Annotated in this window: 207 protein-coding genes, 1 tRNA gene, 2 other RNA genes, 12 pseudogenes and 1 CRISPR repeat array (2 of these 223 cut by a window edge); of the genes and pseudogenes, 144 read left to right on the plus strand and 78 right to left on the minus strand. The window is 38.8% G+C overall.

The annotated features are described in order from the left end of the window. Together hldE and rpsO are read left to right on the plus strand one after the other, a co-directional pair. Positions 1–712: the final stretch of a bifunctional D-glycero-beta-D-manno-heptose-7-phosphate kinase/D-glycero-beta-D-manno-heptose 1-phosphate adenylyltransferase HldE gene (gene hldE / locus DX522_RS09510; RefSeq protein WP_115180614.1), read on the plus strand. It extends 719 nt beyond the left edge of the window; 712 of the gene's 1,431 nt are visible here — the last part of the coding sequence; the start codon falls outside the window, past its left edge; its stop codon occupies positions 710–712. A gap of 130 nt (positions 713–842) precedes the next feature. After that, on the plus strand, positions 843–1,112 hold the full coding sequence (gene rpsO, locus DX522_RS09515; protein WP_114891945.1) for a 30S ribosomal protein S15: 270 nt from the start codon (positions 843–845) through the stop codon (positions 1,110–1,112). Between the two features lie 112 nt (positions 1,113–1,224). Here rpsO and prlC read toward each other — a convergent pair whose 3' ends face one another. Further along, entirely contained in the window at positions 1,225–3,264 is a 2,040-nt protein-coding gene (prlC, locus tag DX522_RS09520; RefSeq protein ID WP_115180615.1) for an oligopeptidase A, read from the minus strand. Between the two features lie 230 nt (positions 3,265–3,494). Here prlC and DX522_RS09525 point away from each other — a divergent pair, with 230 nt between their 5' ends. The 4 genes from DX522_RS09525 to DX522_RS09540 all read left to right on the plus strand — a co-directional run bounded on the left by DX522_RS09525 (position 3,495) and on the right by DX522_RS09540 (position 9,636). Next, positions 3,495–3,857, plus strand: a complete 363-nt coding sequence (locus DX522_RS09525; protein WP_262054299.1) for a YbaN family protein — start codon at positions 3,495–3,497, stop codon at positions 3,855–3,857. Then, positions 3,850–5,412 (plus strand): peptide ABC transporter substrate-binding protein, encoded by a 1,563-nt coding sequence (locus tag DX522_RS09530; protein ID WP_115180617.1) that lies wholly within the window; start codon positions 3,850–3,852, stop codon positions 5,410–5,412. Before DX522_RS09525 ends, DX522_RS09530 begins: the two co-directional genes overlap by 8 nt. 136 nt (positions 5,413–5,548) lie before the next feature. Then, positions 5,549–6,190 carry a MerR family transcriptional regulator gene (locus DX522_RS09535; RefSeq protein ID WP_115180618.1) on the plus strand — a complete coding sequence of 214 codons (642 nt, stop codon included), beginning with the start codon at positions 5,549–5,551 and terminating at the stop codon, positions 6,188–6,190. After that, on the plus strand, positions 6,187–9,636 hold the full coding sequence (locus tag DX522_RS09540; RefSeq protein WP_115180619.1) for an acyl-[ACP]--phospholipid O-acyltransferase: 3,450 nt from the start codon (positions 6,187–6,189) through the stop codon (positions 9,634–9,636). The genes DX522_RS09535 and DX522_RS09540 overlap by 4 nt, the downstream gene beginning before the upstream one ends. Before the next feature lie 69 nt (positions 9,637–9,705). On the opposite strand, the gene DX522_RS09545 is transcribed toward DX522_RS09540, so the two are convergent. Further along, on the minus strand, positions 9,706–10,737 hold the full coding sequence (locus DX522_RS09545) for a branched-chain amino acid aminotransferase (protein WP_115180620.1): 1,032 nt from the start codon (positions 10,735–10,737) through the stop codon (positions 9,706–9,708). Positions 10,738–11,219: 482 nt separating this feature from the next. Between DX522_RS09545 and DX522_RS09550 the strand changes: the two genes are divergently transcribed. Next, positions 11,220–12,113, plus strand: a complete 894-nt coding sequence (locus DX522_RS09550; protein WP_115180621.1) for a transcriptional regulator GcvA — start codon at positions 11,220–11,222, stop codon at positions 12,111–12,113. Beyond that, positions 12,106–13,194 (plus strand): 23S rRNA (cytidine(2498)-2'-O)-methyltransferase RlmM, encoded by a 1,089-nt coding sequence (gene rlmM, locus DX522_RS09555; RefSeq protein WP_115180622.1) that lies wholly within the window; start codon positions 12,106–12,108, stop codon positions 13,192–13,194. The genes DX522_RS09550 and rlmM overlap by 8 nt, the downstream gene beginning before the upstream one ends. A 58-nt stretch (positions 13,195–13,252) precedes the next feature. On the opposite strand, the gene cmoB is transcribed toward rlmM, so the two are convergent. Both cmoB and putP read right to left on the minus strand, forming a co-directional pair. Continuing rightward, positions 13,253–14,218 carry a tRNA 5-methoxyuridine(34)/uridine 5-oxyacetic acid(34) synthase CmoB gene (gene cmoB / locus DX522_RS09560; protein ID WP_115180623.1) on the minus strand — a complete coding sequence of 322 codons (966 nt, stop codon included), beginning with the start codon at positions 14,216–14,218 and terminating at the stop codon, positions 13,253–13,255. Further along, the gene (gene putP, locus DX522_RS09565) at positions 14,218–15,732 is read right to left on the minus strand and encodes a sodium/proline symporter PutP (protein ID WP_115180624.1); all 1,515 of its coding nucleotides are present in this window, start codon (positions 15,730–15,732) and stop codon (positions 14,218–14,220) included. The genes cmoB and putP overlap by 1 nt, the downstream gene beginning before the upstream one ends. Before the next feature lie 115 nt (positions 15,733–15,847). On the opposite strand from putP, the gene rng reads away from it, so the two are divergent. The 3 genes from rng to DX522_RS09580 all read left to right on the plus strand — a co-directional run bounded on the left by rng (position 15,848) and on the right by DX522_RS09580 (position 18,562). Beyond that, a complete protein-coding gene (rng, locus tag DX522_RS09570) occupies positions 15,848–17,323 on the plus strand; it encodes a ribonuclease G (protein ID WP_115180625.1) in 1,476 nt (491 codons plus the stop codon). 79 nt (positions 17,324–17,402) lie between these two features. Further along, positions 17,403–17,756 carry a helix-turn-helix domain-containing protein gene (locus DX522_RS09575; protein WP_115179527.1) on the plus strand — a complete coding sequence of 118 codons (354 nt, stop codon included), beginning with the start codon at positions 17,403–17,405 and terminating at the stop codon, positions 17,754–17,756. Then, on the plus strand, positions 17,744–18,562 hold the full coding sequence (locus DX522_RS09580; RefSeq protein ID WP_262054300.1) for an IS3 family transposase: 819 nt from the start codon (positions 17,744–17,746) through the stop codon (positions 18,560–18,562). The genes DX522_RS09575 and DX522_RS09580 overlap by 13 nt, the downstream gene beginning before the upstream one ends. A gap of 51 nt (positions 18,563–18,613) precedes the next feature. On the opposite strand, the gene DX522_RS09585 is transcribed toward DX522_RS09580, so the two are convergent. After that, complete coding sequence (locus tag DX522_RS09585; RefSeq protein ID WP_115180627.1) at positions 18,614–20,011, minus strand: MATE family efflux transporter; 1,398 nt, start codon at positions 20,009–20,011, stop codon at positions 18,614–18,616. Positions 20,012–20,056: 45 nt separating this feature from the next. Between DX522_RS09585 and DX522_RS09590 the strand changes: the two genes are divergently transcribed. Both DX522_RS09590 and DX522_RS09595 read left to right on the plus strand, forming a co-directional pair. After that, entirely contained in the window at positions 20,057–20,674 is a 618-nt protein-coding gene (locus tag DX522_RS09590) for a riboflavin synthase subunit alpha (protein ID WP_115180628.1), read from the plus strand. A gap of 24 nt (positions 20,675–20,698) precedes the next feature. Beyond that, positions 20,699–20,974 (plus strand): hypothetical protein, encoded by a 276-nt coding sequence (locus DX522_RS09595; protein ID WP_262054208.1) that lies wholly within the window; start codon positions 20,699–20,701, stop codon positions 20,972–20,974. A 17-nt stretch (positions 20,975–20,991) separates the two neighbouring features. Continuing rightward, positions 20,992–23,207: direct repeats of the CRISPR family, unit length 36 nt; unit sequence GTTGTAGCTCCCTTTTTCATTTCGCAGTGCTATAAT. A gap of 61 nt (positions 23,208–23,268) precedes the next feature. Here the strand turns inward: DX522_RS09595 and cas2 are convergent. The 4 genes from cas2 to DX522_RS09615 form a co-directional block, all read right to left on the minus strand. Then, positions 23,269–23,595: a CRISPR-associated endonuclease Cas2 gene (cas2, locus tag DX522_RS09600; RefSeq protein WP_049367422.1), complete on the minus strand. Its 327-nt coding sequence runs from the start codon at positions 23,593–23,595 to the stop codon at positions 23,269–23,271. Beyond that, positions 23,588–24,502 (minus strand): type II CRISPR-associated endonuclease Cas1, encoded by a 915-nt coding sequence (gene cas1 / locus DX522_RS09605; RefSeq protein ID WP_115180629.1) that lies wholly within the window; start codon positions 24,500–24,502, stop codon positions 23,588–23,590. Before cas1 ends, cas2 begins: the two co-directional genes overlap by 8 nt. Positions 24,503–24,558: 56 nt before the next feature. Further along, positions 24,559–27,723 carry a type II CRISPR RNA-guided endonuclease Cas9 gene (gene cas9, locus DX522_RS09610; protein ID WP_115180630.1) on the minus strand — a complete coding sequence of 1,055 codons (3,165 nt, stop codon included), beginning with the start codon at positions 27,721–27,723 and terminating at the stop codon, positions 24,559–24,561. Positions 27,724–28,049: 326 nt separating this feature from the next. Continuing rightward, the gene (locus DX522_RS09615) at positions 28,050–28,655 is read right to left on the minus strand and encodes a DedA family protein (protein ID WP_115180631.1); all 606 of its coding nucleotides are present in this window, start codon (positions 28,653–28,655) and stop codon (positions 28,050–28,052) included. Positions 28,656–28,881: 226 nt separating this feature from the next. On the opposite strand from DX522_RS09615, the gene rplY reads away from it, so the two are divergent. The 4 genes from rplY (at position 28,882) to folC (ending at position 32,333) form a co-directional block, all read left to right on the plus strand. Next, positions 28,882–29,169, plus strand: coding sequence for a 50S ribosomal protein L25 (gene rplY / locus DX522_RS09620; RefSeq protein WP_014065570.1), 288 nt, complete (start codon positions 28,882–28,884; stop codon positions 29,167–29,169). 104 nt (positions 29,170–29,273) lie between these two features. Beyond that, complete coding sequence (gene truA, locus DX522_RS09625) at positions 29,274–30,068, plus strand: tRNA pseudouridine(38-40) synthase TruA (RefSeq protein WP_115180632.1); 795 nt, start codon at positions 29,274–29,276, stop codon at positions 30,066–30,068. Positions 30,069–30,133: 65 nt separating this feature from the next. Further along, complete coding sequence (gene accD / locus DX522_RS09630) at positions 30,134–31,024, plus strand: acetyl-CoA carboxylase, carboxyltransferase subunit beta (RefSeq protein WP_115180633.1); 891 nt, start codon at positions 30,134–30,136, stop codon at positions 31,022–31,024. A gap of 4 nt (positions 31,025–31,028) precedes the next feature. Further along, positions 31,029–32,333, plus strand: coding sequence for a bifunctional tetrahydrofolate synthase/dihydrofolate synthase (gene folC / locus DX522_RS09635; RefSeq protein ID WP_115180915.1), 1,305 nt, complete (start codon positions 31,029–31,031; stop codon positions 32,331–32,333). A gap of 39 nt (positions 32,334–32,372) precedes the next feature. On the opposite strand, the gene DX522_RS09640 is transcribed toward folC, so the two are convergent. Both DX522_RS09640 and argR read right to left on the minus strand, forming a co-directional pair. After that, positions 32,373–33,257 carry a TIGR01777 family oxidoreductase gene (locus DX522_RS09640; protein ID WP_115180634.1) on the minus strand — a complete coding sequence of 295 codons (885 nt, stop codon included), beginning with the start codon at positions 33,255–33,257 and terminating at the stop codon, positions 32,373–32,375. After that, positions 33,254–33,712, minus strand: coding sequence for a transcriptional regulator ArgR (gene argR, locus DX522_RS09645; protein ID WP_115180635.1), 459 nt, complete (start codon positions 33,710–33,712; stop codon positions 33,254–33,256). Before argR ends, DX522_RS09640 begins: the two co-directional genes overlap by 4 nt. Positions 33,713–33,898: 186 nt before the next feature. Between argR and mdh the strand changes: the two genes are divergently transcribed. Further along, positions 33,899–34,834 carry a malate dehydrogenase gene (mdh, locus tag DX522_RS09650; RefSeq protein WP_049380999.1) on the plus strand — a complete coding sequence of 312 codons (936 nt, stop codon included), beginning with the start codon at positions 33,899–33,901 and terminating at the stop codon, positions 34,832–34,834. A gap of 290 nt (positions 34,835–35,124) precedes the next feature. On the opposite strand, the gene DX522_RS09655 is transcribed toward mdh, so the two are convergent. The 10 genes from DX522_RS09655 to DX522_RS09700 form a co-directional block, all read right to left on the minus strand. Further along, positions 35,125–35,634 carry an IS3 family transposase gene (locus DX522_RS09655; protein ID WP_262054209.1) on the minus strand — a complete coding sequence of 170 codons (510 nt, stop codon included), beginning with the start codon at positions 35,632–35,634 and terminating at the stop codon, positions 35,125–35,127. After that, positions 35,628–35,930: an IS3 family transposase gene (locus tag DX522_RS09660; protein WP_262054175.1), complete on the minus strand. Its 303-nt coding sequence runs from the start codon at positions 35,928–35,930 to the stop codon at positions 35,628–35,630. The genes DX522_RS09655 and DX522_RS09660 overlap by 7 nt, the downstream gene beginning before the upstream one ends. Further along, positions 35,927–36,301, minus strand: a complete 375-nt coding sequence (locus DX522_RS09665) for a transposase (RefSeq protein ID WP_115180637.1) — start codon at positions 36,299–36,301, stop codon at positions 35,927–35,929. Before DX522_RS09665 ends, DX522_RS09660 begins: the two co-directional genes overlap by 4 nt. A 109-nt stretch (positions 36,302–36,410) precedes the next feature. Beyond that, positions 36,411–37,358, minus strand: coding sequence for a ribose-phosphate pyrophosphokinase (locus tag DX522_RS09670; RefSeq protein WP_115180638.1), 948 nt, complete (start codon positions 37,356–37,358; stop codon positions 36,411–36,413). 1 nt (position 37,359) lies between these two features. Next, complete coding sequence (gene ispE / locus DX522_RS09675) at positions 37,360–38,283, minus strand: 4-(cytidine 5'-diphospho)-2-C-methyl-D-erythritol kinase (protein ID WP_115180639.1); 924 nt, start codon at positions 38,281–38,283, stop codon at positions 37,360–37,362. After that, entirely contained in the window at positions 38,283–38,906 is a 624-nt protein-coding gene (gene lolB / locus DX522_RS09680) for a lipoprotein insertase outer membrane protein LolB (protein ID WP_115180640.1), read from the minus strand. Before lolB ends, ispE begins: the two co-directional genes overlap by 1 nt. 64 nt (positions 38,907–38,970) lie before the next feature. Beyond that, positions 38,971–40,215: a multifunctional CCA addition/repair protein gene (locus DX522_RS09685; protein WP_115180641.1), complete on the minus strand. Its 1,245-nt coding sequence runs from the start codon at positions 40,213–40,215 to the stop codon at positions 38,971–38,973. 61 nt (positions 40,216–40,276) lie between these two features. Then, positions 40,277–40,885, minus strand: a complete 609-nt coding sequence (locus tag DX522_RS09690; RefSeq protein ID WP_115180642.1) for a TIGR04211 family SH3 domain-containing protein — start codon at positions 40,883–40,885, stop codon at positions 40,277–40,279. Positions 40,886–40,953: 68 nt separating this feature from the next. Then, positions 40,954–42,216 (minus strand): inorganic phosphate transporter, encoded by a 1,263-nt coding sequence (locus tag DX522_RS09695; RefSeq protein WP_115180643.1) that lies wholly within the window; start codon positions 42,214–42,216, stop codon positions 40,954–40,956. A gap of 35 nt (positions 42,217–42,251) precedes the next feature. Then, positions 42,252–42,932: a TIGR00153 family protein gene (locus tag DX522_RS09700; protein WP_049372644.1), complete on the minus strand. Its 681-nt coding sequence runs from the start codon at positions 42,930–42,932 to the stop codon at positions 42,252–42,254. Positions 42,933–43,069: 137 nt separating this feature from the next. Between DX522_RS09700 and DX522_RS09705 the strand changes: the two genes are divergently transcribed. The 8 genes from DX522_RS09705 (at position 43,070) to DX522_RS09740 (ending at position 52,167) form a co-directional block, all read left to right on the plus strand. Continuing rightward, on the plus strand, positions 43,070–44,092 hold the full coding sequence (locus DX522_RS09705; protein ID WP_115180644.1) for an inorganic triphosphatase: 1,023 nt from the start codon (positions 43,070–43,072) through the stop codon (positions 44,090–44,092). A 26-nt stretch (positions 44,093–44,118) separates the two neighbouring features. Beyond that, positions 44,119–45,498, plus strand: a complete 1,380-nt coding sequence (gene radA, locus DX522_RS09710; RefSeq protein WP_049362707.1) for a DNA repair protein RadA — start codon at positions 44,119–44,121, stop codon at positions 45,496–45,498. An 82-nt stretch (positions 45,499–45,580) separates the two neighbouring features. Then, entirely contained in the window at positions 45,581–46,060 is a 480-nt protein-coding gene (gene lrp / locus DX522_RS09715; protein WP_005695827.1) for a leucine-responsive transcriptional regulator Lrp, read from the plus strand. Between the two features lie 3 nt (positions 46,061–46,063). After that, entirely contained in the window at positions 46,064–48,853 is a 2,790-nt protein-coding gene (locus DX522_RS09720) for a DNA translocase FtsK (RefSeq protein WP_115180645.1), read from the plus strand. Positions 48,854–48,889: 36 nt separating this feature from the next. Next, positions 48,890–49,516, plus strand: a complete 627-nt coding sequence (gene lolA, locus DX522_RS09725) for an outer membrane lipoprotein chaperone LolA (RefSeq protein ID WP_115180646.1) — start codon at positions 48,890–48,892, stop codon at positions 49,514–49,516. A 53-nt stretch (positions 49,517–49,569) separates the two neighbouring features. Continuing rightward, on the plus strand, positions 49,570–50,910 hold the full coding sequence (locus DX522_RS09730) for a replication-associated recombination protein A (protein ID WP_115180647.1): 1,341 nt from the start codon (positions 49,570–49,572) through the stop codon (positions 50,908–50,910). A 97-nt stretch (positions 50,911–51,007) separates the two neighbouring features. Continuing rightward, positions 51,008–51,361, plus strand: a complete 354-nt coding sequence (locus DX522_RS09735; RefSeq protein WP_115180648.1) for a helix-turn-helix domain-containing protein — start codon at positions 51,008–51,010, stop codon at positions 51,359–51,361. After that, on the plus strand, positions 51,349–52,167 hold the full coding sequence (locus tag DX522_RS09740) for an IS3 family transposase (protein WP_262054301.1): 819 nt from the start codon (positions 51,349–51,351) through the stop codon (positions 52,165–52,167). The genes DX522_RS09735 and DX522_RS09740 overlap by 13 nt, the downstream gene beginning before the upstream one ends. Positions 52,168–52,230: 63 nt before the next feature. Here DX522_RS09740 and DX522_RS09745 read toward each other — a convergent pair whose 3' ends face one another. The 4 genes from DX522_RS09745 to potA all read right to left on the minus strand — a co-directional run bounded on the left by DX522_RS09745 (position 52,231) and on the right by potA (position 56,180). Continuing rightward, positions 52,231–53,313, minus strand: coding sequence for an extracellular solute-binding protein (locus DX522_RS09745; RefSeq protein WP_014065177.1), 1,083 nt, complete (start codon positions 53,311–53,313; stop codon positions 52,231–52,233). Between the two features lie 137 nt (positions 53,314–53,450). Continuing rightward, entirely contained in the window at positions 53,451–54,221 is a 771-nt protein-coding gene (gene potC, locus DX522_RS09750) for a spermidine/putrescine ABC transporter permease PotC (RefSeq protein ID WP_005695832.1), read from the minus strand. Then, entirely contained in the window at positions 54,221–55,081 is an 861-nt protein-coding gene (gene potB / locus DX522_RS09755; protein ID WP_005695833.1) for a spermidine/putrescine ABC transporter permease PotB, read from the minus strand. The genes potC and potB overlap by 1 nt, the downstream gene beginning before the upstream one ends. Next, positions 55,065–56,180, minus strand: a complete 1,116-nt coding sequence (potA, locus tag DX522_RS09760) for a spermidine/putrescine ABC transporter ATP-binding protein PotA (RefSeq protein ID WP_115180650.1) — start codon at positions 56,178–56,180, stop codon at positions 55,065–55,067. Before potA ends, potB begins: the two co-directional genes overlap by 17 nt. Before the next feature lie 276 nt (positions 56,181–56,456). Between potA and pepT the strand changes: the two genes are divergently transcribed. Then, complete coding sequence (gene pepT, locus DX522_RS09765; protein ID WP_115180651.1) at positions 56,457–57,689, plus strand: peptidase T; 1,233 nt, start codon at positions 56,457–56,459, stop codon at positions 57,687–57,689. Positions 57,690–57,853: 164 nt separating this feature from the next. Here pepT and DX522_RS09770 read toward each other — a convergent pair whose 3' ends face one another. The 5 genes from DX522_RS09770 to proQ form a co-directional block, all read right to left on the minus strand. Next, entirely contained in the window at positions 57,854–58,483 is a 630-nt protein-coding gene (locus tag DX522_RS09770; RefSeq protein ID WP_115180652.1) for an MBL fold metallo-hydrolase, read from the minus strand. A gap of 64 nt (positions 58,484–58,547) precedes the next feature. Then, complete coding sequence (locus DX522_RS09775) at positions 58,548–59,108, minus strand: YcbK family protein (RefSeq protein ID WP_115180653.1); 561 nt, start codon at positions 59,106–59,108, stop codon at positions 58,548–58,550. A 74-nt stretch (positions 59,109–59,182) separates the two neighbouring features. Further along, positions 59,183–60,652: a L,D-transpeptidase family protein gene (locus tag DX522_RS09780; RefSeq protein ID WP_115180916.1), complete on the minus strand. Its 1,470-nt coding sequence runs from the start codon at positions 60,650–60,652 to the stop codon at positions 59,183–59,185. Positions 60,653–60,731: 79 nt separating this feature from the next. After that, positions 60,732–62,801, minus strand: a complete 2,070-nt coding sequence (gene prc, locus DX522_RS09785) for a carboxy terminal-processing peptidase (RefSeq protein ID WP_115180654.1) — start codon at positions 62,799–62,801, stop codon at positions 60,732–60,734. 28 nt (positions 62,802–62,829) lie between these two features. Further along, positions 62,830–63,477 carry an RNA chaperone ProQ gene (gene proQ / locus DX522_RS09790; RefSeq protein WP_115180655.1) on the minus strand — a complete coding sequence of 216 codons (648 nt, stop codon included), beginning with the start codon at positions 63,475–63,477 and terminating at the stop codon, positions 62,830–62,832. Between the two features lie 169 nt (positions 63,478–63,646). On the opposite strand from proQ, the gene DX522_RS09795 reads away from it, so the two are divergent. Further along, positions 63,647–64,897, plus strand: a complete 1,251-nt coding sequence (locus tag DX522_RS09795) for a PqiA/YebS family transporter subunit (RefSeq protein WP_115180656.1) — start codon at positions 63,647–63,649, stop codon at positions 64,895–64,897. Then, on the plus strand, positions 64,884–67,541 hold the full coding sequence (locus DX522_RS09800; RefSeq protein WP_115180657.1) for a PqiB family protein: 2,658 nt from the start codon (positions 64,884–64,886) through the stop codon (positions 67,539–67,541). The genes DX522_RS09795 and DX522_RS09800 overlap by 14 nt, the downstream gene beginning before the upstream one ends. 72 nt (positions 67,542–67,613) lie before the next feature. On the opposite strand, the gene DX522_RS09805 is transcribed toward DX522_RS09800, so the two are convergent. Then, positions 67,614–68,159: a KdsC family phosphatase gene (locus DX522_RS09805; RefSeq protein ID WP_410002738.1), complete on the minus strand. Its 546-nt coding sequence runs from the start codon at positions 68,157–68,159 to the stop codon at positions 67,614–67,616. Beyond that, the gene (locus DX522_RS09810; RefSeq protein ID WP_115180658.1) at positions 68,159–69,094 is read right to left on the minus strand and encodes a KpsF/GutQ family sugar isomerase; all 936 of its coding nucleotides are present in this window, start codon (positions 69,092–69,094) and stop codon (positions 68,159–68,161) included. Before DX522_RS09810 ends, DX522_RS09805 begins: the two co-directional genes overlap by 1 nt. A 124-nt stretch (positions 69,095–69,218) precedes the next feature. Between DX522_RS09810 and rnpB the strand changes: the two genes are divergently transcribed. The 3 genes from rnpB to DX522_RS09825 all read left to right on the plus strand — a co-directional run bounded on the left by rnpB (position 69,219) and on the right by DX522_RS09825 (position 70,826). Next, positions 69,219–69,595: RNase P RNA component class A (gene rnpB / locus DX522_RS09815), an RNA gene on the plus strand. Between the two features lie 71 nt (positions 69,596–69,666). Continuing rightward, on the plus strand, positions 69,667–70,020 hold the full coding sequence (locus tag DX522_RS09820) for a helix-turn-helix domain-containing protein (RefSeq protein ID WP_115180560.1): 354 nt from the start codon (positions 69,667–69,669) through the stop codon (positions 70,018–70,020). Beyond that, on the plus strand, positions 70,008–70,826 hold the full coding sequence (locus DX522_RS09825) for an IS3 family transposase (RefSeq protein ID WP_262054302.1): 819 nt from the start codon (positions 70,008–70,010) through the stop codon (positions 70,824–70,826). Before DX522_RS09820 ends, DX522_RS09825 begins: the two co-directional genes overlap by 13 nt. A 103-nt stretch (positions 70,827–70,929) precedes the next feature. On the opposite strand, the gene dinB is transcribed toward DX522_RS09825, so the two are convergent. Together dinB and DX522_RS09835 are read right to left on the minus strand one after the other, a co-directional pair. Next, complete coding sequence (dinB, locus tag DX522_RS09830) at positions 70,930–71,997, minus strand: DNA polymerase IV (RefSeq protein ID WP_115180660.1); 1,068 nt, start codon at positions 71,995–71,997, stop codon at positions 70,930–70,932. Between the two features lie 65 nt (positions 71,998–72,062). Beyond that, positions 72,063–72,566 (minus strand): hypothetical protein, encoded by a 504-nt coding sequence (locus DX522_RS09835; RefSeq protein ID WP_115180661.1) that lies wholly within the window; start codon positions 72,564–72,566, stop codon positions 72,063–72,065. A gap of 108 nt (positions 72,567–72,674) precedes the next feature. On the opposite strand from DX522_RS09835, the gene ssrA reads away from it, so the two are divergent. The 31 genes and pseudogenes from ssrA (at position 72,675) to lolE (ending at position 95,617) form a co-directional block, all read left to right on the plus strand. After that, positions 72,675–73,040, plus strand: a transfer-messenger RNA (tmRNA) gene (gene ssrA / locus DX522_RS09840). A gap of 275 nt (positions 73,041–73,315) precedes the next feature. Continuing rightward, a complete protein-coding gene (locus DX522_RS09845; RefSeq protein ID WP_115180662.1) occupies positions 73,316–74,560 on the plus strand; it encodes a tyrosine-type recombinase/integrase in 1,245 nt (414 codons plus the stop codon). A gap of 63 nt (positions 74,561–74,623) precedes the next feature. Next, on the plus strand, positions 74,624–75,187 hold the full coding sequence (locus DX522_RS09850) for a hypothetical protein (RefSeq protein ID WP_262054210.1): 564 nt from the start codon (positions 74,624–74,626) through the stop codon (positions 75,185–75,187). Positions 75,188–75,378: 191 nt separating this feature from the next. After that, positions 75,379–75,588, plus strand: coding sequence for a helix-turn-helix transcriptional regulator (locus tag DX522_RS09855; RefSeq protein WP_109128978.1), 210 nt, complete (start codon positions 75,379–75,381; stop codon positions 75,586–75,588). Positions 75,589–75,598: 10 nt separating this feature from the next. Continuing rightward, positions 75,599–75,859 (plus strand): helix-turn-helix domain-containing protein, encoded by a 261-nt coding sequence (locus DX522_RS09860; protein ID WP_115180663.1) that lies wholly within the window; start codon positions 75,599–75,601, stop codon positions 75,857–75,859. A gap of 13 nt (positions 75,860–75,872) precedes the next feature. Then, entirely contained in the window at positions 75,873–76,325 is a 453-nt protein-coding gene (locus tag DX522_RS09865) for a hypothetical protein (RefSeq protein WP_115180664.1), read from the plus strand. 24 nt (positions 76,326–76,349) lie between these two features. Continuing rightward, positions 76,350–76,661, plus strand: coding sequence for a hypothetical protein (locus DX522_RS09870; protein WP_115180665.1), 312 nt, complete (start codon positions 76,350–76,352; stop codon positions 76,659–76,661). A 90-nt stretch (positions 76,662–76,751) separates the two neighbouring features. Beyond that, positions 76,752–77,159, plus strand: coding sequence for a terminase (locus DX522_RS09875; RefSeq protein ID WP_115180666.1), 408 nt, complete (start codon positions 76,752–76,754; stop codon positions 77,157–77,159). Between the two features lie 290 nt (positions 77,160–77,449). Further along, a complete protein-coding gene (locus tag DX522_RS09885; protein WP_115180668.1) occupies positions 77,450–78,214 on the plus strand; it encodes an antA/AntB antirepressor family protein in 765 nt (254 codons plus the stop codon). 70 nt (positions 78,215–78,284) lie between these two features. Continuing rightward, positions 78,285–78,713, plus strand: coding sequence for an ArsR family transcriptional regulator (locus DX522_RS09890; RefSeq protein WP_115180669.1), 429 nt, complete (start codon positions 78,285–78,287; stop codon positions 78,711–78,713). Positions 78,714–78,949: 236 nt separating this feature from the next. Continuing rightward, a complete protein-coding gene (locus DX522_RS11740) occupies positions 78,950–79,279 on the plus strand; it encodes an ash family protein (RefSeq protein ID WP_262054211.1) in 330 nt (109 codons plus the stop codon). A 46-nt stretch (positions 79,280–79,325) separates the two neighbouring features. After that, positions 79,326–79,541, plus strand: coding sequence for a host cell division inhibitor Icd-like protein (locus tag DX522_RS11745; protein ID WP_262054212.1), 216 nt, complete (start codon positions 79,326–79,328; stop codon positions 79,539–79,541). Then, positions 79,534–79,863 carry a hypothetical protein gene (locus DX522_RS09900; RefSeq protein ID WP_115180670.1) on the plus strand — a complete coding sequence of 110 codons (330 nt, stop codon included), beginning with the start codon at positions 79,534–79,536 and terminating at the stop codon, positions 79,861–79,863. The genes DX522_RS11745 and DX522_RS09900 overlap by 8 nt, the downstream gene beginning before the upstream one ends. Continuing rightward, positions 79,860–80,063: a hypothetical protein gene (locus DX522_RS09905; RefSeq protein ID WP_262054213.1), complete on the plus strand. Its 204-nt coding sequence runs from the start codon at positions 79,860–79,862 to the stop codon at positions 80,061–80,063. The genes DX522_RS09900 and DX522_RS09905 overlap by 4 nt, the downstream gene beginning before the upstream one ends. Beyond that, positions 80,050–80,691 (plus strand): annotated as a pseudogene (locus DX522_RS09910) (hypothetical protein). The gene DX522_RS09905 and the pseudogene DX522_RS09910 overlap by 14 nt, the downstream one beginning before the upstream one ends. Before the next feature lie 701 nt (positions 80,692–81,392). Beyond that, positions 81,393–81,971 carry an NAD(P)H-dependent oxidoreductase gene (locus tag DX522_RS09920; protein WP_115180672.1) on the plus strand — a complete coding sequence of 193 codons (579 nt, stop codon included), beginning with the start codon at positions 81,393–81,395 and terminating at the stop codon, positions 81,969–81,971. Between the two features lie 137 nt (positions 81,972–82,108). Next, entirely contained in the window at positions 82,109–82,645 is a 537-nt protein-coding gene (locus tag DX522_RS09925) for an elongation factor P hydroxylase (protein ID WP_115180673.1), read from the plus strand. A gap of 97 nt (positions 82,646–82,742) precedes the next feature. Next, on the plus strand, positions 82,743–83,825 hold the full coding sequence (prfA, locus tag DX522_RS09930) for a peptide chain release factor 1 (protein WP_115180674.1): 1,083 nt from the start codon (positions 82,743–82,745) through the stop codon (positions 83,823–83,825). A 52-nt stretch (positions 83,826–83,877) separates the two neighbouring features. Continuing rightward, a complete protein-coding gene (locus tag DX522_RS09935; protein ID WP_181154752.1) occupies positions 83,878–84,318 on the plus strand; it encodes an RDD family protein in 441 nt (146 codons plus the stop codon). Then, positions 84,318–85,196, plus strand: coding sequence for a peptide chain release factor N(5)-glutamine methyltransferase (gene prmC, locus DX522_RS09940; protein ID WP_115180676.1), 879 nt, complete (start codon positions 84,318–84,320; stop codon positions 85,194–85,196). The genes DX522_RS09935 and prmC overlap by 1 nt, the downstream gene beginning before the upstream one ends. Beyond that, positions 85,196–85,999, plus strand: coding sequence for a SirB1 family protein (locus DX522_RS09945; protein WP_115180677.1), 804 nt, complete (start codon positions 85,196–85,198; stop codon positions 85,997–85,999). Before prmC ends, DX522_RS09945 begins: the two co-directional genes overlap by 1 nt. 14 nt (positions 86,000–86,013) lie before the next feature. After that, positions 86,014–86,868, plus strand: a complete 855-nt coding sequence (kdsA, locus tag DX522_RS09950) for a 3-deoxy-8-phosphooctulonate synthase (protein ID WP_005695859.1) — start codon at positions 86,014–86,016, stop codon at positions 86,866–86,868. Positions 86,869–86,934: 66 nt separating this feature from the next. Continuing rightward, positions 86,935–87,882 carry a 2-hydroxyacid dehydrogenase gene (locus DX522_RS09955; RefSeq protein WP_115180678.1) on the plus strand — a complete coding sequence of 316 codons (948 nt, stop codon included), beginning with the start codon at positions 86,935–86,937 and terminating at the stop codon, positions 87,880–87,882. Further along, positions 87,882–89,063, plus strand: a complete 1,182-nt coding sequence (locus tag DX522_RS09960) for a lipoprotein-releasing ABC transporter permease subunit (RefSeq protein ID WP_115180679.1) — start codon at positions 87,882–87,884, stop codon at positions 89,061–89,063. The genes DX522_RS09955 and DX522_RS09960 overlap by 1 nt, the downstream gene beginning before the upstream one ends. 22 nt (positions 89,064–89,085) lie before the next feature. Beyond that, the gene (gene bioA, locus DX522_RS09965) at positions 89,086–90,375 is read left to right on the plus strand and encodes an adenosylmethionine--8-amino-7-oxononanoate transaminase (RefSeq protein WP_262054303.1); all 1,290 of its coding nucleotides are present in this window, start codon (positions 89,086–89,088) and stop codon (positions 90,373–90,375) included. Between the two features lie 8 nt (positions 90,376–90,383). Next, positions 90,384–91,526 carry an 8-amino-7-oxononanoate synthase gene (gene bioF / locus DX522_RS09970; protein WP_115180681.1) on the plus strand — a complete coding sequence of 381 codons (1,143 nt, stop codon included), beginning with the start codon at positions 90,384–90,386 and terminating at the stop codon, positions 91,524–91,526. 9 nt (positions 91,527–91,535) lie between these two features. Then, positions 91,536–92,183 carry a DUF452 family protein gene (locus tag DX522_RS09975; RefSeq protein WP_115180682.1) on the plus strand — a complete coding sequence of 216 codons (648 nt, stop codon included), beginning with the start codon at positions 91,536–91,538 and terminating at the stop codon, positions 92,181–92,183. Further along, entirely contained in the window at positions 92,171–92,950 is a 780-nt protein-coding gene (gene bioC, locus DX522_RS09980; protein ID WP_115180683.1) for a malonyl-ACP O-methyltransferase BioC, read from the plus strand. Before DX522_RS09975 ends, bioC begins: the two co-directional genes overlap by 13 nt. 12 nt (positions 92,951–92,962) lie before the next feature. Next, a pseudogene (gene bioD, locus DX522_RS09985) lies at positions 92,963–93,603 on the plus strand (dethiobiotin synthase). Between the two features lie 81 nt (positions 93,604–93,684). Continuing rightward, entirely contained in the window at positions 93,685–94,368 is a 684-nt protein-coding gene (lolD, locus tag DX522_RS09990; protein ID WP_115180684.1) for a lipoprotein-releasing ABC transporter ATP-binding protein LolD, read from the plus strand. Next, a pseudogene (gene lolE / locus DX522_RS09995) lies at positions 94,368–95,617 on the plus strand (lipoprotein-releasing ABC transporter permease subunit LolE). The gene lolD and the pseudogene lolE overlap by 1 nt, the downstream one beginning before the upstream one ends. A 58-nt stretch (positions 95,618–95,675) precedes the next feature. Here lolE and DX522_RS10000 read toward each other — a convergent pair. Both DX522_RS10000 and DX522_RS10005 read right to left on the minus strand, forming a co-directional pair. Continuing rightward, complete coding sequence (locus tag DX522_RS10000) at positions 95,676–96,086, minus strand: YhcB family protein (protein ID WP_115180685.1); 411 nt, start codon at positions 96,084–96,086, stop codon at positions 95,676–95,678. A gap of 90 nt (positions 96,087–96,176) precedes the next feature. Next, on the minus strand, positions 96,177–96,527 hold the full coding sequence (locus DX522_RS10005; protein ID WP_005698531.1) for a RidA family protein: 351 nt from the start codon (positions 96,525–96,527) through the stop codon (positions 96,177–96,179). Between the two features lie 111 nt (positions 96,528–96,638). On the opposite strand from DX522_RS10005, the gene DX522_RS10010 reads away from it, so the two are divergent. From DX522_RS10010 to DX522_RS10030, 6 genes and pseudogenes are all read left to right on the plus strand, one after another. Further along, the gene (locus DX522_RS10010) at positions 96,639–97,355 is read left to right on the plus strand and encodes a YwiC-like family protein (protein WP_075875359.1); all 717 of its coding nucleotides are present in this window, start codon (positions 96,639–96,641) and stop codon (positions 97,353–97,355) included. Position 97,356: 1 nt separating this feature from the next. After that, complete coding sequence (locus tag DX522_RS10015; protein ID WP_115180686.1) at positions 97,357–98,031, plus strand: tetratricopeptide repeat protein; 675 nt, start codon at positions 97,357–97,359, stop codon at positions 98,029–98,031. A 75-nt stretch (positions 98,032–98,106) separates the two neighbouring features. Beyond that, a pseudogene (locus DX522_RS12075) lies at positions 98,107–98,232 on the plus strand (helix-turn-helix domain-containing protein); the annotation flags it as partial. Between the two features lie 9 nt (positions 98,233–98,241). Then, positions 98,242–98,367 (plus strand): annotated as a pseudogene (locus DX522_RS11755) (threonine/serine exporter); the annotation flags it as partial. Positions 98,368–98,686: 319 nt separating this feature from the next. Further along, a complete protein-coding gene (locus tag DX522_RS10025) occupies positions 98,687–102,322 on the plus strand; it encodes a beta strand repeat-containing protein (RefSeq protein WP_115180688.1) in 3,636 nt (1,211 codons plus the stop codon). After that, a complete protein-coding gene (locus tag DX522_RS10030; protein WP_115180689.1) occupies positions 102,309–104,606 on the plus strand; it encodes a YadA family autotransporter adhesin in 2,298 nt (765 codons plus the stop codon). Before DX522_RS10025 ends, DX522_RS10030 begins: the two co-directional genes overlap by 14 nt. Positions 104,607–104,715: 109 nt before the next feature. Here DX522_RS10030 and DX522_RS10035 read toward each other — a convergent pair whose 3' ends face one another. Both DX522_RS10035 and mnmC read right to left on the minus strand, forming a co-directional pair. Next, the gene (locus DX522_RS10035; protein ID WP_075916445.1) at positions 104,716–104,910 is read right to left on the minus strand and encodes a YdcH family protein; all 195 of its coding nucleotides are present in this window, start codon (positions 104,908–104,910) and stop codon (positions 104,716–104,718) included. Positions 104,911–105,080: 170 nt separating this feature from the next. Beyond that, entirely contained in the window at positions 105,081–107,090 is a 2,010-nt protein-coding gene (gene mnmC / locus DX522_RS10040; RefSeq protein WP_115180690.1) for a bifunctional tRNA (5-methylaminomethyl-2-thiouridine)(34)-methyltransferase MnmD/FAD-dependent 5-carboxymethylaminomethyl-2-thiouridine(34) oxidoreductase MnmC, read from the minus strand. Positions 107,091–107,272: 182 nt separating this feature from the next. Between mnmC and fabB the strand changes: the two genes are divergently transcribed. The 4 genes from fabB to DX522_RS10060 all read left to right on the plus strand — a co-directional run bounded on the left by fabB (position 107,273) and on the right by DX522_RS10060 (position 117,376). Continuing rightward, entirely contained in the window at positions 107,273–108,493 is a 1,221-nt protein-coding gene (fabB, locus tag DX522_RS10045) for a beta-ketoacyl-ACP synthase I (RefSeq protein WP_005695877.1), read from the plus strand. 370 nt (positions 108,494–108,863) lie between these two features. Further along, entirely contained in the window at positions 108,864–110,588 is a 1,725-nt protein-coding gene (locus DX522_RS10050; protein WP_115180691.1) for an acetolactate synthase 3 large subunit, read from the plus strand. Beyond that, positions 110,588–111,079 (plus strand): acetolactate synthase small subunit, encoded by a 492-nt coding sequence (gene ilvN / locus DX522_RS10055; protein WP_075875366.1) that lies wholly within the window; start codon positions 110,588–110,590, stop codon positions 111,077–111,079. The genes DX522_RS10050 and ilvN overlap by 1 nt, the downstream gene beginning before the upstream one ends. A gap of 330 nt (positions 111,080–111,409) precedes the next feature. Next, positions 111,410–117,376 (plus strand): ESPR-type extended signal peptide-containing protein, encoded by a 5,967-nt coding sequence (locus DX522_RS10060; protein WP_115180692.1) that lies wholly within the window; start codon positions 111,410–111,412, stop codon positions 117,374–117,376. Between the two features lie 193 nt (positions 117,377–117,569). Here DX522_RS10060 and DX522_RS10065 read toward each other — a convergent pair. The 5 genes and pseudogenes from DX522_RS10065 to DX522_RS10085 form a co-directional block, all read right to left on the minus strand. Then, a pseudogene (locus DX522_RS10065) lies at positions 117,570–117,842 on the minus strand (YedE-related selenium metabolism membrane protein); the annotation flags it as partial. Positions 117,843–117,988: 146 nt separating this feature from the next. Then, complete coding sequence (locus tag DX522_RS10070; protein ID WP_049362861.1) at positions 117,989–118,654, minus strand: DUF484 family protein; 666 nt, start codon at positions 118,652–118,654, stop codon at positions 117,989–117,991. A gap of 64 nt (positions 118,655–118,718) precedes the next feature. Then, positions 118,719–120,017 carry an adenylosuccinate synthase gene (purA, locus tag DX522_RS10075; RefSeq protein WP_049362863.1) on the minus strand — a complete coding sequence of 433 codons (1,299 nt, stop codon included), beginning with the start codon at positions 120,015–120,017 and terminating at the stop codon, positions 118,719–118,721. 128 nt (positions 120,018–120,145) lie between these two features. Continuing rightward, positions 120,146–121,498, minus strand: a complete 1,353-nt coding sequence (gene lysC / locus DX522_RS10080; protein WP_049362865.1) for a lysine-sensitive aspartokinase 3 — start codon at positions 121,496–121,498, stop codon at positions 120,146–120,148. A gap of 166 nt (positions 121,499–121,664) precedes the next feature. Then, the gene (locus DX522_RS10085; protein WP_410002739.1) at positions 121,665–122,348 is read right to left on the minus strand and encodes a vancomycin high temperature exclusion protein; all 684 of its coding nucleotides are present in this window, start codon (positions 122,346–122,348) and stop codon (positions 121,665–121,667) included. A 172-nt stretch (positions 122,349–122,520) separates the two neighbouring features. On the opposite strand from DX522_RS10085, the gene DX522_RS10090 reads away from it, so the two are divergent. Then, positions 122,521–123,606 (plus strand): homoserine O-acetyltransferase, encoded by a 1,086-nt coding sequence (locus DX522_RS10090; RefSeq protein WP_049362868.1) that lies wholly within the window; start codon positions 122,521–122,523, stop codon positions 123,604–123,606. Between the two features lie 45 nt (positions 123,607–123,651). Here DX522_RS10090 and DX522_RS10095 read toward each other — a convergent pair whose 3' ends face one another. Beyond that, on the minus strand, positions 123,652–124,206 hold the full coding sequence (locus DX522_RS10095) for a nitroreductase family protein (protein WP_049362870.1): 555 nt from the start codon (positions 124,204–124,206) through the stop codon (positions 123,652–123,654). A gap of 110 nt (positions 124,207–124,316) precedes the next feature. Between DX522_RS10095 and sppA the strand changes: the two genes are divergently transcribed. Then, a complete protein-coding gene (sppA, locus tag DX522_RS10100; RefSeq protein ID WP_115180694.1) occupies positions 124,317–126,179 on the plus strand; it encodes a signal peptide peptidase SppA in 1,863 nt (620 codons plus the stop codon). Between the two features lie 61 nt (positions 126,180–126,240). Here the strand turns inward: sppA and DX522_RS10105 are convergent, their stop codons facing one another. The 6 genes and pseudogenes from DX522_RS10105 to DX522_RS10130 all read right to left on the minus strand — a co-directional run bounded on the left by DX522_RS10105 (position 126,241) and on the right by DX522_RS10130 (position 132,672). Further along, a complete protein-coding gene (locus DX522_RS10105; protein WP_115180695.1) occupies positions 126,241–127,173 on the minus strand; it encodes a bile acid:sodium symporter family protein in 933 nt (310 codons plus the stop codon). Between the two features lie 95 nt (positions 127,174–127,268). Beyond that, entirely contained in the window at positions 127,269–128,072 is an 804-nt protein-coding gene (locus DX522_RS10110) for an ATP-binding cassette domain-containing protein (RefSeq protein ID WP_115180696.1), read from the minus strand. Then, a pseudogene (locus tag DX522_RS10115) lies at positions 128,072–129,126 on the minus strand (oligopeptide/dipeptide ABC transporter ATP-binding protein). The gene DX522_RS10110 and the pseudogene DX522_RS10115 overlap by 1 nt, the downstream one beginning before the upstream one ends. A gap of 3 nt (positions 129,127–129,129) precedes the next feature. Beyond that, complete coding sequence (locus DX522_RS10120) at positions 129,130–130,017, minus strand: ABC transporter permease subunit (protein WP_115180697.1); 888 nt, start codon at positions 130,015–130,017, stop codon at positions 129,130–129,132. Further along, a complete protein-coding gene (locus DX522_RS10125) occupies positions 130,007–130,972 on the minus strand; it encodes an ABC transporter permease (RefSeq protein WP_115180698.1) in 966 nt (321 codons plus the stop codon). Before DX522_RS10125 ends, DX522_RS10120 begins: the two co-directional genes overlap by 11 nt. Next, positions 130,972–132,672, minus strand: coding sequence for an ABC transporter substrate-binding protein (locus DX522_RS10130; RefSeq protein ID WP_115180699.1), 1,701 nt, complete (start codon positions 132,670–132,672; stop codon positions 130,972–130,974). Before DX522_RS10130 ends, DX522_RS10125 begins: the two co-directional genes overlap by 1 nt. A gap of 88 nt (positions 132,673–132,760) precedes the next feature. Between DX522_RS10130 and DX522_RS10135 the strand changes: the two genes are divergently transcribed. From DX522_RS10135 to DX522_RS10150, 4 genes are all read left to right on the plus strand, one after another. Next, positions 132,761–134,170: a YcjX family protein gene (locus tag DX522_RS10135; RefSeq protein ID WP_115180700.1), complete on the plus strand. Its 1,410-nt coding sequence runs from the start codon at positions 132,761–132,763 to the stop codon at positions 134,168–134,170. Positions 134,171–134,278: 108 nt separating this feature from the next. Next, positions 134,279–134,839, plus strand: a complete 561-nt coding sequence (gene sodC, locus DX522_RS10140; RefSeq protein WP_115180701.1) for a superoxide dismutase family protein — start codon at positions 134,279–134,281, stop codon at positions 134,837–134,839. Between the two features lie 92 nt (positions 134,840–134,931). Beyond that, entirely contained in the window at positions 134,932–135,285 is a 354-nt protein-coding gene (locus DX522_RS10145) for a helix-turn-helix domain-containing protein (RefSeq protein ID WP_115179798.1), read from the plus strand. Further along, entirely contained in the window at positions 135,273–136,091 is an 819-nt protein-coding gene (locus DX522_RS10150; protein ID WP_262054302.1) for an IS3 family transposase, read from the plus strand. Before DX522_RS10145 ends, DX522_RS10150 begins: the two co-directional genes overlap by 13 nt. Positions 136,092–136,134: 43 nt before the next feature. Here the strand turns inward: DX522_RS10150 and DX522_RS10155 are convergent, their stop codons facing one another. From DX522_RS10155 to DX522_RS10170, 4 genes are read right to left on the minus strand one after another with little or no spacing between them, the layout of a single operon-like run. Then, on the minus strand, positions 136,135–136,680 hold the full coding sequence (locus tag DX522_RS10155; RefSeq protein WP_049362886.1) for a hypothetical protein: 546 nt from the start codon (positions 136,678–136,680) through the stop codon (positions 136,135–136,137). Positions 136,681–136,702: 22 nt separating this feature from the next. Continuing rightward, positions 136,703–136,981 (minus strand): heavy-metal-associated domain-containing protein, encoded by a 279-nt coding sequence (locus DX522_RS10160; protein WP_115180702.1) that lies wholly within the window; start codon positions 136,979–136,981, stop codon positions 136,703–136,705. Positions 136,982–136,989: 8 nt separating this feature from the next. After that, a complete protein-coding gene (locus DX522_RS10165) occupies positions 136,990–137,352 on the minus strand; it encodes a mercuric transporter MerT family protein (protein WP_262054214.1) in 363 nt (120 codons plus the stop codon). Next, the gene (locus DX522_RS10170) at positions 137,327–138,433 is read right to left on the minus strand and encodes a transglutaminase-like domain-containing protein (protein ID WP_115180703.1); all 1,107 of its coding nucleotides are present in this window, start codon (positions 138,431–138,433) and stop codon (positions 137,327–137,329) included. Before DX522_RS10170 ends, DX522_RS10165 begins: the two co-directional genes overlap by 26 nt. A gap of 181 nt (positions 138,434–138,614) precedes the next feature. Here DX522_RS10170 and DX522_RS10175 point away from each other — a divergent pair, with 181 nt between their 5' ends. Next, a complete protein-coding gene (locus DX522_RS10175; RefSeq protein ID WP_115180704.1) occupies positions 138,615–139,682 on the plus strand; it encodes a TIGR01620 family protein in 1,068 nt (355 codons plus the stop codon). A gap of 49 nt (positions 139,683–139,731) precedes the next feature. On the opposite strand, the gene prfB is transcribed toward DX522_RS10175, so the two are convergent. Further along, positions 139,732–140,830 (minus strand): peptide chain release factor 2 gene (gene prfB, locus DX522_RS10180; protein ID WP_115180921.1). Its coding sequence is split into 2 segments (ribosomal slippage): positions 139,732–140,754 and positions 140,756–140,830, totalling 1,098 coding nucleotides; the frame shifts between segments, so codons are not numbered across the junction. Positions 140,831–140,959: 129 nt separating this feature from the next. Between prfB and dsbC the strand changes: the two genes are divergently transcribed. From dsbC to DX522_RS10200, 4 genes are all read left to right on the plus strand, one after another. Beyond that, positions 140,960–141,646 (plus strand): bifunctional protein-disulfide isomerase/oxidoreductase DsbC, encoded by a 687-nt coding sequence (dsbC, locus tag DX522_RS10185; RefSeq protein ID WP_115180705.1) that lies wholly within the window; start codon positions 140,960–140,962, stop codon positions 141,644–141,646. A 101-nt stretch (positions 141,647–141,747) separates the two neighbouring features. After that, positions 141,748–143,472 (plus strand): single-stranded-DNA-specific exonuclease RecJ, encoded by a 1,725-nt coding sequence (gene recJ, locus DX522_RS10190; protein WP_115180706.1) that lies wholly within the window; start codon positions 141,748–141,750, stop codon positions 143,470–143,472. A gap of 48 nt (positions 143,473–143,520) precedes the next feature. Beyond that, positions 143,521–144,195, plus strand: a complete 675-nt coding sequence (locus DX522_RS10195; RefSeq protein ID WP_262054215.1) for a thiol:disulfide interchange protein DsbA/DsbL — start codon at positions 143,521–143,523, stop codon at positions 144,193–144,195. Further along, positions 144,192–144,881: a 5'-methylthioadenosine/adenosylhomocysteine nucleosidase gene (locus DX522_RS10200; protein WP_049362898.1), complete on the plus strand. Its 690-nt coding sequence runs from the start codon at positions 144,192–144,194 to the stop codon at positions 144,879–144,881. The genes DX522_RS10195 and DX522_RS10200 overlap by 4 nt, the downstream gene beginning before the upstream one ends. Positions 144,882–144,978: 97 nt before the next feature. On the opposite strand, the gene DX522_RS10205 is transcribed toward DX522_RS10200, so the two are convergent. After that, complete coding sequence (locus tag DX522_RS10205; RefSeq protein WP_115180708.1) at positions 144,979–147,825, minus strand: TonB-dependent receptor domain-containing protein; 2,847 nt, start codon at positions 147,823–147,825, stop codon at positions 144,979–144,981. 293 nt (positions 147,826–148,118) lie between these two features. Between DX522_RS10205 and cmk the strand changes: the two genes are divergently transcribed. The 7 genes from cmk (at position 148,119) to yciH (ending at position 153,582) form a co-directional block, all read left to right on the plus strand. Continuing rightward, positions 148,119–148,796, plus strand: coding sequence for a (d)CMP kinase (gene cmk, locus DX522_RS10210; protein ID WP_115180709.1), 678 nt, complete (start codon positions 148,119–148,121; stop codon positions 148,794–148,796). Between the two features lie 96 nt (positions 148,797–148,892). Then, positions 148,893–150,542, plus strand: a complete 1,650-nt coding sequence (gene rpsA, locus DX522_RS10215) for a 30S ribosomal protein S1 (RefSeq protein ID WP_049362902.1) — start codon at positions 148,893–148,895, stop codon at positions 150,540–150,542. A 154-nt stretch (positions 150,543–150,696) separates the two neighbouring features. After that, positions 150,697–150,981: an integration host factor subunit beta gene (locus tag DX522_RS10220; protein WP_005695916.1), complete on the plus strand. Its 285-nt coding sequence runs from the start codon at positions 150,697–150,699 to the stop codon at positions 150,979–150,981. A gap of 93 nt (positions 150,982–151,074) precedes the next feature. After that, the gene (locus DX522_RS10225; RefSeq protein ID WP_115180710.1) at positions 151,075–151,368 is read left to right on the plus strand and encodes a LapA family protein; all 294 of its coding nucleotides are present in this window, start codon (positions 151,075–151,077) and stop codon (positions 151,366–151,368) included. Further along, positions 151,368–152,546, plus strand: coding sequence for a lipopolysaccharide assembly protein LapB (gene lapB / locus DX522_RS10230; protein ID WP_115180711.1), 1,179 nt, complete (start codon positions 151,368–151,370; stop codon positions 152,544–152,546). The genes DX522_RS10225 and lapB overlap by 1 nt, the downstream gene beginning before the upstream one ends. 21 nt (positions 152,547–152,567) lie before the next feature. Beyond that, a complete protein-coding gene (gene pyrF, locus DX522_RS10235) occupies positions 152,568–153,260 on the plus strand; it encodes an orotidine-5'-phosphate decarboxylase (protein WP_014065249.1) in 693 nt (230 codons plus the stop codon). A 1-nt stretch (position 153,261) separates the two neighbouring features. After that, complete coding sequence (gene yciH / locus DX522_RS10240; RefSeq protein WP_115180712.1) at positions 153,262–153,582, plus strand: stress response translation initiation inhibitor YciH; 321 nt, start codon at positions 153,262–153,264, stop codon at positions 153,580–153,582. 47 nt (positions 153,583–153,629) lie between these two features. On the opposite strand, the gene DX522_RS10245 is transcribed toward yciH, so the two are convergent. Then, positions 153,630–153,986: a SirB2 family protein gene (locus DX522_RS10245; protein WP_178161448.1), complete on the minus strand. Its 357-nt coding sequence runs from the start codon at positions 153,984–153,986 to the stop codon at positions 153,630–153,632. Between the two features lie 55 nt (positions 153,987–154,041). Continuing rightward, the gene (ettA, locus tag DX522_RS10250; protein ID WP_115180714.1) at positions 154,042–155,712 is read right to left on the minus strand and encodes an energy-dependent translational throttle protein EttA; all 1,671 of its coding nucleotides are present in this window, start codon (positions 155,710–155,712) and stop codon (positions 154,042–154,044) included. 347 nt (positions 155,713–156,059) lie between these two features. Between ettA and zevA the strand changes: the two genes are divergently transcribed. Both zevA and zevB read left to right on the plus strand, forming a co-directional pair. Beyond that, positions 156,060–156,692, plus strand: coding sequence for a zinc transporter binding subunit ZevA (gene zevA, locus DX522_RS10255; protein ID WP_115180715.1), 633 nt, complete (start codon positions 156,060–156,062; stop codon positions 156,690–156,692). Between the two features lie 3 nt (positions 156,693–156,695). Next, positions 156,696–157,673: a zinc transporter permease subunit ZevB gene (gene zevB, locus DX522_RS10260; RefSeq protein WP_115180716.1), complete on the plus strand. Its 978-nt coding sequence runs from the start codon at positions 156,696–156,698 to the stop codon at positions 157,671–157,673. 41 nt (positions 157,674–157,714) lie between these two features. Here the strand turns inward: zevB and DX522_RS10265 are convergent, their stop codons facing one another. From DX522_RS10265 to DX522_RS11975, 6 genes and pseudogenes are all read right to left on the minus strand, one after another. After that, positions 157,715–158,377, minus strand: a complete 663-nt coding sequence (locus tag DX522_RS10265; protein ID WP_115180717.1) for an NAD(P)H-dependent oxidoreductase — start codon at positions 158,375–158,377, stop codon at positions 157,715–157,717. A gap of 48 nt (positions 158,378–158,425) precedes the next feature. Then, a complete protein-coding gene (locus DX522_RS10270; protein WP_115180718.1) occupies positions 158,426–159,169 on the minus strand; it encodes a YdcF family protein in 744 nt (247 codons plus the stop codon). Further along, entirely contained in the window at positions 159,157–160,125 is a 969-nt protein-coding gene (locus DX522_RS10275) for a polysaccharide pyruvyl transferase family protein (RefSeq protein WP_115180719.1), read from the minus strand. Before DX522_RS10275 ends, DX522_RS10270 begins: the two co-directional genes overlap by 13 nt. Further along, complete coding sequence (locus tag DX522_RS10280) at positions 160,106–161,644, minus strand: lipopolysaccharide biosynthesis protein (protein ID WP_115180720.1); 1,539 nt, start codon at positions 161,642–161,644, stop codon at positions 160,106–160,108. The genes DX522_RS10275 and DX522_RS10280 overlap by 20 nt, the downstream gene beginning before the upstream one ends. Before the next feature lie 133 nt (positions 161,645–161,777). Continuing rightward, on the minus strand, positions 161,778–163,538 hold the full coding sequence (locus DX522_RS10285) for an ABC transporter ATP-binding protein/permease (RefSeq protein WP_115180721.1): 1,761 nt from the start codon (positions 163,536–163,538) through the stop codon (positions 161,778–161,780). A gap of 66 nt (positions 163,539–163,604) precedes the next feature. Then, positions 163,605–165,787 (minus strand): annotated as a pseudogene (locus DX522_RS11975) (TonB-dependent siderophore receptor). A gap of 661 nt (positions 165,788–166,448) precedes the next feature. On the opposite strand from DX522_RS11975, the gene DX522_RS10295 reads away from it, so the two are divergent. The 20 genes from DX522_RS10295 to DX522_RS10390 all read left to right on the plus strand — a co-directional run bounded on the left by DX522_RS10295 (position 166,449) and on the right by DX522_RS10390 (position 179,446). After that, on the plus strand, positions 166,449–167,639 hold the full coding sequence (locus DX522_RS10295) for a phage major capsid protein (protein WP_115180722.1): 1,191 nt from the start codon (positions 166,449–166,451) through the stop codon (positions 167,637–167,639). Positions 167,640–167,684: 45 nt separating this feature from the next. Further along, positions 167,685–168,251: an HK97 family phage prohead protease gene (locus tag DX522_RS10300; RefSeq protein ID WP_115180723.1), complete on the plus strand. Its 567-nt coding sequence runs from the start codon at positions 167,685–167,687 to the stop codon at positions 168,249–168,251. A gap of 1 nt (position 168,252) precedes the next feature. Next, the gene (locus DX522_RS10305) at positions 168,253–169,479 is read left to right on the plus strand and encodes a phage portal protein (protein WP_115180724.1); all 1,227 of its coding nucleotides are present in this window, start codon (positions 168,253–168,255) and stop codon (positions 169,477–169,479) included. Next, positions 169,472–169,816, plus strand: coding sequence for a phage head closure protein (locus tag DX522_RS10310; protein ID WP_115180725.1), 345 nt, complete (start codon positions 169,472–169,474; stop codon positions 169,814–169,816). The genes DX522_RS10305 and DX522_RS10310 overlap by 8 nt, the downstream gene beginning before the upstream one ends. Then, a complete protein-coding gene (locus tag DX522_RS10315; protein WP_115180726.1) occupies positions 169,803–170,117 on the plus strand; it encodes a head-tail connector protein in 315 nt (104 codons plus the stop codon). Before DX522_RS10310 ends, DX522_RS10315 begins: the two co-directional genes overlap by 14 nt. 14 nt (positions 170,118–170,131) lie before the next feature. Continuing rightward, a complete protein-coding gene (locus DX522_RS10320; protein ID WP_115180727.1) occupies positions 170,132–170,494 on the plus strand; it encodes an HNH endonuclease signature motif containing protein in 363 nt (120 codons plus the stop codon). Between the two features lie 102 nt (positions 170,495–170,596). Next, positions 170,597–170,974, plus strand: a complete 378-nt coding sequence (locus tag DX522_RS10325) for a phage terminase small subunit P27 family (RefSeq protein WP_115180728.1) — start codon at positions 170,597–170,599, stop codon at positions 170,972–170,974. 7 nt (positions 170,975–170,981) lie between these two features. Beyond that, entirely contained in the window at positions 170,982–172,649 is a 1,668-nt protein-coding gene (locus DX522_RS10330; RefSeq protein WP_115180729.1) for a terminase large subunit, read from the plus strand. Then, positions 172,646–172,933, plus strand: a complete 288-nt coding sequence (locus DX522_RS10335) for a hypothetical protein (protein WP_081279069.1) — start codon at positions 172,646–172,648, stop codon at positions 172,931–172,933. The genes DX522_RS10330 and DX522_RS10335 overlap by 4 nt, the downstream gene beginning before the upstream one ends. 239 nt (positions 172,934–173,172) lie before the next feature. Beyond that, positions 173,173–173,556, plus strand: coding sequence for a hypothetical protein (locus DX522_RS10340; RefSeq protein ID WP_065243200.1), 384 nt, complete (start codon positions 173,173–173,175; stop codon positions 173,554–173,556). Positions 173,557–173,654: 98 nt separating this feature from the next. Continuing rightward, on the plus strand, positions 173,655–174,617 hold the full coding sequence (locus DX522_RS10345) for a hypothetical protein (protein ID WP_065243201.1): 963 nt from the start codon (positions 173,655–173,657) through the stop codon (positions 174,615–174,617). A 187-nt stretch (positions 174,618–174,804) separates the two neighbouring features. Continuing rightward, complete coding sequence (locus DX522_RS10350) at positions 174,805–175,008, plus strand: helix-turn-helix transcriptional regulator (protein ID WP_065243202.1); 204 nt, start codon at positions 174,805–174,807, stop codon at positions 175,006–175,008. A gap of 11 nt (positions 175,009–175,019) precedes the next feature. Next, positions 175,020–175,331 (plus strand): hypothetical protein, encoded by a 312-nt coding sequence (locus DX522_RS10355; RefSeq protein ID WP_005633836.1) that lies wholly within the window; start codon positions 175,020–175,022, stop codon positions 175,329–175,331. A 217-nt stretch (positions 175,332–175,548) separates the two neighbouring features. Further along, the gene (locus DX522_RS12080) at positions 175,549–176,043 is read left to right on the plus strand and encodes a host cell division inhibitor Icd-like protein (protein ID WP_410002742.1); all 495 of its coding nucleotides are present in this window, start codon (positions 175,549–175,551) and stop codon (positions 176,041–176,043) included. Continuing rightward, the gene (locus tag DX522_RS10365) at positions 176,036–176,365 is read left to right on the plus strand and encodes a hypothetical protein (protein ID WP_115180731.1); all 330 of its coding nucleotides are present in this window, start codon (positions 176,036–176,038) and stop codon (positions 176,363–176,365) included. Before DX522_RS12080 ends, DX522_RS10365 begins: the two co-directional genes overlap by 8 nt. After that, complete coding sequence (locus DX522_RS10370) at positions 176,362–176,562, plus strand: hypothetical protein (protein ID WP_115180732.1); 201 nt, start codon at positions 176,362–176,364, stop codon at positions 176,560–176,562. The genes DX522_RS10365 and DX522_RS10370 overlap by 4 nt, the downstream gene beginning before the upstream one ends. Beyond that, the gene (locus DX522_RS10375; RefSeq protein WP_115180733.1) at positions 176,552–176,758 is read left to right on the plus strand and encodes a hypothetical protein; all 207 of its coding nucleotides are present in this window, start codon (positions 176,552–176,554) and stop codon (positions 176,756–176,758) included. Before DX522_RS10370 ends, DX522_RS10375 begins: the two co-directional genes overlap by 11 nt. Then, the gene (locus DX522_RS10380) at positions 176,745–177,248 is read left to right on the plus strand and encodes a hypothetical protein (protein ID WP_115180734.1); all 504 of its coding nucleotides are present in this window, start codon (positions 176,745–176,747) and stop codon (positions 177,246–177,248) included. Before DX522_RS10375 ends, DX522_RS10380 begins: the two co-directional genes overlap by 14 nt. 1 nt (position 177,249) lies before the next feature. After that, positions 177,250–177,693 (plus strand): hypothetical protein, encoded by a 444-nt coding sequence (locus DX522_RS10385; protein ID WP_115180735.1) that lies wholly within the window; start codon positions 177,250–177,252, stop codon positions 177,691–177,693. Continuing rightward, positions 177,677–179,446 carry a phage/plasmid primase, P4 family gene (locus tag DX522_RS10390; protein WP_115180736.1) on the plus strand — a complete coding sequence of 590 codons (1,770 nt, stop codon included), beginning with the start codon at positions 177,677–177,679 and terminating at the stop codon, positions 179,444–179,446. The genes DX522_RS10385 and DX522_RS10390 overlap by 17 nt, the downstream gene beginning before the upstream one ends. Positions 179,447–179,618: 172 nt before the next feature. Here the strand turns inward: DX522_RS10390 and DX522_RS10395 are convergent, their stop codons facing one another. Both DX522_RS10395 and DX522_RS10400 read right to left on the minus strand, forming a co-directional pair. Further along, positions 179,619–180,836 carry a tyrosine-type recombinase/integrase gene (locus DX522_RS10395; RefSeq protein WP_115180737.1) on the minus strand — a complete coding sequence of 406 codons (1,218 nt, stop codon included), beginning with the start codon at positions 180,834–180,836 and terminating at the stop codon, positions 179,619–179,621. A gap of 191 nt (positions 180,837–181,027) precedes the next feature. Then, positions 181,028–181,104 (minus strand) — tRNA-Val (locus tag DX522_RS10400). 228 nt (positions 181,105–181,332) lie between these two features. Here DX522_RS10400 and pyk point away from each other — a divergent pair. From pyk to pgi, 4 genes are all read left to right on the plus strand, one after another. After that, positions 181,333–182,769, plus strand: coding sequence for a pyruvate kinase (gene pyk, locus DX522_RS10405; RefSeq protein ID WP_115180738.1), 1,437 nt, complete (start codon positions 181,333–181,335; stop codon positions 182,767–182,769). Between the two features lie 148 nt (positions 182,770–182,917). Then, positions 182,918–184,324, plus strand: coding sequence for a replicative DNA helicase (locus DX522_RS10410; protein WP_115180739.1), 1,407 nt, complete (start codon positions 182,918–182,920; stop codon positions 184,322–184,324). Between the two features lie 23 nt (positions 184,325–184,347). Then, complete coding sequence (gene alr, locus DX522_RS10415; RefSeq protein WP_115180740.1) at positions 184,348–185,430, plus strand: alanine racemase; 1,083 nt, start codon at positions 184,348–184,350, stop codon at positions 185,428–185,430. Positions 185,431–185,486: 56 nt separating this feature from the next. After that, a complete protein-coding gene (gene pgi / locus DX522_RS10420) occupies positions 185,487–187,136 on the plus strand; it encodes a glucose-6-phosphate isomerase (protein ID WP_115180741.1) in 1,650 nt (549 codons plus the stop codon). Positions 187,137–187,192: 56 nt separating this feature from the next. On the opposite strand, the gene DX522_RS10425 is transcribed toward pgi, so the two are convergent. The 3 genes from DX522_RS10425 to prmB form a co-directional block, all read right to left on the minus strand. Continuing rightward, a complete protein-coding gene (locus DX522_RS10425; RefSeq protein WP_262054218.1) occupies positions 187,193–187,903 on the minus strand; it encodes an IS3 family transposase in 711 nt (236 codons plus the stop codon). A 94-nt stretch (positions 187,904–187,997) separates the two neighbouring features. Beyond that, a complete protein-coding gene (locus DX522_RS10430) occupies positions 187,998–188,351 on the minus strand; it encodes a helix-turn-helix domain-containing protein (protein ID WP_115179833.1) in 354 nt (117 codons plus the stop codon). 99 nt (positions 188,352–188,450) lie between these two features. After that, positions 188,451–189,395 (minus strand): 50S ribosomal protein L3 N(5)-glutamine methyltransferase, encoded by a 945-nt coding sequence (gene prmB / locus DX522_RS10435; protein WP_115180743.1) that lies wholly within the window; start codon positions 189,393–189,395, stop codon positions 188,451–188,453. An 84-nt stretch (positions 189,396–189,479) separates the two neighbouring features. Between prmB and smrB the strand changes: the two genes are divergently transcribed. The 4 genes and pseudogenes from smrB (at position 189,480) to DX522_RS10455 (ending at position 195,619) form a co-directional block, all read left to right on the plus strand. Next, complete coding sequence (gene smrB / locus DX522_RS10440; RefSeq protein ID WP_115180744.1) at positions 189,480–189,989, plus strand: endonuclease SmrB; 510 nt, start codon at positions 189,480–189,482, stop codon at positions 189,987–189,989. A gap of 140 nt (positions 189,990–190,129) precedes the next feature. After that, positions 190,130–190,306 (plus strand): helix-turn-helix domain-containing protein, encoded by a 177-nt coding sequence (locus DX522_RS10445; RefSeq protein WP_262054304.1) that lies wholly within the window; start codon positions 190,130–190,132, stop codon positions 190,304–190,306. Then, positions 190,288–190,902 (plus strand): annotated as a pseudogene (locus DX522_RS10450) (glutathionylspermidine synthase family protein); the annotation flags it as partial. The gene DX522_RS10445 and the pseudogene DX522_RS10450, both read left to right, overlap by 19 nt. A gap of 199 nt (positions 190,903–191,101) precedes the next feature. Next, on the plus strand, positions 191,102–195,619 hold the full coding sequence (locus DX522_RS10455) for a S6 family peptidase (RefSeq protein WP_115180746.1): 4,518 nt from the start codon (positions 191,102–191,104) through the stop codon (positions 195,617–195,619). A gap of 195 nt (positions 195,620–195,814) precedes the next feature. On the opposite strand, the pseudogene DX522_RS10460 reads toward DX522_RS10455, so the two are convergent. Beyond that, positions 195,815–196,270 (minus strand): annotated as a pseudogene (locus DX522_RS10460) (branched-chain amino acid transport system II carrier protein); the annotation flags it as partial. Here DX522_RS10460 and DX522_RS11775 point away from each other — a divergent pair. After that, a pseudogene (locus DX522_RS11775) lies at positions 196,270–196,650 on the plus strand (transposase); the annotation flags it as partial. The pseudogenes DX522_RS10460 and DX522_RS11775 sit on opposite strands and share 1 nt — an antisense overlap. 46 nt (positions 196,651–196,696) lie before the next feature. Here the strand turns inward: DX522_RS11775 and argS are convergent. Further along, a complete protein-coding gene (gene argS, locus DX522_RS10470) occupies positions 196,697–198,430 on the minus strand; it encodes an arginine--tRNA ligase (RefSeq protein ID WP_115180747.1) in 1,734 nt (577 codons plus the stop codon). A gap of 88 nt (positions 198,431–198,518) precedes the next feature. Here argS and DX522_RS10475 point away from each other — a divergent pair, with 88 nt between their 5' ends. The 4 genes from DX522_RS10475 (at position 198,519) to dapD (ending at position 200,854) form a co-directional block, all read left to right on the plus strand. Continuing rightward, a complete protein-coding gene (locus DX522_RS10475) occupies positions 198,519–199,088 on the plus strand; it encodes a VOC family protein (protein ID WP_115180748.1) in 570 nt (189 codons plus the stop codon). Positions 199,089–199,092: 4 nt separating this feature from the next. Next, positions 199,093–199,392 carry a hypothetical protein gene (locus tag DX522_RS10480; RefSeq protein WP_049364117.1) on the plus strand — a complete coding sequence of 100 codons (300 nt, stop codon included), beginning with the start codon at positions 199,093–199,095 and terminating at the stop codon, positions 199,390–199,392. A 23-nt stretch (positions 199,393–199,415) separates the two neighbouring features. Further along, positions 199,416–199,880: a glycine zipper 2TM domain-containing protein gene (locus DX522_RS10485; RefSeq protein ID WP_075916253.1), complete on the plus strand. Its 465-nt coding sequence runs from the start codon at positions 199,416–199,418 to the stop codon at positions 199,878–199,880. A gap of 146 nt (positions 199,881–200,026) precedes the next feature. Then, positions 200,027–200,854, plus strand: coding sequence for a 2,3,4,5-tetrahydropyridine-2,6-dicarboxylate N-succinyltransferase (gene dapD, locus DX522_RS10490; RefSeq protein ID WP_005695977.1), 828 nt, complete (start codon positions 200,027–200,029; stop codon positions 200,852–200,854). 71 nt (positions 200,855–200,925) lie between these two features. On the opposite strand, the gene tehB is transcribed toward dapD, so the two are convergent. Together tehB and metG are read right to left on the minus strand one after the other, a co-directional pair. Beyond that, positions 200,926–201,786 (minus strand): SAM-dependent methyltransferase TehB, encoded by an 861-nt coding sequence (tehB, locus tag DX522_RS10495; RefSeq protein ID WP_115180749.1) that lies wholly within the window; start codon positions 201,784–201,786, stop codon positions 200,926–200,928. Between the two features lie 104 nt (positions 201,787–201,890). Then, positions 201,891–203,939 carry a methionine--tRNA ligase gene (gene metG, locus DX522_RS10500; protein WP_115180750.1) on the minus strand — a complete coding sequence of 683 codons (2,049 nt, stop codon included), beginning with the start codon at positions 203,937–203,939 and terminating at the stop codon, positions 201,891–201,893. A gap of 161 nt (positions 203,940–204,100) precedes the next feature. Between metG and apbC the strand changes: the two genes are divergently transcribed. Further along, positions 204,101–205,213, plus strand: coding sequence for an iron-sulfur cluster carrier protein ApbC (apbC, locus tag DX522_RS10505; RefSeq protein WP_115180751.1), 1,113 nt, complete (start codon positions 204,101–204,103; stop codon positions 205,211–205,213). Between the two features lie 72 nt (positions 205,214–205,285). On the opposite strand, the pseudogene DX522_RS10510 reads toward apbC, so the two are convergent. The 4 genes and pseudogenes from DX522_RS10510 to DX522_RS10525 all read right to left on the minus strand — a co-directional run bounded on the left by DX522_RS10510 (position 205,286) and on the right by DX522_RS10525 (position 210,551). Next, positions 205,286–205,914, minus strand: a pseudogene (locus DX522_RS10510) (histidine phosphatase family protein). A gap of 53 nt (positions 205,915–205,967) precedes the next feature. After that, complete coding sequence (gene tdeA / locus DX522_RS10515; protein WP_115180752.1) at positions 205,968–207,335, minus strand: toxin/drug exporter TdeA; 1,368 nt, start codon at positions 207,333–207,335, stop codon at positions 205,968–205,970. Positions 207,336–207,419: 84 nt separating this feature from the next. After that, complete coding sequence (locus tag DX522_RS10520) at positions 207,420–209,351, minus strand: MacB family efflux pump subunit (protein WP_115180753.1); 1,932 nt, start codon at positions 209,349–209,351, stop codon at positions 207,420–207,422. Between the two features lie 18 nt (positions 209,352–209,369). Then, entirely contained in the window at positions 209,370–210,551 is a 1,182-nt protein-coding gene (locus DX522_RS10525; protein ID WP_115180923.1) for an efflux RND transporter periplasmic adaptor subunit, read from the minus strand. A 222-nt stretch (positions 210,552–210,773) separates the two neighbouring features. Between DX522_RS10525 and glnS the strand changes: the two genes are divergently transcribed. The 14 genes from glnS to dapB all read left to right on the plus strand — a co-directional run bounded on the left by glnS (position 210,774) and on the right by dapB (position 228,875). Further along, positions 210,774–212,447, plus strand: coding sequence for a glutamine--tRNA ligase (gene glnS, locus DX522_RS10530; RefSeq protein ID WP_115180754.1), 1,674 nt, complete (start codon positions 210,774–210,776; stop codon positions 212,445–212,447). Positions 212,448–212,512: 65 nt separating this feature from the next. Beyond that, positions 212,513–212,965 carry a YcgN family cysteine cluster protein gene (locus DX522_RS10535; protein WP_115180755.1) on the plus strand — a complete coding sequence of 151 codons (453 nt, stop codon included), beginning with the start codon at positions 212,513–212,515 and terminating at the stop codon, positions 212,963–212,965. Between the two features lie 70 nt (positions 212,966–213,035). After that, positions 213,036–215,126: a 4-alpha-glucanotransferase gene (gene malQ, locus DX522_RS10540; RefSeq protein ID WP_262054219.1), complete on the plus strand. Its 2,091-nt coding sequence runs from the start codon at positions 213,036–213,038 to the stop codon at positions 215,124–215,126. Between the two features lie 9 nt (positions 215,127–215,135). Next, the gene (gene glgB / locus DX522_RS10545; protein ID WP_115180757.1) at positions 215,136–217,325 is read left to right on the plus strand and encodes a 1,4-alpha-glucan branching protein GlgB; all 2,190 of its coding nucleotides are present in this window, start codon (positions 215,136–215,138) and stop codon (positions 217,323–217,325) included. A 3-nt stretch (positions 217,326–217,328) separates the two neighbouring features. After that, positions 217,329–219,305: a glycogen debranching protein GlgX gene (gene glgX, locus DX522_RS10550; RefSeq protein ID WP_115180758.1), complete on the plus strand. Its 1,977-nt coding sequence runs from the start codon at positions 217,329–217,331 to the stop codon at positions 219,303–219,305. A gap of 22 nt (positions 219,306–219,327) precedes the next feature. Further along, positions 219,328–220,629 carry a glucose-1-phosphate adenylyltransferase gene (glgC, locus tag DX522_RS10555; RefSeq protein ID WP_262054220.1) on the plus strand — a complete coding sequence of 434 codons (1,302 nt, stop codon included), beginning with the start codon at positions 219,328–219,330 and terminating at the stop codon, positions 220,627–220,629. A gap of 106 nt (positions 220,630–220,735) precedes the next feature. After that, entirely contained in the window at positions 220,736–222,166 is a 1,431-nt protein-coding gene (glgA, locus tag DX522_RS10560; protein WP_115180760.1) for a glycogen synthase GlgA, read from the plus strand. A gap of 240 nt (positions 222,167–222,406) precedes the next feature. Continuing rightward, the gene (locus tag DX522_RS10565) at positions 222,407–224,872 is read left to right on the plus strand and encodes a glycogen/starch/alpha-glucan phosphorylase (protein WP_115180761.1); all 2,466 of its coding nucleotides are present in this window, start codon (positions 222,407–222,409) and stop codon (positions 224,870–224,872) included. A gap of 105 nt (positions 224,873–224,977) precedes the next feature. Then, positions 224,978–225,451, plus strand: a complete 474-nt coding sequence (ribE, locus tag DX522_RS10570) for a 6,7-dimethyl-8-ribityllumazine synthase (protein WP_005695997.1) — start codon at positions 224,978–224,980, stop codon at positions 225,449–225,451. Positions 225,452–225,456: 5 nt separating this feature from the next. After that, positions 225,457–225,894: a transcription antitermination factor NusB gene (gene nusB, locus DX522_RS10575; protein WP_115180762.1), complete on the plus strand. Its 438-nt coding sequence runs from the start codon at positions 225,457–225,459 to the stop codon at positions 225,892–225,894. A 57-nt stretch (positions 225,895–225,951) separates the two neighbouring features. Next, positions 225,952–226,932, plus strand: coding sequence for a thiamine-phosphate kinase (gene thiL, locus DX522_RS10580; RefSeq protein WP_115180763.1), 981 nt, complete (start codon positions 225,952–225,954; stop codon positions 226,930–226,932). After that, positions 226,932–227,426 carry a phosphatidylglycerophosphatase A gene (locus DX522_RS10585; RefSeq protein WP_410002740.1) on the plus strand — a complete coding sequence of 165 codons (495 nt, stop codon included), beginning with the start codon at positions 226,932–226,934 and terminating at the stop codon, positions 227,424–227,426. Before thiL ends, DX522_RS10585 begins: the two co-directional genes overlap by 1 nt. Beyond that, complete coding sequence (locus DX522_RS10590; RefSeq protein ID WP_115180765.1) at positions 227,420–228,046, plus strand: LysE family transporter; 627 nt, start codon at positions 227,420–227,422, stop codon at positions 228,044–228,046. Before DX522_RS10585 ends, DX522_RS10590 begins: the two co-directional genes overlap by 7 nt. A gap of 16 nt (positions 228,047–228,062) precedes the next feature. After that, positions 228,063–228,875, plus strand: a complete 813-nt coding sequence (gene dapB, locus DX522_RS10595) for a 4-hydroxy-tetrahydrodipicolinate reductase (protein WP_115180766.1) — start codon at positions 228,063–228,065, stop codon at positions 228,873–228,875. Here dapB and yfaE read toward each other — a convergent pair. Next, positions 228,870–229,118: a class I ribonucleotide reductase maintenance protein YfaE gene (gene yfaE, locus DX522_RS10600; RefSeq protein ID WP_049364137.1), complete on the minus strand. Its 249-nt coding sequence runs from the start codon at positions 229,116–229,118 to the stop codon at positions 228,870–228,872. The two genes, dapB and yfaE, sit on opposite strands and share 6 nt — an antisense overlap. A 106-nt stretch (positions 229,119–229,224) precedes the next feature. On the opposite strand from yfaE, the gene DX522_RS10605 reads away from it, so the two are divergent. The 3 genes from DX522_RS10605 to DX522_RS10615 all read left to right on the plus strand — a co-directional run. Next, positions 229,225–229,911: a hypothetical protein gene (locus tag DX522_RS10605; RefSeq protein ID WP_115180767.1), complete on the plus strand. Its 687-nt coding sequence runs from the start codon at positions 229,225–229,227 to the stop codon at positions 229,909–229,911. 146 nt (positions 229,912–230,057) lie between these two features. Further along, positions 230,058–230,438, plus strand: a complete 381-nt coding sequence (locus tag DX522_RS10610; RefSeq protein ID WP_262054305.1) for a YgiW/YdeI family stress tolerance OB fold protein — start codon at positions 230,058–230,060, stop codon at positions 230,436–230,438. A 74-nt stretch (positions 230,439–230,512) separates the two neighbouring features. Beyond that, a protein-coding gene (locus tag DX522_RS10615; RefSeq protein ID WP_115180769.1) for a response regulator crosses the window boundary here: on the plus strand, positions 230,513–230,686 show its beginning. Its footprint extends 495 nt past the window's final position; only the first 174 of its 669 coding nucleotides appear in the window; it begins with the start codon at positions 230,513–230,515; its stop codon lies beyond the right edge, outside the window.

The raw sequence follows: 230,686 nt of genomic DNA on the forward strand, positions 1-230,686 counted from the left end.
TCGCCCAAATCAAGAGCCATTCCATCTACCAACTGTTGCAAAAGAAGTGTTTGATGTAACGGGGGCGGGCGATACCGTAATCAGTGTCTTAGCAACCGCACTTGCAGATGGTCGTTCTTTTGAAGAATCTTGCTATTTAGCTAATGTGGCGGCAGGTATTGTGGTCGGTAAACTGGGTACATCAACCGTTTCTACCGTAGAATTAGAGAATGCAATCCATGGCCGTTCTGAAACAGGCTTCGGTATTATGTCAGAAAGCCAATTAAAAACTGCAGTAGCTCATGCTAAAGCGCGCGGTGAGAAAATTGTGATGACAAACGGTTGTTTTGATATTCTTCACCCAGGCCATGTGTCTTATTTAGAAAATGCTCGCAAACTTGGCGATCGTTTAATTGTTGCCGTGAATACGGATGACTCAGTCAAACGCTTAAAAGGTGAAAGTCGTCCAATTAATAATCTGAATGCACGTATGGCAGTATTGGCTGGTTTAGCTTCAGTGGATTGGGTAGTCTCTTTTGATGAAGATACACCACAACGTTTAATCGGCGATATTTTACCGGATTTATTGGTAAAAGGCGGCGATTACAAACCAGAAGAGATTGCAGGCAGTAAAGAAGTATGGGCGAACGGCGGCGATGTTCGTGTATTGAATTTCGAAAATGGCTGTTCAACCACAAACGTGATTGAGAAAATTAAAGCGCTGAAAGATTAATTTATTAAGGCATGAGTAGAATAAAGCTTGCCTTTATCCTGCTCAATCGTTAAAATTCAGGCTCCCTGTCATCGCTGAGTTAGAGATCGGCGAATGATGTATTAATAACACTACCTTTTAGGAGTAAAAAATGTCTCTAAGTACTGAAAAAAAAGCAGCAATCGTTGCTGAATTTGGTCGCGATGCGAAAGATACTGGTTCTTCTGAAGTTCAAATCGCATTATTAACTGCACAAATCAACCACTTACAAGCTCACTTTGCTGAGCATAAAAAAGACCACCATGGTCGTCGTGGTTTATTACGTATGGTTTCTCGTCGTCGTAAACTTTTAGACTACTTAAAACGTACTGATCTTGCTTTATACCAAAGCACTATCACTCGTTTAGGTTTACGTCGCTAATTTTTATCACGATAGTAAAAATAAAAGCCTTCGGATTACCGAGGGCTTTTTTATTTTCTGCATATTAGAAAAATAAAAAACGGTCAAAAATTTGACCGCTCTTTTTTAGTTATTAGTTCGCAATGCCTTTATGGCGAAGCAATGCGTCTAGTTGAGGTTCACGCCCACGGAAGCGTTTGAATAATACCATTGGTTCTTCAGAGCCGCCGCGAGTGAGAATTTCATCTAAGAAGGATTTACCCGTAACCGGATTGAAAATTCCTTCTTCTTCAAAGCGAGAGAAGGCATCTGCAGATAACACTTCAGCCCATAAATAGCTGTAATAACCTGCTGCGTAACCACCAGCAAAGATATGGCTAAAGCTATGTGGTGCCCTTGCCCACTCAACACCTTTAATCACGGCAACTTTATCTTTCACTGCTTTTAAGGTATCAAGCACTTGGTTAGCTTTACCCACTTCAAAAGTATGATGAAGAGTAAAATCAAACAAGCCAAATTCAAGCTGACGTAACACAAACATCGCTGCTTGGTAGTTTTTCGCTTTCAGAAGTTGATTTAATTTTTCTTCTGGCAATGGTTCGTGTGTTTCAAAGTGACCAGAAATAAAATCAAGCGCTTCTTTTTCCCAACACCAGTTTTCCATAAATTGACTTGGTAGCTCTACCGCATCCCAAGGTACACCATTGATACCTGCAACATCCGGCACATCAACTTTGGTGAGCATATGGTGAATGCCATGACCAAATTCATGGAAGAGAGTCGTGACTTCATCATGGGTGAATAACGCAGGTTTATCACCAATAGGCGCATTGAAGTTACACGTTAAATAGGCAACAGGTTTTTGAATTGAACCGTCAGCATTGCGTTTTCTGCCGATACAATCATCCATCCACGCGCCGCCACGTTTATTTTCGCGTGCATAAAGATCGAGATAGAAACTGCCTCGTACTTCATCGGTTTCATCAATTAAATCAAAGAAACGCACATCTTTGTGCCAAGTATCTACGCCAAAACGTTCAACTGCACGAATATTAAAAATACGTTTAATTAATTCAAATAAGCCCGAAATAACGCGATCTTCAGGGAAATAAGGACGGAGTTCTTCATTATTGATCGCATATAAATGTTGTTTTTGTTTTTCTGAATAGAAACTGATATCCCAAGGTGCAAGTTCAGTGACGCCAAATTCTTTTTCACAATAAGCTTTGAGTTCAGCTAATTCTTTCTCGCCTTGTGCTTTTGAACGATCCGCAAGGTTATTTAAGAAGTCTAACACTTGTTGTGGATTTTCAGCCATTTTAGTGGCAAGTGAGCGTTCAGTATAGGTATTGAATCCTAATAATTTAGCTAGTTCCACACGTAACGTCATGATTTCTTCAATGATCGCGGTGTTATCCCATTTACCGGCATTTGGACCTTGATCAGAAGCGCGAGTCGCATAAGCTCGATACATTTCTTCGCGTAATGCTGCATTTTCACAATAGGTCATGATTGGCAAATAACTTGGGATTTCTAACGTAAAGCGATAGCCTTTTAAACCTTTACTTTCTGCAGATTGTTTTGCTGCAAGTAATGCGGATTCAGGAAGACCCGCTAATTCACTTTCATCTTCAATAACTTTTTCCCAGCCCATGGTGGCATCGAGTACATTATTACTAAATTGTGAACTTAATTCAGATAAGCGAGCAACAATCTCACCATAACGTTTTTGTTTTTCTTCGGATAAACCGATACCTGAAAGCTCAAAATCACGTAATGCATTTTCAATGGCTTTCTTTTGCGCGACGGAATAAGTCGCAAACTCAGGGCTATTTTTTAAGGCTAAATAGGCATTGTATAACCCTTCGTGTTGACCGACCCAAGTGCTGTATTCAGAGAGTAGTGGTAAGCAGGCTTGGTACGCATCACGTAATTCAGAGCTGTTTTTAACTGAATTTAAATGGGAGATTGGTGACCAAGCACGGCTTAGATGTTCGCCTGCTTCAGAAAGTGGTTCAATAAAATTTTCCCAAGTAAAGTGCGGTTGTTTTAGAACTTGTTCAATGGCTTGACGATTTTCTTCGATGAGTTTTTGGATTGCTGGTTGAATATGCTCCGGTTTGATTTGAGAAAACGGAGGTAAGCCTTCAATATGAAGTAATGGATTAGACATAAATATTCCTTTTGCTAATAGTTTCTTTAATAAATTGCGGCAAATTCTATAATATCAAGGTTGAAAAATCTAAAAAATCAGTGATAATTGCGTATCACTTTTATTTAGGATTTATGATGGACGGCACTTCCTTTTTTTCTATTATCATTTTTTCTGGCATCATTGCTCTTGTGATCGTTGTAGGTGTTGTTTCACTTAAGTTTTTCCCAAAAACTTCTTTAACCAAGGCCATGTATGTTGCTCTTGGATGCATTTCTTTAATATTAGGTGTTATTGGTATTTTTTTACCTATTCTTCCGACAACACCTTTTTTACTGCTTACACTTTACTCTTTTGCGAAAGGTTCTTCTCGTTTAGAACAATGGTTTTTAGGAACGAAGCTTTATCAAAAGCACCTAAAATCCTTTAATGAACGTCGTGCATTGACGAAAAAAGTAAAAATTTCTATTCTAACGTTTTCAACCACAATGCTTTTAATTGGCTTTTATTTTACCCCAAGCGTTGTGGGTCGAACGATCATTGCCATTTTAATTGCGGTAAAATATTGGTTCTTTTTCTTTTGGATTAAAACAGAAGACGTTGAAAATGGATAATTCTTTCCTTACTTGGCTTAAAAGTGCGGTTATTTTCGGTGTCGTTTTGGGATTGAGTGGCTGTGATAAATTAAACAGCCAGAAATCGATAAACACAGAAACGGATGAGCAACCAACACAAAGCCAGTCAATCAAACAAGAGAATACTTCAAAACCGAATCGTACATTACTGACTCGGGCATTTACTCATCCCCCTTCTTTTGAGCCTTGGTTTGTTCGTTATCCAGAACAAGAGGGCTTATTACGTGATTTGTATGAAGGTTTAACGGCTTATGATCCGGAAGGGAGAATCGTGTCGGGTATCGCAGAAAGTTGGCAAACGAAAGACAACAAAACCTGGATCTTTACCTTGCGTGAAGGGCTTCGTTGGTCAAATGGTGATCCCTTAGTTGCCCAAGATATCATGCTTTCTTGGCAAGCACTGTCTCAATCAAATAGTCCTTTCAGATCCTATTTAGCTTATCTCAATTTAAAAAATGCGAAAGGCGTTTTAGAAAAAAATAAACCTTTTAGGAGCTTAGGAATTTATGCGGAAAATGACCGCACTTTACGCATTGAGCTCGATAAAGCAATCCCTTATTTACCGGAAATGTTGGCGCATATCAGCCTTGTGCCTCAATATCGCGATCCTGATTCCTCAGTGACAAACGGGGCTTATATGATCGAAAGCGAAAGCGTGAAAAGCATACACTTAACTAAAAATCCCTATTATTGGCAGAAAAATAATGTGGCTTTTGAGCGTGTAGAATATTTGCCTTTTATCGCCACTAAATTATCTGACTTTGATGTGGTGGTTGATGTACCAGAAGTGCATGCGGACCTTCAACATTTCCCACAGCTTTGCAGTTATTTTTATGAATTTAATCTCAACGATCCTAAAGTTGCTAAGGCCGATTTGCGCAAGGCGATTGCTTCGTTGGTCTCTGTCACCAATATCGTGAATAATGAGATTCCCGCGGCAATTCCGAGTTCGTATTTTTTACCGAAAGCCATGTTAAATGGACAAGATTCAAGATGGGAGCCCGTTGTTGCAGAGCAGTTATTAGCCCAAAATAAAATTAATGAAAGACATCCGCTACACTTAAATGTGCTTTATGATGAGACGCCATTGAATGTAAATATCGCACAACGTTTAGTGGGGCAATTAACTCAGTCCGATATGTTGCGAGTAGATGCCCAACCAGTCAATTGGCAAACATTACAAATGAAACGCCAAAAAGGTGATTTCCAAGTCATTCGTTCAGGCTGGTGTGCGGACTTTAATCATCCGATGGCATTCTTGGGTTTGTTCTATTCTAAAAGTCCAGATAATAAAAATGGCTACGATAATGCGGAATATGATCAGCTTTTTGAGCAAGCATTGAAAAGTTTAAATGAAAAAGAGCGGTCAGAAATTTACTTAAAATTAAGTGAGAAGATCCAACAGGAAAACCTTGCTTTACCGCTTTTCCAATACACCATTCCAGTTTATCTTTCTCCAACTATTATGGGGGCGAAGAAAAATCCAGTGGGCGTCATTTACAGTAAGGATCTATGGCGACAAATTGAAAGCTAAAGCTGATTAAGAAAGTTGTTCATGGTGTGGTGAACAACTTTTTTATTAAATTCAACGAAAAGTGTAGAGTTACGCTATTTACTTTTTATTTTTGTCCGATATAATACACAACAAATCAACCTAGAGGGAAATCCTTATGTTAAAAATGAATGATTTGGTTAAGCTTAGTCAGACACCAAAATCCACGGTGCTGTACTATGTGAAAGAAGCTTTGTTGCCTGAACCGGTAAAAGATAAACCGAATTTTCATCTCTATGATGAATATTGTGTGGAGTTGCTCAGTTTTATTAAATATCTACAAAGCAATTTCAATGCGACGATTTCACAAATTAAAGCACTTTTTGCTCATCCTCATTTTGATTGGAATAATCCTTATGAAAGCCTTATTGGATTATTAGACATTATCATGGGGGCTGAAAATGAAGTATTTTCAGTCGAGCAGCTCTCTGCAGAATTTCATCTTTCTGCTAAACAAATCGAAGACATGGTAGCAGAAGGATTATTGAATCCTCGTGAAGGCATTTTTACAGCAAAAGAACGTGATATTTTGGCTATCTTGTCTCGTTGTAATGAAGCCGAAATGGAGGTAGTGAAAGCTTATTTGACTGCTGCAAAAATGTTAGCAGAAAAAGAGGTGAATGTGACTTTAGCTGCATTAGCCAATAGCGAACAAAAAGATGAAAAATTAAAACACTTATTTGATTTATTATTGGTGTTAAAACCTTATCTCTTGAATATGAAAACCTTTAATCTTTATCAAGCGGAGAGTGCGAAATGAAACTCTTAAAATATACTGGCTTTGTACCTTATTTAGCCATTGCCTTTATTAATGCCAGTGTGGATTTGGCACATAAAATTACCATTCAAAATGTGTTGCTGAAAAGTTTTTCAGGTGAGAGTTTGGTTGTTTTAACGGCATTAATTAATGCGATGATTTTATTGCCGTTTATTTTCTTATTTTCGCCTTCGGCATTTATTAACGATAAATTTTCTCGCACCAATGTGATTCGTTATAGCAGTTTAGCGGCTGTGGCGATTAGTGCTGGGATTTTATTGAGTTATATGACGGGAATGTTTGCTATTTCCTTTGTACTGACATTGATTTTGGCAGCACAAAGTGCGGTCTATTCTCCTGCCAAATATAGCATTATTAAATCGATTGTGGGCACTGAAAATATCGGTATGGCAAACGGTGTCATTCAAGCGCTTACTATTGTGGCCATTCTATTTAGTTCTTTTGCTTTTTCTTTCTTCTTTGAAGCGCATTATGTGGCATCAGATGATCCGAATGAAGTATTACAAAGTGTTTGGGTTATAGGTGTAACATTAGTATTACTGAGTGCACTAGAAGCCTATTTTGCGTTTAAAATCCCATTCTTTAAGCAAGAAGCTGAAAATACGGATGGCCAGTTTAATATGAGAAAATACCTTTCTTTAGGGTATTTAAAAGATAACGTTCGCACATTAAAAGCAGATCAAAATATTTGGTTGAGTGTTATTGGATTAAGCCTGTTTTGGGGCGTGTCACAAATTATTGTGGCGGCATTCCCTGCGCATTATAAAGCGATGTTCAATGAAGATAATGCTATTGTCATTCAAGCGATTCTTGCGGTGAGCGGCATAGGGCTTGCGCTTGGTTCATATCTTGCGGGACGCGCTTCTCGTTTACATATTGAGTTAGGTATTGTCCCGCTTGGTGCATTGGGTATTTGTGTGTCGTTATTCTTCTTAACACTAGCACAAAGTGGAGTGGTATTAGCACTTTGTTCTTTTGTCTTTGGTTTCTCTGGTGGCTTATTAATCGTGCCATTGAATGCGACGATTCAGTATTTCGCACCGGAGAAAATCAGCGGCAAAATCATGGCAGGTAACAACTTTGTACAAAACGTGTTCATGGTAGTGTTTTTGCTATTAAGCATTGTTTTTGTACAACTTAATGTTTCGACTCAAGGTTTATTCTTAGTGACTTCTGCTACATGTTTTGCTGCAAGTTTATATACCATGTCGAAAGTGCCTCATTTATTTACGCGTTTATTCTTGCTCTTTGCGTTAAAAGCGAATTACCGTTTTCATGTGGATGGGTTAAAAAATCTTCCACAAAGTGGTGGAGTGTTGTTATTAGGTAACCATATTAGCTGGATTGACTGGTTAGTATTACAAGCGGCTAGCCCGCGTGCGATTAAATTTGTGATGTATCGTCCAATTTACAAAAAATGGTATCTCACTTGGTTCTTCCGTATTTTCAAAGTGATCCCTATTGGTGGTGGCTCAAGCCGTGAATCTATTGAAACCATTCGTGAATATTTAGCGCGTGGTGAAGTAGTGGCTTTATTCCCAGAAGGTCATATCAGCTATAACGGTCAAATCAATGAGTTCCAAAAAGGCTTTGAGCACGTATTAAAAGATTTAGAGAATGTGATGACTGTTCCTTTCTATTTACGTGGATTATGGGGCAGCAGCTTCTCTCGTGCAGATTCTTTCTATAAGAATTTAACTAAACGCCAAGGCAAACGTGAAATTTTAGTGGCATTTGGTAAACCAATTCATGGCTTTATTGATGCGACAGCAATGAAGCAAAAAGTACTCGAACTTTCTTTCTCTGTATGGGAAAAAGTCATGAGTAAACGTAAACCGCTTATGCATCATTGGTTGAATTCAGCAAAATCAAATTTATTCAAAGAGGCCGCGGTAGATGCACAAGGTACTAAACTCAATAATCTGAAATTTATTGCGGTAGTGCTAATGTTTGTGGAAACCTTAAAAGCTGCTTTAGGGAATGAAAAAAATGTCGGTGTGCTATTACCAAGTTCATCAATCGGGGCAATTATCAATATGACCTTAATGGTGATGGGCAAAGTACCGGTAAATTTAAACTACACGCTAAGCCCTGAAGCGATGGAAAAAGCGTTGAAAAAAGCTAATATTTCGCAAGTCATTACCTCTGAAAAATTCTTGGATAAGTTGAACGCAAAAGGTTTTGACTTTAGCCAAGTGGTGGCTGATAAAGCCCTCTTTATGGAAAATTTAGGGAAATTGATCACTAAAGTGAATAAAGTGCGGTCATTTTTAACCGCGTTTTTGGCGCCACAATGGTGGATTAAATTACGTTACTTTGCAGACGTAAGCTTGGAAGATACTGCAACCATCTTATTCAGTAGTGGTAGTGAAGGTGATCCAAAAGGCATTGAATTAAGCCATAAAAACTTACTGACAAATATTAAACAGATCGGTGAATTATTAAACTTCCACAAAGATGATGTGATTTTGAATTCCTTACCCATTTTCCACTCATTCGGCTTAACAGTGACAACTTTATTGCCATTGTGTGAAGGCATTAAAATGGTAAGTGTAGCGGATCCGACAGATGGGGCGACAGTAGGAAAAATGTGTGCTCGACATCGTGTGAGCATTTTATTTGGTACTTCAACGTTCTTTAGATTGTATGTACGCAATAAGAAATTCCATCCGTTAATGCTACAAAACGTACGTATGGTTATTGCGGGCGCCGAAAAATTGAAAGCGGATGTCAAAGAAGCATTCAAACTTAAATTTGGCTTGGAAATTTACGAAGGTTATGGTGCAACTGAAACAGCACCGGTAGCTAGTGTAAATATGCCTAATTTACTTGATCCGGAAACCTTACAAGAATTTACCTTCAATCAAGCTGGTACCGTAGGTATGCCATTACCGGGCACCATTATTAAAATTGTGGATCCGGAAAGCTTGCAAGAATTACCAGTTGGCGAAGACGGTTTGATCTTGATTGGTGGTGGGCAAGTCATGAAAGGTTATTTGAATGCACCAGAAAAAACAGCAGAAGTGATTGTTGAAATTGATGGTGTACGTTATTACAAAACTGGCGATAAAGGTCATATCGATCATAACGGCTTTATTACCATTGTGGATCGTTATTCTCGATTTGCTAAAGTCGGCGGTGAAATGATCAGCCTCGGCAGCGTGGAAGAGAAACTTTCACAAGTATTTGATGAAGAAAATCAATTTGTTGCGGTCGCTTTGAGCGATGATAAAAAAGGCGAGAGCATAGTGCTTTTAATTAAATCTACGCTTTCTTTAGATGAGATCAATGAGCGTATTAAAGGATTAAATGTACCGCCGATTATGCTTCCAAGCCAAGTCTTTTTAGTAGATGAAATCCCGATGCTCGGAAGTGGTAAAGTGGATTTCAAAGGGGCGAAGAATTTAGCCATGAATTTGGTTAAGTAAAGAAAATCGTAATAAATAAAAGGGCGGTCAATTTGATTTGACCGCTCTTTTTATTGATAGATAAATAAATTATTCTACTTTTACAATCCAGCCTTCAGGTGCTTCCACATCACCGAATTGGATACCGGTTAACTCGTTGTAAAGCTTACGTGTAACAGGACCTACTTCAGTTTCTGAATAGAACACGTGGAATTTGCCTTTGTGTTGAATACCGCCTACTGGCGTAATGACGGCAGCAGTACCACAAGCCCCTGCTTCGGCAAATTGATCAAGTTGATCGATATACACGTCACCTTCAATGGCTTCCATACCTAAACGTTCTTTTGCAATGTGAAGTAATGAGTATTTAGTTATACTTGGTAAAATAGATTCAGATGCTGGTGTGATAAATTTATTATCTTTGGTGATACCAAAGAAGTTTGCCGCACCCACTTCTTCAATTTTAGTATGTGTTTTTGGATCGAGATAGATCGCATCAGCGAATTTACGTTCTGGCGTACCTTCTTCTGCGGCTAGTTCATGTGGAAGCAAACTTGCTGCGTAGTTACCACCTACTTTTACACCACCGGTTCCCATAGGTGCAGCACGGTCGTAATCAGTCGTAATGAAATTAGATGGTGCTAAACCACCTTTGAAATAAGCGCCAACAGGGCAGCAGAATACAGAGAAAATAAATTCAGGTGCGGTTTTTACACCGATATTCGCGCCTGTACCAAAGAGGAATGGACGTAAATATAATGTTGCGCCAGATCCGTAAGGACCTAACCATTCTTGGTTTGCTTTCACCACTTCTTTACAAGCTCGGATAAATAATTCTGTTGGCATTTGTGGCATTAATAAGCGATCAGAGGTATGTTGCATGCGTTTTGCATTTTGATCTGGACGGAATAAGTTGATTGAACCATCTTTACAACGATAGGCTTTTAAGCCTTCAAAGCATTGTTGACCGTAGTGAATAGCCGTTGAACCTTCGTGGATATGTAGCATATTATCGGTGGTGAGTTTACCTTCATCCCATTTGCCATCTTTCCAATGTGCGATGAATCGGTAATCTGTTTTGATATAACTAAATCCAAGATTGTTCCAGTCTAAGTCTTTCATTTTGCTTCCTTAATTTGTATAAATAATTTTATGAATGGAAATGCAGTTAATCTACACCATTACGATAACTATGAAAACCTTTAAACACAAAAATATTGTGATTTCTCAAAATTTTTATTGGATTTTCAAATTTGTGAAGTTGGTCAGGAAATAAAATTTTGCTTATGCTAAAATGCCAAGAATAAAAAAACGCCGCTCGAAACGAGCAGCGCTTAACCAGAATGGTTTAATATATACAGGAAGTAAATGAGTAACTTAATTGTTACTCCAGTTCGGAGAACCGAACTATATGCAAACACAACATCATACTTAAGTCTGAAACTCATTAACTTGTAAGGAATTACCAATCATTAAGTATGGGGGTATTGTAGATAGAAGGTGATGGAAGGACAAATGATGTTTTTTTATTTGATGCATAAAAAAAACTAATCCGAATTAAATCTTCGTTATTGTAAACTAAAATTTAGCTGTTGGGAAGAATTATGTATAAACGTTTGCCTCCCTTGAATTCATTGAAGTCTTTCGAGTCTGCTGCACGACATTTAAGCTTCACAAAAGCGGCAGATGAACTTTTTGTGACACAAGCCGCAGTGAGCCATCAAATAAAATTATTAGAAGATTTTTTAGGTGTTGAGCTTTTTATTCGTAAAAATCGTTCACTCGAATTGACGGAATTTGGGAAAGCCTACTTTGTTGATATCAATAGAATATTACGAAAATTAAATGAAGCAACCGAACGTTTATTAACACTTAAAGCAGAGCCACATTTGGCAATTAGTGTACCACAAACCTTTGGTATTCAATGGCTTGTGCCACATTTGAGTGATTTTAATAAGCAACACCCTGAAATTGAGGTACGCTTGAAGGGCGTCGATCAAGATGAAGGTTTATTGAATAAAGAAATTGATATTGCCATTTATTATGGAAAAGGTGATTGGGAAAATTTACAGGTTGATCGTTTAGGCGAAGAAAACCTCGTGATTTTGGCCGCGCCTTCATTGCTTGAGAAAATACCAGTAAGTTGTCCTAATGATTTGAAAAAGCATACGCTGATTCATACGCATACTCGAGATAACTGGCAAGCGATGGCGGATTATCTCAAATTAGATGATTTGAATATTCAGCAAGGCCCGTTATTTAGCCACACCTTTATGGCATTGCAAGCGGCCGTTCATGGGCAGGGGATTGCGTTAGCTAATCGTATTTTGGCTCAGCAAGAAATTGAAAACGGTCATTTGCAAATTGTGTTACCAACCGAATTGCGGGATCCAAAATCATTCTATGTGGTCAATCATTTAGATCGTTTAGATGATGAACAAATTCAAGCCTTTAGAAAATGGATTAAAGATTCAATTAAATTAGGAAAACATGAATAAATTAGCATTATATTGTCGAATTGGCTTTGAAAAAGAAGTCGCCGCAGAAATTACCGACCAAGCTTCTGAGCGTGGTGTATTTGGTTTTGCTCGCGTGGTAGAAAACAGCGGCTATGTCATTTTTGAATGCTATCAACCAGGCGATGCGGATCGCTTAGCGCGAGAAATCCCTTTTAATCGTTTGATTTTTGTGCGTCAAATGATCGTTGTTTCAGATTTCTTAGAAAATCTCGATCCTCAAGATCGTATCTCGCCAATTATGGCTCAATATAAACGCATAGCAGAAGACATTAATCTTAAGCAAGCGGTAGAGCTATTTGTCGAAACAGCAGATACCAATGAAGCCAAAGAGCTTTCGACATTTTGCCGAAAATTTACCGTGCCGTTACGCCAAGCGTTGAAAAAACAAGGTTGGTTACAAGGTAAGCCGAATGCAAAGCGCGGTCAGATTTTACATTGTTTTTTCACTCAGCCGAATTGTTGCTATGTAGGGTATTCTTATCTTGGCAATAACTCTACCCATTTTATGGGGATACCACGTTTGAAATTCCCAGCGGATGCGCCAAGCCGTTCAACTTTAAAATTGGAAGAAGCGATTTTAACCTTTATTCCTCGAAATGAAGAAAGTAAACGCTTAAATGAAAATATGGTTGGCGTTGATCTCGGTGCTTGCCCTGGCGGTTGGACTTATCAATTAGTGAAACGTGGTTTATTTGTGTATGCAGTTGATCACGGCAAAATGGCGGCCAGTTTGCATGATACTGGCAGAATAGAACATTGCCCAGAAGATGGATTTAAATTTCAACCGCCAAAACGTAATCATATTGATTGGCTTGTGTGTGACATGGTGGAGCAACCAAGTCGAATTGCGAATTTAATAGGGAAATGGTTGATTAACGGCTGGTGCAGAGAAACCATTTTCAACTTGAAATTGCCAATGAAAAAACGTTATCAAGAAGTGATGTTGTGCTTAGAAAATCTTGCGGTGATATTGGCAGAAAAAGAATTGGAATTTGATATTCAAGCAAAACATTTGTATCACGATCGCGAAGAGATTACGGTGCATATTGCATTAAAATAGAAAAGCAAAGAGCGGTCAAAAAACATTGAATTTTTTGATCGCTCTTTTATTTAAGCAATTATTTATTGGCTAAAATCACTGCGCGAGTTGGAGCTTGATAGCCTTCGATGGTTTTACTGTGATCATTTGGATCTAAGAAATCAATCAAACTTTCATTTTCTAACCAATCTGTTTTACGTTGTTCTTCTAATGTAGTGGTGGCGACATCCACACAACGCACATTAGTAAAGCCGACTTTTTCCAACCAATTGATGAGTGCAGCAACAGAAGGAATAAAATATACGTTTTTCATTTTGGCATAGCGATCTGAAGGCACTAATACCGTATTGACATCGCCATCAACTACTAAGGTTTCTAAGACGAGCTCGCCACCTTTTACTAATTGATTTTTTAGTTGAGTGAGATGATCAAGCGGTGATTTACGATGATAAAGCACCCCCATTGAGAATGCCGTATCAAATGCCGCAAGTGGTTGCATTTCTTCAATGCCTAATGGGATTAAGTTAGCTCGTCGATCATTATTTAATAATTTTCGAACGGCTTCAAATTGGCAAAGGAAAAGTTCGGTTGGATCAATACCCACCACCATTTTTGCACCTGCACCAACCATGCGCCACATATGGTAGCCACTACCGCAGCCCACATCTAAAATGGTACGATCTTTTAATGGCGCAAGATGAGGCAAAACACGCTCCCATTTGAAATCAGAACGCCATTCGCAATCCACGTGAATATCAAATAAATGATAAGGTCCTTTTCGCCACGGCATCAATTGCTTCAAATGGTGGATAATACGTTGTTTTTCGCCTTCCGAAAGTGGGGAAGTGCGGTCAGATTTCACCGCATTTTTTAAATCGATGGTATCTGCCTGCAAATCAGGGAGAAAATCTACGATTTTTGACCATTTGCCATAATCACCATGGGTTTGTTTTTCCCATTCTTTTAACTGCAAAGGCAACGTTTCTAGCCAAGCAGATAAATTGGTGGTGGCAATTTGCTGATAAAAAGGACGAAAATCAATCATTATTTTGCTTCCTTATAGGCTTTTTCGGCTTTCTCAAAGGTTTCTTTAACTTCATTTTCTGGTTCGGCAGAAAGGAGAGAAACCACAATAATTGCAAGGCTAGCGAGAGCAAATCCAGGAATCATTTCATAAACATTAAACCACTCACTGGTTTTAGGAATGATGGATTTCCAAGCAAATACGACAACTGCGCCGACAACCATGCCAGCCATCGCCGCTGATGAAGTCATGCGTTTCCAGAATAAGGAGAAAAGCACCACAGGACCAAATGCAGAACCAAACCCAGCCCAGGCAAATTCAACGAGTTTTAGTACTTTGCTGTTTTCATCTTGAGCAATCCAAATTGCAATGCCCGCGATAACTAAAACCATTGCACGACCTAACCAAACTAATTCTTTTTCAGCAGCTTTTGGACGAATAAACCCTTTATAAAAATCTTCAGTAATAGAGCTTGAAGAAATTAATAATTGTGCAGAAAGTGTACTCATCACAGCCGCTAAAATTGCAGACAGTAGAATACCGGCAATCCATGGATTAAAGAGCAATTTAGCCAGTTCAATAAATACTTGTTCTGGTTCATTATTTACTACGCTCGCAACACCAGGATTCGCAAAGAAATAAGGAATGCCGAAGAAACCAATACCAATCGCACCTGCTAAGCAAATCACCATCCACGTCATACTAATACGGCGTGCTTTGATTAATGATTTCACCGAATAAGCCGCCATAAAACGCGCAAGGATATGCGGTTGACCAAAATAACCTAAGCCCCAAGCCGCTAAACTTAATAAACCTAATGGCGTGGTAGAACTAAATAAATCGGTAAAGTCTTTACTTGCAGCAACTTCAGCTTGATGGAGTACTTCCGTAAATTGTGATGTATCGCCCAAACTTAAAAAGATGAAGAGTGGCGTTAAAATTAAGGCAAAAATCATCAAAGTAGCTTGAATGGTATCAGTCCAACTCACCGCTAAAAATCCACCGATAAAGGTATAAATAATCGTCGCTAATGCGCCGTACCAAATGGCGGTGGAGTAGTCGACTGAGAATAGGTTTTGGAATAATTTAGCACCCGCAACTACACCTGAAGCACAGTAAATCGTGAAGAATACTAAGATGATTGATGCAGACACAATTTTTAAGAGATGATGCTTTGTACCAAAGCGATGGTGGAAATATTCCGGTAATGTGAGAGCATTGTTGTTAAATTCGGTATAGATCCGTAAACGACCCGCCACGAGTAGCCAGTTAAAATAAGCTCCAAGGATTAAACCAATGGCGATCCAACCTTCTACTAGGCCAGATACATATACTGCACCTGGCAAGCCCATTAATAGCCAGCCGGACATATCAGATGCGCCAGCTGACATGGCGGTTACAAAACTCCCGAGTTTACGGCCACCTAAAATGTAATCGGATAAGTTGTTTGTATAATAATAGGCAAGGACACCGATTAAAATCATGCCGAAAATATAAATACTAAAAGTAATAAGTGTTGGGTCTAAACCAAACATTAAGTACCCCAAAAAGTCATGAAAATTTGAGAAAGGTCATATTTTACCTTATTTGGGTCTATTATTCTATTTTCCTTTTCGATAGACTTATATCATTAAAACTAAGGTCGAAAAAATGAATTCTGTTGAATTATTAATGAATGTTACGCCCAATGAAACCCGCGTTGCGTTGGTGGAAACGGGCGTTTTAAAAGAAGTTCATATTGAACGTCAAGCCAAACGTGGCATCGTGGGGAATATCTATAAAGGGCGAGTAACCCGTGTTTTACCGGGGATGCAATCTGCGTTTGTGGATATCGGTTTAGAAAAAGCCGCATTTTTACACGCTTCCGATATTGTTTCACATACCGAGTGTGTGGATGTGAACGAACAAAAGCAATTCCGTGCAAAAAGCATTTCTGAACTCGTACGCGAGGGGCAGGATATCGTGGTACAAGTGGTGAAAGATCCTTTGGGCACCAAAGGCGCAAGATTAACCACCGATATTACGTTGCCTTCTCGTTATCTTGTTTTTATGCCTGAAAATAGCCATGTGGGTGTATCACAACGTATTGAAAGCGAAGAAGAACGCGCAAGATTAAAAGCGCTAGTTGAGCCTTTTTGTGATGAATTAGGCGGCTTTATTATTCGTACTGCTACCGAAGGCGCAACGGAAGAAGAATTGCGCCAAGATGCAGAATTTTTAAAACGCTTATGGTGTAAAGTGCTTGAGCGTAAAGGCAAATATCCAACCCGTTCTAAAATTTATGGCGAACCTGCATTGCCACAACGTATTCTGCGTGATTTTATCGGTGCTAATTTAGAGAAAATTCATATCGATTCCAAACTTTGTTTTAACGAAGTGAAAGAATTTACCGATGAATTTATGCCTGAATTAAGTGATAAATTAATGCTTTATACGGGCAGTCAGCCGATCTTTGATATTTATGGTGTAGAGCGTGGCATTCAAAATGCACTTGAAAAACGCGTAAATTTAAAATCAGGTGGATATCTCATTATTGAACAAACCGAAGCCATGACGACCATTGATATCAATACGGGCGCATTCGTTGGCCATCGAAATTTAGATGAAACCATTTTTAACACCAATATTGAAGCCACTAAAGCCATTGCACAGCAGCTACAACTGCGTAATCTAGGCGGTATTATCATTATTGATTTTATTGATATGCAAACCGATGAGCATCGTAATCGCGTGATTGAATCCTTGGAAGAGGCCCTATCAAAAGATCGCGTAAAAACGAATGTAAATGGTTTTACTCAACTTGGTTTAGTGGAAATGACGCGTAAACGTACTCGCGAAAGTTTAGAGCACGTTTTGTGTGATGAATGCCCAACTTGTCAAGGTCGTGGACGCGTAAAAACGGTTGAAACAGTATGCTATGAAATTATGCGTGAGATCATTCGCGTTAACCACTTATTTTCGAGTGAACAATTTGTGGTTTATGCCTCTCCAGCCGTAGCGGATTATTTAATCAAAGAAGAATCGCACGGTTTATTGCCAGAGGTTGAAATGTTCATCAGCAAACAGGTTCAAGTCAAAACAGAACAGTACTACAACCAAGAACAGTTTGATGTGGTGGTGATGTAAAAGACAAAAGTGCGGTCAAATTGATCTGCACCCCAAAAGTTGGACTCAACAAACCAACAATTGAGGTGCAAATTTTTTTATGGGTAAACACTACACAATCGAATTTAAATTACAGGTTCTTCAACCTATTCTAAAAGGAAAAATGAGCATTCGAGAAGCAGCTCGTTTTTACAATATTCCTTCCAACGCCCTAGTCGGGACATGGTTGAAACGGTTTGAAAAAAATGGCATAAAAGGACTGATTCCCCGTAAACCATCAGGACGACCGCCAATGAAACCCAAATATGCAAAAATGCCACCGCCACCCAGAACTGAAGAAGACCGTTTACGCCTGAGAATTTTACAGCTTGAAGCGGAGGTGGCCTACCTAAAGGAGTTGAGAAGGCTCAGACTTCAGGACGAAGCCGAGCAACGGAAATTATCCAAAGGTTAAGAACACGCTATCCGTTAAAATGGCTTTTAGGTTTTGCACAGTTAGCGCGTAGTACGTTTTTTGCGAAACTCCAGATTAAACCGGATAAGGATGAGCAGCTGAAAAAGGCAATTAAACGCATCAAAGCCAATCATCCTGATTATGGCTACCGACGAGTTCATGCCTGTTTACCAGGCGTGAATCATAAAAAAGTTCAACGTTTAATGCAGACACTTGGGCTTCAAGTGCGGTCAAGAAAAAGCAAGAAATTTACGACTTATCGAGGCACGATAGGGGTGATTGCACCGAATCATCTTGAACGCGATTTTAGCGCAACGGCCCCGAAACAAAAATGGGTAACTGATATCACCGAGTTTAAGGCGAAAGATGGGAGTAAAGTCTATTTATCTCCAATTTTAGACTTATTTAACAATGAGATAGTCTCATATAATCTCAGCTATTCCCCAAACTGGGCGCAAGTAGAGGACATGTTAATGCAAGCCGTCAAAGGATTAAATAAAGCTTGTAGTGTCATTTTACATTCAGACCAGGGATGGCAATATCAAATGGTAGCTTATCGTCGAATTTTAGCTGAACATGGCATCATTCAAAGTATGTCGAGAAAAGGGAATTGCTTAGATAATGCCGCAATGGAAAGTTTCTTTGGACGATTAAAAACGGAATGTTTTTATGGTCGGGAATTTAACAGTAGAGAAGAGATAGTTGATGCTGTCAGGGATTATTTGGATTACTATAATCATCGACGGATTCAACTAAAATTAAAAGGACTGAGTCCGATACAATACCGAAAACAGTCCTTTAAATAACAGTCTAACTTTTTGGGGTCAGATTAAATTCGACCGCACTTTTTACCTTAACTACTTCAATCTTTCTAGTTGCTGAATAATGGCTTCATCAGGTTGTGATTGGATTTTTCGCATACGTATAAAGAGTAAAGTGGCGGCAATGGTTAATGCAATGATAAACGCAACCCAGAAGCCTTTTGCACCGATGCTTGGAACAATCCAATCCGTTCGGGAAAGAATATACCCAACAGGGATACCTACGCCCCAATAAGCAAGTAACGTGATATAAAGGATGATTTTTGTGTCTTTATAGCCACGTAAAATACCGCTCACAACGACTTGTACTGAATCTGAAAATTGATAAATCGCCGCCATTGCTAATAAGCTGCCTGAAAGGGCAATAACGGTGGCATTATCTCCTACAATTAATGCGGCAATCTCTGCACTAAATACCCAAATCACTAATGCTAATACACTTGCTGCGATCAAGCCAAGAATAATAGCGGCGTGAGCCATGATTTTGGCTTTTTGTGGCGCATGATTACCGAGCTCTTGCGCCACTAAAATGGTTGCCGCCATCGCAATAGACATTGGGAACATAAAGGCTACGGCACTGGTGTTTAAGGCAATTTGGTGGCTGGCGACCACATCTGCGCCTAATGGGGAAAGTAATAAACTACTTAAGGCAAACAGTGAGACTTCACTGCACAGCGCAATGGCAATAGGTAAACCAAGTGCGGTCAATTTTTTCAGTGTTTTGATGTCAGGTTTTTCAATAATCTTTTCAAAGACTTTCAAACTACGTTCATTATAGTTTTTGGCCGAATAGGTAATCATCAATATTGCCATCGCCCAGTTGACAATAGCCGTTGCTACACCACAACCGATACCGCCCAGTGCAGGTGCACCAAATTTGCCGTAAATAAACATATAATTCAGTGGAATATTCAGCATTAACCCCATGAAGGTAATCACCATAGCCGGTTTGGTCTTAGCAATGCCATCATTCAAACAGCGGAAATTAATCAGCAATAAATAGGCTGGTAAGCCCCATACCATCGCACGCAAATAATTCATCGTCACATCAGCCATGTGGGCATCCATATTCATAAACTGTAATATGAAATCATTATGATAGATGATGAGTGCAAGGGGAATCATCACTAAAAATGAAATCCAAAGGCCTTGTCTAACTTGGTGGGCAATGCGATGGCGCTGCCCAGAACCGTTTAAATAGGAAATTGTTGGTGGCAAGGCGAGTAATAACCCCTGCCCGAAAAGTACCAAAGGTAGCCAAATGGAGGCACCAATACCGACACCGCCTACATCAGCCGAGCTTACACGCCCCGCCATAATCACATCCACGGTGCCCATGCCAGTTTGAGCTAACTGGGCAAGACCGATAGGTGTCGCAATTCGGATAAGTTTTTTAATATCAATACGGTATTGAGAAAAAAGACGAGAATTCATAAATTTTGCTATAATATTGGAAAAATTTTTAATGAAGGAATAATAATGTTTACAGGTATTGTACAGGGCATCGCCCAAATTCATGCAATTAAAGACAGCGATAATTTTAGAACACAGATCGTAAAATTACCAGCTGAAATGCGAAAAGGCTTAGAAATCGGTGCATCAGTGGCAAATAATGGCGTGTGTTTAACAGTAACTGAAATTTACGATGATCTAGTGAGCTTTGACTTAATGCAGGAAACCTTGCGCATCACCAATCTCGGTAACTTAAAAGCCGGGGATTTTGTGAATATCGAACGTGCAATGCAAATGGGCGCAGAAATTGGTGGGCATATTTTATCTGGTCACGTTTATTGTACCGCAAGCGTTTCACAAATTATTGAAAGCGAAAACAATCGTCAGGTTTGGTTTAAATTACCTACTAAAGACGTGATGAAATATATTCTTACCAAAGGATTTATCGCGATTGACGGCATAAGCCTTACCATCGGTGAAGTGAAGAATGATGAATTCTGTGTAAATTTAATTCCAGAAACCCTACATCGAACCCTGATCGGCAAACGTCAAATCGGTGATTTAGTGAATATCGAAATTGATCCGCAAACACAAGCGATTGTAGATACGGTGGAGAATTATTTAAAAGCAAGAGGATATAGTTAATTAAGATTACTATAAGGAGGAAATATGTTTAAAGATGAAATTGCTCTTATTCGCTTTTTAGGCAGAGAGTTTATTGTCATGTTTAATGTGTTTTTTATATTTCCGCTTTCAATTATTTTAGTGCTGATTGGCGTTATTCATGGTGTAATATGGAATGTACTTTTAGGTATTGCATTTACTTACCTCGTATTTCTTGTCTTATTTAGGATATTAATCTATTTTTTATATAAAAAATGGGAGAGAGAGCATCAGAAAAAAAAGCAAGAAGAGAATGAAGTTAAATACATTATTATTAAATAATAAATTTATACTGTATTGTAATAACACCCTTTTTTATTTCGCAGTGCTATAATTAATTTTTTGCCATCTTGTGCAATCGCGTTGTTGTAGCTCCCTTTTTCATTTCGCAGTGCTATAATAATGTTGTTTTTATTAACTATGTGGATTTTGTTGTAGCTCCCTTTTTCATTTCGCAGTGCTATAATGAACAAAAGCTAATAATTCATCAAGTCTTGGTTGTAGCTCCCTTTTTCATTTCGCAGTGCTATAATCATACGTTCTTTATCCTGCTCATAAGATAAAGTTGTAGCTCCCTTTTTCATTTCGCAGTGCTATAATCGGCTTATCTACGTGGGAAAACTAGCTAATGTTGTAGCTCCCTTTTTCATTTCGCAGTGCTATAATTTTTATCGTATCGCTAAAAACACCACGATCGTTGTAGCTCCCTTTTTCATTTCGCAGTGCTATAATTATAGAGCGGTGGAAAGACAGGCGCTCAAAGTTGTAGCTCCCTTTTTCATTTCGCAGTGCTATAATGATTTTTTGTTGTTTTCGGAGTGTCGTAAAGTTGTAGCTCCCTTTTTCATTTCGCAGTGCTATAATTATCCTGATCCCGTTTAGCTTCCCGTTCGGGTTGTAGCTCCCTTTTTCATTTCGCAGTGCTATAATCGACTTTTGAAAAATATACTTTTTCCATATGTTGTAGCTCCCTTTTTCATTTCGCAGTGCTATAATTATCCTGATCCCGTTTAGCTTCCCGTTTGTGTTGTAGCTCCCTTTTTCATTTCGCAGTGCTATAATGCCTCACTTCGCGTTTCGCAAGATACGCAAGTTGTAGCTCCCTTTTTCATTTCGCAGTGCTATAATAATTCAGCGTGGGTTATCTTGGTGGCATTAGTTGTAGCTCCCTTTTTCATTTCGCAGTGCTATAATTTTGTCTTTTTTAATTTGTTAAGAAAGGCCGTTGTAGCTCCCTTTTTCATTTCGCAGTGCTATAATAAATTTAATAAAAAAGAGCTAGTTTTAACTGTTGTAGCTCCCTTTTTCATTTCGCAGTGCTATAATCGCTGACGGGGTGAATGACCGTTTGTGAAAGTTGTAGCTCCCTTTTTCATTTCGCAGTGCTATAATTTCTTCAAAACTTCATAGTGTGGAGTTGGAGTTGTAGCTCCCTTTTTCATTTCGCAGTGCTATAATCATGATTCACCCCCTTAAAGTTTTTTGAAAGTTGTAGCTCCCTTTTTCATTTCGCAGTGCTATAATCAGTGGGTCAATATGGTTGCGATCTACATAAGTTGTAGCTCCCTTTTTCATTTCGCAGTGCTATAATCGTGGATTTTCGTAGGATTAGTATTTTACGGTTGTAGCTCCCTTTTTCATTTCGCAGTGCTATAATACCGTCTCACGACTTAATGCGTTACTAATTGTTGTAGCTCCCTTTTTCATTTCGCAGTGCTATAATTGTTAGATCCTAGCTATTAGTTAGCTTTTGGTTGTAGCTCCCTTTTTCATTTCGCAGTGCTATAATTCGTCTGCGTTGCTGTTGTAGGGGTTTGAAGTTGTAGCTCCCTTTTTCATTTCGCAGTGCTATAATCCATTTCTATATTAATCCAAAGATTTTAAAGTTGTAGCTCCCTTTTTCATTTCGCAGTGCTATAATTATAAAAACTAAAGCAAGTAAAGTTAAACCGTTGTAGCTCCCTTTTTCATTTTGCAGTGCTATAATACACGCCTTTTATGGATGGGGAGTATCGCTGTTGTAGCTCCCTTTTTCATTTCGCAGTGCTATAATCCCAACAAAATCCTGACGGTTCACCTTATGGTTGTAGCTCCCTTTTTCATTTCGCAGTGCTATAATTAATCCAATAATGAGACTACCTGATTTTTTGTTGTAGCTCCCTTTTTCATTTCGCAGTGCTATAATGGTGTGGTTATTCGTACTGAAGACTTTGTGGTTGTAGCTCCCTTTTTCATTTCGCAGTGCTATAATTTTCATTAATAATTTTCACTAACCCAGAAGGTTGTAGCTCCCTTTTTCATTTCGCAGTGCTATAATTCAGAAGCCATTTCTTCAAACACATTAGTAGTTGTAGCTCCCTTTTTCATTTCGCAGTGCTATAATGCCTCACTAATTTAATAGATAACAAATAAAGTTGTAGCTCCCTTTTTCATTTCGCAGTGCTATAATCTTTAAAACTTGCATTATCAACAGCGACCGGTTGTAGCTCCCTTTTTCATTTCGCAGTGCTATAATAGGGACAGCAAAAAGCCCCATGCCGCAAGGTTTAGGGGCTTTTGTTTTGCCTAAAAAACGGCTAAAAAAGCAATAATTGATTTGAATTAACCTTTTTTTCTTGCAGTTTTTTCTCTCCCACTAAAATTTCCATACTCGCAAATTGTTTTTCTGTAATAGATAAACATCGAATTGAGCCCTCTTCAGGTAAGTGTGCGACGAGTCTTTTATGATGTTTTTCTAACGCGTCTCTCCCTTTAATAATTCGAGTATAAATAGACAGTTGCAACATTTGATAACCATCTTTAAGTAAAAATTGACGGAATTGGTTTGCCGCCCGCATTTTTGCTTTAGTGGTGACCGGTAAATCGAATAGAACGATCATACGCATAAATACTTCCTCACTCATATTGATATTCCTGCAATGTATCAATCTCGGGTAACTGCAATAATGCTGCATTTTTTTGAGTAAGTGCAATTTGTAAAGAGGCAACACTTTTATCTATGGCAGTTAAAACACTCACTTTTTCTTGGTTAAAGAATAGTTGATGATGCAAGATTTTGATTAATTGCTGTTTTGATAGAGGACTAAGATTTTGGGAGAGTAATTCTTTTTCGAGTAAGTTCCATACCAGCAAATCAACAAGAGGGCGAAAAGGCTCAATAAAATCATCCGCTAAATTAAAGGCATTCAGTTCACTATGATGAAATAAACCTAATTGTGGTAGCCAACCATAAAGTACAAGGCTTCTTGCCACAGCTGAACGCACAACGGTATAAGCATAGTTCAGATGTATATTAATGGCATTGTCTTCTTTTCGTCTGAAATGAGTGCCGAATAATCCAGAGAAATAAATGACCGCACTTTGTGCTTCAAGATTATCTTTATCGCCTGATTTCACTAAATTAGCGAGCCGGAGTAACCGTTCTGATTTTTCTCGAAGCTGACAGAGTGATAAGACTTTTGCTTGATTACGAATTTTTTGTTGCACAATGCGTTGCCAAAGTTGTTTTTTCAGTGGCAAGCTCGTTTCAAGTTGTAATTTAAGGGTTTTTAATTGTCGATAATATTGATTAAAAGGGAGCCATTGACCACAAGGTAAAAATTGTTCATCGCAACTTAATAAAGTGATTCCGTATAAACCGAATGCCGAGAGTAAAGGAAGGGTAATCACCGTTTCTCGGCTTTCCACAACTACAATAGCAATATCTTCTAAAGGAACGGTAAATTCGTTTCCTTCTTGTTGAATCAGCATTTGTTGCTGATGCAAAGAGAGTTTTCCCCCTTTACTAATAAGAAGACTTCTCCATGTCATAATATATCCTTACAAAAAAATCCCCATACGTAATACGTATGAGGATTAAGTTGAGATTAACGAATAGCTTGGCGTTTACTTGGTTTACATAAACGAATATTTTTCCCAAGTTCATCTATTTGATATTTTTCAAAGGAAAGAGCTAGTTTTATTCCAACACTTTGATGAATACCGCCTTTTGCTTTAGATTTTTCTAGATCATGTTCCTTAATAACAATATTACCTGTTGCTCGGTCAAGCCCATTAAAGTAACCCCAAATGGTTTTCTTTTTAGTGACTAATTTCACTAAGTCATTTGGGTGTAATGAAAATTTGAAAGTTGCAGAGTTATCCATCACTTCCCAATCTTCCTCATCTTTATATTGTGTCGCAGCTTTATTAGGCAAAATACCTTTAGCTACTTGCCAGGTATAAATTGGTACAAGGAAATATTTTCCATTTTTAGTGAAGACATCCACTCTCACCATAGAGGCATTATCCGCGACACCATTACCCTCACGGACTAATACGCCAGATTTTTGTACTTGCTCTACTCGTACTGATTTAACAATAGCCCCACCTTTTTTCATAAAAGGTTCCGAAAACGCTTTAGCAGGATCATCATTAAACGCCTCTAGACGAGCTTTTAAAGCATCATAAAGATCTTTTTCACGTTCACGATTTACCATCAATTCTAAATCTTTTAATTTTAATTTAGTGAGTGGAATTTTAATCACGCTTATCCCTTCATTGAGACGTTTCGCGGATTTCACGGTTTCCATGTGTCCTTGACCGGTCATTTTGCGTGTTGGCATTCGAGATACAAATAGAGGTTGGACAAATTCATGATTTGCTTGTGGACGATCAGGCAATCTATTTTCTAGCTCCAGTTTAGGATTATCACTAAAAATTCGGATTTCAACTTCTTGTTTGAAAAATTGCCATGGTGCAGGGAAGTGTAATGGAATAATTTCACCAGTTTCACGATCTATTCGTTCACCAGTGAATACATCACCTGCTTCAAAACGAACAAAACGTGTGATTTTTTTCTGCATAGCGACGGTTGAGCAAGCGACCACAACGGCATCTAAAGCGTGATGGCGGTCATTGTCTTCACGTGATTTTGCTAATCCCCAACGGCCACGAAGTAAAGCAGTAATTTGCCCGTTGGAAGCAAATACTTTGCGTTTTCCTTCACCTGTTAAGTGCATATTATCTGCAATAAAGTTACATAAGAAACGAGCAACGTAGCGCGTATCATTTAAGTTACGCTCGATAAAGCCTTTTTCATCAAGTTTTTGGCTTAGGATGCGTTGTTTTTTTGCATAAGGGAATGCGCTCGTTTCAACTAATGCTTTGAAAGCTCTCCAGCGTTCGCTGTCATGTTTACCATCAAGCCATTCAAAAGGGGTTAAATTGCCTTTGTTTTGATTTTCATTAGCAATCACTAGTACTTTATTGTTGAAGCTATCATCCCAAGTGCGGGAAAACGGTAGGGCGTGATCGACTTCTACATAGCCTTTTTCTAATAAACGGTGTAATTCGATAGGTTTGCCGGAATATAAACATTTTGCATTTTGTTGTTTATAAAGTCGCATTTTTAAAATGTCTTTGGCTTTAGGTTCACCAGCAAAATGAGGGAAGTACTCTTTAAACTCATTGATTGCGTTTTCTCGCTGTTTACGATTTTCTTCCTGACGTTTTTCTAGTTCACGACGATCTTTGTAAGATTTGCCAACTTCTCGTCCTGTTTCAATATGAATACGAGCGGGCGAACCATATAATCTCACTACACCATTAATCACTTTTCGAGCCTGCGTGAGTGTTCTTAAAACCACAGGATTACGGATTTCATCAGCTGGAATCTGTGGTAAGAAGTGATAGCTTTCTTCTGTTTTTTTACCATAATGATCGCCATAAATTTCACGACAAGCCTCGTCATAGCGTAGTCCTTGTTGCATTAATGGTAGAAGTTTATATAAAGCTTTAAGAGATAATTGGATAAATTTATCAAAACTAAGATTTTCCAATAAGGCATTTAATACAGGTTGAGAGAGTTTGCCCGCTAAGTAAGCGCTGATATCTTCATCAGTTTTATATAATGAAAATGCCGTACCAATTTCATCTAATAATGTTGGATTTGCCTTTAATTCTGCCCATTCAGCTTTTAGGTTATTACCTTCTAATACCTTGCGAATTTGGTGATAGGCTTTCATTTCCATCAGAGTTGTTTTGGTTTCAATGGCTTTTTTATCTTCACCGGAATAACGGACGCCTTTAAAGATTGCATCATCAGATAAATTTAATATTGAACGTACTTGTGCATAAGTTAATTTAGCTTTTTCATAAGGTTGTTCGATTAACATTAAACGTTCATTATCACTTAAGGCACGCTCTAAGCCATTTTCTTGAATACGTAAATTATTTAATTTCGTTATCCAAACAAAACGTTCAGCAGTATAGGTATTTTTAGCTGCCTTATATTCATCTTCAAAAGTACATTTACCGAGCATTTTTAAAATGGCTTCACCAGATAAGGCAGGTTTTTGCCACATTAAAAGTGCGGTTAAATTTTCTAATAATTTTTCTGAAGCGAATGGATTACCAAAGTGTTGTTGACGCGAGAAGAGAAGTTCCATTTCGGCGAGTAAGTCTAGTCGGCTAAATGTGTGAGTATAGGCGCCTTGCTGGTTACGGATATGGCCTTCTTCGCTCTCAAATTTTTTTACAGCAAGTTCTGCAGGCGTACGATATGTAGCTTGTTGCAGTAATTCATGGTTACTGGCTACACCGCTTAATAACGCGCCTAGCTCTTTATTTTCGCTTTTACTTTCATTTTTACGCTGAGATAAATAACCACGGTGCTTAATTAAATGTAATAACACAGCAGCCCATTCTTGGCGTTCTAGTTTTCGATCTAGACCTTCGACACGTAGCTGCCAAAGTTGATGAGGAAGATGTTCATCAGTGGATAATAGGATATTTTCTGATTTTAGAAGTCGTTTTGCTTTTTTCAGGCGAGCAACGCGACGTTGAGTTAATCGACGAGCGGAGCGGGCTAAGCGGCGAGAAAGCGCGAGACTTTCACCTGTTTTGGGCATTTCTGCTCGTTCGAAAGTACGAACACCAACATCAATTAAACGCAGAGGATTCTCTTTTTCGTCAATTTCAACTACAGCCCAGCCAACAGAGGCGATACCAAGGTCAAGACCAAGGATATAATGTAAGTTTTTATTTTCCATAAGGTTTGTTCCTTTTTATTAGTTTTTTGTTTAAATTTTAACAGATTTTTGTATAAAAAATATATTGACGATAAAAAAATAAATAGCTAGAATTCACCTCGTTGTAATGGCACTGCGAAATGAAAAACGTTGTTACAATAAGAGAAAAAATTTCTCGCAAAGCTCTGTCCCTTGAAATGTAAGTTTCAAGGGACATCTTTTTTTGCTTATTTAGAAACTAAAGATGTGAGAGTAGGTTAACAAAAACAAAAAAACGCTTAATAAAATTATTAAGCGTTTTTTTATTGACGAAAATTTATAAAGTTTTGACCGCACTTTATAAGAAATTATTTAGCCTGTTTCTTCGCTTTTTTCCATTTCCAGAATAAGAAAATCGCTAATGCGCCAACAAGGATATAAATCACGAGTTGGCCTTTTTTAATTTGTTCGTGTAACCAATCTAAGTTTTTCGCACCAAATTCACCAAGGTAAACCCAAATTGGCACGGAAATAATCGCGGCGCAGAAATCAATTAATACAAAGCGAGTGTAGCTGACACGGCGGGTGATGCCTGAAACCATATAAATTGGTGCGCGTAATCCTGGAAGGAAACGAGCTACAAATAAAACACGGTTGCCGTATTGGGCAAATTTTTCACGCACCATTTTGAGGCGTTCTAATGTTACAATTTTACGCATTGGTCGGAAACGTAAAATTCGGGTGCCGTAAATGCGACCAAGCCAGTACATGGTTGAGTCACCAGCAAGTACACCAATCATACTCACGACTAACATTAAGTGGGAATTGACGCTTTCAGGATAGAGGCCAGCGATTACACCGCCGGAGACAAGCGTGATATCTTCTGGAATAGGTACACCAAAGCCACAAATAATCAGAACAAATAGCACCGCCCAATAACCGTAATCGGTAAAAAAGCTGATAAGAAATTCCATTTGAAACCCACTTACAATCAGTTAGTTAAAATTAATTAAAAATTGGGGCTTATTTTAATCGCTTTGCCTTGAAAAGCCTAGAAAAAAATTGCTGTGTAAATTTGCATTGTGGGGCTGAATATTTTATAATCCGTCGCTCTCAAAGTTTGTCTTTGAGCAAATTTAGGAAAATTGCTGGGTCGCCTGCAATTTTTTATTTTAAACTTTTAATCAAGAGAACATTAAAATGGCATTTAAATTTAACGCTGAAGTTCGTCAAGCGCAAGGTAAGGGTGCGAGCCGCCGCCTGCGTCACAACGGTCAAATCCCTGCAATCATTTATGGTGGCAGCGAAGCACCTGTTTCAATCATCTTAAATCACGATGAATTAAACAACGCACAAGTTCACGATTCTTTCTATAGCGATGTAATCACTTTAGTGGTTGAAGGTAAAGAAGTTGCAGTGAAAGTTCAAGCAATGCAACGTCACCCATTCAAACCAAAATTGGTTCACATTGACTTCAAACGTGCTTAATTTTTAGCTTGTGATAAGAACACCAATAATGATGAGTTATTGGTGTTTTTTTCTTTTCGGGCAAAGTGCGGTCAAATTTGAAATCGTTTTAGGAGTATTTTCCAATGAAGATAGCCTTAGGCATTGAATATAACGGAAAACAGTATTGTGGCTGGCAGCGACAAGAGAAAGTGCGTAGCGTACAAGAAGAATTAGAAAAAGCGTTATCTTTTGTGGCAAATGAAAAAATTGAAGTGTTTTGTGCGGGCAGAACAGACTCTGGTGTGCATGGTACAGGGCAAGTCGTACATTTTGAAACCACAGCAGTTCGTCCTGAAAAAGCTTGGGCATTTGGTACCAATGCGAATTTACCTGATGATATTTCAGTGAGTTGGGCAAAAGTGGTGGATGATGAATTTCATGCTCGTTTTTCGGCAACCGCGCGTCGCTATCGTTATATTTTATATTGTAATAAATTGCGTTCAGCCATTTTGCCGGAAGGAATTACCCATTGCCATTTAGATTTGGACGAAAAGAAAATGTACCAAGCGGGGCAGTTTTTATTGGGAGAAAATGATTTTTCTTCTTTCCGTGCGGCACAGTGTCAATCAAATACCCCTTGGCGAAATGTGCATCATTTAAATGTGGTGCGAAAAGGGCAGTACATTATTGTGGATATTCAAGCCAATGCTTTTGTGCATCATATGGTACGCAACATTGTGGGAAGCTTGATTGAAGTCGGTGCCGGTAATCAACCTGTTGAGTGGATGAAATGGTTGTTAGAGCAAAAAGATCGTAAATTAGCTGCTCCAACAGCGAAACCCGAAGGCTTATATTTAGTGAATGTCATTTACCCTGAAAAATTTGCGATTCCACAGAAAAATTTAGGGCCATTGTTTTTAGAAGATAATCTCATCTGACTAGCAAATTTCGCTAAATTATGATTAAATATGCAAACTTTTCTAGTTAATAAAAAAGGTAAAAAATGAGCTGGATTGATAGAATTTTTAGCAAAGGAACCTCTTCCTCTGCATCACGTAAAGCCAACGTACCAGAAGGGGTTTGGACAAAATGTACCTCTTGTGAACAAGTTCTTTACGGTGAAGAAGTAAAACGTAATTTATATGTTTGTCCAAAATGCGGCCATCATATGCGCATTGATGCTCGTGAGCGCCTTTTAGCCTTATTAGATGAGGGTTCAAGCCAAGAATTATCGGCTGATTTAGAACCAAAAGATATTCTTAAATTTAAAGATTTAAAAAAATATAAAGATCGTATTACTGCTGCACAAAAAGAAACCGGTGAAAAAGATGCGTTAATCACAATGACTGGTACACTTTACAACATGCCTGTAGTCGTTGCCGCATCTAACTTCAATTTCATGGGCGGTTCAATGGGCTCTGTTGTGGGCTCAAAATTCGTAAAAGCGGCAGAAAAAGCAATTGAATTAAACTGTCCATTTGTATGTTTCTCTGCAAGTGGTGGTGCACGTATGCAAGAAGCGCTTTTCTCCTTAATGCAAATGGCAAAAACTAGTGCTGTCTTAGCAAAAATGCGTGAAAAAGGTGTGCCGTTTATTTCCGTATTAACGGATCCGACATTAGGTGGTGTATCTGCAAGTTTTGCGATGTTAGGTGATGTGAACATCGCTGAACCAAAAGCATTAATTGGTTTTGCAGGACCACGTGTTATCGAACAAACTGTGCGTGAAAAATTACCAGAAGGCTTCCAACGTAGTGAATTCTTACTCGAGAAAGGGGCGATTGATATGATCGTGAAACGTTCAGAAATGCGTTCAACCCTTGGAAACCTTTTAAGCAAACTTACCAATCAACCTTCACCTTTTGTTGAAGTAGAAGTTGTTGAACATGAGTAATACAATGAATTTAAAAGCCACTTCGCCACTCGCTGAGTGGCTTTCTTATTTGGAAAACAGTCATTTTAAAGCTATTGATTTAGGGCTGGATCGTATTAAATACGTGGCAGAAGAATTGGATCTTTTGAATCCCGCCCCCTATGTGATCACGGTAGGGGGAACAAATGGTAAAGGCACGACTTGTCGTTTGCTTGAAACTATTTTGTTAAATCACGGTTTGCGTGTGGGTGTGTATTCTTCACCTCATTTATTGCGTTATAACGAACGTGTTCGTATTCAAAATCAAGACTTGCCGGATGAAATGCATACCGCTTCTTTTGATTTTATTGAAAAACATAAAACGCAGTCCCTCACTTATTTTGAATTTAGCACTTTATCAGCGTTGCATTTATTCAAACAAGCGAAGCTTGATGTCGTCATTTTAGAAGTAGGGCTTGGTGGACGCTTAGATGCAATCAATATTGTGGATAATGATCTGGCAGTTATCACCAGTATTGATATTGATCATACGGATTTTCTTGGTTCAACTCGCGAAGAAATTAGCTTTGAAAAAGCGGGGATTTTCCGTGCGAATAAACCGGTTGTAATTGGCGAGCCAAATGTTCCGCAACCTATGTTAGAACAAGCGGAGAAATTACATTGCCATGTTTCACGCCGAGATGTCACTTGGTCGTTTAAAGCTAATGAACAAACTTGGATGTGGCTGAGTAATAAAGTGCGGTTAGAAAATCTGCCGTTTTGCCGAATTCCATTAGCTAATGCCGCAACTGCTTTGGCTGTTGTTGAACAGATGCCTTTTGATATTTCTGTCGATACCATTAAACGTTCATTAATTGAAGTGGAATTGGTGGGTCGTTTCCAACAATTGAAAGGTAATCAATTAGAAAAATTGGCAAAACGCTCGAATGTATCCTATTCACAGTTGCCAAAAGTGATCATTGATGTTGGGCATAATCCTCATGCGGCAAAATATTTAGCTGAAAAATTGACCGCACTTAAAACACAAATTTCAGGTCGCATTATTGCCGTTTGTGGTATGTTAAAAGATAAAGATGCCGAGTCGGTGTTTACCCAACTTACTTCCGTTATTGACCAATGGCACTGTGTAACATTAGGCGGTTACCGTGGTCAATCGGGTGATGACTTAAATGCAAAATTAACAACAGTTTGTCCATCAGCAAAAAGTGTTTCTGAAGACTCTGTCATTGAAGGGGTTCAAAGTGCGGTTAAAAATGCAGATAAAAATGACATTGTGCTGGTATTTGGATCTTTCCACACCGTAGGGGAATTTTTAGAATATTTAGCTTAATGAATATAATAAAGGCTGGTTTTGACCAGCCTTTTGTTTTTAAAGTATTTTGTGAAAGTAATTACTCAATTCTGAGTATTGGAATGTAAATCCGCAATCTAACAAATGTTTTGGATAGGCATTTTGGCTATCTAAAAGAATGCAAGCACGCTCACCTAGAATAGTAGTTAATAAAAATTGAGGTACTTGAGCAAAACAAGGTCGATGTAATGCTTTACCTAATAGTTGGTTGAATGTCCCGTTTTTAACGGGATGTGATGCAGTAAAATTAAATGCCCCTTCGCAAGCGTTATGATCAAGTAAAAAGAGCAGGCCTTTTATCATATCCTCTAATGCTATCCAACTCCAATATTGCTCACCATTCCCTAATTTTCCGCCTAATCCGAAGCGATAGAGCGGTAGAATTTTAGCAAAAGCCCCACCTTTTGGAGAAAGTACTAATCCGGTTCTCACTAAACAGACTCTTGTGTTGGCTTGCTTTGCTGCATTTTCCCAATCAATACAAAGCTGTGCGGTAAATTGAGTACTTGGATTTGTATTTTCAGTGATCTGCTCGTCACCGCAGTTTCCATAAATTCCGGTTGCAGAACCTGAAATCAGAGCTGGGGGATATTCACTTTGGTTAATGAGTTGAACAAGCTGCTGTGTTAAATCAATGCGGCTATGACGTAGTTTTTCTTTTTGTTGAATCGTCCATTTTTTATCGAAGATTGGCTCACCGGCAAGATTAATAACAGCATCAAAGGTATTCAAGTCTTTGAGTGTTAAAAGTGCGGTCAAAAGTTGAGGTGTTTTTTCAGAAAAAACAGCTTGGGCTTTTTCAATAGAGCGAGTTAATACTGTCACGGTATCGCCACGTGAAAGTAGCGCTTCAACTAAGGGTTTTCCAACAAATCCCGTTCCGCCGGTCACTAAGATATTCATGATAGATTACTTTCAAAAAGCATTTGAATTTGCTCTAGAAGTGATTTGATTGTTATGTCTTTTGTTGGTGTTACAAAAATGGTGTCATCTCCCGCAATCGTACCCAAAATTCCTTCAGGTTTACCAATGGAGTCCAATAATCGGGCAATTAACTGTGCCGCACCGGGAGAGGTTTTAATGACGATAGCGAAATCATTGTGATCAATATCCAAAACCAGATTTTTTAATGGGCTGCTAGTGGCGGGGACGCTTAATTCACTTGGTAAGCAATACACCATTTCCATTTTCGTATTTCTTGCACGAACTGCACCAAATTTACTTAGCATGCGTGAAACTTTAGACTGGTTAATGCTTTGAAATCCTTGGTTTTTTAAGGCTTCAACAATTTCACTTTGAGAAGCAAATCGTTCTTGATTGAGCAGTTCTTTAAATGCTTTAGTTAATTGATCTGACATAGATATTCTCATATAGGGGAATTTGCATAAGAATTGCATAAAAATTCATTTTAGGCAATTAAAATAAACCTGTCATTTGAAAAGTTTGAACTAGATCGCATAATTGAATTTCTCTGTTTGTAATTTATTAATGAAAACCTTAAAATCCTACCTAGTTAGGATTAATTAATACATGAGGAGTATTTTATGAAAATTGCAGTATTAGGCGCAGCAGGTGGTATTGGTCAAGCATTAGCCTTATTACTTAAATTACAATTACCCGCTGAAAGTGAATTAGCACTGTATGATATTGCACCAGTGACACCAGGTGTGGCTAAAGATGTGAGTCATATTCCGACAGCGGTTAAAGTAGAAGGTTTTGCAGGAGAAGATCCAACACCTGCACTTAAAGGTGCTGATGTCGTTTTAATTTCTGCAGGGGTAGCTCGTAAACCGGGCATGGATCGTTCAGATCTTTTCAATATCAATGCAGGTATCGTGCGTAACTTAATTGAACATGTTGCAAAAACTTGTCCAAAAGCTTGTGTAGGTATTATCACCAACCCTGTGAACACAACTGTTGCGATTGCTGCAGAAGTATTGAAAAAAGCGGGTGTTTACGACAAACGTAAATTATTCGGTGTCACCACTTTAGACGTGTTACGTTCTGAAACATTTGTATCTGAATTAAAAGGCTTAAATGTTTCTCGTACAAGCGTACCAGTTATTGGTGGACACTCAGGTGTGACGATTCTTCCATTACTTTCACAAGTTCAATATGCTGAGTGGAAAGAAGAGGAAATTGCACCATTAACTAAACGTATCCAAAACGCAGGTACTGAAGTGGTTGAAGCAAAAGCAGGTGGTGGTTCTGCAACACTTTCTATGGCTCAAGCGGCAGCACGTTTTGCGCGTTCATTAGTGAAAGGCTTAAGCGGCGAAACTGTGGTTGAATGTACTTATGTTGAAGGTGACGGTAAATATGCACGTTTCTTTGCTCAACCTGTACGTTTAGGTAAAGAAGGTGTAGAAGAAATTTTACCAATCGGTACCTTAAGCAAATTTGAACAAGAAGCTTTAGAAGCAATGTTACCAACATTGCGTGCGGATATTGAATTAGGCGAAAAATTTATTAACGGCTAATTTAATTCTATTTCTGGAGAAGAGGAGTAGTCAGCTCCTCTTTTTTTATACGAAAATGATTAAACATAAAAAAGTGAAGAAAAATCGTGATTTAGCTCACAAATTTGAACATTGCTATTTGCAATGTAAAGGATTTTGCCGTATTCTTAAATCACTAAAAATAAGTGCTATTTTTAAATAGCCGACATCTATTTTGCTTTCCGAGTAGTGCCCCAGTGGGGCACTTTTTTTTGCCTTATTTTTAGTCGCAGCATAAAAAGTGATCTGCCCCCAAAAGTTGGACAGGTTAGTTAACTTAAATATTGAGCTCGGTATTGCACTGGGCTCAATCCTTTGAAAGCAAGTTTAATGCGTTTTTGGTTGTAATACACTAAATATTCTTCAATTTCAGCCTGTAATTCAGTGATTGAATGATAAGTCCGAGAGTAAAAACACTCTGATTTTAGTATCGCAAAAAAACTTTCAATCACCGCATTATCGTAGCAATTTCCTCGGCGACTCATACTTTGCACCGCTTTACCCTCCAACATTTTTACCCATTCCTCCGTGCCATACAATACACCTTGGTCGCTATGAATAATCGGGCATTCTGTCGGTTTAAGCCGACTAAGCCCTTGTTCTAACATCTTTTTTACCAATGAAAACTTTGGGCGTGTCGCAAAGTTATAGGCAATAATTTCTCGGTTAGCCAAGTCCATCAACGGTGAAAAATAGAGCTTCTCTTGCCCAACCTGAAACTCGGTAACATCGGTTACCCATTTTTGATTGAGTGCCGTTACTGTAAAATCACGATTCAGCAAATTCGGGCAATATGCGATGTTTTTCCTCGTTTTCCATGTCTTTTCTTGCGTAAAATGGAATGAATACCTAACTCGTTCATTAGCTTTAACACCGTTTTATGATTCAAATTAAAACCCATTTGGCGTAATTTAAACGTCATGGGGCGATAACCATCTCGTTTTCTGTTCTTTTTATACAGCGATAAGATAGCCTCTTTTACCTCGTGATAATTTCGCTTAGTCTCTTTATAGTAAAAGCTTGAGCGAGGCATTTTAGCCACATGAAGTAAATCATTTAACGCATGGTCCGGCTTCAATCTTTCAATAATTTTTCTTTTTTCTGTCGTTGTTTTTGACGATCGAGTGCCTCCAACTCCTTTAGGTAAGCAATCTCCGCACGAGCCAAGGCGAGCTCTCGTTGTAACTTTTTAAACGCTTTAGGTGAAAAGTCTGTGGTTTCTGGAATTTCAATGTCTTTCTTTTTCATCTTTGGCTTCGCTATTTTCGGTGTTTGAAGGTTTTTATAAGGCGATTTTACGCCATCAAGCCCTCTTTCCCGAAATGCTTTTAGCCAATAAATGACGAGAGCGTGGGAAATTTGATGAAGTTTAGCCACCTCACGGATACCATAATCCTGTTCGGTGACGAGTTTGATAATTTTCAAACGAAATTGATACGAGTAGGACATAATCTGCACCTCAAATTAGGTGTCCAGGTTTTGGGGTGCAGATCAAAGTGCGGTCAAAAAACACTGGATTTTCTGACCGCACTTTTAAAATGAATGCTAAGCGAAAGAATTATTCAAACATTGCTGAAATAGATTCTTCATTACTGATACGACGAATTGCTTCAGCAAGCATGCTAGAAAGAGTCAGCACGCGTACTTTACCAAGCGCTTTCATTTCAGGTGAAAGTGGAACAGTATCAGTCACCACGATTTCATCAATCGCATCGCTCGCTAAATTTTGTGCGGCTGCACCAGAGAATACAGCGTGAGTTGCGTAAGCAAATACGCGTTTTGCACCGCGTTCTTTTAATGCTTCAGCTGCTTTACATAATGTACCACCTGTATCAATCATATCATCTACAAGGATACAATCACGATCTGCGACATCCCCGATAATATGCATAACTTGTGATACGTTTGCGCGTGGACGACGTTTGTCGATAATTGCCATTTCGGTATCGTTTAATAATTTCGCTACCGCGCGAGCACGTACCACACCGCCGATATCAGGAGAAACAACGATAGGATTGACAAGATCGGTTTTCTTCAAGATATCATCAAGTAAAACGGGTGAACCGAATACGTTATCAACTGGTACATCAAAGAAACCTTGGATTTGCTCTGCGTGTAAGTCACAAGTTAATACACGGTCAATCCCTACTGTTGAAAGTAAATCTGCTACCACTTTTGCAGTGATTGGAACACGAGCAGAACGCACACGACGATCTTGACGAGCATAACCAAAATAAGGAACAACGGCAGTAATACGGCCGGCAGATGCACGACGTAAAGCATCAACCATTACAATCAATTCCATCAGGTTGTCATTCGTTGGCGCACAAGTGGATTGAATAATAAACACGTCTGCACCACGCACATTTTCATTAATTTGCACTTGGATTTCACCATCGCTAAAGCGTCCAACTGTGGCATCGCCTAATGAAATGTAAAGACGTTCAGAAATCTTTTTCGCTAGCTCAGGCGTAGCATTTCCAGCAAAGAGTTTAATGTCTGGCATTTTATATAACCTCAGGTTGAGTGTAGATAGATTGGTTGGTCGAGAGTTGTTTCAACATCGCATGTAATGGTGAAACGTTTAATCCTTTAGCAACAAAGCCGAAAAATTCCTTCGGTTTTTGTTGGAAAACAGCTTGTGCTGATTTTTCATCATCAAATTCAGCAAAAACACAAGCCCCGGTTCCGGTTAATCTGGCTGGTGCATATTGTAGCAACCATAGTAGGGCTTTTTCAACTTCAGGATATTGAGTTCGCACGACTTTTTCGCAATCGTTTGCAAACGGTTGATTCAAAAGTTCGGCAAGGGATCTTTTTTCTGTATTGCGTGGCAAATCGGGAGCGCTAAAAACTACTGCAGTAGAAATCGCAGTTTCAGGTTTTAGTACCACATAATATTTTTCTTGTGGTTCGCAGTATTGAATTTTTTCACCCACACCTTCTGCAAAAGCGGCTTTGCCATGAACAAAGATAGGCACGTCAGCCCCAAGTTTTAGCCCAAGTTCGGCAAGTTCATCAATGGATAAATGGGTTTGCCATAAATAGTTTAAAGCAAGCAGAGCCGTTGCGGCATTGGATGAGCCACCGCCAATCCCACCGCCCATTGGAAGAATTTTATCTAAATGAATTGTTGCGCCGAGCGTACAGCCTGTTTTTTCTTGTAGGAGCGTGGCTGCACGATAGATTAAGTTTTGCTCTAGAGGTAAGCCTGGAATTTCTGGTGTAATATGGATTTGTCTATCTTGGCAAATATCAATGGTGAGCCAATCGCCGAAATCAAGAAATTGGAAAAGAGTTTGTAATTCGTGGTAGCCGTTTGGCAGTTTACCGTTTATATAGAGAAATAAATTGAGTTTTGCGGGGCTTGGAAAGCGGTTAGGCTTTCCAAGAGAAGTTGAAAGTGCGGTCGAAAAGTGATGAGTTTTCATTAGAACGCCCATTCATCCACACGAATTTTTAGGGTTTGCGATGTGCTTTTGTTCTTTAACAGAATATTTTCAGGCATCGAATTATCGGCATGATAACTTAAGTAATCGGCTGTCCACATCGAGCCATCAAGTGGGTAGCTAAATTCGGATAAAAGATGATTCGTTCCAACTTGGTAATCTGCGTTATCTGCTGGCTGACCTTTTAACCAATAAGATAAGTGCTCTAATGGCACATCCATTCCGATGATTTCGCGTAACAATAATTTGGCATTTTTATCAGATTGTTGATTGCCTTTATTATCTGAAATCGTCATGCCATTAGGATGCATTTCCATAGTTAGCGTCGTTTTGCTAATCAGAGAATAAAGTTTTAACTTATAGGCTTTAGGGTTTTGATATTGCCATTCAAAGCGACTAGAAAAACGCTCTTGTGGACTGATGTAACCAATTTGTCCTTTTGTGCTATAAGATTGAATTTGTTTGATTTTTTTGAGGTGCTGTTGCCACGTAATATCGTTCTTATCAATATGTTGAACATCTGTTGGGCGTTCTGAATCAAGGGTACAAGCAGACAAGATCACACTTGCAAATACAGGTGCGAGAAGAGATTTTAATAATTTCATAACAAAATATTTACTAAAAAATTGCACATATTGTAAGGGTTAGTTTACTTTTAGTAAAGCTTGATTAAGCATTTAAGCGAGTTTTCTCGGCTTTCACTGCGGCAATTCTTCGACGTGTTAATTCATCTCGAATACCTTGCTTTTCAAATCCATCGGAAATCACTTGTTGCACATCAACGGCTAGAGCAGCTTGATAAAGTGTTTTGAGGTAATCAATTTGCGGATATTCTTTATTTTCAAAGCCAGTTCGTCCGCGAGTATCAGATAAACATACCAATAAAAATTCCTCAAATCGCTGAGGCTTGCGCCAAACATCAAAAGTATTAAAGAGTTTCACTACTGTTTCTGGGCGAAGTTCTAATGCTTTGTGTGCATGCGTGTGATATTCGCAAGTTAATTCGCCTAATTCTTGAAGATAATTAGGGACTCTAAGGCGTTTGCATAATGAACGAGTCGGTTTAATCCCCGCTTTTTCATGTCCATGATGACTAGGCCACATTTCTTTTGGGGTAAGGGCTTTTCCAAGATCATGACAAATCGCAGCAAAACGGACCGCACTTTTATTCAAATTGCTATTTTTTGTAAGCTTAACGGCTTGTTGCAATACGAGCATGGTATGAACAAAGCTATCAATTTCAGGATGATATTTGGCTGGGTTCGGTACACCATCTAAGGCGGCAATTTCAGGGAAGAACACTTTGAGCGCGCCAACTTGATGCAGCGTTTCAAAATAAATTTCAGGATGCGGTTCGTTTAATGCTTTTTCTGTTTCCATCCAAACACGCTCAGCCGTTAGGTGGGCGAGTTCGCCTTGTTCAGTAAGTTCAGCCATTAATTTAAGGGTTTCTTTGGCAATAGAGAAACCTAAATGATGAAAGCGAGCAGCAAAGCGAGCAACACGTAATACACGAAGTGGATCTTCAGCAAAAGCGGGGGAAATATGACGTAAAATACGTTGGTGAATATCTTCTACGCCATGATAAGGATCGTGCAGTTTGCCATCTTTGTCTTGGGCAATGGCATTAATTGTGAGATCTCGACGAATTAAATCCTGTTCAAGCGTAATATCATCTGAAAAATCACAAATAAACCCAGTGTAGCCTTTGCCTGATTTTCGTTCTGTACGGGCAAGCGCATATTCTTCATGGCTTTCAGGATTGAGAAAAACAGGGAAGTCTTTGCCAACTCGTTGGTAACCTTGAGCTAGCAACATTTCTGGTGTGGCACCCACGACAATCCAGTCACGATCTTTAATCGGTAAACCTAAAAGTTGATCACGTACAGCACCGCCGACAAGATAAATTTCCATTTTGCTCTCCCGTCAAAATATAAAGAAAAGGTAGGCAAAAGCCTACCTCAACGATGAATCATTACCAGCTATCACGGCGTTTACGTCTAGGTAAAATGTAAGGTAATACAAGACCAATTAACAAACCTACGCCCAACACAGAACCACCATAGATAAACCATTGAATTGCGATTTCACGTTTATTGGCATCAAGCATGGCTTCTAAATCACGATTTTTATTTTTCGTCATTTCTAATTCACGTTTAAGTTGTGAATTTTGTTCAAGCAATTCACTGCTTTGTTGTTCAGCTTGTTTGCTACGGCGTTGAATTTCGTTTGTGCGTTGTTGCCAATCTGAATCGACACGATTCAGCTTTAACGTTAATTCTTGTACCTGTGCTTTTAATTTTGGATTTTCTTCACGGCTACTTGGTGTAGAGCTTAGTTCAGAGGTTAAAATCCAAGCTTCACGATTTTTATTATCACGAATTAGGGTGTACTTTCCTTGTTGTTCCAAGACTGTTACCGCTTCGCCAGATTGGATTGCACCTGCGATCTTAAATTGATCACCTGCACCACGACGTAAATAGGTGTTCAGACTTTCTGTCACATATTGCGTTTCAGCTTGTACTGTTCCAATGGTTGAGCCCAATAGAACACAAGAAAATAAAAGTTTACTCACTTTTGACATAATACTTCCTAGATTCGTGAAGGAAGTGCGGTTAGAAAATGAAACAAACCGCACTTATAATAATTATACTAGTGGAAAACCGCGCGAAGGATGTAGAAAATCACAATCGCAAAGAATGCCCCAGCAGGTAACGTCACAACCCATGAACTAATGATGTTACGGATAACCGTCAAGTTAAGCGCCGCAATACCACGTGCGAAACCGATACCTAAGATTGCACCCACTAAAGTTTGTGTGGTAGAGATTGGTAAACCTGTACCAGATGCCACAACAACAGTCATCGCCGTTGCAAATTGTGCAGCAAAACCACGACTTGGGGTTAAATCTGTAATTCCTGACCCTACGGTTGCCATCACTTTTTGTCCCATTGCGATAAGACCAACAGCGATACCTAATGCACCTAAAGGTAAAATCCACCAAGCTAAATCACCACCACTCAGGATTTTCCCGCCATTTTGCACGATTGATACCACAGAAGAAAGCGGACCAATTGCATTGGCTACGTCATTAGAACCATGTGCGAACGCCATAGCACAAGCGGTTAAAAGCATTAAGATACTAAAAATCTTTTCTACTGATCCGAACGATCCTTTTCTTGCTTTTGCTGTAAATGCTTTGCTGCGGAAGTAGAAATGGCAGAAAATCATACCAACAACACTGATAAGCAATGAAATAATGAGCGTTTCATTGTTGGAAAGATTTAAACCAACGTGTTTTAAACCTTTTGCCATGGTAACGATACAAAGTACGAATACGGTAATCGCCATGTAGTAAGGCCCGTATTTTTGTGCGTTTTTCAGCGGTTCTTCTGTATCGAAAATGAGTTTCTGGATACTTGCAAAGATGGTATAAGCTAAAAGCCCTGCGATCACGGGGGTGATAAACCAGCTTCCAACGATCCCACCAATAGTAGACCAGTCAACAGAACTTGGACCAATCGTAATACAAGCAAAACCAATTAAAGCCCCAATGATGGTGTGAGTACCTGAAACAGGCCAACCCATTTTAGTAGCGATAAATAACCAAGCTCCTGATGCAAAGAGAGCAGAAAGCATTCCCAATGCCAATACGTCTGGCATTTCGACAAATTGAGTGGGGTCGATCACACCACTTTTGATAGTTTCTGTTACTTCACCACCGGCTAAATAAGCCCCGGCAGATTCAAAAATAAGGGCAATAATAATTGCTTGTTTGGCTGTAATGGTACCAGAACCAACCGAGGTACCCATTGAGTTTGATACGTCGTTGGCACCAATACCAAATGCCATAAAAAAACCGAATACCGCGGTAATTAAGACTAACCACGAACCGTATGCATTAATAATTTCCATAGTGATTTCCTATGTTGTAGTTAATGTCGTCAAAATTAGGAACGGGCTAGCATTAATTCAATGCGAGATCCTACACGTTGAGCTTGATCGGCTAATACGCCCACCCATTCGATGATTTTGTATAAGAACATCACATCGATAGGGTTATAACGACTTTCAATCGTGTAGAGCATTTTGCGTAATTTAATTTGCATTTGATCCGTATCATCTTCAATGCTGTCTAGCTCTTGAATCATATGGTTCACTAACTTTAATTCACGGCCTTTAAAACCAGTTTCAAGTAGTTTATCCATTTCTTCAATCACTAAATGAGCTTGATGAATAGAATCTAAACTACGTTGAACATAATGCAAAAATTCTTCCTGCATTTCTTCAGGAATACCAAATTGGCGACCAATCATGCGGCCAGCAATATCTTTAGCATAGTTAGCTAATTTGTCTTGTTGGGTGACTAATTCGAGTAAATCGGTACGATCAATGGGTAAAAATAAACCGCGAGGCAATTTCAAACGGATTTCGCGTTTTAGACTATCTGCTTCACGTTCACATTGAGAAATGTCTAGACGTGTTTTTTCTGCATCATCCCATTGTTTTACAAAGGTATGTTGGAAGAATGGAATTAATAAATCACAACATTCAGTCACTTTGTCAGAATGTTTCTGTAGTGGTTTTAAAGGAGAATGGGCAAATAATCCGAGAATATTATTCATTGCCATAGGTGTTTTACTCCATAACAAGGGTTAAAATTTCGGTTGCATATTACCTGATTTTATAAGGAAATACACGAAAAAGATCTTGATTTGTATAAAATTATCTGTATATTTAAACAGTTAAAGTAATAAGGAAAAATAAAATGAGTAATGAAGTTGAATTAAAGCTTGCAGTTACCTCTGATGCTTTCGATACCTTAAAAATACATCTCAATCAATTCAAAATCTTAGAACAAAATAAAGTCTTTCTGGGAAATACCTATTTCGATTACCCCGACCATTTTTTGGCGAAACAAAAAATGGGATTGCGTGTCCGTCAGGAAAATAATGATTTTACACTTACCTTAAAAACTGACGGAAAAGTGGTTGGTGGGTTGCATAGTCGTCCAGAATACAATTTATCTATACCTGATAATTCCGTACCCACAACGGAACAATTAACCTCATTGTATCCATTTGAAAGCTTGCCTTCCGCTACATTACAACCAATTTTCTCAACAGATTTTAACCGCACTTTTTGGTTAATTGCGTTTGGTGCATCAAAAATTGAAGTGGCCTTTGATCAAGGAAAAATTTTATCAGGGGAAAAAATACAGCCTATTTGTGAAATTGAATTTGAATTAAAAGAAGGGCTCGTTTCAGATCTTTTCCATTTTGTCTCACTTTTACCTTTTGAACAGGATGTCTATTTTAGCTCAGCAAGCAAAGCAAAACGCGGCTATCAATTAGGCAGCAAACCACTACTGATTGATTGGTTAAATAAATGGCGGGATTTCTTAAAAGAAGAACGAGAGAGAAGTGCGGTTGATTCTCGCGAACAATTAAGTGCAGTCATGAAAATGGAGCAGCAATTGATAGAGGAAACTCTTTCATTCCCAACGGATGTGTTTGCTTTCGATTTTATGAAAACCGTTGAACGTGTCGGCGCATTTTTCAATCTTTATCATTATTATGATGACAACAAAGCCTTGTTTGAAAAACTGGAAGAAAATCGATCAGCTGAGTTATTAGCAAGTAATCAATTTTTCCTTAATGAAATAAAAGGCTTGATTACCTTTCATAGCGAAACAAAAGATAATTTTCAAACTATTGAGAAGTTAAAAGCCTTATTAAAGAGCCGTGCGTATTTTGAAAGAATGCTTGGCTTAATGATGTTGATGGCGTAAAACGGGTTCTCGAAAGGATAATAAAAATGGCAAAAGCTCCTAAAACCGCTTATGTATGTAATGATTGTGGTGCTGAGTTTTCGCGCTGGCAAGGGCAATGTTCAGCCTGTAAAGCGTGGAATACGATTAGTGAAGTGCGGTTAATTTCAGCCTCAAATTCTGCAAAAAATGATCGTTTTAGTGGTTATGCAGGAGAAACCCGTGCAAAAATCCAAACACTTTCTGAAATTAGCTTACAAGAGACACCACGTTTCACCAGTGGATTTAAAGAATTAGATCGCGTGTTAGGCGGCGGGATCGTACCAGGGAGTGCCATTTTAATTGGTGGGCATCCTGGTGCAGGGAAAAGTACCTTGTTACTTCAAGTCATGTGCGGATTAGCGAAAAATATGACCGCACTTTATGTAACAGGGGAAGAGTCACTTCAACAAGTGGCTATGCGAGCTAATCGCTTAAATCTGCCGACAGATAAATTAAATATGTTATCTGAAACCTCAGTTGAGCAAATTTGTAATTTGGCGGATCAATTAAAACCGCAAATTATCGTAGTAGACTCGATTCAGGTTATGCATCTTTCAGATATTCAATCCTCTCCAGGGAGTGTGGCACAAGTGCGTGAATGTGCCTCTTTCCTGACTCGTTATGCGAAAACCCGACAGGTTGCCATCATTATGGTTGGGCATGTCACCAAAGACGGCACCCTTGCTGGTCCGAAAGTATTGGAACATGCCATTGACTGTTCGTTATTGCTGGAAGGAGAGGCTGATTCCCGTTTCCGTACGTTACGTAGTCATAAAAACCGTTTTGGCGCAGTGAATGAGCTAGGGGTATTCGGTATGACAGAGCAAGGATTGCGCGAAGTGAAAAATCCATCGGCAATTTTCTTAAGTCGTGGAGATGAACAAACGCCTGGTAGCTCGGTAATGGTTCTTTGGGAAGGAACGCGTCCGCTTTTGGTGGAAATTCAAGCGTTAGTGGATCATTCCATGCTTGCAAATCCGCGCCGTGTGGCGGTGGGGTTAGAGCAAAATCGTTTAGCTTTATTGCTTGCGGTATTACATCGTCATGGTGGACTACAAATGTCGGATCAAGATGTTTTCGTGAATGTCGTTGGTGGTGTAAAAGTCGGGGAAACTGGAGCAGATCTTGCGTTATTGCTTGCATTAATTTCGAGTTTCCGTAATCGTCCATTGCCACAAGATTTAGTTGTCTTTGGTGAAGTCGGGTTAGCAGGTGAAATTCGTCCGGTAACTAGTGGTCAAGAACGCATTAGTGAAGCGGCAAAACATGGTTTTAAACGCGCGATTGTCCCTTTCGCCAATAAGCCGAAAAGTGCGGTTGAGAATATGGAAGTTTTTACGGTGAAAAAACTCGCTGATGCACTTGCCATTTTGGATAATTTCTAAAAAAATCTTGTCCTATTGTTGTCTGATTACTGAAAGTTTTTGATAAATTAGATAGAATATGCGCCGCACATAAGGAAAGGTTATGGAAAAGAAATTAAATAAAGCGTTGGATAGCATTGATATCAAAATCTTAAATGAATTACAACGCAACGGTAAAATCTCTAATATCGATTTATCAAAGAAAGTGGGGTTATCGCCAACGCCTTGTTTAGAAAGGGTAAAACGCTTAGAAAAACAAGGTGTGATTATGGGCTATCGGGCGCTATTAAATCCTGAATTACTGGATGCGCCTTTATTGGTGATCGTTGAAATTACGCTCGTGCGTGGTAAACCTGATGTTTTCGAAGAGTTTAATGCAGCGATTCAAGCGCTTGATGAAATTCTCGAATGTCATTTGGTATCAGGTGATTTCGATTATTTACTCAAAACACGTGTAGCAGATATGGCGGCATATCGAAAATTATTGGGTACCACATTATTGCGCTTACCAGGTGTGAATGACACCCGAACTTATGTTGTAATGGAAGAAGTGAAACAAACTAATTATCTCGTACTAAAATAAAAAATGATTAAACGAATTACAAAACGATTTACACCGAAACAATATTTAGCAGAATTATTACTCGGATTGACCGCACTTTTAGGTTTATATTTAATCGTGGCATGGTCAAGCTATACGCCATTAGATAACTCTTGGTCTACAGCAAGTTTTCAAACTGAAACCATCAATAAAGCCGGTGCTTTTGGCGCTTGGTTAATTGATGCGTTTTTTGTTTTTCTCGGCTATGTAGGTCATCTCATTCCGTTTGTCATTTTTATCGTACCAATTTATTTACTGAAAACCAAAGCGGTGCATTCTCTCTCTGTAACCCGTATTGCATTACGTTCCTTTGGTTTTATTGCTCTCATCGTTGGCTTAACTATGATGGCAACATTGTTGCTTTCAAATACGAACTACTATTTAGCTGGTGGCGTGTTTGGTGGCAGCTTAGTGGTGAATTTATATCCTACACTCGGTAAGTTTGGCTGTATTTTAGTGGGCTTTATTTGTGCAGTTGTAGGCTTTATTTTCTGTTCCGGTGCATCATTAATTCGTTTAATTGTAAAATTCTACCATTGGCTGACAATGAAAAATCAGCCGGCAGAAGAGGAGCATGTAGAACATACTTCTGTAGATGATCTTGAACAAATTGTGATTGAGGTACCTCAACAACTTGCTTTCTCTGATTCTCAATTGGAAACTGAATCTACAGAAGATGAAAAAGAGGAGGGGGCTGAAAATACCTTTGTTAAGCCCGAGCAACTCATTAATACTAGTGGGCTATCCTCACCGAGTGCTTCAGAGCCAGCAGATGTTGAAAAATTAGAAGATAAGTTTAAAGGCTTCACGGTTGAATCTGACAATTTACCGAATGTGTCTATTTCTGCCTCTTCTTCCGTTGAATTACCAACAAAAGAAGATTTTTCAGCAACATGGAAAAACTCACAAGTGAATTCTCAAAGTGCGGATGATTCAGATGATATTTTTGAAGAAAATGTCATACCAAAAGTGTCACTAAAAACACCTGAAAATACGACTGCACTTTATCCTACTTATGATGAACCTTTAGAATCAGACAATGATGGTTTAGAAGATGAACTAGCGCGTCAGTTTGCTGCGCAAGAGCAAGCTCGTATGCAAGAAATGGAAGTGCGAGCAAAAGCCTCAAATGCTGAAGATGCATTAAAAGTGATCTTGAATGAGCCGACAGCTTCGTCAGTTAAAGCGCGTGAAATTCATATTGAGAATGCAACTGAAACAACCTATAAGCCGTATTTCGATACGCTTATTCACCCAGCATTCCAACAACCAACGAATAAACGTGAAAAACCAACAACACCATTACCAAGTTTAGATTTACTTGAGCATCGTCCAACGCAGGCTCAAGACATTACGCGTGAAGAGATTTTAGACACCTCCGCACGCATAGAACAACAATTAAAGAATTTTAATGTCAAAGCTACGGTACAAGATGTGTTAGTAGGGCCTGTGGTGACTCGTTATGAGCTTGAATTACAACCGGGTGTAAAAGCATCCAAAGTAACAAGTATAGATACCGATTTAGCACGTGCATTGATGTTCCGTGCGATCCGTGTGGCAGAAGTGATTCCAGGCAAACCTTATATTGGTATTGAAACACCAAATGCGCACCGTCAAATGGTGCCATTGCGTGATGTGCTCGATAGCAATGAATTCCGTTCATCCACATCATTGCTTTCAATGGCTTTGGGTAAAGATATTAGCGGAAAACCCGTTGTGGTTGATTTGGCTAAAATGCCTCACTTGCTTGTCGCGGGTTCAACAGGCTCGGGTAAATCTGTTGGTGTGAATACCATGATTTTAAGTTTGCTTTTCCGTGTGACACCGGATGAAGTGAAATTTATTATGATTGACCCGAAAGTGGTTGAACTTTCTATTTATAACGATATTCCACACTTGCTTACTCCTGTGGTGACGGATATGAAAAAAGCGGCGAATGCATTGCGTTGGTGCGTAGATGAAATGGAACGTCGTTATCAATTATTGTCAGCCTTACGTGTGCGTAACATTGAAGGGTATAACGAAAAAATTGAAGAATATGAAAAACTCAATATGCCAATTCCAAATCCAATTTGGAAACCGGGTGATACAATGGATAAGATGCCGCCTCCATTAGAAAAATTGAGTTATATTGTTGTGATCGTTGATGAGTTTGCTGACTTAATGATGGTTGCAGGCAAACAAATTGAAGAGTTAATTGCTCGCTTAGCACAAAAAGCTCGTGCGATTGGTATCCACTTGATTTTAGCAACACAACGCCCTTCAGTAGATGTAATTACAGGATTAATTAAAGCTAATATCCCAAGCCGTATTGCCTTTACTGTGGCAAGCAAAATTGACTCTAGAACGATTCTGGATCAGGGCGGTGCAGAAGCCTTATTGGGCCGTGGTGATATGTTATATTCAGGACAAGGCTCTTCAGATCTTGTTCGTGTACATGGTGCCTTTATGAGTGATGATGAGGTGGCGCGTGTAGCAGATGATTGGCGTGCACGCGGTAAACCAAATTATATTGATGGCATTTTAGACGGCGCGGATGATGAAGATTCTGGTGAAAAACCAACGGCAAGCAGTGGCGATCTCGATGCATTATTTGATGAAGTCGTTGAGTTTGTATTAAGCACAGGCAATACCTCGACTTCTTATGTTCAACGTAAATTTAGTGTTGGGTTTAACCGAGCTGCTCGAATTATGGATCAGCTCGAAGAACAAGGTATTTTAGGCCCAATGAAAAATGGAAAACGAGAAATTTTAGCTCGACGTTCCGAATATTAATTCTCTTAAGTTTCACTTTACAAAAAGGAAAGTAGAATGAAAAAAACATTATTAAAAATGACCGCACTTACTGCGCTATTAAGTGTGAGTAATTTTGCTTTTGCCGATGCTGCTGATGAGCTGCAAAATCGCTTAAATCAAGTGACAGTATTGAGCGCTGATTTCTCTCAAACCGTGACCTCTGTTGGCGGTAAAAACGTCCAACAAGGAAGTGGAAAACTTCAAATTAAACGTCCAAATCTTTTCCGTATGGATACCAAATCACCACAAGAAACACAAATTATTGCAGATGGTAAAACCCTTTGGTATTACGATCCATTCGTGCAACAAGTGACTGCTCAATGGGTGAAGGATGCGGTAAATAATACCCCTTTCGTCCTTTTAACCAGTAACGATAAAAGCCACTGGAATCAGTATTCAGTGACGCAGAATGCGGATACCTTTGTGTTAAAACCGAAGGCGAAAAATAGCAATATTAAACAATTTGATATTCGTGTAGATACAAATGGTGTGTTAAAAAATTTCAGCACCACAGAAAAAGATGGTCAAACCAATCTTTATGTGTTGCGTAACATTACAAATCAAACACTAGCTGATAGCTTATTCCAATTTAGCGTACCGAAAGGCGTGGAATTGGATGACCAACGTAAAGGTAAAAAATAATCCATAAGGTGTGAATGATAATCTTCACACCTTTTGCTTATTAAGGAAAGAATATGTCCAATCTTAATTTTGATTTTGCTGAAAATGACTTTCGCCCTTTAGCAGCCCGTATGCGTCCAACAAATTTGGAACAATATTATGGGCAAACACATTTAATTGGGGAAGGAAAGCCGCTTCGTAAAGCAATTCAAGCAGGGCATATTCATTCGATGATTCTGTGGGGACCGCCGGGTACAGGTAAAACAACACTGGCGGAAATTATTGCTCATCGTATTAATGCAGAAGTTGAACGAATTTCAGCGGTGACAAGCGGCGTGAAAGAAATTCGAGAATCAATTGACCGAGCGAAACAAAATCGACTTGCAGATCGCCAAACGATTTTATTTGTGGATGAAGTGCATCGCTTTAATAAAAGCCAACAAGATGCGTTTTTACCCCATATTGAAGATGGGACGATTATTTTTATTGGCGCCACAACGGAAAATCCTTCCTTTGAACTAAATAATGCATTGCTTTCTCGTGCGAGAGTCTACCTACTTAAGTCATTGACAGTGGCTGAAATCGAACAAGTTCTGCAACAAGCCATTTCTGATCCTGAGCGAGGATTAGGTAAAGAGCGTTTAGTTTTAGAAGAGAATTTGCTACAGGTTTTAGCTGAATATGTGAATGGTGATGCTCGCCTGGCTTTAAATTGTCTTGAACTGATGGTAGATATGGCTTCTGACACAGAAAACGGTAAGAAATTAGACCGCACTTTGTTGAAAGAAGTATTAGGTGAACGACAAGCGCGTTTTGATAAACAAGGCGATCGTTTTTATGATTTGATTTCTGCTTTACATAAATCAATTCGAGGTTCAGCAGCAGATGCAGCACTTTATTGGTATGCACGAATTATCACAGCTGGTGGAGATCCCCTTTATGTAGCACGACGTTTATTAGCGATTGCCTCAGAAGATGTGGGTAATGCTGATCCAAGAGCAATGCAAGTTGCACTAGCGGCTTGGGATTGTTTTACGAGAGTGGGCGCTTATGAAGGAGAGCGAGCTATTGCGCAAGCCATTATTTATTTGGCTGTAGCACCGAAGAGTAATGCGGTTTACAACGCATTTAATGCGGCAAAACAACATGTAAAAGAGTTTCCTGATTTTGATGTACCGCCTCATTTACGTAATGCGCCAACGGCTTTAATGAAAGAATTGGGCTATGGCGCTGAATATCGTTATGCACATGATGAACCTAATGCTTATGCCGCTGGAGAAAATTACTTCCCACCAGAACTGAAAGATACTCAATATTATTTCCCAACTAACCGTGGTATGGAAATTCAAATTAAAGAAAAGCTTGAGCGTTTACAAGAGCAAGATAAAAACGCATCAAAAAAACGCTATAAATAATTTTTCTAGTATGGTAGATATAAAAAAGTGTGGCTAAATTGATCTGCACCCCAAAAGTTGGACTCAACAAACCAACAATTGAGGTGCAGATTTTTTTATGGGTAAACACTACGCAATCGAATTTAAATTACAGGCTCTTCAACCTATTTTGAATGGGAAAATGAGTATTAGAGAAGCCGCGCGTTTTTACAATATTCCTTCCAACGCCCTAGTCAGGACATGGTTGAAACGGTTTGAAAAAAGTGGCATAAAAGGACTGATTCCCCGTAAACCATCAGGACGACCGCCAATGAAACCCAAATATGCAAAAATGCCACCGCCACCCAAAACTGAAGAAGACCGTTTACGCCTGAGAATTTTACAGCTTGAAGCGGAGGTGGCCTACCTAAAGGAGTTGAGAAGGCTCAGACTTCAGGACGAAGCCGAGCAACGGAAATTATCCAAAGGTTAAGAACACGCTATCCGTTAAAATGGCTTTTAGGCTTTGCACAGTTAGCGCGTAGTACGTTTTTTGCTAAACTTCAGATTAAACTGGATAAGGATGAGCCGCTTAAAAAGGCCATTAAACGCATCAAAGCCAATCATCCTGATTATGGCTACCGACGTGTTCATGCCTGTTTACCAGGCGTGAATCATAAAAAAGTTCAACGTTTAATGCAGACACTTGGGCTTCAAGTGCGGTCAAGAAAAAGCAAGAAATTTACGACTTATCGAGGCACGATAGGGGTGATTGCACCGAATCATCTTGAACGCGATTTTAGTGCAACGGCCCCGAAACAAAAATGGGTGACCGATATCACCGAGTTTAAGGCGAAAGATGGGAGTAAAGTCTATTTATCTCCAATTTTAGACTTATTTAACAATGAGATAGTCTCATATAATCTCAGCTATTCCCCAAACTGGGCGCAAGTAGAGGACATGTTAATGCAAGCCGTCAAAGGATTAAATAAAGCTTGTGGTGTCATTTTACATTCAGACCAAGGTTGGCAATATCAAATGGTAGCTTATCGTCGAATCTTGGCTGAATATGGCATTATTCAAAGTATGTCGAGAAAAGGGAATTGCTTAGATAATGCCGCAATGGAAAGTTTCTTTGGGCGATTAAAAACGGAATGTTTTTATGGTCGGGAATTTAACAGTAGAGAAGAGATAGTTGATGCTGTCAGGGATTATTTGGATTACTATAATCATCGACGGATTCAACTAAAATTAAAAGGACTGAGTCCGATACAATACCGAAAACAGTCCTTTAAATAACAGTCTAACTTTTTGGGGTCAGATTAAATTTGGCCGCACTTTTTGTTATCACTTAAAAACGCATTATTTTGCTGCTTTTAACTCTTGGTAATACTGTTCGTAATATTGAATCGCATCACCTACATCATCTTGCCAGTGGCTTTTTTGAAGAATTTCAGCTGTTGGATAAATTGATGGATCTTCAGTGATTTCTTTTGGAAGCACTTTTTTCGCTTCAAGGTTAGCCGTAGGGTAACCGATCGCTAAAGTCAATTTTTCCGCCGCTTTTGCACCTAGCAAGTAGTTAATTAACTTGTGTGCACCATCTGGGTTTTTAGAAGTTTTAGGAATCGCTAAAGTATCAACCCAAAGAACAGGACCTTCTTTTGGGAACACCATATTTAATGGAGCTTGTTCTTTTTTCGCGATACGCACAGAACCATTCCATAACTGACCTAATTCTACTTCACCAGAGATGAATGAGTTTGCAGGGTTATCAGAATTGAAAGAAAGTACGTTTGGACGTAATTTCAATAACTCTTCATAAGCTTGCTTGATAATTGCAGGATCTTTGGTGTTTGGATCTTGACCAATTTTTAATAACGCAATATTGAATACTTCACGCGCATCATCTAATAATTGGATTTTGTTTGCATATTCTGGTTTCCAGAAATCGCCCCAAGAAGTGAAGTCAGAACCTTTATAGGTATTGGTATTAAATGCAATACCTGGTGCACCTAACAACTGAGGAAGTGAGTATTTATTGCCTTTGTCATAAGGTTTGTTGAGCCAATCAGGGTCTAATTCTTTGATAACAGGTAATTTACTGTGATCTAATTCTTGTAGCATGCCTTCGCGTGCCATTTTAGATACGAAGTAGTTAGATGGTGCAATAACATCATAACCGCCTGCATCACCTTGGGTTTTCATTTTGGCATACATCGTCTCATTAGATTCAAGACTTGCTACAATAACTTTGATACCAGTTTCTTTTGTGAAGTCATCTAAAAGACCATCTGGTACGTATTCAGTCCAAGTATATAAGTACACGGTATCATTTGCTGGAGCCTGTGCTTTTGTTGCATCAGACTTGGCTTCTTTATCGTTACAAGCAGTTAATGTAGCGGCAACTAAACCGGCAGTAAGCAAACCTGCAAATTTTTTCATTTTTCTTTGTTCTCCGTAAAAGAGGGGGGGTAAAAAACCACCTGCATTAATGCAGGTATAAAAATACGCCTTGATTGTGCGTCAAGGCGTATTTTATTTGATCTTAAAAGATTTGTGAAACCTTTTTATATCAATGTTTAATGATTATTTTTGCGTGTAACTAATTGACTTAAAATTACTAATCCTAATGAAAGCACGATCATAATCGTTGCTAACGCATTTACTTCCGGTGTTACCCCTGTTTTTACAAGTGAGAAGATACGCAATGGTAGGATTTCATAGCTTACACCACTTACGAAAGAAGATACGACAACATCATCTAATGAAATAGTAAAGCTTAATAACCAACCAGATACCACTGCAGGTAAAGCGAGTGGTAGGATAATTTTACGCAAAATGGTGACTTCGCTCGCACCTAAATCTTTTGCTGCTTCAAGCATTCTTGCATCAAAGCCATTTAAGCGAGAGAAAATTGTCACGGTAACATAAGGTAAACAGAATGTTACGTGAGCTAATAGTAATGACCAGAAACCTAACGAAATCCCTACAACCATGAATAAGGCAAGTAGAGAAACCGCCATTACGATATCTGGTGACATCATGACGATAAATAACATACCGCTTACGGCTTGTTTACCGCGGAAACGATAGCGGTAAAGTGCGATAGCAGTTAAACCACCCACAATAGTCGCTAACGTTGCAGCGAAGAAAGCGATAGTGACAGAGTGGAACGCGGCTTGGATTAAGGTATCGTTATTAAATAAACGCTCATACCAGTTCCAACTAAAACCTTTCCAACTTAAACCATAACGGTCTTCATTGAAGGAGTTAGTCACCAAAATAATAATTGGGATATACAAATAAGCGTATACCACAAACATAAAAATATTACGCAGTAAACGACTCATTATTCTAACTCCACTTTCTTATTCAACAATTTATTTGCACGATAGTAAACGAAAATCAACAATGCCATTAAAATGGTTAAACCGATGCTGATTGCCGAACCGAATGGCCAGTTACGGGAAATTAAGAATTCGCTCTTAATCACGTTACCAACTAATAATACTTTCGCACCACCAAGTAAGTCTGCTACATAGAACATCCCCATTGCTGGTAGTAGTACTAATAAACAACCTGCAACAATACCCGGCATGGTTAATGGCAAAATAACGCGGAAGAAACGTTGAACAGCATTAGCACCTAAGTCTCTTGCCGCTTCTAATAAACGTCCGTCTAATTTTTCAATAGCAGAGTAGAGCGGTAGAATCATAAATGGTAAAAGGAGATACACTAAACCAATGATTACAGCTACTTCGGTATTTAAAATACGAATAGGCTCACTCAAAATGCCCATATCCATTAGCATGGTATTTAACACACCTTTCACACCAAGGAATACTTTCATCCCATAGATACGAATAAGTGAGTTTGTCCAGAATGGTAATACCACGAGGAACAACAAAAATGGACGATATTTTGGATTAATTTTGCTGACCATAAAGGCAAATGGATAGCCAATGAGTAAGCAAATAATCGTCGCGATGCCAGACATATACAATGAGTTCCACACTACCTGCGCATAAAGTGGATTAAACAGGTTAGTGTAGTTATCTAAAGTAAATGGCAAAGCATAAAAGTCACTACCATCTCGGGTTAAAAAACTTACGGTTAAAACCAATAAGTTTGGAATTAGCACAAAGAAGATTAACCAACTGAAGATAATTGCAACAGTAATTTTCTGGAATTTATTATTGATTATCTTCATCGTTGAGTACAACCTCCCAACCTTCGTGCCATGTAATACCTACACGTTGACCAACGCTGTGATCCATATGCGGGTCATCTTCGTTAAAGAATTCGCTCACTAATACGCGTTTACCGTTGTGATCAAATTCGACTGTAGACTCAAGTGTCATTCCTTTATAGGTACGATCCACAATGCGACCAATAATTGCATTTGAGTGCTCATTTTCATCAAGCTCTTCAATCACAATATCTTCCGGGCGTAATAATACTTGTAGTTTTTGACCTTTTTCAGCAGAGATACTCGTGTGAATATCACATACGCGACCTTCTACGTTAGCAAGTAGTTCATCGTCAGATTTACGCTCAATCACAGTGGCATCAAATACGTTAATTTCACCGATGAAGCGAGCCACGAATAGGTTAGCTGGATCCTCATAAATTTCACGAGGTGAACCATCTTGTGCAATTTTACCTTTACGTAATAAAACGATACGATCAGACATGGTGATCGCTTCTTCTTGATCGTGAGTAACGAAAATAAAGGTAATGCCAAGTTGACGCTGTAATTGTTTAAGTTCGTTTTGCATTTGTTTACGTAACTTATAATCCAGCGCAGATAAAGATTCATCAAGTAGCAACACTTTTGGCTTATTCACAACAGCGCGAGCAATCGCGATACGTTGTTGCTGACCACCAGAAAGTTGAGCTGGTTTACGATCGGCCATTTCTTCTAATTGCACCATACGCAATGCATCCAGAACGCGAGATTTAATTTCGCTTTCTGCCACTTTTTGCATACGTAAACCAAAAGCCACGTTATCAAAAATAGTCATATGCGGGAATAACGCATAACTCTGGAATACGGTGTTAATGTGGCGTTTTTCTGCCGGAACATTAGTAATATCTTCACCGTCCAAAATAATATGACCTTCATCTAACTCTTCTAAACCCGCTAATAAACGCAATACTGTAGTTTTACCACAGCCGGATGGGCCAAGAATTGTGACGAATTCACCGTTATTAATGGTTAGATTAAAATCATTAATAATTGTATTAGAACCATAGGATTTTTTGATTGAACGAAGCTCAATAATAGGCTTTTGAACCAGATTTTCCACTAGCTTTGGTTTTCTCCCTAATTTCACCAATTTAATCGGTACTGAGTAGAAATGAACCTGCAAAAATGATGCAGGGGCGACATAAAATTGAATCGATATGATATAGCGAATTGTTAATGATGAAAAGGATTTAATCGAGTTTTTAGGAAAAATTTATCTAAAATTTGACCGCACTTTTTTCAGAAAATTTTATAACTCTCCACTTTCTTGTTATATATCAAGAACTGTAACGAATTTTGGGATTAGACTAACGCGGATATAAAGGAGAATCTTAAAATGGAAGAACATTATAATGAATTATTACAGCGATTTTTAACTTATGTCGCATTTGATACGCAATCTAAATCGTCTGCAAAACATTCGCCAAGTTCAGCAGGGCAAATGAAGTTAGCTTTGCACTTACAGAAAGAATTGATTGAACTTGGTTTACAAGCTGTCAATGTGACTAAGCATGCCGTTGTCACGGCTTATTTACCCTCAAATCATCCTGATTTAACACACACAATTGGTTTTATTTCCCACCTTGATACCTCACCACAATGCAGCGGTAAAAATGTTCAACCTGAAGTGATTGAAAATTATCGGGGAGGAGATATTGCGTTAGGTTTAGGAGAGGAGTTTATTAGTCCTGTGTATTATCCATTTTTACATCAGCTTATTGGCAAAACCTTGATTGTGACAGATGGAACTACTTTACTTGGTGCGGATAATAAAGCCGGAATCGCAGAAATTATGACCGCACTTTCTGTATTACAACAGAAAAATATCCCGCATTGTAATATTCGAGTGGCATTTACGCCTGACGAAGAAATTGGTTTAGGAATGCATTATTTCCCATTGGATGATTTTCCTTGTGATTGGGCATATACCATTGATGGTGGGGAAGTGGGCGAGTTAGAGTATGAGAACTTTAATGCCGCAACCGCAAAAATTACCTTTAAAGGTCGGAGCATTCATCCTGGTTATGCTAAAAACAAATTAGTGAATGCGCTTACGTTAGCTTGTGAATTTCAACAAGGTTTTCCAAAAGATGATGTCCCTGAAAAAACATCGGGTAAAGAGGGTTTTTTCCATTTAGATGATTTTAAAGGGGATATTGAGAAAGTTGAGCTACATTATCTCATTCGAGATTTTGACCAAGCTAATTTTGAACAACGTAAAGCGTTTATTTATCAACTCGTAGAAAAATTTAATAGAGAGAAAAGTCTAAAAGATCCCGTAGTATGTGTTATTGAAGACAGTTACAAAAATATGTATGACACAGTCAAAAATGTCCCACAGGCGATTAAGTTAGCTGATGCTGCAATGAAAGCTTGTGGTATTACGCCAAATCATAAACCAATACGTGGTGGAACGGATGGGGCATTTTTAGCAGAAAAAGGATTAGCTTGTCCAAATATCTTTACCGGTGGCTATAATTTCCATAGTAAACATGAATTAGTGACACTTGAAGGGATGGAAAAAGCTGTCGAAGTGGTTATAAAAATAGCAAACTGTAAAGATTTGTAAATTATTGTAAAGAAGAAGCTTGCATTTGTCAGAATATGTCAATATAATCGTTAGCGTTTTATCGAGATTCCTTTGATAAAGCTAAACTTTAGAGATTTTATTCATAAATTCCTTTTTGGTGCTCCTAAGAAATTAGGAGCTTTTTTTACCCTAAATTCAGATCTTTACTTTAAAAACGGATTGCTTCGTTTTTCTTGTCCAATAGTTGTATAAGGGCCATGTCCTGCAATAATTACCATATCATCATTTAATGTAAATAATTTATTCTTGATTGATGAGATCAATGTATAAAAATCTCCACGAGGGAAGTCTGTACGACCAATACTGTTTTGGAAAAGGACATCGCCAGTAAAAGCAATATTTTTTTCATGTTCAATAAAACCAATGTGGCCAGGTGTATGACCAGGAAGATGAAGAATTTCAAAGGTAAATGTACCAATTTGAATTTTTTCACCTTCTTGATTAAACCAGCGATCAGGTGTAAATGCAGAAATATAAGGTAAACTAAACTGCTGAGCTTGTTGTGGTAGACTTTCAAACAGAAAGCGATCTTCTTCCTGTGAGCCCCATATTTCAATATTAAAATGATCACGAATCGCTTCAGCAGCCCCTACATGATCAAGATGTCCATGCGTTAATAAGACTGCTTTTAGGTTTAATTCTAATTCCTCAATACGTTGAATAAGTTTTTCCGCATTGCCACCAGGATCGATAATCGCTGCATTTTTTTCATCATCCCAAATAAGAGAGCAATTTTGCTGAAAGGCTGTAACAGGAATAATTTCAATATTCATCTTTTTTCCTTATTGTTGATAACAAAAAACCGCACTAAAGTGCGGTCTAAAATTAAACTGTTTTTCATGCACCACGCCATGTTCTTACAGGGCCAGTATCCACGTGAATAAAATTACTATACGGATAATATCCTACACCACCGCTATCAAGATTTTCAGCCGCTTGGCGTAACCTTGCTAAAGGTACACCTGGGATTTTAAAATCAATCGCTTGGCCTTTAATATGATAGCTGTTGCTTGCTACGTCCCGACTTTGTCTACGGCGCATGGCATTTGTCTCAGCACTACGATAGCCACAAATTACATCAATCTGTGCAGTGCGTAAACCTAAATTACTTTGTAAATGATAAAACTTCATAAAGAGATTCGGATCCATTCGGCGTACTTGGTCTGTACGGCGATCTCTCATGAAGTAATCAAGTTTACCAAGTAGTGAACGATTAAATCCGGTCGTTGCAGAGAACTCACCGCTTAATCGTTCATTGGTGTTGACATTATAGAAACTGAGAATGCGAGGTTTAGGGGTAGAGACCATCGCTAACACCGTACTCGGCATCATACTTGCGCCTAAAACGATGCCGCCTAATGAAAGCCATTTACGACGATTTTTGTCAATATTACCCATTTTATAGTCTCTTTTACTACCTATCTTTCATTCTAGACAATTTTTGTATTAAAAAGTTCTAGTGTAAACCATTTTTAAAGGTATTTTTTTACAACCGCCCAATCAATACCGCTAAAACTTGCTGCATCATCGTATTTATAAATATCTGGTAAAACTTGTGTTTGACCGTTTTCCACCCATGCAGTTACATAATATAAGAATACGGGGTCATTTGTACGAATGTTAGCAGACGTTGTTTTCTTACTTTCTAAAACACCGCGTTTTTTATCTTCTGACCAGCCGGCTTCTTGTAACAGAATAGAGGCAAGTTGATCAGATTTTTCTACACGCACACAACCTGAGCTTAATGCACGCTCTTTTTTGCTGAATAAGCTATGATTTGGTGTATCGTGAAGATAAATTGCATCAGAGCTTGGCATATTAAATTTATAGTTACCTAATGCACTGTCACCAGCTGCTTGACGGATACGATACGGGAATTTATCACCAATACTACTCCAATTAATTGAGTAAGGATCAATGGTGTTACCTTTGCTATCTAAAATAGAGTAGTTGTGTGCTGCTGCATAGCCAGGGTCACGTTTTAATTTCGGTAAAATGTCTTCATTAATTAAGCGTGTAGGGGCATTCCAAGGCGGATTAACAACCACATTGCTCAAACGGCTGTACATTACTGGTGTGCGACGTTCATTTTTCCCTACAATAACGCGTGATTCTAAAATTGCTTTACCATCACGATAATATTTCAATTGATAGCTTGGAATATTAACAAAGATTCCATTTTCAAAATCTGGAATAACACGTAAACGTTGTGCATTAAGGGCAAGTTTTTTACCCATTGCAGAAATACCTGAAGCTGAAATCATTGATGGGAGTGCTTGTACGGTTTCACGGTATAAACGATTATGGTTAGATAATCCGTTTACAAAACCAGAAATAGCATCGTTTTTAACCGCACTTTGCCATTGGTCAATAATTTCTTGATTTGGTAATTCTGGTTTGTAAGCATTCGTTGCATATAACCAACGTTGTGCTTGTTGATTTACGTTTTTGCTGTAATACAAGTAATCAAGGAAAGCATCACTTAACAACACATCGTAGGTAAGGCCGCCAGTCTTTTCAGCGTTATGTAAATTGATTAATGATTGCGCCGAACGTTTAGAAATACCAGACGCTACCATTGCTGCATATTCGCGTAGGAATTGTTTTTCTGCAGCCTTGTCTTTCCACATCAACTCATATTTATTATCAGCATATAATTTTGCCAAAATTGGTTTGAACTGTAGATTCTGTTCGCCAATTTCATGCGTTAATGACATCTCTAGCATAGTTTGCTTTTCAGCTGCTAGGCGAGCTTGGTCTTCTTTGATTTCCGCTTCAAGTGTTGCACGCTCTTCAGGGCTTAATTTCGACATATCAACGCCTTTATTTTCGGCTTGTTGAGGTTGCCCAACTGTTTTTGCCCAGTCTGCTAACGCACAACCTGACGTCATCATTGATAATGATAAGACTAATGCGCTTAATTTCATTGTTCCTTTTAACATTGCTGTACCTTTAAAAATATTCATAAAAAATAACCGCACTTGAGTTTTTTCATCTGCTAAAGTGCGGTCCAAATAATCGTTATTTTGTTGCTTTTGCCGCTTCTTGTTTTATTTCAGCATCCACTTTTTGTTGATTCGTGTTAAGTTTAACTAAATCAGCTGCCATTTTTTCCGCTTCTTTTAAGAAGAAATCAGGTGCTTCATAGTCTTTTGGCAAATCATCAATGTCTTTTAATGCTTTTTTACCTTCACGTTTAAAACGGTCATTGAGATCTTTTAAACGTCTCGCATCATCTTTATCATTTTCCGCTTTACGCTCTTGGAAATTCAATGATAAGAATTTACGCTCACGGCGTTCATCACGGATCTTAAGATCTTCATTTAAAGCAATAAATTCAGGATCTTTTGCAATACGCTCTAGATGTTTTTCATTTAATGCTTCAACATCTTTACGCGCTTTATTGTTTTCAGAATAAGTCGCCGGCGGAATTTTATCCCAAGGCAATGCGTTATCTTCTTTTTCTTCACCAATTTCTTTAGCATCAATAATTTCAGGGAAATTGATATCTGCTGCTACACCTTTTAATTGGGTTGAACCACCATTAATTCGATAGAATTTTTGGATAGTATATTGCAACACACCAAGTGGTGTTTGGTCTAAATCATAAACAAAGTTTAATGAACGACTTTGTTGTACCGTACCTTTACCAAAGGTATTTTGCCCAATAATGATACCGCGATTGTAATCTTGCATTGCGGCAGCAAAAATTTCAGAAGCAGACGCACTGAAACGATTAATCATCACCAATAATGGACCTTTATATTGCTGGGCATTGTCGTCATCTTCGTGTACACGAATACGCTGATATGCATCACGAACCTGTACCACCGGACCATCTGTAATAAATAAACCACTTAATGCTACGGCTTCTGTTAATGCACCACCGCCATTTTCACGAAGATCCACAATTAAAGCGACAATTTTTTTCTTCTCAGCATCTACTAATAATTTTTTCACATCATCAGTTAAGCCAATATAGAAACTTGGGATTTTAATGACACCAACTGTTTCACCCTCTACTTTAGAAACAGTGAGTTTTGCTGCTTGATCTTCAATACGGACTTTATCGCGAACTAAGGTTACAATACGGCTTTTCCCACCTTTTGCAGGTTCAATTTCAAGACGAACTTTAGTCCCTTTTTTACCTTTGATTTTGTCAACGATATCTTCTAAACGCCAACCGATAATATCTTCGATTTCGCCTTTTTCTTGGCCTACACCAATGATTTTATCGCCCGCTTGTAATTTTTTACTGCGCTCAGCCGGCGCACCTGGCACTAAAGATTTGATGCTAGTTTCGTCATCTTCAGATTGTAATGTTGCGCCAATCCCTTCTAAAGAAAGATTCATACTTTCATTAAAGCTTTTTGCCGTACGTGGTGCAAGGTAGCTTGTATGTGGGTCGATTTCTCGAGCAAAGGCATTAATATAAATCTGAACAATGTCATCCGCTTTAGTTTGAGTTAATCGACGAATCGCCAAATTGTAACGTTTAGTCAGTTTTTCCTTAATTTCAGGCCATTTTTTATCTTTTAACTTCAGACTGATTACATCATTTTTAACACGTTGTTCCCAAAGCTTGTTTACTTCTTCTTCGCTTGTAGGAAAAGGTGCTTTTTCACGGTCGATCTCAATTTGATCATTACCTTTTAAATCAGGTTCTTGATCTAATAAAGATAATGCATAAGCATAACGTTCATAGCGACGTTTCATCATCAGATCGTAAATCGCAAATGCAGCTGAAAGATCGCCCTCATTAAGTTGATCATCTAATTTAGAACCATATTTAGCACGTAAATCATCAATATCTGATTTTAAAAAGGTGTTATGGCTGTAATCTAAGCTTTTAATATAACGATCAAAAATCTTTTCGGAAAAGGCGTCATCAAGCTGGAATTTACGATAATGTGATTGGGTTAAACGTGTTGTTGCACGCTTCGTTGCCAACTGATTTGCATCAGTTGCCGAAGGAATCGTAATATCACTTTGCTTTAATTTCGGCTGCACAGCAAATGTGTCAGACGAATGAAGAAATAACGCACCTAAAATTGCTGTAGCAATAAGACTTTTGGTTGTATGTAATTTCATTTAACCTTTCCCGATAAGAAATAAATTATTAGGCAAATAAACGATCTGCGGTGACTGTCATCACTAAACCATTTTCAAGTTCTACGCGTGCGCCTTCTTTTTCCACATTTAATACTGTCGCATTTTTCGCTTGTTCAGCCACTTTTACTTTCACTTTGCTACCTGCAGAAAGAGTTGTGAAATCAACCGCACTTAGTTTCACTTGTGGTGCTTTTGGTTTGCGAGTTGCTTGATTGGAATTTGGTTTACGAGCAGGTCGTTTTTGTTGTGCTTTTTTCGCTGCTAATTCTGCTTTGCGTTTTTCTGCAAATTTAGCTTTTGCTTCTGCTAATTGTTGAGCCGCATGAGAAACGTGTTCTGCGTCTAATACACCAGCAGGGTTGCCGTATAAATCCACACGCTCAGCACCTTCACGGCAACCGTGTAAATAGCGCCAGTTAGAGGTGTATTGACGTAAAGCCTGACGTAATTGAGTTTTGCTAACACGTTCATCATCTTTTAATGCTTCAGCAAGATCTTGGAAAAGACCAATTTTTAATGGTTTTGCCTCACCTTCTGCAATAAAGCAAAGCGGGAATTTTTCCACAAGATATGCAATAATCGCTTTTGTATCAGTTAATTTTTGAATGCCTTCAGCATTATTTTCAGCTTGGGCTTCAACTTGAGAATCTGTCATTTTTGCGTTTTCCTAGGATAAAAAATAAAAACTTACACAGTTTACCGCACTTTTATAAGGATTGACAATGGTTAGGCCGAATAATTCCGTTTCTAGCTCAGATGTATAACTTCACAAATTCCCTCAATTAAGGCTAAAATAGTCCACTTTTTAAATTTTTGATGAGACAATGATAAAAACACCTGATTTTACTCATGCCACTTATAAACTAGTGCGTTGCATTGGATGCAACGCAACGGTGTCTGTTTGTCGTCCGCAGGCGGGGGAGTATGCACAATGTCCGCGTTGCCATCACAAATTACAATCAGGTAATCGTTGGTCACTTAAGCGTTGCTCATTAATCGCCCTTTCTATCTTAATTTTAATGCCATTTTCTTTGGGCTATCCTTTATTGAGCTTAGATTTACTAGGTACTAAAATTGATGCTTCTGTTTGGAAAGGTATTTGGAAAATGGCAGTAGAGGGATATTCCTATACTGCATTTATGATTTTTATCTGTGCAATTTTAATGCCTGTCTCTTTTGCGATTTTAGTCATTATGTTGCAGCTTTCTAAATTGCTCAAAATTAAGCCGCGTAATGTCTTATTATTTGTGGGTTATATTAAACCTTGGGTCATGTTTGACGTATATTTAGTTGCACTCGCTGTTACCATGTTTAAAGTACGCGAATATGCCACATTAGAAGTGGATGTGTATTTAATTGCTTTTATTTTTACCGCACTTTTAACCACATTATTATTCATTAAAATTAATTTAGATGACTTATGGCATGATTTTTATCCCGATCAGAAACCGGTTACCAAAAGTGATAAACCGTTAGAACTTTGTACAGCCTGCGATTATACTTTTTTAAAAGAAGATCAAGAATATGATCACCGTCATCGAGCAATTTGCCCACGTTGTGCATCGCTTATTGAAACACCAGATAGTGTAAAATTACAACGCGTTTGGGCGACATTAGTGGCGGGTATTATCATGCTTTTTCCCGCAAACTTACTCCCAATATCCGGTGTTTATTTAACAGGAAATTTGTCACAAGATACCTTGATGTCGGGCGTGATGTCATTTATAAGCATGGGCAGCTATTTTGTTGCTTTCGTGGTATTCTTCGCCAGTATTTTTGTGCCAGTAAGTAAAATCCTCATTATGTTATATTTACTGGCTAGTGTGCATTTTAAATGGCGACATTCAATTAAATGGCAAATACGGTTATTGCATATCGTTCACTTTGTAGGACGTTGGTCAATGCTGGATCTTTTTGTGTTAGCTTTGATGATGTCTCTAGTAACACGCGGACAGATTATTAATTTTACTGTAGGCCCTGCCGCATTTTATTTTGGTGCAGCAGTGTTTTTAACTATGATTTCAACTTCTCAGTTTGATAGTCGATTAATTTGGAAAATTTATGACAGAAAATAATAAACCCGAATCTCAATCTATTGATGAGCAATATAACAATGTAGAAGCGTTATTACGTAAGAATAAACGCATCTCACCGTTTTGGTTGTTACCTTTTATTGCATTATGTATTGGTGCTATTTTATTTTTCCAAATTGTACAAGAACGAGGAAAGACTATTACGATCACGTTCTCTAATGGGGCTGGGCTCGTTGCAGATAAAACCCCTATTCGCTATCAAGGTTTGCAAATTGGTGTCGTGAAGAAGGTGAACTTTACCGACAATATGCAAAAAGTGAAAGTTGAGGCAAATATTTATTCTGAAGCGACAGAGGTGTTAAAAGAAAATACCAAGTTCTGGCTTGTTCAACCAAGTGTGTCTCTTGCAGGGATTTCAGGTTTAGACTCCTTGGTTTCAGGAAATTACATTACGCTCCAACCAAGTGATGGTGATTCAGAAGATGAATTTATTGCGGAAGAGCAAGGTCCTATTGCACAAGTCAATCCGGGGGATTTATTAATTCATTTAATTTCTGATGATTTAGGTTCAATTTCGATTGGTGCTTCTGTGTATTTCAAAAAAATGCCAGTCGGGAAAATTTATGATTATCGATTCAATAAAGACAATAAAGTTGAAATTGATGTGGTAATTGATAAAGCTTTTGCACGTTTTGTGAAGAAAGATTCACGTTTCTGGAATATTAGCGGTATTAACGCCAATATTAATTCATCGGGTATGAATGTAGCGGTGGAGAGTTTAAATGCTGTGGTGCAAGGTGCCGTATCATTTGACTCGCCATTAGATAGTCCTCAAGCAGTGACGAACAGCAACTATATCCTTTATTCTAATCTACAAGCGGCTAAACGTGGGATAGAAGTTGAGGTAACACTGCCTGTTTCAGCCGGTTTACAAGCAGGACAAACTTCAGTCTATTATGGTGATGAGCAAGTTGGTTTGCTTTCCTCTTTAAGAACGGTTGAAAACAATGAAGATATTTTACAAGGGACATTATTAATTGAGCCAAGTCAGGCTAATCTCTTAAAAACTAATACACATATTGTATTGAAAAATCGTAAGTTAGACTTAGGCGATATTGCTAATCCTCAGAAATTCTTCCGTGGTGATTATTTCGAAATTATTCCAGGAAGTGGAGAAAGCAAAACGCAATTCGAAGTCATTCGAGAAAATGAGTTATTACTCAAGGCACCAAATACGTTGATTTTAACCTTAACAGCGCCAGAGACTTATGGGATTGCAGAAGGGCAATCCGTGTTTTATAACAATATTGCTATTGGTCAAATTGTGAAGCAGCACTTAAATGTTGATGGGGTAAAATTTGAACTGGCGATTGCGTCAGAGTATCGCAATCTTATTCATGAAAATACGCAATTTGTGGCTGCCTCTAATTTTGATGTAAGTTTTGGTATCGACGGATTGCGTTTTGAATCAGCAACACCATCAAAATGGCTACAAGGAGGGGTGAGAGTATTACCCAAAAAAGGAAGTGGCGCCCCACATTCAAGCTATCCACTTTATAAGGATATTAGCAGTGCAGAAACAGGTGTTACAGGCAACTTAGTGAATCCAAGTATTGTGCTACATTCCACTAATTTACCAAGTATTAGTAAAGGTTCTGTGGTGCTTTATCGTCAGTTTGAAGTAGGTAAAATTATTAATGTAAGACCGAAAGCCAATAATTTTGATATTGATGTCTATATTTATCCGGCTTATCAAGATCTTCTGACAGATAAAAGTGTATTCTGGGTAGAAAGTGCGGCGCAGATTGATATTACGCCGAAGGGCATTAGTATTCAGGCTTCTCCAGTTGCTCGTTCATTAAAAGGGGCGATTAGTTTTGATAATACAGGATCAGGCAAAAATAAAACGCTTTATCCAAGTGAACTGCGAGCTAAATCAGCAGGACAAGTGATTACGTTAATAACAGATGATGCAACGGCTTTAAGTAAAGGAATGAGCTTGCGTTATCTTGGTATGAATGTAGGTGAAGTTGAGCAGATTGCTCTTGATCAAAAGACAAACCGTATTACAGCGAAAGCATTAATTAACCCAAGTTATATGGGAATGATTGCAAAAGAGGGGACGGTATTTAAAGTGATTTCCCCACAAATCTCAGCGGGTGGAATTGAAAACTTAGATAGCCTTTTACAGCCTTATATTGATATTGAATTAGGCAAAGGTCAACCAAAAACACAGTTTAATTTAGCGCAAACTGCACAACCTCGAAATAAATACAGCAATGGCGTGCCATTTATTTTGGAAACCAGTGATGCGATGAATTTAACGGAAGGATCACCTGTACTTTATCGCGGTGTTGAAGTGGGAACCATTCGTAAATTTGAATTAAATTCTTTAGGCGATCGAGTGTTGGTACATATTGCGATTACACCGAAGTATCAACATTTGGTACGTAAAAATTCAGAGTTCTGGGTTTCATCGGGTTATGATTTCAATCTTGGTTGGAAAGGCGTAGAGTTTAATACCGGTAGTGTACAACAATTGTTGAAAGGCGGTATTTCATTCTCGACTCCATCGGGTACGATCGTTCAACCACAAGCAACGGCAAATCAGCGCTTTATGTTACAAGTGAAGAAACCAGCTGAAGCACCGACTTGGAATTCAGGTGCTTTACCGGCAAATCAATAAAACATAAAAAGAAATAACCGCACTTTTAAATCATCAAAGTGCGGTTGTTTTTTTTAGGTGCTTTGAGGAGTGCTATTGACCCATATTTTTGACTGATTTTAAAAAGCCCTTGGCGGAAGTATAGACTTCATCTTTTCCCTGAGCATGTAAAATCATATCGGACATTTCACGAAAAGCGCCTTTCCCACCTCCAAGGGCAAGCACATAATCCACGGCATTTTGCACATAAGGTGCAGAATCTGCCACGGCAAAAGAAAGACCACAGGTTGTAAAAGCGGGGAGATCTACGCTGTCATCACCAATATAGGCCGTTTGTTCTGCAGTAACACCTGCTTGTTTCATGAGATCCAAACAAGCACTTTCTTTTTCAAGTTTACCAAGGAAGAACAACTTAATACCTAGATCGCTAATTCGCTTACGCAGGATCGCCGAATCTCTGCCCGATAATACGGCTACTTGAATGCCAGTATCCATCAACATTTTGACACCAAGTCCATCGCGCACATGGAAACTTTTAATCGCTTCGCCATTTGCATCATAATGGAGTAGTCCGTCAGTTAATACGCCATCGACATCGGTGATGACCAATTTAATTTTCTTTAATTTTTCGTTAATCATTAGCTTGAAAACTCCACTAAGCCCACAACATTATTTTTATCATTGACCACAACAAGAGAGTGAATTTTCTTCTCTTTCATCAAGTCTTCTGCTTTCGCTAAGAATTCATTTTCATGAATAGTTTTCGGTGACGAGGTCATGAGCTCTTTCGCGGTTTTGTTAAGTGTATCGGCACCGTTAGCCGTTAATGCTCGGCGCACATCACCATCGGTAATAATGCCTTTAAGTTGTTGGTTTTCCATGACTAATGCCACACCCATACGACCTTCATTCATAATAGTTAAGCAATCAGTGAAGCTGGTGTCTGGTGTGGTAATCGGTAATCGAGTTTGCATTTGATCTTTTACTTTACATAACAAACGACGACCAAGGCTACCACCTGGATGGAATTTTGCAAAGTCAGCAGGTTGGAAATGACGTGCTGTAATCAATGAAACCGCAAGAGCATCACCTAAGGCTAAAGTGACTAACGCAGAAGTGGTTGGTGCGAGATTGTTTGGACAGACTTCGCGTTCGACAGTGATATCTAAAAAATAATCCGCATGGCGAGCAAGCGTTGAGTTTTTATTGCTGGTTAGGGCAATAATTTTATTACCAAAGTTTTTCAAACTTGGAATGAGTTTATTTACGTCATCAGTTTCACCGCTATAAGAAATCAGCATCACAATGTCGATGGGTTTTAGCATACCTAAATCGCCATGAAAGGCTTCAGTCGGGTGCAGGAAGAAACTTGGTGTCCCTGTAGAGGCAAAAGTCGCCACCATTTTTTTGCCAATTAGCCCCGATTTACCAATACCACCGATGACTAAACGACCTTCGCAAGCAAGGATAAGATTCACAACTTGAGAAAACTCATCATCTAAGCGTTGGCTTAGTTGTGCGAGTGCTTGGCTTTCAACAGAAAGCGTTTCTCGTGCGATTTGTAAATAATTCATAGGAAATCCTTATGATAAAAGTGCGGTTGAAAATAACCGTGTTTTGTAGGGCTATTCTAACGGAAGTTATTAAAAATAAGAATGAAAATTTGACCGCTCTTTGAATTCCCCCTATACTACGCCGCGAGTTGGTTAGACAATCGCTGGTTTATTGAAGCCCTTAACCGTGTTCGCACGACCTAGTGGGACAAGTAAACGAGAGGAAAGTCCGAGCTACAAAGGGCAGAGTGCCGGATAACGTCCGGGCGGCGTGAGCCGACGACCAGTGCAACAGAGAGCAGACCGCCGTGAAAACGGTAAGGGTGAAAGGGTGTGGTAAGAGCACACCGTGCCGTTGGTAACAATGTGCAGAAAGGTAAACTCCACTCGTAGCAAGACCAAATAGGAACTCAATGGGTGGCCCGTCCAGAGTTCGGGTAGGTTGCTTGAGCGACAGAGTAATTTGTCGCCTAGAGGAATGATTGTCCACGACAGAACTCGGCTTATCGACCAACTCAACAAATTCATCAAAAAATGATCTGCACCCCAAAAGTTGGACTCAACAAACCAACAATTGAGGTGCAGATTTTTTTATGGGTAAACACTACACAATCGAATTTAAATTACAGGCTCTCCAACCTATTTTGAATGGAAAAATGAGTATTAGAGAAGCTGCGCGTTTTTACAATATTCCTTCCAACGCCCTAGTCGGGACATGGTTGAAACGGTTTGAAAAAAGTGGCATAAAAGGACTTATTCCCCGTAAACCATCAGGACGACCACCAATGAAACCCAAATATGCCAGAATGCCACCGCCACCCAAAACTGAAGAAGACCGTTTACGCCTGAGAATTTTACAGCTTGAAGCGGAGGTGGCCTACCTAAAGGAGTTGAGAAGGCTCAGACTTCAGGACGAAGCCGAGCAACGGAAATTATCCAAAGGTTAAGAACACGCTATCCGTTAAAATGGCTTTTAGGTTTTGCACAGTTAGCGCGTAGTACGTTTTTTGCAAAACTTCAGATTAAACCGGATAAGGATGAGCAGCTGAAAAAGGCCATTAAACGCATCAAAGCCAATCATCCTGATTATGGCTACCGACGAGTTCATGCCAGCTTGCCAGGCGTGAATCATAAAAAAGTTCAACGTTTAATGCAGACACTTGGGCTTCAAGTGCAGTCAAGAAAAAGCAAGAAATTTACCACCTATCGAGGCACGATAGGGGTGATTGCACCGAATCATCTTGAACGCGATTTTAGTGCAACGGCCCCGAAACAAAAATGGGTGACCGATATCACCGAGTTTAAGGCGAAAGATGGGAGTAAAGTCTATTTATCTCCAATTTTAGACTTATTTAACAATGAGATAGTCTCATATAATCTCAGCTATTCCCCAAACTGGGCACAAGTAGAGGACATGTTAATGCAAGCCGTCAAAGGATTAAATAAGGCTTGTGGTGTCATTTTGCATTCAGACCAAGGCTGGCAATATCAAATGGTAGCTTATCGTCGAATCTTGGCTGAACATGGCATCATTCAAAGTATGTCGAGAAAAGGGAATTGCTTAGATAACGCCGCGATGGAAAGTTTCTTTGGGCGATTAAAAACGGAATGTTTTTATGGTCGGGAATTTAAAACAAAAGAAGAGATAGTTGATGCTGTCAGAGATTATTTGGATTACTATAATCATCGACGGATTCAACTAAAATTAAAAGGACTGAGTCCGATACAATATCGAAAACAATCCTTTAAATAACAGTCTAACTTTTTGGGGTCAGATCAAAATGACCGCACTTTTATTTTTTCATTATCCTACTCGGGATGGAATGAATAAAAGTTCGGTCATTTTCTTTTGTGTTTTACCACAAGCTCATTTGTTCTAAATGGTTTTCTTCCGGTAAATTCACGTGTAATCCTACGAGACGAATGGATTTTCCGTGGCTACGTTGCCAAATTTGTTCCAGTAATTGTTGAAAGCTTTTGAGTGATAAAGGCAAGCCAGTTTTTTCTAAGGTCGTCACCTGAAAATCTTCAAATTTTAATTTCACCCCAATTTTTCGAAAAGCGGTTAAAGGGATATTCGGCGCACTTCGTTCAATGCGACGAATAAGCTCGGCATAGAGATTATCTAACAATGCTATACCTTGTTCGAGATGTCTAATATTTTCGGATAAGGTGCGTTCTACACCGATAGATTTTCGTTCTCGATGAGCTTGGACTTCACGATCATCGATGCCATGGCTAAAATCCCAAATTCGTTTGCCCATTTTACCGAAGATATTTAACAAAATAGATTGGTCGAGTTTTTGCACATCTTCGCAAGTTTCTAAGCCCATTTTCAATAAACGTTCAGAAGTGACTTTGCCCACACCAGGGATTTTCTGCAATGGCAGTGTTTTTACAAATTGTTCAACTTCATGAGGTTGAATTACAAATTGCCCATTTGGTTTATTCATATCGGAGGCAATTTTGGCGAGAAATTTAAGGGGCGCCACACCAGCAGAGGCGGTCAGCTTTAATTCATCAAAAATGGCTTGGCGAATTTCTTGTGCGATCCAAGTGGCGGATCCTGAACATTGCGTACAATCCGTAACATCTAAATAAGCTTCATCTAAGGAAAGTGGCTCGATGATAGAAGTATAGCGTTGAAAGATCTGATGAATTTGCGCGGATACCTGTTTATAAAGGGGCATATTAACGGGCACTAAAATCAGGTTCGGACATTTTTTGATAGCTTGTGCTGTCGGCATCGCACTGTGTAGTCCAAATTTTCGAGCTTCATAATTACAGGTAGTGAGTACACCACGTTGTCGAGAACTCCCTCCCACTGCGACAGGTTTGCCCTGTAGCGTTGGATTTTCACGGATTTCAACAGAGGCATAAAAGCAATCCATATCAATGTGAATAATTTTTTTATCTTGTAGCATAAAAAAAGTGCGGTTAAATTTTATTTAGTATAACCGCACTTTAATTACTGTTCAAGTATACATGATTAATTATCAGAAACGACTTTCTTATCTTTAAACATGACTGAACGTTCAACTTTATAAACATGAATAGGTTCTTGTGTATTCATAAAAATTGAACGGTATTTTTCATCAATTTGAGTAAATGGAATTTGTAAATTAATTGTCAGTGTCTTACCTGGCAATAAGGTATTTTCTAATTCTATTTGCATATCTTGGCTATGCACAACTTGACGATTATGTACATACACGCTCAGCCATTGAATATTTTGAATTGGGAATTCACTTTTATTCGTAATGGTATATTTAAAGCGAGAAAGCGCTTGACCATCCTCACCTACAACAATATCTCTATCACCAACATCAATAGAAATCGTATAGTTAACATACTTAGGGTAGCTTTTTTCTGCTGTTGCAGTTTTTTCTACACTTTTCGGTTTTTCCTTTGAAACATTTTCTTTTGCAAAAGCAGAAGAAATTGAACAACTAGCTGCAAACAAAGCTAGCACTAAATATTTAAAAAATGACATTATTTTTTCTCCTATAAAAAAGCGCCGAAATTTTACCCTAACTCACGCATTTAATAAATACCGCTCTTTTTCTTCTGCTTGTTTTTTGTTAGACTAGCGCATAATTTTGGGGCTGATTCTGGATTCGACGGGATTAGCGAAGCCCAAGGTGCACGTCGAGGTGCGGTAGGCCTCGTAAATAAACCGCAAAAAAATAGTCGCAAACGACGAACAATACGCTTTAGCAGCTTAATAACCTGCTCATAGCCTTCGCTCCCCAGCTTCCGCTCGTAAGACGGGGATAAAGCGGAGTCAAACCAAAACGAGATCGTGTGAAAGCCGCTGTTTGAGGATCGAAGCACTAAATTGAATCAAACTAGCTTAAGTTTAGCGTGTCTGTCCGCATGCTTAAGTGAAATTAAAGACGAGACTAAACGTGTAGTACTGAAGGTAGAGTAATTTCGGACGCGGGTTCAACTCCCGCCAGCTCCACCAAATAACAATCCAAAGCAAACTTATCAAATCCTAAAAGCCCTTGAAAATATTAACCTCAAGGGCTTTTTTATATCCTAAGCGTTCCTACCCAATCCTATAAAATCCTTGAGTTTTAGTTATACTGACAGCCGTATAACAAAGTCGGTATAACTAAAACTATACAAAACCTGTTAGCAAAAGGTTTTACTCATGTTTTAGCTATATCCAAATTTTTAAAAGTCTGAATCGCCGTCTGAGTTATTTAGAACAGTTTTCAACTCTCAGAAAGAAACAATATGGCACGCACAATCACACCGCTAAACAGCACGAAAATAGACAAAGCCAAGCCGCAGAAAAAGGAATTTACCCTATCCGATGGCAAAGGGCTTTATCTGCTGGTCAAGCCTAATGGGGCTAAGTTATGGCGGTTTAACTATTACAAGCCTTTCACGCAACCAAAGAAAAGAGCGTTAATTGGCGTTGGCAAATACCCTGATATTTCCTTACAGCAAGCAAGAGCAATTAGAGAGGAATATTTATCTTTACTTGCGCAGAATATCGATCCAGCAATCTATCGCCAACAGCAAGAACAAGCGAAACAAAATGAGCTGAATAATACCTATGAAGCGGTGGCGTGGGCGTGGCTTGAGTATCGCAAAACCAAAAAGAACTTTTCAGATAATTATCAAAAAGACGTTATAAGCCTGATCAATCGTTGCTTATTGCCGCACTTTGGCCATTTGCCTATTTCCCAAATTACCGCGCCAATGGCATTAAAGGCATTTAAGCAGTATCAAGATGAAGGGCATTTAGAAAAGCTCAAACGGACGATTCAGAAGCATAACGAAATCATGACTTATGCCCTACACCGAGAATTGATCTCTTTTAATCCAACGACAAATATCGCAAAGGAATTTGACAGCCCAACGGTTGAACATTTTAAAACCCTTAAGCCTGAGGATTTAAGCGAATTTATGTTCACGCTACAAAACGCTCAGATTCACTTACAGACGCGCTATTTGATTTTATGGCAACTGCTCACCATGACAAGACCGAACGAAGCGGCTACGGCGAAATGGGCGGATATTGACGAGAAAAACAGAATATGGACGATTCCTGCAGAGCAAATGAAACGCGGCATTGAACATAGAATCACGTTATCACGGCAAGCCTTAGCCCTGTTAGGACAAATTAAAAAATTGAGTGGTGGAAAAACTTACCTCTTCCCGAGTGTAAAGAACCCACAATCCCATGTTAATACGCAAACAGCAAATGCCGCGATTAAGCGAATGGGTTATGCCGGTAAATTGGTAGCGCACGGTTTACGAAGTATCGCTAGCACCTATTTAAATGATCAGGGCTTTAATAGTGATTTGATTGAAGTGGCACTATCGCACCTCAATTCAGACCGGGTAAAAACTGCCTATGACAGAGGGGAGAAATTAGAACAACGATTCAAGCTATTACAGGCATGGGCGGATTTTGTAGAAAAATCCTCACAAGGCACGTTGCCGCAATTTCATTTAAAGATTGTGGCTTAAAGTGCGGTCGATTTTGGCGGAATTTGATCGTTTGTAATTAACAAAGAACAACTAGGAGCGTTTATGGAGCATGAACATTCTTTACTTGATGAAGTAGAGCATATAAAAAAAAGTACGCAAGCATTGATCGATAAAAAGAAAATGCTAGATCACTGTTATTCTATAAAAGGAAAACCACAAACAGAATTTACTAAAGATGAAAAAATTTACAAGGGTATAAAATACGCACTTCATACAATCGATAAATATTTTACAGTTCCATTAGAAAATACTTTATTAGCTGAGTTAGAAACCGTAAATGAAGAAAAAATTGAAGAATTAAAGAAACTAAAAACCAATTTAAAAAGGCTGGTAAAAATTAGAAAGTATATATTGCAATTAGCGGATAGCTATAAATATCGAACAACATTAACAGCTAAAAGAATTAGAGCAAAGAGAAAAACAATAGAAGATCCGAGTAAGCAAAAAGCGATTGAAGAAGCCGTTACAATGTGGAAACGTACCCCTAGATTATCGCTTGATGATATAGCTGAACATATACGAAAAGAGGGCATATCAGAAAAGTCTCACGCTCAAATAAAAAGATGGATATCTCAATATAACCCGAAAAGAAAAAATAAAACTTAATCATTTAAAGCCGTCAGTAAATTGCTGACGGCTTTTTTGTTTCTTTAACGGTTAAAGAGATGAATTAACTGTTAAAGAAATTGATTGACAGTTGGCGTCATTTCCACTCTAAAAACCCTCCTCCATAATCCATTCCGACACAACGAAGCCCCAAACGGCTTTAACCATTCCAACCAGTACGGAGTAAAACAATGAATCAAACTGATCGCATTATCCGCCGCCTTGAGACCATGAAAATGTTAGGCGTAAGCAAATCCACCTTTGCCGATTGGCAAAACCCTAAATCGAAACGTTACCGCCCGGACTTTCCAAAGAAAATTCAATTAGGGGTTAATTCAGTCGGTTACTTGGAAAGTGAAATCAACTCTTATATTGCCAAACTGGCAGAAGCGAGAGCATAGGAGGGCGTTAATGATTATTTCCACCACCAGCACAGGCGAACAACACCGATTTACCATTGAACGACTGAGAGAACGCCCACACAGCACAAACGAACTACGACAAATGGGCGTTTATTATCCACCGGCACGCATTAAGGAATTGCGCAATCAAGGTTATTTGATTGATACGTTCTACCGAGAGGAAACCGACAGCACCGGCTTAACCCACCGCGTGGGCGTTTATGTGCTACATGAAAACGCAGTAAGCCAAAATCATCAATATAACGACTAAGGAGATATTAAAAATGACCGATTGCAAAGACTGCTCAATAGAACAAGGGCGCAAAGATTTAATTAATACCCCAATTTCAATTACTTATTCAAAGGCTCAATTCCCACATTTAACGGTGACTTCTGAAGATTGGGGAATGAATGCCGTTTTATGGCTTGAGGTCGGCGATTTTCTGCCACTAGGCATTGACGCTGACACAATGCAAGAGGCGTTGATCATGATTGCTTTTCTTCAACAAAGCACAAAAGCCCCGTTACTGATTGATGAGGAAATGCAACAGGAGCTAACCGCACTTTCTGAAAATGGCATGGCATTTAACCCGATGAAAAAAGGAAATGGCGCACTCATTCCACTTGCTGAAATCCTCTCCACTGATACCAAACAAGAAACCGTGCGACACCTTGAAGAAAAGTTCTCACAGGGCGAGAAATGCCAGTTTGTAGAAATGGGCGGAATGTTGAATTAGACGAGCAAGGATCGATTAAAAAGAATGAATAATATAAACCCATTACCACACCCTCAAAAATGCAACACAGTGACGCTATGTAGCATTTACGCAATCATTGAGCGCATGTATGAAATCGCCGATTTATCACTTGATGGAAAAGTAACTCAAACCCGAATCGATGAGACCGGGCAAAAGGTACAAATTCCGTTCACGCACAAAGACGCTTTAGAGTTTATTTGCGACCAAGCCACTTATGCCCTGATGGAAATAGAACTACTGAAAGGACAGCTTGAAATGCTAATTAGCAAGCAAGAAGACAAAGGCGAATCGGTCGATTTGTCGGTGGTGGACTAAAGAGAGTTTTGCGACCAGTACGCGTACGCGCGCGAGGAAGTTCAGGATAGGTGCATATTGCACAAAAGCAATTAAGGGGAATTTAAAACGATGGGATATGGCCGCGAAATACGAAGCCAATTTGCCAAAGCCTACGCCAAGATGGGAAACGCTACCCACGCTTTACGAATGGTATTAGGGGAGGAACGCGCCGGCAGAATGAAACCGCACACACTACGGGCAAAAGCCAGCGAGCTACTGAACCATTATCGAGTAGCGGAACAAATCGAGCAGGAAAAAGCAGAGATGCAACAACGCGGGGAAGTCTTACCGCATTACCGCTTGAGAACATGGAGGGCGGATTTAATCACCGGTGAACCGATAGAAATCAAGCTTCCGCCGGCGCGCCCTTTTGTGATTCCGAGAGGAATGAAAGGGTTGTTTAAAGAGGTGGAGCGTTTAAAAAGATCCATCACAAAACCTGACATTTTTTTAATTAGGAACAAGAAGATCCGCTAATAAAAGGGTAAGTATTTAATGAAATGCGCAATAGCCAAACATAACCCGCTTATTTTACTTCAAGCGGTTAAACATTATCAGAAATCGGCTCAAATCTTCACTTTTCCGAGCCTGTATAACGATTTTGAGCCTTATCCAATAAAAGAGGTGGTGGACGTATTAAAGCTCAAGGTAAGCGATTTAGAGTGCGCTATAGACACTCACCCGCTTAATGAATCGCTGAAAACAAGTTTTTACACCACAAAGAAACATTTAGACAGCATGGAAAAACGTTTAAAGGAGATAACGCCATGAAAACCGAAATTATAAACCTATTACAAATCACACAAGCCCTTGATGGTGGAAATCAAGGCATTAATGCGCGCGATGTTCACCGACTTTTGAAAGTGGGGCGGGATTATTCAAAATGGATTAAAGCACGAATTGAACAAGCGGGCTTTATTGAAAATCAGGATTTTGCCATTGTTCAAAATTCCACCATTGGTTTGCCAAAATTGGCAAGCAAAGAAAGTGATTGTTTTTTGCACGACAAAATGGGCGAGCAAAAAGAAACCCGAGGCGGGCATAATCGTTCTGATTATATCGTTACCCTTGATATGGCAAAGCACCTTTGCTTAATGGAGAAGAACGAAATCGGCAGAGCGGTTAGACAGCACTTTATTGACGCAGAAAGACAGTTAAGACAGGTTGCGCCAACGGTTTATAAAAACACGCTTGCCAAAACACAGGCGCGGTTGGCGGCAATCGACCATAACCGAGAAATGACGGATGCAATCAAGGCAACATTACAGCGCACCAATAAAGCCCCTAAAGCGTTTTATTACTCAAGGGAACAGGAAATGCTGGATAGTCTTGTTTTAGGTGAAAACGTGCGCCGGTGGAAGAAACAGCAGGGCATTATTGGAAATGTGCGTGACAGATTCACAACAGAACAACTAAACACACTGAAAACCTTGCAGGCCACCAACACCGCGCTAATTAATTTGGGCATGAACTACTACGAGCGCAAGGGACGATTGATAACACTGGCAGAACGGGAACGCCACCATTCATAAACAAAAATGCCTATGCTTTCTTCAAGAACGGCATAGGCAAGATTAAATATCAATTGAACGGGTTTATTATATGAAGAGTTACGCAGAAAGAAAAGGCAGAAGTTCAAAAAAACAGAATCAATTCAAGAAATCAGTAAACGGCAGCACTTTTTCAATGTTGCGCCATGATGTTGTTCTTGGTCAAGAAATCGAGCCTCTAAGCCTAGCGGCTAAATGGGTTTTGATGAAGATGATCGGCTTGTACAACAAGGGCAATAATGGCAACTTATCCGCGCCGTTGAATAAATCTAAAGAGATTTTTCAACTATCCGCACCCGGATTAAAGAAAGCGCTTGATGAACTTATTGCAGCGGATTTTTTAGAAGTAACCCGCCAAGGTGGCAAGAATCAATGTTCGCTTTATGCCTTAACGTGCTTTTCACTAAATGATGTAAACAAGGCAGGGATTACACTTAAAGCAACAGATAGACCAAGCGACAAATGGAAAAAGTCATTTTAACTTTTGACCTGATTTTTTTGTGAAAGACCAAATTATGTTTGTCGGTTACTTTTTGAATAATTTTATAAGTAAGAACCAAGACAAAAAAACATACATGTATGGCTATAATTATATAAAGGTATTAACTCAGTTAATCAATGAGAACCCCCAAAATGCGCTGACTGATTAACTCAGTTAATCAATTCTCATTTAGATTGGTCAAAAAATAACCTAATTGATTAACTCAGTTAATATCATTGATTAACTCAGTTAATATCAAAAAATCGAAATTCCCTTCAAAAACTGCTTTACAAACTCCCCGTATTTTTGTCAATATATCCACGCAGTCGCAAAAAACGATTGCCAGCCGTAGGAAGCTGAACCATTTAACATTGGCGAACGATAGCACGCCTTTAAATCGTGCTTTTTTTGTTCGTAACATTCGCACACCTCAAGAATTGGCGGATTTTGTTTTATTCAATCTAAAAATTCTCTCAATGGTAGTGCGTAATGGGCAACCCTTAGCGGTTGGCTGCTTTCCAATGTTGGCAGTTTCCTACCCTATTACGCGCTACCGCCAACCGTAGGAAGTTAGCGGTAGTTCCTGAAAATTTAACATTGGAACTTACGCAAATGTATCAATTCATTTTTGCGGCTATTCGCCGTATCGATCTAACCAATCAGATTCAAAAAATCCGTATCACTGCTGACACTGAACGAGCCGCACGCGCCCAATTCGCCCGTGATTTTGTTCTTGTGTTTGCCGGCAAAATCAATCTTCAAAACGCTAGTGCTTTATCCGCAAATACTTTCCCTTCAATCTCTTTCGCGGAGGTGGTCCATGCTTAGTTATGATGCTATTCAAATAGCTCTTCAAGATGTTGTTAATAGTAACGATGTAAGTGAGCAGACCTTAGAGAAAATTCGCACAGAAAGCGAATGTCTTTGTGAATCTATCGAATATGGCTTAATGGAATTGGGCGATATGATAAGCCGCTTAGGTTTCTTTGCTGAGAGCGAGCAAACCTTTGATCGCCAAGCTATGAGCAATAACAATGTGAAACATATTGGAGCATTAATTCAGGCTAACGCTTATTTTCTTAATACCTTACGAGAAACTGCTATTCAAGCAACTTATCATCTCAATGGTGGAGATAAGGGGGCGAAATGATGAGTAACACGAAATTCCCTTACACCCTTGTTTTTATCTATGACAACGGCGACCAATTCACAGCCGGGCAATATTGTTCACTTAGAGACGCACTACAAGCCAAGATACGGGCAAAAGCTGAGATTGGCAAAATAGACGTTTTAGGCAGACGTTTAGAAGCTATCACTGTTTTAGCGGAGGGCGAAAATGAAACCAACTAACCCAATGACACAGCTTCAACAGTGGAAAGATAATCGTGCGCCAGTGAATGGAAAACACGTTCAAAACTGCGAAATTGATTGCGAAACTGCGAAACAAAACAAAACACAGTTAACCCTTGATGATACTGGCTTTATAAAAAGAAACTGCGAAACAGGCTGCGAATTTGCGAAAGCGAAAAATGATTCGGTTAAAAATGCCAACCAAACCAATTTTGGTTTAGTTAAAAATACGCAAGGAAACGAGCATAGAGAGACTAAAAACAAATACCAAGGGAAACTATCTATCAATCTATTGGTGGTGGAATATAGCCAGCTTACGCGCCAATTTAAGCTAATTCATGACAGTAACCGAAAATGCTTAGAGGTTTATCCTGATGATTTCCATCATAAGCTAAAAATGCGGGAAGAATGCGCCGATTTAGCCGGCAGGTTAAAAGGTGGTGGAAAGTTATTTAATGAATTAGCCAAGGGCACCAATTTAACCCAAGAATAGACCGCACTTTTGAAATCGTTTAATCAACTGAACGGGTATCTTATTTTCAGATTTTCAGAGGTGGCGAAACAGATTGAGCAGTTAAATCTTGAACGCATAGAACTACAGAAAACTACAGATGGCAACGGAGAATAATCCACCGGCAAACAAGGGCGGCTAAAATAACTGCCCTTTTTTATGGCTTGCATGGGGTTGATTTTAAAATTCCGCCAATCGATAAGGGGCAGGGAAAATCTCTACAGTATTTCAAACTCAGAACAGCCCGATTAACTCAATTTCCACCACCGCAAAATTAAGATTTTATGATGATGACAGGTGGCGGCGACTAAAAACGGACTTATTCCCCATTGAATAAAAGGTACTCCTGAAGGGATACCCTTTTCCACGGGGTAACGGGCGCGCGGAGATTGCCAATTTTTCGCATTTCTAACCATCATCATCTTCTGCTTAAATCGCTTTTTTATAATTCCCGAAAACCTCTTTTTTATAGCGTTAAAAAACCTCCCTATTACCGCCATTTTTATAGGCACTTTAGATTTTAGTTATACGTTTAGTTATACGGAGTAAAAACCAAATTGCACAGTTCTAGCAATAACAAGGCTTACAAACAACAATTCAGATAACGCCAGCCCACCACAAAATAAACCTATCAAGTCCTATGAAAGACTTTAAAGCCTTGAAAATAATGACTTCAAGGCTTTTTTATTACGCTTTTAACTTCTATCAAACTCTCGAATTTGAGTAGTATATTTAATAGTTGGAGTTTATTGATTGGTTAAATTGTTGCATTACTAAAGTGCTTAGTAATCGGTGAATTATTAGCTAAAGGAGAAAAAATGAATATTTTATTACTAGACGGTGGAAAAGCGTTTGGTCATTCACATGGCGAGTTGAACCATACGCTTCACAAAAAAGCGAAAGAAGTTTTGACCGCACTTGGACACAATGTAAAAGAAACCGTGATTGATGCCGGATATGATATTGAAGCAGAAATTGAAAAATTCTTGTGGATGGATGCCGTGATTTGGCAGATGCCAGGTTGGTGGATGCACGAACCTTGGACAGTGAAAAAATACATAGACGAAGTATTAACCAGCGGACACGGCAAGCTTTACCACAGCGATGGTCGTCATAGTGTCAATCCGACTGAAGGCTACGGCACAGGTGGCTTGTTGCAAGGCAAAAAACACATGCTTTCACTTACTTGGAATGCGCCGATTGAAGCCTTCACCCGCGAAGGCGACTTCTTCGAAGGCAAAGGTGTGGATGCTATGTACATGCCTTTCCACAAACTCAACGAGTTTATCGGCTTGAGCCGTCTGCCGACATTCTTATGTAACGATGTGATTAAAAATCCACAAGTAGAACAATACTTAACAGACTACCAAGAACACTTGGAAAAGGTGTTCGGATAATTACTAAATATTAGTTTATAAGGTGAGCATTTGGGCTCACCTTTTTTATTTACCCAAGACTTTGTGAAAGCCATTAAAAATGAGATAATTCTCAAACCTTTTAAGAGGCGTTATTTATAAAAATATTTGGAGATAGAATGGAACACAAACTTGAGGATATCATTGCGATTTTTAATCAATGTTTTGAAGAAGAATATAATACGCGATTGGTTAAAGGTGGGGAGGAGCCAATTTACATTCCTGCAAATGATGAGGTGCCTTATAACGCGATTTACTTTGCGAGAGGCTTTTACAGCAGTGCATTACATGAAATTGCCCATTGGTTGGTGGCGGGGAAAGAGCGCCGTAAATTAGAAGATTTTGGCTATTGGTATGAGCCGGATGGCCGTTCTGAAGAACGTCAGCGTGATTTTGAAAAGGTGGAAGTGAAGCCTCAAGCACTGGAATGGATTTTGGCAACGGCGGCAGGTTTCCGTTATTTTGCCAGTGCGGATAATTTAAATGGCAATCTAGGAGATACGCAACCTTTTAAACAAGCCGTGTATGAACAAGTGAAAACCTATGCAGAAAAAGGCTTACCAAAACGCGCAGAAATCTTGCGTCATGCCTTGGCTCAATTTTATGGCACAGAAGATCGAATTGATTTAGCGAAATTTGATGTGACTCGCATCTAAAGTGCGGTCATTTTTAGGCAGATTTTGCGTCTGTCAATTTTCCTTAAAATCGGCTAAAATAGGCCGATTTTATTTTTGGCTTTAACTTTATAAAAATATGAAAGATTCTATTATTGCAAAACTTGAAAGTTTAAAAGAACGTTATGAAGAATTAGAGGCATTGCTAGGCGATGCGTCGATAATTTCAGATCAGGATAAATTCCGTGCTTATTCTAAAGAATATTCACAACTTGAAGATGTGGTGAAATGTTTTAATCGTTGGAATCAGCTTAATTCTAACATTGCTGAAGCTGAGTTGATGTTAGATGATCCTGAAATGAAAGAAATGGCAGAAATGGAAATTGAAGAATCCAAAGCCGAAATTGAAGAAGTGGAGCAACAACTTCAAATTCTTTTATTACCAAAAGATCCAAATGATGAATATAACTGCTATTTAGAAATTCGTGCGGGTACGGGTGGTGATGAAGCGGGTATCTTTGCCGGTGATTTATTCCGTATGTACAGCCGTTATGCAGAAAGTAAACGCTGGCGTGTTGAAATGCTCAGTGCAAATGAAAGTGAGCAGGGTGGTTATAAAGAAGTGATCGTCAAAGTAAGCGGTGATGGCGTGTATGGTCAGTTAAAATTTGAATCAGGCGGCCACCGTGTACAACGTGTACCAAAAACTGAATCGCAAGGGCGTATTCATACTTCAGCTTGTACTGTTGCGGTTATGCCTGAATTACCTGAATCTGAAATGCCGGAAATCAATCCAGCAGATTTACGTATTGATACCTACCGTTCATCTGGTGCAGGTGGTCAGCACGTTAATACAACAGACTCTGCCGTACGTATTACTCACATTCCAACAGGTATTGTGGTGGAATGTCAGGATGAACGTTCACAACATAAAAATAAAGCGAAAGCAATGTCGGTATTGGCTTCACGTATTGTTCAGGCAGAGCAAGAACGCCAAGCGGCAGAGCAAACTGATATGCGTCGTAACTTATTAGGTTCAGGCGATCGTTCCGATAAAATTCGTACTTATAATTATCCGCAGGGTCGAGTCACAGATCACCGTATCAATATCACAATTTACCGTTTGGATGAAGTGATGAATGGTAAAATTGATGAACTGATTCAGCCGATTATTACCGAATATCAAGCGGATCAGTTGGCGGCATTGTCTGAACAGAATTAATGATAGGGGCATCTGATTTCAGATGTCCTTTTTAACTTTACAGGGAAATAAAATGATCATTGAAAATCAAAAAGATGCTGAATTTTCTTCTGCTTTCAAACCTTCTCAACCCGCTCAAGCGAGCCGTTTTAAACGCTGGCTTGCAAGTATAATTAATGGGCTTGTGTTTTGGGTGATGGTTGGTCTTGGTTTTGCATTGGGGGATTTCGCCGGTGTAGTGGGGACGATTGTATATGCTGGTTTTCAGTTATATTTCATGAAAACTTATGGCCAAACAATGGCAAAACGCTGGTTAGGCTTGCGTGTATTTAATTATCATACCAATCAACCAGTTGAATTTGGTAAATACATTGGTCGCGAAATTATTGATATTTTATTGGCGTGGACAAGTTTCTTATTAATCATTAGCGGTATTGTTGCACTTGTGCGCGATGATCGTCGTTCTTTAACGGATTTAGTGGCCGGCACGATTGTGTTAAAAGACGAAAAATAATGAATTATAAAGAATGGCTGGCACAAGCGATTGTGGATTTAGCACAAAAAAATCCCACTGAAAATAGTAAAATTGATGCGCTTGTGCTTCTTCAACAGGTTACTGGCAAATCGCGTACGCAAATCCTTGCTTTTGATGATACCGAGATTGATGAAAAAGTGCGGTTAAAATTGACCGCACTTTTAGATCGTCGTCTAAAAGGTGAACCTATCGCTTATATTCTTGGAGAAAAAGAATTTTGGTCGTTGCCATTAAATGTCTCAAAAGGCACCTTGATTCCGAGACCAGATACTGAAATTCTCGTAGAGAAAGCATTACAAATTGCTTTAGAAAAATTACAAGAAAATCCACCGCACTTTCGTATTCTTGATCTCGGCACTGGCACAGGCGCTATCGCATTAGCATTAGCATCGGAGCTTTCTTCTATTTGTCAAAAAAGACAAATTTCATTAGAAATAATTGGTGTTGATCTTATGTCCGATGTTGTGGCGTTAGCCCAATCTAATGCGGAAAGAAATAAGCTAAATGTGAAATTTTTACAGAGCAGTTGGTTTGAAAATATAACAGGGCAGTTTGATCTTATTGTCAGCAATCCGCCTTATATTGATGCTCAAGATGAACATTTGAGTCAAGGCGATGTACGTTTTGAACCGCTTTCTGCATTAGTTGCCAATGATGCGGGTTATGCTGATTTGCGTCATATTATTGAATTAGCGCCAAGTTATTTGAATTCTAAGGGCGCATTATTGCTTGAACACGGATGGCAACAAGGCGAAAAAGTCTGGTCAATTTTCCAAGAAAATCATTGGGAAATGGTTGAAACCGTGCGTGATTATGGCGACAATGAGCGTGTCACTTTAGGTTTTTGGAAGAAGTAATGAAATATTATCGACGTGCGTTATACGATCAATTTGTGCATTTTTATAATACCATCTCAGATGATGGATCATCAGAAGCGCAACTTCGGGGAACAATTGGTGGACTTGTACGTAAAGCACGTAAAGAAATTTCGCCAGATTGGCCAAAAGAAGAGCAGATTCATCAGTTACTACAGCTATTTTATGGTGATTGGGGCTTTCATTGCGATCCAGAAGATTATTTTTATGCTCGCAATTTATATTTGCCTTATGTGTTTCAACATCGTCAAGGTATGCCAGTGACTCTTGGGGCGATAGTGCTTTATTTAGCTGACGTATTAGATTTACCGATTTATCCAGTAAATTTCCCAACACAACTCATTTTACGTGCCGAAGTAAGAGATGAAGTGGCTTTTATTGATCCTTGGGATGGCACTTATATATCGCAAGAAAAATTACAGCAACTTTATGAAGGGGCATTTGGCTTTGGTGTGCAAATTCAACCTGAAGAACTCGATAGAGCCGATCTTTCCTTACTTTATTCTCGTTTTGAGCAACTGGCGAAGAATGCGCTCATCCGCGAAGAGCATAACGACATAGCATACCGTTATATTGAGAATTTATTGATTGGCAATGATGAAGATCCTTATCACATCCGTGATCGCGGTTTGGTTTTAGCTCAAATGGGGGCTTACCCTTCAGCATTGAAAGATTTAGAATTTTTTGTGGAACGTTGTCCGGAAGACCCAACTGCGGCTTTAATCCGAACTCAACTTTTAGAACTTAAGGGCGAGATTGATAAAGATCCTTTTGCCCTCCATTGATTTAAGGAAAATTTATGCAAAATAAAATTGTAAAAATCGGCAATATTGATGTCGCAAATGACAAACCCTTTGTGCTTTTTGGTGGAATGAACGTACTTGAAAGTCGTGATATGGCAATGCAAGTCTGTGAAGCTTATGTGAAAGTGACAGAGAAACTTGGCGTACCTTATGTGTTTAAAGCTTCTTTTGACAAAGCGAATCGTTCATCTATTCATTCTTACCGTGGTCCAGGCATGGAAGAAGGTTTAAAAATTTTCCAAGAGATAAAAGAAACCTTTGGCGTGAAAGTGATTACCGATGTGCACGAAATCTATCAATGCCAGCCTGTTGCTGATGTGGTGGATGTGATTCAGTTACCGGCATTCTTAGCACGTCAAACTGATTTAGTTGAAGCCATGGCAAAAACTGGTGCGGTAATTAACGTGAAAAAACCACAATTCTTAAGCCCAGGTCAAATGGGTAATATCGTGGATAAATTTGAAGAATGTGGTAATGATAAAATTATCCTTTGTGATCGTGGTTCAAACTTCGGTTACGATAATTTAGTGGTGGATATGTTAGGCTTCGGTGTGATGAAAAAAGTGTCTAAAGGCAGCCCTGTCATTTTTGACGTGACTCATTCATTACAATGCCGTGATCCATTTGGTGCTGCTTCAGGCGGTCGTCGTGAACAAGTGACCGAATTAGCCCGTTCTGGTTTAGCAATTGGCATTGCAGGCTTATTCTTAGAAGCGCACCCAAATCCAAATCAAGCAAAATGTGATGGCCCTTCTGCATTGCCACTTTCAGCATTAGAAGGTTTTGTCTCGCAGATGAAAGCCATTGATGATTTAGTGAAGTCTTTCCCTGAATTAGATACGTCTATTTAATAGAGAAGTGCGGTTGAAAATAGTGTTGTTTTTGACCGCACTTTTGTTCTGTAAAAGGAGATAACAATGAATATCGTATTTTTAGACAGCACTGCAATTCCAAAACATATTCCTATTCCTCGCCCAAGCTTTCCGCATAACTGGGTAGAGTATGAATATACTTCTGCGAAGCAAACTATTGAGCGAGCAAAAGACGCGGATATTATTATCACCAGTAAAGTGATTTTAAGCCGTGAGGTGTTGCAACAATTACCGAAATTAAAACTCATTGCTCTCACCGCAACAGGCACCAATAACGTGGATTTAGACGCAGCAAAAGAATTAGGTGTGACGGTTAAAAATGTGACGGGTTATTCTGCCACAACGGTACCTGAGCATGTGTTGGGGATGATTTTTGCGTTAAAACACAGCTTGGCAGGTTGGTTACGCGATCAAATGGAAGCAAAATGGGCGGAAAGTAAACAATTTTGTTATTTTGATTACCCAATTACAGATGTGCGCGGTTCCACATTGGGCGTATTTGGTAAAGGTTGCTTAGGGACAGAAGTGGGGCGTTTGGCTAATGCAGTGGGAATGAAAGTGCTTTATGCAGAACATAAAGATGCCACTGTTTGCCGTGAAGGTTATACGCCCTTTGAGGAAGTATTAAGACAAGCGGATATTGTGACGTTGCATTGTCCATTAACCGAAACAACCAAGAATTTAATGAATGCAGACACCTTATCCCAAATGAAAAAAGGAGCATTTTTGATTAATACAGGGCGTGGGCCTTTGATTGATGAACTTGCATTAGTTGATGCGTTAAAAACGGGGCATTTAGGCGGAGCAGCTTTGGATGTAATGGTAAAAGAGCCACCAGAAAAAGATAATTCGTTAATTTTAGCTGCAAAAACTATGCCTAATTTAATTATCACCCCGCATATTGCTTGGGCGAGTGATAGTGCAGTGACAACATTAGTTGGAAAAGTAATGCAAAACATCGAAGAATTTATACAACAATTAAATCAAAAATAATGAATTTTCCTATTTCTCTTTATATTGCGCTACGTTATTGGCGTGCGAAAAGTGCGGATCGTTTTGGGCGATTAGTGACTAATCTTGCCAGTCTCGGTATTGTGCTTGGCGTGATGGCATTGATCATCGTGCTTTCGGTGATGAATGGATTAGAAGGTTACCAAAAACAACAGGTGTTATCTTCCATTCCTCATGCGATTGTGAGTGAAGAGCAGCCTATTTCTACAGAAAAAATATTAGAAAATTTACCGCACTTTGTCCAAAAAGCGGTGCCGATCAATACAACAAATGTGATTTACCAAACGACAAAAGGCGTGAGTGCAGGACAAATCATTGGTATTCAATCATTTTCTGATGATCCTTTGGTTGATTCTTTCGAGCAGGCTAAATTTAACGAAATTTTACCTAGTGGTGAATTTAAACTGGTCATTGGTGATCAACTTGCGCAAAAACTGGGCGTGAATATTGGGGATAAAATCCGTTTGATGATTACGGAAAATAGCCAATATACACCATTCGGTCGGGTACCAATGCAGCGTTTATTTACTGTTAGCGATATTTATTATGATTATGGCGATGCATCTAGTTATGAAACTTTTGCTAATATTACAGATATTGGTCGCTTAATGCGTATTCAACCGCAGCAAGCACAGGGCTATCGTTTATTTTTGGATGATCCGTTTCAAATTACAGAACTCCCTCAACATTTCCCAACACAAAAAATCACGGATTGGCGCGTCCAAAAAGGTGAATTTTTCCAAGCGGTGAGAATGGAAAAAAATATGATGGGATTGCTGATTAGTTTGATCATTGTCGTGGCGATTTCCAATATCGTGACCTCTTTAAGTTTAATGGTGGTGGATAAACAAGGGGAAATTGCGATCTTGCAAACTCAGGGCTTAACAAAATCTCAAGTGCGTTCAGTGTTTATTTATCAAGGATTACTGGTGGGATTTGTTGGCACATTGCTCGGTGCTATTTTGGGTGTTTTAGTCACGTTGAACTTAACAGACATTGTAAGTGCGGTAAATCCACAAGGTGTTTTTTTACCGACAGAATTATCCTTTGTTCAAATGATTTTTGTTATTGGATTTTCCTTGTTACTTTCTTTACTTTCTACCCTTTATCCTGCTTATCGAGCAGCGAAAGTAGAGCCTGCCGCTGCCTTGCGATACGAATAAGTTTTTTAATGGTAAATGAATGATGGATGAACAATCACTTTTAGCTTTTGATACACAACATATTTGGCATCCTTATTCTTCAGTTTCTTCTGATATGCCACTTTATGCGGTAGAACGTGCAGATGGCGTGATAATAACCTTAAAAGATGGTCGTCATTTGATTGATGGCATGTCTTCTTGGTGGGCGGCGTTGCATGGTTATAATCATCCTCGTTTAAATGCGGCTGCACATAATCAGTTGGCAAAAATGAGCCATATTATGTTTGGCGGTTTTACCCATGAACCCGCGGTGGAATTAGCCAAATTATTGGTACAAATTTTGCCAAATGGATTAGATAAGATCTTTTTTGCTGATAGTGGTTCTGTTGCTGTGGAAGTAGCGATGAAAATGGCTATTCAATATCAGCACGCTAAAGGGGAAGTACAACGACAAAAATTCGCCACCATCCGTTCGGGTTATCATGGTGATACTTGGAATGCGATGTCAGTGTGTGATCCAACTACGGGTATGCATCATTTATTTCATCATAGTCTGCCTGTACAATATTTTCTTCCTCAACCCAACATTCCATTTAATGAATCTTGGAATGATTGTGTGATAGAACCTTTAGCTGATTTACTTAAGAAAAAAGGTAGCGAAATCGCCGCACTTATTTTAGAGCCTGTCGTGCAAGGTGCGGGCGGTATGTATTTTTATTCGCCAATTTATTTAGTGAAAGCGCAAGAGCTTTGTAAACAATATGGTGTATTGCTAATTTTTGATGAAATTGCTACAGGTTTTGGCCGCACAGGGAAATTATTTGCTGCCGAGCATGCTGGGATTTCGCCAGATATTATGTGTATCGGTAAAGCCTTAACTGGTGGTTATTTAACTTTATCGGCAACCATTACGACCACTGAAATTGCGCACACTATTTGTCGCGGTGAGGCTAAATGTTTTATGCATGGACCCACTTTTATGGCAAATCCGTTGGCTTGTGCAATTGCAGCAGAATCTATCCGTTTATTGTTGGAAAGCCCTTGGCAGCAAAATATTCAGCGAATTGAGTCTTCCTTAAAACAACAGCTTTCGCCTTTAGCTGAAAAAGATTACGTCAAAGATGTTCGCGTATTAGGAGCGATAGGGGTGGTTGAAATGAAAAGTGCGGTAAATATGAAAACTTTAGTCCCACGTTTTGTGGAACAAGGTGTTTGGATTCGACCTTTCGGAAAATTGGTTTATGTGATGCCACCATTTGTGATTAAAAATGATGAACTTCAGAAATTAACGGAAGGCATGATTCTGGCTTTAACGCAGGAATATGAACATTAGGATAAAAAATGGATGCTTTCAAACAGCAACTAGAACAGCTTAGCGCACAAAATCAATATCGTTCAATTCCAGACTTAGTTCATCAAGGACGATATATTACGCGAGAAAATCGCAAAATGCTGAATATGTCATCTAATGATTATTTAGGTTTGGCATCGAATGAAAACTTGCGTCAGTCTTTTTTACAGCAATATGGCGATAATTTCCCTTCTTTTACCAGTTCTTCGTCTCGTTTATTAACGGGAAATTTTCCTATTTATACCGATCTTGAGCAGCTCATTGCTCAACGTTTCCAACGAGAAAGCGCTTTATTATTTAACAGTGGCTATCACGCCAATCTTGGTATTTTACCGGCGTTGACGACAACAAAAAGTTTAATTTTGGCAGATAAATTAGTGCATGCCAGTATGATTGATGGCATTCGTTTAAGCCAATGTGGGTTCTTTCGTTATCGTCATAATGATTATGAACATCTAAAGAGTCTGCTCGAAAAAAATGCCGGAAAATTTGACCGCACTTTTATTGTGACAGAGTCCGTTTTTAGTATGGATGGCGATATAGCTGATTTGAAGTATCTTGTTCAATTAAAAAAACAGTTTCCCAATACTTATCTTTATGTGGATGAAGCTCATGCAATAGGCGTTTATGGTAAAAACGGATTAGGTATTGCTGAGCAAGCTAATGTGATAGCTGATATAGATTTATTGGTTGGCACTTTTGGCAAAGCCTTAGCTTCAATGGGCGCTTATGTCGTCGGTGATCAAATATTAAAAGAATGTTTGATTAATCAAATGCGCCCATTGATTTTTTCAACCGCACTTCCGCCGTTTAATGTGGCGTGGACTCATTTTATTTTTGAACGATTACCACAACTTTCAAAAGAAAGAACGCATCTTGAGCAGTTAAGTGCATTTTTACGCCAAGAAGTGGAGCATAGAACGCAAATAATGTCAAGCCAAACTTGCATTGTTCCCTATATTTTAGGTGAGAACGAAGCAACCCTTGCTAAGGCAAAAGATCTGCAAGAGCAAGGTTATTATTGCTTGCCGATTAGACCACCGACAGTACCCAAAGGTACATCCAGAATACGATTGTCTTTGACGGCAGATATGACAATAGATGAAGTAAAACAGTTTGTGGCATGCTTATAAGGAAATAATGTGAAAACGAAATTTTATGATCATCAAGGTGAGCATTTAATAGTTTATTTTGCTGGCTGGGGAACACCTCTTGATGCTGTGGCTCATTTGATTTTGCCAACAGATCATGATTTATTAATTTGCTATGATTATCAAGATTTGAAGTTAGATTTTGATTTTTCTGCCTATCAGCAAATTCGTGTAGTGGCATGGTCAATGGGTGTTTGGGTGGCAGAGCGACTATTACAAGGAATCACCTTACAATCTGCCACAGCAGTGAATGGAACAGGTTTACCTTGTGATGATAGCTTTGGTATTCCCTATGCTATTTTTAAAGGTACGTTAGATAATCTCACAGAAAATACTCGTTCAAAGTTTGAACGTAGAGTTTGTGGTGACAAAGTATCTTTTGAACGTTATCAGCAATTTTCTGCACGACCATTTAACGAAATTCATCGAGAACTCACCGCACTTTTTGCAATGATTCAGCAGGATAAACGCACCGATCTTATTCACTGGGCAAATGCATGGGTTAGTTCTCGCGATAAAATTTTTATGCCAGCTAATCAGCACCAATATTGGGCATCGCGTTGTGCTGTTCAGGAAATAGAGGGGGAGCATTATGTGTTTTCAAGATTTACCCACTGGTCGGCATTATGGAATCATTAACTTCCGTAAATAAATCGCGTATTCAACAAGCCTTCCAAAAAGCCTTAAATAGCTATGATGAACATGCGTTAATTCAACAAAAAATGAATATTAAGTTAATGATGCATTTGCAAGACTATTTACCAAATGGGTCATTAGATAGCGTTTTGGAACTAGGTTGCGGTTCTGGTATGTTGAGTTCATTGTTGCAAAAACAGATTTCAGCCAATTATTGGTTATTTAATGATTTGTGCGATGTGCGCTCTATACTCGCTGAAAAGCTGATTCAACCCTTTGATTTTTATTGTGGTGACGCAGAGAAATTTCCTTTTCAACGACGATTTGATTTGATTGCAAGTGCATCAGCGGTACAGTGGTTCCATCAGCCTGACAATTTTATTGCCCATTGTAAAACAGGATTGAAACCTAATGGTTTATTGGCGATTGCTAGCTTTGGTGAAGATAATTTAAAAGAGATTCGCCAAATGACGAATGTGGGGTTAAGTTATCCTAATTTATCTCAATGGCAAAATTGGTTAGCCAATGATTTTGAGCTTTTATGGTGTGACGATTTTAATGTAATACTAGACTTTGATACTCCATTGGATGTACTCAAACATCTGAAATATACCGGTGTAACAGCGACTAATCAGAAAAATTGGACAAGAAAAAATCTCAACAAATTTATTGATGATTATGTGAAGGCTTTTAGTTTGCCATCGGGTAAAGTGCGGTTAACTTATCATCCATTGTTTTTTATCGCACGTTATTCTCGTGCTGGAAATTAGTAGGGCGTATTTATGGGCAAGGTTATTTTTGTATCGGGCATTGATACCGATGTAGGTAAAACTGTTGCAACAGGCATTTATGCTAAAAAGTTGATGGAACAAGGCTTTTCCGTTATTACACAAAAAATGATTCAAACAGGCTGTAAAAATATCGCTGATGATTTGCTTGTACATCGAAAGATTCAAGGCATTGATTTGACGGAAGAAGATTTAGAAGGCGAAACCTGCCCTTATCTTTTTGAATATCCTTGTTCTCCTCATTTAGCGGCAAAGCTCGAAGGGCAAGAAATTAGTGAAAAAATTATTGAAAAATCCACCGCACTTTTGGTAGAAAAATATGATTATGTATTGTTGGAGGGGCGGGAGGATTAATGGTGCCTTATTGTGAAGATGCGACGACGTTAGATTATATCCAGTCAAACAATTACCCTTTGATTTTGGTGACATCAGGAAAATTAGGTAGTATTAACCACACATTATTAAGTTTAGAGGCCTGTCGTTCTTATGGTGTGTCAGTACTAAGCGTAATGTATAACGGTTATCCAGAATATGATCCTATCATTAGTCAAGAGACACAAGGCTATTTAAAACGTTATCTTAAAAAATATTTTCCTGAAACGGAATTTGAATGCTTTGGGCGCATTGAAATTTAAGCTCAGGGAAAAGTGTGATAGACTCGCGCCAGTTTTTAATGAGATGATTTGCTGCTAAAGTGCGGTTAAAACGAGTAAAAAATGAATAACTATTTATTAAAATGCGAAAATATCAATAAATTTTATCAAGAAGGTGAAAATCAAACGCAAGTGTTAAAAGGTGTTTCTTTTTCTATGGAACCTGCAGAGTTGGTTGCGATTGTGGGGAGTTCTGGTTCAGGAAAAAGTACTTTATTACACACCCTAGGCGGCTTAGATCAGCCAAGTAGCGGGGAAGTGTTTATTAATGGACAATCCTTGCAAAAAGCATCGGCTAATGAATTAGCTGCTTTGCGTAATCGTTATTTAGGATTTGTGTATCAATTCCATCATTTAATGGCAGATTTTACCGCACTTGAAAATGTGATGATGCCGATGTTGATTGGTCATCAAAATAAAACAGAAGCGAAAGATCGTGCCGAAAAAATGCTAAGTGCGGTGGGATTAAGTCATAGAGTTACGCATCGTCCTTCTGCACTTTCTGGTGGAGAACGTCAGCGTGTGGCTATTGCACGAGCTTTAGTGAATAATCCATCGTTAGTTTTAGCGGATGAGCCCACCGGGAATCTCGATCACAAGACCACAGAAAGCATTTTTGAACTTATTCAACAACTTAACCAAGAGCAAAATATCGCTTTTTTATTAGTCACTCACGATATGGGGCTTGCTGAAAAATTATCACGCCGTTTAGTGATGCAAGATGGTATTTTGAAGGAAGGTGTGTGATGAATACGCCGTTTTTTATTAGTTGGCGTTATCAACGAGGTAAGCAAAAGAATCCGTTGGTAGCGTTAATTTCAAAATTCTCTGCTATCGGTATCGCCCTTGGTGTAGCAGTGTTGATTGTGGGGTTAAGTGCCATGAATGGTTTTGAGCGTGAGTTGAATTCACGTATTTTGGCAGTCGTACCACATGCGGAAATCACAGTAAATCCACAGGGCAATGAGAGCACATTAAACCATTGGCAGAACCTTGCGGAACGTCTAAAAACAAACAAAAAAATTACCGCACTTTCACCTTTTGTGAGTTTTACTGCCTTAGTCGAAAATGGCAATAAACTTAAAGTTGTACAAGTGAAAGGGGTAAATAAACAAGCTGAAGATCAAGTGAGTTCTCTTGGTAAGTTTGTGGAAGGTGATGGCTGGCAGAAATTCGCAGAAGAAGGCGGATTGGTGCTGGGTTCAGGTATTGCCAAAGAGTTAGATGTTAAAGCAGGCGATTGGGTGTCATTATTGATTTCTCAACCGAATGGTGAAGATCAAATGGCTCAACCTAATCGTGAACGTGTTCAAGTGACCGCTATTTTGCGTTTAGATGGCCACTTAGACCATAGCTATGCCTTACTGGCATTACCTCAAGCGCAAGAATTAATGGAATATCGCGAAGATCAAATTACCGGTGTTGAATTGAAAGTTGATGATCCATTCAAAGTACAAGAAATGGATTATTCGATGCTAAATGATTATCCGCAACTACTTTACATTCAAAACTGGGTGGCAAAATTTGGTTATATGTATCGTGATATTCAGCTTATCCGTACAGTGATGTATATCGCGATGGTGCTTGTAATTGGGGTAGCGTGTTTTAATATCGTTTCTACCTTAATTATGGCGGTAAAAGACAAGCAAGGTGATATTGCGATTATGCGAACCCTGGGGCAAATAATGGCTTTATTAAGCAGATCTTTATTTGGTATGGCTTGCTTGCAGGAATGAAAGGGTGTTTGATTGGTATCGTGTTAGGAGTCGTACTTGCACTGAATCTCACGCCGATTATTCAAAGCATCGAGACATTACTCGGTAAAAAATTGTTATCAGATGGCATCTATTTTGTTGATTTCTTACCAAGTGAATTACATTGGTTCGATGTTGTATTAGTCCTCGTGGCGGCATTGGTATTGAGTTTACTCGCCAGTCTTTATCCGGCCAGTCGAGCCGCGAAGTTACAACCGGCTCAAGTATTGAGTAATCATTAATAAAAAATCAGGGATTAAGTATTTAATCCCTGATTTTTTATTGTTCAACCGTTAATCATTATTGGTTTTCTTTATCTGTTTTTAATAAGCCAGATGAACCTTCGGAATAATCGCGAGGTGGTTCTTCTGATTTACTTTCTGATGAGGCGGTCACTAATTGCTGGGTAAATAAACCTTTGTCGGCTGGTTTACTGCCAAGTAAGGTTTCAGATGAAACCGCATAGTGACGATAGAGTTTTTGATAATCACCAATTAAGGTTTTAAATAATTCGGCACTTTCCGCGAAATGTTTTTCAAGTTGTGCTTGTTTATCGCTTAATTGTATTTTCACTTCTTGAAGTTCAGCTTCGGTCTGAACTTGTTTTTTTACAGAACCTTTTGTTAAACGTAATAATAAATAGCCTAAGATTACGCCAACCACAAGCCCAATCACAGTGGCTTGCCACATTTCTGGTGTCCATGATTGCATACATTACTCCTTCTTTTGAATTCAATGTTTAGTGTAAAGGAAAACTGAAAAACTTTCTTTGCAGTTGATCACATTTTGAAAAAGCAGCGTTTACACAGCTGCAATAATCACGATCTCAACCTTCCAATCAGGATCTGCAAGTTTCGCTTCTACCGTTGCTCGGCTTGGTGGATTTTGGCTATCAACCCATTCATCCCATGCTTGGTTGAGTTGAGCATAATCTGCCATATCAGCAAGGAAGATTTGCGTGGTAAGAATTTTGCTTTTTTCAGAACCAATTTCAGCCAATAATTTATCGATCAGTGAAAGGACTTCTTTGGTTTGCTCGTAAGCATTTTGCTTAACGGTTTTTTCCGGTACTTGGCCGGCAAAATAGGCAGTATTGTTATGAATGACCACTTCAGAAAAGCGTTTGCTTGGTTGAATGCGTTGAATCGACATAATGGCTCCTTTTTGATGAAGATAATTCCATTCTAAAGGCGGTTTTAGACTTTGTAAATCAAGAAATTGTGAGATAAAATAATTGAGAATTTTTATCAACTAAAGAGAACTATGAAACTCCTGATTTCGAATCAATACGGCGCCATTGTGATGGCATTATTGCCTTTTGTTTACGGTATGTTATTAGCTTCACCTGTTTGGGCGCATTTCTTTTTGCTTTTAGCTTGGTTCAGCATGTATTTGCTAAGTTACCCAATGCTGAGTCTCTTTAAAGGCAAAAATATGGCGGAATATAAAAAGTGGACTATCATCTATGGTGTCGCAGCTTTTTTATTTGCGCTTCCTGCTATTTTTTATAACTGGCAAATTCTTTTCTTTATTGCCGCCATGTTTCCTTTTGTGTTGGTGAGTATCTATTACACCAAGAAAAAAGATGAACGTAATCTTCTCAATGATTTAGCGGGTATTGCGATTTTTGCCCTTGCAGGTATGGGATCCTATTATTTTTCCGACCGCACTTTTGACGAAAAAATCTGGTGGGTAGCACTGTATCCAAGCTTATTCTTTATTGGCACAACGCTTTACGTCAAATCAATGATGCGTGAACGCAAAAATCCGCTTTATCTCAAAGCCTCTATTATTTTTCATATACTTTGTGTGCTCGGTTGCTTGTTTACCCAACAATATGTCTTATCACTTGCTTTTGTACCAGCGTTAATTCGTGCCATTTATTTGCCCACCAAGAAACTTTCGGTTAAGCAAGTCGGTCTAATAGAATTCGGAACATCCGCCATTTTTTTGATTATTTTATTGATAGCGACATTATAAGATGAAGACATTAGCCAAACTTTTACTCCTCACCACGCTCACCTTAAGCAGTTCAGCATTTGCGATGAAAACTATTGATTTGGTGGATAAAGCGCAAATGACGGAGCAGCAAAAAATGGATCTGGCGCAAAAACTGGCTGAGAAACAAGATTGGAAAGCCGTTTTTGAAATTATGTATCCTTTAGCTTTGGAAGGTAATTTACAAGCGCAAAGCAATTTAGGGATGCTTTATAATTTAGGTCGCGGAGTAGATGAAAATAAAGAGTTGGCTTATTGGTGGTTTAGCGAAGCCGCTGAGCGAGGCAGTATTAAAGCCATCAATAATTTGGCTATCATGTATTTCAACGGCAACAACTATGTGAAACAAGATACCGCTCAAGCGATTAAATTATTTGAAACCAGTGCGACAAAAGATCCTGATGCAATGCTTACATTAGGGGAAATCTATACCAATCAGAAAGAATTTACCAAAGCCTTTAAATGGTTCCAAAAAGCTGCGAATGCGGGCAGCAATGAGGGGCGATTCCGTTTGGCTCGTTTGTATGAAGAAGGGGTTGGAACACAAGTCAATATTGGTTTGGCCAAATTGCTTTATTTGGAAATTATGAATACGGCGAAAAAGGATGAAATCAAAGAAATCGCCAGACAGCGATTACAACGTTTAAGCTTGTATTAAAAAAGTGCGGTTGAATTTGAACTGCCCCCCAAAAGTTGGACTCAACAAACCAACAATTGAGGTGCAGTTTTTTTTATGGGTAAACACTACACAATCGAATTTAAATTACAGGTTCTTCAACCTATTTTGAATGAGAAAATGAGTATTAGAGAAGCTGCGCGTTTTTACAATATTCCCTCCAATGCCCTAGTCGGGACATGGTTGAAACGGTTTTCCGATGCTTTATTTGAACAAATGATTAGCACCTTTATTAATACCAGTTTTATCCTAGGCGCAATAGTATTTGGATTAGCTTTACCGGGCTTATTGTTTTATCGACAAAAACCTGTTGTGTAAATAAATTGTTATTTTCACCAGCAATTAAATGTTTATTTAACGACCACATCGATGTTTATTTAATAACCACATTAATGTTTATTTTATAATCAAAAATGAGGATTTTTGATCTATATCAAATGTAATAATATTTTGAATACATTCCTTTTTTGATTTATTCTCAAAAAATAAAAATATTTGTTGGAGATAAATGTTAATCAAGTTTATAATAATCTAAGAATTATTTGTAATTCTATCAAATCTTAAACAACGTCTAGAAATGGTAAGTTGTAACATCCATTTCTCATCATATAAATAAATTCTCTACGGAAAGAATAATATGAACAAAATCTATAAGGTTCTTTGGAATCATGCTGCCCAAAATTGGGTGGTTACCTCTGAATTGGCTCGTGGAAACGTTAAATCTTCCACCAGCCAACTCACAAATCAACTTACCGATCAACCAACCAGCCAACTGAAAAAAAGCTTTACAATAGCCACACTAAGTGCGGTCATTATTGCGAGTTTATTCTCTACATCGGCTATGGCTGATGCAATGAACCGAAATTCGTGGGATAGCGCTGACGCCAGTACGGTTGTAATTGGTGAACAAAACGATGCCTCTGGTCCTGATGGTGGAGCATCAGCTCGCACGTATGGTTCAACTACCGATGGTAGAATAACCAATGTTCATCACTCTATCGCTATTGGTGGTAAAGCAACAGTAACTAATACTCAAAATGCTCTAGCCATTGGTTATAATGCTAAAATTAATTCAAAAACAAAAGGAAGTGTCGCTTTAGGTGCCCATTCACAAGTTAGTAATGTAAATACAGACCAAACGTCTCAATCAATCAACATTGGTGGTAAAAATTACGACTTTGCAGGGAAAGCAGATACAAATACATCTGTTCTTTCTATTGGTTCAGGTGGGCCTGTCCGGGATTGGAACGGACGCACAAACGATGGTCGAGGCCATTCTATAGATACTTATGACCGAGGTACTAATCGCTACAACGTTCGCCAAATTCAAAATGTGGCAGCAGGTCGTGTGGCAGTAAACTCAACCGATGGAATTAACGGTTCTCAACTTTATGCTGTAGTACAAGCGGTTAATGATTTGTCAAAAAATACTGCCTATGGTTGGAAAGTAACATCTGAAGGTGGAACAGGCTCAGGTGAACAAAGCGTTAACAACGGCGAGACTGTTACCTTTGCTGCTGGCAAAAACATGACAATTACGCAAGCTGGAAAAAAATTCACCTATGCGACCGCAGATGACGTCACCTTCAATAAAGTAACTGTTGGTGGCAATGAATTTAATACGAACGGCTTAACCATTGCAAGTGGCCCAAGTATGACCAAAACAGGGATCAATGCAGGTAATAAAACAATTACCAATGTAGCAAATGGTGTCAATAATAATGATGCGGTGAACGTATCCCAATTAAACGCTGCTAAAAGCAATGTTGCGGCAGGCACAAATGTTGCTAACGTAACAACTACAACTAATGCGGATCAAAGCAAAACTTACACCGTAAATGCGATTGGCACAAACGTAACTTCTAATAGTAATTTAATTACTGCAACTAAAACAGCTACGGCGAATAACACCAATAACCAAACCAATACTTATACCATTGGTTTAAAAACCAAAAATGTAACGGCGAATAAAGATTCCGGCAAATATGATGAAATACCAGCAACCGAAGGAGATGGTGTTGTTACCGCGAAGGCTTTATTAGAGGCACTAAAAAAAGCTGGCTGGAAATTACAAGCTAACGGTGTGGGTAATACGATAATTAAAGCTGGTGATGTGGTTAATTTTGTTAATGGTACGGGAACTACTGCATCAGTAACGTCATCAAATAAAGGGAATTCCATTAAATTTGATATTAACACATCAACTTTAACAGTATCCAAAGCAGGCACCACTACAGGTACTATTTCTGCCGATAAAGCTGGTGATTATTTTGCTAACGCAACAAGTGTTGCCACTGCAATTAATAGCGCGTTCTGGAGAGCTACGGCAACTGGTGCTGGTGGCGGAACTCGCGTAGAACAACCAATCCACGCTGGAGATCTAGTTACATTTAAAGGTGGCGATGGTATTAAAGTTGATCAAGATAAGGGAACTTTCACCTTTAGCCTTGATAAAGACTACATTAAAAAACACCCTGAATTTAAAGGCCCTAAAGGGGATAAAGGTGCACAGGGGGCTCGTGGTGAAAAAGGTGAAACCGGTGCGGCAGGTAAAAACGCTGTTGCAAGTGTTACCACAAATAACGATGGTACTCACACCATTAACATTACCGATGGTAATGGCGCCGTATCTTCTACTATCGTGAAAAACGGTGAAAAAGGTGAAAAAGGTGAAAAAGGTGAAAAAGGTGAAAAAGGTGAAACCGGTGCGGCAGGTAAAAACGCTACAGCTACTGTAGTTGATAACCATAATGGTACTCATACGTTCACTGTTACTAACCCTGATGGCTCTGAAACCCACACCACTATTAATGATGGTGCGAAAGGTGAAAAAGGTGAAAAAGGTGAAAAAGGTGAAACCGGTGCGGCAGGTAAAAACGCTGTTGCAAGTGTTACCACAAATAACGATGGTACTCACACCATTAACATTACCGATGGTAATGGCGCCGTATCTTCTACTATCGTGAAAAACGGTGAAAAAGGTGAAACCGGTGCGGCAGGTAAAAACGCTGTTGCAAGTGTTACCACAAATAACGATGGTACTCACACCATTAACATTACCGATGGTAATGGCGCCGTATCTTCTACTATCGTGAAAAACGGTGAAAAAGGTGAAAAAGGTGAAAAAGGTGAAAAAGGTGAAACCGGTGCGGCAGGTAAAAACGCTGTTGCAAGTGTTACCACAAATAACGATGGTACTCACACCATTAACATTACCGATGGTAATGGCGCCGTATCTTCTACTATCGTGAAAAACGGTGAAAAAGGTGAAAAAGGTGAAAAAGGTGAAAAAGGTGAAACCGGTGCGGCAGGTAAAAACGCTACAGCTACTGTAGTTGATAACCATAATGGTACTCATACGTTCACTGTTACTAACCCTGATGGCTCTGAAACCCACACCACTATTAATGATGGTGCGAAAGGTGAAAAAGGTGAAAAAGGTGAAAAAGGTGAAACCGGTGCGGCAGGTAAAAACGCTGTTGCAAGTGTTACCACAAATAACGATGGTACTCACACCATTAACATTACCGATGGTAATGGCGCCGTATCTTCTGCTACCGTGAAAAACGGTAAAGATGGTAAAAATGCTGTTGCTAACATCACTGAAAACAATGATGGCTCACATACTATTAACATCACCGATGGTAATGGCGCCGTATCTTCTACTATCGTGAAAAACGGTGAAAAAGGTGAAAAAGGTGAAAAAGGTGAAAAAGGTGAAACCGGTGCGGCAGGTAAAAACGCTGTTGCAAGTGTAACCAACAATAATGATGGAACACACACCATTAACATTACCGATGGTAATGGCGCCGTATCTTCTACTATCGTGAAAAACGGTGAAAAAGGTGAGAAAGGTGAAAAAGGTGAAACCGGTGCGGCAGGTAAAGACGGTAAAAACGCTATTGCAAGTGTCACCACAAATGAAGATGGCACTCACACCATCAACATCACCGATGGTAATGGCGCCGTATCTTCTGCTACCGTGAAAAACGGTAAAGATGGTAAAAATGCTGTTGCTAACATCACTGAAAACAATGATGGCTCACATACTATTAACATCACCGATGGTAATGGCGCCGTATCTTCTACTATCGTGAAAAACGGTGAAAAAGGTGAAAAAGGTGAAAAAGGTGAAAAAGGTGAAACCGGTGCGGCAGGTAAAAACGCTGTTGCAAGTGTTACCACAAATAACGATGGAACACACACCATTAACATTACCGATGGTAATGGCGCCGTATCTTCTACTATCGTGAAAAACGGTGAAAAACGGTGAAAAAGGTGAAAAAGGTGAAACCGGTGCGGCAGGTAAAAACGCTGTTGCAAGTGTTACCACAAATAACGATGGAACACACACCATTAACATTACCGATGGTAATGGCGCCGTATCTTCTACTATCGTGAAAAACGGTGAAAAAGGTGAAAAAGGTGAAAAAGGTGAAACCGGTGCTGCAGGTAAAGACGGTAAAAACGCTGTTGCAAGTGTTACCACAAATCAAGATGGCACTCACACCATTAACATTACCGATGGTAATGGCGCCGTATCTTCTACTATCGTGAAAAACGGTGAAAAAGGTGAAAAAGGTGAAACCGGTGCGGCAGGTAAAAACGCTGTTGCAAGTGTTACCACAAATAACGATGGAACACACACCATTAACATTACCGATGGTAATGGCGCCGTATCTTCTACTATCGTGAAAAACGGTGAAAAAGGTGAAAAAGGTGAAAAAGGTGAAAAAGGTGAAACCGGTGCGGCAGGTAAAAACGCTGTTGCAAGTGTTACCACAAATAACGATGGTACTCACACCATTAACATTACCGATGGTAATGGCGCCGTATCTTCTACTATCGTGAAAAACGGTGAAAAAGGTGAAAAAGGTGAAAAAGGTGAAAAAGGTGAAACCGGTGCGGCAGGTAAAAACGCTGTTGCAAGTGTAACCAACAATAATGATGGAACACACACCATTAACATTACCGATGGTAATGGCGCCGTATCTTCTACTATCGTGAAAAACGGTGAAAAAGGTGAGAAAGGTGAAAAAGGTGAAACCGGTGCGGCAGGTAAAGACGGTAAAAACGCTATTGCAAGTGTCACCACAAATGAAGATGGCACTCACACCATCAACATCACCGATGGTAATGGCGCCGTATCTTCTGCTACCGTGAAAAACGGTAAAGATGGTAAAAATGCTGTTGCTAACATCACTGAAAACAATGATGGCTCACATACTATTAACATCACCGATGGTAATGGCGCCGTATCTTCTACTATCGTGAAAAACGGTGAAAAAGGTGAAAAAGGTGAAAAAGGTGAAACCGGTGCGGCAGGTAAAAACGCTGTTGCAAGTGTTACCACAAATAACGATGGAACACACACCATTAACATTACCGATGGTAATGGCGCCGTATCTTCTACTATCGTGAAAAACGGTGAAAAAGGTGAAAAAGGTGAAAAAGGTGAAACCGGTGCGGCAGGTAAAAACGCTGTTGCAAGTGTTACCACAAATAACGATGGAACACACACCATTAACATTACCGATGGTAATGGCGCCGTATCTTCTACTATCGTGAAAAACGGTGAAAAAGGTGAAAAAGGTGAAAAAGGTGAAAAAGGTGAAACCGGTGCGGCAGGTAAAAACGCTGTTGCAAGTGTAACCAACAATAATGATGGAACACACACCATTAACATTACCGATGGTAATGGCGCCGTATCTTCTGCTATCGTGAAAAACGGTAAAGATGGTGAGAAAGGTGAGGATGGCAAAAATGCCGTTGCAAGTGTAACCAACAATAATGATGGAACACATACTATCAAGATTACCGATGGTAACAACAAGTCTACGACAACAATTGTTAAAGATGGTAAAGACGGTAAAAACGGCACTGGTGGTTCAGGCTCCAACTCAGATGATGGCTTGAAATTTACCGGCAATAATGAAGTTGTGAATAACAATAAGCTTAATAGCAAAGTTATTATCAAAGGCGAAGGTGTTTCTAAAGTGAAATCAGAAACATTCAAATCAGCTAAAGGTAATATCAATGTGAAAGCAGATGGTAACGCAACTTTAGAAATGCAATTAGCCAAAGATATTGATCTTGGTAACGACGGTTCCGTCACTACTGGTAATACCGTTATCAATAATAATGGTATTACAATAAATAATGCGGCTCCAAACAAAACTGTTTCTGTAACTGAAAACGGCTTGAATAACGGTGGTAATAGAATTATTAACGTTGCTCCGGGCATAAAAGGTACAGATGCAGTGAATGTGAACCAATTAAGAGGTGCGGTTAACAATATTCATAATGATATGAATAAAATGGATAAAAGACTCAGCGCGGGTATTGCAGGCGCAATGTCCTCAGCTAACTTATATCAAGCCACCTCTTCAGGTAAATCTATGCTTTCAGCTGGCGCTGGTACGTATAGAGGAGAAAGCGCAGTTGCAGTGGGTTACTCTCGCTTATCAGATAATGGTAAATTTGGGGTAAGATTCTCCGCGAATACAAACTCTCGTGGAGATGCAGGTGCTGCAGCAAGTGTTGGTTACCAATGGTAATCTAGCTTTTACCAAAAAAGCCTAATTATAAACCGCACTTTAAGTGCGGTTTATTTATGGCGATAATTTATTTCGATAATAAAAAACCGGCATCAGCCGGTTTTTTTTACTATTCTTGTGATTTTTTCTTTAGGTATTCATAAAGCTCATCTTTAATCCGTAATTTTTCTTTTTTCAAAGCCTCAATTTCCATATGAGTGGCGAGCTGAATGTTTTCCTGCATATTCTTAATTTCATGATCTAATTCGTTATGCTTTTCAAAAAACCGTTTCAACCATGTCCCGACTAGGGCGTTGGAAGGAATATTGTAAAAACGAGCTACTTTTCTGATACTCATTTTTCGATTCAAAATAGGTTGAAGAGCCTGTAATTTAAATTCGATTGTGTAGTGTTTACCCATAAAAAAATCTGCACCTCAATTGTTGGTTTGTTGAGTACAACTTTTGGGGGGCAGATTATTTTGACCGCACTTTTTTATTTCACCTCCGCACCTTTCAACCAGCGTCTGACCCAACTGCGGTTTGGCATTAAGTTATGAATCAGATCTTCGCTCATCGGTAAGGGCTCGCCATAAATTAAGGAAGCCAGTGTATCACCTAAAAACGGCGCAGAAGTTAATCCTCGTGAACCTAAGGCACCGATTAAATAGAGATTAGGGTAGTTTTCAGCTTGTTCTATTGGCTGTTTACGGCGTCGCAAATTAAACAAATTTTGATATTGTGTTTGCTGAGCAGAAAAATGAGGAACAGCGCCCATCATTGGCGTAAGATCACGTACCGAACAACGTACACCGATTCGAGCAAGATTACCCGATGTATCTACTTCTTTTGTCCACTCTTCAGGTATATTTTGCTGAATTTTTTGTTGGTTTTCTTGTTGTTCAGTTAGGTTAAATTCACGAGTCGCATTATCACGAACATGACTTGCACCAATACAATGACAGGCTTTCGTTTGATCGACTGGCGTCAGGTAGCCGTCATAGCACAACACGGTTTTGAGTTTAAGTAAATTTTCCGATGTCGGAATTTGGCTCACTTGTCCGCGAACTTGGTAGAGTGGCAGTTTTTGCGTTTGTTCAAACTCAGTGAGTTTATGCCCGTTTGCTAAAACAACCACTTCATGGCAGAAAGTTTCATTTTCAGCTGTGGTGATTTGCCAACCATTTTCTGTTTGAGAAAGTGCGGTTACTTTTTGTGATGTTTTAATCTGGACACCTTGTTTCTCTAAAAAGGCAAAAGCATGCTGAACTAACTGACGTGGTGTAAGCCAAGCACCTTGAGGGATAAAACCGCCACCAAAAGGTAACGGCAAACCTACTTTTTCGCTTAATTCAGTTTGACTTAATGACTGATATAAATCAGAAGGCAAATTCAGCTCAGCGATTTTATTTAATTTACTTTCTGTTTTGTCATTGTAAGAACAAAGCGCTACACCACAGAACTCATGTTCAAATTCGATTTGTTGTTGAATTGCCCATTGTAGGAATTGATGGCCATAGGCAAAAGCATGAATATAAAAACGAATATTGCGTTCGTTATCATCGCTCAGTTGTGGATAAAAAGCCCCTTGTTTATTGCCGGATGCATTGAGGGCAGTTTGCTCATCTTCGCAATAAATTGTGATTTTAGCCCCGCGTTTAACCAATGAAATGGCTGTACAAAGCGAAGCAATTCCACCACCAATAATGGCAATATCTTGTTCTTTGAGATTGGCGGGCTGACTATGAAACCAGGGCATAGAAAGTGCGGTCGGTTTTTCATGAATTTTTTGACCAGAAAGACATTCCCGTTTTTTACCAAAGCCTTTGCGTTTCTTAATATTAAAGCCTGCATTTTCTAAGCCTTTTCTAACCGCACTTGCCGCAGTGAAGGTCGCAAAGGTACCTTGTAGCTTGGTAAAACGAAACATTTGCTGATAAAGCTGCTCATTCCACATGTCGGGGTTTTTACTCGGTGCAAAACCATCTAAAAACCAAGCATTAATTTTACCATTCATATAATCGCCAAGTTGTGGCAGATTTTCAGCGACATCGCCAAACCAAAGATCTAACGTGGTTTCATCAAAATGAAAACGATAGCAACCTTGAATAGGATTAAGCCAATGCTGTTGCAAATGCAGAGCAAGACGAGAAAATTGCGGATAGGCTAAATGGGCTTGTCGTAATGCATCAAGTGGCAAAGGGTATTTTTCAAAAGAGATAAAATAAAGGCGTTTTAAAGGCGAATCTGGATATTTCTGGCGAAATTCAAGGAATAGCGTGGTCACCGCAAAGAAATTTAATCCTGTGCCAAATCCCGTTTCAGCAATAACAAAGTGGGCTTCTTGGTAATGAACCCAACGTTTCCACAACTGATTACCTTCTAAAAACACATAGTGGGTTTCCGCTAAACCATCTTGATTAGAAAAATACACATCATCAAATTTATCCGAAACAGGCGTATTCTCTTGGTTAAAATGAATTTTTGCGTGCTGAATGGTGAACATGTGTTAGCCCTTTTTTGCCTTATCAAATTCTTTTATAATAGCACGGAAATTTTGAGTCGGTTAAAACTTAACTGGTCGAACAAATGAATTATTGCTTGCAATATTTTCATTTCATAGTAAATTGCGTTCAGCTAACAACTGTAAGTTGAATTAAATTTCCCCTAACTCATAAGGAATAAAGAATGAAAAGAGCTGTAATTACTGGTTTTGGTATTATTTCAAGTATCGGTAACAACAAAGAAGAAGTTTTGGCTTCATTAAAAGCAGGTAAATCTGGTATTGAAGTCGTGCCTGAGTTTATTGAAATGAAAATGCGTAGCCATGTTGCCGGCACAATCAAACTTGATCCAAGCGAGCATATCGATCGTAAAGTGTATCGTTTTATGGGTGATGCGGCAGCTTATGCATACCTTTCTATGCGTGAAGCGATTGAAGATTCAGGTTTAACAGAAGATCAAGTTTCAAATGACCGTACAGGTCTGGTAATCGGTGCAGGTACTGGTTCAGCACATAACCAATTAGTGGCTTGTGATGCAGTGCGTGGTCCACGCGGTGTGAAAGCAATTGGTCCTTATGCAGTAACTAAAACCATGGCTTCAAGTGTGTCAGCTTGTTTAGCAACCCCTTACAAAATCCGTGGTGTGAACTACTCAATCAGCTCTGCTTGCGCAACATCTGCACACTGTATCGGTCACGCAGTTGAATTAATCCAATTAGGTAAACAAGATGTGGTTTTCGCTGGTGGTGCGGAAGAATTATCTTGGGAATGTGCAACTGAATTCGATGCAATGGGTGCGGTTTCAACTAAATACAATGATACCCCAGAAAAAGCGTCTCGTGCTTACGATGCAGACCGTGATGGTTTCGTTATCGCTGGTGGTGGCGCTGTTGTAGTGGTTGAAGAATTAGAACACGCATTAGCACGTGGCGCAAAAATCTACGCAGAAATCGTGGGCTATGGTGCAACCTCTGATGGTTACGACATGGTAGCGCCAAGTGGTGAAGGTGCAGAGCGTTGTATGAAACAAGCAATGGCAACGGTAGATACCCCAATTGATTACATCAACGTACACGGTACATCAACACCAGTTGGTGACGTAAAAGAATTAGGTGCAATCAAAAATGTATTTGGTGACAAAATCCCTGCAATTTCTTCTACCAAATCAATGACTGGTCACTCTTTAGGTGCTGCCGGTGCACACGAAGCAATCTATACCTTATTAATGCTACACAATGACTTTATTGCACCAAGCATTAATATCGAAACATTAGATGAAGCGGCAGAAGGCTGCAACATCGTGACTGAAACAAAAGAAAATGCAGGCTTACAAACTGTCATGTCAAACAGCTTTGGTTTCGGTGGTACAAACGCGACTTTAGTGTTCAAACGCTATAACGGCTAATTAAAAATCTCTTAAAATTTAACCGCACTTTGGATCTTCCAAGTGCGGTTTTTTCTTATAATCTCTCCCTTTCTCCTTACTCAGCAGAAAAATCAATACTTAAAATGTGATCCAGCTCAAAATTTTGAACAAAAGAATAAAAAATTTTTATTTTTATAAAACTCCATATAAAACTACGATTTTCTGCTTTTTATATTAATTATCTTTATTTAAATCTTAATATTTTTATTTTGTTAGTTTTTAATGCTTTTTAATTCGTTTTTTTAGACTTTTCTCATGCTGGACAAGCCGTTTTCTTTCGGTATGATGTTTCCATTGTTTTGACACGAATCGTAACAAATAAAAGTGTGGTCAGTTTTAGGAGTAAAATATGAAGAAATTATCCGGTGCGGAAATGGTGGTTCAGTCTTTGCGTGACGAAGGCGTTGAGTATTTATTTGGTTATCCAGGCGGTGCCGTATTGGATATTTATGATGCAATCCATACTCTTGGTGGGATTCAGCATATTTTAGTTCGTCATGAGCAAGCTGCGGTACATATGGCAGATGGTTATGCGCGTGCGACCGGTAAAGTGGGGTGTGTGTTAGTAACCTCAGGACCAGGTGCAACCAATGCGATTACGGGTATTTTGACTGCTTATACTGATTCGGTACCAATGGTGATCATTTCAGGTCAGGTAATGAGTAGCTTAATCGGTCGTGATGCGTTCCAAGAATGTGATATGGTGGGAATTTCTCGCCCAGTGGTTAAACATAGCTTTATCGTTAAAAAAGCAGAAGACATTCCAGGTATCTTGAAAAAAGCCTTTTATATCGCTTCAACAGGCCGTCCAGGTCCCGTTGTCGTAGATATTCCAAAAGATACCGTAAATCCAACTTTAAAATATCCTTACGAATATCCAAAATCTGTTGAGCTTCGTTCTTATAATCCAACGGTAAATGGTCATAAAGGTCAAATTAAGAAAGCATTAAAAGCATTATTAGTGGCTAAAAAACCGGTTTTATTCGTGGGTGGTGGTGCAATTGCGGCAGGCTGTCATGAAGAATTAACACAATTCGCACAACGTTTAAATTTACCGGTCACCTCATCGTTAATGGGTTTAGGCGTGTACCCAAGTACGGACAAACAATTTTTAGGCATGCTTGGGATGCACGGGACTTATGAAGCCAATACCGCGATGCATGAAAGTGATTTAATTCTTGGTGTTGGGGTGCGTTTTGATGACCGTACCACTAACAACTTAGATAAATATTGTCCGAATGCAAAAGTGATTCAGATTGATATTGACCCAACCTCTATTTCTAAAAACGTACCTGCGGCTATTCCAATTGTAGGTAACGCGAAAAATGTATTGGATGAATTCTTAAGCTTATTAGGTGAAGAAATCGGTTCATGTCCACAAAATCATTTAGAAGATTGGTGGAAACAAATCGATGAATGGAAAGCAAAAAAATGCTTGGATTTCGACCGCACTTCAGGCGTCATCAAACCACAGCAAGTGATGGAAGCAGTGTATCGCATTACAAAAGGCCAAGCTTATGTGGCATCGGATGTAGGGCAACACCAAATGTTTGCCGCATTGCATTATCCGTTTGATTTACCGCGTCGTTGGATCAATTCAGGTGGTGCTGGTACCATGGGCTTTGGTTTACCTGCTGCATTAGGGGTAAAACTTGCACATCCAGAAGCAACCGTCGTTTGCGTAACGGGTGATGGCAGTATTCAAATGAATATCCAAGAGCTTTCAACAGCAACACAATATGGCATTCCTGTTGTGGTGATTTGTTTGAACAACCACTTCTTAGGCATGGTAAAACAATGGCAAGATTTGATTTACTCTGGCCGCCATTCTCAAACTTACATGAATTCTTTACCAGATTTCGTGAAGTTAGCCGAATCTTATGGTCATGTGGGGATTCAAATTTCGACACCAGATGAATTAGAAAGCAAATTACAAGAAGCCTTCAGCATTAAAAATAAATTGGTCTTTGTTGATATTAACGTTGATGAAACCGAACACGTTTACCCAATGCAAGTTCGCGGCGGGGCGATGAATGAGATGATTTTAAGCAAACCACAAGAGGAGAAAGAATAATGCGTAGAATTTTATCTGTTTTATTAGAAAATGAATCCGGTGCATTATCTCGTGTGGTCGGCTTATTTTCCCAACGTGCATTTAACATTGAAAGCTTAACCGTGGCACCTACGGACGACCCAACTCTTTCTCGTATGACGATTGAAGCAGTAGGGGATGAGCAAGTGCTTGAGCAAATTGAAAAGCAGCTTCACAAATTAGTGGATGTGTTTAAAGTTATAAATTTGAGTGAGCATGACTACGTAGAGCGTGAAGTGTTATTAGTAAAAGTGCGTGCAACGGGTTCATCGCGTGATGAATTGAAACGTTTAGCCGATATCTTCCGTGGTCAGATTGTGGATGTAACAACAAAATCCTACACGATTCAATTAACGGGTACAAAAGATAAATTAGATGCTTTTGTTGAGGCTCTGAAAGAAGAAAGCACATTACTTGAAATTGTTCGTTCAGGGTTAATCAGTCTTTCTCGTGGTGAGAAGAATATTCTTTAATGGTATGGAAAGTAATCATCACCCATTTAAACCAAAATTGGTTCACATTGACTTCAAACGTGCGTAATTTGTATTAATACGGTTTATGTAAGTTAAAAAAAAGCTCGTCAAATTTGACGGGCTTTTTTGTTTTTATAAATAATTATTTTTCACAATATATTAGCGATATAGCATGCAAATGTTTACATATGTAAACATTGGGTTAAATTACTTGACTTATGTTTTTTCGCTGTTACCATGCCAGTGTATTATCATGTATAGAGCGGTTTATGATAAATAAGTCGCTCTAATTTTTTATAATCTTTTAACTTTTAAATAGGAAAGAAATCTATGAATCAAATTTTCCGTGTAATCTGGAATCACGCAACACAATCTTGGGTTGCCGTTTCTGAATTAACTAAAGCGCATAAAAAACAAAGTCGTAACTCACTGAAAGCGGTATTAGGTGGGGCATTAGTGTTGTTGAGCATTAACACTGCTGAAGCAGCTGCAGTAGGTATTGAAAGTACGAATGGCGCCACTATTGTTGCGGGTGATACAAAGACTGGTCCCGATGGGGTTTCTATCGGTGTTGGTACTGATACAAGTGCAGGGGCTAATAATGTTGCTATTGGCAAGAATGCTAAGGTAGGTAATGATGCTAAAGGCCGTACTCAGCCTTCAGGACAATCGGTGGCTATTGGCGGTGGTAACCTACCTCATGAAGGTGCTCGTGCCCTTGGCCAGCAATCTGTTGCCATAGGTGGTAATACTATTGCAGAGGGTAACTCCTCGATTGCTATCGGTAATGATGACGTAGATGCAGCAGTAACAGTGTCCACAACATATACAAATTCTGATGGAAATACAGTAAGAGGCACTATTGGTGAAGCCTATACAAACCTTACAGGTAAAAACCTACATACCGATGGTGGACGTTATAAAGATACTAAATCTGGTGAAGCAGCTGTGGCTATTGGTGTAAAAGCGCAAGCTGGAGATATTTCTGTAGCGCTTGGTACAGGTGCGGCTGCAGAGAAAGTGAATGCGGTTGCACTGGGTTCTGGTGCGAGCGCAACATTTGATAACTCTGTAGCACTGGGTGGCGGTTCCACGACAGATAAAGAGGGTACGAAACAAACATCTGTAACAGTTAATGGACATACATATAATTGGAGTGGTGGTTCCACAACTAGTAAAGGTGACGTGGTATCTATTGGTAAAGCAGGTTATGAACGTCAGTTAAAGAACGTAGCCGCTGGTGAAGTATCTGAAACTTCCACTGATGGTATTAATGGTTCTCAGTTATATGGCATTTTGAATAACATGACGATAGATCCAACATTCTTATATGCCGGTGATGATGCTAATAAAGGGGAAGTAACAGGCGCGGATGCTGATGCAAAAAAAGCTGATGCAAAAACGAAAAAAATCGTTGTTAGAAGCATGAAAGATGGCCGTTTGAATCTGTTGGGCGGTGCAACCGGTGAATTGTCAGACAACAACATCGGTGTAAATTATGACAACGAAAACACCATAAAATTTAAACTGGCAAAGGCATTAACAGGCTTAACCAGCACTGATGTTGGCGGCATTGTAACCAATGCTGGCGGCATTAATATGAACAATAAATCAATCACGAATTTAGCAGCGGGAACGAATTCAACTGATGCAGTTAATAAATCACAGTTAGATAAAGTCGCAACGAATAATATTAAACTTGGCGGTGATTCAGGAACTACTGATGCTCAGCAGCTAGATAAAACTGGTGGTTTACAATTTAATGTGAAAGGTACAAATGGCTTAACTACAACAGCCAGCGGTACGGATGTAACCGTTAAATTAGATGATGCCACGAAAGCAGCTGTAGATTCAATTGCGAATAAAATTGAAAATAACAAAATCAAACTATCCGCGACAAATGATTCAACTTCAACCGATCAACAAGATTTAAATAAATCGGGAGGAATTGAATTTAAGGTCAAAGGTGACAATGGATTAACTGCATCTGCGTCAGGTGATACCGTTACATTAAAATTGGATGATGCGACAAAAGCTAAAGTAGATTCAGTTGATAGTAAAATCGGCGACAATAACATCTCTTTAGGAAGTGATTCAGGAAGTACTGATGCACAGGCATTAACAAATACAGGTGGAATGAAGTTTAATATCAAAGGTGAAAATGGCTTAACTACAACCGCAAGTGGTAAGGATGTAACCGTTAAATTGGATGATACTACCAAAGATAAAATTGATAACGCAGCGGATAAAGATTTAAGCAACATCACTCCTGCTGGTAAAAAACAAATCAAAGATCAGGTAACTTGGAAAGCGAAAGCTAATAATTCTGGAATCGCCTTGACTGAAGATACGGTTGATGACAATGATACCGCTGAAACTATTGGTGCAGACGGTACATTAACGCTAGATGCAGGTAAGAACCTACGTTTACAACGTAAAGGTAAAGTATTCACTTATGGATTAGAGTCTAATTTAACGGGTATCAACAGCATCACTGGTTTAGCTAACACCTTGCCAGTAACGAAAAATGATGCTGCGGCACCAACAACAAATCAAGCAGCACCAACCAAAGTAGATGGAACAAAAGCTGCGTCTGTAAATGATATTTTAAATGCCGGTTGGAATTTAAAAGAAAATGGTGCAGAAAAAGATTTCGTTAAAGCTTATGACACAGTGAATTTTGTGAATGGTACCGGCACAACTGCGAATGTAACAGTCACTGAAAACGGTGCTGTAAGTGCGGTTAAATTTGATGTGAAAAAAACAACGATTGCCGAGGATACAGCTAAACCAGGTACGATGAAAGCAGGTGATACAGGAGATAGCTTTGCAACAGCGAATGATGTTGCAAATGCGATTAACAACGCATACTGGACTGCAACTTCTGAGAATGATGGTGGAGTATTAGAGGGTAATAAGACAGAAGAAAAAGTTAAAGCTGGCGATAAAGTCACATTTAAAGCAGGCGAAAACATCAAGTTAAAACAAGCTGGTAAGGATTTTACTTATTCTTTAAATCCTGTGTTAAGTAACATTACAAGCATTGGTGGTCATGGTACGACAATGACCTTTAAAGATGCTGGTGTAGATTTGGGTGGTAAAAAAATCACCAATATTGCTCCAGGCACAGATGGTACGGATGCCGTGAATAAATCACAATTAGATACAGCAGTGCAAGAAGTGGCAGCGAAACCATTATCATTTTCTGGTGATAATAAAGAAGCTGGAAAATTTGACCGCACTTTGGGTACTGAGGTTAAAATTGTTGGTGGTGAAACAGAGGCATCTAAATTATCCGATAACAACATTGGTGTGATTGGGAATAAAACTGATACTTTAACGGTTAAATTAGCGAAGTCGTTAAAAGGGTTGAGTGATGTTGAAGTAAAAGATGATGCTGGCAACACCACGAATATTACTCCAAATGGGATCACTATTTCACAACCAGAGAAAAATGGTAAGAAACCTGACAATGTATCTTTGACAAAAGACGGTTTAAATAACGGTGGTCAAAACATCACTAATGTAGCGGGCAACTTGCCAGGTGCGAAAAAAGATACAACTGCACCAACTACAGCTTCTGAAGGTCCGTCAGCAACAGACTTGCCGAATATTACAAATAATGCGGCAACTGTGGGAGATGTATTGAATGCCGGTTGGAATTTACAAAATAATGGTGAAGCGAAGGATTTTGTAAAACCTTATGACACCGTAAACTTTGTAGATGGCAAAGGTACCAAAGCTGTGGTAGAAACCACACCAAATGGTACAACAAGTAAAGTGAAGTTTGACATTGATACTGTTGACATGACTTCAAACCCAAATGGTACAGTTAAGAACCCGATGGGTGATAATGTTAAACAGTTATTAGACGATTTAGCTGCAGCGAAAAAAGCAGTGGCAGACAATCCTGATGATGAAGCAGCAAAAGCAAAACTTAAGGATGCGGAAGATGCTGTAAATAAAGCAGGTGGCAACAAAATTGCAACGGCACAAAACGTTGCTAACATGATTAACAATTCAGGCTTTACATTAAAAGCGGATAAAACAGATGGTCAAAATGAGACCTCTGATGAAACTCTTAAGAAAGATGGAGAGTTAATCAAACCAGGTTCAACCGTAACGATGAAAGCGGGTAAAAACATGACCGTTAAGCATGAAGCAAACGGCAATATTACCTATGCAACAGCATCAAATGTTACTTTTGATAGTGTTCAGTTTGGTGAGAATGGTCCTAAGATCACTAATAAAGATGGAAACATCAATGTTGGTGATAAAGATGGAAAACCTACACAAATTACAGGTGTCGCTTCATCATTGAAAACGACACCAGTAGAAACCACGCCAAATGGTAAGGACGGGGCTAAACCTGAATCTAAACCTAATCTTATTGATTTAGCAAACGCAACTACGCCAAATGCAGCTGCAACAGTAGGTGATTTGCAGAATATGGGTTGGGTTGTTGGTGCGCCTGAAAATGGTTATGTAGATACTGTGAAGAATGCAAATAAAGTAGACTTTAAAGGTGAAAACGGTATTTCTGTAACGGGTAAAACAAATAAAGAGGGCGTTCGTGAAATCACCATCTCTGTTGCTGAAGGTAAAGTAACAAATGATGTGACTGTTACTAAAGCTGATGGCAAAGTTATAGATGCTGTAAAAGGTCCTGATGGTAAACTTTATAAGAAAGGTCCGGATGGTAAGCCAGATACTTCTGAAGAAATTACTCTTGCTGAAGGAGATAAGGTTAACAACGAAGGTTCTAAATTTGTAAGTGGTAACGCTGTTGCTACAGCTATTCAAGAATCTGGATGGAACATTGGAAAAGCTGATGCTAAAGATGTGACTAAAGCATTTGAAAAAGAAGCCAAAGTTCATGACAAAGTAAATCCTAATGATGATGTTAAATTCGTAGATGGTCAAAATACAGTAGTAAAAATGGTCACTGTGGATGCAAAAAATGAGAATGGTTCGAAAAAAGCGACAACTTTTGTTAAGGTGGATGTAACAGGCTTACCAGTTCAATATACTGATAAGAATGGCACGCCAGTGACTAAAGTAGGTGATAAATACTTCACGGTTGATAAGGATGGTAACCCAACTACAACAGAAGTGAAACCTGCAGATTTAACCACTAACATGGTTAATCCTGCTGCTGCACCTAATAAAATTGGTGAACCAACGACATTGGGTAATGTGAAATCTAACTTGCCTGAAACTAAGAATGGTAATAACCCTACATTGAATCAGACAGCACCAACAGATGAAGACGCTGATAAAGTTAAAAATAATGCAGCAACCGTATCTGATGTGTTGAATGCAGGTTGGAACCTACAAAACAATGGTAAAGCGAAGGATTTTGTAAAACCTTATGACACCGTAAACTTTGTAGATGGTAAAGGCACTAAAGCTGTTGTAAAAACTGAAGAAGATGGCACAACAAGCAACGTGAAGTTTGACATTGATACAGGTAGCATCACCAATAATGCCGATGGTAGCGTTCAAGGCCCAGTTACGTCTGAAATGCAGGATGCATTAAAGGATGCAAAAGATGCATATAATAGCTTACCACCTAATGCACCAGAAGCAGTACGTAAGGCTGCTGAACAAGCAGTTGCAGACGCTGAAAATAATATTGCAAATGCTAAAAATAAAGTGGCAACAGCACAAGATGTAGCAGATGCAATTAACAAGTCAGGCTTTACATTAACCACTTCAGCAAATGGTGGAGAGAAAATTTCAGGTACGCCAGAAGTGATCAATCCAGGTAAAAAAGTTGAAATGGTTGCAGGTAAAAATATGACCGTGAAACAAGAGTCTAACGGTAAAGTGACTTACGCAACTGCTTCTAATGTAACCTTTGACAGTGTTCAATTCGGTGATAATGGTCCTAAGATTACTAACAATGGTGGAAATATCCATGTTGGTACAGCGACAGGCGCACCAACTAAGATTACAGGCGTAGCACCAGGTGAAATTTCAGCAACTTCAAAAGATGCGGTAAATGGTAGCCAGTTACATGCGATGGGCAATAAGTTACAGGGCCAAATTAATAAATTAGGCAACCGTATGAATGCGGGCATGGCGACTTCTGCAGCGATGGCAAACTTATTACAACCGCATAAACCGGGTCAATCTGTGGCAACAGCAGGTGTTGGTCAACACAAAAACCAATCTGCGGTAGCAGTGGGTTACTCTCGTATTTCTGATAACGGTAAATACGGTATTCGTTTCTCAATGGGTGCTAACACTCAAGGTGAAGTGACCAGTGGTGCAGCAGTAGGATACTTCTGGTAATCTAACCGCACTTTATAGTGGATAAATTAAAGGGCTAAGTTCTGTAAATAGGACTTAGCCCTTTTAGTTTGATATAAAAATAAGATAAAAAAAGACCGCACTTTTAAAACGAAAAAAGGAAGTTATGATTGACTTCCTTTTTGTTTATTCTGAATGGATATTAGGCTTCAGATTTATTAGTTAATGCGATATATAAGCTAATACGAGCGAGTGAGGCAGAACCACCACGAGGTTTAAATTCCTTAGATAAGAATGCACTGGCGAGTGTACCTAAAACTAATCCTATGAGTTCTGGGCGAAGGTATTGTAATGGGGCTGCGTGATGTAATCCAAGCGATCCGGCTGTATCGCGTAAGAAACAAGCTGCACAAAATCCCATATTACCAAGATTGCCATTGTAAGTGAGAAGTGGCGCAACGATACCAAGTGCAGCACCTGCAACCACAGGCCAAGTTAAAATTTTCATAATTAGAGCCTTGTGATATCTGAAGTTAAATTGAATTGTGTGTTTTTAATAATAAAAACAAAGGTATTGTAGAAAGAGTTGAAAAATAAAGAAAGTTTATTTTTTTGAAATTGTGAGCAAGATCAATAATTTGATATTAATAACGTTTAAAGCCATCTTCCCAAATGCAATTCCACAATATCGACTAAATGTCGAAGAAATGTGGTGTCTTGGTCATTGTGAAAACGGTCTGTGTCTCGAGATTTGAAGAGTAAAAGTGCGGTTGGTTTTTGCGGTGTTCCACCCAAACGGCAAATCGCCACAGAGCCGATAGGGAGTTCTTCAGGAAGGAACATGAGGGCTTTTTCTTTATTGGAGAGATCACCTAAATAGAATTGGCGTAAGCCCATACGCTCTAGGCGAATGAGTTCAAAGGCTTTTCGGTCTAGCCAATGTTGTTCAGGAATAGTCGTATTTTTTTGCCAGCTATCTGTGAAAAGTAAGATTTTGGCACCTTCTAGCTCATAGCCTTTTGCCCAGTCATCTAACTTTTCATTGATGGCGATAAAGTCTTCTGTTTGAAATAGTTTTTTCTGCAAAGGCAAAAGAGCAAAGAAGATATCGGCTTCTTGATGAGCAAGCTGATGAAATTTTTCGAGGAGTTGAGTAAGCATTTTGATTTGTTCTCGTTGCTGCGCAAGCTGTGCTTCGACTAACGAAATCGTCCCGTCTTCATGCCTATGAGGAATAGTAAGCTGTTGGAGTAATTCAGGGCGATGGGTAAAAAAATCAGGGTGATTTTTTAGATAGTCAACAATATCTTGCTCAGTCATCAAAAACTCCTTAAAAAATAACCGCACTTGGTTGTGCCAAAGTGCGGTTTATTTTTATGCTGTTTTAGGCCGCAAATGGATCGCGTAAAATCATTGTTTGAACACGATCTGGACCCGTTGAAAGGATAGCCACTGGCACGCCAGTTACTTCTTCGATACGTTTGATGTAATTACGGCAAGTTTGCGGTAATTTATTTACATCAGTCACACCAAAGGTGTTTTCTTTCCAGCCAGGTAAAGTCTCGTAAATTGGCTCTACGCCTTCCCAATCTTTCGCTGCTAATGGTGCGTATTCAACGATTTCGCCATTTGGCATTTTGTAAGCGGTACAGATTTTCACTTCATCGAAACCATCTAATACGTCTAATTTAGTCATACAGAAGCCAGAAATCGAGTTCAGTTGAATTGCACGGCGAATGGCTACTGCATCAAACCAACCACAACGACGAGGACGACCAGTTACAGCACCAAATTCGTTACCTTTACGTGCAATTTCAGCACCAGTTTCATCGAATAATTCTGTGGTGAATGGACCGCCACCAACACGTGTACAGTATGCTTTGATGATACCTAACACATAATCAAGGTTACGAGGACCGAAACCAGAACCTGTTGCTACGCCGCCTGCCGTGGTGTTAGAACTAGTTACATACGGATAGGTGCCGTGGTCGATATCAAGCATCGTACCTTGTGCACCTTCGAATAGGATGTTGTCGCCATTTTTGCGAGCAGTATCTAAGATGGTTGTGATATCTGCCACCATGCTAGTAATAATATCAGCTACCGCGAATACATCGTCTAATGTTTTTTGATAATCAACAGGTTCTACTTTGTAGTAGTTCACCAATTGGAAATTATAGTATTCAAGGATATTTTTTAATTTTTCAGCAAAGGCTTCGCGATTGAATAAATCACCCACGCGTAAACCACGACGAGCCACTTTATCTTCATAAGCGGGGCCGATACCACGACCGGTTGTACCAATAGCTTTTTTGCCTAACGCGGCCTCACGAGCGTGATCCATTGCAACGTGATAAGGTAGGATTAATGGACAAGCTTCTGAAATTAATAAACGTTGACGTACTTTTACGCCACGGCTTTCTAATTCACCCATTTCTTGCATTAATGCAGCAGGAGAAAGTACCACACCGTTACCGATTAAACAGGTCACGTTATCACGTAAAATACCTGATGGAATTAAGCGTAATACCGTTTTTTCACCATTAATAATTAAAGTGTGACCTGCATTATGGCCACCTTGGTAACGCACCACATATTTAACACGATCTGTTAATAAATCAACGATCTTGCCTTTTCCTTCATCGCCCCACTGAGCACCAAGAACAACAACACTTTTTCCCATAATTTCCGCCTTAAGTTTGCGTAAGTTTATAAATTAGACAAACGATTACTTTACTCTTTTTTAGCTGTAATCTCAAATCTTAAACGTAAAAAGTGCGGTTATTTTTAACCGCACTTTCTGTAAATTTTTTATTCAAATAAAGATTTGTGTAATGAACGAACAACATCATCTGCTTTGTCACTTTGCGCGAGCATACAAATATTATTGGTGCTTGCTCCATAGCTAATCATGCGGATGTTATAGACTTCAAGGGTGTCAAAAATACGTTTTGCTACGCCAGAAGCGAGATGTAAGTCATTGCCAATTAATGCGACAAGCGATAAGCCTGTATCGACTTTCACAGTGCAGTATTGACTTAATTCTTCTAATAATTCCGGAGAAAGTAATTCGACGCCAGATGACGCTGAGCCAGTTTTATCTAAGGTTAATGCAATGCTTACCTCAGAGGTTGTGATCGTATCCACTGAAATTTTATATTTCGCTAAGATAGTGAATACATTCGCCAGGAAGCCCTGTGCATGTAGCATACTGAGACTTGAAAGCGTTAGTAGGGTTTGATCGCGACGTAATGCAATTGCACGGAATGTTGGGCGAGGTTGCGGATCACGAGTAACCCAAGTACCGCCAGCTTCAGGTGCTTTACTTGAAGCTACATAAACCGGGATATTACTGCGCACAGCAGGAAGCAATGTTGCAGGGTGTAATACTTTCGCCCCAAAGGTTGCCATTTCAGCTGCTTCAGCAAAGCTCATTGTATCAATACGTTGTGCATTTGGTACGATACGTGGATCGGTCGTATAAATTCCTGCTACATCCGTCCAAATTAAGACATCTTTTGCGTTTAATACTTCTGCTAAAAGTGCAGCAGAGTAGTCACTACCACCACGACCTAAAGTAGTCGTTTTACCGCCCGGTTCACGACCGATAAAACCTTGGGTGATGACTAATTCACCTCGGTCGATTAATGGTTTTAATAAGTTATCGCAATTTGTTTGGGTTTGAGCGTCATCTGGTGCCGCTTTACCAAAGTTATCATTAGTTGCCACTAAAGTACGCACATCGACCCAAGTTGCAGTGGTTTGTAATTCTCTTAATACCTCAATGAAAATTTGCGTTGACATCATTTCACCATGACTAATGAGTTCATCAGTTAAAGCAAGTGATGTTGCAAGGCTAGCTGCTTCAGAAAGTGCGGTAATATTTTCTAAGTATTTTTCAATGACAGGGCGAACACGGCTGTCGTCTTTTAATTCATTTAAAATATTTTCTTGAATTTGGCGGACTTCACCAATTAATTTTGCGCGTTCTTCAGCTTCTACGCCATTGGCTAAGGCTACTAATAAGTTTGTGACACCAGCGGATGCAGAAAGTACCACAACGCGAGTATTAGGATCTGCAATGACGATTTTGGCACAAGCTTGCATAGCTGAATAGTTGGCAACAGATGTACCGCCAAATTTTGCTACCGATAAATGAGACATAAGATAATCCTCTAAAAATGAAAAGTAAGATGTTGTGTTTTATGATGGCTATTAGAAATAGCGATTTAAGTAAAAATTGTCAAATAAATATGATAAAAAATGGTATAAAAATCTTTTAAATTAGATCTTTTTTGATTAAACAGGGTAAAAATTAAAGAATCATTAACTATTCAGCAGGCATAGGCAAGGGTTCTGGGGCGCCAAGAAAATAAGGTTTTACACCAATAATTAAGTCTAATACGGCTTTTACGCGAGCAAACATTTCGCGGACACGCGTTCCAAAATAAACTTTAGGCTGTTTCGCGGTGAAACAAATAGCATCAATATCGTAATGTTTCGCAATAAGCAGAGCTCGTTCACAATGGAATTTTTGACTGATGATCGTAAAGGAGGGAACTTGGAAGACTTTATTTGCTCGCACAACAGAATCTAAGGTGCGGAATCCTGCAAAATCTTTAAACATGACACTTTCAGACACACCCATTTTGCGGAGATCCAGAAACATGGTACGTGGCTCGTTATATTGAATCGTTCGGTTATCGCCACTTAGCAGTAAATAATCAACTTTATTTTGATCGATTAAGCTTTTTGATGCTTCTAAACGGTAGTCGTAATATTTGTTGGTTTTACCTTTGGCTATATATTTTGATGTGCCCAATACTAATGCATAGTGACGATGTGGGAGCGTTTTAATGTCTTCATAAACGCGATCCTGTACATAGAAACTCACAGCGCGATCAATGATGAAGCAACCAATCAACACAAATAACCCTAACCCCAAGGCGTAGCCAAGGAGTTTTTTCAGAGGAAGGCGTGAGGGCCATGAAAGTAAGGTCTTTTTTGACAGCATTTTAGATAGTTGCATATAGCTAACATACTGAAAAATCAAAATAATTTCAAGTGTAATTTGGTTATCAAATTAACAAGGAAATATTTAGACGTCTAAACGTCTAAAATTTCTTGACAAAAAATATGAGCTGTTGATAATTGGTAAATCATTAACGTAAAAGGTTATCATTTTAATGGCTGTGCAAAATGTCGTGCTTTTTCAAGACAATCCCCTCCAATTAACATTGGGTGGACAGCTTTCGCCTATTAATGTCGCGTATCAAACTTACGGGACTTTAAATGCAGATAAAAGTAATGTTGTATTAATTTGTCATGCTTTAACGGGAGATGCAGAACCTTATTTTGATGAACCTAATAAAAATGGTTGGTGGCAAAATTTTATGGGTGATGGCCTCGCATTTGATACATCTAAATACTTTTTTATTTGTTCAAATGTATTGGGCGGGTGTAAAGGGACGACGGGACCAAGCTCAATTAATCCCACTACGGGAAAGCCTTATGGTAGCCAGTTCCCGAATATTATTGTTCAAGATATTATCAAAGTACAAAAAGCTTTACTTGACTATCTCGGCATTAGGCATTTGAAAGCGATAGTAGGTGGTTCTTTTGGTGGTATGCAAGCGACACAATGGGCAATTGATTACCCAGATTTTATGGATAACATTGTGAATCTTTGCTCTTCGATTTTTTTCAGTGCAGAAGCCATTGGGTTTAATCATGTGATGCGTCAGGCTGTTATTAATGACCCCAATTTTAATAATGGTGATTATTATGAAGGGGCTCCACCTAATCAAGGACTTTCTATTGCTCGTATGTTGGGAATGTTAACCTATCGGACTGATGTACAGTTAGCTAAGGCATTTGGGCGAGCGACTAAATCTGAAGGACAATTTTGGGGTGATCACTTTCAAGTGGAATCCTATTTGAGCTATCAAGGTAAAAAATTCTTAGAGCGTTTTGATGCTAACACCTATTTGCATTTATTGCGTGCTCTCGATCTGTATGATCCTAGTGTAGGGTATACAGATGTAAAAGAAGCCTTATCTCGAATTAAAGCTTGCTATACATTAGTTTCGGTGACGACAGATCAACTATTTAAATCCATTGATTTACATAAAAGTAAACAGCTTTTAGAACAAGCAGGTGTGGATTTAAGATTTTATGAATTCCCATCGGATTATGGTCACGATGCCTTTTTGGTGGATTATACGGCGTTTGAAAATAAAATTAGAAGTGGATTAGAAGGCGAGTCTGAATAAGAACAATAGAAAAGGCGGAAATTTCCGCCTTTTTTGATTTTTTCTTTATAGATGGCTCACGAAACGTGATAAATCTTTTGGTTTACAGTCTCTTTCTAATTTTTCAGCCGCTGTACCAATTTGTAATAAGGCAATAATCTTATCATTTTTACCACAGTCAAATGCTTCACGTAATTCACGCCCCTCAACGAGAGGACCAGTTGCCCAAAAACTTTCAAAACCAAGTGCATTACCCGCAAGTTGAATTGCATAAGTAGCCGCACCCGCAGTAAGCATTTGTTCCCAACCCGGTACTTTTTTCACTTCATGATTAATTTTAGCAATCACCGCAATGACCATCGGCGCACGGCGTGCAAAATTTTCTGCTTTTTTTAATCGTTCTTCACCTAAATTAAATTCAGTCACAGCTGCTTTGAGCAAGCTTTCCAATTTACTTAAACCTGTGCCTTGAATTACCACGAAATGATAAGGTTCAAGTTTACCATGATCAGGGGCATGTAAAGCTGCTTGAAACATTTGTTCTAATTGCACTTGGCTAGGTGCTGGAGCCGTTAATTTTTTATTTGATTTGCGTTGTGTTAAAAGGGTTAATGCATCCATAGTATTTTCCTTCTTCTAGTTAAGTGCGGTTGATTATAACATAGTTTTTCATAGGACTTTATGATAGGCTACGCACAATTTTTATTTTTGTTTTAAAGGTTTAATTTCGAATGAATGTCATCTTAAGCGTATTGAAATTTTGTTGTAAAGCACTCAATTTTATCCGAAATCTTGTGATGAATTTTGTGTTCTTACTGTTTGTTTTAGCGTTGATTGTGCTTGCCAGCCTTTTTAGTGATGGTAAGAAAAACCAAGTTTTATCGGGCGATCAAGGCGCATTATATTTAAATTTAACAGGCTATCTTGCAGATAACACGGAAGATATGCTGAGTTGGCAAGAGGAATTTCAACGTTTAAATAATGAAAAAGTCTCTTATAAATATTCCACTTTTGATGTGGTGCAAAGTATTTTATCTGCGAAAGATGATGAACGTATTCGTGGTTTAGTATTGAATTTAAATGATTTTGAAGGGGGCGATCTTCCATCATTAGAGTATGTAGGAAAAGCGATTCAAAGTTTCAAAGAGTCAGAAAAGCCGGTTATTGCTTATGCCGACAATTACACGCAGGCACAATATTTCCTTGCGAGTTTTGCGGATGACATTTATCTCAATCTGATTGGGCAAGTCGGTATTCAAGGTTTGCGTCAGGAAAATCTTTACTTTAAATCCATGCTCGAAAAACTTGAAATTACACCGCATATTTTCCGTGTAGGGACTTATAAGTCCGCGGTAGAACCGTTCTTGCGTGATGATATGTCGCCAGAAGCAAAAGCGAATATGCAAAAATGGCTTGGTGGTATGTGGCAAAACTATATGCAAACATTAATGGTTAATCGTCATATTACTGCCAATGATGTATTACCGAATGCTCAAAAATACATTAGTGATTTAAAAGCGTTAAAAGGTGATGAAATGGCTTACGTGAAGAAACGTCAGTTAGTGACACAGTTTGCGACTAGATTGGATTTAGATAAAAAATTGACCGCACTTTTCGGTCAAGGTGAAGAGGGTAAAGCCAAATTAGTCGATTTTGAAGATTATTTATCTGATTTAGGCGATCGTTTCTCTGTTGATCCAAATGAAAAAAATATTGTTGCGGTAGTGAATGTCGAAGGGACAATTATTGATGGTGAAAGTGATGAAGAATCTGCAGGTGGCGATACTATTGCGAAGTTATTAAGACAGGCCTACGATAACGAGAAAGTGAAGGCTGTTGTTCTCCGTGTTAACTCACCGGGTGGCAGTGCCTTTGCCTCTGAAATTATTCGCCAGGAAACTGAAAATCTTCAAAAAGCAGGCAAACCTGTTGTAGTATCAATGGGGGGCATGGCAGCTTCTGGTGGTTATTGGATTTCTTCAACTGCCGACTATATCGTGGCTGATAAAAATACGATTACAGGCTCAATCGGGATTTTTGCACTATTCCCAACCTTTGAAAATACAATCAAAAAAATGGGAATGAGTACCGATGGCGTAGCGACAACAGATATCGCAGAAACGTCAGCGTTGAGTCCATTGAGTAAAAATACTCAGGATATTTACCAACTTAGTATTGAAAATGGTTATGATCGTTTCTTAGATGTGGTAAGCCGTGGGCGTCAATTATCAAAAGATAAAGTGGATAAAATTGCTCAAGGCCAAGTTTGGTTAGGACAAGATGCACAGAAAAACGGCTTAGTCGACGAATTAGGTGATATTGATATAGCCATTGATAAAGTGGTCGCGCTAGTCAATCAACATCCTGATAAATACATGGATAATTTTAGTGTGCAATGGTTGGTTGATGAAGATAATAGCTTCTTAGCTAAATTAGATCGCAAGCTTAAACAAAAAGGCCAAGCGTTACTGACAAATTGGTTAGGATTGCCACAGGAAGTTCATCAAGTGAAAAAACAACTGAATGTATTGACTAAATTTAATGATCCAAAAGGGCAGTATTTATATTGTTTAAATTGTGGTTCGGTTAAGTAAAACAATAAAATGTAAAAAGGGCAGAATATAATTTCCGCCCTTATTTTTTTGCCCAAATCGCTTATTTTTCATTTTTGATATTGGAGAAAATATTTGCCAAAATTGGACCTGATACATTGTGCCAGAAACTAAATAAAGCACTTGGTACCGCTGCAATTGGGTTGAAATGTGCGGCAGCCAGTGCGGCTCCTAAACCTGAGTTTTGCATACCCACTTCAATTGCCACCGCTTTGCTATCTGCAGTATTAAGTCTAAATAATTTCGCTGCAAAGTAACCAATTAAATAGCCTAAGCAGTTATGTAAAACCACTACGCTGAAAATTAATAGGCCTGATTCTACGATTTTATCTTTACTTACTGCTACTACCGCTGCAAGGATTAAGACGATAGAGATAACAGAGACTAATGGCATAGTTTGGCTTGCTCGCTCCACTTGTTTTTTGAAGAGCGCGCGAACAACCAAACCTAAGAAAATGGGGAACAATACCATTTTTAGTACAGACATAAACATCGCACCCGCATTAATATCTAACCATTGACTTGCTAACACATAGAAAATAGCAGGCGTTAATAATGGTGAAAGTAATGTTGAAATTGTTGTACATGCGACAGAAAGTGCTGTGTTACCTCTCGCTAAGTAAGTCATTACGTTTGATGACGTTCCCCCCGGGCAAGCTCCCACAAGAATGACCCCGACCGCTAAATCAGCAGGCAAATCAAAGGCTTTGGCTAATCCAAATGCAATAGCAGGCATAATGATAAATTGACCCGCTACACCAATAAATACAGATTTAGGATGTTTAGCCACTTCACTGAAATCAGCAAAAGTTAAGGTAATCCCCATACCAAACATCACTAAACCTAAAAGGTAAGGAATGTAGGGGGCAAAAATTTTAAATTGTGTAGGGAAGAGAAAGGCGAGAAGAGCAAAAACAATCGCCCATAGTGCGAAAGTTTTGCTCACAAAGTTAGTGAGTTTTAATAACGCTTGCATAGTTGCTTTCCTATTTTGTTAAAAAGAATGAAAAGAGCCGTCAATTTTAAAGACGTTTTTTTGAGATGTCTATGCCTAACTTGTTTGACAGTGAATTAGGAAGTGGTGGTTTGCCAAGCATTTTCATCAAGCAATTGACCAAAATGGCTTTCTACAAGAAGGCGAGTAATATTGTTTTGAGGATTGGTGAAAATCTCTCTTGGTGTACCTGATTCGATAATTTCACCTTCATCCATAACTAGCACCTGATCCGCAATATGTTTGATAATCCCTAAATTTTGTCCAACATAAATATAGGAAATACCTAAATGTTCTTGCAAATCTAAAATTAGATTAAGCAATTGAATACGCACAGAGGCATCTAAGGCACTCAATGCATCATCAATAATAATGATCTCAGGTTGAAGAATCAGTGCACGAGCTAAGGCGATCCGTTGTTTTTGACTGACCGAAAGATGTTTGATTTTCAGATTCGTGTAATCAGGATAAAGCCCTACCAGCGAAAGTGTTTCAAAGATCTTTTCATTACGAGCCTCCTCATCCCAATCGGTAATTAATCGCAGTGGTGCATCTAAGGCTTGTCCAATATTTAGACGCGGATTAAACGCTGAATTAGCATCTTGGAAAACCATTCTGATGTGCTGCGCACGATAGTGAAAATCTTCAAATTGTAACGGTAAATCATTAAATAAGATTTTTCCCGAAGTTGGGAGAGTAATCCCTGCAATCATTTTAACTAAGGTCGATTTACCTGAGCCATTTTTCCCGATAATTGCAAGCGTTTCTTTACGGTTAAGCGTAAAGCTGACGTCTTTTACCGAATAAAACTGCTCGGAGCCAAAAAGCTTGGCTGGTTCATCAAAGGTTTTACTGAGATTTTCCACTTTTAATAATGGCATTATTCGTTTCCTTTTGATTCAGTATTAAGCGTAAGCGGTGAAGTTGCAATTTTATCTTTAAACTGCCGTTCTCGGAGATTAATCGGATGATGGCAGGAAAACTCATGCTGTTTAATGCGATATCGGCTTGGTTTTTGAATACATTCACGCTGAGCAAAAGGACAACGTGGCCCTAAACGACAACCAATAGGCATTTGTTCTAAAATTGGCACAGTGCCTTCTAGAGTCCCTAATTTGCTTTTAAAACCTAGGGACGACTAAAATCCGGCACAGAATAAAGCAATGCTTGCGTATAAGGATGATGGGGCATTTCTAATATTTGGTCAGTCGGACCAGACTCGGTATTTTGCCCACAATAAAGGACGGAAATGCTATCACACCATTCGCTGACACTTTTAAGATCATTACTGGCTAATAAAATTGTCATACCTTGGTTTTGATTCATACTTGAAAGCAAGCGGAAAATTTGCAAGGCTGTGATAGATTCCAAAGAATTAGTGGGCTCATCCGCAATTAATAGGCGTGGTTGATTCGCCACTGCCACGGCGATCATCACTTTTTGCCCTTCACCTTCAGTGAGATCATCTGGATAACTTGCCATAATATCTTTGTGGTCTTTAATCCCTACACGGTGTAGTAATTCAATTGCGCGACGTTTTTTCCAACCAAACCATTGCCACCAACGGCCTTTAAAGGTCCAGTTTGGAATACTTTGGATCAGCTGTTTACCAATTTTTCGACTTGGATCGAGGCTGCTTAATGGATTTTGGAAGATCATTGAAATTTCTTTTCCAACGATTTTTCGGCGTTGATTAGGTGTCAGTTTTAGTAATTCAACATCATTAAAACGAAAACGGTCAGCGGTGACAATCCAGTTTTCTTTGATGGAATTACTGATCACTTTAGCGATTAAACTTTTACCGGAGCCTGATTCACCGACAAGCCCTAGAATTTCCCCTTCATTAAGCGAAAGATTGACGCTGTCCACAATTTTTATGCGGCCGTTTGTTGTTTGAATTTCAATATTAAGATTGCGAATATCTAACAGCGCCATGGGTTACTCGTAATATTTATTGATTGCTTGACACAATCCGTTAGTAAAAATAATGCTTAATAAAATGGTAAAAATAATAGCAAAACCAGGTAATAAAACAGTCCAAGGCGCAAGATAAATTAACTCCAGTGAGTCTTTTATCATTGCCCCCCATTCTGGCATAGGGCGTTGCGCACCAAGAGAAATAAAACTTAGTGCTGTGATATCTAAAATTGCGACCACAAATGCGCGAGCGATTTCTTGCGTATAGATGGCACTAATATTCGGCAAAATTGTGGTTTTTAATAGCTCCCAGTTTGAAATCCCATCTAATCTTAGTAAGAGAACATAGTCTTTCTTCAGCTCTTGTTGAATGGCTTGATAAATGGCATGCACAAAATACGGCAAAATGGCCAGTAGGGTAGCAAACATCGCATTCATTAAGCTTGGTTCCATTAACGTGGAAATAATAATGGCAATCAGCAAAATAGGAATCGATAAAAAAGCATCAAAAAAATGGCCTAAAAAACGCGCTTTAATCCCGTCAGACATACCCGCAAGAATACCTAGTGCGCCCCCAATAATTGCCACAGCGATAACCACCAAAAGGGATGAACCAAGAGTGTATTGTGTCCCCATGATTAATCGACTGAGTACATCTCGACCAAGATCATCCGTACCAAAGAAAAAGGCGATACGACCTTTTTCTACCCAAGATGGTGGCATTAATTCTTCTCCTACAAACTCCATGCTTTCACTATAAGGCATGATTAGCTTCGGGAAAAGAGCGACCAAAATCAGGATAAAAAATAAGTAGAAACTAAATAATGCCACACGATTTTGGCGGAAAAGCAACCAAATTTGCAAGAGGGAGGTGCTTTCACGAAATTTATCAGGTTCTCTATCTTGCATACCAGCCCTTCTTATTAAATGGATCTAACATAAACATCAGCGACTTGACTAAGGTATCAATAATGATGATGCAAACACCGATCACTACGACACCAGCCGAAATACTGTTGTAATCTTGTTGGGTTACGGCATCAATCAGCCAACGCCCGATTCCTGGCCAACCTAAAACGTTTTCTACCAACATACATTGTGTTAATACTAAGGTAAATATGCGAGTAAGCTGTGGAATCAATAATGGAAATGTATTACGAAAAACGTAACGTTTTAAAATCGTCCATTTTGACCATCCACGTGTTACAGCCGCTTTTGCATATTCTTGTTGAAGTAAATAATCAGCTCGTTGCTGAATGATTCGGATGAATTCCATTGTCGGCAGAATACAAAGCACTAATGTCGGTAAGGCTAAATGCTGTAAAACGTTTTGTACGATTTTGGTTCGGTAAGGGACATCAACAAACCACATGTCAATGGTAGGGAAGCCTGTGATAGGTTTGATTTCATACAGCAAATTATACTGCCCGATGGCTGCAATCTCCCAGCTTTGAATCGCGGCCACATAGAGTAAAATCGGGGCAAACCAGAAAATAGGAATAGACAAACCAACATTAGAGATACTTTGCAATGCGCGTGCACAAGGACGCTGATTATAGACAGCACTTGATACGCCGAGAGGAATACCTAAGATGCAAGCCAATAAAAGTGCGGTAAAACAGAGTTCTAATGTGGGTGGCAATACAGTAAAAATTAAATCTTTTAATGATTCTCCGCCGTTATAGGTAATCCCTAAATCGCCCTGTAACAATGATGTAAGGTAATGATAATAAGCACTATAAATGTTACTTGTGACAAGATCTGCATTGAGCGGATCTCGCATTAAAATCACAAAACTTAATACGGATAAAATCAATAATAAAATGCTTACCCAAATGACGTAACGAATTGCTGAAAAGAGCATTATTTTTTCTCCTTATTTTTCATGAAATACAAGGTAGAAAAATTGATGCTACCAAATGGGGTCATTTCAATTCCTTTTACATTACCACGTGCGACTAAAAGTCGTTTTACGTTTGCAATTGGCACAATAGGTAATTCGTTTAAAATGAGCTCTTGTGCATTGTTATACGCTTTAGACCGTTCATATAAATGATTGGTGGATAGTGCGCGATCCATCAGCTTATCGAATTCAGGGTTACACCAATTGGATAGATTAGTGATTTCCTTTTGTGTATCACAACTTAAAATCGGGCGCATAAAACCGTCAGGATCAAGATTTCCAGCAAGCCAACCCGTTAAGATTAAATCGTAATCTTCAGTCCCTTTGCGTAATTGTTCGATTAAAAACGTGCGTGTTACTGACCGCACTTTAACATCCACTCCCGCTTTGGCTAAATCCCATTTGATGAGCTCTGCCATTTTAATTGGTGCAGGGTTATATACTTGCTCTTCGTTTATTACCCACATTTTTAACACAAGTTTTTTATCACGTAACGTTTTTTCCGCTTCAGAGGGCTGATAATCATAAGAAAAATCAGGCGTATTAATCGCAGAAGCCCAAGAAATATCAGGAATAATATTATTCGCTACGGTTGCTGTATTGTGGTAAATATTTCTCACAATTCTAAAACGGTTTAAGCTTTGCGAAATGGCTTGACGAATAGTTTTATTCTGCATTAATGGCTTTTGGAAATTGAAAGCCAAATAGGCCAAGTTCATTCCATCCGTAGATTGCAGATAGTAGCGATCATCTTTTTCACTTAACAAGCCGAGTTGGCTGACTTCGGGATAAGAAGCGATTTGACATTCATTATTAAAGAATTTAATTAAACGTCCTGTGCGATCCGCAGAAAGATCCACAATAATATTTTCAATTTTGGCTTTCTTTTCCCAATAAGCTTCATTGCGTATCAAGCGAACATATTGGTTATAAACGTAATCTTTTACTTGATAAGGGCCCGTGCCTACAGGATGTGTGTCCAATTGGGTGAGGTTATCATCGGCACTTAATTGATATGCATATTCTTGCGAGAAAATAATAGAATATTGACTGGCAAGATGCGACAGAATTGAGGCATCGGGTTCAAACAGTTCAATTTTCACCTGATAAGGATTCGTTGCCGTGATACTTTTAATTTTTTGATTCAGCTTAATACTTTCAAAATACGGAAAGTGTACCTTTTTGGCTTGCTCGTGGAAGATTCTATATTGTGGATTTTTATAAGTTACCACATCATCTGAGAGTGTTGGCAGATAAGTATCATGTCCTAAAACACGATTAATCGAAAAGACCACATCTTCTGCATTAAAGTCACGAGTTGGTGTAAACCACGGAGTACGATGAAATTTCACTCCTTTACGAAGATTAATAAGAATTTCTTTGCCATCAGATGAAATTGAATAGGATTGTGCTAATACTGGAACAAGTGCAGCACTATGATCTTTAATATCAAACAATTTGTTATAAATTTGCTCCGTTACTACATTCATACTGGTACCAGCATCGGCAGTTTGCGGGTTAAAGGAAAAACCCGATGCATTCGTGCAGTATGTTAAGCCGTTTTCTGTCAGCATTTTGGGTATGCTTGGCGCGGCTTGTGCCAGATTCATTTGGCTCAACCCACACAATAAAAAACAAAAAGTGACATTTCGACGTAACATAGCTTTATTATTAAAGACCGTTTTGTGATAAATTGAGTGAATTGTAAAATATCTTGGCAAAAATGGCTAGTTATTGGATTTTTAGGATATGTTTAAATCAATAAATCGGGAAATTAATCAAATAATCAATCGTGGATTTGACCGCACTTTACGTTTAGCTGTGACAGGGCTAAGTCGAAGCGGTAAAACAGCGTTTATTACGAGCTTGATTAATCAATTATTACATATTAATCAAGAGGAAAATGCACATCTTCCTTTATTTGAGGCTGCCCGAAATCAATCTATTTTAGCGGTAAAACGTGTGCCTCAACAGGATTTAAGTATTCCACGTTTTGATTATGAAGCGAATCTCAATGATTTAATGAATAATCCTCCACAATGGTGCCAATCTACTCGAGGCGTGAGTGAAACACGTCTCGCTATTCGTTTTGAACGCCAATCTGGCTTACTTCGCCATTTTAAAGAACGTGGCACATTATACTTGGATATTTTTGATTATCCTGGTGAATGGCTATTGGATTTACCTTTGCTGAATTTAGATTTTCAACAATGGTCACTTGAACAAGCCCAAATTACATCAGGTATTCGTCAACAGTTTGCTCAAGATTGGTTGGATGAATTGAAAAAGCTCGACCTAAGTGCGGTCGTCAATGAAGATGTTTTAGCGCAGATTGCAAAATCTTACACCGATTATTTGCTTGCCTGCAAAGCAGAAGGAATGCAATTTATTCAACCAGGACGGTTTGTCTTGCCTGGAGAATTAGAAGGTGCACCTGTTTTGCAATTTTTTCCGTTATTGCATTTGTCGGAAGAACAATGGCAAAAACTGAAAAGAGAAGCGAAATCTAATAGCTATTTTGCCGTGTTGAATAAGCGATACGATTATTATCGTAATAAGGTGGTGAAAGGCTTTTATGAAAATTATTTTTCTACTTTTGATCGCCAAGTAATTTTAGCGGATTGCTTAACGCCACTAAATCATAGTCAACAAGCCTTTATCGATATGCAAACAGGGCTTAATCAGCTTTTCAAAAATTTCCATTATGGCAAACGCAATTTACTCAATCGTTTGTTTTCCCCGAATATTGATAAGCTCATGTTTGTGGCAACAAAAGCCGATCATATCACGACAGATCAAATTCAAAACTTAATTAGTCTGATGCGCCAATTGGTACAAGAGGGTGGTCGTCATGTTGAATTTGAAGGGATTGATACAGAATACACGGCAATTGCTGCGATTCGAGCGACAAAACAAGTTTTAGTTAATCAAAACGGTAAACAAATCAAAGCTATTCAAGGAGTACGTTCTGTAGATAAGCAACTTATTACGCTTTATCCGGGTTCTGTTCCAAGTAAACTACCTAATGCAGAGTTCTGGTCAAAACAATCTTTTGATTTTGATTCCTTTGAACCTCAAGTTTTACAACAGGGTGAAAGCATCCCGCATTTAAGAATGGATGCAGTATTGCAGTTTTTATTGGCGGACAGATTTGATTGATAGAAAAATTAAATCAATTTAATTGTCAAATATTTAATATAAATACTATTTTTTTATTGGTATTTAGGTAGAATTAATTTGAGTCTTTCTAAAGTAAAGGAGCTTATGATGAAAATGAAAACTCTCTTAGCATTAGCTATCAGCGGAATTTGTGCTGCTGGCGTGGCAAATGCACATGACCATATGGCAAAACCAGCAGGTCCTTCAATCGAAGTAAAAGTACAACAATTAGATCCTGCAAATGGTAATAAAGATGTAGGGACTGTAACTATTACCGAATCAAATTATGGTTTAGTGTTTACACCAAATCTACAAGGTTTAGCTGAAGGTTTACATGGTTTCCACATCCATGAAAATCCAAGCTGTGAGCCAAAAGAAAAAGAGGGTAAATTGACAGCTGGTTTAGGCGCAGGCGGTCACTGGGATCCTAAAGGTGCAAAACAACACGGTTACCCATGGCAAGATGATGCACACTTAGGTGATTTACCTGCATTAACTGTATTACATGATGGTACAGCGACTAACCCTGTTTTAGCACCACGTCTCAAACATTTAGATGATGTTCGCGGTCACTCTATTATGATCCATGCTGGTGGCGATAATCACTCCGATCATCCAGCTCCACTTGGCGGTGGCGGTCCACGTATGGCATGTGGCGTGATTAAATAAGTCGATTTTTTGAAACGAAAAGTGCGGTGAAATTTGATCTGCACCCCAAAAGTTAGACTCAACAAACCAACAATTGAGGTGCAGATTTTTTTATGGGTAAACACTACACAATCGAATTTAAATTACAGGTTATTCAACCTATTTTGAATGAGAAAATGAGTATTAGAGAAGCCGCGCGTTTTTACAATATTCCCTCCAACACCCTAGTCGGGACATGGTTGAAACGGTTTGAAAAAAGTGGCATAAAAGGACTGATTCCCCGTAAACCATCAGGACGACCGCCAATGAAACCCAAATATGCCAGAATGCCACCGCCACCCAAAACTGAAGAAGACCGTTTACGCCTGAGAATTTTACAGCTTGAAGCGGAGGTAGCCTACCTAAAGGAGTTGAGAAGGCTCAGACTTCAGGACGAAGCCGAGCAACGGAAATTATCCAAAGGTTAAGAACACGCTATCCGTTAAAATGGCTTTTAGGTTTTGCACAGTTAGCGCGTAGTACGTTTTTTGCTAAACTTCAGATTAAACCGGATAAGGATGAGCAGCTGAAAAAGGCCATTAAACGCATCAAAGCCAATCATCCTGATTATGGCTACCGACGAGTTCATGCCAGCTTGCCAGGCGTGAATCATAAAAAAGTTCAACGTTTAATGCAGACACTTGGGCTTCAAGTGCAGTCAAGAAAAAGCAAGAAATTTACCACCTATCGAGGCACGATAGGGGTGATTGCACCGAATCATCTTGAACGCGATTTTAGTGCAACGGCCCCGAAACAAAAATGGGTGACCGATATCACAGAGTTTAAGGCGAAAGATGGGAGTAAAGTCTATTTATCTCCAATTTTAGACTTATTTAACAATGAGATAGTCTCATATAATCTCAGCTATTCCCCAAACTGGGCGCAAGTAGAGGACATGTTAATGCAAGCCGTCAAAGGATTAAATAAAGCTTGTGGTGTCATTTTGCATTCAGACCAAGGCTGGCAATATCAAATGGTAGCTTATCGTCGAATCTTGGCTGAACATGGCATCATTCAAAGTATGTCGAGAAAAGGGAATTGCTTAGATAACGCCGCAATGGAAAGTTTCTTTGGACGATTAAAAACAGAATGTTTTTATGGTCGGGAATTTAAAACAAAAGAAGAGATAGTTGATGCTGTCAGAGATTATTTGGATTACTATAATCACCGACGGATTCAACTAAAATTAAAAGGACTGAGTCCGATACAATATCGAAAACAATCCTTTAAATAGCAGTCTAACTTTTTGGGGTCAGATCAAATTTCACCGCACTTTTTTATGGTATTCTCCGACTGCCAAGGCTCTCACTGTTTCTTTCAATTTCTTTACTTTCTTGTTCATTTAAAATTTCATAAACGTGATATGAATTAATAATCTCATAATCTTTTCCTGCATGAGCTACAAACTTACTTGAACTTACATGTTCGTAACAAGTTTTAAAAAACCATGCCTCATCACAATATATACTTTTTGTATTTGGTAAGATTACTTCACTCTCAGCTGGTATAATAAATTCCCGATAACTTTTTTCTGCATATTTTTTGTAAAGCTTAGGTTTATTTGGCATGCCAAGAGAAATAATCTCCTTATCTGCTACATATCCATCAAGTAGAAATACTTTAAAGCCATATTCTTTATATTTTCCATTCTCTACTACTTTGAAATTCGTATATGATTGTCGTTGCTCCCCTTTTTCTCGTTCGAGAATGACTCTAATTCTTGCATGTTTTTGTGGGTTGTATTGAGTTATAGGTGGTCTAGTTACAATTTCAGCACAGCCAATGATAAGAAAGCTTAAAAATAAAATGAGATAATTTTTCATACTTTTTAGATAAGTGTATAATTTATTTAACCACTTCCGTTGTATATTCCAATTTATGAATTGCATTAATCAATTGCTCATCAGGAACTTTTGGATCTTCTACAACAGTCACAGTTCTATCTTTAATGGAGGCTTTAGTGGAAATCACGCCATCAATATTTCGTAACTCTTTATTCACTAAGTAAGCGCAAAGCTGGCAATTCATTTCTTTTACTTTTAGCACAATTTGTTTGGTTTCATTCGCATGGGCGAAAGAAATGGCAAACAGAGAAAGCAAAAGTGCGGTACATAATTTCTTCATTTTTATTCCTAATTTGCTAATTCTAAAATCCAAGGCAAAATTGTTGGGTAGGTTAAGAAAAAAATCATCACGATAAATACAATCCAATATAAAACGATGAGTTTTTTACGGGAAATATATTTGCTACAAATGATTTTTTTGGAAAACATCAATAGCCAAAATCCATAGGCAAAGGCGGATAATGAAATAATAAGCATAGGAATACGCAAATAATCATATTGACCCAAGCCAATCAACCAAGTGGATGACACACCAAATACTAAATAGATTAAAGGCGCAATACAACACAATGTTGAAGCCACCGCAGCACTTAGCGCGGTGGCAATCGCAACCCAAAAAGATTTATTAGAGCTTTTTAGAGACGTAGTCATATTTAAATTCTTTTGGATCAAATGAATTTAACGGGTCACCACCGATTTCGGCATACGGATAGCCAAAGTTATTGAGTGGGGCCAGTTCTGGTTGCGGATATAAATCGAAGTCACGAGCATGGTTAAAGCCAACCCAGTTTGCTTCCCAGTTACCGAATAAGTATTTGGCAACGGCTTGTGTATCCTTATCGTCAACCGATTTTTTCTCCGCTAAACGCATTTTTGCCACGTCTGCAGAATCAACAGGCACCCAGCCGAATCCTGCAAGATAGAATTCTGCACGACAATGCTGACCACCACTTACGTTTGCTACGCCATGCTCATCCGCGCTACCGAATGCACCTTTGGAATATTTACCCATTTTGTCTGCGGCACCTAAACGAACACCAAAGATCTCACGAGCAGGAATACCAGATGCACGAGCTAATGCTACAAATACAGAGTTAATATCGGTACATTTACCTTTTAACACACCAGTAGTTAGAATTTTTTCTACATCACCATCACCACAGCCTAAAACAGAATTATCACGTTCCATATTGTTGACGATCCATTGGTGAATCAACTCAGCTTTTTTCAATGGATTGGTTTCAGTGCCTACAATCTTATCGGCGAACTGTTTCACAATACCATCTGTTTTAATATGTTGAGTCGGTTTTAAATATTCTTGTACATCAACAGAATAGTGAACGTCTTTTGGTGGCTTGTAATTCGTCAACGCACCTTTAATCATTGGTTCACGATCTTTGGTTTCAATCACCATCGTGATTTTTAAATCGCGTTTTTGTGCATCTTTATCCCAAGTTGCAAAGAGCGTTTTCGCACCATATTTGTTGTTTTCCGTTACATAGGCATCCAAATAGTTACCTTCGAAATGGATAGATTTTACTTCTTGATACTCGCCATTAAACGGTAAAGGCACCCACAGATTCGCTTGACCTTGTGAACCTTTTGGCGCAACTAAGTCATAAGTTTGAGTGAATTCATACAGATGAGAATCGGTATTGTAGTTTGGAATGTCGGTATTGGCGTAAGCCATGGAACATGCGGAGAGCACCGCAGTGGCGATAAGTTTCTTCATGAAAAGATCCTTCTAGTTAGTTAACAGTTAAAACTTAACACATTAGATAAACTAATTGTGGACAATGGCTATAGTAGCTCATTTTATTTTCTAGTCAATATTGCTTTTTTATTTCAGCCATTTAAGATTTGCTAAAGAAATTCGAAGTAAAATACCGTTTCTATTTTTATTGGACAGAATAATGACAAAACAAATTTTCACACAATCCCAACAAGTCGAAGAGGAAGAAATTCTACCTAAGCAAGAATTTCATAATGTTGAAACCAGCATTGATAACGAACCTTTAGAAGGGGAGTTGTTGGACGAGCAATTTGAGCAAATTGTGAAGCCTAAATCCAGTGGTTGGAAAACGGCTTTGAAATTGACCGCACTTTTATTTTTAGGGGCGACGGTTGCGCAATCTGTTCAATGGATTTGGGATAGTTATCAAAACCAACAATGGATTTACCTTGCTTTTGCCTTGGTGAGTTTTGTCATTGTGTTGTTTGGTTTATCTGAAATCATCGCAGAATGGCGACGTTTGGTGAAACTCAAAAAGCGTTTGAATTTACAAGAACAAAGTCAGCGATTAATAGGTGAAAGTGCGGTTAAAAATCATCAAGTTTTTTCTGAACAGGATAGCGAGAAAGGAAGAGCCTTGTGTTTATCGATTGCCGATACCTTAAAATTGGATTCGCAACATCCCGCAATAGTCCAATGGGAAAAACAGTTGAATGAAAGTTATTTAGCTCGTGAAGTTACCCATTTATTTAGTAAGACAGTGTTACAGTCTTTTGATAACAAAGCGAAAAAACTGATTACTAAAATGGCAGCAGAATCCGCAGTGATTGTGGCAATCAGTCCTTTAGCCATTATTGATATGTTTTTTATTGCGTGGCGCAATATTCGTTTAATCAATAAAATTGCAGCGATTTATGGGATTGAGCTAGGATATTTTACTCGTCTTCGTTTGCTCAGAATGGTGTTCGTGAATCTTGCTTTTGCTGGTGCAACGGAGATTGTGCAGGATTTAGGCATGGATTGGCTTTCGCAAGATATTACCGCAAAACTTTCTGCACGCGCTGCGCAGGGGATTGGCGTGGGATTATTGACAGCTCGATTGAGTATTAAGGCTATGGAGTTTTGTCGCCCATTGGCATTTGAAAAGTCAGAAAAACCAAAACTTTCTCATGTGCAAAAAGAATTGCTGACGGTGATGAAAGATACTGTACTAGGTAAGAATAAACTGAAAGAAAAAGAAGAAGTGTAATAAAAAAGTGCGGTTAAAATTGACCGCACTTGTTGTATAAAGGATATGATTAAAGTCCCGCTTTCAAGCTTGCTTCAATAAAGCGATCGAGATCGCCATCCAGTACGGCTTGTGTATTACGATTTTCAACGCCTGTGCGGAGATCCTTAATACGTGCATCATCTAACACATAAGAACGAATTTGGCTACCCCAACCGATATCAGATTTATTATCTTCCATCGCTTGTTTGTCTGCATTTTTCTTTTGTAACTCAAGCTCATACAATTTCGCTTTTAACTGCTTCATGGCTTGATCTTTATTTTTGTGTTGAGAACGATCGTTTTGACATTGCACGACAATCCCACTTGGCATGTGAGTAATACGCACCGCACTTTCAGTTTTATTGACGTGCTGACCTCCCGCACCAGATGCACGATAAACGTCAATACGTAAATCAGCCGGATTGATTTCAATATCAATGTCGTCATCAATTTCAGGATAAACGAAAGTCGCTGCAAATGATGTATGGCGACGGTTATTAGAGTCGAATGGACTTTTGCGCACTAAACGATGAATACCGGTTTCCGTACGTAACCAACCGAAAGCATATTCGCCACTGACACGAATCGTCGCTGATTTTAAACCTGCGACATCGCCATCAGAGACTTCCATTAATTCTGTTTTAAAGCCTTTGCTTTCAGCCCAACGGAGGTACATGCGAAGTAACATTTCCGTCCAGTCTTGCGCTTCTGTACCACCGGAACCTGCTTGTAAATCGACATAACAATCACACGCATCGTGTTCACCGCTAAACATGCGGCGGAATTCTAATTTTGCGAGTTGTTGTTCAAGCTCATTTAATTCAGCAACGGCTTCATTGAAGGTCTCTTCATCTTCCGCTTCAACGGCTAATTCAAGCAACCCTTCAACATCCTCTAGACCTTGTTCTAAATTCTTGATGGTATTAACCACTTGTTCAAGTGAAACACGTTCTTTCCCGAGTGCTTGGGCTTTTTCAGGCTCGTTCCACACATCGGGTTGTTCTAATTCGGCATTCACTTCTTCTAAACGCTCAACTTTTGCGTCGAAGTCAAAGATACCCCCGAAGCACAGAAGTGCGCTCGGAAAGGTCGGTGATTTTGTTTTTGATTGGATTGATTTCAAACATAATAAATAAACCTCTATAAACGGCAGAAGTATAAGTCATTTTCAGTTTTTTGGGTAGTTTGGCTTGCACAAATTATCGATCCATTTATAATTCTATTCCTCGTTGTTTAGATATATTTAGGAATAAAAAATGAAGAAATTATTAACCGCACTTTTAATCACCGCTTCTGCTACCGCAATGGCGAGTGATGCTGATATTAAATCGAAATTACAAGCATTAGGTGCAAAAAATATTGAAGTGAAAGATTCACCGGTAAAAGGCCTTAAAACAGCCGTGACTGATCAAGGCATTTTATACGTGAGCGAAAATGGTCAATATGTTTTGCAAGGCAAAATGTATGAATTAACAAATAAAGGCCCGGTTGACGTGGCAGGTAAGTTTTTAGCGGATAAAGTGAATGAATTAAAAAGCGAAATGATCGTTTATTCTGCAAAAAATGAAAAATATGTTGTGACTGTATTCATGGATATCACTTGTCATTATTGCCATATCCTTCATCAACAACTGAAAGAATATAATGATTTAGGTATTACTGTTCGTTATCTTGCATTCCCACGTGGTGGTATGAATGAAACCGCTCGCCAAATGGAAGCAATTTGGACATCGAAAGATCCTGTATTTGCATTGAACGAAGCAGAAAAAGGTAACTTACCGAAAGAATTGAAAACCCCTAATATTGTAAAAAAACACTATGATTTAGGTATACAACTTGGTGTGAAAGGTACGCCAAGTATTGTGACTTCAACAGGTGAAATGCTTGGCGGGTATTTAAAACCTCAAGATTTATTAGCTGTGTTACAAGAATCAGCACAATAATTATTAGTAGTGAGGGCGTATTGTATGCGCCCTTAAAATATTCATGTCATCAAAGTACATATCGAATGTTCCTTTAATGTAATTTTAAATAACGAAACACCGTGAAAAAACTCATCAAACGTCGTGAAATTCCTGCCGGAAATCCTGTTTCAGATAATACATTACTCGATCGTCTCTATCGTTCTCGTCATATAAAAAATAGTCAAGAATTAGACCGCACTTTGCAATCAATGCTAAATCCCAATCAATTACACGGCATTCAACAAGCCGTAGATTTATTGGTTGATGCTTATCAACAGCAACAAAAGGTTGTTATCGTCGGCGATTTTGATGCTGATGGAGCAACGAGTACGGCGCTTTCAGTGTTAGCTTTACGTATGCTTGGCTTTACTGATGTGGAATACCTAGTGCCAAATCGTTTTGAGCAAGGCTATGGTTTGAGTGTACCTGTTGCTGAGATGGCAATGGAAAAAGGCGTGCAGTTATTGATGACGGTGGATAACGGGGTATCGTCTTTTGAGGGCGTGGCGTATTTAAAAGAGCAGGGTGTGAAGGTGTTAATTACCGATCATCACTTGCCACCAGAAATACTGCCGAATGCTGATGCCATTGTTAATCCAAATTTGCAACAATGTGATTTCCCTTCAAAATGTTTAGCTGGTGTAGGTGTGGCATTTTATTTAATGCTCGCTTTACGTGCCAAATTTCGCGAGTTAGGTATTTTTACGGCTGAAACACAACCTAATTTTACTGAATTAATGGATTTAGTCGCGCTCGGCACAATTGCGGATGTCGTTCCCCTTGATCAAAATAACCGCATTTTAGCTCATCAAGGGTTGATGCGAATTCGTGCGAAACGTTGTCGCCCTGGAATTATTGCTCTCGCAGAAGTGGCTAATCGAGAAGTCGAAAAACTTTGCTCGGCGGACTTGGGCTTTGCGATTGCCCCACGTTTAAATGCAGCGGGCCGATTAGATAATATGTCTGTCGGTGTGGAGTTATTACTTGTAGAAAGCATGCAAGAGGCAAGAGCTCAAGCCTTGGATTTAGACAGTTTAAATCAGGCTCGAAAAGAAATTGAGCAAGGCATGAAGCTCGAGGCATTAGAAATTTGCCGAAATCTGACCGCACTTTCTGATGAATTACCGATGGGGATCGCCTTATTCCAACCAGATTGGCATCAAGGCGTATTAGGCATTGTAGCTTCTCGAATCAAAGATCAATACCATCGACCAGTCATTGCTTTTGCACAAGATCAAGAAGGCATTTTAAAAGGTTCTGCACGTTCAATTGAAGGGTTGCATATGCGCGATGTATTAGAGCGTATTCATTCCCAACATCCTGATATGATTTTAAAATTTGGTGGTCATGCTATGGCGGCAGGATTAAGCATTAAAGAAAGCTTTTTCCCTGAGTTTCAAAAGATTTTTAATCAAACGGTGCAAGATTGGTTAAATGAAGATCAATTACAAGGTGTGATTTGGACGGATGGCGAACTTCAAGCAAATGAATTTAGTATTGAAACTGCAGAAGTGATAAAATCTGGCGGACCTTGGGGACAAGCCTTTCCTGAGCCTGTTTTTGATGGTGAATTTAAAATTTTTGAGCAACGAGCTATCGGGCAAAATCAAAATCATTTAAAAATGCTCGTAGAGCCTAAAAATGGTGGTCCATTATTAGATGCCATTGCGTTTAATATCGATACTCGGTATTATCCCGATTTGTCGATTAAGCAGGCAAAATTTGCTTATAAGTTAGAAATTAATGAGTTTCGTGGAAATCGAAACCTCCAATTATTAGTCGATTATATTGAACCAATTGGTTAATTTATGAAAAAAGTTTGGCAGAGTAAATTATTAAAAGGATCCTTTGCAATGATATTGATGAGTGTGACGAATGTCGCATTTGGTGAAGTCAATGCAAAGGATTTTTCTGCCAAAAATCCACCGCACTTACCACTAGCGAACGTGGCTCAGTTTGAAGATGGTCGAGATTATTTCTCATATCAAGAACCGATTGAACAAGCCAAAAGAAGCGATCGTAAAATTCCGATCCAATTTTTCTTTGATTATGACTGTCGAGTTTGTTCTTCAGCCCAAGACATCTTGCAGCTTTATAGCCAAATTCGCCCTAATAAAGTGGCATTAGAAGAGCATCCAGTTGCTACAAACGAAGCTAAATTTTCAGCCACAATATTCTATACATTACAGCGTTTAAAAGTAGGCGAGTTGTCAGATACGCTGTTATTTGAAACCTCTGAAAAGGCACGCTATACCGAATTATCCACATTAGATAATATGCGTGAATGGATAATTTCGCAAGGGATCAGCAAAGCTGAATTTAATAAAGTTGTGCATTCTGCTGAAGTAAAAGAAGATGTGAATAACGCCATTTATTTGACAGAAGAATATGGTGTATTCACTTTCCCTTATGTAGTTGTGGGCGGAAAATATGTTCTCACCGCGAGTACGCTGTATAACGATGATTATGGAGTAGCGGTATTAGATTTCTTAGTGAATAAACTCGAACAAGAAAGGAAAAAACAATGAAAATCGGGATTGTTGGTGCAATGGCACAAGAAGTGGAAATTTTATCCCAATTAATGACAGATAAAAGAGAAACAAAAGTGGCAAGTGCGGTCATTTTTGAAGGTAAAATTAATGGTAAAGAAGTCGCATTATTGCAATCAGGGATTGGTAAAGTCGCGGCAGCTATTGGCACTACCGCTTTATTACAATTGGCTAAACCGAATGTGGTTTTAAATACCGGCTCAGCAGGCGGTGTCGCAAAAGGTTTAAAAGTAGGGGATATCGTTATTTCGGATGAAACCCGCTATCACGATGCTGATGTGACGGCATTTGGCTATGAAAAAGGGCAGTTACCTGCAAATCCTGCGGCTTTTCTTTCAGATAAAAAATTAGCAGATTTAGCCGATGAAATTGCACAGTCACAAGGACAAAATGTAAAACGTGGTTTAATTTGTTCGGGAGATAGCTTTATTAATAGCGAAGAAAAAATTGCTCAAATTAAAGCGGATTTCCCTCACATAACTGCAGTAGAAATGGAAGCAACAGCGATAGCACAAGTTTGTCATGCCTTTAACGTACCTTTTGTGGTCGTTCGTGCAATTTCGGATGCAGGCGATGGCGAAGCGAGTATGTCTTTTGAAGAGTTCTTACCGTTAGCTGCAAAACAGTCTTCGGCATTAGTATTAGGGATGATCGACAGACTGTAGTAATAATCTTTTAATAAGATAATAAATTCTAAAATTGAATTATAAACATTATTTAAAAAAGCATAGCTTATTAGCTATGCCTTTTTATATGAGCCAATTAGAATTTATAATTTAAACTCAGAATATAAGTTCTTCCACGAGCAAAGTTATAAAGTACAGATTTATCTTTTCCTCCATCTTCACAAGTATTATTTTTACTACAAATTGAATCATTTAAGCTTGAATAATAGCGCTGTGAAGCAGCATCGTTCCCTGAGTCTAAAGGATCAACATAACGTTTATCTAGTAGGTTTTGTACTTCAGCTTTGATAATTAAATCTTTAACAGGTTCATAACTTACATGCAAATCTAAAATAATCGGTTGTTTATTAATTTCCTCTGTTTTTTTGATTGCATAATAAGTTCGTTCATGGCTCGTATTTAATTCAAATTGAGAACCGTTAATATAATCTTCTTGAATGGTTGCTCGTTTACTTTTCCCATAGTAACGTGCTGCGATACCAAGAGTTAATTTTTGATCAAACCAGCGAGAGCCAAGTTCTAATCTTCCATAATCTTTAGGCAACATTGAAATACGAGATAAACCATAACCTTGTTTTAAGATCTCTTTTTCAGAACTATTTATAGGACGTGGGCTAGCGTCCGCATAATTGGTTGGCTGATTCGTGCGTTGATAAGCATAAGACAGATTTGCAAAGAAACGTCCCATGTCATAATTTACTTCTAATTCAACACCGCTCTTTTTCACAATAGGCTTATAATTTTGATGAGCAATGGTGAATCTAAATCCATTCTCAGAGGCCCAGTCAGGAACAATGCCATCTCTCCACCATACACCATATACATTATGAATATAATTTTTGATAAAACTACGATAGCCCACTAATTTTAAACCTAATACATCTTCTTTAGTGAAAACGCCTTTTTTGTAGGTATTAAAACCAAGTTGATAAGTTTCAGCTCGCTCAGGTTTTAATGCCGTATTTACGCCAACATCAGATACTTGAGAGAAGAACATTTCTTGAATATTTGGCATTCTATGTGTGCGCGAATAGGTGAAAAACGGCATAAAATAATCATTGATATCCGCGCTAAGTGTTGCCGAGTGATTTATCGCTGTTTTATGTCCTGATTTATGCAAAATCGGTTCATTAATTTGTGTTGGTGTATTTTCGTAATCTACATACTCACCGTTAAATGCATAATGCGTAAAATTGACACTATAGTCTAAATGGTAAATACCTTTAGAAAGTGCGGTATCAAAATAAACAGTTTTAAATTTTTGTTTACCAGAAGGTTGTAAGATTACTGAACGTTGGGGGAGTAAAGTTCTAGTGCCCTCAAATTTTCCTAAATAATTGTAACGACCAGGATCGTGCGATGCTTCTTTGGAAAATAAACTTAATTCGTCTGGAAAACGATTTTTGCTATATTCATTGGTAATATAGTTAAAACCTAACGTAGCTTTTAAATCAATTTCTTTTGGTAATAAGAATGTGTAGCTGTTATTAATATCAATGATATTTGCTACATTTTTTGTGATAAGTTTATCTGTGACTCGCCAGCCAGAAAAAAATCCTCCCTTAGGATAAATTGTTTTTCCAAGGTTATGTGCCACCATTAAGTTAAGATCGAGATAACTGTTATTATTAAAATTATAATTGACTTGGTAATTTTGATTCTCAATTTTGCGAGAACCAATTTTATTATCCAATGTACGTAGTTGCGCCCCTAGCGTATGGTGATCATCCCCATACTCAAATTTTAATAAATGGCTACGAGAACGAGATTGCAAACTGCCAGGTTCAATAGGGGCGACGCTATATTGATCTTTATTACGTTCAAATGATTTGTCAGTTTTTTCAATTCCATCATCACCTTTTTGGAGCTCTTCAATATCCTCAGGTTTTTTTCCAGCTCCTAATTGTTGTAGAATGTTTTTTCTAGCCTGATTTTTATAAATATTTTTTACACTGGTCTCTGTTTCTTCAGGATCGTATATATTGGATTTTTCAATATGAGTAATACAATTTGAATCGGTCCATATTGTTTCTGTTTCTCCTGTTAAATCATTAGAGCTTGTCGTTTTTTCTGTACTTCCATGAAATGTTGGAGAGGGGGCATTGCAAGACCAATGGTTTTTGTTTAAATCAGGTGTCCATTGTCCAGCTGAATTTAAAACATAACCTGCATTGCGGAAATAGGCTTCTTTCTCTTTAGCAAGAATATCTTTCCCTAGCGAAGACAATCGTTCTCCTCCACCAATACGATAATCTTGTGAAACTTCACGTTGGCTATAACCATATGCCACGCCTACATAGCCACCATTATCAAGCCATTTTCTGCCTGCAGCCATCGTCATAAAATTGGATTTAGTTGCATTACTTCCCGTCATTCCTTTTACGATGAGCCCAAAAGGTTTGTCATCAGTAATAACATCATTAACACCTAGTGTTCTAAAATTAGCACTACCAGACAAGGTATTTATACCATTAGAACCGGAAAAATTACTTTTATTGACATCTACACCAGCAATAAAATTGGGCTCTATTACTGCTCCAAATTGAGAGCTACCACCAGATTGTCCTGAATCCATTGAGGTAGAATAAAAAGTTTGTGTGACGCCATCGACCATAGTATTGACACGACCTAACCCATTTTCGCCACGAATATTAACAGAAACTACGCCAGAGCCTTTATCTTGTTGAGTAAAGGCTCCCGGAATGCTACGAATCACTTGATCGATAGTTTGTGTATCTTTAAATATATGTTCTCTAGTGCTTTTCGCTTTTGCTTCTGTAAAAGGTTTTTTATCGTTAGCGACATTTTTTTCTACTACATCAATTTGATCTAATGTTTCTTCAGCTTTTGCATCAACGATAGAAATACTTAGGGCATTGATTAAGCAGAGTGTGATTAAATTTAATTTAATAACTTTCTTCATTACATATCCTTATTGTTTCTTTGAGAAAGATTCGCATTATCTTCTTGTATTTTGTAAAACTCAATACTTTTTTATTAAAATTAATATAAAAAATTAAAAAAATGAAAAAAATTAATTTTAAAAGATAGGGGATAAGTGGGTTAGCTCCTTAACTAAAAAAGCTTATAGGTACGCGTTTGTTATTTTTTACTCTTTGTTAGTGGATCTTGAGTTAAGTTTAAAAGGTGGTAATAGCGAAATAGAGTGTTTATCTCTATAATATGTAAAATTGTGATAAGTAAAGGATAAGTTATATGGGAATGATTATCACCGTTGATGGTCCAAGTGGGGCAGGAAAAGGAACACTTTGTTACGCATTGGCAGAAAAGTTAGGTTTTACCTTATTAGATAGTGGTGCGATTTATCGCGTGACAGCATTGGCTGCGCTGAAACGTCATGCAGACTTAACCGATGAAGAAGGATTAGCGGAGTTAGCCCGTCATTTAGATATCCAGTTCATCCCGAAAAATGGTGAAGTAAATGTGCTTCTTGGCGGAATGGATGCGAGTCATTTAATCCGTACGCAAGAAGTGGCGGAAGCAGCTTCAAAACTGGCGGTTTTTCCTAAAGTGCGGTCAGCTTTACTGCAACTTCAGCAGGATTTTGGTAAAAATGACGGTCTGATTGCTGATGGGCGAGATATGGGAACGGTGGTTTTCCCAAATGCGCAAGTGAAACTGTTTTTAGACGCAAGTGCAGAAGAACGTGCAAAAAGACGCTATAAACAGTTGCAAAATAAGGGAATTAATGGTAACTTTGCACAGATTTTAGCCGAGATACAAGAACGCGATTTTCGTGATAGAAATCGTGAGGTTGCGCCATTGAAACCGGCTGATGATGCTTTATTGTTAGATAGTACAACATTGAGTATTGATGAAGTCATTGCTCAAGCGTTAGCTTATATTCAACAAAAAGCGTCAATTTCGATTTAACTGTTTATTCAAGGAAGAATAGACATTTATCCTCAACCCCGCATTTTATGGATCTTAATGTGGATGTTATTAACTTAAATTAAGAAGATTATTTATATGTCAGAATCTTTTGCTCAACTCTTTGAAGAATCATTAAAAGGCCTTGAAACCCGTCAAGGTTCAATCGTTAGCGGTACTGTTGTTGCTATTCAAAAAGGCTTTGTACTTGTTGATGCAGGCTTAAAATCTGAATCTGCAATTCCTGTTGCTGAATTCCAGAACGCTCAAGGTGAACTTGAAGTTAAAGTTGGCGACACAGTAAACGTAGCTTTAGATGCAGTTGAAGATGGTTACGGCGAAACTAAACTTTCTCGTGAGAAAGCTGTTCGTCACGAATCTTGGATTGAATTAGAAAAAGCTTACGAAGAAAAAGCGACCGTTATCGGTTTAATCAACGGTAAAGTGAAAGGCGGTTTCACAGTTGAGTTAAACGGTGTTCGTGCATTCTTACCAGGTTCATTAGTTGATACACGTCCTGCACGTGAAGCTGATCACCTACTTGGTAAAGAATTAGAATTCAAAGTAATCAAATTAGATCAAAAACGTAACAACGTTGTTGTTTCTCGTCGTGCAGTGATCGAATCTGAAAACAGCCAAGAACGTGAACAAATCCTTGAGAACCTAGCTGAAGGTTCAGAAGTTAAAGGTATCGTTAAAAACTTAACTGACTACGGTGCGTTCGTAGATTTAGGTGGCGTTGACGGTTTATTACACATCACTGATATGGCTTGGAAACGTGTTAAACACCCAAGCGAAATCGTGAATGTAGGCGACGAAGTGACTGTTAAAGTATTAAAATTTGACAAAGATCGTACTCGCGTATCTTTAGGCTTAAAACAATTAGGTCAAGATCCTTGGGTTGCTATCGCTGAAAACCACCCAGTAAACAGCAAATTAACTGGTAAAGTAACTAACTTAACTGACTATGGTTGTTTCGTTGAAATCTTAGATGGCGTTGAAGGTTTAGTTCACGTTTCTGAAATGGATTGGACTAACAAAAACATCCACCCATCTAAAGTTGTAAGCTTAGGCGATACAGTTGAAGTGATGGTATTAGAAGTTGACGAAGAACGTCGTCGTATTTCTTTAGGCTTAAAACAATGTAAAGCTAACCCATGGACTCAATTCGCTGAAACTCATAACAAAGGCGACAAAGTTACTGGTAAAATCAAATCAATCACTGATTTCGGTATCTTCATCGGTCTTGAAGGTGGTATCGACGGTTTAGTTCACTTATCTGACATTTCTTGGAATGTTGCAGGTGAAGAAGCAGTTCGTAACTACAAAAAAGGTGACGAAGTTTCTGCAGTAGTATTAGCAGTAGATGCAGTGAAAGAACGTATTTCTTTAGGTATCAAACAACTTGAAGATGATCCATTCAACAACTTCGTAGCAATCAACAAAAAAGGTGCAGTAATTTCTGCAACTGTTGTTGAAGCTGACGCTAAAGGTGCTAAAGTTGAATTAGCAGGTGGCGTTGAAGGTTATATCCGTGCAGCAGACTTAACAAACGAAGTTGCCGCAGGTGATGTGGTTGAAGCGAAATACACTGGTGTAGATCGTAAAGCACGTATCGTTCACTTATCTGTAAAAGCGAAAGATCAAGCTGAAGAAGCCGCTGCAGTTGCAAACGTGAATACCAAACAAGAAGATGTTGCTATTCCAAACGCAATGGCTGAAGCTTTCAAAGCAGCTAAAGGTGAATAATTAATTCACATAAATAAGGCTGGGTCATGACTCAGCCTTATTATTACCAGCTATAATTAACAAGGATTTAGCGGTAATTTATTATGAACTAATACATTACCTGTAAGTCTTAATAAATAACAAGTTTAAGTACAAATTTAAAGGAGAGTTGACGATGACTAAATCTGAACTAATTGAAAATCTATCAACAAAGCACCCAACTTTATCCGCAAAAGAAGTAGAAGGTATTGTAAAGGATATTCTTGAACTCATTGCACAATCTTTAGAAGAAGGTAATCGTATTGAAGTACGTGGTTTTGGTAGCTTCTCTTTACACCATCGTCAACCGCGAGTGGGTCGTAATCCAAAAACCGGTGATTCTGTAAAATTAGATGCTAAATCTGTACCGCACTTTAAAGCGGGTAAAGAATTAAAAGATCGCGTAAATGTTTTTGCTTAAACATTCAATCGATATCAATAAAACGACACTTAGGTGTCGTTTTTTATTACAAATTTTGGCATAATGAACCTATTCTTAACAAAGGAGATTGTGATGATTAAATATATTCTCGGACTCATTATTGTGCTGGCTATTGTACTCGTTGCGGTAACTATAGGGGCGAATAATGATCAAGTAATCACCTTTAACTATATTGTTGCTGAAAGCCAATTCCAACTTTCAACATTAGTTGCAATTTTATTTGGTTTTGGATTAATTTTAGGTTGGTTAATTACTGGATTCTCCTACTTAAAATTAAAATTCAAAAATATGTCGTTAGCGCGTCAAGTTAAACGTCAAACCTTACAAATTAACGAATTAACGACTACCCGCGATAAGGCAGTATAATGCTTGAATTACTCTTTCTGCTTCTGCCAATAGCCGCCGCTTATGGTTGGTATATGGGGCATCGGAGTGCCAAGAAAGATCAGGAAGATATTAATAATAAACTCTCCCGTGATTATGTCACGGGGGTCAATTTTTTGCTTTCCAATCAAACGGATAAAGCCGTTGATTTGTTTCTTGATATGTTGCAAAAACAAGAAACCGAAAATGAAATTGAAAGCAACTCTCAATTTGAAGCAGAGCTAACGCTCGGTAATCTTTTCCGTTCTCGAGGCGAAGTGGACCGTGCTTTGCGGATCCATCAAGCACTTGATCGTAGCCCCAATTATTCTTTCGAACAAAAATTATTAGCTAAACAACAACTTGCCAAAGATTTCATGACGGTCGGTTTTTATGACCGTGCTGAAGCGCTTTACATCATTATGGTGGATGAACCAGAATTTGCAGAAAATGCACTGCAACAGCTTTTGGTGATTTATCAAAAAACAAAAGAATGGAAAAAAGCCGTTAATATCGCAGAGAAGCTTGCCAAGATCTCACCTAAAGAAAATAATGTGGAATTAGCACAATGTTATTGTGAATATGCCTTAAGCGGTGAACTTGAAAGTGCGGTCGAAAAACGCAGTATTTTACAAAAAGTGCTGAATGTATCTCCAACCAGTGTGAGAGCATCAATGCTGCTTGCTGATTTAGAAATGGCTAATAAAAACTATCGTCAAGCCATTCATTTTTTAGAGAATATTCTTAATCAAAAACCAATTTATATTGGTGAAGTGCTGAAAACGCTCAAATATTGTTATGATGAATTAGGAGAGAGAGATAACTTTGAGTTATTCTTGATTCGAGCTAGCCAGCAGGTTAACAATACGAAAGTCGATTTAATGTTAGCAAGCGTGATTGAAGAGAAAGATGGTAAGAGTGCTGCACAATCAAAACTTTATCAACAACTTACCAAACATCCAAGTACATCTATTTTCCACCGCTTTATTCAATTCCAAATTGATGATGCAGAGGAAGGGCGAGGTAAAGAAAGTTTAATTTTGCTACATAAAATGGTCGGTGAGAGAATTAAGCAAGGCTTTGGTTATCGTTGCTCAAATTGCGGTTATCAAACTCATAAATTAATGTGGAATTGTCCTTCTTGCAAACAGTGGGAATCCATCAAACCAGAACATAATTAATTGACACAGTGAGGTAAAATTATGAATAGCAAAGTAATCGTTGCATTGGATTACGAAACGGAAGCACAAGCGCTATCCCTCGTGGATCAAATTGATCCAAGCTTATGCCGTTTAAAAGTGGGTAAAGAAATGTTTACCACACTGGGAACAAATTTCGTTAAGCAATTACATGAGCGTCAATTTGATGTTTTCCTCGATCTTAAATTTCATGATATTCCTAATACTGTGGCAAGAGCAGTGCGTTCTGCGGCTGATTTAGGGGTGTGGATGGTTGATGTCCATGCTAGCGGTGGTCTGAAAATGATGGAAGAGGCGAAGAAAATTCTCGAGCCTTATGGAAAAGATGCGCCTTTATTAATCGCAGTAACCGTATTGACCAGTATGGAAGATTTGGATTTATTACAAATCGGTATTAACTCTTCACCACTTGAACATGTTTTACGTCTTGCGCATTTAACCCAGCGAGCAGGATTAGATGGAGTCGTTTGTTCACCACAGGAAGTAGAAATTTTACGTAATACTTGTGGTCCTGATTTTAAATTAGTCACACCGGGGATTCGTCCAATTGGAAGTGATTTTGGCGATCAACGTCGAGTCATGACTCCTGCTGCGGCTATTCGTTCTGGTTCTGATTATTTGGTGATTGGTCGCCCAATTACTCAAGCTGAAAATCCAGCAGAAGTGCTTCGTTCAATTAATTCATCTCTTTCGTAATATGACAGAGAGTACTTTAGTTTATTCTACCGAAGTTGGTCGAATTAAAGCGCAAAAGCAGCCAGTACAACGTCCTAAAGGTGATGGAGTGGTTCGCATCCAAAAACAAACTAGTGGTCGAAAAGGCGCAGGCGTTTCAGTGATTACTGGGCTAGATTTAGCTGATGATGAATTGAAAAAGTTAGCTGCTGAACTTAAAAAGCGATGTGGTTGTGGTGGTTCAGTAAAAGACGGCAATATTGAGATTCAAGGCGAAAAACGTGATTTACTAAAACAACTTTTAGAACAAAAAGGGTTTAAAGTAAAATTAGCGGGTGGCTAAGATAACACAAAAAATCCATCTTCAATTGAAGATGGATTTTTTTATGATTAACTTTCCATGAAGTCTGGTTGGTAAGCAAAGAAAATTGCCCCCAAGAAACTTAATACAGCAAATGCCAGAAATGCATTATTTGGATTTGTAGCTTTGCGACTAAAATATTTAGCCGAGAAGAAGATATAAAGCACAAGCATGATGATTTTCATGATGAGCCAGCTTTGTAACTGATAACCGACCAAGAAGAAAATAGTTAAGCCGCTCGCAATTAAAAGTGTATCAACTAAGTGCGGTAAAATTTTTAGCAGTTTAATTGCTCGCCAATCTTTCCCACTTAATTGCATTCCCCCACGGATAATTAATAATCCCAAACTTAAAAATGCACAAACAATGTGCAAATAAACTAACATAATCACTCCTGATGTAAAAGGAAAGTGCGGTCAAAAGTGACCGCACTTTAATTTCTTATTTTGCAATACGCTTATATTTAATACGATGTGGTTGTGTTGCGGCTTCACCTAAGGTTTTCTTTTTCCACTCTTCGTAGTCTGAGAAGTTACCTTCGTAGAACGTCACTTTACCTTCATCACCGTAATCTAAAATATGAGTTGCAATACGGTCTAAGAACCAACGGTCATGGGAAATCACCATTGCACAACCAGGGAATTCTAAGATCGCATTTTCTAACGCACGTAAGGTTTCAACGTCTAAGTCATTGGTCGGTTCGTCCAATAACAGTACGTTACCACCACGTTGTAGAAGTTTAGCCAAGTGTAAACGACCGCGCTCACCACCCGATAATTCGCCCACACGTTTTTGTTGATCTACGCCTTTGAAGTTGAAGCGTCCAACATACGCGCGGCTTGGAATTTCAAAGTTACCAATAGTGAGAATATCTTGTCCGTTAGACACTTCTTCCCATACGGTTTTTTTATCATCCATTGAGTCACGGAACTGATCGACAGAAGCAAGTACCACAGTTTCACCCATCGTAATTGAGCCGCTATCCGGTTGTTCTTGATCTGAAAGCATACGGAATAGGGTAGATTTACCTGCACCATTCGCGCCGATAATACCCACGATAGCACCTTTTGGAATGCTGAATGATAAATCATCAATTAAAGTGCGATCGCCGTAAGATTTAGTGAGATGTTCTACCTCAATCACTTTATCACCTAAACGTGGACCAGGTGGAATAAAGAGTTCGTTAGTCTCGTTACGTTTTTGATATTCTCCAGAGTTTAATTCATCAAAGCGCGCCATACGTGCTTTGCTTTTCGCTTGGCGACCTTTAGGATTTTGACGCACCCATTCCAACTCTTTCGCAATAGATTTTTGACGCGCATTTTCAGCCGCTTGTTCTTGCTCTAAACGTTTCTCTTTTTGCTCTAACCAAGAAGAATAGTTACCTTCCCAAGGAATACCCTCACCACGGTCAAGCTCTAAGATCCAACCAGCCACGTTATCTAAGAAATAACGGTCGTGGGTAATCGCCACAACGGTACCTTCGTAGTCATGTAAGAAACGCTCTAACCATGCTACAGATTCCGCATCTAAGTGGTTGGTCGGCTCGTCTAATAGGAGCATGTCTGGTTTTTCGAGTAACAAACGACAAAGTGCGACACGACGACGTTCGCCCCCTGATAAATGCTCAATTTTGGCATCCCAATCCGGTAAACGTAATGCATCTGCGGCACGTTCTAATTGGTTATCTAAATTATGACCATCATGTGCTTGAATAATGGCTTCAAGATTGGCTTGTTCTGCCGCTAATTTATCAAAATCCGCATCAGGATCCGCATAAAGCGCATAAACTTCATCTAAACGAGTCAGTGCATTTTTTACTTCAGAAACAGCTTCTTCTATCGCTTCGCGTACAGTTTGTTGAGGATCAAGTTTTGGTTCTTGTGGAAGGTAACCAATTTTGATACCCGGTTGTGGACGAGCTTCACCTTCGAACTCTTTATCCACGCCCGCCATAATGCGTAAGAGAGTTGATTTACCCGCACCATTTAAGCCTAGAACCCCGATTTTTGCACCAGGGAAGAAGCTTAAAGAAATATCTTTCAAAATATGACGCTTCGGTGGCACCACTTTGCCGACACGGTGCATCGTATATACAAATTGCGTTGACATAATTTTCTCGATGTTATGAATAAAAGTGCGGTTATTTTACTTGATGTTTAGGGAATAAGCTATTTGAAAGGCAAAAAAAACCACCCATATAGGGTGGTAGGAAAGTAGTTTAGCTATATTTATGATTATTTTATTTAGGAACTTTATGAATATCAAGCAATCACTTGACGAGGCAAATAGTACATAAATTTCAGTTATAATGGAAATGCGAATGAATAATTTTTTGATACAAATCAAGAAAATTACAGGATTTTTTACGTTTAGATCGATTTTTATTCGATTTTGATTAGGAACTGCTTGTGATAAAATCTGTCTATTCAATTATTTAGCCCACTTTATTCTTATTTATGTTTAAAAAATTACTCCTAGGATTATCGCTAATTTCTCCTTTTTCGGTTCTCGCACATCCTCACGCCTTTATTGATATGCAAACCAAACCGTTAGTGAAAGATAATCAATTAATTGGTTTTTCGACCCAATGGTTACTGGATGAAGCTAGCTCTTCAGCCGTATTGTATGACATGATGCAGACGAAAGGTGATAAAGCTGCTAAACAAAAACTCATTGATGAGGTGATGGCGAATGTCGTGAATGAGCATTACTTTAGTTATGTCTTTGATAAAGAACATCACAAAATTAAATATAAAAAACAGCCTGAAAATTATGGCGCACGTGTTAAAGGAAATGAGGTGGAATATTATTTTGATTTTCTTTTGGCACAACCACAGGCTTTGCAAAATAACGAATTTACGCTGATGACTTATGACAGTACCTATTATGTGGCCATGCGTTATGCTGAAATAGGTAAAAGAGCGGTTGATTTTTCGGAACTTCCTAATAATTGCAAAGGTGAAGTGCTCGAGCCTAATGCGGATGAAAAAATTAAATCCTACGCTTCATCATTGGATAAATCTCAAAAAAATGAAGATGATTCTCTTGGTGTGTTGTTTGCACAGAAAGTAAAAATTAAATGTGAATAAAAAATGAAATTAAAACTGACCGCACTCTTTATCGGCTTATTAGCGATTATTTTCGCCTTGCTACCTTGGCTTTTTGTGCAAGTAGCTGATTGGCAAAAAGCCTTTAATCAGCTGATTTCTGAAAATCTGCACCAAATTCAAGCACATTCATCTACTGCAGGATTATGGTTAATTTTTGCTGCATTTTCTTATGGTGTATTACATGCATTAGGCCCTGGGCATGGGAAATTTATTATCGCTGGTTATCTTTCTACTCACGAGAGCCAACTTAAAACCAGCGTACGCTTAAGTTTGCTTTCCTCTCTCATGCAAGGTTTTGTCGCCGTTGCAGCAACCTCTATTGTGGTGGTGATACTTAATCTTTCCTCAAAATATTTTAAACTTAGCCAGTTATGGTTGGAGCGTAGCGCACTCATTTTATTATTGTTGTTAGGGCTTTATTGGATTGCTCAAGGTTTGAAAGGTTTAAAGAAAAAACAATCTTTTCGTATCACATCAATCCAATCATTGCCGAAACAAATTGGAACAGCTTCGCTATTTAGATATGAGCAAGGGAAAGCAAGCCAAGCGCAATGTAGTTGTGGACATCAACATCTACCCAGTGATCAACAGCTTAAACAATCGGGTGATTTAAAGTCTCAACTCTTAGTGATTTTAACCATTGGTATGCGACCGTGTAGTGGCGCCATTTTTGTGCTTTTTCTCGCTTATATGCTGGATCTTTATTGGTGGGGAATTTTAGCTACTTTTGCCATGTCTTTAGGGACAGGATTAATGCTTTCGCTTTTTGCTGCGTTAGTTCGCTATGCGAGAAATGTCGCGACTCGCTTAGGCCATTGGTATGGTTTAGCGGGTTCTAATCAAAAAGGTGCGGCTATGATCAAATGTATTGCGGGTGCAATGATGATCTTTTTTGCACTAAGCTTGTTATGTGGCACGATGGGGGCTGTAACAGGTGGCGCAGCCTTATTTGGTGGATAAAGAAAAGGGCAGCGTTTGCTGCCCATTTATTTGAAAATAGATTATTCAACCCAAGTGACGATTTCCTCAATTGGTCTACGAGATTTTTTGGTAATGTCTCTCGCACGATAACCAAATGTTGCGGCCACAGATACGCCCCATTCATTTGGATCAAAGAGACCTTCAGCGGCTAAAACTTCATTCATTTTATTGTAGTTAAAGCCTTCAATAGGGCAAGAATCTACACCTATAGCGGCAGCACCAGTTAGCATATTCGCTAATGCAATGTAGGTTTGTTTGCTTGTCCAGTCAAATAATGCACGCTCGCTTTCTGCAGTTTTCATTTCAACTTCTTGTAAGCCTTTATATTTTTCCAAGGCTTTTTCTAATTGCTCGCCTTGTAAACCTCTCCGCACCGCAACATCACGGAAGAAAGGCGTATCATATCGAGCATTTTTCTTCGCAAGAATGATCACTAAATGACTACAATCATCTAATTGATATTGCATGCCCCAGCTAAAAGGTTTGAGCTTATCGCGTAATGCTTTATTTTGAATCACTAAGAACTTCCATGGCTCAGAACCGACTGAGCTTGGTGATAAACGAGCAAATTCTAAAATGGCCGCGAAATCTTCTTGGCTGATTTTTTTATTCGGATCGTAATAACGTGTGGAACAGCGATTTTCGAATACTTGAAGCATTTGTTCGCGTGTAATTTGACTCATGTTTTCTTCCTCTTAACATTATCTTATTTGTGATCTTTTGACCGCACTTTAGCGTTCTTTCCAATATCCAATCCACTCTTTGAGTAATTGCATATTTTTGGTAATCGCGCCACCTTGTGGAATAAAATGCATCATATTGAGTCCGTAACTGTCGGGCGTAATGCCTTCACCTACACTTGCAGATAACACATCAAAGCCTTGTTGTTGGAATAATAATTTTGCACGTTGCATATGCCATTCATTAGTGACTAAAATAATTTTATGAATACCTTCTTTTTCTAATATTTGTTTGGTGAAAAGTGCATTTTCTTTAGTAGTAAGGGCTTTAGGTTCAATCCATTTGGTTGGCACATTAAAGAAGTTTTGGAGTTCTTCGGCGGCGATTTTTGCTTCAATGGCGCCTGTTGGACTTGCCCCTGTAATTAATAATGGCAAATGCGTTTCTTTTTGTAAGAAAGCGGCATAACGTAATCGTTCAAGTTGGATACCTGTTGAAGCTAATGGCGCATAAAGCTCTTTGCTATCACGCAAGCCACCACCAAGTAAAACGATCGCTTGAGCTTGTTGGTAATCTTGCAGTGTTAAATGATCTTCAGTGATGAGACTATCTTTAAGTACTTGTGCAGTGTAAGGGATACTTAAAAGATAGAGTAGTGAGAAGCCAAGTGCGGTCGAAATTCGGCTTAATTTTTTGAAATTGAATTTAGCTAGAATAAGTGAAAGCCCCCATAAAATTAAAATATTAAATGGGGGAAGAATCATGGCCGTGATGAGCTTTTTTAATTCAAACATGATTTATCCAATTCAACGAAGTTTAAGTTTTGAGTCCATAGTTTTGCATAGCTACTATTTTTTCCATAAGAGTTATCATAAACAACATTTGGTATTTCTAACAAGCAGGAAAAAATATGACCGTGTAAACGAGTAGTAATCACTTTATCATTATCTAAGAATACTCGGGCAACACGTTTTACAATTTTATGAGTATATGTGTACCAAAATTGATGAGAAAGATTTTTCAAACAATCTAAATTAAATTTATTTGCAATTTTATTCATTCTCCAACTAAATGCTAAAACAATGTCGTCTGTCTTGGAGAGAATATCATCCCAATCTTTTACAGTACTGTTGATTGGAATTTGCGTTAAAATATTTTTTTCTACATCACTCGCTTCAATATCTTTACGTAAGAAGTAAAGTTTTTTTCCTGTTTTTCCTTGCTTAGTTTCCATTGTGCCATAAAGTTGATGTGCCATATCGGGTGATAAATAAACATGATCAGAAAATTTTGCAAATAGATTTGCTGTTCTTTCATCGCGAGCCAGTAAATGACAATCACTGTGGTTACGGAAAAGTGCGGCTGATTTTTGTAGATTTTCTTCGTGCTTAAAATAAGCAGTTTGTGGCAACACAATAATGCGATTATTCGGGAAATGCGTCACCATTTCTTCACGGATCTTTTGATGCTGTGGATAAAGATCGCCAAAGTTACCGCCACCATGTAAAAGGATGGTGGTGTTTGGTGTGATTTTTGCTTTGACTTCTTCAAGATCTAAATCGTATTCACAGCGTTTTAAAGTCACGTTAATGTGGTGATCTTTAAAAAATTGCTCAGTTCCGTGATAAATCAGTAAATCGCCTACGTTCAAATGAAGCGGGTAGTCGAAATAAAATACATCGTTTTTATCTTTGATTAGTTCAACAATAGGATTCAGTTTGTTTTTTAAATCAATAAGGAGTTGATTCATTTTTTACTCTTTTCTTTAAATAGCTAAACAAGAAATTTTTTTCTGCTGTGTTTAATCCGAAGATTAAAATGACACAGATTAATACCATTTCTAAGATGATGGATTGTCCAATAAATTCCAATAAAGAATAACTGCGGCTGGTATCTGATATATAGATGATACCTAATAGCAGGCCAAACACCACGCCGACATTCACTAAATATGAGACAAATTCTTTTTGGTTAAATTTAATTTTTTTATTAATAAAATATAATCGATAGATTTGTGAGATGACCATCGTACTAAATTTACCCACAAAGGCAAATACTGGATTATAGCCTAGTGTGAACAAATAATAAGCCAATGGTACCGTACAAAGATCAATTAACGCCACAATGATATTGTATTGTTTTACGGTAGATGTACCAATGGCTAATGCACTCATCCAAAAGGCGCCAGCCATTGCACTGATCAATAAGCAAGCAATAATAGCTTGTACAAGTTGTTCAGTATATTGCGGAAGATGATCGCCTAGCCAAAATGTCAGTAAGGTATGGGTGAAATACAATACAGGCGCAGAGAGAATCGCCATTAAATAAAGTGAATATTTTGAAATACCAAGAATTAATTGGCGATTGCGATCATAATCTTTTGCTGCATAAGACTGAACCAACTGCGGATTAGCTGCCATTTGGAAATTATTCACAAAGCTATAAATGGCACCTTCTACTTGTGTCGCAATGGCGACAGCGGCGTTGACTGCGACACCAAAGAATAAGTTAGATACCATATTTAAGCCTTGGGTCGAACCCACATAGGCAATTTGCCCCATGAGCATCCAACCGGAAAAACTCACCATTTCTTTAGTTTTGCTTAAATCTTTATATAAACGGAAACGTGCTGCTTCTTTGAAATAATATTTAGTGAATAACGCATAAAGAGAGAGCACAATTAAGCTGACTGAAAGCAATAAGCCGCCATAAGTAATCAACTTATCGTAATGTGTGATATGGCTTAAGATAAAAACAGAAGTCAGTTTTAAAATGGTTTCACCTAATCCTAACCACGCATAGAATCCCATTTTTTCATGGGCAACAATCATGGCATTGAATGGCGCCTTGATGATTTCAGCAAGGGCAATAATTAATGCCAATTGGTAAACGATATTTGCAGCTTGCAAGCGTTCAGCGGGGATCACTAATTTGTGATTTAAAAACCATAAACCTACAGTTTCAGCTAACACTAATACGATAAAAATAATGAGTAGGTGATTTAAAATACTAATATTAAAGACTTTATTGACACGTTGGATGTCATTTGAGGCTTTTTCTACGTTAATAAAACGCTGAGTGGTGGCGGTCATTGTGCCATTAAAAAAGGAAAATAAGACCACGACACCCATCACAATGTTATAGATACCAAAATCTTCTACACCCAAAACCTGTAATACCACACGAGAGATATACAGCATCGCTCCCATATTGAAGAGCATTCGGATGTAAAGAAATAGCATATTTTTAGCAATGGTTTTATTTGACATTGTGAAAATGAAATTAGAAAAATTGGGGAATTATAGGGGGGATTGGGGTGTGTAGCAAGCATTGTGCAAGTTCTAGGTAGCCGTATAGGCCTTATAAAGAGAAAAGGCTAAATATAATTTAGCCTTTTGTTATTTATACGATGCAGACTGCCAGATCTAATTGCTTGTTATGGAATTGATGTAATGTACCACGATGGCCGACACTTAGAATGATCATATTCGGTAAGCGCTCTTTAATCGTTTTATAAAGGAGATATTCTGTTGGCTCATCAAGTGCTGATGTGGTTTCATCTAAAAAGACCACTTCAGGCTTCGTCAGTAAAATCCGAATAAATGCCACACGCTGTAATTCACCCGGTGACAAAATAGCTTGCCAATCGTTATCTATATCAAGACTATGAAGATATTTATCCAAACAGCAATCTGCGAGTGTTTTTTCCAATTCAGGATGATAAGGATCAATATCTGGATAGCAAATCGCTTCACGTAACGTGCCTTGTGGCATATAAGGACGTTGTGGTAGGAACAAACTAGTCACGCAAGGGTGTTCTACTAAGCCAACTGTCTCAAAAGGATAAATTCCAGCCATTGCTTTTAATAGGGATGTTTTCCCAGTGCCAGATGGACCTTGAATTAATAAAGCATCACCATTTTTTAATTCAATATTTAAGTTATTAAGCAACAATCTACCTTGCTCATCTTTAATACCAAAGTTTGACAATGCAACACGGTTAGAACATTTCATGGGTTGATGAACCTCTGAATGATCTAATTCATCCAACTTAGTCATAAAACCATAAAGACGATTTAAACGCGCTTGGTAGAGTGTAAATTCTTCATAGAACAAACGGAAGAAGGAAAGTGCGGTCATTAATCGGTTAAATGCTTGCACAGTTTGGTGCATATCGCCCAGCTTGATTTGTCCAGTGAAAAAACGAGGCGCTTGCAGCATTAACGGTAAGAGTTTTGCAACGCGCGTGACACTTCCATTAAATCCGTCTAACCCCAGCATTCTCAATACAATTGCCCAACGGTTATGAATGATTTCGGCAAATTTATTTTTCAGTAAATGCTGTTCTTGCTGTTCACCTTGATAGAACGCGATACTTTCCGCATTATCTCGCACTCGAATTAAAGAATAACGGTAGTCACCATTGAGTTTTTCTTTATTGAAGTTTAGCTTGATTAAAGGGTGACCAATCCAAACGGACATTAATGTTGCGAGGATAATAAAGGCATAAATAAAGAAAACAACACCTTTTTCGATATTCAAGCCGAAAAGGCTCAACACCCCAGACAGTGACCAAAGAATGATGGTGAATTCAATGGTAGTCAGAATTGAATTAATCATGCCCCGCACAATTTTGACGGTGCTACTGATAAATTCACGTGCATCTTGTTCAATACGTTGATCAATATTATCGGGCAAATCTTTTTCGTATTTGAGGCGATAGTATTTTTTATTTTCTAACCATCGTTTAACAAGGACTTTATTCAAGCTTTCCAACCAACGGATTTCAAATACTTGTTGCAAGAAATAATCAGCGATGGAGTGGATGACTTGTACCAATACTAAAAGGGCATTCAGTTTTGCAAAGAACCAAAACTTATCCGCATCTAATTCCTGCATTGAGCTATAAAGCCCATTATAGAAAAAAGAGTTGAGTACGCTGAAGCGCACTTCTAACAAAATCATGGTAAACAACACCAGTAGCATAACGATGATTTTGATGCTGTTACGGCGATTAATCGAAGGGGATGCAATATGCCAAAACTTCTGACCGAATGTGGTTTGTTTGAGTGCCAGTGTCGTCACGCTAAAGCACACAATTATCCAGAAAAGTGCGGTCAAAATCCAGCTTAAACTTGAGTTAAGTTCAGTTTGCCAATTCATTGATTATCCAATAAAGTAAAAAACGAAAAAAAGGGCGAAATATTCGCCCTCGTATTGTGCGCTCAATTAAAACTCAACTTTCGTGTTAAGGATAAATTCACGTCCATAACCTAATGCAACAGGGATTAACGTGTTTGTTGCGTTACCAGAGGTAGATGGATAGTAAGTTTTATCTGTTAAGTTTTTACCATTAAGTTGGAAAGAGACTTTCTTGCCAGAGATTTTGGTATCGTAAGCAATAAAGGCATCATACACCACGGCATGAGGTAATTTGTATGCTTTTGTATAAGTATTATTGTAGGCATACCAGGAACCTAAATAACGAGCACCACCACCAACACGGATGTTACCAAAATCAAATTCACCTACGTTATAAGCTAAGAATAGAGAAGCTTGATGTTTTGGTACACCAGAAAGTTGTTGATTTACTGCATCAGGATAAAGCTCATTTTCAAGTGATTTTACTTTGGTGTATGTATAGTTAGCTGCTACGCTTAGACTATCCGTAATTTGACCATTAAGATCGAATTCCACACCACGAGAACGTTGTTTGCCGACGATATTCAATTGCGCATTTGAACCAGAACCAACAGCCTCAGCAACATTACGTTTGCTGATATTGAATAATGCAAGTGTCGCATTAAAGCCTGAGTTTTCGTATTTTGCACCAATTTCAAAAGATTTACCTTGTTCTGGTTTTAAATCGCCGCTAACTGGTGTTGCCACACTCATTTGTGGACGGAAAGACTCAGAGTAGTTTGCAAAGGTCGCAATATGTGGCGTAAATTTATATGCGGCACCTAATTGATACAATAATTTACCATCGTGCTGATCGGTATTTCCGGTTTTTGTTAGATTTTGACCTTTTTTACAGTTTGCCGCATTTAAGCAATGACGTCCTGCAAATTGATCAAAATACTCATAACGTAAACCGCCCGTCATAATAAAGTTATCTGTAAAGTAGGCGGTATCTTGAATATAAACACCAACGGTTTTGAGATAGTTATATTGGTAGGCATTGCCGTTACCATTTTTATGTTCCGCAACAGGGCTGGTATAGTTTGGATTATCAATATTGATATCAGAATTCATGATGCCTTGGTTATAAATAGGACCAATATCGCGAATATTACGCATAGTATCAATCCCGCTACAAAGCGGTTAGCAATATCACCAATACCAAATTCACCAACGATATTTAATGTACCACTATGAACACGTTGATCGCCTTGTTGCTGTTCAATTGCACGGCGGGCTGTACGTGTTTTAACGTTAACATTTGTAATACGAGCTTGATCGTAGAAATATTTGTAACGAGCATAGCTGTAACCTGCATTTAATTTCCAACCATCACTTAATTTGTGTTCAATTTTGAAATCGATGTTATCGGTTTTTGCCGTGGTTTCATTATTTGGCTCATCTAAACGACGCGATACAGGAATATCCGGTAATGCATTAGTTGCCGTTAAAAGATTTGTACCACGATCAAATGGCTCAAGAATATCTTTGTGTTCATAAGAAAGAAGCACTTTAGTTTTATCATTTTCCCAAGAAAGAGAGGGTGCGTAAGTCGTATTTTTCACTTTGCCAAAATTACGCCAGTAGTCTTTTTCTTGTTTGTCATAGATAAAGCGGTAAGCAAAACCATTTCCTAAACCACCAGTAAAATCTAATTGCGTTCCCCACAGGCTATGATTACCTAAGGTTCCACCAACGACATAACGTGGTGTTTGTTGTGGTTTTTTAGTAATGATATTAACTACACCACCTGGATCTTGAATACCATAAAGTACGGATGCAGGTCCTTTTAAAACTTCAACGGTTTCAGTTGTCGCGCTAAAGTTTTTAGCTGGGCCAGCTTGTAAACCGTTACGCATAATTGAGTTATCGCGGTTTCCACCGAAACCACGTTTTTGGATAGCATCAAACATACCACCTAACGTATTCGCTTGACTCACACCACTGACGTTATAAAGAGCATCAATGAGTGATTCAGGTTTGCGATCTTCTAGTAGTTTAGTTGAAAGAATGTTTACTGTGTTTGGCGTGTCGAATACTGGCACTTCAGCTTTTGATACGACAGATGTCCCAGTCATTTGGTAACCATTTTGTTTAATCCCCGTATCTTGAACGTTAATTTGCTCAAGCGTTTCGGTATTTGTATCTACGGTCTGCTCAGTTTCTGCAAACGTAGAAATGGAAAAAGTGGTTAAAAGTGCGGTTGAAATAAGGCTTAATTTAAAATTCATAATTGCTTCCCAATAGATAATAAGAGAGCCCAAAGTATAGCGAAAACGTTTACGTCAATCAATGCAAATTATTTTCATTTATATATGGGTTATCTAGAAAAGATTCATTCAAATTAAGCAGGGGATAAAAAGAAAAAATCCTAAGCTAAAAAGCTTGGGATTGCAATATGGTGCACTAGCTGAACCCGAATTTGCTTGTATTACATTGATTTTAAATGTTTATTTTTAAAGGGCAAAAATCTTGTTACTAAGCTTGTTACTAAAAATCAAATTCACTAAAAATTTATGATAGTTTCTGATGCCATAATACCACTAATAAGCCGTGCGTTAAAAATTTTATAGAAAAACTGTTCACCTTGTTCACCAATCCTTAAAACTCTTTATTTATTATATAGTTATATTCTTTTCTATTGTTCACCAACTGTTCACCATTGTTCACCTTTGTTCACCAATCAAAAAAAGATATCTCGATACAGAATATTTAGTCTATAACTGTTCAAAATTTAAGCAACCAAACAATCTTAACTTACCGTATCTAATCGTAACTAAACTATTGAAAAATAAGATATTTATTTAATAATCAAAACGCTATATATTATATTTTGACTTAATAGAAGTCGTCTAAATTTAGACTAAAAAATCTTATAAGGAATAGATGAATATGTTTAAAAAATTAATTGAGTTACGCCAACAAAAGGCGGAAAAAGTCGCAGAAATGCGCTCAATGCTTGAAAAAGCAGAAAAAGAAAATCGTTCATTGAATGAATCTGAATCAGTGGATTTTGAAAAGCTGAAAGATTTAGTTAAACAGATGAGCGATGAAATCAGCAAATATGAGGCGGTGGCTGATGAAGAACGTAACCTTAACGAACAATCTCAACAGGTAGAACAACGTAACATGAAACAACTTTCAAATGATGAGTTACGCCATTATGTAAAAACTGGTGAACTTCGCAATTTAACTACGGCTAACGGTGAAGATGGTGGATATTCAGTTATCCCACAGTTAGACAAAGATGTAATGAAACGCTTAACAGACGATAGCGTAATGCGCCAACTTTGTAACGTAGTACGCTTACCGGTTGGAGCGAAAGAATACAAAAAATTAGTATCGGCTGGCGGTGCAGCAGTAGAACACGGCACAGAAGGCACAGCACGCAACGGCACAGCAACCCCGAAACTTCATGAAGTAACAATCGCTTTAAATTCAATCTATGCTTACCCTAAGACTACACAAGAAATCTTAGACTTCTCAAGCATTGATGTTTTAGGTTGGCTAACTGATGAAATTTCTGAGACCTTCACAGAAACAGAAGAAACTGATTTAACTTCCGGTGATGGTAACAAGAAATCAAAAGGCTTTTTAACCTATCAACGCACAACCGAAGATGACAAAACTCGACAATTCGGCAAACTTCAAAAAATTGAAGTGGCAGGCGTAGCGAAGATTGATGCAGATACTTTAATCGATGCGTTCTATACACTTCATAGCAAATACCGCAAAAATGCAGTGTGGGTGATGTCATCAACGATTGCGGCAGCATTACAAAAACTTAAAAACAAAAACGGCGATTATATCTGGCGCGATGGTTTAACAGCCGATGCCCCAGCAACATTATTAGGTCGTCCAGTCCACTTCTTAGAAACAATGCCGACAGGTGGAGCAAATAAAGCAGTAATTGCCTTCGGTGACTTCAAACGCGGATATTTCATTGTAGATCACGAAACAGGCGTGCGAACCCGTCCGGACAACTTAACCGAACCAGGATTCTATAAAGTACACACCGATAAATATTTAGGCGGTGGCGTAGTAGATTCAAACGCTATCAAAGTGATTGAGACAACAGCATAAATCATAGAGGGGCGAAAGCCCCTTTTTTTGCTTAATAGGTGAAATATGAATAAAGAATTTGAAATCCGCTCCGCAACACTTTCAGCCGATGAAGAAAATCAAAAGCTAGTAGGTTATGCGGTGAAATGGAATAGCCCTTCACAAGTGCTTTACTGTGATTTTGTGGAATCCTTTGCGCCTAAAGCTTTCAGTGACAGCCTAGCGAGTGGCGAAGATGTGCGCGCACTCTTTGAACATGACTACACCAAGTTACTAGGTCGAACAAGTGCGGGAACATTAAAGCTAGAAGAAGATTCAATCGGCTTACGCTTTGAACTAATTCCGCCCGATACAACAATCGGAAAAGATTTATTAGTTAGCGTTTTTCGCGGTGATATTACAGGGATGTCTTTCGGATTCAGAGCGATTAAAGAAGAATGGAATTTTGATGTAGAGCCTTATCAAAGAAACGTAATTAAAGCAGATCTCTTTGAGGTTACAGTAACAAGCGTTCCAGCCTATCCGGAAAGCAGCGTAGAAATCGCTAAGCGTTCAATGGTCGCAGCAAAAGAACAAACACAGGGTAAATCAAACACTATCTTAAAACGCTGGCTTGATGTATCGGAGGCTTAATATGTGGAATCCTTTTAGACGAAAAGAGCAACGCAGCGAACCAATAACTATTGATGAATTCCTATCTTACATGGGCGTAAATAATACAGGTGCGGGCGAATATGTCAGCCCACAAACGGCAGAGGCTCTACCAGCGGTTATGAACGCCGTAACAGTAATCGCCGAGGCGGTGGCATCTATGCCTTGTTATCTGTACGCACTAAAAGAAGATGGCCGTGAAAGAATCTACCGTCACCCCGTTGAATATCTTTTAAACGAAATGCCAAACCGCAATCAAACGCCTTACCAGTTTAAATATACGATGATGCGCCATTGTTTGCTAACTGGTAATGCTTACGCGGTGATTGAGTGGAATAACAAGGGCGAACCTGTAAGCCTTACACCTTACCAGCCGAGCGCAGTAAATATCTTCCGTAAAGTAACAGGCGAGCATATTTACCAAGTAACGGACTTAAACGGAGTTACTAAAAACTATCTTCAAGATGAAATCTTACACTTACGCCATAGTTCCCTTGATGGATTTATGGGGCGTTCACCTGTAACTGTTTGCCGTGAAACGATTGGATTAGGTTTAGCACAACAACGACACGGTGCAGCAATCATGAAAAACGGATTGATGGCAAGCGGACTAATCTCAACGGCTGAATGGCTAGACGATGCGAAAGCACAGAAAGCAGTGAAAGCCTTAGAGCGTTACAAAGGCGCAAAGAACGCGGGGAAAACACCAATCCTTGAAGGCTCAATGGAATACAAACAATTAGGCATGACAAACCAAGATGCCGAATGGTTACAAAGTCGAACCTTCACAATTTCCGATATAGCCCGAATCTACAACATAAGCCCGATTTTCCTACAAGATTATTCCAATAGTAGCTATGCGAATTTCAGTGAGGCTAGTAGAGCGTTCTTATCACAAACCTTGCGCCCATGGCTAACTAACTTTGAACAACAGCTTAAAGATGCCTTAATGATTGACTTAACGAGCAATAGCAAGAAACGGCACTTAATCGAATTTGACACAAGCGACTTACTCCGCACCAGTCAAAACGAACGTTTCAATAGTTATGATGTGGCAATTAAAGCTGGCGTAATGTCACCTAACGAAGTGCGCAGACGTGAAGGCTTACCGCCTTATGCTGGCGGTGATGAATTCAGCCAAGCATGGAAACAAACCGTAGAAGTTAAACGCGGTGATAGCGTAAACGAAAACGAGGTGAACGATGCCTAGAATGATTAGAGCCGGTAAATATAACAAGGCGATAAGTTTACAAAAACAAGTAAACGAAACTAATGATTATGGCGGATTTGTAAGTAAGTGGAAAACCGTTGCGAATATACGCGCAGCGGTTGAACCGTTACAAGGTAGAGAGTTCTTCTCCGGTGCGGTGCCATTAAATGAAAATACTGTGCGCATTCGCATACGTTACGGAACTAATGTTGATAACACTATGCGCGTGAAATATGGGAACCGTTCGCTAGAGATAATCAACATTATTGATAGTAAAGAAGCGCACAAAGAACTTCAGCTTATTTGTAAGGAGCTAACCGGCAATGGTGGAAATTAATTTAACGATTGATGAAATCAAAGCGCACTTAAATCTCGATCACGATTTAGATAATGAGTTACTGGAAGCCTATAAGGTGGCCGCATTGGAAGTATGCCAAAAGCATATTGGCAAAACCTTTGGGGAAGAAGAAACGGAAAAGACCATACCTTTTACCTCGGCGATTAAGATTGGTTGTTTAATGTATATCGCCTATCTCTACACGAACCGCGAAGCCGTCACAGACTTAGCCAACCTTAAACCGGCACCAATGACGATTTCCGCATTGTGGGAAGTGTATAGAGAACCGTGCGCTTACTAAGGATTTAGTAACCGATGCCATACCAACCATTAAGACGTTGTAGCTATCCTGGATGTAGAAACAAAGTAAAGTCCGGTAGATGCGAGGAGCACAAGCCAAAGGACACACGCCCAAACAGTAGCGCACGCGGTTACGACCACAAGTGGAGCAAATACCGCGAGCAATACTTAAAGCATCATCCCCTTTGTGTGATGTGCTTAGAGCAAGGCAAATATACTCCGGCAACAGTGATAGACCATATCAAGCCGGTAGAGAACGGACAATCCGATCCATTGTTTTGGGTAGCAAGCAATCATCAGCCTTTATGTCGTGATTGTCACAGCTATAAAACACGAGTGATAGACCAACGCGGATTTGGTGCGAAGAAGATTGATTAGACCGGGTGGGGGCAATTTAAAAAAGAAAGTGGCAACCCTTCGGAACCGCCCCCCTATACAAATTTTTACGCAAGGTAATTTTTTTGAAAATAAGGAAATACAATGACAACAAAAAACAAGAAAAAAACGCATAATCCACCTAGTTTTTTAGATCCAATCGCGAAAACAGTATGGAAAGAACGAATTCCACAACTTCTTGAACGTGGTGATATTCAAGATGCGGACTTAATTCACCTTGAATTATATTGTGTTAATTACTCTCTTTTCCGTGCTGCAGTTGAGGATATTCATAAAAACGGCTTTTCAATAGTAAATAGCCAAGGCACACAATCAAGAAAGCCCGCACTGTCAGCTAAAGCTGATGCAGAAAAAGTGATGGTGAAAATGTCCTCACTGTTAGGCTTTGATCCAGTTAGCCGTAGAAAAAATCCTGTTGAAGTTGATTCAACCGATATGATTGATGAAATCCTCACAATGTAGGCTAAATATGGCAATCTGGCACGCATACGCAGAGAAAATTCAATCAGGTGAAATAGTGGCTTGTAAGAAGATAAAACAAGCCGTAGCGCGTTATTTTAACGATTTAAACAACCCCGATTATTTCTTTGATCAAAGTGCGGTAGAAAAATTTATCGCTTTCTCGAAACTATGCCCACACGTTAAAGGACACTTACGCGGTGAGCCAATTATTCTTTCAGATTGGCAAGTTTTCCTCTTTGCCAACATTCTGGGCTTTAAACGAAAAGATACAGGATTAAGAAAATATCGCTCTGCTTACGTTCAAGTGGCAAGAAAAAACGCTAAATCAACGGTAGCAGCCGTTTTAGCCAATTGGTTTTTGGTGATGGAAGGCGGCCAACAGGATATATACACGGCAGCCGTGAGCCGAGACCAAGCCCGAATCGTTTTTGATGATGCGCGTCAAATGTGCTTACTTTCGCCTTTACTGAAAAAACGGCTCAATATTCAACAGCACAAACTCATCAACCCTAAGAACAACAGTATCATGCGACCGCTTGCCGCCAAATCTTCAACCATTGAAGGCACAAACCCTAGTTTAGCGATTGTTGATGAATATCACCTACACACGGACAACAGCGTCTATAGCGCGTTAGAGCTAGGACAAGGCGCACGCCCAGAAGGTTTGCTCTTTGCTATTACAACTGCGGGAAGTAACGTGATTTCGGCTTGTAAACAGCACTATGATTATTGCGCTCAAATCCTTGAAGGGAATGAGCAGAACGATAGCTTGTTCGTATTGATTTTTGAACTAGACGAAGAAAACGAAATCGACAAACAAGAGAACTGGATAAAAGCCAATCCCAATATTGGTAAATCCATTCCTTACCTTGATTTTGAGAACACGATTAAAAAAGCGAGGGGGATTCCTTCCGAATGGGTGGAAATGCTTACCAAGCGATTTAACGTATGGTGTCAAGGCACAACCCCGTGGCTAGGCGAAGGAAACTGGGCGCAATGCGAACGGCAGTACACCGAAAGCGATTTACTTCACCAAGATTGTTATTTAGGACTGGATTTATCCAGCACCAATGACTTAACCAGTCTTTGCTATACCTTTCCACAAGGGAATAAAGTGCGGTTAGTTACTCGGCATTATATCCCTGAATTTCAACTTAATAACGTGGCAAATAAAAACCGTGCGATGTATCGAAACTGGGTGCGTAGTGGTTGGCTGATTGCAACCGAGGGCGACTGTATCGACTACGACAAAATCAGAGATGATATTTTGAAAGATGCACAACGTTTCAATATTAAGATGATTGGCTTTGACGTATGGAATGCAACCCATTTACGCACACAATTACAAGCGGCTGGGCTTGAGGTTGAACCCTTCCCGCAAACCTATCAACGATTTAGCCCGGTGGCGAAAAGTGCAGAAGTATTAATAAATAGACAGATGATAGAACATCATGGCGATCCAGTGCTTACCTGGGCGCTATCCAATGTGGTGATGGAAACCGATGCCAACGCCAACATTAAACCAAACAAGAAGAAAGCAGCAAACAAAATAGACCCCGCCGTAGCGTTCCTGATGTCTTTCGGAATTTATCAACTTGAATACGGTGATTTAATTTTCGAACTATCAGACGAACACAAACAGGCACTAGAAGAATTTAACGGATTGGATATATGATTAGATGTAAAGAGGCAAAACAGAACTTACTAATAGCAGCGGTGAAACACTATAAGAAATCTACCGCACTTTTCACTTTTATTAGCTTGTATGATGATTATGAACCATATCCACTGGACGAAGTTATCTACATTCTTCAATGTAAATGCGATGCAGCAAAACGAGAAATAAACAACAGACCAAATAGCCCCAATATGGAAGTGTTAGAAACAATTTATCATATCGCGCACAAAAATCTTGAAGATATGAAAAAGGCAGAAAGAAGAATTGCGAAAAGAAGATAAAATAAATCCCTACGTTTCACAACGTGGGGATTTTTTATACGTGACTACATCGCACGAACATATTATCAAATTGCTAAATTCTTAAAATTTTCCCTAAAAAATGCTTTAGGGTACGTACTACAAATTTGTAGCAAAGTTATTATAATCTAAGCGCAAAAATAAGAAATAAACGTAGCTTACCGTATCTAAACTTTGATAAAATAGAACAAGAAATAAACAGGGAAAACAAGGAGGAAAGTATGATTAAATCCGTTTTATCCGCATTTGGTTTATTTGTATTTTCTGCTTTAGATTTTTTGTTGTTTTTAGCCATATTGCTTTTTGTTGGCTTGTTGGTTTTCATCTTTTGGCCAATATTAAAATGGCCTTTACTAGCTTTTCTAATAGGTGCTATTGCCTTCTTTTGTTATCTAATATACAAGATAAAAGAGAAACCAAAACCGCTAGAACAAGACGAAATATTATCTAGCTGGGCGGAACAGGAATTACAACGCCCTATCATTCAACGGATTTTACAAAAACAAGAGGAAAATAAACCGTTCATTAGCGGAACAATAACGCATATTGGAAATGACGGAAAAGAAACTCGATTAGGCAATATCACTATCAATTTAAAGGGATAATTAATCAAATAAAGCGCATCTAGGCTGATCCCCGAAAGCAAGAAACCTTATCTTGTTGGTGCGCTCCTATCATAAGGGCAAATGCGAAAGGGGCGTTTATGGGATTGTTACCACTAGATTTTTACTCTTTAACTCAAGCAGTTGATTTTATTAATCAAAAAACAAATTCGATAATAAAAGAAAATCTATTGTATTCCTATGCTATGGAAGGAAAGATTAGATTTTTATTGAATATTGAAATTAAAGATAATCAATTAGTAAAAATTGGCAGAATGGATACTGAAGGTTTTTTCCTATATGAAGATTCTGAAGTTTATTTCAAAGAGGAAGTGATAGAGTACGAATATCAAAATATATTATCTTTGGAAGATAAGCTATCAAAGATGGAAATAACTTCTGATGAAATTCTTGAGGATAACGGAGGATTGTACTTATCATATAATAAAGAAAATAAAATTAATGAATACAAAGGCTATATAGTTTTACATCCAGAATTATTGGATGTGTTTTGTGAGAAATCATTACCACAGCACTCATTAAGAAATACAAATTATTTGATGTTGGACGAATTTAATGTTCAAAACCCTTTAGAGGCTGATATCTTTAATTCATTTAATTTTAAAATGGAATATCCTTCATATAATGAAGATAATCAGTTGTATATGAAGCATACTTTTCGTATAAATTTTAGTGACATCAAAATATCCTATGATGATTTGATCAAACTTACGCCATCTGGTCACCCTTTAAGATGTGATGATTTAGAGCAAGAAATCAAAAAATTAAAATCAGAGCTTGAGGAAAAGCAAAAGATAATAGACTCTCTTAGTTTAACAAACCAAAGCGGCCGAATAAGTTCTCCACAAAAGCAACTGTTCGCTTTATTGGTTAAAAAATGTTATCCAAAACTTGATAGCAGAAATAAGTTATTTGATGTTATCAACGCAGATCTAAAAGAATCAGGAATTAGAAATACCAATATCGCAGCAGACACTTTTTACAAGTTAATTGATGAATCAAACGACATTATAAAAGCAATTTTCCCACCTAAAAAATCATAGTTTCCTATAAAAGCCTCTTAGTCTTTCGATTTAAGGGGCTTTTTCTTTCGATTTAAGCAATCATTTCTTATTAAGAAGTTAAGCCTTTGAATTAAAAGTGTTTTATTCTTAACATTCCTATCGTTCGAACAACTCAACGGAATAGAACGCTATTCCACAGTGTTAAACAAACGATAGGTATTTTCTTATGAATCCAAATTTAAACCCTCAACAAAAACTAATCTCCGGTGAAATCGCTTGCCATATTGTTGGCTTTGGCCGCACCAAACTCAACTTGCTTGTAAAAGCCAAGAAATTCCCACAACCAATCCGCTTTTCAAAAAACTTTGTCCGTTGGGATTTAGAAGAAGTAAATGCGTGGATTGAAGAACAAAAAGCCGCACGTGCTTAAGGTGGTGGAAGATGAACGAAGCAAGAAAACCAACACAATTCTTAAAAGTGTTACACCGTTTAATTCTTTCTAGCATTAGCGGCATTGATGGTTATTCAATGGGCATGACGTCAGCACGTAACTATATCAGTGAACTTGAACGCAATCATTTAACCGGCAAAGTGAAACGTACAACCGAAAAGACTGCGGATGGAATGGGGCAATATTACCGCTATGAAATCGCAGATGCTGAACAGTTAAAACAGGTGATTGCCATTTACAAGGCTAAGGGAGGTGAGCTTACTGCGCATGAAGAACAGCAAGCCTACTTTCGATTCCGTTAAAAGAAAAACGCCGCAAGGCTATCCAATGCGGCGTTTAAACCTTCTAAAGGTAATTTTTATCAATACGTTAAGGTCATTTAAAAATATGGAAATAATAACCATGAATTTAAATCATAAATATTTTAATCAATATGAAATATTTTTCAAGTTATTTTTGATTGAAATCGCTTTACAAACCACAGTTAATTTTGGCATCATGAACACGCAATCAGAAAAAGTGATTGCCAGCCGTGGAAAGCTGAACTATTTATCACAGGCGAACGACAGCACGCCACAGAACCGTGCTTTTTTTGTTCGTAACATTCGCACACCAAAAGAATATGCGGATTTTGTTTTACATATAAATCCAATCATTCTCTCAATGGTAGAGCGTAATAAGCCGTCTTTGACGGGCTGTCTTCCTGTGATGGCAGTTTTCCACCTTGTTACGTTCTACCGCCCGACCGTGGAAAGTCTAGCGGTAGATTCTGAAAATTTATCACAGGAATCTACGCAAATGTATCAATTCATCTTCGCGGCCATTCGCCGTACTGATTTATCAAATCACCTTCAAAAAATCCGTATTACCGCTGATAGCGAACGCAACGCACGCGCTAAGCTTGCCCGTGAGTTCGTCTTAGTACTTGCTGGAAGAATCAATCTTCAAAACGCTAGTGCTTTATCGGCAAATACTTTTCCTTCAATCTCTTTCGCGGAGGTGGACCATGCTTAGTTATGATGCTATTCAAATAGCTCTTCAAGATGTTGTTAATAGTAACGATGTAAGTAAGCAGACCTTAGAGAAAATTCGCACAGAAAGCGAATGTCTTTGTGAATCTATCGAATATGGCTTAATGGAATTAGGCGATATGGTAAGCCGTTTAGGGCATTTTGCTGATTCTAAGCAGGATTTTGATAATCGAGCGATGAGCAATGACAATGTAAAACATATCGGAGCATTAATTCAAGCCAACGCATATTTTCTAAACACATTGCGCAATGTATCAACAGAAGCCACCTATCACCTTAACGGTGGAAATAAGGGGGCGAAATGATGAGTAACACTAAATTCCCTTACACCCTTGTTTTCACCTATGACAATGGCGACCAGTTCATAGCAGGCGAATATGGCACGTTGAGAGAAGCGTTACAGGCAAAAATCAAATGTAAGCACGAAATAGGACAAGCCAATATTTGCGGCCGAGTGTTAGAAGTGATCACGATTTTGAAAGGGGAAGACAATGAAAGCTAAAAAAATCAAAGCATTCAAAGAACCATATACACCGACACCCGAGCAGTTAGAGAAATCTTGTAAACGGATTAAACAATTCTTAGCCTTTGCAGAAGATTATCTACACTCTGGACACTACAAAGGATTGGCGGCATCAATCGAACAAATCAAGAAAGCAGCAACAATTAGAAAGGTGGCAAGAAATGAAACCAAATAACCCTATGGAACAGCTAAAACAATGGAAAGCGGCAAGTGATAAAAATTTAGTAAGCAGTGGCGAAAACCGCCATCAGTTACAAAAAGCGCCACCGGTGGCGAAAAGTGCCACTGGTAATGGAGAACAGAAAGCTGAAAAAAGAAAAGGTAAGCTGTTTTTTAATCCATTGGCTTTGAAATATTCCCAAATTTCACGTCAATTCCAACTAATACAGGATAGTAACAAACGATGTCTTGAAGTTTATCCGGGGGATTTTCATCACAAGATCAAGTTTCGTGATGAAATAGTGGATTTAATGAATAAATTGGCTGGTGGTGGAAATTTGCTTAACGCATTGGCCAAAGACGGTAATCTATCCCGAGAAGATACGGCCAAATTGAAATATTTCAATCAAGCTAATAAATATCTGCTCTATAAGTTTAGTGAGGTGGTGGAACAGATAGGCGCTTTAAACTCTGAACGATCTGAACAACAAAAGGGGAGTAAGTAAGATGAATATGAATGAAAAATTAGACTACTCAAATTTAAGTGCGGTCGAATTAAAAGCGATTATGTATAGTCAGATGAATTGTGAAAAGAAAGAGGGTGAGACTCATTATTTGCCTTTACCTTATCTGGGTGAAACAATCGTAACGTTAGCGGAAATTTTTGAGAGTTATCCTTCTGAAAAACTCTATGAGTTACGAAATCTACACGATGAACTGTTAGCGACTAATAAGCATTTATTACAACTAGCACCGAATCCTCCTTCATTTAATCCGGAAGAAATAGTAGCAAGTTTAACTAACGATGAAATCATTGATGGATTGCTGAAAAATAGCATTGTCATTTCTTTAGTTGAAACTCTTACATACTTTCAAAAAGTAGTTGCTGAACGTATCAATGATATTGAAAACGGAGTACTTAAAGGGGTGAACAATGGCTCGATTAATTAATGCTCCGCATCTTGCGGATCAACCGCATGAACCTTATTCCGATTTATTTGTGCTAGCTGGCTCTAAAGCATGGCAAGCATGGGATAATGGAAAAGGTGAAGAGTGGCTCTTATTGTGTTCGTTGGTGGATGGTCTAGAAAGTAATCAGAAACCAGTTATTCTAGGTGAAAATCAACTTGATAATATTTCTTCAACGCGTATAGCTAAAGAAGATCAGCAGTTAGTGAAGATTGCTCAATATGGCGAATTAAAACAGGAAGAAATCACCGAAATTTGTCAGAATTTAGCAAAAAATACTTCTGCTAGAGAAGTGAAACTCATTGATGCGGCCGCACAAGTAAAAGAGGATTTAAGCTCTTACATTCAACGCTTGCGAACCGATAAAAAGGCGGCAGATTTAGCAGACCAATTAGCACCGCCCGAAAAACTGAAAGAAAATGACGGAGTAAATAAGAAGGCACGGGCTTTGACGAAGTGGCTAAATATGGATTTAGCATTAAACCCAAAAGACCGAGAATTATATCGCTATGACGGCATAAGCTGGCAGCTAGTAGATAAATTTGAGTTCTTAGATAATGCAGTAACTTTCTTTGATGAACAGGACTTCAATTATAGTGCGCGCTCAATCGAAAGCATTATTGATACAATCAAAATCCAATCGCCAAAAATGGGAACACAGGCGCAAGAGTTGATTGCTTTCAATAACGGCACTTTAAACCGCACTACGTTAGAGTTCTTGCCCCATTATCGGGAAAATTGGTTAATGTCTTATATTCCGCATGAATATCTAAATTCAGCGCAAAATACACCATATTTTGATAAGTGGTTAGAGTTCGTAAGCAGTGGTAAAGAAAGCAAAAAGAACGCTATTCTAGCAGCTTTATACGCAGTTTTAACTAATCGCAACGACTGGCAATTATTCTTTGAAGTAACAGGCGATGGTGGTAGTGGAAAATCTGTTTTTGCTAATATTGCCACGTTATTGGCTGGTGAGCAGAACACAGAAAGCGGGCGTTTAGTGGATTTAGATGAACCGCGCGGGCGAGAAAGCTTTGTAGGTAAAACTTTGCTAATTTGCCCTGAACAATCGCGTTATGGTGGTGATGGTGGTGGATTGAAAAGTATTACAGGGGGCGACCCTGTGAATATTGACCCAAAACACCGCACTAAATTTAAAGCGGTTATTCCGGCAGTAGTCTTAATCGTTAATAACGAGGCGACTAGATTTACAGAGCGTAGCGGTGGGATTGAGCGAAGAAGGGTAATCTTTCACTTTGACAAAGTAGTACCTGAAAACGAGCGAGATCCTAATTTCATGGATAAGATTGAGAGGGAAGTAGGGGGTATTATTTACAAACTAATACATAACTTTGAACAACCTGAAACCGCTAAGGCTGCTTTAAAAGAGCAACAAACAAGTGATGAGGCCTTGGAAATAAAAAGCGAATCTGACCACATCACCGAATTTTGCGGATATTTCTATACTACGCCACAGAATGACGGCTTGTATATAGGAAATGCGAATCAAGTCAATAAGTCAAAAACGCATCTTTATCCGGCATACTTAGCCTTTGCTGTAGCGAGCGGCATTACAAATACCCTTACTTTGAGAAATTTCTCAAATTCATTAAAGCAAGGATTTGCTCAACATAAAAATAAATTTGAGTTCTCTAAGGTTAAGGGAAAATATGGATATCGCTCCAATGTTCACTTCAAAAACTATGAAGAGTTCCAAAATGAGTTCAATTCATAAACCAGGAAAAGGGGGCGAAAGCCCCTTTTTTTATGCTTTTTTCTTAAAAGGTGAACAATTAGGGTGAACAATAATGTTCACCTATTCACCCGTAACTATATGAAATAAAAAGTTAAATTGACAAGGTGAACAGGTGAACCAATTTTTGTAATATTTTTTACACGCCGCTAATTCACACGCTTTCTTTTTCGCATTGCTCCACAAAATCACTCCATAATTGCATCACAGGGCGGCGGAGTTCTACATAATCGTAACGGTTATATGCCTGACTTGTTTTATTCCCAATGCTATGAGCAAGACAACTTTCAGCAATACGGAAATCAACTTGCTGATTTTCTAAAAACGTTCTAGCTATCGATCTCAATCCGTGAGCATCTTGAATCCCTTTGTAACCTATTTTTCTCAATGCGTTAGCAATTAGTTCTTTACTGGCTGATTGGTTAGGTTTGTGGTAGTGAGAAAATACGAATTTGTCATCACCTGTTATAGGTTTCAATTCTTTCAGAATATCCATCATTAAAGACGAGAGAGGAACAATGTGCGGAAATGCCCCTTGTCTTGTTTTTTTCATTTTTTCGGCTGGGATAGTCCATAACTTTTTATCAAAATCAATTTCAGACCATTCAACAGAAACCGCCTCGGCCGGACGAACCATTGAAAGTAATTGCCAGCGGAACAAAACCTTTGTTAGATAATCCCTGTTTGAATTTTTGAAGTCTTGTAATAGTTTCGGTAGTTCTTCCGGTTTGATTGCTGGGTGATGTTTTTGAGGCTCTTTATGGTAAGCATCAGATGCTTTCAAGCAAGAATTAAACGAAATCAATCCGATTGTTACCGCATAATTTAAAATCTGGTTAGCGAGGTTTAATAAACGGTGCAGCGTATCATTGAAACCTTTTTCATTTAATTGACGAACAGTTTTAATCAGTAAAGGGGAAGAGATCTTATCAATAGGATAATTTCCAAGAGTAGGGAATAGATAATTTTCTAATCTTGCCCAATTCTTTTCCATTGTCATAGGCTCAATTTCTTTACTTCTTTTTTCTTTCCAAAGTAAAGCGACTTTATAGAAAGTATTTTCGTTCTGACCGTTTTTAATTAGTTCTTGTTCTTTTATGTATTCTTGCGGATCGATGCTTTGAGCAAGTAGGGCGCGATATTCTTCACGTTTTTGACGAGCTTGCGCAAGTGTTATAGCTGGATAAGTTCCAATAGTAAAAGATGTGCGCTTATTTGTTACTGGGTGATAATAATTAAAAATCCAAGCCTTAGCACCAGTAGGCTTAATGCGTAAAAAAAGACCGTTACCATCACTTAGATTGTATTCTTTATCCTTTGTTTTCGCTTTATCTACTTCGGTATTTGTGAGCGGTTTAGTAACACGAGGCATCATTTTTCCTTGGTTTTAGTAACAAGATTTTTCGAAGTTTATCACCTTGTTACTAAACTTGTTACTAAAAAACGCGGTTAAAGACAATTAAATCTGATTGGTTGCGATAAGTAAAAGGGCTGAAAAGCCTTGAAAACACTAGGGAAAACAAAACCCCGCGAGTAGTTTCGCGGGGCTGTGTTTAGGGTAAATGGTGCGACTAGCTGGACTCGAACCAGTGACCCCCACCATGTCAAGGTGGTGCTCTAACCAACTGAGCTATAGTCGCGTAAAAGATGTGGCAGATGATAAACAGTTTTAATGATGAAAACAAGGGGATTTGTTTCAAGTTAAATTTAGCTGCTAAAAAAATAACCAAAATTTGTTGCAAAAACTCTCAGTGCTTGTTTTGATTTTGCGGTGGTTTAAGCGTATAATGCGCAGCGTTTTTTATCTCGGATGATCCGAAATTTAAAAAAATCTTATTAAAATTGTAACCATTTGTGGAGTTTAGATAATGTCTAAAAAATTAAGAAGAACGAAGATTGTATGTACAATGGGTCCTGCAACAGACCGCGATAACAATCTTGAAAAAATTATCGCAGCAGGCGCTAATGTTGTGCGTATGAACTTTTCTCACGGTACACCAGACGATCATATCGGCCGTGCTGAGCGCGTTCGTTCAATCGCGAAAAAATTAGGTAAAACCGTGGCAATTTTAGGTGACTTACAAGGTCCTAAAATTCGTGTTTCTACTTTTAAAGATGGCAAAATTTTCTTAAATGTTGGTGATAAATTTATTCTTGATGCGGAATTACCAAAAGGTGAAGGTAATCAAGAAGCCGTTGGTTTAGACTATAAAACTCTTCCACAGGACGTTGTTCCTGGCGATATTCTTTTATTAGATGATGGCCGTGTTCAATTAAAAGTCCTTTCTACTGACGGTGCAAAAGTATTTACTGAAGTGACAGTTGGTGGTCCATTATCAAACAATAAAGGGATCAATAAATTAGGCGGTGGTTTATCTGCAGATGCATTAACTGAAAAAGATAAAGCAGATATCATCACAGCTGCACGTATCGGTGTAGATTACTTAGCTGTATCTTTCCCTCGTTCAAGTGCGGATTTAAACTATGCACGTGAATTAGCAAAACAAGCAGGTTTAGACGCGAAAATCGTTGCTAAAGTTGAACGTGCTGAAACCGTTGTTGATGAAGCAGCAATGGATGATATCATCCTTGCTTCTGATGTGATCATGGTTGCGCGTGGTGACTTAGGTGTTGAAATCGGTGACCCAGAATTAGTTGGCGTACAGAAAAAATTAATTCGTCGTTCACGTCAATTAAACCGTGCGGTAATCACTGCAACTCAAATGATGGAGTCAATGATCAGCAACCCAATGCCAACTCGCGCAGAAGTGATGGACGTGGCAAATGCGGTATTAGATGGTACTGACGCGGTAATGCTTTCAGCAGAAACAGCAGCAGGTCAATATCCAGCTGAAACTGTGGCGACAATGGCTCGTGTATGTTTAGGGGCAGAAAAAATGCCTAGCATCAATATTTCTCATCACCGTCTAGATCGTGAATTCAGAGATATTGAAGAATCTGTGGCAATGTCTGCAATGTATGCAGCAAACCATTTAAGTGGTATTGCTGCAATCATTACATTAAGCCACTCTGGTCGTACACCATTATTAATGTCACGTATCAGCTCAGGTTTACCAATTTTTGCACTTTCTCGTGTTCAAGAAACCTTAAACCGTTGTGCATTATACCGCGGCGTGACACCTGTTCATTTTGATGGTGAATCTCGTAGTTCTGCGGGTGCAAAAGCAGCGATTAACCTATTAAAAGAAAAAGGTTATTTAGTTTCAGGTGATCTTGTTTTATTAACACAAGGTGATGAATCAGAAGGCACAACCAACGTTTGTCGTACTTTAACGGTTGAATAATCAACATTTCTGAATAAAAAAGAGCGGTGGATTTTTCCACCGTTTTTTATATCTAAAATATTGAAAATATTGACCGTACTTTTTTCTTAAAACCATCTCTTATTTGCGGTATCATAAGCACAGTTTTTTAGTTTAAATTGAAATCCTTATGGCATCACAACGACAAATCCAATCATCTGATCATAAAACTGAACAAGTTAGCATCCCGCCTCATTCTACTGAAGCTGAACAAGCCGTACTTGGCGGCATCATGTTGAGTAATCAACATTGGGATGGTATTGCTGAAAGAGTGATTGCTGAGGATTTTTATACTTTTGCGCATAAAGCAATCTTCCAAACCATGGAAGAATTAATGCGTAACCAAACACCGATTGATTTAATCACCCTTGATCAAGCTCTTAAAGCTAAGGGTATTAGTGATTCTGTAGGCGGTTTTGCTTATTTAGCGGATCTTTCTAATAACACGCCAAATGCCATTAATATTTTGGCTTATGCTGAAATCGTGCGTGAAAAAGCGATTTTACGTGAGCTTATTGCAGTGGGAAATCGTATCGCTGAAAACAGCTATTCTCCGAAAGGCAAAGACATCAAAATGGTGTTGGATGAAGCCGAGAGAGAAGTGTTTGCTATTGCTGAAAAACGCAGTTCTTCAACTGAAGGACCACAAAATGTGATCAGCGTGTTGGAAAGTACTATTGCTCGAATTGATACCTTAAGTAAGCTTGAAAATCATAGTGGTGTGACAGGGATCACAACGGGCTTTGTTGACTTAGATAAGAAAACAGCAGGGTTACAACCTTCTGATCTTATCATTGTCGCTGCACGTCCTTCTATGGGAAAAACCACCTTTGCAATGAACCTTTGTGAAAATGCCGCCATGGCAAGTGATAAGCCTGTGTTGGTATTCAGTTTAGAGATGCCTGCGGAACAAATCATGATGCGTATGATTGCCTCTCTAGCTCGCGTGGACCAAACCAAAATTCGTACTGGTCAAAATTTGGATGAAACGGAATGGAGCAAAATTGCCAGCGTATTTGGGATGTTTAAGCAAAAAAACAATCTTTATATTGATGATTCATCTGGTTTAACCCCAACGGAATTACGTTCTCGCGCGCGTCGTGTGTATCGCGAAAATGGGGGCTTGAGCATGATTATGGTGGACTACCTTCAATTAATGCGCGCACCTGCATTTTCAGATAACCGTACCTTAGAAATCGCGGAGATTTCCCGTTCTTTAAAAGCCTTAGCGAAAGAATTAGAAGTCCCCGTTGTAGCTCTTTCTCAGCTTAACCGTACGTTGGAACAACGTGCAGATAAACGTCCGGTAAACTCAGATTTACGTGAATCAGGCTCTATTGAGCAGGATGCTGACTTGATTATGTTTATTTATCGTGACGAAGTGTATAACGATAACTCTGAAGACAAAGGTATTGCTGAAATCATTATTGGTAAACAACGTAACGGCCCGATTGGACGTGTACGTTTAGCATTTAACGGTCAATTCTCACGCTTTGATAACCTTGCCGAACAGCGTGAATACAGAGATGATTATTAGACAAAAAATAACGGATTAGAAAAATGAACGTGAAACCGGCAACAGCGAAAATCAGTTCGCTTGCCTTAAAACATAATTTACAAGTTATTAAAGAAAAAGCGCCCCACAGTAAAATTATTGCTGTGGTAAAAGCAAACGCATATGGTCACGGTGTGGTATTTGTCTCATCCGCTTTAGAAAGCATGGTGGATTGCTTTGCTGTGGCACGCTTAGAAGAGGCGTTATCTTTACGCTCTAACGGTATTATTAAACCGATCTTATTGCTAGAAGGCTTTTTTGATGAAAAAGATCTGCCTATTATTGCAGTAAATAATATTGAGACGGTGGTACATAACCGCGAACAGCTTGAAGCATTAAAACGAGCCGTAGTACCAAGTCCAATTAAAGTTTGGTTAAAAATTGATACCGGTATGCACCGTTTAGGTGTATCACTTGATGAAGTGAATTATTTTTATCAAGAGCTGAAAAAACTCCCTCAAATTCAACCGCACTTAGGTTTTGTGAGTCATTTTAGCCGTGCTGATGAGTTAGATTCAGATTACACTCAAGTTCAGTTAGATCGTTTTCTTCAAGCTATAAAAAATAAAGAGGGAGACCGAACCATTGCCGCATCAGGTGGGATTCTATTCTGGCCAGAAGCGCATTTAGATTGTATTCGCCCAGGGATTATTATGTACGGCATTTCACCAACAGATACTGTCGGCGCTGAATTTGGTTTAATCCCCGTGATGAACTTAACTTCTTCATTGCTTGCGGTGCGAGAACATAAAAAAGGTGAACCTGTTGGCTATGGTGGTATTTGGACGAGTCCGAAAGATACTAAAATTGGCGTGGTTGCCATTGGTTATGGTGATGGATATCCGCGTGATGTGCCAGAAGGTACGCCAGTTTATCTAAATGGTCGTATTGTTCCTATTGTTGGTCGTGTCTCAATGGATATGCTAACGGTAGATTTAGGCGAAGATAGCCAAGATAAAGTCGGTGACGAAGTGATTTTATGGGGTAAGGAATTACCAATTGAAACGGTAGCTAAATACAGTGGTATTTTAAGCTATGAACTGATTACAAAATTAACGCCTCGTGTTATAACAGAATATGTCGATTAATTGTTTTTGCAAGAAAGCAAAAATGTAAAGAATTCAATTTTTAAAAGGAAATATTCATGAAAAACATTAACCCAACCAATACACAAGCTTGGAAAGCACTTGAAGCTCACCAATCTCAACTAGCTCATACCACCATCGCTGATTTATTCAAACAAGAACAAAATCGTTTTAACGATTATTCTTTAACTTTTGAAAATCAAATCTTAGTGGATTTTTCAAAAAATAAAATTAACCAAGAAACCCTTAAATTACTTCATCAATTAGCCAAAGAATCGGCATTAGATGAAGCAATTAATGCCATGTTTACGGGCGAAAAGATTAATCGCACAGAAAATCGTGCCGTATTACATACCGCACTTCGTAACCGTTCAAATGCACCAGTATATGTAGATGGTAAAGATGTGATGCCGGAAGTGAATGCGGTATTAGCGAAAATGAGTGCGTTCTGTGATCGTGTGATTTCAGGTGAATGGAAAGGTTATACCGGAAAAGCAATTACTGATGTGGTGAATATCGGTATCGGTGGTTCGGACTTAGGCCCTTACATGGTGACCGAAGCGCTTCGTCCTTATAAAAATCACTTGAATATGCACTTTGTTTCAAACGTAGATGGTACACATATCGCTGAAACATTGAAAAAAGTCAATCCTGAAACCACACTTTTCTTAGTGGCATCTAAAACCTTTACCACACAAGAAACCATGACCAATGCGAATTCTGCGCGTGATTGGTTACTGGCGGCAGCGAAAGATAACAGCGCGGTGGCAAAACACTTTGCTGCACTTTCGACCAATGGTAAAGCGGTAGCAGAATTTGGTATTGATACAAACAACATGTTTGAGTTTTGGGATTGGGTTGGTGGCCGTTATTCTTTATGGTCTGCAATTGGTCTTTCAATCGCACTTTCAATCGGTTTTGACAATTTTGAAGCGTTATTAAGTGGTGCGCATGAAATGGATAAACATTTCCGTACTGCGCCATTAGAAAAAAATATCCCTGCAACATTAGCGTTAATCGGTTTATGGAATACCAATTTCCTCGGTGCACAAACTGAAGCAATTTTACCTTATGACCAATATTTACATCGTTTTGCGGCTTATTTCCAACAAGGCAATATGGAGTCAAACGGTAAATATGTCGATCGTAATGGCGATGTTATCCGTGATTATCAAACTGGCCCAATTATTTGGGGGGAACCAGGTACAAACGGTCAACATGCGTTCTACCAATTGATTCACCAAGGTACGATGTTAATTCCTTGTGATTTTATCGCGCCGGCACAAAGTCATAATCCATTAGGTGATCATCACAGCAAATTGTTATCAAACTTCTTTGCGCAAACTGAAGCACTTGCTTTTGGTAAAACTAAAGAAGAAGTCGAAGCAGAGTTTGTGAAAGCCGGTAAATCGTTGGAAGAGGTAAAAGACATTGTGCCATTTAAAGTCTTTACAGGTAACAAAGCAACCAACTCTATTTTAGTGCAGAAAATTACACCATTTGTTCTTGGCGCATTAATTGCGATGTATGAACACAAAATTTTTGCACAAGGTGTGATTTTCAATATCTTCAGTTTCGACCAATGGGGCGTGGAATTAGGTAAACAATTAGCGAATCGAATTCTTCCAGAATTGGCAGACAAAGAGAACGTTTCAAGCCATGATAGCTCAACCAATGGATTGATTAACCAATTCAAAGCATGGCGATAAGATAATGGAAAGCAAAAGAGCGATCAAAATTGATCTGACCCCAAAAAGTTAGACTGTTATTTAAAGGATTGTTTTCGATATTGTATCGGACTCAGTCCTTTTAATTTTAGTTGAATCCGTCGGTGATTATAGTAATCCAAATAATCTCTGACAGCATCAACTATCTCTTCTTTTGTTTTAAATTCCCGACCATAAAAACATTCTGTTTTTAATCGCCCAAAGAAACTTTCCATTGCGGCGTTATCTAAGCAATTCCCTTTTCTCGACATACTTTGAATGATGCCATGTTCAGCCAAGATTTGACGATAAGCTACCATTTGATATTGCCAGCCTTGGTCTGAATGTAAAATGACACCACAAGCTTTATTTAATCCTTTGACGGCTTGCATTAACATGTCCTCTACTTGCGCCCAGTTTGGGGAATAGCTGAGGTTATAGGAGACTATCTCATTGTTAAATAAGTCTAAAATTGGAGATAAATAGACTTTACTCCCATCTTTCGCCTTAAACTCGGTGATATCGGTCACCCATTTTTGTTTCGGGGCCGTTGCACTAAAATCGCGTTCAAGATGATTCGGTGCAATCACCCCTATCGTGCCTCGATAGGTCGTAAATTTCTTGCTTTTTCTTGACCGCACTTGAAGCCCAAGCGTCTGCATTAAACGTTGAACTTTTTTATGATTCACGCCTGGCAAGCTGGCATGAACACGTCGGTAGCCATAATCAGGATGATTGGCTTTGATGTGTTGAATGGTCTTTTTCAACAACTCATCCTTATCCGGTTTAATCTGAAGTTTCGCAAAAACGTACTACGCGCTAACTGTGCAAAGCCTAAAAGCCATTTTAACGGATAGCGTGTTCTTAACCCTTGGATAATTTCCGTTGCTCGGCTTCGTCCTGAAGTCTGAGCCTTCTCAACTCCTTTAGGTAGGCTACCTCCGCTTCAAGCTGTAAAATTCTCAGGCGTAAACGGCCTTCTTCTGTTTTGGGTGGAGGAGGCATTCTGGCGTATTTAGGTTTCATTGGCGGTCGTCCTGATGGTTTACGGGGAATCAGTCCTTTTATGCCACTTTTTTCAAACCGTTTCAACCATGTCCCGACTAGGGCGTTGGAAGGAATATTGTAAAAACGAGCAGCTTCTCTAATACTCATTTTCTCATTCAAAATAGGTTGAAGAGCCTGTAATTTAAATTCGATTGTGTAATGTTTACCCATAAAAAATCTGTACCTCAATTGTTGGTTTGTTGAGTCCAACTTTTGGGGGCAGATCAAAGTGCGGTCAAAATTCACGACGATTCTTAACCGCACTTGAGATTAAAAAGAATCGTGATATTTCACTAAATCTTCGCGGCTAATGGCAAATACACCTAGACCGCCATTTTTTAGTTCAACCCATTCAAATGGCACATCTGGATATTGTTCAATGAGACTTACCATGCTGTTGCCCACTTCGCAAACGAGCATGCCATTTGGTGTCAAATAATCCGGTGCTTGTTTTAAAATTTGTTTTGTAATTTCTAAACCATCAACACCGGAACCTAAGGCTAATTCAGGTTCATAATGGAATTCTTCCGGCATATCTGCCAAATCTTCTTCATCCACATAAGGCGGATTGGTGACGATTAAATCATATTGTTGACCGAATAGATTTTGGAATAAATCTGATTGAATTGGGAAAACACGGTGTTCTAATTGGTGGCGAGCAATATTGATTTCCGCCACATTTAACGCATCCACAGAAAGATCGACTGCATCCACTTCAGCTTCAGGAAAGGCTTCAGCAGTAGCAATTGCGATACAACCGCTGCCAGTACAAAGATCTAAAATACGTTTTGGTTCAGATTTTAAAAGCGGAGCAAATTTATCTTGGATTAATGCACTGATTGGTGAGCGAGGAATAATCGTACGCTCATCCACATAGAATTCTAATCCGCAGAACCACGCACTATTCGTTAAATAAGCGACAGGCACACGTTGTTCGATACGACTTAAAACTAATTGTACTAAAGCTTCTTTTTCTGAATGAGTAAGTTTACTACTAAATAAATCTTGCGGTAAATCGAGCGGTAATTGAAGTCCAGCTAGGACTAATTGAAGACTTTCATCCCACGCATTGTCATGGCCTTGTCCGTAATAAATATCAGAACGGTTAAATGTACTGTATGTCCAGCGTAAAAAATCTTGAATGGTTGTTAATTCACTTGCCACATTATCTTCTAAAATTGTCGCAACAAGTTCTTGATTGTGTAAGGTTTCCATTTTGTGCCTCAATAAAAAATTTGGCTAGTTATACCACAGAATAGATGTGCTATCATTAAGCAAAATAACAAATTGAGAAAAATAATGACAGAACCAGATGATTTTGATCTTTTTCGGGCGGAAACAAAAGGGATCAAGCCCATCAAGCAAGATACCTTTATGGCGCCGCGTCAAAAGAGCGCTCAAAAAAAATCCCATTTACGTGATATTCGAGAAAAAGAAGATACGCTTTTCTATTTTTCCGATGAATATGAGCCCTTGCTAAATGAACATGATGGTGTCATCAAATATTTACGCGAAGGGGAGGATAGCCATTTATTGAAACAACTTCGTCGTGGCGATTTTTCACCCGAATTATTTTTGGATTTACATGGTTTAACTCGTGAGCAAGCCAAAATGGAATTGGCTGCACTGTTGTTAGCTTGTGAAGATGAGCATGTTTATTGCGCGAGCATCATGACTGGCTACGGCACCTTTACGTTGAAAAAACAAATTCCACGTTGGTTAGTTCAGCACCCTAAAGTTCGAGCGTTACACCAAGCTCCCAAAGAATGGGGCGGAGAAGCAGCGATACTTATTTTAGTGGATGTATAAAGAAAAAGAGCGGTCGAAATTGATCTGCACCCCAAAAGTTGGACTCAACAAACCAACAATTGAGGTGCAGATTTTTTATGGGTAAACACTACACAATCGAATTTAAATTACAGGCTCTTCAACCTATTTTGAATGGAAAAATGAGTATTAGAGAAGCTGCGCGTTTTTACAATATTCCTTCCAACGCCTTAATCGGGACATGGTTGAAACGGTCTGAAAAAAGTGGCATAAAAGGACTTATTCCCCGTAAACCATCAGGACGACCGCCGATGAAACCCCAATATGCAAAAATGCCACCGATAATCGTGGTCGTCTGATTGATGATGAAAATAATCAAGTTCAAACCGTTTGGAAAACCTGGGCGTGGGAAACCATGCTGGAACAACTTCGTGAAGATGCAACAGGAATGGAAGTCGCTCCACCTATTCGCACAGGTTATCCCGAAGATAAAGTGCGGTTAATTGACGTACTACTTCGCCCAGAAGTGTTGGTTTATGAACCGCTTTGGACGGCAATTCCAAGCAATAAAGCAATTTTACCGGTGCTTTGGTCTTTATTTCCTAACCATCGTTATTTGTTAGAGGCAAGTTTTCATCTCACACCAAACTTAATTCAAAATGGCTATGCACAAAAACCAATTGCAGGTCGCCGAGGTGATAACGTTAAATTGATTGGTGAAAATAACTCCATGCTAGGCATAACCGATGAACAGTTTAGTCAGCAAGATAGTATCTATCAACAACTTTGGTGCTTACCACAAGTGGAAGAGCAATATTTGCAAGTCTGTACTTTTACCGTGGGAGGGCATTATGGTGGCACTTGCCTACGTTCTGATTCGAGTCGTGTCATTGTAGGAAATAGCGATATGCAGCCTTTGCGAGTGTTGAAGGATAAAGCATTCTTTGAACAATAAAAGATGACTTATTGTTTAATAAAAGAGCAATCGAATTATTTCACAGAAGTGAATTGAGTTATTTGTGTGCATGATGGGTTCAAATCTATTACTATCGGGAGATAACCCAAAAATTTCTGCAGACTTTCACTGCACTTTACTCAATTTTATTTTCTCTAAAGATTAGCACAAGGATCTCCTATTTTATGAGGAACCTTTAATGCATCAAATTAATTTGTTTCGTCCAACACTTTTGGCATTAAGTCTTGCTTTTGCGAATTCTTACGTGCAAGCCTCGATGGTCCGTAATGATATGGACTACCAATTCTTCCGTGATTTTGCTGAAAATAAAGGACAATTTACAGTCGGATCTAGCAATATTCCCGTTTTTAATAAACAAGGTCAGAAGATTGCAACAGTATTACCCAATTTACCGATGCCTGATTTACATGTGGCAAATAGGGTAAGCGGTATTGCAACTTTGTTTAATCCTCAGTATATCGCCAGTGTAAAACATAACTTAGGTTATGGTTCTGTACAATTTGGTGATAGTGATAATAATTCAGATAGTCATTATTTTAATTACCTTATTACAGATCGAAATAATCATAGCCGGTTGGATTTTCATGCCCCACGGTTACATAAATTAGTGACCGAAGTCGCACCGATACCTCTAAATAATATTGCTTTTGATAATGCTAACAAAACAGGACCACGCAATGGCGCTTTTTTAGATAAAAATCGTTATCCGTACTTTGTACGAGTAGGCTCTGGACGTCAATATTTAAGAAGTAAAGATGGTAAAGACAAAACATCTTTAACATCTGCCTATCACTATCTCACTGGCGGGATACCACTCACACCACGAGGATCAATGGACAATTGGATATCATTTAATGGTGATATTTATGATGGGTTAGCAACTTATGGTTTGCCTGGTGATAGTGGCTCACCGCTATTTGCTTATGATGCGAATGAAAAACGCTGGGTATTAGCCGCAGTGCTATCTACTTTTGCAAATTACGATCGGACTGAGAACATTTATACGATTATTCAACCTGATGTCATAGCACAAGCTTTTAAAGACGATGAGATTCAGATTCCATTTCGCGCTAAAGAGATCCAATGGCGGAATTTAGGTAATGGCGATAGTGTATTAAAAAATGGTGCTGAAAATATTCATGTAGCATTAGAAAGTTTATCTAAAAAATCATTAGATCAAAATACGCAACGCCCTTCTTTAGATAATGGTAAGACTATTCATTTCCAAGGTGGTGATGGTTCAACTCTCATTCTTAAAGATAGTATTAACCAAGGTGCGGGAGCTTTATACTTCAATCAAAATGCTATTGTTCGCGCAGAAAATAATGATACGACTTGGCTAGGAGCGGGAATTGTCGTTAACGGTGATAAAACGGTTCATTGGCGCGTAAAAAATCCTATTAATGACCGTCTGTCAAAATTAGGTTCAGGCACACTTTATATTGATGGTCAAGGCAAAAACCTAGGTGATATTAGTGTAGGCGATGGAACAGTAGTACTTGATCAAAAATCGTTTAATGGACAACAGCAAGCCTTTAATCAAGTTGGGATAACAAGTGGCCGAGGAACAGTTATTCTTGCTAATAATAAGCAGGTTAATCCAGACAACATTTACTTTGGTTTCCGAGGTGGGCGATTAGATGTTAATGGAAGTTCGATCACTTTCCATCGTATTCAAAATGCTGATGACGGTGCAAAAATTGTTAATAATCACCGCACTTATGCCGCTGAAATTAATGTAATTGGTCGTAATGATGTAACGGCTCAAAATATAGAATGGGTAGAATGGGGGCAGGAGCCGACCACTTCGTTTGCGTTGTATGAATATAAAAATAATCATAGAAATAACCGATTCGATTATTTCCGTTTAAAAGATGGAAAAAATCCACGGGCTTATTTCCCTTTGGATATGGAAACCACCAATGATTGGGAATTTTTAGGTAACGACAAACAAAAACTTGTAGGAAACGCAGTCGCAAAAGAAAATGCGAAAAAACGTTTAGATACCTTTAGTGGTTTTCTTGGCGAGTATGATTCTCAACGTTATAACGGTGCATTAACATTTAATTACAATCCTAACCATCACAATAGCGTGCTTGTATTGAATGGCGGTACGAATTTAAATGGTAATGTAAATGCATCAGCAGGGCATCTAGTGCTTTCTGGCATTCCTACGCCTCATGCTTATGATCATTTAAACAAAAAAGAAGTTATAGATGAAAATAGTTGGATTAATCGCCAATTCAAAGCGCGCGAATTTAATGTTTCAGGCAATGCAAAACTAGAAAGTAGTCGTAATGTAAGCTTGTTAGAAGGAAATTTGAATGCTCGACATCAAGCCCAAATTCAACTAGGTTTTACTCAAGGTAAATCCAGTGAATGCATTCGTGCATCTTATACAGGTTATACCACATGTTCTGATAATAAGACTTTAGGGCGTTTGGCCTTTGATCGTATGCCTGTGACTGTTGTGCGTGGCAATGTGGATTTAAAAGATAATAGCCAGCTTAATTTAGGTAAAGCGCATTTAGTTGGGCGTATTAATGCGATGCCAATGACACAAATTCGTTTACAGCCTAATAGCCAATGGACATTAAATGGAAATAGTGCGGTAGGAAATTTAGATCTTTTACCGAATAGCCAGATCACATTAAATACAGGTTATGATAATGTGAATAAAAACTATCGTGGTTGGATTCAATTTAATGAGTTAACAATTAATGGAAAATTGACAGGGAATGGTCACTTCCGTTTCTTAACGAATGTGGCGGAACGTAGAGGTGATCATATTACAGTAAATGGGCTCGCCTCGGGTTCTTATCTCCTTTCTGTAAAAAATACGGGTAAAGAACCTAATGAAGTGAATCCATTAAGCCTTGTTAAATTAAATCATCCAAATCAGCGAATAGGGCAAGCTCGTTTTGCACTTGAAAATGGTTATGTTGATTTAGGGGCATATCGTTATATTTTAGCTAATCGCAACAATGATTATCGCTTATATAACCCGTTGCGTGAGGCTGAACAGTCTTTTCAAGGTAGTGAGCAACTTATTGCAAATAGTCAGCGTGAATTTGAGAAAGTGCATCAATTACTTAATCAAAAACAACAAGAGCTAAATCGATTAAATGCTCAATATGAGGATGTGAAAGCAAAAGAAAATACTCATAAATCGCATATTGCACAATTGGTTTCTAATATAAACCAAACTAATAATCAGATAAATAATGCCATTAATGAGTATAACCATACTCCACGTATTCGCATTCTTAAACGTCGTCAATTGTACAATATATTTACACAGTATAAATCTAGGTTAGAAAGCCAGCTTAACGAACATCGTAATCTTAATTCTCAAGCAAATTATTATGCGCAACAAGTATCTTTGGCTCTTAGTGGTGTGAATTCGATAAAAAATGAAGTGAATTCGCTTTCATCTCAACAAGGTAATTTGCAAGCAGAATTAAATCGTTTACAAGCGGGTTATGCAAATAAAATTGCACAAGCCCAAAAACTTTGTACTGCCCAAGGGCTTTCATCGGATGTATGTCGAAAAGTTGCTAAAGTCGCAAATGATAGTGAACTAGTGGCTTTTGAAGCGGAACTTGATGCAAATATTGAGCAAGTAGAATTTGCTCAACAAGCATTAGAACATGCTAAAGCATCTGGCGATGAAAGTGCGGTTCGTTTTGCGCAAGAAAATTTAGATCAAGCTATACGAGCTCTCGTTAATGCGCTTGAAGATACTTATACAACTTTAGGTAATATCACTCATTTCTTAGGTGCGATCCCTGAAGATGTCGCAATTCCTGTACAGGCTCAGCTTATCAGCCGTTATTCCAATACGGCTTTATCAGAGCTTTCTGCAAATGTGAATTCGGCATTACAAATTGGACGAAACTTAGATCGCCATTTATTAAGCCAAGATAGATCGAATGTTTGGGTGAATACCGAAACAAGTAAGAGAACTTATCGATCTGACTATAATCGTCCATATAAGCAAAATTTAACATTGACTCAAGTTGGCGTCGCTCAGGAATTAAATTCAAATATGCAAATTGGTGCGGTAATTTCTCATTCTCGTGCAAATAATGAGTTTGATGAAAATGTATCGGGTACAAGCCGATTGATGGCTGTAAATGGTTTTGTTAAAGGCGAGTGGAATAATGGCGTCTTTGCAAGTTTTGATTTAGGTTATGGGAGCAGCCGTAACAATGTAAAATTTGACGAAGAAAACAAAACGTTCCACCGAAATATTTTGAGTACAGGTGGAAATATTGGGACTTCTTTGGACTTGGGAATTAACGTCACACCTTCAGTGGGGATGCGCTACTACCGTCTATCTAGCACAAACTACCAATTAGACGGTGCAAATATCAACAGTAAAACGTTACATTTAACCACTTACCGTGCTGGTGTAATGTTAGATAAAACGTTTGATATCAATGGTGTAAAATTCACCCCAAGTTTCTCAAGCAATTACTATGATGCCACTCAACGAAAACTTGCCATTGACGGTGTATTAAGCGTCAATAATGTCGCATTGAAACAACAATTCGGACGTTATTTTACTCATCATGAACTTGGTTTTAGTGCTCAGATGAAACAGTGGAATATAAGCACGAATATTGGAATTCTTAAGGGCTCTGATGTGGCACCACAGAAGTTTGCTTCATTAAAGGTTGGCTTTACTTGGTAGAAGTGCGGTAGAAATTTAGAGCAAAATAAATACTAGCTTTAAGGACTGATGACGATATTTATCGGACTCGGTCCTTTTTATTTTGTATTTTTTAGGGTGAGGTTTCTAGATTGGAATAAAAAATCAACCATTAAACAGTAGTTATATAGTCCCATGTTTGATGGCCGATTAAGATGAGTTTTAATTTTTTGAATATTAATGACTTGCTTTAGGCAATGCTTTTCCAATTAAAATGCTTGCAACTAACATCACTAAAGTCGGAACCAACCAGGCCATTCCTTCAGATGAAAGAGGGAAGTGTTCCAATAATGAATTAATGCTTTCTGGTAACATTTTAACGTTATTTAAGCTATCACATAAACTAAAACAAACAGTTACGATTAATGTGCTGTTGTATGTAAATTTTATTGATGGAAGTTTTTTGCGTAAGAATTGCAATAATACAAGCACAATCGCTACCGGATAAATTAATAACAAAGCTGGGATCGTTATGCGAAGTAGATCTGTTAAACCATATTGTGAAACAGTGATTGTCATTGCGGTAAAAAGTGCGGCCCAAAACGGATAAGAAAAACGCACAGAGAATTTTGAAAAATAGTCAGCAGCACTCGTTACACCAACGAGCGTCGTTAAGCTCGCTAATACAATTATATAACCTTAGCTATTCCCCAAACTTGGCGCAAGTAGAGGACATGTTAATGCAAGCCGTCAAAGGATTAAATAAAGCTTGTGGTGTCATTTTACATTCAGACCAGGGATGGCAATATCAAATGGTAGCTTATCGTCGAATTTTAGCTGAACATGGCATCATTCAAAGTATGTCGATAAAAGGGAATTGCTTGGACAACGCCGCAATGGAAAGTTTCTTTGGGCAATTAAAAACAGAATGTTTTTATGGTCGGGAATTAAACAGTAGAGAGGAGATAGTTGATGCCGTCAGAGATTATTTGGATTACTATAACCACCGACGGATTCAACTAAAATTAAAAGGACTGAGTCCGATACAATATCGAAAACAATCCTTTAAATAACAGTCTAACTTTTTGGGGTAGATCAATTTTGATCGCACTTTTTTACTTACATTTTTTCGATTGTCTTAATGCCTAATAACTCTAGACCTTGTTTTAAGGTTTTCTCTGTAAGAGAAGCGAGTTTTAAACGACTTAATTTTATGTTTTCATCTTCTGCATTTAAGATTGGGCAGTGTTCATAGAATGAGGAGAACACACCTGCCAATTCATATAAATAAGCACAGAGCACATGCGGTGTGCCTTCTTTGCCCACCGTTTGAACCGCTTCTTCAAATTGAAGCAATTTGATCGCTAATGCACGTTCTTTTTCATCAGAAAGCTGAATCTTAGCTTCTGCAAGTGCGGTTGGATTTACATCTGCTTTATTGAAGATAGAACGAATACGTGTGTAAGCATATTGCATATAAGGCGCAGTATTACCTTCAAAGCTAAGCATATTGTCCCAATCGAATACATAGTCAGTGGTTCTATTTTTAGAAAGATCCGCATATTTCACCGAGCCAATACCTACTGCTTCAATAACCGCTGTTTTTTCATCGTCAGATAAATTGGTATTTTTTTCGTTGATTAATACAGTTGCACGCTCAATCGCTTCATCTAATAAATCTGCTAATTTTACAGTGCCGCCAGTACGAGTTTTGAATGGTTTACCATCTTTACCTAACATCATACCGAAGTTTTTATGTTCAAGTGAGAAGCTGTCTGGTACATAACCTGCTTTACGCGTAATTAACCACGCTTGTTGCATGTGTTGACTTTGGCGTGTATCAGAGAATACCAATGCACGATCCGCTTTTAAGGTTTCATAACGATATTTAGCCGCTGCGATATCGGTAGTAGTATAAAGGAAACCACCATCTTTCTTCTGAACGATAACTCCCATTGCTTCGCCTTCTTTATTCTTGAATTCATCAAGATAAACCACTAATGCACCTTCATCTTCAACTGCTAAACCTTGTTTTTTCAGGTCTTTAACGATAGCCGGTAACATTGGGTTATAAAGACTTTCACCCATCACATCTTTTTCGGTTAACGTGACATTTAAGCGATCATAGTTGCGTTGATTTTGTTGCATGGTGATATCAACTAATTTTTTCCACATCGTGCGGCAATATTCATCTCCACCTTGCAATTTCACCACATAGTTACGGGCTTTTTCAGCGAACGCTTCATCTTCATCATAATGTTTTTTCGCTTCTCGATAGAATGCTTCAAGATCTTGAAGTTCCATTTCGCTCGCATGTTCATTTTCTATTTTTTCAAGATAAGCAATGAGCATACCAAATTGCGTACCCCAGTCCCCCACGTGGTTCGCACGAATAACGTTGTGACCTAAAAATTCAAGGGTACGAACAACAGCATCACCGATAATGGTAGAACGTAAGTGACCTACGTGCATTTCTTTTGCAACGTTTGGTGAAGAATAATCAATCACAATGGTTTGTTTTTCATTTGCGCTTACACCAAGATTTTGATCTTTTAATGCTGCAGAAACATTATTCGCTAACCAAGTTGGATTTAAGAAAATATTGATAAAGCCTGGGCCAGCAATTTCAGTTTTTTCCGCAACGTCAGAAAGATCGGCATGATCTAAAACTTTTTGTGCAAATTCACGTGGATTTAATCCTAGTTTTTTAGCTGCAGCCATGATGCCGTTTGCTTGGTAGTCACCAAATTGTGGTTTACCAGATTGACGAATAAGCGCATCACATTGCTCATCTGCACCAGCGACAATCATCGCTTGTTTAATTTTATCGGATAAAATAGATTGAATATTCACGGTTTTTCCTAATCTTGAAATTGAATAATGAAAATAATCGGCTATGATACCGTTGTTTAGTGATTTCTCAAAGTAAGAGCAGGAGAAAATGTCAAATTTAATGAAAAAATCGACCGCACTTTATCAAGAATTGCCTTTATTTCAGGAAAAAATTCAGCAATTAGCCGCCGTAATGAAAGTGAATTTGGGTGATTATCAAATCGATCATTTAGCTTTAAGAGCAAATAGTGAAGAAAAAGCAAAAAATTGGCTGACAGAGTTATTAAAGTGCGGTAGAATTTTAAGCAATAATATCGTTAATGGGCGTTCTATCTATTTGATTGAATTAGATGAGCCAGTTGATTTCATTGGTCAGCCTGTCGATATTATTGAATTACCGTTTCCTAAAAATAAACAATATCCCCAAGAAACTTGGGAGCATGTTGAAATTGTGATGCCGTTTTTACCTCATGAATCTATTGAGGATTGGGTTAATCGAATTTGCAATACATTTTTATGGAAGGAACTAACTCAATTAACCATGAAGGTGAGCGAACCTAAGGTGGAAGGGGAGCAATTGCCCAATCCATCAATTGCAGTGAGTTTTGTTGATAAAACAGAAAATCATGTTTGCATAAAGGTTCATCCTTATACAATAAAGAAAATACTCGAGGTTTAGTGTAATGAAGAAAATTACTTTAGCATTAACTGTCTTATTAAGTTTAGGTTTATCAGCTTGTTCATCTCAATCACAGAAAGATGAAAGCGCTTATAAAGGTCAAGTTATCTTCACCGAATTGCAAGGTGATAATGTAAAATTAACCGTTCGTAAAAATGACTGTTCATATAAACAAGAAGGTGAAACTGAAGTGATCGTTCACAAATACGATTCAACTTTAGTAACTGGTGCTTGTGTGAAAGTATCTGACAACGGTCAAGGCGTGAAAAACGTTTCTACTTGGTCTCCAAGAAACCCAATCTAATTGATTTTTAGCAGGTTAGTTTTATGAAAAAAGTAACAGTTGCATTAGCACTTATGATGTCTATCGGTTTGACTGGTTGTGCGAACACTGATGTTTTTAGCGGTGATGTTTATACAGCTGGTCAAGCAAAAGAAGCTCGTTCAATTAGCTATGGTACAATCGTATCTGTACGCCCTGTTAAAATCCAAGCTGATAATAATGGTGTAATTGGTACAGTTGGTGGTGGTGCTCTAGGTGGTATTGCTGGTAGTACAATTGGTGGCGGTACAGGTCAAGCCATTGCAGGTGTTATTGGTGCGATTGGTGGTGCCATCGCGGGTAGCAAAATTGAAGAGAAAATGAGTCAAGTTAATGGTGCAGAACTTGTTATCAGAAAAGATAATAAAGAAGAGATCGTTGTAGTTCAAAAAGCAGATCCTAGCTTTAAAGCTGGTCGTCGCGTAAGAATCGTTGGCGGTTCATCATTAAATGTTTCTGTTATCAACTAACTAGAACTAAAATAGAAAAAGCGAGCCATGATAGGTTCGCTTTTTTTATGTTTTAAATCAAAAGAAAGTGCGGTTGTTTTTTGCTTGAAAGTCAAAAATATGATAAAACTATCAACCGTTATTTCACATCAACAATAGGAAGCAAAATGTCAAATTTACAACAAGTTATTGAAGCTGCATTTGAAAAACGTGCAGAAATTACCCCTAAAACAGTTGATGCACAAACTCGTGCAGCAATCGAAGAAGTGATCGAAGGATTAGATAGCGGTAAATACCGTGTTGCAGAAAAAATTGATGGTGAATGGGTGACTCATCAATGGTTGAAAAAGGCGGTATTATTATCTTTCCGTATTAATGATAACCAAATCATTGATGGCGCTGAAACCAAATACTATGACAAAGTGGCATTGAAGTTTGCTGACTATACCGAAGAGCGTTTTGCTCAAGAAGGTTTCCGTGTTGTACCTTCTGCAACCGTACGTAAAGGGGCATACATTTCTAAAAACTGTGTATTAATGCCATCTTATGTAAATATCGGTGCATATGTGGGTGAAGGGACCATGGTTGATACATGGGCAACTGTAGGTTCATGTGCACAAATTGGTAAAAATGTTCACTTATCTGGTGGTGTAGGCATCGGTGGTGTATTAGAGCCATTACAAGCAAACCCAACTATTATCGGTGATAACTGTTTTATCGGTGCACGTTCTGAAGTGGTTGAAGGGGTGATTGTGGAAGATGGTTGTGTGATTTCTATGGGCGTATTCATCGGTCAATCAACGAAGATCTACGATCGTGAAACAGGTGAAGTATTCTATGGTCGTGTACCAGCTGGTTCTGTAGTGGTTTCAGGTAGTCTTCCATCAAAATGTGGTAAATACAGCTTATACTGTGCAGTGATCGTGAAAAAAGTTGATGCAAAAACTTTAGGTAAAGTAGGTATCAACGAATTATTACGCTCTATTGAAGAGTAATTAAAATACCATAAAAAATGACCGCACTTTATATGACAAAGTACGGTCATTTTCTTTTCTAAATTAGCGAATTATTTTTTTCTTGCTAATATTGTCGCAAATTTTAATTTAATGCGATTGCCATTTTCATCGGTTTTGTGTAACTCGCCCATATTTTCGTTGTATTCTAAGAATTCCCAATCTTTGTAGTATTCTTTTAATTCACCTTCCGAGAACGTAAATGAGAAGGCTAGTGGGCAAGGCACCTCAGGCGTAGACATGGCTGCTACAATTAAATTATAACCACCTGGGTTGGTGTGTTCTTGCATATTCTTAATAATGGCTGGAATTCGTTCACGATTTAAGAACATAAATACCACGGTAGATAAAATGAAGCCGTAGTTTTCTTGAATATTGGCGGTGTTAATATCATAAACAGCGGTCTTAATATTCAAGTTTTCTTTATCTTTGGTTTCATTTAAGAAGGCAATGCTGTTTTCGTTGTGATCCCAAGAGGTTACATCATAGCCTTTTAAACTTAAATAAAGGGAATTACGACCTTGTCCACAGCCCAAATCTAGCACTTTACAAGGTTTGATAATTTTAGCTGCATCAACCACATCACCGTGCGTTGCGGTCATATTGTATTTTTTGCTGAAGTAGTCTTCTTTTTTGCAATAGAAACCAAGTGTACACTCTAAGTCATCAGAAAGTGCTTCAACTCGGTGCCAGGCTTGTGGCTCAACAAATGGAATATCACTTTCAGGCGTGAAAATATGCTCAGCAATGACATCGCCATTTTCAGTTAGCTCATAAAACTTAAGTTTACCCTTTAGCACGGTAAGTTTGCCCCAAGTTCCCACTTTAGTATTGTGTTTTTCTTGGAACATTTTAGGTAATTTATCTTTTGTCCAAACCGGCATTTGTTTATAGCAGATAAGTTCGTTTGTCATAATGAATTCCTTTTAATTTGCGTGATAAATAGCTGATTGATATGGTAGGGTATTTGATTCTGTTTGGCAATAAAAAAGGCGACTGAAGTCGCCTAAATATTAAATTATTTTACTTGCATACCCGCAGTGACACCGCTATCAGCTGAAAGTAAGAATAAATCACTTCCACCAGTACCAGCAGAAAGAATCATTCCTTCCGATACGCCGAATTTCATTTTACGCGGTGCAAGGTTTGCAACCACAATAACAAAACGACCTTCTAATTCTCCAGGTTTGTTGTAAGCCGCTTTAATGCCAGAGAACACTTGGCGAGTATGGTCACCTAAATCTAATTCAAAACGTAAGAGTTTGTTTGATTCTGGTACTGCTTCGCATTTCAGTACTTTCGCCACACGCATATCGATTTTAGCAAAATCATCAATGGTAATAGTGTCAGCAATTGGTTCAACACTTGAAAGTGCGGTCGCTTTTGCTGCTGTTTTTTCTGTCGCTTTGTTTGCTTCAGCGAAAAGTGCTTTAGTTTCTTCTACTACCGCATCAATTTGTTTTTTCTCTAAACGCGAGAAAAGCGCTTTAAATGGAGTAAGTTGATGACCTAATAGTGGCTGTGCAATGTTATCCCATGTTAGTTCTGTTTGTAAGAACGCTTCTGCGCGTTCCGCCAGTTTTGGAAGAACCGGTTTTAAGTAAGACATTAATACACGGAAAAGCTCGATACCCATTGAGCAAATCGCTTGTAATTCGGCATCTTTGTCTGCTTCTTTAGCAATAACCCAAGGGGCTTTTTCATCAATGTATTTATTCGCCTTATCGGTTAATGTCATGATTTCACGAATCGCTTTGTTGTATTCGCGGCTTTCATAATAAGCAGTGATTTGTTCAGCTTGTGCAGTGAATTCTGCAAAAAGCGCTTCGTCTTCTAATTTATCTGCTAATTTGCCTTCAAAACGTTTAGCAATAAATCCAGCATTACGAGAAGCCAAATTGACTAATTTATTAACAATATCCGTATTGACACGTTGAACGAAATCTTCCAAGTTGAAATCAAGATCTTCGATACGATCGTTTAATTTTGCCGCGTAGTAATAACGTAAACATTCCGGATCAATGTGATTTAAATAGGTGCTGGCTTGGATAAATGTACCGCGTGATTTTGACATTTTGGCGCCATCTACGGTGACATAACCATGAGCAAACACATTGGTTGGTTTGCGGTATTCGCTCCCTTCTAACATTGCTGGCCAGAATAGGCTGTGGAAATACACGATATCTTTACCGATAAAGTGATAAAGTTCTGCATCGCTGTTTTCTCCCCAGAATTCATTAAAATCAATGCCTTCACGATCGCAGAGATTTTTGAAAGAAGCCATGTAGCCAATTGGCGCATCCAACCAAACATAGAAGAATTTATCTTTTGCACCTGGAATTTCAAAACCAAAATAAGGTGCATCACGAGAGATATCCCATTGTTGTAAGCCACTTTCAAACCATTCTTGCATTTTGTTTGCAATTTCAGGTTGAAGTGAGCCAGAGCGAGTCCATTCTTTTAACATGCCTTCAAAAGCAGGTAAATCAAAGAAAAAGTGTTCAGACTCTTTAACAATTGGTGTTGCACCTGATACTGCAGAACGTGGATTAATTAGATCCATTGGGCTATAAGTAGAGGCACAAACTTCACAGTTATCACCGTATTGATCTTCGGCTTTACATTTTGGGCAAGTCCCTTTGACGAAACGATCCGGTAAGAACATATTCTTTTCAGGATCGAATAATTGAGAAATGATTTTGGTTTTAATAAAGCCTTTCGCTTTTAACTTATTGTAAATCTCAGCGGTGAGTTGTTTATTTTCTTCACTGTGAGTAGAGTGATAGTTATCAAAACTGATATTAAAACCTGCAAAATCACGTATGTGATCAGCTTTTGCTTTTGCGATTAGTTCTTCTGGTGTAATGCCTAATTTATCGGCATTAAGCATAATTGGTGTACCGTGTGCATCATCTGCACAGACAAAATGAATTTTATTGCCACGCATACGTTGGAAACGTACCCAAATATCCGCTTGAATATGTTCTAACATATGGCCTAAATGAATGGCGCCATTTGCATAAGGTAATGCACAAGTGACTAAAATTTTACGAGGTTGAGCTGTCATTATTTTTCTCTTATTCTTTTTGCAAAAATTGCGAGTATGTTACCCGATTAGTGCGATTTTTTCTAGTTTAGTTATACTTTTAGCTTAACATTTGAGGTGTAAAAGGAGTAGAATATCCCTGACAAATTTACTCTACTACCTACTACTATTAAAGGAATACTATGGCAACTGCTTTTTCTGAAAATTTAACGGCAGAACAACAATCTCAGGTTCTGCAACTTTTCCAACAATTTCAACACCCAACGTTACAAAAAGACTTAATCGAATTAAAGACTTTGAAGAAAGTTGAAAAAGGCGGTGACGTATTACGTATTGAATTACAATTGCCTTTTGCATGGAACACTGGCGTGGAGCAAGTGAAACAACAGCTTTCAGATGCATTATTAAAAGCAACAGATAGCAAAGAAATCAAATGGGTGGTGAATTATCAAATTGCTACTTTAAAACGTGCGAATAATCAACCCGCTGTAAAAGGTGTGAAGAACATCATTGCGGTGAGTTCAGGTAAAGGAGGGGTAGGGAAATCATCCGTTTCGGTGAATCTTGCGCTTGCTTTACAAGCTCAAGGTGCTCGTGTGGGTATTTTAGATGCCGATATTTATGGTCCATCTGTTCCGCATATGTTAGGCGCCCCACATCAACGCCCAACCTCACCAGATAACCAACATATCACCCCGATTAAAGCACATGGTTTATCTGCAAACTCGATCGGTTTCTTAATGGATGAAGATAATGCGACTATTTGGCGTGGTCCAATGGCAAGTAGTGCATTAAGTCAGCTTTTAAATGAAACCTTATGGGATAGTTTAGATTACTTAGTGATTGATATGCCTCCTGGTACAGGTGATATTCAATTGACCCTTTCACAGCAAATTCCTGTAACGGGGGCAGTTGTGGTCACAACACCACAAGACATCGCGTTATTAGATGCGGTGAAAGGTGTATCTATGTTTGAACGTGTGTCTGTACCTGTGTTAGGTATTGTGGAAAATATGTCTATGCATATTTGTAGCAATTGCGGCCATCACGAACCGATTTTCGGTACTGGTGGTGCAGAAAAAATGGCACAAAAATACAATGTGAAAGTATTAGGCCAGTTACCTTTGAATATTCAAGTTCGTCAAGATTTGGATGCGGGTAAACCAACTGTGGTTGCTGCACCAGATAGTGAAATTGCGAAATCTTTCTTAGATTTAGCAGAGAAAGTGTCAACAGAGCTTTACTGGCAAGGTTCTGTGATTCCAAGCGAGATTTTATTCCGCGAAGTGAAATAATTACAAAAACATCATAAAAATTAACCGCACTTTAGGTCATCCAAAGTGCGGTTATTTTTTAGCGAAATTTGCTTATTTTAAATGATCCGCATCATTCATTTTCTCAATGCAAAAACCGTTTTTATCATCATAATGAACAACACTAATTGAGGTGTTGATGAGTGATACTGATTTATCTTCATCGCGGTGATTTTGCCACGTTGCGCCGTTTAACAAGGCAAGCAATAAACGCAAGGTATGGCCATGCGATACAATGAGAATATTACCTTGATCGTGGATCTTAATAATATCCTGTAATGCTTTCATGGCACGTTCGCCTAATTGCTCAAACGTTTCGCCACCATTTACTTGAGCTTTGTAATTAGCAGGATCTTTAATGAGTTGCTTGAATTCAGGGTGTTCTCTTAACGTATCGACAACTAGGCCTTCCAAGAACCAAAATATTGTTCGTTTAAACCTTGGTGATGGAAAAGGGGAATATCACGTTCTCCGATAATGTGAGAGGCGGTCTCAATAGTACGTTTCAATATGCTGGAATAAGCGGCAATGAAAGGAATGTTATTAAGTGCCACGCCTGTTTTTTTCGCACCATTAATGCCTTCTTCGGTTAAAGGGGAATCGCCATGACCTTGCATTAAACCATCCGTATTCCAAACGGTTTTACCGTGGCGAATGAAATAAAAAGTTAGTTGTTTTTTCATTTTTCATGTCCATAAAAAAGATTAAGGAAGCCGAAACTTCCTTAATCATGATTTTAACGGGAGTAATAACCTGCCATTGAACTATATACGGCATTTTCTGCTTGAATGATGTTGTATTTCGCATTCAAGATAGAAAGTTGAGAGCTTTTCTCTGTATTTGCCGCAGCAAGCCATTCACGTAATTCAGATACACCTGCATTGTAACGATCTCGATAGTATTTAGTGATACGTTGGTTATAACTGTGAGTTTTTTGCAAGTTGGCAAAGGCACTTTGTGCTTGTGTGTAGGCAAAGTAGTTGGTATCTACATCATTCAAGGCTTTAGTGATGCTTTGCTCATAGTTTAAACGTGCGGTTTCATAATCTGCTTCAGAGATTTTCACGTTCCATTTCACCGTATTCCAGTTGAGGAATGGTAGGCTAATGCCGATTAAACCTGTACCAACTGGATTGTGCAATGCGTTACCGACTTTAGTACCACTTGATGTTAAGCTTCCGCCTAAAGTGACTTCAGGGAACCAGCCTTTTTCAGTTGCTTTGGCATTTTTGAACGCACTGCTTAAGCGATATTGATAGCCTTTTACATCAGGGCGATTCGCAATCACAGAAACGGGCACATTTAAATTTACGCCCACATTTTTTACATTAAGAATGTGTGGGAAGTTGATATTTAATGCTTCTTCCGGTTTTAAGTTCAGTAAGTTACGTAAAGTTTGTTCTGCTGTTTTACGCTGCGTTTGGTAGTTGATCAAGTTATTACGTGCGTTTAACACCGCTTGTTGTGCTTGATCTACACTTGCACTGTCCGCCACACCTTGTGATAAACGGCGTTGAATAATGCTGCTAATGTCGTTGTAGTATTTAATGGTTTCTTCGGTTGTGCTGATCGCATCATTCAAGTAGGCTATTTGATAATAGGTTGTCACAACAGAGTTGATGAGTGAAAGTTTCGTTGCTTCTAAATCTTCAGCTGTTGCTTTATGTGACCATTCTGCGGCATCTGCAGTATCTGCTAAACGTTGCCATAGATCTAACGTATAACTCACATTTAATGCACCTTTATGACTGATGGTTGAGTTACCACCAGTTTTAAGATTTTTACCTGCAGAAGATTGGGTTGAACCGCTAAATGCCGGAATTAAATTTGCGCCTGCAAGGTTTGCATTGTATAAAGCACGGTTTACGGCGACAGACGCTTTGGCTAAATCTTTGTTGTTAACTAATGCTTGTTCTACCACACGATTTAATTGTGAATCATTGTAAAGCGCCCACCAGTTTTCTTTTACATTAAATTGTTTGGTGATTTCCGCATAATTTTGGTAATCCTGCTGGCTCGCTTTATAAGAATCGCCGATATTAGCACAACCTGCTAGAGCAGTTGCCATCGCGATTGCTAAGGTTAATTTTTTCATTTTTAACATGGATTTTTCCTTTCTTTTTCAATTAAAGTGCGGTCAAAAATTAGTGAGAATTTTAACCGCTCTTTTATGTTTTACAAAATTTCTTTATTCTCGAGCAAGGGCTGTGATTGGATCTAATTGTGCTGCGCGTTTTGCCGGCATATAACCGAAGATCACACCAATCAAGGTTGAGAAGACCACTGCGGCAATAATTGAGCCAGTTGAGAATGCCATCGTAAAGTCAGTCATAAATACGTTAAAGAGCAGACCGATTAAACCTGAAAGCAGAATACCTGTCACGCCGCCAATTAAACAAATCAGCACGGCTTCAATTAAAAATTGTTGCAGAATATTAAATTGTCTCGCACCAATAGCCATGCGCACACCAATTTCTTTGGTTCGTTCTGTTACGGAAACCAACATAATATTCATTACACCAATACCACCAACGATCAATGAAATAAAGGCGATAGAGGAAATGAGCAATTTCATCGTGCCTGTTGTGCTTTCAATAGTTTGTTTAATGGTATCGCTATTCATGATGAAGAAATCTTTTTTACCATGACGCATGGTGAGCAATTCAGTAATTCCTTTTTCAGCAACAGTCGTATTGACGGAATCATCTACTTTTACGGTAATCGAGCCAATTTTTTTACTGCCCGAAATACGATTCATCACGGTAGTATAAGGGGCATAGATATTAAGTGAACTGCTTGCACCGCCCATTTGTTTATCAGATACCACGCCAATAATGCGTAATGGACGTTTATTAAACATCACGATTTTGCCGATAGGATTTTCATCAGGGAAAATGGATTTTTTCGCACTTTCATCGATTAAGGCCACTTGATTGTTATCCGCCACATCTTGAGCTGAAAATAAATTGCCTGATTTTAGTTTTAAACCATCTACATCAAAATATTGTTCGCTCACACCTTTTAAACTGGTCGAGGAGAAAGTCTGGTTACCATAAATTAATGTGCCACTTGATGAGCTATTTGGCGTGACGCTTTGTACATAGCTTTGTTGGTTTAAGGCAGTGGCATCATTAATCGTAAGATTTTGCATTTGTTCAGCACGACGATCACCAAAGCCTGTACCATTAAAAATCGTCATGGTACTTGTACCAATGCCTTTAATGTTAGCCAAGATTTTTTGTTGAGAACCGTTTCCCAATGCCACAACGGAAACCACAGATGTAATCCCGATAATAATCCCGAGCATGGTTAAAAGAGAACGCATTTTGTGGGCGATAATGGCACTCACAGACATACGAAAAGCTTCAACAAATTGATCTTTGCTGAATCCAAAGTGCGGTTTAGATTTGGTTGGATTTTCGACCGCACTTTTTACCGTTTCTTTTTGCGTATCACCAATGATTTCGCCATCTTTAATTTCAATCACGCGATTGGCACTGGCGGCAATTTCGCGATCATGGGTTACCATAATAATAGTGTGGCCTTCTGCGTGTAATTGACGCAGAATTTCCATCACATTTTGACCGCTTTGTGAATCCAATGCACCAGTGGGTTCATCGGCTAAAATAATTTCACCGCCATTCATCAACGCACGCGCAATACTCACACGTTGTTGCTGACCACCAGAAAGCTGGCTTGGTTTATTTTGCCATTTATCGCCTAAACCTAATTTTTCTAAAAGTTGTTTTGCACGAGAAAGACGTTTTTCTTGCGACATCCCCGCATAAATTGCAGGTAAGGCGACGTTTTCTGCTGCGGTCAAGCTCGACAATAAGTTATAGCGTTGGAAAATAAAGCCGAATTTTTGGCTACGTAAATCTGAAAGCTGATCTTTGCTTAGTTCAATGGTTTCTTTCCCATTGATTTTGTAAGAACCACTGGTTGCCGTATCCAAGCATCCGATGATATTCATCAAGGTCGATTTACCCGAACCCGATTGCCCAATAATCGCGACGAAATCGCCTTTTTCTATATTTAAAGAGACATTTTTTAAAATATGAACACGATTTTCGCCTTCACCGAAGTAACGGTTGAGATCCTTAATTTCAATAATATTCATTAATTTTCTACCGCACTTTTAGAACATTCTTGGACCACGAGGCATCGAGCCAACTTGTTCACCATTCGTGACTTGCGACACGATGACTTTTTCACCTTCGTTTAAACCCGATTTGATTTCAGTTTTGAAATCATTTTGAACACCGGTTTCAACTTCGCGAGATTCAGGCTGATTTTTGTCATTCAATACATTTACAAAGCTTTTGCCATCACGTTTTTGAATAGCCATATTGGAAACCAATAACACATCTTTCGCGTTGGCAATTTTGATGTTATTTTCTGTCGTCATTCCGATGCGTAAAGTACGATCTGGGTTATCAATCAAAACATTGGCGTAATAGTAGATCGCACTGGTCGGTGAGCTGCTACTTGAACTCGTCGAAGATGATGTTGAAGAATTATCACTTGTTGTAGTATTGGCTGGATCAACCGAATCAATGACAGAGTGATACACGGTTTGGCTATCCGATAAAATAGTAAAACTCACTTCTTGACCTGCTTTAACTTTGGTAATGTCACCTTCTGAAATCTCAGGCTTAATTTTCATTTTGCTTAAATCGGCAATGGTTACAATTGTTGGCGTCGTTTGGTTGGCATTAACGGTTTGACCTTCTGAAACAGGCACAGAAATAACGGTACCATCCATTGGTGCGGTGATTTTGGTGTAACCCACATTGGTTTCAGCGGTATTCACTTCAATTTCAGCTTGTTTGATATTGGCTTCAATGGCTTCCATTTCGGCTTTTGCATTATCAAGGGTGCTTTTTGCGGTATTCACACTATCTAAAGACGTGGCTTTTTGCGTATAAAGTTTTGATAAGCGGTTATAGCTTGAAAGAGCAACATCATAAGCGGTTTTCTTCGCTTTTAATTGTGCTTGATAGCTCACCAATGCGGCCTTTTTGGTATTTAAGGTATTAATTTGTGTGGTAGAATCAATATCTGCGATCATTTCGCCTTTTTTGATTTCTTGCCCTAATTTGACATAGAGTTTGGTTATTTTACCCGAAGCTTGGGCACCGACATCGACTTCATTCACACTTTCAACTGAGCCAGAAGCGACAACGGTTTTTTCCACATTGCCACGGGTAACTGATTCAGTAAGATAGGTTGTTTCTTGCTTGCTGTTGCTTGAGAAAAAATAATAAGCTGCGCCAGCAGCAACGAGTAATCCGAGTAAAATAAAAAAGCGTTTTTTCATAAAGATTTTGCCATCCAAAATAAAAAATGAACATTTGTTCATTAAAGGGTATTCTAAAGGTTAACTTTTCAGTTTGCACGAAAAATCTTCAAATTAGACCTAAAAAATCCTAAAAAATTCAGTGTTAATTCGATGAAAGTGCGGTTAGTTTTGGGATCAAATTCACAACGCCTGACTTTTCGTATAGAATGGGGTAATTATTTTCAATTTATTGAGAAATTTATGAGCAATACAGCACACACTCTAGAAAATGCGGAAAATACCCGCACACATAACTTCATTACTCAAATTATTGATGAAGATTTAGCTTCGGGTAAACACAAAAGTGTTCATACTCGTTTTCCGCCTGAGCCGAACGGCTATTTACATATCGGCCACGCAAAATCTATTTGTTTAAACTTTGGTTTAGCAAAAGAATATCAAGGTTTATGTAACCTACGTTTTGACGATACCAATCCTGTAAAAGAAGACGTGGAATATGTAGATTCCATCAAAGCTGACGTGGAGTGGTTAGGTTTCAAATGGGAAGGGGAACCGCGTTATGCATCTGATTACTTCGATGCGCTTTATGGCTATGCCATTGAATTAATTAAAAAAGGCTTGGCTTATGTGGATGAGCTTTCTCCAGAAGAAATGCGTGAATATCGTGGTACCTTAACCGAGCCAGGTAAAAACAGCCCATATCGTGACCGCACTGTTGAAGAAAACTTAGCTTTATTTGAAAAAATGAAGAAGGGTGAGTTTGCAGAGGGTAAAGCAAGTTTACGTGCAAAAATTGATATGGCATCGCCATTTATGGTCATGCGTGATCCAGTAATTTATCGTATTAAATTTGCAAGCCATCACCAAACAGGTGACAAATGGTGCATTTATCCAATGTACGATTTTACTCATTGTATCTCTGATGCAATCGAGCGTATTACTCATTCGATCTGTACATTAGAATTCCAAGATAACCGTCGTTTATATGACTGGGTGTTGGAAAATATCAGTATTGAGCGTCCATTACCGCATCAATATGAATTCTCTCGTTTGAATTTAGAAGGCACGTTAACGTCTAAGCGTAAATTATTGAAATTAGTAAATGACGGCATTGTGGATGGTTGGAACGATCCGCGTATGCCAACGATTTCAGGTTTACGTCGTCGCGGTTATACCCCTGCTTCGTTACGTGAATTCTGCCGTCGTATCGGTGTGACGAAACAAGATAACGTCGTAGAGTATTCTGCACTTGAGGCTTGTATTCGTGAGGATTTAAACGAAAATGCACCACGCGCAATGGCTGTGATTGATCCTGTTCGTGTCGTGATTGAAAACTTTGAAGGCGAAGAAACCTTAACGGCACCAAATCATCCAAATCGCCCTGAATTAGGTGAGCGTCAATTACCGTTTACGAAAGAGCTTTATATTGATCGAGCAGACTTCCGTGAGGAGGCGAACAAACAATATAAACGCTTAGTATTAGGTAAAGAAGTGCGTTTACGTAACGCTTATGTGATTAAAGCTGAACGTGTCGAAAAAGATGCAAATGGTGAAATCACCACGATCTTCTGTACTTACGATCCTGAAACGTTAGGTAAAAATCCAGCGGATAGCCGTAAAGTTAAAGGTGTTATTCACTGGGTTTCTGCTGCACATAATCACCCAGCTGAATTCCGTTTGTATGATCGCTTATTTACCGTGCCAAATCCAGGTGCTGAAGATGATATTGAAAGCGTGTTAAATCCACATTCTCTCGTGGTAAAACATGGTTTTGTTGAACAAAGCTTGGCTAAAGCAGAAGCAGAGAAAGGTTATCAATTTGAACGTGAAGGTTATTTCTGTGCAGATAGTAAAGATAGCCGTCCTGAACATTTGGTATTTAATTTAACAGTAAGCTTAAAAGAAGGCTTCTAATTTTAATCAACCAAGTGCGGTCAAAATAAATGCGATTTTGACCGCACTTTTTATTTGTATTAACTATGCAACTTGAACCTAATTTTTGGCAAACAAAATCCCTGCTTGAAATGACAGAATCCGAATGGGAAGCCTTATGTGATGGCTGCGGAAAATGCTGTTATCGAAAATACATTCAAGGGCGAGGCAAGCGTGAAAAACTCTATTACACACGCATTGCTTGTAATCTATTAGATGTGGAAACTGGAAAGTGCGGTAATTATTCAGAGCGTTTTAAAATTGAAACCGACTGCACCAAGCTCACCAAAAAGAATTTACCTGATTTTCATTGGTTGCCTGACACTTGCGCTTATCGTTTGCTTTATGAAGGAAAAACGCTCCCTGAATGGCATCCGCTTATTTCTGGTGATTCAGATTCCTTGAAAAATGCTGATGTTTTAATCATAAATGGTGTTCATGAACGCGATGTGATTGATTGGTTTGAATTTATTATTGACGAAGATCACACTTTTAAATAAAGCCGGTTGTCATCACTTTCAGCTTGGTTATAATCCCTAACAAGAGTTATACAGTTGTCATGTGGTGTCTATGCAAATCTCGGATTCTCTCAAACAAAAAGCAGAAAAATGCGGTATCGCACTTTCTCATTATGATATTGATGGACATCTTATTTTCGCAGATGAAAAGACGGTTTCAACTTTTGTTGAGCTTTTGCAGCCTCCGCCAAAAGCGAAAGGACAGTTTGACGATGTACTGGCTGCATTTGAAAATGAACCGATTGATTATCGACTCAATCGTTTAGATTTGTCGCCTTCCTATGAATATCGTTATCAGCTAATTAATGAATCTAATGCAATTCTGCTAGAAAAAACACTTTCAAATTTATCCGTACTTTCCTTGCCTCCACTTCCTTTTGGCTATTATCAATTATCTATTTTTTCTGATATTGAACAGTACCGCGTTTGTTTACTTATTTCTCCTAAAACAGCGTTTCTACCACCCGTATTAAAAAATAAAAAAGTGTGGGGGGTGAATGTGCAACTTTACAGTTTACGCTCAGAACAAAACTGGGGCATTGGAGATTTTGGTGATTTAGCCACTTTAATTGAACAAAGTGCAAAACAAGGTGCCGATTATGTGGGAATTAATCCATTACATTTGCCGTATCCTGCTGTGCCAAACTGGGCTAGTCCTTATAGTTCATCCTCTCGTCGTTGGTTGAATTTTTTATATTTAGCGATTCCAAAGTTACCAGAATTTAAGCGTTGCCGTTCTGTGCAAAATTGGTTTAAGCGTGAGGATATTCAAGCAAAAATTGTTGCTTTACGTGAAAGTGATTGCGTCGATTATTCTTCAATATTGGGTTTAAAATTAACCGCACTTGAGTCCCTGTTTGATTTCTTTCAACGTAGCCAATCCGCTGAAATTGTGACACGTCGAAAAATCTTTGCTGAGTATTTAAAAAACAAAGGTGAACCTTTGTTGTTACAGGGGCTATTTAATGTATTAGATTTACAAGAACACGCCGATCATCAAGCAGAAGAAAATAGCATCGGTTGGCTTGGCTGGCGTAAGGAATGGCAACATTTAAGTGCGGCAAAAAGAAAAGCCCTATTAAAAACGCACCATCAGAAAATCCAATTTTTTGCTTGGTTGCAATGGCTTACGGAAGAACAGCTTTCTGCATTACAAAATCTTTGTAAACAGTCTGGTATGAAATTGGGTATTTATGGCGATTTAGCGGTGAATAGTTCTCGTGGCAGTGCTGATGTATGGAGCGATCCCGATTTATATTGTGTAAATGCCTCTATTGGCGCACCACCTGATCCGTTAGGTCCCGTCGGGCAAAATTGGAATTTGCCACCTTATAATCCAACAGTGCTAAAAGCACGTGGCTTTGCACCATTTATCGATATGCTACGTGCCAATATGCAATATTTCGGTGTGCTACGCATCGATCATGTTATGGGCTTATTTCGTTTGTGGTGGATTCCAGAGGGAAAAACCGCGGCTGACGGTGCTTATGTACATTATCCTTTTGATGAATTAATGGCGATTCTTGCCATTGAAAGTGTGCGCAATGAATGTTTGATTATTGGTGAAGATCTCGGCACTGTGCCTGATGAAGTGCGGTGGAAATTAAACGAGTTTCAAATTTTCTCTTATTTTGTATTGTATTTTGCCCAACGAAATGGCGAATTTCCTCGTATATCTGATTATCCTCGAAATGCTTATGCCACTATTGGTACGCATGATGTTCCCTCATTACAAAGTTTTTGGCATTGTCGTGATTTAGAATTATTTAATCAACTCGGTATTCTAAATGGAGAAGTACTCAAGCAAAAATACGATCAACGTGTCATGGATAAACAAGCCTTATTAAATCGTTTACATCGTGATAATTATTTACCGCCGCATTATGAAGGTGATGCGCTTTCTATGGCGATGCACGATCATTTAAACAGAATGATCCATCATTATTTAGCGGAAAGTAACAGCCGATTGATTGGTGTGCAATTAGAAAATTTACTTAGTCAAGAAATCAGTTTTAATTTGCCGGGCACCTCAAATGAATACCCAAACTGGTGCAAGAAACTTGCTAAACCGTTAGCGTTTATTTTTGGCAATGAGGCTTTAAAAACGCTCTTTGTGCAAATTAACCAAGGGCGAAATGTATAAGGAGTAAATATGACAACCGCAGTAACACAAGCAATTATTGATAGTTTTTATAATGCGAGCAATGGCGATCCTTTTGCTACGCTTGGTATGCACGAAACTGAGCGAGGAATTGAAATCCGTACGTTATTGCCAGAAGCCAATCGAGTGGTAGTGATTGAGCGTGAAAGTGGTAAAGAAATAACGGAACTGGATTGCGTTGATGAGCGTGGCTTTTTTGTTGGTGTTATTCTAAATTGTCGTCATTTTTTTGCTTATCAATTACAGGTTTTTTGGGGCAATGAATCGCAAATAGTCGAAGATCCTTATCGTTTTCATCCTATGATTGATGATTTAGAACAATGGCTACTTTCTGAAGGTTCTATGCTTCGCCCCTATGAAGTGCTTGGTGCGCATTTTATGGAATGTGATGGTGTGAGCGGGGTGAATTTCCGTTTATGGGCACCTAATGCAAGACGAGTTTCTATTGTAGGTGATTTCAACTATTGGGATGGTCGCCGTCATCCTATGCGTTTTCATCTAAAAAGTGGTGTTTGGGAGCTATTTTTACCAAAAGCCAGTTTAGGACAGCTCTATAAGTTTGAATTAATTGATTGTCATGGCAATCTTCGTTTGAAAGCCGATCCATTTGCCTTTAGTTCGCAACTTCGCCCTGATACAGCATCGCAAGTGAGTGCATTACCAAATGTTGTCGAAATGACGGAACAACGTCGTCAAGCAAATCAAACGAATCAACCGATTTCCATTTATGAAGTGCATTTGGGATCTTGGCGTCGTAATTTAGAAAACAATTTTTGGCTAGATTACGATCAAATTGCTGATGAACTCATTCCTTATGTAAAAGATATGGGCTTCACCCATATAGAATTTTTACCGCTTTCTGAATTTCCATTTGATGGTTCTTGGGGCTATCAACCACTTGGACTTTATTCGCCAACCAGTCGCTTTGGTTCACCTGAGGCATTCCGCCGTTTAGTAAAACGTGCACATGAAGCAGGAATTAATGTGATTTTAGATTGGGTGCCTGGTCATTTCCCAAGTGATACACATGGTTTAGTCGCATTTGATGGTACGGCTTTATATGAGCATGAAGATCCTCGCGAAGGTTATCATCAAGATTGGAATACCTTGATTTATAACTATGGGCGTAATGAGGTCAAAAATTTCTTATCCAGTAATGCACTGTATTGGCTTGAACGCTTTGGTGTAGATGGTATTCGCGTGGATGCCGTGGCTTCGATGATTTACCGTGATTACAGCCGTGCGGAAGGGGAGTGGATTCCAAATCAATATGGCGGACGTGAAAACTTAGAAGCCATTGAATTTTTAAAACATACCAACTGGAAAATTCACAGTGAAATGGCGGGGGCAATTTCTATTGCGGAAGAATCTACCTCTTTTGCTGGTGTGACTCACCCGAGTGAAAACGGTGGATTGGGCTTTAACTTTAAATGGAATATGGGCTGGATGAACGATACGCTCGCCTATATGCAGCTTGATCCAATTTACCGCCAATATCATCACAATAAAATGACTTTTGGGATGATGTATCAATACAGTGAAAATTTTGTGCTACCGCTTTCGCATGATGAAGTGGTTCATGGCAAATATTCGCTTCTCGATAAAATGCCAGGAGATGCGTGGCAAAAATTTGCGAACTTACGTGCTTACTACGGTTATATGTGGGGGCACCCGGGTAAAAAATTGCTCTTTATGGGCAATGAATTTGCTCAAGGTCGTGAGTGGAATTACGAAGAAAGTTTGGACTGGTTCTTGCTTGATGAAAATATCGGTGGTGGCTGGCATAAAGGTGTTTTGCAATTAGTAAAAGATTTGAATCATATTTACCGAGAAAACTCACCACTCTTTGAACTGGATTATTCACCTGAAGGCTTTGATTGGCTTGTCGTTGATGATGCGGCAAATTCTGTATTTGCTTTTGAGCGTCGCAGCTCAAATGATGAGCGCATTATTGTTATCAGTAACTTCACACCTGTGCCACGCCATAATTACCGTATTGGGGTAAATGTTGCAGGCACTTATGAAGAAATTCTGAATACTGATTCTATGTATTATCAAGGCTCAAACGTGGGCAATTTTGGCTATGTAACAAGTGAAGAAATTAAAAGCCATGGACGAGAAAATTCTATTTCGATTTCTATTCCACCGTTGGCGACAGTTTATTTGAAATACAATTTGTAAGATATGTTTACGATTTATAACAACGGCAAACCAGCGCCAATGGGCTATTCAATATTTACCGAGAATGGCGTGAAAGTGACTAATTTTGCACTATTCTCTGCTGCAGCGAGTGGTATTGAACTTTGCCTGTTTGATGGCGATAAGGAAACGCGTTTTCCTATGGTTCGCACAAATAATGTATGGCATTTAGCTGTAGCAGGCGTAGAGGTTGGGAGAGAATATGGATTCCGCATTTACGGTGAACATGCCAATCCGAATAAATTAATGCTCGATCCTTATGCGAAAGCGGTGAATGGTAAACCAGATTTAACTACCGAAGAAAGTCGTTCTTGGTTCTTAATGAATGATCATCATGATAATGCTCATATTGCGCCAAGAGCGGTGATTATTTCAGAAGATTTTGATTGGGAAAATGATACCGCACCCAATACGCCTTGGGCGGAAACCATTGTGTATGAATTGCATATCAAAGGTTTTAGCCAACTTAACGACAAGATTCCAGCTGAATTACGGGGCACCTATGCGGGCGTAAGTCATCCTACTAATTTAGCTTATTTAAAAGAATTAGGTGTGACTGCAGTGGAATTGCTGCCTGTAAATTTCCATATAAATGAGCCGCACTTACAGGCACGAGGCTTACAAAATTATTGGGGATACAATCCTTTAGCTATGTTTGCGGTGGAACCTAAATATGCGTCAACAAATAATCCATTAGCTGAATTTAAAGCGATGGTGAAGGCGTTTCACAAAGCGGGCATTGAAGTTATTTTAGACGTGGTATTTAACCATTCCGCAGAGTCAGAGCAAACTTATCCAACATTCTGCCAGCGTGGTATTGATGATCAAACTTACTATTGGCGCAACGATCAAGGGCGTTATATCAATTGGACAGGCTGCGGCAATATGCTCAATTTATCCTCCGATGTAGGGCGAAAATGGGTCTTAGATTGTTTACGTTATTGGGCTGAACAGTGTCATGTTGATGGTTTTCGATTTGATTTAGCTTCGGTTCTTGGGCGTGATACACCAGATTTTAATGCACAAGCTCAGCTTTTTACTGACATAAAAAATGAGCCAAGTTTACAAAATATTAAATTGATTGCCGAGCCGTGGGATATTGGACATTACGGTTATCAAGTCGGGCAATTCCCAAGTTATTTTGCCGAATGGAACGACCGATTCCGCGATGATCTCTGCCGTTTCTGGCTATGGAAAAGTGGCGAAATAGGCGCATTTGCTGAACGTTTTGCAGGTTCTAGCGATTTATTTAAGAAAAATGACCGCTTACCACACACAACACTTAATTTTATTACCGCTCATGATGGTTTCGTTATGCAAGATTTGGTGAGTTATAACCAAAAACATAACGAAGCAAATGGCGAAGAAAATCGTGATGGTCGCAATGAAAATTACAGTTATAACCATGGGGTAGAAGGTTCTACTGAATGCCTTTCTGAACCGCAAAAAAGTGCGGTGGAAAATAACCGCACTTTTGCACAAAGCGGATTATTAATGAGTTTATTGCTGGCGAATGGCACGCCGATGCTTTTGGCGGGCGATGAGTTCGGCAACACTCAATATGGTAACAATAATGCCTATTGCCAAGATAACGAAATTACTTGGCTAAAATGGGCAAATTTTAATAAGGAATTATTTGAACTTACCAAGCAAACGATTGCGGCGCGTAAGCAAATTGGTAGTTTAAATCGGAATCAATGGTGGTCAGGTGACAATGTGCAATGGCTTAACATTCACGGTAACCAGATGACAGTTGACGATTGGCAAAATCAACAAACCAAAGCATTACAAGTAGTTTTAGATAAGCATTGTCTTTTATTGATTAATGCCAAAGCCGAAGGACAGGTTTTTCACTTACCCGATGGAAAATGGAAAGCTAAAATCGGCACACATAATTTAACCCTCGATGCACAACAAGCAGAGCTTAGCTTAATGGGCTTTTGTATGCTGAGTGACGAATAACTATAAGACTATGGAGATCCTTATGAAAGCTGGCGACCTTAACAAATATGATTTAGTTAAAAATACTTTGGTGCTTATTCTTGCGGGTGGACGTGGTTCACGCTTGCATGAACTTACGGATAAACGCGCAAAACCAGCCCTTTATTTTGGTGGTAATCGCCGTATTATTGACTTTGCACTTTCTAATTGTATTAACTCTGGTTTGAACCGAATTGGGGTAGTGACTCAATACGCTGCACACTCTTTACTTCGTCATTTGCAAACAGGTTGGTCTTTCTTACCACAAGAAAAAGGGGAGTTTGTTGATATGCTTCCTGCTCGTCAACAAATTGATGATTCAACTTGGTATCGTGGTACGGCGGATGCTGTTTATCAAAATATGGCGATTATTCGTGATCACTATCGCCCTAAATACGTTTTAATTTTGGCGGGTGACCATATTTACAAACAAGACTATAGCGTCATGTTGATGGACCATGTGAACAGCGGTGCAAAATGTACGGTGGGTTGTATTGAAGTACCACGCTCTGAAGCACATGAATTTGGTGTCATGGCAGTAAACGAAAATTTAAAAGTTAAAGCCTTTGTTGAAAAACCAAAAGATCCGCCAGCAATGGTAGGTAAACCTGATGTTTCACTCGCATCAATGGGGATTTATGTGTTTAATGCGGATTATCTTTACAAAATGTTGGAGAGAGAGGTCAATACACCACAAACTAGCCATGATTTCGGTAAAGATGTATTACCAAAATGTTTAGCAGAAGAAACCCTTTATGCGCATCCTTTCAGCCGTTCTTGCATGGGACGTAATACTGAAGGTGAAATTTATTGGCGTGATGTAGGTACATTGGATAGCTTCTGGCAATCTAATATTGATTTAGTATCTGAAAATCCACAGCTTGATATTTATGACCAAAGTTGGCCAATTCGCGGTAATCCAATTCAAGCTTACCCATCAAAATTCTTCTACAAAAATTCAAATGTTCATCCAGTCGATAATTCTTTAATTGGCGGTGGTTGCGTGATTACTGATGCATCTATCAGTAATTCCGTGCTATTCGATCGCGTTAAAATTGATGCTTTCTCAAAAGTGGATCATTGCGTGGTATTGCCACAAGTTAAGATCGGTAAGAATTGTATATTGAAAAACTGTATTCTAGACCGTGAATGTATCATTCCTGATGGCATGGAAATTGGTGTGAATATGGAAGAAGATAAAAAACGATTCCGTATCAGTTCAACTGGTAAAGTGATTCTAGTTACCCCGAAAATGCTGAAAAAATTAGAAGGGGAAGAAGTCGTCTCTGAAGAGCATTTAGATTAATGATGAAAAGTGCGGTGAATTTTGACCGCACTTTATAATCCCCTCTTTTCTAAAGAGGGCAGTTGATCGAGCGTTATTTATGTTTTATAGGGAAAATAAAAATTAAATGAAAGTTTTACACGTTTGCTCAGAATTTTATCCGCTCCTTAAAACAGGCGGTTTAGCCGATGTTTTAGGGGCTTTACCGCAAGCCCAAAATCAAATAGGGCTTGATGCACGTATTTTATTGCCTGCTTATCCAGCGATTTCTGCAGGTATTTCTAATACACAAGTTGTTGCTGAATTTGATAATTTTGCGGGACATGTGGTGTTGTGCTACGGCGAATATAATGGCGTAGGCGTTTATTTAATTGATGCGCCACATTTATATGCGCGTGAGGGGAATCCATACCACGATTGTTACTATAATGATTATGGTGATAATTATAAACGTTTTGCCTTACTTGGTTGGGTTGGTGCTGAATTATCTACTGGTTTAGATAGCTGGTGGCGTGCGGACGTCGTTCATGCTCATGATTGGCATGCTGGCTTATGTGCTGCTTATTTGTTTAATAAAGGTCGCCCAGCAAAATCGGTATTTACAATCCACAATTTAGCATATCAAGGGCAATTCCATTATCAGCATTTATTTGAAATTGGCTTGCCTGCAGGCATGTTTAATGTTGATGGTTTAGAGTTATTTGGACAGATTTCCTATTTAAAATCAGGCTTATTTTATTCTGATGTCAGCACTGCAGTGAGTCCGACTTATGCCAAAGAGATTACAACACCTGAGTTTGCCTATGGCTTAGAAGGTTTACTTTCTGGTTTAAAATCTCAAGGGCGTTTAGTGGGGATTCTTAATGGTGTAGATGAAAATATTTGGCATCCAAATGCCGATCAATATATTCAGCATCGTTACAAATTGAAACATATGGCAGGTAAAAAACAGAATAAAGCTGAACTGCAAGCTTATTTTAATTTACCGCAAGATGAAAATGCATTGGCATTTGTGATGGTAACCCGCTTAACCGAGCAAAAAGGCGTAGATTTATTGATTGAAAGTGCGGATGAAATTGTAAAACAAGGTGGCCAGCTGATGATTTTGGGTTCTGGCGCACCGCACTTTGAACAAGGTATTCGTGAGCTTGCTGAACGTTATCCACAAAATGTAGCAGTCAAAATTGGTTACGATGAAACACTGTCACATTTATTAGTGGCTGGTGGTGATGTGATTTTAGTGCCAAGTCGTTTTGAGCCTTGTGGCTTAACACAACTTTATGGTTTGCAATATGGCACACTTCCTCTTGTTCGTAAAACGGGTGGTTTAGCCGATACGGTGGTGGATAGCACACCGGAAAATATTAAAGATCGCACGGCAACTGGTTTTGTGTTTGAGCAAGCTATCGCTGAAGATTTACGCAAAAGCATTCAACAAGCGTTTGATATTTGGCAAAAACCGAGAGTCTGGTCAGCATTGCGAGCGAATGCGATGGCACAAGATTTCAGCTGGCGTAAAGCAGCAGAACAATATCGTGCACTTTATGAACGTTTGTAGTTTTATTTATAAACGTTAAGAGCAACAGTCTGTTTGTAGATTATTGTTGCAAGCTCTGTGATTATGCTTGTTTTTCGACAAAATAAGCATAAAATTCGAACGAATTTATTAGAGGTATAAAGGTTCTCGGATATAAAGAGCGGTCTATTTCGATTGATTTTTTGAAATGTGCGTGAATTTTTAAATCAACATCTCTTTTATTATAGATAATTTTTTAACATTCAAACCGAGGTTTTACTTATGATAATGGATAATTTTGATTCTCCATTCCTATACAATCGCCCACAAATGACTGTTGAGGCAATCAAAAAATCAATTGTTTATAAGCTTATTTTTTTAATTGGTCGCTCACCGCGTGAAGCGAGCCAACGAGACTGGTTAAATGCGACTTTGCATGCTGTTCGAGATTTAGTGACAGAAGGTTGGATTACCACAGCTCGCCAAACTCGAGCGGAAGATTCTCGCCGTGTTTACTACCTTTCAATGGAATTCTTAATTGGACGTACGCTTTCTAATGCCATGATTGCAGAAGGTATTTATGGATTAGCACAAGAAGCCTTATCTGAATTAAATGTCGATTTGGAAGAAGTTTTAGAAAAAGAAGTTGATCCTGGCTTGGGTAATGGTGGTTTAGGTCGTTTAGCCGCTTGCTTTATGGATTCTATTGCGACCCTTGGTTTACCAGGTATGGGCTACGGTATTCGTTATGAATATGGTATGTTCCGCCAAAAAATTGAAAATGGCCAGCAAGTCGAGCGCCCAGATGCATGGCTTGAAAAAGGTGCACCTTGGGAGTTCATTCGTCCATCTAAACGCTTTACCGTAGAATTTGGTGGAAACATTCATTTCGAAGATAAAAAATGCATTTGGCAAGATACCGAAAAAGTGACCGCACTTGCTTATGACCAAATGATCCCGGGTTATCAAAATAATTCTGCAGCAACATTACGCTTATGGTCTGCTCATGCGGGAGAAGTATTTAATCTCGCAGATTTTAACCGCGGTGAACACTTAGCGGCATTAGAAGAACACTCCGCAAATAAAAACTTATCACGCGTACTTTATCCGGATGATTCTACTTGGAATGGTCGCGAATTGCGTTTACGTCAAGAGTATTTCTTAGTATCTGCATCACTTCAAGATATTTTACGCCGTCACAAACGTACCCACGATAGCCTTGAAAACTTGGCAGATAAAGTGGCGATTCACTTAAACGATACCCACCCAGCGTTAGCAATTCCTGAGTTAATGCGAATTTTAGTGGATGATGAAGGTTTTGAATGGAAAAAAGCTTGGGAGATGACGCGTAAGATTTTCTCTTATACTTGCCATACCCTTATGTCTGAAGCATTAGAAACTTGGCCAGTGGAAATGATGGCGAAAATCTTACCGCGTCATTTACAGATGATTTTTGAAATTAACGATCACTTCTTAGAATATGTCCGCACTTATGTGACGACTGACAACGATTTTATCCGTCGTGTTTCACTGATTGAAGAAGGCTACCAACGCAAAGTACGTATGGGATGGCTATCCGTGGTAGGTTCACACAAAATCAACGGTGTGGCAGAAATTCATTCTGATTTAATGGTGACTTCAACCTTTGCAGATTTTGCTCTCATTTTCCCAGAACGCTTTACCAATGTAACAAACGGTATTACCCCTCGTCGTTGGTTAGCCGTGGCGAATCCACAATTGGCAGACTTATTCGATAAATACATTGGTTCAGAATGGCGTTGTGATTTAAGTCAAATCGAAAAACTTAAACCATTTACGCAAGAAAAAGCATTTAAAGAAGCGATTGCAGATATTAAATTTGCGAATAAAGTGAAATTGGCGGAATACGTGAAATCTGAATTAGGTGTTGAACTTGATCCACATGCGTTATTTGATGTTCAAGTAAAACGTATTCACGAATATAAACGTCAAATGTTGAACGTATTGCATATTATTGCTCGCTATAATGAAATGCTTGCTCATCCTGAAAAAGATTGGCAACCGCGCGTATTTATTTTAGCAGGTAAAGCAGCTTCGGCTTATTATGCAGCGAAACAAACGATCCATTTAATTAATGATGTTGCTAATGTCATCAATAATGATGAGCGTTTGAAAGGCCGTTTAAAAGTTGTATTTATTCCAAATTACAGCGTGAGCCTTGCCCAGTTAATTATTCCAGCAGCGGATATTTCAGAGCAAATTTCACTTGCAGGCACAGAGGCTTCTGGCACCAGTAATATGAAGTTTGCCTTAAATGGTGCATTGACACTCGGTACACTTGACGGTGCGAACGTGGAGATCTTGGAAAACGTGGGTGAAGATAACATCTTTATTTTCGGTAACACTGTGGAACAAGTTGAGCAACTTCGTCGAGAAGGGTATCGATCATTTGAATACTATCAAAATGATGCTCAATTACGCACAGTCGTGGATCAAATTATTGAGGGTAAATTCTCACCAGAAGATCCTCAACGTTATCATCAACTATTACAAGGCTTGCAATACCACGATTATTATCAAGCTTTCGCTGATTTCCGTAGTTATGTAGAAACTCAAAAAACCGTAGATGAAAAATACAAACAACGCGATCAATGGATTGAAAGCACAATTCAAAATATCGTGAATATGGGCTTCTTCTCATCTGACCGCACGATTCTTGAATATGCGAAAAATATCTGGAAAATTGAACCGTTAAAACTCGAGAAGTAAGTTCTTTTCCACTCATAGAAAACCCTGTCGGATTATTTCCACAGGGTTTCTTTTTATGCTAAAATCCACCGTCAAATTTATTGTTCATTCAGATTAGGAAAAAGTATGAAAGTTTTAGAAGGTGCGGTAGCTGCACCAAATGCTAAAATCGCAGTAGTGATTGCTCGTTTTAACAGTTTTATTAATGAAAGTTTATTAGAAGGTGCGGTAGATGCATTAAAACGTATCGGCCAAGTGAAAGATGAGAATATCACAATCGTTCGTGCACCTGGTGCGTATGAACTTCCATTAGTAGCACGTCGTTTAGCTGAAAGCAAAAAATTTGATGCAATCGTCGCACTAGGTACGGTAATCCGTGGTGGTACAGCTCACTTTGAATATGTGGCTGGCGAAGCAAGCAGCGGTTTAGGTCAAGTCGCAATGCAAGCTGAAATTCCAGTCGCATTCGGTGTTTTAACAACTGAAAACATTGAACAAGCTATCGAGCGCGCAGGGACCAAAGCAGGTAACAAAGGTGCAGAAGCAGCATTAACTGCACTTGAAATGGTGAACCTTTTACAACAAATTGATGCGGCATAATTCAAATGAGAGAGAAAAAAGAACCTGTAAAAAAAGTATCGCCACGTCGTAGAGCGAGAGAATGTGCGGTTCAAGCATTATATTCTTGGGCTCTCTCTGGTAACGCACCAGAACAAGTGGAACTCACTTTCGTTGTGGATCAAGATTTAAAAGGTGTGGATAAACCTTATTTTAGCCGCCTTTTCCGTCAAACCGTTGCGAATGTAGAAGCCGTTGATTTTTCAATGAGCCATTATTTAGATCGCACGTTGGATGAATTAGATCCGATTGAAAAAGCGATTTTACGTTTAGCGGTTTACGAACTTCAATTTGAGCCAGATGTACCGTATAAAGTGGCGATTAATGAGGCAATTGAAGTGGCGAAAGTGTTTGGTGCAGATGAAAGCCATAAATACATTAATGGTGTATTGGATAAAGTCGCTCCTGCATTAGGTCGCAAATAATTATTCAAATGTAGGGTAGACAAATGTCTGCCCTTTGTTTTTTGGTGCGCAGATAAAATGACTACGGGTGAATTTGATCTTATAGGGCGATATTTCTCAATACAAAAAGGCAATCAATACTTTGTTGATTTCAGTATTGGGGATGATTGTGCGCTCACCCATATTCCAGAAGGCTATCAGCTTGCGATTACCACCGATACAATGGTCGAGGGTACGCATTTTTTATCTTCCATTTCTCCAAAAGATTTAGCGTATAAAGCTATCGCGACAAATCTAAGTGATTTAGCTGCTATGGGCGCGAAACCAGCTTGGATTTCTCTTGCACTGACATTACCTGAAGTGGATGAAAACTGGTTAAGCCAATTTAGTCAAAGTCTGTTTGATATATTAAATCAATATGATGTGACGTTAATTGGTGGCGATACAACGAAAGGCCCACTTTCTGTAACCATTACGGCACAAGGTTTCGTACCAAAAGGAAAGGCTTTATTCCGACATACCGCGAAGGTTGGTGATTTAATTTATGTATCGGGCACGTTAGGTGATAGCGCGGCGGGTTTAAATTGGATCTTACAGGGGAAAAGTGCGGTCGATTTTGATACGGAATTTTTAGTAAAACGCCATTTTCACCCGACGCCACGCATTGAATTAGGTCAAGCCTTAATGGATGTAGCGCATTCATGTATTGATATTTCAGATGGTCTTGTCGCTGATTTAGGACATATTTTAACGAGAAGCCAATATTCTGCAGAGATTGACTTATCCTTATTGCCTTTATCTACATCACTCAAAAAAACATATAGCTTAGAAAAAGCAGAAGCGTTTGCATTAAGTGGCGGGGAAGATTATGAACTTTGCTTTACGATTCCCGCAAATAAAAAATCTGAGATTGAGACGTTATCTCAATCGTTGAATGTACCTTGTACCTGTATCGGAAAAATTGTTCAGCAAAATAACAATCAGATTACTTTTTTTAAAGATAGACGTGTAATCCATTATCAAGCGCCGTCTGGTTTCGATCATTTTAAGGATAAATAATGAATAGTTCACCACTTGATAGAGTCAGCTTAAAAAATCCAGTTCATTTACTTGCATTAGGTTTTGGTTCAGGATTAATTCGTCCAGCACCGGGCACATGGGGAAGTTTAGCTGGAACGATTTTAGGCTCCGTATTATTAGCCGGTGTTGGATTAAAAATCTTCTTAATTTTGACCGCACTTTGCTTTGCGCTTGGCTGTTATCTATGTCAAAAAACCGCAGATGATATGGGCGTTCATGATCACGGCTCCATTGTTTGGGATGAATTTGTTGGGGTATTTATCGTGTTAGCCGCAATTCCAACTTTATCCTTGCCTTGGATTGTCATTGCCTTTGTACTGTTCCGTTTCTTCGATATATTAAAACCTTATCCCATCCGTCATTTTGACCAAAAACTGGAAAGTGGTTTTGGCATTATGGTGGATGATGTTTTAGCAGCAATCTATGCTGTTATCGTGATTGTGATATTCCGTATTGTAGGCTTGCCATGCTAAATTTGATGATTATTCATCTTGTTGGTTTACTTTCGCCCGGCCCAGATTTTTTCTATGTCAGCCGAATTTCTGCGATGAGTTCTCGCCGAGAAGCTATTGGTGGCGTGATTGGAATTACCATAGGCGTATTAATTTGGGCAACAGCTGTCGTTTTAGGTCTTGCCATTATTTTTGCCACGATGACAATTGTTCAAGGTACTGTGATGATGCTTGGTGGTTCGTATTTAGTTTATCTCGGCATTAAAATGGCAAAAGTAAAAACCAATGCGGTTTTTGATGAAAAGCAGAATGCAAATGTGCCAAATCAATCGACTTTAAAAAGCATTATGAAAGGCTTATTAGTCAATTTATCTAATGCTAAAGTGGTGATTTATTTCAGCAGTGTGATGTCATTAGTGTTAGTGAATATTACCGAAACATCACAAATTTTAACCGCACTTGCCGTGATTACCGTCGAAACTTTTTTATATTTCTATATCATTTCGGTGCTTTTCTCACGTTCTGTTGCAAAACAGTTTTATAGCCAATATAGTCGCTATATTGATAATGCAGCAGGGCTGATTTTTATTTTCTTCGGAATCTATTTAATTTATAGTGGCGTTCAACACGCTTTAATTTGATAAAAAAGGACAAAACATGACATTAAAAATTGCGATCGCCGGTGCAGGCGGAAAAATGGGGCGTCAATTAATTCAAGCCGTACATAATGCAGAAGGGGCAGAATTAGGTGCTGCTTTTGAGCGTAAAGGTTCTTCTTTAGTTGGTGCAGATGCCGGTGAGCTGGCCGGTATTGGTGCATTAGGTATAAAAGTATCAGATGATTTAAATGCAGAAAAAGACAACTTTGATTTGCTAATTGATTTCACGCGTCCAGAAGGCACACTTGAGCATATCGCATTTTGTGTCGCTAATAACAAAAAGATGGTGATTGGTACCACGGGGTTTGATGATGCAGGTAAAGCCGCAATTCAAGCCGCATCGGAAAAAATTGCCATTGTATTTGCATCCAACTTCAGTGTGGGGGTGAATTTGGTGTTTAAACTATTAGAAAAAGCCGCCAAAGTGATGGGCGATTATTGCGATATCGAAATCATTGAAGCGCACCACCGCCACAAAGTGGATGCACCATCGGGTACCGCACTTTCAATGGGCGAACACATTGCGAAAACCCTTGGTCGTGATTTGAAAACACATGGCGTATTTTGTCGTGAAGGCATTACAGGCGAACGCAAACGTGATGAAATTGGTTTCTCTACCATTCGTGCCTCTGATGTTGTGGGTGAACATAGTGTCTGGTTTGCAGATATCGGTGAGCGCGTTGAAATTGCTCACAAAGCATCAAGCCGTATGACCTTTGCAAATGGTGCAGTTCGAGCCAGTAAATGGTTAGAAAAACAATCTCACGGATTGTTTGATATGACAGATGTGTTGGATTTGAATAATTTATAATTCTATTTCTAAATCACTTTCCACCCGACAACAACACAGTAGAATCTCATCCGGTTGAATAAAGGCAAGGGGCGCATCGGCGTAGGAAACCTTGCCTTTTTTGATTTTCACGCGACAAGAACCACAATAACCTGAACGACATTGATATTCATGGTGAATTTGATGTTGTTCTAAAAAGTTAAGCAGAGAAGTTTGGTTATCGAAATCTAAGGTGATTTGGCGCTGAATAAGATGGATTTTCATGAAATAAAATAAAACAAAATTTTGCTCATTATAGAAGAAAGAGAAGTAAAACTCACGGCTCTTTTGTTGTAAGATAGCGAGCTAATATTCATCATAAGGGAAGATCATGCGAACCTTTCTAAAATTAACGTGGATTTCAACCGCACTTTTATTAACGGCTTGTAGCTCGATTTCAAAAGAGCCGGTTAAGCATATTGATATGTATGTAAAGCCTTATTACGATGCCAGAGATGGGCGACTTGAACAGATTAATGTGAACAAAGATATTGATGCGTTATTACTGAAAAATACACAAAAAGATTTTGAAAGTGCGGTCAATATTATTGAGAAAAAAGTGGATTTTGTTTCTCCGATGACAATGTTTGCACTTTCTGCTCGTGCTTATGATTTTGGCTTACGTGATGAAGCAGTAAAATGGTTTTATCGTGGGCAAAACCGTTTAATCACCGCATTATATGTGTTGGATTTAGATAAATTAACAGTATCGAATAACACAGCATTTGGGCAATTAGTGGGACAGCATGTTAATCCGTATGCGTTCTGTGATTTGAATAAGCAACACAAGGCGGCGCAAGATGCAATTGACTGGGCGAAAAATCATCCGTATCAGACGGTGTTTTTACCTCAATTACCAAGCAAACATCAAGATAGAAAACAGGCATTAAAAGAAGCAGAGGCAAAACTTGATGCGCGTTTAGTCGAGCAAGACCGCTATTTTGCTAATTCTGAAAATAAAGCGAAATGGGAAAAAGAACGCCAAGATAACTTGGTGAATGAGCGATTTTGCTGGTGATTTTAAAAAAATTTAAAAATCTTAAGGTTGCTTAAGATTTTATTAAGATTTGTTGTGTTTAATAAGCAACAACAAGGCGGCAATGAGGATAATCCTTCGCTTTGAAACATGATTAATTTATGCTTAATTCTATTTAGGAGAACATGATGAAAAAATTTGCTTTAGCAACCCTTTTAGCTTTATCCACTTCAGCAGCATTTGCTGGTTTTAATGGTAACAATGCACAAGGTGGTTTCCAAGGTGGTTTCCAAGGTGGTAACCAAGGTCAACAACTTACGGTTAAACAAGCGTTATCTGCGAAAGATAATTCTATGATTACCTTAGTTGGTAACATCACTCAACAAATTGATGGTGATGAATATGTTTTCACTGATGGCACAGACCAAATCAAAGTGGAAATTAAAAACCGTGTTTGGAATGGTTTAAATGTCGGTCCACAAGATAAAATCCGCGTTTACGGTAAATTGGATAATGAAGCTTTTGAAAAAGCAGAGCTTGAGGTCATTAGCGTTGAAAAAGCGCAATAATTCATATAATTTGAAGTGGTGGGCAAAGCCCGCCATTTTTTCATTTAGATAAAAACAAAAGTGCAGTCAATATTATGCGAGTTTTATTAGTCGAAGACGATCCGTTAATCGGTAATGGGTTACAAATTGGTTTGTCAAAATCTGGTTTTGTCGTGGACTGGTTTACCGATGGTCAAAGTGGATTAAATGCCTTAATCGGTGCACCTTATGATGCGGTGGTATTGGATTTAACCCTGCCTAAACTGGAT

The sequence above is a fragment of the Haemophilus parainfluenzae genome (assembly GCF_900450995.1).
GTDB classification, from domain to species: domain Bacteria; phylum Pseudomonadota; class Gammaproteobacteria; order Enterobacterales; family Pasteurellaceae; genus Haemophilus_D; species Haemophilus_D parainfluenzae_O.

What these genes read in the sequence shown, in the direction of transcription:
- rpsO (WP_114891945.1), top strand. Translation starts at nt 843, where the DNA reads ATGTCTCTAAGTACTGAAAAAAAAGCAGCAATCGTTGCTGAATTTGGT.
- prlC (WP_115180615.1), bottom strand. Translation starts at nt 3,264, where the DNA reads ATGTCTAATCCATTACTTCATATTGAAGGCTTACCTCCGTTTTCTCAA.
- DX522_RS09525 (WP_262054299.1), top strand. Translation starts at nt 3,495, where the DNA reads ATGTATGTTGCTCTTGGATGCATTTCTTTAATATTAGGTGTTATTGGT.
- DX522_RS09530 (WP_115180617.1), top strand. Translation starts at nt 3,850, where the DNA reads ATGGATAATTCTTTCCTTACTTGGCTTAAAAGTGCGGTTATTTTCGGT.
- DX522_RS09535 (WP_115180618.1), top strand. Translation starts at nt 5,549, where the DNA reads ATGTTAAAAATGAATGATTTGGTTAAGCTTAGTCAGACACCAAAATCC.
- DX522_RS09540 (WP_115180619.1), top strand. Translation starts at nt 6,187, where the DNA reads ATGAAACTCTTAAAATATACTGGCTTTGTACCTTATTTAGCCATTGCC.
- DX522_RS09545 (WP_115180620.1), bottom strand. Translation starts at nt 10,737, where the DNA reads ATGAAAGACTTAGACTGGAACAATCTTGGATTTAGTTATATCAAAACA.
- DX522_RS09550 (WP_115180621.1), top strand. Translation starts at nt 11,220, where the DNA reads ATGTATAAACGTTTGCCTCCCTTGAATTCATTGAAGTCTTTCGAGTCT.
- rlmM (WP_115180622.1), top strand. Translation starts at nt 12,106, where the DNA reads ATGAATAAATTAGCATTATATTGTCGAATTGGCTTTGAAAAAGAAGTC.
- cmoB (WP_115180623.1), bottom strand. Translation starts at nt 14,218, where the DNA reads ATGATTGATTTTCGTCCTTTTTATCAGCAAATTGCCACCACCAATTTA.
- putP (WP_115180624.1), bottom strand. Translation starts at nt 15,732, where the DNA reads ATGTTTGGTTTAGACCCAACACTTATTACTTTTAGTATTTATATTTTC.
- rng (WP_115180625.1), top strand. Translation starts at nt 15,848, where the DNA reads ATGAATTCTGTTGAATTATTAATGAATGTTACGCCCAATGAAACCCGC.
- DX522_RS09575 (WP_115179527.1), top strand. Translation starts at nt 17,403, where the DNA reads ATGGGTAAACACTACACAATCGAATTTAAATTACAGGTTCTTCAACCT.
- DX522_RS09585 (WP_115180627.1), bottom strand. Translation starts at nt 20,011, where the DNA reads ATGAATTCTCGTCTTTTTTCTCAATACCGTATTGATATTAAAAAACTT.
- DX522_RS09590 (WP_115180628.1), top strand. Translation starts at nt 20,057, where the DNA reads ATGTTTACAGGTATTGTACAGGGCATCGCCCAAATTCATGCAATTAAA.
- DX522_RS09595 (WP_262054208.1), top strand. Translation starts at nt 20,699, where the DNA reads ATGTTTAAAGATGAAATTGCTCTTATTCGCTTTTTAGGCAGAGAGTTT.
- cas2 (WP_049367422.1), bottom strand. Translation starts at nt 23,595, where the DNA reads ATGAGTGAGGAAGTATTTATGCGTATGATCGTTCTATTCGATTTACCG.
- cas1 (WP_115180629.1), bottom strand. Translation starts at nt 24,502, where the DNA reads ATGACATGGAGAAGTCTTCTTATTAGTAAAGGGGGAAAACTCTCTTTG.
- cas9 (WP_115180630.1), bottom strand. Translation starts at nt 27,723, where the DNA reads ATGGAAAATAAAAACTTACATTATATCCTTGGTCTTGACCTTGGTATC.
- DX522_RS09615 (WP_115180631.1), bottom strand. Translation starts at nt 28,655, where the DNA reads ATGGAATTTCTTATCAGCTTTTTTACCGATTACGGTTATTGGGCGGTG.
- rplY (WP_014065570.1), top strand. Translation starts at nt 28,882, where the DNA reads ATGGCATTTAAATTTAACGCTGAAGTTCGTCAAGCGCAAGGTAAGGGT.
- truA (WP_115180632.1), top strand. Translation starts at nt 29,274, where the DNA reads ATGAAGATAGCCTTAGGCATTGAATATAACGGAAAACAGTATTGTGGC.
- accD (WP_115180633.1), top strand. Translation starts at nt 30,134, where the DNA reads ATGAGCTGGATTGATAGAATTTTTAGCAAAGGAACCTCTTCCTCTGCA.
- folC (WP_115180915.1), top strand. Translation starts at nt 31,029, where the DNA reads ATGAATTTAAAAGCCACTTCGCCACTCGCTGAGTGGCTTTCTTATTTG.
- DX522_RS09640 (WP_115180634.1), bottom strand. Translation starts at nt 33,257, where the DNA reads ATGAATATCTTAGTGACCGGCGGAACGGGATTTGTTGGAAAACCCTTA.
- argR (WP_115180635.1), bottom strand. Translation starts at nt 33,712, where the DNA reads ATGTCAGATCAATTAACTAAAGCATTTAAAGAACTGCTCAATCAAGAA.
- mdh (WP_049380999.1), top strand. Translation starts at nt 33,899, where the DNA reads ATGAAAATTGCAGTATTAGGCGCAGCAGGTGGTATTGGTCAAGCATTA.
- DX522_RS09665 (WP_115180637.1), bottom strand. Translation starts at nt 36,301, where the DNA reads ATGTCCTACTCGTATCAATTTCGTTTGAAAATTATCAAACTCGTCACC.
- DX522_RS09670 (WP_115180638.1), bottom strand. Translation starts at nt 37,358, where the DNA reads ATGCCAGACATTAAACTCTTTGCTGGAAATGCTACGCCTGAGCTAGCG.
- ispE (WP_115180639.1), bottom strand. Translation starts at nt 38,283, where the DNA reads ATGAAAACTCATCACTTTTCGACCGCACTTTCAACTTCTCTTGGAAAG.
- lolB (WP_115180640.1), bottom strand. Translation starts at nt 38,906, where the DNA reads ATGAAATTATTAAAATCTCTTCTCGCACCTGTATTTGCAAGTGTGATC.
- DX522_RS09685 (WP_115180641.1), bottom strand. Translation starts at nt 40,215, where the DNA reads ATGGAAATTTATCTTGTCGGCGGTGCTGTACGTGATCAACTTTTAGGT.
- DX522_RS09690 (WP_115180642.1), bottom strand. Translation starts at nt 40,885, where the DNA reads ATGTCAAAAGTGAGTAAACTTTTATTTTCTTGTGTTCTATTGGGCTCA.
- DX522_RS09695 (WP_115180643.1), bottom strand. Translation starts at nt 42,216, where the DNA reads ATGGAAATTATTAATGCATACGGTTCGTGGTTAGTCTTAATTACCGCG.
- DX522_RS09700 (WP_049372644.1), bottom strand. Translation starts at nt 42,932, where the DNA reads ATGGCAATGAATAATATTCTCGGATTATTTGCCCATTCTCCTTTAAAA.
- DX522_RS09705 (WP_115180644.1), top strand. Translation starts at nt 43,070, where the DNA reads ATGAGTAATGAAGTTGAATTAAAGCTTGCAGTTACCTCTGATGCTTTC.
- radA (WP_049362707.1), top strand. Translation starts at nt 44,119, where the DNA reads ATGGCAAAAGCTCCTAAAACCGCTTATGTATGTAATGATTGTGGTGCT.
- lrp (WP_005695827.1), top strand. Translation starts at nt 45,581, where the DNA reads ATGGAAAAGAAATTAAATAAAGCGTTGGATAGCATTGATATCAAAATC.
- DX522_RS09720 (WP_115180645.1), top strand. Translation starts at nt 46,064, where the DNA reads ATGATTAAACGAATTACAAAACGATTTACACCGAAACAATATTTAGCA.
- lolA (WP_115180646.1), top strand. Translation starts at nt 48,890, where the DNA reads ATGAAAAAAACATTATTAAAAATGACCGCACTTACTGCGCTATTAAGT.
- DX522_RS09730 (WP_115180647.1), top strand. Translation starts at nt 49,570, where the DNA reads ATGTCCAATCTTAATTTTGATTTTGCTGAAAATGACTTTCGCCCTTTA.
- DX522_RS09735 (WP_115180648.1), top strand. Translation starts at nt 51,008, where the DNA reads ATGGGTAAACACTACGCAATCGAATTTAAATTACAGGCTCTTCAACCT.
- DX522_RS09745 (WP_014065177.1), bottom strand. Translation starts at nt 53,313, where the DNA reads ATGAAAAAATTTGCAGGTTTGCTTACTGCCGGTTTAGTTGCCGCTACA.
- potC (WP_005695832.1), bottom strand. Translation starts at nt 54,221, where the DNA reads ATGAGTCGTTTACTGCGTAATATTTTTATGTTTGTGGTATACGCTTAT.
- potB (WP_005695833.1), bottom strand. Translation starts at nt 55,081, where the DNA reads ATGAAGATAATCAATAATAAATTCCAGAAAATTACTGTTGCAATTATC.
- pepT (WP_115180651.1), top strand. Translation starts at nt 56,457, where the DNA reads ATGGAAGAACATTATAATGAATTATTACAGCGATTTTTAACTTATGTC.
- DX522_RS09770 (WP_115180652.1), bottom strand. Translation starts at nt 58,483, where the DNA reads ATGAATATTGAAATTATTCCTGTTACAGCCTTTCAGCAAAATTGCTCT.
- DX522_RS09775 (WP_115180653.1), bottom strand. Translation starts at nt 59,108, where the DNA reads ATGGGTAATATTGACAAAAATCGTCGTAAATGGCTTTCATTAGGCGGC.
- DX522_RS09780 (WP_115180916.1), bottom strand. Translation starts at nt 60,652, where the DNA reads ATGTTAAAAGGAACAATGAAATTAAGCGCATTAGTCTTATCATTATCA.
- prc (WP_115180654.1), bottom strand. Translation starts at nt 62,801, where the DNA reads ATGAAATTACATACAACCAAAAGTCTTATTGCTACAGCAATTTTAGGT.
- proQ (WP_115180655.1), bottom strand. Translation starts at nt 63,477, where the DNA reads ATGACAGATTCTCAAGTTGAAGCCCAAGCTGAAAATAATGCTGAAGGC.
- DX522_RS09795 (WP_115180656.1), top strand. Translation starts at nt 63,647, where the DNA reads ATGATAAAAACACCTGATTTTACTCATGCCACTTATAAACTAGTGCGT.
- DX522_RS09800 (WP_115180657.1), top strand. Translation starts at nt 64,884, where the DNA reads ATGACAGAAAATAATAAACCCGAATCTCAATCTATTGATGAGCAATAT.
- DX522_RS09805 (WP_410002738.1), bottom strand. Translation starts at nt 68,159, where the DNA reads ATGATTAACGAAAAATTAAAGAAAATTAAATTGGTCATCACCGATGTC.
- DX522_RS09810 (WP_115180658.1), bottom strand. Translation starts at nt 69,094, where the DNA reads ATGAATTATTTACAAATCGCACGAGAAACGCTTTCTGTTGAAAGCCAA.
- DX522_RS09820 (WP_115180560.1), top strand. Translation starts at nt 69,667, where the DNA reads ATGGGTAAACACTACACAATCGAATTTAAATTACAGGCTCTCCAACCT.
- dinB (WP_115180660.1), bottom strand. Translation starts at nt 71,997, where the DNA reads ATGCTACAAGATAAAAAAATTATTCACATTGATATGGATTGCTTTTAT.
- DX522_RS09835 (WP_115180661.1), bottom strand. Translation starts at nt 72,566, where the DNA reads ATGTCATTTTTTAAATATTTAGTGCTAGCTTTGTTTGCAGCTAGTTGT.
- DX522_RS09845 (WP_115180662.1), top strand. Translation starts at nt 73,316, where the DNA reads ATGGCACGCACAATCACACCGCTAAACAGCACGAAAATAGACAAAGCC.
- DX522_RS09850 (WP_262054210.1), top strand. Translation starts at nt 74,624, where the DNA reads ATGGAGCATGAACATTCTTTACTTGATGAAGTAGAGCATATAAAAAAA.
- DX522_RS09855 (WP_109128978.1), top strand. Translation starts at nt 75,379, where the DNA reads ATGAATCAAACTGATCGCATTATCCGCCGCCTTGAGACCATGAAAATG.
- DX522_RS09860 (WP_115180663.1), top strand. Translation starts at nt 75,599, where the DNA reads ATGATTATTTCCACCACCAGCACAGGCGAACAACACCGATTTACCATT.
- DX522_RS09865 (WP_115180664.1), top strand. Translation starts at nt 75,873, where the DNA reads ATGACCGATTGCAAAGACTGCTCAATAGAACAAGGGCGCAAAGATTTA.
- DX522_RS09870 (WP_115180665.1), top strand. Translation starts at nt 76,350, where the DNA reads ATGAATAATATAAACCCATTACCACACCCTCAAAAATGCAACACAGTG.
- DX522_RS09875 (WP_115180666.1), top strand. Translation starts at nt 76,752, where the DNA reads ATGGGATATGGCCGCGAAATACGAAGCCAATTTGCCAAAGCCTACGCC.
- DX522_RS09885 (WP_115180668.1), top strand. Translation starts at nt 77,450, where the DNA reads ATGAAAACCGAAATTATAAACCTATTACAAATCACACAAGCCCTTGAT.
- DX522_RS09890 (WP_115180669.1), top strand. Translation starts at nt 78,285, where the DNA reads ATGAAGAGTTACGCAGAAAGAAAAGGCAGAAGTTCAAAAAAACAGAAT.
- DX522_RS11745 (WP_262054212.1), top strand. Translation starts at nt 79,326, where the DNA reads ATGTATCAATTCATTTTTGCGGCTATTCGCCGTATCGATCTAACCAAT.
- DX522_RS09900 (WP_115180670.1), top strand. Translation starts at nt 79,534, where the DNA reads ATGCTTAGTTATGATGCTATTCAAATAGCTCTTCAAGATGTTGTTAAT.
- DX522_RS09905 (WP_262054213.1), top strand. Translation starts at nt 79,860, where the DNA reads ATGATGAGTAACACGAAATTCCCTTACACCCTTGTTTTTATCTATGAC.
- DX522_RS09920 (WP_115180672.1), top strand. Translation starts at nt 81,393, where the DNA reads ATGAATATTTTATTACTAGACGGTGGAAAAGCGTTTGGTCATTCACAT.
- DX522_RS09925 (WP_115180673.1), top strand. Translation starts at nt 82,109, where the DNA reads ATGGAACACAAACTTGAGGATATCATTGCGATTTTTAATCAATGTTTT.
- prfA (WP_115180674.1), top strand. Translation starts at nt 82,743, where the DNA reads ATGAAAGATTCTATTATTGCAAAACTTGAAAGTTTAAAAGAACGTTAT.
- DX522_RS09935 (WP_181154752.1), top strand. Translation starts at nt 83,878, where the DNA reads ATGATCATTGAAAATCAAAAAGATGCTGAATTTTCTTCTGCTTTCAAA.
- prmC (WP_115180676.1), top strand. Translation starts at nt 84,318, where the DNA reads ATGAATTATAAAGAATGGCTGGCACAAGCGATTGTGGATTTAGCACAA.
- DX522_RS09945 (WP_115180677.1), top strand. Translation starts at nt 85,196, where the DNA reads ATGAAATATTATCGACGTGCGTTATACGATCAATTTGTGCATTTTTAT.
- kdsA (WP_005695859.1), top strand. Translation starts at nt 86,014, where the DNA reads ATGCAAAATAAAATTGTAAAAATCGGCAATATTGATGTCGCAAATGAC.
- DX522_RS09955 (WP_115180678.1), top strand. Translation starts at nt 86,935, where the DNA reads ATGAATATCGTATTTTTAGACAGCACTGCAATTCCAAAACATATTCCT.
- DX522_RS09960 (WP_115180679.1), top strand. Translation starts at nt 87,882, where the DNA reads ATGAATTTTCCTATTTCTCTTTATATTGCGCTACGTTATTGGCGTGCG.
- bioA (WP_262054303.1), top strand. Translation starts at nt 89,086, where the DNA reads ATGGATGAACAATCACTTTTAGCTTTTGATACACAACATATTTGGCAT.
- bioF (WP_115180681.1), top strand. Translation starts at nt 90,384, where the DNA reads ATGGATGCTTTCAAACAGCAACTAGAACAGCTTAGCGCACAAAATCAA.
- bioC (WP_115180683.1), top strand. Translation starts at nt 92,171, where the DNA reads ATGGAATCATTAACTTCCGTAAATAAATCGCGTATTCAACAAGCCTTC.
- lolD (WP_115180684.1), top strand. Translation starts at nt 93,685, where the DNA reads ATGAATAACTATTTATTAAAATGCGAAAATATCAATAAATTTTATCAA.
- DX522_RS10000 (WP_115180685.1), bottom strand. Translation starts at nt 96,086, where the DNA reads ATGCAATCATGGACACCAGAAATGTGGCAAGCCACTGTGATTGGGCTT.
- DX522_RS10005 (WP_005698531.1), bottom strand. Translation starts at nt 96,527, where the DNA reads ATGTCGATTCAACGCATTCAACCAAGCAAACGCTTTTCTGAAGTGGTC.
- DX522_RS10010 (WP_075875359.1), top strand. Translation starts at nt 96,639, where the DNA reads ATGAAACTCCTGATTTCGAATCAATACGGCGCCATTGTGATGGCATTA.
- DX522_RS10015 (WP_115180686.1), top strand. Translation starts at nt 97,357, where the DNA reads ATGAAGACATTAGCCAAACTTTTACTCCTCACCACGCTCACCTTAAGC.
- DX522_RS10025 (WP_115180688.1), top strand. Translation starts at nt 98,687, where the DNA reads ATGAACAAAATCTATAAGGTTCTTTGGAATCATGCTGCCCAAAATTGG.
- mnmC (WP_115180690.1), bottom strand. Translation starts at nt 107,090, where the DNA reads ATGTTCACCATTCAGCACGCAAAAATTCATTTTAACCAAGAGAATACG.
- fabB (WP_005695877.1), top strand. Translation starts at nt 107,273, where the DNA reads ATGAAAAGAGCTGTAATTACTGGTTTTGGTATTATTTCAAGTATCGGT.
- DX522_RS10050 (WP_115180691.1), top strand. Translation starts at nt 108,864, where the DNA reads ATGAAGAAATTATCCGGTGCGGAAATGGTGGTTCAGTCTTTGCGTGAC.
- ilvN (WP_075875366.1), top strand. Translation starts at nt 110,588, where the DNA reads ATGCGTAGAATTTTATCTGTTTTATTAGAAAATGAATCCGGTGCATTA.
- DX522_RS10060 (WP_115180692.1), top strand. Translation starts at nt 111,410, where the DNA reads ATGAATCAAATTTTCCGTGTAATCTGGAATCACGCAACACAATCTTGG.
- DX522_RS10070 (WP_049362861.1), bottom strand. Translation starts at nt 118,654, where the DNA reads ATGACTGAGCAAGATATTGTTGACTATCTAAAAAATCACCCTGATTTT.
- purA (WP_049362863.1), bottom strand. Translation starts at nt 120,017, where the DNA reads ATGGGAAAAAGTGTTGTTGTTCTTGGTGCTCAGTGGGGCGATGAAGGA.
- lysC (WP_049362865.1), bottom strand. Translation starts at nt 121,498, where the DNA reads ATGTCTCATTTATCGGTAGCAAAATTTGGCGGTACATCTGTTGCCAAC.
- DX522_RS10085 (WP_410002739.1), bottom strand. Translation starts at nt 122,348, where the DNA reads ATGCTGTCAAAAAAGACCTTACTTTCATGGCCCTCACGCCTTCCTCTG.
- DX522_RS10090 (WP_049362868.1), top strand. Translation starts at nt 122,521, where the DNA reads ATGGCTGTGCAAAATGTCGTGCTTTTTCAAGACAATCCCCTCCAATTA.
- DX522_RS10095 (WP_049362870.1), bottom strand. Translation starts at nt 124,206, where the DNA reads ATGGATGCATTAACCCTTTTAACACAACGCAAATCAAATAAAAAATTA.
- sppA (WP_115180694.1), top strand. Translation starts at nt 124,317, where the DNA reads ATGAATGTCATCTTAAGCGTATTGAAATTTTGTTGTAAAGCACTCAAT.
- DX522_RS10105 (WP_115180695.1), bottom strand. Translation starts at nt 127,173, where the DNA reads ATGCAAGCGTTATTAAAACTCACTAACTTTGTGAGCAAAACTTTCGCA.
- DX522_RS10110 (WP_115180696.1), bottom strand. Translation starts at nt 128,072, where the DNA reads ATGCCATTATTAAAAGTGGAAAATCTCAGTAAAACCTTTGATGAACCA.
- DX522_RS10120 (WP_115180697.1), bottom strand. Translation starts at nt 130,017, where the DNA reads ATGCAAGATAGAGAACCTGATAAATTTCGTGAAAGCACCTCCCTCTTG.
- DX522_RS10125 (WP_115180698.1), bottom strand. Translation starts at nt 130,972, where the DNA reads ATGCTCTTTTCAGCAATTCGTTACGTCATTTGGGTAAGCATTTTATTA.
- DX522_RS10130 (WP_115180699.1), bottom strand. Translation starts at nt 132,672, where the DNA reads ATGTTACGTCGAAATGTCACTTTTTGTTTTTTATTGTGTGGGTTGAGC.
- DX522_RS10135 (WP_115180700.1), top strand. Translation starts at nt 132,761, where the DNA reads ATGTTTAAATCAATAAATCGGGAAATTAATCAAATAATCAATCGTGGA.
- sodC (WP_115180701.1), top strand. Translation starts at nt 134,279, where the DNA reads ATGAAAATGAAAACTCTCTTAGCATTAGCTATCAGCGGAATTTGTGCT.
- DX522_RS10145 (WP_115179798.1), top strand. Translation starts at nt 134,932, where the DNA reads ATGGGTAAACACTACACAATCGAATTTAAATTACAGGTTATTCAACCT.
- DX522_RS10155 (WP_049362886.1), bottom strand. Translation starts at nt 136,680, where the DNA reads ATGAAAAATTATCTCATTTTATTTTTAAGCTTTCTTATCATTGGCTGT.
- DX522_RS10160 (WP_115180702.1), bottom strand. Translation starts at nt 136,981, where the DNA reads ATGAAGAAATTATGTACCGCACTTTTGCTTTCTCTGTTTGCCATTTCT.
- DX522_RS10165 (WP_262054214.1), bottom strand. Translation starts at nt 137,352, where the DNA reads ATGACTACGTCTCTAAAAAGCTCTAATAAATCTTTTTGGGTTGCGATT.
- DX522_RS10170 (WP_115180703.1), bottom strand. Translation starts at nt 138,433, where the DNA reads ATGAAGAAACTTATCGCCACTGCGGTGCTCTCCGCATGTTCCATGGCT.
- DX522_RS10175 (WP_115180704.1), top strand. Translation starts at nt 138,615, where the DNA reads ATGACAAAACAAATTTTCACACAATCCCAACAAGTCGAAGAGGAAGAA.
- dsbC (WP_115180705.1), top strand. Translation starts at nt 140,960, where the DNA reads ATGAAGAAATTATTAACCGCACTTTTAATCACCGCTTCTGCTACCGCA.
- DX522_RS10195 (WP_262054215.1), top strand. Translation starts at nt 143,521, where the DNA reads ATGATATTGATGAGTGTGACGAATGTCGCATTTGGTGAAGTCAATGCA.
- DX522_RS10200 (WP_049362898.1), top strand. Translation starts at nt 144,192, where the DNA reads ATGAAAATCGGGATTGTTGGTGCAATGGCACAAGAAGTGGAAATTTTA.
- DX522_RS10205 (WP_115180708.1), bottom strand. Translation starts at nt 147,825, where the DNA reads ATGAAGAAAGTTATTAAATTAAATTTAATCACACTCTGCTTAATCAAT.
- cmk (WP_115180709.1), top strand. Translation starts at nt 148,119, where the DNA reads ATGGGAATGATTATCACCGTTGATGGTCCAAGTGGGGCAGGAAAAGGA.
- rpsA (WP_049362902.1), top strand. Translation starts at nt 148,893, where the DNA reads ATGTCAGAATCTTTTGCTCAACTCTTTGAAGAATCATTAAAAGGCCTT.
- DX522_RS10220 (WP_005695916.1), top strand. Translation starts at nt 150,697, where the DNA reads ATGACTAAATCTGAACTAATTGAAAATCTATCAACAAAGCACCCAACT.
- DX522_RS10225 (WP_115180710.1), top strand. Translation starts at nt 151,075, where the DNA reads ATGATTAAATATATTCTCGGACTCATTATTGTGCTGGCTATTGTACTC.
- lapB (WP_115180711.1), top strand. Translation starts at nt 151,368, where the DNA reads ATGCTTGAATTACTCTTTCTGCTTCTGCCAATAGCCGCCGCTTATGGT.
- pyrF (WP_014065249.1), top strand. Translation starts at nt 152,568, where the DNA reads ATGAATAGCAAAGTAATCGTTGCATTGGATTACGAAACGGAAGCACAA.
- yciH (WP_115180712.1), top strand. Translation starts at nt 153,262, where the DNA reads ATGACAGAGAGTACTTTAGTTTATTCTACCGAAGTTGGTCGAATTAAA.
- DX522_RS10245 (WP_178161448.1), bottom strand. Translation starts at nt 153,986, where the DNA reads ATGTTAGTTTATTTGCACATTGTTTGTGCATTTTTAAGTTTGGGATTA.
- ettA (WP_115180714.1), bottom strand. Translation starts at nt 155,712, where the DNA reads ATGTCAACGCAATTTGTATATACGATGCACCGTGTCGGCAAAGTGGTG.
- zevA (WP_115180715.1), top strand. Translation starts at nt 156,060, where the DNA reads ATGTTTAAAAAATTACTCCTAGGATTATCGCTAATTTCTCCTTTTTCG.
- zevB (WP_115180716.1), top strand. Translation starts at nt 156,696, where the DNA reads ATGAAATTAAAACTGACCGCACTCTTTATCGGCTTATTAGCGATTATT.
- DX522_RS10265 (WP_115180717.1), bottom strand. Translation starts at nt 158,377, where the DNA reads ATGAGTCAAATTACACGCGAACAAATGCTTCAAGTATTCGAAAATCGC.
- DX522_RS10270 (WP_115180718.1), bottom strand. Translation starts at nt 159,169, where the DNA reads ATGTTTGAATTAAAAAAGCTCATCACGGCCATGATTCTTCCCCCATTT.
- DX522_RS10275 (WP_115180719.1), bottom strand. Translation starts at nt 160,125, where the DNA reads ATGAATCAACTCCTTATTGATTTAAAAAACAAACTGAATCCTATTGTT.
- DX522_RS10280 (WP_115180720.1), bottom strand. Translation starts at nt 161,644, where the DNA reads ATGTCAAATAAAACCATTGCTAAAAATATGCTATTTCTTTACATCCGA.
- DX522_RS10285 (WP_115180721.1), bottom strand. Translation starts at nt 163,538, where the DNA reads ATGAATTGGCAAACTGAACTTAACTCAAGTTTAAGCTGGATTTTGACC.
- DX522_RS10295 (WP_115180722.1), top strand. Translation starts at nt 166,449, where the DNA reads ATGTTTAAAAAATTAATTGAGTTACGCCAACAAAAGGCGGAAAAAGTC.
- DX522_RS10300 (WP_115180723.1), top strand. Translation starts at nt 167,685, where the DNA reads ATGAATAAAGAATTTGAAATCCGCTCCGCAACACTTTCAGCCGATGAA.
- DX522_RS10305 (WP_115180724.1), top strand. Translation starts at nt 168,253, where the DNA reads ATGTGGAATCCTTTTAGACGAAAAGAGCAACGCAGCGAACCAATAACT.
- DX522_RS10310 (WP_115180725.1), top strand. Translation starts at nt 169,472, where the DNA reads ATGCCTAGAATGATTAGAGCCGGTAAATATAACAAGGCGATAAGTTTA.
- DX522_RS10315 (WP_115180726.1), top strand. Translation starts at nt 169,803, where the DNA reads ATGGTGGAAATTAATTTAACGATTGATGAAATCAAAGCGCACTTAAAT.
- DX522_RS10320 (WP_115180727.1), top strand. Translation starts at nt 170,132, where the DNA reads ATGCCATACCAACCATTAAGACGTTGTAGCTATCCTGGATGTAGAAAC.
- DX522_RS10325 (WP_115180728.1), top strand. Translation starts at nt 170,597, where the DNA reads ATGACAACAAAAAACAAGAAAAAAACGCATAATCCACCTAGTTTTTTA.
- DX522_RS10330 (WP_115180729.1), top strand. Translation starts at nt 170,982, where the DNA reads ATGGCAATCTGGCACGCATACGCAGAGAAAATTCAATCAGGTGAAATA.
- DX522_RS10335 (WP_081279069.1), top strand. Translation starts at nt 172,646, where the DNA reads ATGATTAGATGTAAAGAGGCAAAACAGAACTTACTAATAGCAGCGGTG.
- DX522_RS10340 (WP_065243200.1), top strand. Translation starts at nt 173,173, where the DNA reads ATGATTAAATCCGTTTTATCCGCATTTGGTTTATTTGTATTTTCTGCT.
- DX522_RS10345 (WP_065243201.1), top strand. Translation starts at nt 173,655, where the DNA reads ATGGGATTGTTACCACTAGATTTTTACTCTTTAACTCAAGCAGTTGAT.
- DX522_RS10350 (WP_065243202.1), top strand. Translation starts at nt 174,805, where the DNA reads ATGAATCCAAATTTAAACCCTCAACAAAAACTAATCTCCGGTGAAATC.
- DX522_RS10355 (WP_005633836.1), top strand. Translation starts at nt 175,020, where the DNA reads ATGAACGAAGCAAGAAAACCAACACAATTCTTAAAAGTGTTACACCGT.
- DX522_RS10365 (WP_115180731.1), top strand. Translation starts at nt 176,036, where the DNA reads ATGCTTAGTTATGATGCTATTCAAATAGCTCTTCAAGATGTTGTTAAT.
- DX522_RS10370 (WP_115180732.1), top strand. Translation starts at nt 176,362, where the DNA reads ATGATGAGTAACACTAAATTCCCTTACACCCTTGTTTTCACCTATGAC.
- DX522_RS10375 (WP_115180733.1), top strand. Translation starts at nt 176,552, where the DNA reads ATGAAAGCTAAAAAAATCAAAGCATTCAAAGAACCATATACACCGACA.
- DX522_RS10380 (WP_115180734.1), top strand. Translation starts at nt 176,745, where the DNA reads ATGAAACCAAATAACCCTATGGAACAGCTAAAACAATGGAAAGCGGCA.
- DX522_RS10385 (WP_115180735.1), top strand. Translation starts at nt 177,250, where the DNA reads ATGAATATGAATGAAAAATTAGACTACTCAAATTTAAGTGCGGTCGAA.
- DX522_RS10390 (WP_115180736.1), top strand. Translation starts at nt 177,677, where the DNA reads ATGGCTCGATTAATTAATGCTCCGCATCTTGCGGATCAACCGCATGAA.
- DX522_RS10395 (WP_115180737.1), bottom strand. Translation starts at nt 180,836, where the DNA reads ATGCCTCGTGTTACTAAACCGCTCACAAATACCGAAGTAGATAAAGCG.
- pyk (WP_115180738.1), top strand. Translation starts at nt 181,333, where the DNA reads ATGTCTAAAAAATTAAGAAGAACGAAGATTGTATGTACAATGGGTCCT.
- DX522_RS10410 (WP_115180739.1), top strand. Translation starts at nt 182,918, where the DNA reads ATGGCATCACAACGACAAATCCAATCATCTGATCATAAAACTGAACAA.
- alr (WP_115180740.1), top strand. Translation starts at nt 184,348, where the DNA reads ATGAACGTGAAACCGGCAACAGCGAAAATCAGTTCGCTTGCCTTAAAA.
- pgi (WP_115180741.1), top strand. Translation starts at nt 185,487, where the DNA reads ATGAAAAACATTAACCCAACCAATACACAAGCTTGGAAAGCACTTGAA.
- DX522_RS10430 (WP_115179833.1), bottom strand. Translation starts at nt 188,351, where the DNA reads ATGGGTAAACATTACACAATCGAATTTAAATTACAGGCTCTTCAACCT.
- prmB (WP_115180743.1), bottom strand. Translation starts at nt 189,395, where the DNA reads ATGGAAACCTTACACAATCAAGAACTTGTTGCGACAATTTTAGAAGAT.
- smrB (WP_115180744.1), top strand. Translation starts at nt 189,480, where the DNA reads ATGACAGAACCAGATGATTTTGATCTTTTTCGGGCGGAAACAAAAGGG.
- DX522_RS10445 (WP_262054304.1), top strand. Translation starts at nt 190,130, where the DNA reads ATGAGTATTAGAGAAGCTGCGCGTTTTTACAATATTCCTTCCAACGCC.
- DX522_RS10455 (WP_115180746.1), top strand. Translation starts at nt 191,102, where the DNA reads ATGCATCAAATTAATTTGTTTCGTCCAACACTTTTGGCATTAAGTCTT.
- DX522_RS10475 (WP_115180748.1), top strand. Translation starts at nt 198,519, where the DNA reads ATGTCAAATTTAATGAAAAAATCGACCGCACTTTATCAAGAATTGCCT.
- DX522_RS10480 (WP_049364117.1), top strand. Translation starts at nt 199,093, where the DNA reads ATGAAGAAAATTACTTTAGCATTAACTGTCTTATTAAGTTTAGGTTTA.
- DX522_RS10485 (WP_075916253.1), top strand. Translation starts at nt 199,416, where the DNA reads ATGAAAAAAGTAACAGTTGCATTAGCACTTATGATGTCTATCGGTTTG.
- dapD (WP_005695977.1), top strand. Translation starts at nt 200,027, where the DNA reads ATGTCAAATTTACAACAAGTTATTGAAGCTGCATTTGAAAAACGTGCA.
- tehB (WP_115180749.1), bottom strand. Translation starts at nt 201,786, where the DNA reads ATGACAAACGAACTTATCTGCTATAAACAAATGCCGGTTTGGACAAAA.
- metG (WP_115180750.1), bottom strand. Translation starts at nt 203,939, where the DNA reads ATGACAGCTCAACCTCGTAAAATTTTAGTCACTTGTGCATTACCTTAT.
- apbC (WP_115180751.1), top strand. Translation starts at nt 204,101, where the DNA reads ATGGCAACTGCTTTTTCTGAAAATTTAACGGCAGAACAACAATCTCAG.
- tdeA (WP_115180752.1), bottom strand. Translation starts at nt 207,335, where the DNA reads ATGTTAAAAATGAAAAAATTAACCTTAGCAATCGCGATGGCAACTGCT.
- DX522_RS10520 (WP_115180753.1), bottom strand. Translation starts at nt 209,351, where the DNA reads ATGAATATTATTGAAATTAAGGATCTCAACCGTTACTTCGGTGAAGGC.
- DX522_RS10525 (WP_115180923.1), bottom strand. Translation starts at nt 210,551, where the DNA reads ATGAAAAAACGCTTTTTTATTTTACTCGGATTACTCGTTGCTGCTGGC.
- glnS (WP_115180754.1), top strand. Translation starts at nt 210,774, where the DNA reads ATGAGCAATACAGCACACACTCTAGAAAATGCGGAAAATACCCGCACA.
- DX522_RS10535 (WP_115180755.1), top strand. Translation starts at nt 212,513, where the DNA reads ATGCAACTTGAACCTAATTTTTGGCAAACAAAATCCCTGCTTGAAATG.
- malQ (WP_262054219.1), top strand. Translation starts at nt 213,036, where the DNA reads ATGCAAATCTCGGATTCTCTCAAACAAAAAGCAGAAAAATGCGGTATC.
- glgB (WP_115180757.1), top strand. Translation starts at nt 215,136, where the DNA reads ATGACAACCGCAGTAACACAAGCAATTATTGATAGTTTTTATAATGCG.
- glgX (WP_115180758.1), top strand. Translation starts at nt 217,329, where the DNA reads ATGTTTACGATTTATAACAACGGCAAACCAGCGCCAATGGGCTATTCA.
- glgC (WP_262054220.1), top strand. Translation starts at nt 219,328, where the DNA reads ATGAAAGCTGGCGACCTTAACAAATATGATTTAGTTAAAAATACTTTG.
- glgA (WP_115180760.1), top strand. Translation starts at nt 220,736, where the DNA reads ATGAAAGTTTTACACGTTTGCTCAGAATTTTATCCGCTCCTTAAAACA.
- DX522_RS10565 (WP_115180761.1), top strand. Translation starts at nt 222,407, where the DNA reads ATGATAATGGATAATTTTGATTCTCCATTCCTATACAATCGCCCACAA.
- ribE (WP_005695997.1), top strand. Translation starts at nt 224,978, where the DNA reads ATGAAAGTTTTAGAAGGTGCGGTAGCTGCACCAAATGCTAAAATCGCA.
- nusB (WP_115180762.1), top strand. Translation starts at nt 225,457, where the DNA reads ATGAGAGAGAAAAAAGAACCTGTAAAAAAAGTATCGCCACGTCGTAGA.
- thiL (WP_115180763.1), top strand. Translation starts at nt 225,952, where the DNA reads ATGACTACGGGTGAATTTGATCTTATAGGGCGATATTTCTCAATACAA.
- DX522_RS10585 (WP_410002740.1), top strand. Translation starts at nt 226,932, where the DNA reads ATGAATAGTTCACCACTTGATAGAGTCAGCTTAAAAAATCCAGTTCAT.
- DX522_RS10590 (WP_115180765.1), top strand. Translation starts at nt 227,420, where the DNA reads ATGCTAAATTTGATGATTATTCATCTTGTTGGTTTACTTTCGCCCGGC.
- dapB (WP_115180766.1), top strand. Translation starts at nt 228,063, where the DNA reads ATGACATTAAAAATTGCGATCGCCGGTGCAGGCGGAAAAATGGGGCGT.
- yfaE (WP_049364137.1), bottom strand. Translation starts at nt 229,118, where the DNA reads ATGAAAATCCATCTTATTCAGCGCCAAATCACCTTAGATTTCGATAAC.
- DX522_RS10605 (WP_115180767.1), top strand. Translation starts at nt 229,225, where the DNA reads ATGCGAACCTTTCTAAAATTAACGTGGATTTCAACCGCACTTTTATTA.
- DX522_RS10610 (WP_262054305.1), top strand. Translation starts at nt 230,058, where the DNA reads ATGAAAAAATTTGCTTTAGCAACCCTTTTAGCTTTATCCACTTCAGCA.